The sequence below is a fragment of the Streptomyces nodosus genome, assembly GCF_008704995.1.
Lineage (GTDB): Bacteria > Actinomycetota > Actinomycetes > Streptomycetales > Streptomycetaceae > Streptomyces > Streptomyces nodosus.
Genome location: NZ_CP023747.1, coordinates 3,976,196 through 4,206,881, shown reverse-complemented (window position 1 = coordinate 4,206,881; position 230,686 = coordinate 3,976,196). Strand labels below are relative to the sequence as shown.

The 230,686-nt window shown below is 71.6% G+C and carries 200 protein-coding genes, 3 tRNA genes and 4 pseudogenes (2 of these 207 cut by a window edge); 81 read left to right on the top strand and 126 right to left on the bottom strand.

Annotated elements, in window-relative coordinates:
* The 4 genes in view from nadC to CP978_RS19005 are tightly spaced (at most 5 nt apart) and all read right to left on the bottom strand, a layout consistent with a single transcriptional unit that may run on beyond the window.
* Window positions 1-438, bottom strand: the 5' portion of a protein-coding gene (gene nadC, locus CP978_RS19020) for a carboxylating nicotinate-nucleotide diphosphorylase (protein ID WP_043442644.1). Its footprint begins 540 nt before the window's first position; 438 of the gene's 978 nt are visible here — the first part of the coding sequence; it begins with the start codon at window positions 436-438; its stop codon lies beyond the left edge, outside the window.
* 5 nt (window positions 439-443) lie between these two features.
* On the bottom strand, window positions 444-2,258 hold the full coding sequence (locus tag CP978_RS19015) for an L-aspartate oxidase (RefSeq protein WP_052454181.1): 1,815 nt from the start codon (window positions 2,256-2,258) through the stop codon (window positions 444-446).
* Window positions 2,255-3,295 (bottom strand): pantoate--beta-alanine ligase, encoded by a 1,041-nt coding sequence (panC, locus tag CP978_RS19010; protein ID WP_079162214.1) that lies wholly within the window; start codon window positions 3,293-3,295, stop codon window positions 2,255-2,257. Before panC ends, CP978_RS19015 begins: the two co-directional genes overlap by 4 nt.
* The gene (locus CP978_RS19005; RefSeq protein ID WP_043442642.1) at window positions 3,292-4,224 is read right to left on the bottom strand and encodes a Rossmann-like and DUF2520 domain-containing protein; all 933 of its coding nucleotides are present in this window, start codon (window positions 4,222-4,224) and stop codon (window positions 3,292-3,294) included. Before CP978_RS19005 ends, panC begins: the two co-directional genes overlap by 4 nt.
* A 227-nt stretch (window positions 4,225-4,451) precedes the next feature.
* On the opposite strand from CP978_RS19005, the gene CP978_RS19000 reads away from it, so the two are divergent.
* Together CP978_RS19000 and CP978_RS18995 are read left to right on the top strand one after the other, a co-directional pair.
* On the top strand, window positions 4,452-5,714 hold the full coding sequence (locus tag CP978_RS19000) for a threonine aldolase family protein (RefSeq protein WP_043442640.1): 1,263 nt from the start codon (window positions 4,452-4,454) through the stop codon (window positions 5,712-5,714).
* 714 nt (window positions 5,715-6,428) lie between these two features.
* Window positions 6,429-7,535: a DUF5937 family protein gene (locus tag CP978_RS18995; RefSeq protein ID WP_043442638.1), complete on the top strand. Its 1,107-nt coding sequence runs from the start codon at window positions 6,429-6,431 to the stop codon at window positions 7,533-7,535.
* 37 nt (window positions 7,536-7,572) lie between these two features.
* Here CP978_RS18995 and CP978_RS18990 read toward each other — a convergent pair whose 3' ends face one another.
* The 3 genes from CP978_RS18990 to CP978_RS18980 form a co-directional block, all read right to left on the bottom strand.
* Window positions 7,573-8,232, bottom strand: coding sequence for an AAA family ATPase (locus CP978_RS18990; RefSeq protein WP_043442634.1), 660 nt, complete (start codon window positions 8,230-8,232; stop codon window positions 7,573-7,575).
* Between the two features lie 46 nt (window positions 8,233-8,278).
* Window positions 8,279-8,950: a response regulator gene (locus CP978_RS18985; RefSeq protein ID WP_043442630.1), complete on the bottom strand. Its 672-nt coding sequence runs from the start codon at window positions 8,948-8,950 to the stop codon at window positions 8,279-8,281.
* Window positions 8,951-9,029: 79 nt separating this feature from the next.
* Window positions 9,030-10,214 (bottom strand): sensor histidine kinase, encoded by a 1,185-nt coding sequence (locus CP978_RS18980; protein ID WP_043448950.1) that lies wholly within the window; start codon window positions 10,212-10,214, stop codon window positions 9,030-9,032.
* A gap of 220 nt (window positions 10,215-10,434) precedes the next feature.
* Here CP978_RS18980 and CP978_RS18970 point away from each other — a divergent pair, with 220 nt between their 5' ends.
* Entirely contained in the window at window positions 10,435-11,475 is a 1,041-nt protein-coding gene (locus tag CP978_RS18970; protein ID WP_376697994.1) for an SAM-dependent methyltransferase, read from the top strand.
* On the opposite strand, the gene CP978_RS18965 is transcribed toward CP978_RS18970, so the two are convergent.
* Window positions 11,440-12,591, bottom strand: coding sequence for an NADH-quinone oxidoreductase subunit D (locus CP978_RS18965; protein ID WP_043442624.1), 1,152 nt, complete (start codon window positions 12,589-12,591; stop codon window positions 11,440-11,442). The two genes, CP978_RS18970 and CP978_RS18965, sit on opposite strands and share 36 nt — an antisense overlap.
* 31 nt (window positions 12,592-12,622) lie before the next feature.
* On the opposite strand from CP978_RS18965, the gene CP978_RS18960 reads away from it, so the two are divergent.
* Window positions 12,623-13,114, top strand: coding sequence for a PH domain-containing protein (locus CP978_RS18960; RefSeq protein ID WP_043442621.1), 492 nt, complete (start codon window positions 12,623-12,625; stop codon window positions 13,112-13,114).
* Complete coding sequence (locus CP978_RS18955; protein WP_043442619.1) at window positions 13,111-14,433, top strand: PH domain-containing protein; 1,323 nt, start codon at window positions 13,111-13,113, stop codon at window positions 14,431-14,433. Before CP978_RS18960 ends, CP978_RS18955 begins: the two co-directional genes overlap by 4 nt.
* A 109-nt stretch (window positions 14,434-14,542) precedes the next feature.
* On the opposite strand, the gene CP978_RS18950 is transcribed toward CP978_RS18955, so the two are convergent.
* Window positions 14,543-16,015, bottom strand: a complete 1,473-nt coding sequence (locus CP978_RS18950) for a hypothetical protein (protein ID WP_052454180.1) — start codon at window positions 16,013-16,015, stop codon at window positions 14,543-14,545.
* Between the two features lie 490 nt (window positions 16,016-16,505).
* On the bottom strand, window positions 16,506-17,633 hold the full coding sequence (locus tag CP978_RS18945) for an alpha/beta hydrolase (protein WP_043442616.1): 1,128 nt from the start codon (window positions 17,631-17,633) through the stop codon (window positions 16,506-16,508).
* Window positions 17,634-17,864: 231 nt separating this feature from the next.
* Between CP978_RS18945 and CP978_RS18940 the strand changes: the two genes are divergently transcribed.
* The 6 genes from CP978_RS18940 (at window position 17,865) to CP978_RS18915 (ending at window position 23,148) form a co-directional block, all read left to right on the top strand.
* On the top strand, window positions 17,865-19,730 hold the full coding sequence (locus CP978_RS18940) for a phosphatidylglycerol lysyltransferase domain-containing protein (protein ID WP_043442614.1): 1,866 nt from the start codon (window positions 17,865-17,867) through the stop codon (window positions 19,728-19,730).
* Window positions 19,731-20,001: 271 nt separating this feature from the next.
* Entirely contained in the window at window positions 20,002-20,862 is an 861-nt protein-coding gene (gene folP, locus CP978_RS18935; protein ID WP_043442613.1) for a dihydropteroate synthase, read from the top strand.
* Window positions 20,859-21,359, top strand: a complete 501-nt coding sequence (locus CP978_RS18930; RefSeq protein WP_150478249.1) for a nuclear transport factor 2 family protein — start codon at window positions 20,859-20,861, stop codon at window positions 21,357-21,359. The genes folP and CP978_RS18930 overlap by 4 nt, the downstream gene beginning before the upstream one ends.
* 257 nt (window positions 21,360-21,616) lie before the next feature.
* On the top strand, window positions 21,617-21,976 hold the full coding sequence (gene folB / locus CP978_RS18925; protein ID WP_043442609.1) for a dihydroneopterin aldolase: 360 nt from the start codon (window positions 21,617-21,619) through the stop codon (window positions 21,974-21,976).
* Window positions 21,973-22,584, top strand: a complete 612-nt coding sequence (gene folK / locus CP978_RS18920; RefSeq protein ID WP_043442606.1) for a 2-amino-4-hydroxy-6-hydroxymethyldihydropteridine diphosphokinase — start codon at window positions 21,973-21,975, stop codon at window positions 22,582-22,584. The genes folB and folK overlap by 4 nt, the downstream gene beginning before the upstream one ends.
* 78 nt (window positions 22,585-22,662) lie before the next feature.
* A complete protein-coding gene (locus CP978_RS18915) occupies window positions 22,663-23,148 on the top strand; it encodes a DUF3180 domain-containing protein (protein ID WP_043442604.1) in 486 nt (161 codons plus the stop codon).
* Between the two features lie 12 nt (window positions 23,149-23,160).
* Here CP978_RS18915 and folE read toward each other — a convergent pair whose 3' ends face one another.
* The 6 genes from folE to dacB form a co-directional block, all read right to left on the bottom strand.
* Entirely contained in the window at window positions 23,161-23,766 is a 606-nt protein-coding gene (gene folE / locus CP978_RS18910; protein WP_043442602.1) for a GTP cyclohydrolase I FolE, read from the bottom strand.
* A 152-nt stretch (window positions 23,767-23,918) separates the two neighbouring features.
* Window positions 23,919-25,943: an ATP-dependent zinc metalloprotease FtsH gene (gene ftsH, locus CP978_RS18905; RefSeq protein WP_043442599.1), complete on the bottom strand. Its 2,025-nt coding sequence runs from the start codon at window positions 25,941-25,943 to the stop codon at window positions 23,919-23,921.
* A gap of 222 nt (window positions 25,944-26,165) precedes the next feature.
* The gene (hpt, locus tag CP978_RS18900) at window positions 26,166-26,726 is read right to left on the bottom strand and encodes a hypoxanthine phosphoribosyltransferase (RefSeq protein ID WP_043442597.1); all 561 of its coding nucleotides are present in this window, start codon (window positions 26,724-26,726) and stop codon (window positions 26,166-26,168) included.
* 225 nt (window positions 26,727-26,951) lie between these two features.
* Window positions 26,952-28,016, bottom strand: coding sequence for a tRNA lysidine(34) synthetase TilS (gene tilS, locus CP978_RS18895; protein WP_043442594.1), 1,065 nt, complete (start codon window positions 28,014-28,016; stop codon window positions 26,952-26,954).
* Window positions 28,017-28,256: 240 nt separating this feature from the next.
* Window positions 28,257-29,372, bottom strand: coding sequence for a zinc-dependent metalloprotease (locus CP978_RS18890; RefSeq protein ID WP_043442591.1), 1,116 nt, complete (start codon window positions 29,370-29,372; stop codon window positions 28,257-28,259).
* 232 nt (window positions 29,373-29,604) lie between these two features.
* Window positions 29,605-31,239, bottom strand: coding sequence for a D-alanyl-D-alanine carboxypeptidase/D-alanyl-D-alanine endopeptidase (gene dacB, locus CP978_RS18885; RefSeq protein ID WP_043442588.1), 1,635 nt, complete (start codon window positions 31,237-31,239; stop codon window positions 29,605-29,607).
* 79 nt (window positions 31,240-31,318) lie between these two features.
* Between dacB and CP978_RS18880 the strand changes: the two genes are divergently transcribed.
* Together CP978_RS18880 and CP978_RS18875 are read left to right on the top strand one after the other, a co-directional pair.
* Window positions 31,319-31,810: an inorganic diphosphatase gene (locus tag CP978_RS18880; RefSeq protein ID WP_043448945.1), complete on the top strand. Its 492-nt coding sequence runs from the start codon at window positions 31,319-31,321 to the stop codon at window positions 31,808-31,810.
* A gap of 166 nt (window positions 31,811-31,976) precedes the next feature.
* Window positions 31,977-33,731: a threonine/serine exporter family protein gene (locus tag CP978_RS18875; protein ID WP_079162212.1), complete on the top strand. Its 1,755-nt coding sequence runs from the start codon at window positions 31,977-31,979 to the stop codon at window positions 33,729-33,731.
* A 22-nt stretch (window positions 33,732-33,753) separates the two neighbouring features.
* Here CP978_RS18875 and CP978_RS18870 read toward each other — a convergent pair whose 3' ends face one another.
* Both CP978_RS18870 and CP978_RS18865 read right to left on the bottom strand, forming a co-directional pair.
* Window positions 33,754-34,830 (bottom strand): DedA family protein, encoded by a 1,077-nt coding sequence (locus CP978_RS18870; RefSeq protein ID WP_043442585.1) that lies wholly within the window; start codon window positions 34,828-34,830, stop codon window positions 33,754-33,756.
* Window positions 34,831-35,086: 256 nt separating this feature from the next.
* Window positions 35,087-35,845 carry a MerR family transcriptional regulator gene (locus tag CP978_RS18865; protein ID WP_043442582.1) on the bottom strand — a complete coding sequence of 253 codons (759 nt, stop codon included), beginning with the start codon at window positions 35,843-35,845 and terminating at the stop codon, window positions 35,087-35,089.
* A 257-nt stretch (window positions 35,846-36,102) separates the two neighbouring features.
* On the opposite strand from CP978_RS18865, the gene gad reads away from it, so the two are divergent.
* Complete coding sequence (gene gad / locus CP978_RS18860) at window positions 36,103-37,515, top strand: glutamate decarboxylase (protein WP_043442579.1); 1,413 nt, start codon at window positions 36,103-36,105, stop codon at window positions 37,513-37,515.
* Window positions 37,516-37,548: 33 nt separating this feature from the next.
* Here the strand turns inward: gad and CP978_RS18855 are convergent, their stop codons facing one another.
* Both CP978_RS18855 and CP978_RS18850 read right to left on the bottom strand, forming a co-directional pair.
* Complete coding sequence (locus CP978_RS18855; protein ID WP_043442576.1) at window positions 37,549-39,009, bottom strand: aldehyde dehydrogenase family protein; 1,461 nt, start codon at window positions 39,007-39,009, stop codon at window positions 37,549-37,551.
* Window positions 39,010-39,141: 132 nt separating this feature from the next.
* Complete coding sequence (locus CP978_RS18850; protein WP_043442574.1) at window positions 39,142-39,978, bottom strand: helix-turn-helix domain-containing protein; 837 nt, start codon at window positions 39,976-39,978, stop codon at window positions 39,142-39,144.
* Window positions 39,979-40,306: 328 nt separating this feature from the next.
* Between CP978_RS18850 and CP978_RS18845 the strand changes: the two genes are divergently transcribed.
* On the top strand, window positions 40,307-40,816 hold the full coding sequence (locus tag CP978_RS18845) for an ATP-binding protein (protein ID WP_079162211.1): 510 nt from the start codon (window positions 40,307-40,309) through the stop codon (window positions 40,814-40,816).
* A gap of 194 nt (window positions 40,817-41,010) precedes the next feature.
* On the opposite strand, the gene CP978_RS18840 is transcribed toward CP978_RS18845, so the two are convergent.
* The 8 genes from CP978_RS18840 to rpmG all read right to left on the bottom strand — a co-directional run bounded on the left by CP978_RS18840 (window position 41,011) and on the right by rpmG (window position 44,530).
* Window positions 41,011-41,268 carry a DUF397 domain-containing protein gene (locus tag CP978_RS18840; RefSeq protein WP_043442572.1) on the bottom strand — a complete coding sequence of 86 codons (258 nt, stop codon included), beginning with the start codon at window positions 41,266-41,268 and terminating at the stop codon, window positions 41,011-41,013.
* Between the two features lie 172 nt (window positions 41,269-41,440).
* A complete protein-coding gene (locus CP978_RS18835) occupies window positions 41,441-41,902 on the bottom strand; it encodes an SRPBCC family protein (protein ID WP_043442569.1) in 462 nt (153 codons plus the stop codon).
* The gene (locus tag CP978_RS18830) at window positions 41,899-42,258 is read right to left on the bottom strand and encodes an ArsR/SmtB family transcription factor (protein WP_043442566.1); all 360 of its coding nucleotides are present in this window, start codon (window positions 42,256-42,258) and stop codon (window positions 41,899-41,901) included. Before CP978_RS18830 ends, CP978_RS18835 begins: the two co-directional genes overlap by 4 nt.
* A gap of 10 nt (window positions 42,259-42,268) precedes the next feature.
* A complete protein-coding gene (locus tag CP978_RS18825; protein ID WP_043442563.1) occupies window positions 42,269-42,640 on the bottom strand; it encodes a VOC family protein in 372 nt (123 codons plus the stop codon).
* A 90-nt stretch (window positions 42,641-42,730) separates the two neighbouring features.
* Window positions 42,731-42,967: a 30S ribosomal protein S18 gene (rpsR, locus tag CP978_RS18820; protein WP_043442560.1), complete on the bottom strand. Its 237-nt coding sequence runs from the start codon at window positions 42,965-42,967 to the stop codon at window positions 42,731-42,733.
* Window positions 42,967-44,109: a CobW family GTP-binding protein gene (locus CP978_RS18815; protein ID WP_043442557.1), complete on the bottom strand. Its 1,143-nt coding sequence runs from the start codon at window positions 44,107-44,109 to the stop codon at window positions 42,967-42,969. Before CP978_RS18815 ends, rpsR begins: the two co-directional genes overlap by 1 nt.
* Before the next feature lie 2 nt (window positions 44,110-44,111).
* Window positions 44,112-44,360, bottom strand: a complete 249-nt coding sequence (locus CP978_RS18810; RefSeq protein ID WP_043442554.1) for a type B 50S ribosomal protein L31 — start codon at window positions 44,358-44,360, stop codon at window positions 44,112-44,114.
* 5 nt (window positions 44,361-44,365) lie between these two features.
* A complete protein-coding gene (rpmG, locus tag CP978_RS18805) occupies window positions 44,366-44,530 on the bottom strand; it encodes a 50S ribosomal protein L33 (protein WP_043442551.1) in 165 nt (54 codons plus the stop codon).
* A gap of 62 nt (window positions 44,531-44,592) precedes the next feature.
* Between rpmG and rpmB the strand changes: the two genes are divergently transcribed.
* From rpmB to CP978_RS18785, 4 genes are all read left to right on the top strand, one after another.
* Window positions 44,593-44,829, top strand: a complete 237-nt coding sequence (gene rpmB, locus CP978_RS18800; RefSeq protein ID WP_043442550.1) for a 50S ribosomal protein L28 — start codon at window positions 44,593-44,595, stop codon at window positions 44,827-44,829.
* Window positions 44,830-44,847: 18 nt separating this feature from the next.
* A complete protein-coding gene (gene rpsN / locus CP978_RS18795; protein WP_043442548.1) occupies window positions 44,848-45,153 on the top strand; it encodes a 30S ribosomal protein S14 in 306 nt (101 codons plus the stop codon).
* A gap of 49 nt (window positions 45,154-45,202) precedes the next feature.
* Window positions 45,203-45,709, top strand: a complete 507-nt coding sequence (locus CP978_RS18790; RefSeq protein ID WP_043442546.1) for a hypothetical protein — start codon at window positions 45,203-45,205, stop codon at window positions 45,707-45,709.
* 162 nt (window positions 45,710-45,871) lie between these two features.
* Window positions 45,872-46,381 carry a DUF4232 domain-containing protein gene (locus tag CP978_RS18785; RefSeq protein WP_150478248.1) on the top strand — a complete coding sequence of 170 codons (510 nt, stop codon included), beginning with the start codon at window positions 45,872-45,874 and terminating at the stop codon, window positions 46,379-46,381.
* 7 nt (window positions 46,382-46,388) lie between these two features.
* Here the strand turns inward: CP978_RS18785 and CP978_RS18780 are convergent, their stop codons facing one another.
* Window positions 46,389-47,516, bottom strand: a complete 1,128-nt coding sequence (locus tag CP978_RS18780) for a DUF2786 domain-containing protein (protein ID WP_043442542.1) — start codon at window positions 47,514-47,516, stop codon at window positions 46,389-46,391.
* A gap of 127 nt (window positions 47,517-47,643) precedes the next feature.
* On the opposite strand from CP978_RS18780, the gene CP978_RS18775 reads away from it, so the two are divergent.
* On the top strand, window positions 47,644-48,378 hold the full coding sequence (locus CP978_RS18775) for a Clp protease N-terminal domain-containing protein (protein WP_043442539.1): 735 nt from the start codon (window positions 47,644-47,646) through the stop codon (window positions 48,376-48,378).
* Between the two features lie 60 nt (window positions 48,379-48,438).
* Window positions 48,439-50,136, top strand: a complete 1,698-nt coding sequence (locus CP978_RS18770) for a bifunctional 3'-5' exonuclease/DNA polymerase (protein ID WP_043442537.1) — start codon at window positions 48,439-48,441, stop codon at window positions 50,134-50,136.
* A 46-nt stretch (window positions 50,137-50,182) separates the two neighbouring features.
* Here CP978_RS18770 and CP978_RS18765 read toward each other — a convergent pair whose 3' ends face one another.
* The gene (locus tag CP978_RS18765) at window positions 50,183-51,094 is read right to left on the bottom strand and encodes a glycosyltransferase family 2 protein (protein WP_043442535.1); all 912 of its coding nucleotides are present in this window, start codon (window positions 51,092-51,094) and stop codon (window positions 50,183-50,185) included.
* 265 nt (window positions 51,095-51,359) lie between these two features.
* Between CP978_RS18765 and CP978_RS18760 the strand changes: the two genes are divergently transcribed.
* Complete coding sequence (locus tag CP978_RS18760; RefSeq protein ID WP_052454178.1) at window positions 51,360-52,187, top strand: TrmH family RNA methyltransferase; 828 nt, start codon at window positions 51,360-51,362, stop codon at window positions 52,185-52,187.
* Window positions 52,188-52,251: 64 nt separating this feature from the next.
* On the opposite strand, the gene CP978_RS18755 is transcribed toward CP978_RS18760, so the two are convergent.
* The 12 genes from CP978_RS18755 to bldG all read right to left on the bottom strand — a co-directional run bounded on the left by CP978_RS18755 (window position 52,252) and on the right by bldG (window position 71,151).
* A complete protein-coding gene (locus CP978_RS18755) occupies window positions 52,252-54,501 on the bottom strand; it encodes a SpoIIE family protein phosphatase (protein WP_052454177.1) in 2,250 nt (749 codons plus the stop codon).
* 262 nt (window positions 54,502-54,763) lie between these two features.
* Window positions 54,764-54,840 (bottom strand) — tRNA-Thr (locus CP978_RS18750).
* 105 nt (window positions 54,841-54,945) lie between these two features.
* The gene (locus CP978_RS18745) at window positions 54,946-56,574 is read right to left on the bottom strand and encodes an alpha/beta hydrolase (RefSeq protein ID WP_043442533.1); all 1,629 of its coding nucleotides are present in this window, start codon (window positions 56,572-56,574) and stop codon (window positions 54,946-54,948) included.
* A 127-nt stretch (window positions 56,575-56,701) separates the two neighbouring features.
* The gene (locus tag CP978_RS18740; RefSeq protein WP_043442530.1) at window positions 56,702-57,907 is read right to left on the bottom strand and encodes a DNA polymerase III subunit delta'; all 1,206 of its coding nucleotides are present in this window, start codon (window positions 57,905-57,907) and stop codon (window positions 56,702-56,704) included.
* A 164-nt stretch (window positions 57,908-58,071) separates the two neighbouring features.
* Window positions 58,072-61,260, bottom strand: a complete 3,189-nt coding sequence (tmk, locus tag CP978_RS18735; protein WP_043442528.1) for a dTMP kinase — start codon at window positions 61,258-61,260, stop codon at window positions 58,072-58,074.
* Between the two features lie 134 nt (window positions 61,261-61,394).
* On the bottom strand, window positions 61,395-64,226 hold the full coding sequence (gene topA / locus CP978_RS18730) for a type I DNA topoisomerase (protein WP_043442525.1): 2,832 nt from the start codon (window positions 64,224-64,226) through the stop codon (window positions 61,395-61,397).
* A 257-nt stretch (window positions 64,227-64,483) separates the two neighbouring features.
* Window positions 64,484-64,681: a hypothetical protein gene (locus CP978_RS18725; protein WP_043442523.1), complete on the bottom strand. Its 198-nt coding sequence runs from the start codon at window positions 64,679-64,681 to the stop codon at window positions 64,484-64,486.
* Between the two features lie 358 nt (window positions 64,682-65,039).
* Window positions 65,040-66,662: a DUF7059 domain-containing protein gene (locus CP978_RS18720; protein ID WP_043442521.1), complete on the bottom strand. Its 1,623-nt coding sequence runs from the start codon at window positions 66,660-66,662 to the stop codon at window positions 65,040-65,042.
* Window positions 66,663-66,700: 38 nt separating this feature from the next.
* Window positions 66,701-67,306: a hypothetical protein gene (locus tag CP978_RS18715; protein WP_043442518.1), complete on the bottom strand. Its 606-nt coding sequence runs from the start codon at window positions 67,304-67,306 to the stop codon at window positions 66,701-66,703.
* Between the two features lie 217 nt (window positions 67,307-67,523).
* The gene (locus tag CP978_RS18710) at window positions 67,524-69,926 is read right to left on the bottom strand and encodes a sodium-translocating pyrophosphatase (RefSeq protein ID WP_043442515.1); all 2,403 of its coding nucleotides are present in this window, start codon (window positions 69,924-69,926) and stop codon (window positions 67,524-67,526) included.
* Window positions 69,927-70,271: 345 nt separating this feature from the next.
* Window positions 70,272-70,709, bottom strand: a complete 438-nt coding sequence (locus CP978_RS18705) for an ATP-binding protein (RefSeq protein WP_043442511.1) — start codon at window positions 70,707-70,709, stop codon at window positions 70,272-70,274.
* 100 nt (window positions 70,710-70,809) lie between these two features.
* The gene (gene bldG / locus CP978_RS18700) at window positions 70,810-71,151 is read right to left on the bottom strand and encodes an anti-sigma factor antagonist BldG (protein ID WP_010986038.1); all 342 of its coding nucleotides are present in this window, start codon (window positions 71,149-71,151) and stop codon (window positions 70,810-70,812) included.
* Window positions 71,152-71,231: 80 nt separating this feature from the next.
* Here bldG and CP978_RS18695 point away from each other — a divergent pair, with 80 nt between their 5' ends.
* Entirely contained in the window at window positions 71,232-73,802 is a 2,571-nt protein-coding gene (locus CP978_RS18695; RefSeq protein WP_227745410.1) for a DEAD/DEAH box helicase, read from the top strand.
* Window positions 73,803-73,842: 40 nt separating this feature from the next.
* Here the strand turns inward: CP978_RS18695 and CP978_RS18690 are convergent.
* The 7 genes and pseudogenes from CP978_RS18690 to ssd all read right to left on the bottom strand — a co-directional run.
* Window positions 73,843-74,100 (bottom strand): annotated as a pseudogene (locus CP978_RS18690) (Rv3654c family TadE-like protein); the annotation flags it as partial.
* Window positions 74,101-74,174: 74 nt separating this feature from the next.
* A complete protein-coding gene (locus CP978_RS18685; RefSeq protein ID WP_079162209.1) occupies window positions 74,175-74,567 on the bottom strand; it encodes a TadE family type IV pilus minor pilin in 393 nt (130 codons plus the stop codon).
* Complete coding sequence (locus CP978_RS18680) at window positions 74,554-74,772, bottom strand: DUF4244 domain-containing protein (RefSeq protein ID WP_079162208.1); 219 nt, start codon at window positions 74,770-74,772, stop codon at window positions 74,554-74,556. The genes CP978_RS18685 and CP978_RS18680 overlap by 14 nt, the downstream gene beginning before the upstream one ends.
* A 136-nt stretch (window positions 74,773-74,908) precedes the next feature.
* Window positions 74,909-75,730, bottom strand: coding sequence for a type II secretion system F family protein (locus CP978_RS18675; protein ID WP_043442502.1), 822 nt, complete (start codon window positions 75,728-75,730; stop codon window positions 74,909-74,911).
* Window positions 75,727-76,569, bottom strand: a complete 843-nt coding sequence (locus CP978_RS18670) for a type II secretion system F family protein (protein ID WP_174498731.1) — start codon at window positions 76,567-76,569, stop codon at window positions 75,727-75,729. The genes CP978_RS18675 and CP978_RS18670 overlap by 4 nt, the downstream gene beginning before the upstream one ends.
* A 136-nt stretch (window positions 76,570-76,705) precedes the next feature.
* On the bottom strand, window positions 76,706-77,866 hold the full coding sequence (locus CP978_RS18665; protein WP_043442496.1) for a TadA family conjugal transfer-associated ATPase: 1,161 nt from the start codon (window positions 77,864-77,866) through the stop codon (window positions 76,706-76,708).
* 104 nt (window positions 77,867-77,970) lie between these two features.
* On the bottom strand, window positions 77,971-79,068 hold the full coding sequence (ssd, locus tag CP978_RS18660) for a septum site-determining protein Ssd (protein ID WP_043442493.1): 1,098 nt from the start codon (window positions 79,066-79,068) through the stop codon (window positions 77,971-77,973).
* Between the two features lie 590 nt (window positions 79,069-79,658).
* Between ssd and CP978_RS18655 the strand changes: the two genes are divergently transcribed.
* A complete protein-coding gene (locus CP978_RS18655; RefSeq protein WP_150478247.1) occupies window positions 79,659-80,483 on the top strand; it encodes an HAD family hydrolase in 825 nt (274 codons plus the stop codon).
* A gap of 416 nt (window positions 80,484-80,899) precedes the next feature.
* Here the strand turns inward: CP978_RS18655 and CP978_RS18650 are convergent, their stop codons facing one another.
* Window positions 80,900-81,721, bottom strand: coding sequence for a Fic family protein (locus tag CP978_RS18650; RefSeq protein ID WP_043442491.1), 822 nt, complete (start codon window positions 81,719-81,721; stop codon window positions 80,900-80,902).
* Window positions 81,722-81,822: 101 nt separating this feature from the next.
* On the opposite strand from CP978_RS18650, the gene CP978_RS18645 reads away from it, so the two are divergent.
* From CP978_RS18645 to CP978_RS18620, 6 genes are all read left to right on the top strand, one after another.
* Window positions 81,823-82,803, top strand: a complete 981-nt coding sequence (locus tag CP978_RS18645; RefSeq protein ID WP_043442488.1) for an ATP-binding protein — start codon at window positions 81,823-81,825, stop codon at window positions 82,801-82,803.
* A 293-nt stretch (window positions 82,804-83,096) separates the two neighbouring features.
* On the top strand, window positions 83,097-85,052 hold the full coding sequence (gene acs / locus CP978_RS18640; protein WP_043442485.1) for an acetate--CoA ligase: 1,956 nt from the start codon (window positions 83,097-83,099) through the stop codon (window positions 85,050-85,052).
* A 319-nt stretch (window positions 85,053-85,371) separates the two neighbouring features.
* Window positions 85,372-86,952 (top strand): Na+/H+ antiporter NhaA, encoded by a 1,581-nt coding sequence (gene nhaA, locus CP978_RS18635; RefSeq protein WP_079162207.1) that lies wholly within the window; start codon window positions 85,372-85,374, stop codon window positions 86,950-86,952.
* A 64-nt stretch (window positions 86,953-87,016) separates the two neighbouring features.
* Window positions 87,017-87,496, top strand: a complete 480-nt coding sequence (locus CP978_RS18630) for a phage holin family protein (protein ID WP_043442484.1) — start codon at window positions 87,017-87,019, stop codon at window positions 87,494-87,496.
* Window positions 87,493-88,431 (top strand): alpha/beta fold hydrolase, encoded by a 939-nt coding sequence (locus CP978_RS18625; RefSeq protein ID WP_043442482.1) that lies wholly within the window; start codon window positions 87,493-87,495, stop codon window positions 88,429-88,431. Before CP978_RS18630 ends, CP978_RS18625 begins: the two co-directional genes overlap by 4 nt.
* A gap of 244 nt (window positions 88,432-88,675) precedes the next feature.
* On the top strand, window positions 88,676-88,855 hold the full coding sequence (locus CP978_RS18620) for a hypothetical protein (RefSeq protein ID WP_043442479.1): 180 nt from the start codon (window positions 88,676-88,678) through the stop codon (window positions 88,853-88,855).
* A gap of 66 nt (window positions 88,856-88,921) precedes the next feature.
* Here CP978_RS18620 and CP978_RS18615 read toward each other — a convergent pair whose 3' ends face one another.
* The 3 genes from CP978_RS18615 to nth form a co-directional block, all read right to left on the bottom strand.
* On the bottom strand, window positions 88,922-90,121 hold the full coding sequence (locus CP978_RS18615) for a MarP family serine protease (protein WP_043442475.1): 1,200 nt from the start codon (window positions 90,119-90,121) through the stop codon (window positions 88,922-88,924).
* Window positions 90,122-90,241: 120 nt separating this feature from the next.
* Complete coding sequence (locus CP978_RS18610) at window positions 90,242-90,955, bottom strand: NUDIX hydrolase (RefSeq protein ID WP_052454176.1); 714 nt, start codon at window positions 90,953-90,955, stop codon at window positions 90,242-90,244.
* Between the two features lie 136 nt (window positions 90,956-91,091).
* Window positions 91,092-92,147 carry an endonuclease III gene (gene nth / locus CP978_RS18605; RefSeq protein ID WP_107070549.1) on the bottom strand — a complete coding sequence of 352 codons (1,056 nt, stop codon included), beginning with the start codon at window positions 92,145-92,147 and terminating at the stop codon, window positions 91,092-91,094.
* 348 nt (window positions 92,148-92,495) lie between these two features.
* Here nth and CP978_RS18600 point away from each other — a divergent pair, with 348 nt between their 5' ends.
* A complete protein-coding gene (locus tag CP978_RS18600) occupies window positions 92,496-93,170 on the top strand; it encodes a Crp/Fnr family transcriptional regulator (RefSeq protein ID WP_030573597.1) in 675 nt (224 codons plus the stop codon).
* 127 nt (window positions 93,171-93,297) lie between these two features.
* Here the strand turns inward: CP978_RS18600 and CP978_RS18595 are convergent, their stop codons facing one another.
* The 4 genes from CP978_RS18595 to sp36 all read right to left on the bottom strand — a co-directional run bounded on the left by CP978_RS18595 (window position 93,298) and on the right by sp36 (window position 95,856).
* Window positions 93,298-94,128: an MBL fold metallo-hydrolase gene (locus tag CP978_RS18595; protein ID WP_043442466.1), complete on the bottom strand. Its 831-nt coding sequence runs from the start codon at window positions 94,126-94,128 to the stop codon at window positions 93,298-93,300.
* A gap of 25 nt (window positions 94,129-94,153) precedes the next feature.
* Window positions 94,154-95,032, bottom strand: a complete 879-nt coding sequence (locus CP978_RS18590; protein WP_043442463.1) for an NUDIX hydrolase — start codon at window positions 95,030-95,032, stop codon at window positions 94,154-94,156.
* A gap of 198 nt (window positions 95,033-95,230) precedes the next feature.
* Window positions 95,231-95,698: a RidA family protein gene (locus CP978_RS18585; protein WP_043442460.1), complete on the bottom strand. Its 468-nt coding sequence runs from the start codon at window positions 95,696-95,698 to the stop codon at window positions 95,231-95,233.
* Window positions 95,695-95,856: a Sp36 family protein gene (sp36, locus tag CP978_RS18580; protein WP_003975360.1), complete on the bottom strand. Its 162-nt coding sequence runs from the start codon at window positions 95,854-95,856 to the stop codon at window positions 95,695-95,697. Before sp36 ends, CP978_RS18585 begins: the two co-directional genes overlap by 4 nt.
* A 161-nt stretch (window positions 95,857-96,017) precedes the next feature.
* Between sp36 and bagA the strand changes: the two genes are divergently transcribed.
* Both bagA and bagB read left to right on the top strand, forming a co-directional pair.
* Entirely contained in the window at window positions 96,018-96,995 is a 978-nt protein-coding gene (bagA, locus tag CP978_RS18575) for an ATPase BagA (protein WP_043442458.1), read from the top strand.
* Window positions 96,992-98,371 (top strand): ATPase BagB, encoded by a 1,380-nt coding sequence (gene bagB, locus CP978_RS18570; protein WP_043442456.1) that lies wholly within the window; start codon window positions 96,992-96,994, stop codon window positions 98,369-98,371. Before bagA ends, bagB begins: the two co-directional genes overlap by 4 nt.
* Before the next feature lie 443 nt (window positions 98,372-98,814).
* Here the strand turns inward: bagB and CP978_RS18565 are convergent, their stop codons facing one another.
* Window positions 98,815-99,153 (bottom strand): WhiB family transcriptional regulator, encoded by a 339-nt coding sequence (locus CP978_RS18565; protein WP_043442454.1) that lies wholly within the window; start codon window positions 99,151-99,153, stop codon window positions 98,815-98,817.
* 408 nt (window positions 99,154-99,561) lie between these two features.
* Here CP978_RS18565 and CP978_RS18555 point away from each other — a divergent pair, with 408 nt between their 5' ends.
* Complete coding sequence (locus CP978_RS18555; protein ID WP_043442452.1) at window positions 99,562-101,916, top strand: transglycosylase domain-containing protein; 2,355 nt, start codon at window positions 99,562-99,564, stop codon at window positions 101,914-101,916.
* A 98-nt stretch (window positions 101,917-102,014) separates the two neighbouring features.
* On the opposite strand, the gene CP978_RS18550 is transcribed toward CP978_RS18555, so the two are convergent.
* The gene (locus CP978_RS18550; RefSeq protein ID WP_043442450.1) at window positions 102,015-102,482 is read right to left on the bottom strand and encodes a GatB/YqeY domain-containing protein; all 468 of its coding nucleotides are present in this window, start codon (window positions 102,480-102,482) and stop codon (window positions 102,015-102,017) included.
* A 151-nt stretch (window positions 102,483-102,633) separates the two neighbouring features.
* Here CP978_RS18550 and CP978_RS18545 point away from each other — a divergent pair, with 151 nt between their 5' ends.
* The 4 genes and pseudogenes from CP978_RS18545 to CP978_RS35715 form a co-directional block, all read left to right on the top strand.
* Window positions 102,634-103,563 (top strand): metallophosphoesterase, encoded by a 930-nt coding sequence (locus CP978_RS18545; protein WP_043442447.1) that lies wholly within the window; start codon window positions 102,634-102,636, stop codon window positions 103,561-103,563.
* A 128-nt stretch (window positions 103,564-103,691) separates the two neighbouring features.
* Window positions 103,692-104,477, top strand: coding sequence for a Pr6Pr family membrane protein (locus CP978_RS18540; protein ID WP_043442446.1), 786 nt, complete (start codon window positions 103,692-103,694; stop codon window positions 104,475-104,477).
* Window positions 104,478-104,510: 33 nt separating this feature from the next.
* Window positions 104,511-104,584, top strand: a tRNA-Pro gene (locus CP978_RS18535).
* A 270-nt stretch (window positions 104,585-104,854) separates the two neighbouring features.
* Window positions 104,855-104,935: pseudogene (locus CP978_RS35715) on the top strand (GNAT family N-acetyltransferase); the annotation flags it as partial.
* 463 nt (window positions 104,936-105,398) lie between these two features.
* Here CP978_RS35715 and CP978_RS36110 read toward each other — a convergent pair.
* The 3 genes and pseudogenes from CP978_RS36110 to CP978_RS18515 all read right to left on the bottom strand — a co-directional run.
* Window positions 105,399-106,811 carry a DUF11 domain-containing protein gene (locus CP978_RS36110; protein ID WP_144401464.1) on the bottom strand — a complete coding sequence of 471 codons (1,413 nt, stop codon included), beginning with the start codon at window positions 106,809-106,811 and terminating at the stop codon, window positions 105,399-105,401.
* Between the two features lie 956 nt (window positions 106,812-107,767).
* A complete protein-coding gene (locus CP978_RS36105) occupies window positions 107,768-109,162 on the bottom strand; it encodes a DUF11 domain-containing protein (RefSeq protein ID WP_052454174.1) in 1,395 nt (464 codons plus the stop codon).
* A gap of 358 nt (window positions 109,163-109,520) precedes the next feature.
* Window positions 109,521-109,844, bottom strand: a pseudogene (locus CP978_RS18515) (transposase); the annotation flags it as partial.
* A gap of 249 nt (window positions 109,845-110,093) precedes the next feature.
* On the opposite strand from CP978_RS18515, the gene CP978_RS18510 reads away from it, so the two are divergent.
* Both CP978_RS18510 and CP978_RS18505 read left to right on the top strand, forming a co-directional pair.
* Window positions 110,094-110,987, top strand: a complete 894-nt coding sequence (locus tag CP978_RS18510) for a phosphorothioated DNA-binding restriction endonuclease (protein ID WP_043442442.1) — start codon at window positions 110,094-110,096, stop codon at window positions 110,985-110,987.
* A gap of 122 nt (window positions 110,988-111,109) precedes the next feature.
* The gene (locus CP978_RS18505; protein ID WP_043442440.1) at window positions 111,110-111,379 is read left to right on the top strand and encodes a hypothetical protein; all 270 of its coding nucleotides are present in this window, start codon (window positions 111,110-111,112) and stop codon (window positions 111,377-111,379) included.
* A gap of 98 nt (window positions 111,380-111,477) precedes the next feature.
* On the opposite strand, the gene CP978_RS18500 is transcribed toward CP978_RS18505, so the two are convergent.
* The 4 genes from CP978_RS18500 to CP978_RS18480 all read right to left on the bottom strand — a co-directional run bounded on the left by CP978_RS18500 (window position 111,478) and on the right by CP978_RS18480 (window position 115,612).
* Complete coding sequence (locus CP978_RS18500) at window positions 111,478-112,365, bottom strand: prohibitin family protein (protein ID WP_043442437.1); 888 nt, start codon at window positions 112,363-112,365, stop codon at window positions 111,478-111,480.
* Window positions 112,366-112,732: 367 nt separating this feature from the next.
* A complete protein-coding gene (locus tag CP978_RS18495; protein WP_158508339.1) occupies window positions 112,733-113,938 on the bottom strand; it encodes a glycoside hydrolase family 3 N-terminal domain-containing protein in 1,206 nt (401 codons plus the stop codon).
* 278 nt (window positions 113,939-114,216) lie between these two features.
* Complete coding sequence (locus CP978_RS18485; RefSeq protein WP_043448910.1) at window positions 114,217-115,149, bottom strand: MIP/aquaporin family protein; 933 nt, start codon at window positions 115,147-115,149, stop codon at window positions 114,217-114,219.
* Between the two features lie 241 nt (window positions 115,150-115,390).
* The gene (locus CP978_RS18480) at window positions 115,391-115,612 is read right to left on the bottom strand and encodes a twin-arginine translocase TatA/TatE family subunit (RefSeq protein ID WP_311775019.1); all 222 of its coding nucleotides are present in this window, start codon (window positions 115,610-115,612) and stop codon (window positions 115,391-115,393) included.
* 238 nt (window positions 115,613-115,850) lie between these two features.
* On the opposite strand from CP978_RS18480, the gene CP978_RS18475 reads away from it, so the two are divergent.
* The 3 genes from CP978_RS18475 (at window position 115,851) to CP978_RS18465 (ending at window position 120,906) form a co-directional block, all read left to right on the top strand.
* Window positions 115,851-117,797, top strand: a complete 1,947-nt coding sequence (locus CP978_RS18475; protein WP_043442429.1) for an NAD(P)-binding protein — start codon at window positions 115,851-115,853, stop codon at window positions 117,795-117,797.
* 211 nt (window positions 117,798-118,008) lie between these two features.
* Window positions 118,009-119,883 (top strand): S9 family peptidase, encoded by a 1,875-nt coding sequence (locus CP978_RS18470; RefSeq protein WP_043442427.1) that lies wholly within the window; start codon window positions 118,009-118,011, stop codon window positions 119,881-119,883.
* 114 nt (window positions 119,884-119,997) lie between these two features.
* On the top strand, window positions 119,998-120,906 hold the full coding sequence (locus CP978_RS18465) for an SURF1 family protein (RefSeq protein WP_150478246.1): 909 nt from the start codon (window positions 119,998-120,000) through the stop codon (window positions 120,904-120,906).
* 416 nt (window positions 120,907-121,322) lie between these two features.
* Here the strand turns inward: CP978_RS18465 and CP978_RS18460 are convergent, their stop codons facing one another.
* From CP978_RS18460 to CP978_RS18430, 7 genes are all read right to left on the bottom strand, one after another.
* On the bottom strand, window positions 121,323-122,735 hold the full coding sequence (locus tag CP978_RS18460; protein ID WP_043442425.1) for a hypothetical protein: 1,413 nt from the start codon (window positions 122,733-122,735) through the stop codon (window positions 121,323-121,325).
* A complete protein-coding gene (locus tag CP978_RS18455) occupies window positions 122,732-123,307 on the bottom strand; it encodes a SigE family RNA polymerase sigma factor (RefSeq protein WP_043442423.1) in 576 nt (191 codons plus the stop codon). The genes CP978_RS18460 and CP978_RS18455 overlap by 4 nt, the downstream gene beginning before the upstream one ends.
* Window positions 123,308-123,816: 509 nt before the next feature.
* Window positions 123,817-124,884, bottom strand: coding sequence for an aspartate-semialdehyde dehydrogenase (locus CP978_RS18450; protein ID WP_043442421.1), 1,068 nt, complete (start codon window positions 124,882-124,884; stop codon window positions 123,817-123,819).
* 184 nt (window positions 124,885-125,068) lie between these two features.
* Window positions 125,069-126,346, bottom strand: coding sequence for an aspartate kinase (locus CP978_RS18445; RefSeq protein WP_043442419.1), 1,278 nt, complete (start codon window positions 126,344-126,346; stop codon window positions 125,069-125,071).
* Window positions 126,347-126,647: 301 nt separating this feature from the next.
* The gene (locus CP978_RS18440) at window positions 126,648-127,316 is read right to left on the bottom strand and encodes a DUF5063 domain-containing protein (protein WP_043442416.1); all 669 of its coding nucleotides are present in this window, start codon (window positions 127,314-127,316) and stop codon (window positions 126,648-126,650) included.
* The gene (gene recR / locus CP978_RS18435; RefSeq protein ID WP_043442414.1) at window positions 127,309-127,908 is read right to left on the bottom strand and encodes a recombination mediator RecR; all 600 of its coding nucleotides are present in this window, start codon (window positions 127,906-127,908) and stop codon (window positions 127,309-127,311) included. The genes CP978_RS18440 and recR overlap by 8 nt, the downstream gene beginning before the upstream one ends.
* Before the next feature lie 166 nt (window positions 127,909-128,074).
* On the bottom strand, window positions 128,075-128,413 hold the full coding sequence (locus CP978_RS18430; protein WP_079162204.1) for a YbaB/EbfC family nucleoid-associated protein: 339 nt from the start codon (window positions 128,411-128,413) through the stop codon (window positions 128,075-128,077).
* Window positions 128,414-128,788: 375 nt separating this feature from the next.
* Here CP978_RS18430 and CP978_RS18425 point away from each other — a divergent pair, with 375 nt between their 5' ends.
* A complete protein-coding gene (locus CP978_RS18425; protein WP_043442407.1) occupies window positions 128,789-129,529 on the top strand; it encodes an SLATT domain-containing protein in 741 nt (246 codons plus the stop codon).
* A gap of 34 nt (window positions 129,530-129,563) precedes the next feature.
* Here the strand turns inward: CP978_RS18425 and CP978_RS18420 are convergent, their stop codons facing one another.
* Both CP978_RS18420 and CP978_RS18415 read right to left on the bottom strand, forming a co-directional pair.
* Window positions 129,564-131,096: a substrate-binding domain-containing protein gene (locus CP978_RS18420; protein WP_043442404.1), complete on the bottom strand. Its 1,533-nt coding sequence runs from the start codon at window positions 131,094-131,096 to the stop codon at window positions 129,564-129,566.
* Window positions 131,097-131,200: 104 nt separating this feature from the next.
* Window positions 131,201-133,372 (bottom strand): serine/threonine-protein kinase, encoded by a 2,172-nt coding sequence (locus CP978_RS18415; RefSeq protein ID WP_150478245.1) that lies wholly within the window; start codon window positions 133,370-133,372, stop codon window positions 131,201-131,203.
* A gap of 255 nt (window positions 133,373-133,627) precedes the next feature.
* Here CP978_RS18415 and CP978_RS18410 point away from each other — a divergent pair, with 255 nt between their 5' ends.
* From CP978_RS18410 to CP978_RS18400, 3 genes are all read left to right on the top strand, one after another.
* Entirely contained in the window at window positions 133,628-134,983 is a 1,356-nt protein-coding gene (locus CP978_RS18410; protein WP_043442398.1) for an aspartate aminotransferase family protein, read from the top strand.
* Between the two features lie 161 nt (window positions 134,984-135,144).
* Window positions 135,145-135,831 carry a GntR family transcriptional regulator gene (locus CP978_RS18405; protein ID WP_043442395.1) on the top strand — a complete coding sequence of 229 codons (687 nt, stop codon included), beginning with the start codon at window positions 135,145-135,147 and terminating at the stop codon, window positions 135,829-135,831.
* A 163-nt stretch (window positions 135,832-135,994) separates the two neighbouring features.
* Window positions 135,995-136,645: a hypothetical protein gene (locus tag CP978_RS18400; protein ID WP_043442392.1), complete on the top strand. Its 651-nt coding sequence runs from the start codon at window positions 135,995-135,997 to the stop codon at window positions 136,643-136,645.
* A gap of 137 nt (window positions 136,646-136,782) precedes the next feature.
* Here the strand turns inward: CP978_RS18400 and CP978_RS18395 are convergent, their stop codons facing one another.
* Entirely contained in the window at window positions 136,783-138,066 is a 1,284-nt protein-coding gene (locus CP978_RS18395; RefSeq protein ID WP_043442389.1) for an adenylosuccinate synthase, read from the bottom strand.
* Between the two features lie 196 nt (window positions 138,067-138,262).
* Between CP978_RS18395 and CP978_RS18390 the strand changes: the two genes are divergently transcribed.
* Window positions 138,263-139,132, top strand: coding sequence for a diacylglycerol kinase catalytic domain-containing protein (locus CP978_RS18390; RefSeq protein ID WP_043442387.1), 870 nt, complete (start codon window positions 138,263-138,265; stop codon window positions 139,130-139,132).
* An 81-nt stretch (window positions 139,133-139,213) separates the two neighbouring features.
* Here CP978_RS18390 and CP978_RS18385 read toward each other — a convergent pair whose 3' ends face one another.
* Window positions 139,214-139,717: a GbsR/MarR family transcriptional regulator gene (locus CP978_RS18385; RefSeq protein WP_043442385.1), complete on the bottom strand. Its 504-nt coding sequence runs from the start codon at window positions 139,715-139,717 to the stop codon at window positions 139,214-139,216.
* A gap of 102 nt (window positions 139,718-139,819) precedes the next feature.
* Here CP978_RS18385 and CP978_RS18380 point away from each other — a divergent pair, with 102 nt between their 5' ends.
* Window positions 139,820-140,782, top strand: coding sequence for an ABC transporter ATP-binding protein (locus tag CP978_RS18380; RefSeq protein ID WP_052454173.1), 963 nt, complete (start codon window positions 139,820-139,822; stop codon window positions 140,780-140,782).
* Window positions 140,779-142,389 (top strand): ABC transporter permease, encoded by a 1,611-nt coding sequence (locus CP978_RS18375; RefSeq protein ID WP_043442383.1) that lies wholly within the window; start codon window positions 140,779-140,781, stop codon window positions 142,387-142,389. Before CP978_RS18380 ends, CP978_RS18375 begins: the two co-directional genes overlap by 4 nt.
* A gap of 108 nt (window positions 142,390-142,497) precedes the next feature.
* On the opposite strand, the gene CP978_RS18370 is transcribed toward CP978_RS18375, so the two are convergent.
* From CP978_RS18370 to CP978_RS18290, 17 genes are all read right to left on the bottom strand, one after another.
* Window positions 142,498-143,718: a cytochrome P450 gene (locus CP978_RS18370; RefSeq protein ID WP_043442381.1), complete on the bottom strand. Its 1,221-nt coding sequence runs from the start codon at window positions 143,716-143,718 to the stop codon at window positions 142,498-142,500.
* Between the two features lie 74 nt (window positions 143,719-143,792).
* A complete protein-coding gene (locus tag CP978_RS18365) occupies window positions 143,793-144,467 on the bottom strand; it encodes a response regulator (protein WP_043442379.1) in 675 nt (224 codons plus the stop codon).
* A complete protein-coding gene (locus tag CP978_RS18360; protein ID WP_043442377.1) occupies window positions 144,464-145,795 on the bottom strand; it encodes a sensor histidine kinase in 1,332 nt (443 codons plus the stop codon). The genes CP978_RS18365 and CP978_RS18360 overlap by 4 nt, the downstream gene beginning before the upstream one ends.
* Window positions 145,796-145,861: 66 nt before the next feature.
* Window positions 145,862-147,016 carry an acyltransferase family protein gene (locus tag CP978_RS18355; RefSeq protein ID WP_063839066.1) on the bottom strand — a complete coding sequence of 385 codons (1,155 nt, stop codon included), beginning with the start codon at window positions 147,014-147,016 and terminating at the stop codon, window positions 145,862-145,864.
* Window positions 147,017-147,590: 574 nt separating this feature from the next.
* A complete protein-coding gene (locus tag CP978_RS18350) occupies window positions 147,591-148,646 on the bottom strand; it encodes an alpha/beta hydrolase (RefSeq protein WP_150478244.1) in 1,056 nt (351 codons plus the stop codon).
* Window positions 148,647-148,815: 169 nt separating this feature from the next.
* Window positions 148,816-149,754, bottom strand: coding sequence for an alpha/beta hydrolase family protein (locus tag CP978_RS18345; RefSeq protein WP_043442374.1), 939 nt, complete (start codon window positions 149,752-149,754; stop codon window positions 148,816-148,818).
* A gap of 153 nt (window positions 149,755-149,907) precedes the next feature.
* On the bottom strand, window positions 149,908-151,110 hold the full coding sequence (kynU, locus tag CP978_RS18340; RefSeq protein WP_043442371.1) for a kynureninase: 1,203 nt from the start codon (window positions 151,108-151,110) through the stop codon (window positions 149,908-149,910).
* Window positions 151,103-151,951, bottom strand: coding sequence for a tryptophan 2,3-dioxygenase family protein (locus tag CP978_RS18335; RefSeq protein WP_043442368.1), 849 nt, complete (start codon window positions 151,949-151,951; stop codon window positions 151,103-151,105). Before CP978_RS18335 ends, kynU begins: the two co-directional genes overlap by 8 nt.
* 244 nt (window positions 151,952-152,195) lie before the next feature.
* Window positions 152,196-152,609 (bottom strand): DUF3151 domain-containing protein, encoded by a 414-nt coding sequence (locus CP978_RS18330; protein WP_043442365.1) that lies wholly within the window; start codon window positions 152,607-152,609, stop codon window positions 152,196-152,198.
* 142 nt (window positions 152,610-152,751) lie between these two features.
* Entirely contained in the window at window positions 152,752-154,278 is a 1,527-nt protein-coding gene (locus CP978_RS18325) for an MFS transporter (protein WP_043442362.1), read from the bottom strand.
* Window positions 154,279-154,449: 171 nt separating this feature from the next.
* On the bottom strand, window positions 154,450-155,481 hold the full coding sequence (gene fbaA / locus CP978_RS18320; RefSeq protein ID WP_043442359.1) for a class II fructose-bisphosphate aldolase: 1,032 nt from the start codon (window positions 155,479-155,481) through the stop codon (window positions 154,450-154,452).
* A gap of 205 nt (window positions 155,482-155,686) precedes the next feature.
* Window positions 155,687-156,259 (bottom strand): orotate phosphoribosyltransferase, encoded by a 573-nt coding sequence (gene pyrE, locus CP978_RS18315; protein ID WP_052454172.1) that lies wholly within the window; start codon window positions 156,257-156,259, stop codon window positions 155,687-155,689.
* Between the two features lie 45 nt (window positions 156,260-156,304).
* A complete protein-coding gene (locus CP978_RS18310) occupies window positions 156,305-157,093 on the bottom strand; it encodes an aldose epimerase family protein (protein WP_043442357.1) in 789 nt (262 codons plus the stop codon).
* Window positions 157,094-157,158: 65 nt separating this feature from the next.
* Window positions 157,159-158,283 (bottom strand): SRPBCC family protein, encoded by a 1,125-nt coding sequence (locus CP978_RS18305; RefSeq protein WP_043442354.1) that lies wholly within the window; start codon window positions 158,281-158,283, stop codon window positions 157,159-157,161.
* 98 nt (window positions 158,284-158,381) lie between these two features.
* Window positions 158,382-160,034: a polyamine aminopropyltransferase gene (locus tag CP978_RS18300; protein WP_043442351.1), complete on the bottom strand. Its 1,653-nt coding sequence runs from the start codon at window positions 160,032-160,034 to the stop codon at window positions 158,382-158,384.
* 113 nt (window positions 160,035-160,147) lie between these two features.
* Entirely contained in the window at window positions 160,148-160,684 is a 537-nt protein-coding gene (locus CP978_RS18295; RefSeq protein WP_043442349.1) for a DUF2617 family protein, read from the bottom strand.
* A gap of 456 nt (window positions 160,685-161,140) precedes the next feature.
* Window positions 161,141-161,512, bottom strand: a complete 372-nt coding sequence (locus CP978_RS18290) for a hypothetical protein (protein WP_043442347.1) — start codon at window positions 161,510-161,512, stop codon at window positions 161,141-161,143.
* 128 nt (window positions 161,513-161,640) lie between these two features.
* On the opposite strand from CP978_RS18290, the gene CP978_RS18285 reads away from it, so the two are divergent.
* The 4 genes from CP978_RS18285 to CP978_RS18270 all read left to right on the top strand — a co-directional run bounded on the left by CP978_RS18285 (window position 161,641) and on the right by CP978_RS18270 (window position 165,915).
* Complete coding sequence (locus CP978_RS18285) at window positions 161,641-162,831, top strand: pyridoxal phosphate-dependent aminotransferase (protein ID WP_043442345.1); 1,191 nt, start codon at window positions 161,641-161,643, stop codon at window positions 162,829-162,831.
* 172 nt (window positions 162,832-163,003) lie between these two features.
* Window positions 163,004-163,432 (top strand): hypothetical protein, encoded by a 429-nt coding sequence (locus CP978_RS18280; RefSeq protein ID WP_043442343.1) that lies wholly within the window; start codon window positions 163,004-163,006, stop codon window positions 163,430-163,432.
* A 9-nt stretch (window positions 163,433-163,441) separates the two neighbouring features.
* Window positions 163,442-165,280, top strand: a complete 1,839-nt coding sequence (locus tag CP978_RS18275) for an alpha/beta hydrolase (RefSeq protein WP_043442340.1) — start codon at window positions 163,442-163,444, stop codon at window positions 165,278-165,280.
* 11 nt (window positions 165,281-165,291) lie between these two features.
* Entirely contained in the window at window positions 165,292-165,915 is a 624-nt protein-coding gene (locus CP978_RS18270) for a hypothetical protein (RefSeq protein WP_227745408.1), read from the top strand.
* 138 nt (window positions 165,916-166,053) lie between these two features.
* On the opposite strand, the gene CP978_RS18265 is transcribed toward CP978_RS18270, so the two are convergent.
* From CP978_RS18265 to CP978_RS18255, 3 genes are all read right to left on the bottom strand, one after another.
* On the bottom strand, window positions 166,054-166,584 hold the full coding sequence (locus CP978_RS18265) for a YbjN domain-containing protein (RefSeq protein ID WP_043442334.1): 531 nt from the start codon (window positions 166,582-166,584) through the stop codon (window positions 166,054-166,056).
* Window positions 166,585-166,969: 385 nt separating this feature from the next.
* Entirely contained in the window at window positions 166,970-169,597 is a 2,628-nt protein-coding gene (gene clpB, locus CP978_RS18260; protein ID WP_043448892.1) for an ATP-dependent chaperone ClpB, read from the bottom strand.
* Between the two features lie 412 nt (window positions 169,598-170,009).
* Entirely contained in the window at window positions 170,010-170,345 is a 336-nt protein-coding gene (locus tag CP978_RS18255) for a Rieske (2Fe-2S) protein (RefSeq protein WP_043442330.1), read from the bottom strand.
* Window positions 170,346-170,683: 338 nt separating this feature from the next.
* Between CP978_RS18255 and CP978_RS18245 the strand changes: the two genes are divergently transcribed.
* Entirely contained in the window at window positions 170,684-171,679 is a 996-nt protein-coding gene (locus CP978_RS18245) for a helix-turn-helix domain-containing protein (protein ID WP_167748012.1), read from the top strand.
* A gap of 52 nt (window positions 171,680-171,731) precedes the next feature.
* Here CP978_RS18245 and CP978_RS18240 read toward each other — a convergent pair whose 3' ends face one another.
* The 8 genes from CP978_RS18240 to CP978_RS18205 all read right to left on the bottom strand — a co-directional run bounded on the left by CP978_RS18240 (window position 171,732) and on the right by CP978_RS18205 (window position 181,145).
* Window positions 171,732-172,769: a helix-turn-helix transcriptional regulator gene (locus CP978_RS18240; protein ID WP_043442325.1), complete on the bottom strand. Its 1,038-nt coding sequence runs from the start codon at window positions 172,767-172,769 to the stop codon at window positions 171,732-171,734.
* A gap of 322 nt (window positions 172,770-173,091) precedes the next feature.
* Window positions 173,092-174,198 carry a sugar ABC transporter substrate-binding protein gene (locus tag CP978_RS18235; RefSeq protein ID WP_043442323.1) on the bottom strand — a complete coding sequence of 369 codons (1,107 nt, stop codon included), beginning with the start codon at window positions 174,196-174,198 and terminating at the stop codon, window positions 173,092-173,094.
* A 545-nt stretch (window positions 174,199-174,743) separates the two neighbouring features.
* The gene (locus tag CP978_RS18230; protein WP_043442321.1) at window positions 174,744-175,196 is read right to left on the bottom strand and encodes a heat shock protein transcriptional repressor HspR; all 453 of its coding nucleotides are present in this window, start codon (window positions 175,194-175,196) and stop codon (window positions 174,744-174,746) included.
* 4 nt (window positions 175,197-175,200) lie between these two features.
* The gene (gene dnaJ, locus CP978_RS18225; RefSeq protein ID WP_043442318.1) at window positions 175,201-176,376 is read right to left on the bottom strand and encodes a molecular chaperone DnaJ; all 1,176 of its coding nucleotides are present in this window, start codon (window positions 176,374-176,376) and stop codon (window positions 175,201-175,203) included.
* Window positions 176,377-176,448: 72 nt separating this feature from the next.
* Window positions 176,449-177,093, bottom strand: a complete 645-nt coding sequence (gene grpE, locus CP978_RS18220; RefSeq protein WP_043442315.1) for a nucleotide exchange factor GrpE — start codon at window positions 177,091-177,093, stop codon at window positions 176,449-176,451.
* Window positions 177,090-178,925, bottom strand: a complete 1,836-nt coding sequence (gene dnaK, locus CP978_RS18215) for a molecular chaperone DnaK (protein WP_043442313.1) — start codon at window positions 178,923-178,925, stop codon at window positions 177,090-177,092. Before dnaK ends, grpE begins: the two co-directional genes overlap by 4 nt.
* Before the next feature lie 172 nt (window positions 178,926-179,097).
* Window positions 179,098-179,688, bottom strand: coding sequence for an arsenate reductase/protein-tyrosine-phosphatase family protein (locus CP978_RS35265; RefSeq protein WP_043442309.1), 591 nt, complete (start codon window positions 179,686-179,688; stop codon window positions 179,098-179,100).
* The gene (locus CP978_RS18205) at window positions 179,685-181,145 is read right to left on the bottom strand and encodes a tyrosine-protein kinase domain-containing protein (RefSeq protein ID WP_052454171.1); all 1,461 of its coding nucleotides are present in this window, start codon (window positions 181,143-181,145) and stop codon (window positions 179,685-179,687) included. Before CP978_RS18205 ends, CP978_RS35265 begins: the two co-directional genes overlap by 4 nt.
* Before the next feature lie 536 nt (window positions 181,146-181,681).
* On the opposite strand from CP978_RS18205, the gene CP978_RS18195 reads away from it, so the two are divergent.
* The 3 genes from CP978_RS18195 (at window position 181,682) to CP978_RS18185 (ending at window position 186,306) form a co-directional block, all read left to right on the top strand.
* On the top strand, window positions 181,682-183,949 hold the full coding sequence (locus CP978_RS18195; protein ID WP_043442306.1) for a (Fe-S)-binding protein: 2,268 nt from the start codon (window positions 181,682-181,684) through the stop codon (window positions 183,947-183,949).
* Window positions 183,950-184,159: 210 nt separating this feature from the next.
* Window positions 184,160-185,371, top strand: a complete 1,212-nt coding sequence (locus CP978_RS18190; RefSeq protein ID WP_052454170.1) for a glycosyltransferase — start codon at window positions 184,160-184,162, stop codon at window positions 185,369-185,371.
* Entirely contained in the window at window positions 185,368-186,306 is a 939-nt protein-coding gene (locus CP978_RS18185; protein WP_043442304.1) for an NAD-dependent epimerase/dehydratase family protein, read from the top strand. Before CP978_RS18190 ends, CP978_RS18185 begins: the two co-directional genes overlap by 4 nt.
* A 216-nt stretch (window positions 186,307-186,522) precedes the next feature.
* On the opposite strand, the gene CP978_RS18180 is transcribed toward CP978_RS18185, so the two are convergent.
* Window positions 186,523-187,803 carry a nucleotide sugar dehydrogenase gene (locus CP978_RS18180; protein WP_052454169.1) on the bottom strand — a complete coding sequence of 427 codons (1,281 nt, stop codon included), beginning with the start codon at window positions 187,801-187,803 and terminating at the stop codon, window positions 186,523-186,525.
* Window positions 187,804-188,063: 260 nt separating this feature from the next.
* Between CP978_RS18180 and CP978_RS18175 the strand changes: the two genes are divergently transcribed.
* From CP978_RS18175 to CP978_RS18165, 3 genes are all read left to right on the top strand, one after another.
* Window positions 188,064-189,134, top strand: coding sequence for an NAD-dependent epimerase/dehydratase family protein (locus CP978_RS18175; RefSeq protein ID WP_063839065.1), 1,071 nt, complete (start codon window positions 188,064-188,066; stop codon window positions 189,132-189,134).
* Between the two features lie 5 nt (window positions 189,135-189,139).
* Window positions 189,140-190,336, top strand: coding sequence for an MraY family glycosyltransferase (locus CP978_RS18170; RefSeq protein WP_158508337.1), 1,197 nt, complete (start codon window positions 189,140-189,142; stop codon window positions 190,334-190,336).
* 288 nt (window positions 190,337-190,624) lie between these two features.
* Window positions 190,625-191,515 carry a Yip1 family protein gene (locus CP978_RS18165; RefSeq protein ID WP_043442302.1) on the top strand — a complete coding sequence of 297 codons (891 nt, stop codon included), beginning with the start codon at window positions 190,625-190,627 and terminating at the stop codon, window positions 191,513-191,515.
* A gap of 133 nt (window positions 191,516-191,648) precedes the next feature.
* Here CP978_RS18165 and CP978_RS18160 read toward each other — a convergent pair whose 3' ends face one another.
* The 4 genes from CP978_RS18160 to CP978_RS36100 form a co-directional block, all read right to left on the bottom strand.
* The gene (locus tag CP978_RS18160) at window positions 191,649-191,945 is read right to left on the bottom strand and encodes a hypothetical protein (protein WP_227745406.1); all 297 of its coding nucleotides are present in this window, start codon (window positions 191,943-191,945) and stop codon (window positions 191,649-191,651) included.
* Window positions 191,946-192,034: 89 nt separating this feature from the next.
* Window positions 192,035-192,511 carry a phosphoribosyltransferase gene (locus tag CP978_RS18155; RefSeq protein ID WP_052454581.1) on the bottom strand — a complete coding sequence of 159 codons (477 nt, stop codon included), beginning with the start codon at window positions 192,509-192,511 and terminating at the stop codon, window positions 192,035-192,037.
* A gap of 38 nt (window positions 192,512-192,549) precedes the next feature.
* Window positions 192,550-193,125, bottom strand: coding sequence for a dCTP deaminase (gene dcd, locus CP978_RS18150; RefSeq protein ID WP_043442296.1), 576 nt, complete (start codon window positions 193,123-193,125; stop codon window positions 192,550-192,552).
* A 74-nt stretch (window positions 193,126-193,199) separates the two neighbouring features.
* Window positions 193,200-193,322 carry a hypothetical protein gene (locus tag CP978_RS36100; protein WP_260421445.1) on the bottom strand — a complete coding sequence of 41 codons (123 nt, stop codon included), beginning with the start codon at window positions 193,320-193,322 and terminating at the stop codon, window positions 193,200-193,202.
* Between the two features lie 307 nt (window positions 193,323-193,629).
* On the opposite strand from CP978_RS36100, the gene CP978_RS18145 reads away from it, so the two are divergent.
* Window positions 193,630-193,703: transfer RNA gene (locus CP978_RS18145), tRNA-Gly, on the top strand.
* Window positions 193,704-193,835: 132 nt separating this feature from the next.
* On the opposite strand, the gene CP978_RS18140 is transcribed toward CP978_RS18145, so the two are convergent.
* Window positions 193,836-194,174: an XRE family transcriptional regulator gene (locus tag CP978_RS18140; RefSeq protein ID WP_019982248.1), complete on the bottom strand. Its 339-nt coding sequence runs from the start codon at window positions 194,172-194,174 to the stop codon at window positions 193,836-193,838.
* On the bottom strand, window positions 194,171-194,305 hold the full coding sequence (locus tag CP978_RS36095) for a hypothetical protein (protein WP_107070400.1): 135 nt from the start codon (window positions 194,303-194,305) through the stop codon (window positions 194,171-194,173). The genes CP978_RS18140 and CP978_RS36095 overlap by 4 nt, the downstream gene beginning before the upstream one ends.
* Window positions 194,306-194,599: 294 nt before the next feature.
* On the opposite strand from CP978_RS36095, the gene CP978_RS18125 reads away from it, so the two are divergent.
* Both CP978_RS18125 and CP978_RS18120 read left to right on the top strand, forming a co-directional pair.
* Window positions 194,600-195,163: a hypothetical protein gene (locus CP978_RS18125; RefSeq protein WP_227745405.1), complete on the top strand. Its 564-nt coding sequence runs from the start codon at window positions 194,600-194,602 to the stop codon at window positions 195,161-195,163.
* Window positions 195,164-195,391: 228 nt separating this feature from the next.
* Complete coding sequence (locus CP978_RS18120; RefSeq protein ID WP_043442287.1) at window positions 195,392-197,548, top strand: protein kinase domain-containing protein; 2,157 nt, start codon at window positions 195,392-195,394, stop codon at window positions 197,546-197,548.
* A gap of 11 nt (window positions 197,549-197,559) precedes the next feature.
* Here CP978_RS18120 and CP978_RS18115 read toward each other — a convergent pair whose 3' ends face one another.
* Complete coding sequence (locus CP978_RS18115) at window positions 197,560-197,949, bottom strand: hypothetical protein (RefSeq protein ID WP_144401462.1); 390 nt, start codon at window positions 197,947-197,949, stop codon at window positions 197,560-197,562.
* Window positions 197,950-198,340: 391 nt separating this feature from the next.
* Between CP978_RS18115 and CP978_RS18110 the strand changes: the two genes are divergently transcribed.
* Window positions 198,341-199,342 (top strand): NAD-dependent epimerase/dehydratase family protein, encoded by a 1,002-nt coding sequence (locus CP978_RS18110; RefSeq protein ID WP_043442281.1) that lies wholly within the window; start codon window positions 198,341-198,343, stop codon window positions 199,340-199,342.
* Between the two features lie 149 nt (window positions 199,343-199,491).
* Here CP978_RS18110 and CP978_RS18100 read toward each other — a convergent pair whose 3' ends face one another.
* Window positions 199,492-200,604, bottom strand: coding sequence for a sensor histidine kinase (locus tag CP978_RS18100; RefSeq protein WP_043442279.1), 1,113 nt, complete (start codon window positions 200,602-200,604; stop codon window positions 199,492-199,494).
* Between the two features lie 2 nt (window positions 200,605-200,606).
* Window positions 200,607-201,341 carry a response regulator transcription factor gene (locus tag CP978_RS18095; protein WP_052454167.1) on the bottom strand — a complete coding sequence of 245 codons (735 nt, stop codon included), beginning with the start codon at window positions 201,339-201,341 and terminating at the stop codon, window positions 200,607-200,609.
* A gap of 124 nt (window positions 201,342-201,465) precedes the next feature.
* Between CP978_RS18095 and CP978_RS18090 the strand changes: the two genes are divergently transcribed.
* The 3 genes and pseudogenes from CP978_RS18090 (at window position 201,466) to CP978_RS18080 (ending at window position 204,046) form a co-directional block, all read left to right on the top strand.
* A complete protein-coding gene (locus CP978_RS18090) occupies window positions 201,466-202,161 on the top strand; it encodes a glycosyltransferase family 2 protein (protein WP_043442278.1) in 696 nt (231 codons plus the stop codon).
* Window positions 202,158-202,763 (top strand): annotated as a pseudogene (locus tag CP978_RS18085) (TIGR04282 family arsenosugar biosynthesis glycosyltransferase); the annotation flags it as partial. The gene CP978_RS18090 and the pseudogene CP978_RS18085, both read left to right, overlap by 4 nt.
* Before the next feature lie 509 nt (window positions 202,764-203,272).
* On the top strand, window positions 203,273-204,046 hold the full coding sequence (locus CP978_RS18080) for a class I SAM-dependent methyltransferase (RefSeq protein WP_043442275.1): 774 nt from the start codon (window positions 203,273-203,275) through the stop codon (window positions 204,044-204,046).
* Between the two features lie 334 nt (window positions 204,047-204,380).
* On the opposite strand, the gene CP978_RS18070 is transcribed toward CP978_RS18080, so the two are convergent.
* Window positions 204,381-205,616, bottom strand: a complete 1,236-nt coding sequence (locus CP978_RS18070) for a molybdopterin-dependent oxidoreductase (RefSeq protein WP_170307429.1) — start codon at window positions 205,614-205,616, stop codon at window positions 204,381-204,383.
* Between the two features lie 161 nt (window positions 205,617-205,777).
* On the opposite strand from CP978_RS18070, the gene CP978_RS18065 reads away from it, so the two are divergent.
* The 4 genes from CP978_RS18065 to CP978_RS18050 all read left to right on the top strand — a co-directional run bounded on the left by CP978_RS18065 (window position 205,778) and on the right by CP978_RS18050 (window position 212,521).
* Window positions 205,778-207,157 carry a hypothetical protein gene (locus tag CP978_RS18065; RefSeq protein WP_043448869.1) on the top strand — a complete coding sequence of 460 codons (1,380 nt, stop codon included), beginning with the start codon at window positions 205,778-205,780 and terminating at the stop codon, window positions 207,155-207,157.
* Window positions 207,158-207,207: 50 nt separating this feature from the next.
* Window positions 207,208-208,122 (top strand): GNAT family N-acetyltransferase, encoded by a 915-nt coding sequence (locus CP978_RS18060; protein WP_043442269.1) that lies wholly within the window; start codon window positions 207,208-207,210, stop codon window positions 208,120-208,122.
* 195 nt (window positions 208,123-208,317) lie between these two features.
* Window positions 208,318-208,992 (top strand): DUF4232 domain-containing protein, encoded by a 675-nt coding sequence (locus CP978_RS18055; RefSeq protein ID WP_043442265.1) that lies wholly within the window; start codon window positions 208,318-208,320, stop codon window positions 208,990-208,992.
* A 304-nt stretch (window positions 208,993-209,296) separates the two neighbouring features.
* Window positions 209,297-212,521, top strand: coding sequence for an alpha-L-rhamnosidase (locus tag CP978_RS18050; protein WP_043442261.1), 3,225 nt, complete (start codon window positions 209,297-209,299; stop codon window positions 212,519-212,521).
* Window positions 212,522-212,743: 222 nt separating this feature from the next.
* On the opposite strand, the gene CP978_RS18045 is transcribed toward CP978_RS18050, so the two are convergent.
* The gene (locus CP978_RS18045) at window positions 212,744-213,070 is read right to left on the bottom strand and encodes a PIN domain-containing protein (protein WP_043442259.1); all 327 of its coding nucleotides are present in this window, start codon (window positions 213,068-213,070) and stop codon (window positions 212,744-212,746) included.
* A 93-nt stretch (window positions 213,071-213,163) separates the two neighbouring features.
* On the opposite strand from CP978_RS18045, the gene CP978_RS18040 reads away from it, so the two are divergent.
* Window positions 213,164-213,508: a DUF3147 family protein gene (locus tag CP978_RS18040; protein WP_052454166.1), complete on the top strand. Its 345-nt coding sequence runs from the start codon at window positions 213,164-213,166 to the stop codon at window positions 213,506-213,508.
* Entirely contained in the window at window positions 213,505-213,963 is a 459-nt protein-coding gene (locus CP978_RS18035; protein ID WP_043442255.1) for a DUF3147 family protein, read from the top strand. The genes CP978_RS18040 and CP978_RS18035 overlap by 4 nt, the downstream gene beginning before the upstream one ends.
* Before the next feature lie 51 nt (window positions 213,964-214,014).
* Here CP978_RS18035 and CP978_RS18030 read toward each other — a convergent pair whose 3' ends face one another.
* Genes CP978_RS18030 through CP978_RS18015 form a run of 4 tightly spaced genes read right to left on the bottom strand, consistent with a single transcriptional unit; the run spans window position 214,015 to window position 217,791 of the window.
* On the bottom strand, window positions 214,015-215,220 hold the full coding sequence (locus tag CP978_RS18030; protein WP_043442253.1) for an ABC transporter permease: 1,206 nt from the start codon (window positions 215,218-215,220) through the stop codon (window positions 214,015-214,017).
* A complete protein-coding gene (locus tag CP978_RS18025) occupies window positions 215,217-215,924 on the bottom strand; it encodes an ABC transporter ATP-binding protein (RefSeq protein ID WP_052454165.1) in 708 nt (235 codons plus the stop codon). The genes CP978_RS18030 and CP978_RS18025 overlap by 4 nt, the downstream gene beginning before the upstream one ends.
* Complete coding sequence (locus CP978_RS18020; RefSeq protein WP_242647110.1) at window positions 215,921-217,240, bottom strand: peptidoglycan-binding domain-containing protein; 1,320 nt, start codon at window positions 217,238-217,240, stop codon at window positions 215,921-215,923. The genes CP978_RS18025 and CP978_RS18020 overlap by 4 nt, the downstream gene beginning before the upstream one ends.
* Window positions 217,237-217,791, bottom strand: coding sequence for a hypothetical protein (locus CP978_RS18015; protein ID WP_043442249.1), 555 nt, complete (start codon window positions 217,789-217,791; stop codon window positions 217,237-217,239). Before CP978_RS18015 ends, CP978_RS18020 begins: the two co-directional genes overlap by 4 nt.
* 89 nt (window positions 217,792-217,880) lie before the next feature.
* Between CP978_RS18015 and CP978_RS18010 the strand changes: the two genes are divergently transcribed.
* On the top strand, window positions 217,881-218,534 hold the full coding sequence (locus CP978_RS18010) for a response regulator transcription factor (RefSeq protein ID WP_043442247.1): 654 nt from the start codon (window positions 217,881-217,883) through the stop codon (window positions 218,532-218,534).
* Window positions 218,515-219,684 carry a sensor histidine kinase gene (locus tag CP978_RS18005; RefSeq protein ID WP_043442244.1) on the top strand — a complete coding sequence of 390 codons (1,170 nt, stop codon included), beginning with the start codon at window positions 218,515-218,517 and terminating at the stop codon, window positions 219,682-219,684. Before CP978_RS18010 ends, CP978_RS18005 begins: the two co-directional genes overlap by 20 nt.
* A gap of 10 nt (window positions 219,685-219,694) precedes the next feature.
* Here CP978_RS18005 and CP978_RS18000 read toward each other — a convergent pair whose 3' ends face one another.
* Window positions 219,695-220,195 carry a Dps family protein gene (locus tag CP978_RS18000; protein ID WP_043442241.1) on the bottom strand — a complete coding sequence of 167 codons (501 nt, stop codon included), beginning with the start codon at window positions 220,193-220,195 and terminating at the stop codon, window positions 219,695-219,697.
* Between the two features lie 291 nt (window positions 220,196-220,486).
* On the opposite strand from CP978_RS18000, the gene CP978_RS17995 reads away from it, so the two are divergent.
* Window positions 220,487-223,624 carry an ATP-binding protein gene (locus CP978_RS17995; RefSeq protein ID WP_043442238.1) on the top strand — a complete coding sequence of 1,046 codons (3,138 nt, stop codon included), beginning with the start codon at window positions 220,487-220,489 and terminating at the stop codon, window positions 223,622-223,624.
* Here the strand turns inward: CP978_RS17995 and CP978_RS17990 are convergent.
* The 3 genes from CP978_RS17990 to CP978_RS17980 all read right to left on the bottom strand — a co-directional run bounded on the left by CP978_RS17990 (window position 223,602) and on the right by CP978_RS17980 (window position 226,337).
* Window positions 223,602-224,396: an ABC transporter permease gene (locus CP978_RS17990; protein WP_043442236.1), complete on the bottom strand. Its 795-nt coding sequence runs from the start codon at window positions 224,394-224,396 to the stop codon at window positions 223,602-223,604. The genes CP978_RS17995 and CP978_RS17990 overlap by 23 nt on opposite strands.
* The gene (locus CP978_RS17985) at window positions 224,393-225,373 is read right to left on the bottom strand and encodes a daunorubicin resistance protein DrrA family ABC transporter ATP-binding protein (RefSeq protein WP_043442234.1); all 981 of its coding nucleotides are present in this window, start codon (window positions 225,371-225,373) and stop codon (window positions 224,393-224,395) included. Before CP978_RS17985 ends, CP978_RS17990 begins: the two co-directional genes overlap by 4 nt.
* Before the next feature lie 250 nt (window positions 225,374-225,623).
* On the bottom strand, window positions 225,624-226,337 hold the full coding sequence (locus tag CP978_RS17980) for a TetR/AcrR family transcriptional regulator (protein WP_043442232.1): 714 nt from the start codon (window positions 226,335-226,337) through the stop codon (window positions 225,624-225,626).
* 98 nt (window positions 226,338-226,435) lie between these two features.
* Here CP978_RS17980 and CP978_RS17975 point away from each other — a divergent pair, with 98 nt between their 5' ends.
* Complete coding sequence (locus CP978_RS17975) at window positions 226,436-227,275, top strand: patatin-like phospholipase family protein (RefSeq protein WP_043442230.1); 840 nt, start codon at window positions 226,436-226,438, stop codon at window positions 227,273-227,275.
* A 113-nt stretch (window positions 227,276-227,388) separates the two neighbouring features.
* Entirely contained in the window at window positions 227,389-228,597 is a 1,209-nt protein-coding gene (locus CP978_RS17970; RefSeq protein WP_043442227.1) for a cytochrome P450 family protein, read from the top strand.
* Between the two features lie 42 nt (window positions 228,598-228,639).
* Here CP978_RS17970 and CP978_RS17965 read toward each other — a convergent pair whose 3' ends face one another.
* Complete coding sequence (locus CP978_RS17965; RefSeq protein WP_052454164.1) at window positions 228,640-229,158, bottom strand: acyltransferase; 519 nt, start codon at window positions 229,156-229,158, stop codon at window positions 228,640-228,642.
* Between the two features lie 186 nt (window positions 229,159-229,344).
* Here CP978_RS17965 and CP978_RS17960 point away from each other — a divergent pair, with 186 nt between their 5' ends.
* Both CP978_RS17960 and CP978_RS17955 read left to right on the top strand, forming a co-directional pair.
* Window positions 229,345-230,535 carry a glycosyltransferase gene (locus CP978_RS17960; RefSeq protein ID WP_079162196.1) on the top strand — a complete coding sequence of 397 codons (1,191 nt, stop codon included), beginning with the start codon at window positions 229,345-229,347 and terminating at the stop codon, window positions 230,533-230,535.
* A 94-nt stretch (window positions 230,536-230,629) separates the two neighbouring features.
* Window positions 230,630-230,686, top strand: partial view of a lipopolysaccharide biosynthesis protein gene (locus tag CP978_RS17955; protein ID WP_144401461.1) — the 5' portion only. Its footprint extends 1,248 nt past the window's final position; the window shows 57 of its 1,305 coding nt (coding positions 1-57); the start codon lies at window positions 230,630-230,632; the stop codon falls past the right edge of the window.

The window sequence follows — 230,686 nt, the reverse complement described above, 5'->3', positions numbered from 1 at the left end:
CGCGCTGCGCTCGGCGGTGAGCAGATCGCGGGTGCGGGAGGAGACGGTCAGCAGCTTCTGGCCGGCCTCGACCCGGTCGCCGTCGTCCACATGGCGCTCGACCTCGAACTCGTCCGCGCAGACCACCGAGATGACCGCCTCGGCGACCCGGAGGCCCGCCACCACGCCCGCCTCTCGCGCGGTGAAGTCACCCGTGGCGACCGCGTCCCAGGGAATCGTCGCGACCGTCGTGACGTCCACGCCGTGGTCCAGGTCCTCCTGGACGGCGATGTTGGCGATGTCCTCGACCTCCACCGGGTCGAGTCCGGCGTCGGCCAGGATCTGGGCGAGCGCGGGGTCCAGCCCGCACTCCAGGTATTCCTCGTCGCCGTCCGCGCCACAGGCACAGCCGTCGCCGCAGCCGCCGCTCGGGACGAGGGGAAGGTCCGGGGTGCTCACTTCTGTCACTGCTCCTGGGGGTGGGGAGGGGGTGTCCGCCCTGCCCCTCGGTCGGAGCCGAGGGCGTCAGGGAGGGTCGGGGGGAAGTCTGCGCCGTCGGTGGTGCGGACGGCCAGCGTCCGGTCCGGGTGCAGCGTGACGACGACATGGCGGCGCCAGGCGGTGTCGTCGCGGTCGGGGTGGTCCTCGCGCCAGTGGCAGCCGCGGGTCTCCTCGCGCAGGAGGGCGGCGTCGACCAGCACCCGGGCCACACACAGCAGATTGGTGGTCTCCCAGGTGTCGACGCCGGGCTCGAAGGTCTTGCCGTTCTGGTCCAGGGCGTCCCGCGCGTCGCCGTGCAGCCGCTGGAGACGGTCGGCGGCCCGGCGCAGGGACTGCGCGGACCTGAGCACCCCGGCACCGTCGGTCATGATCCGCTGGACGGCGAAGCGGTCCTCCGGGGCGAGCAGCGGGTGGGCCGGCTTCTCGGAGTACGGGACGGCCTCGGGCACCCGCCTCTCCAGTCCGCCACGCTCCCGTTCCCGGGCGATGTCGGCCGCGATGCGCTCGGCGTAGACCAGGCCCTCCAGCAGGGAGTTGGAGGCGAGCCGGTTGGCGCCGTGCACCCCCGTGCAGGCGACCTCACCGCAGGCGTAGAGGCCCGGCACGGTGGTCCGGCCGCGGGAGTCGGTGCGGACGCCTCCGGAGGCGTAGTGGGCGGCCGGGGCGACCGGGATCGGCTCGGTCACCGGGTCGATGCCATGGGCGCGGCAGGCGGCGAGGATCGTCGGGAAGCGCTGCTCCCACATGTCCGCCCCGAAGTGCCGGGCGTCCAGGAACATGTGTTCGGTGCCCTGCTCCTGCATCCGGCGCGTGATGCCCTTGGCGACGATGTCCCTGGGCGCCAGTTCGGCCAGTTCGTGCTGCCCCAGCATGAACCGCACCCCGTCCGCGTCCACCAGGTGGGCGCCCTCGCCGCGCACCGCCTCGGAGACCAGCGGCTGCTGGCCCTCGGCGTCCGGGCCGAGGAACAGCACGGTGGGGTGGAACTGCACGAACTCCAGGTCGCTGACCTCCGCACCGGCGCGCAGCGCGAGCGCCACTCCGTCGCCGGTGGACACCGACGGGTTGGTGGTCGCGGAGAAGACCTGGCCCATGCCGCCGGTGGCGAGGACCACGGCGGGCGCGTGCACGGCGCCCACACCGTCGTGCTGGCCCTCGCCCATGACATGCAGGGTCACCCCGGCGGTGCGGCCCTCGGCGTCCGTGAGCAGATCCAGGACCAGCGCGTTCTCGATCGTCCGCACGCCCGCCCGTCGCCCGCCGCCGCTCCTGTCCGGGTGCGCCTCGTGCTCGCCCCTGCGGACCGGGCGTACGGCCTCGACCAGCGCCCGGGAGATCTCGGCGCCGGTCGCGTCGCCGCCCGCGTGCGCGATGCGACGGCGGTGGTGACCGCCCTCCCGGGTGAGCTCGATGCCGCCCTCGTCGTCGGTGTCGAAGTGGGCTCCGGTGGAGATCAGCCGGCGTACGGCGTCCGGGCCCTCGGTGACCAGGATGCGCACCGCCTCCTCGTCGCACAGGCCCGCGCCGGCCACCAGCGTGTCCGCCAGGTGCTGTTCGGGGGTGTCGCCCTCGCCCAGGGCCGCCGCGACACCGCCCTGCGCCCAACGGGTGGAGCCGTCGTCGAGGCGGGCCTTGGTGACGACGACCGTGGTCAGGCCGGCGGCCTCGCAGCGCAGGGCCGTGGTCAGGCCCGCCACTCCGGAGCCGACGACCACGACGTCCGCGGAGAGCGACCAGCCCGGTGCGGGCGCATGCAGTCGTATGCCTGTACGAGTCACGTGTCGGCTCCGTGGGGGTCTACGGGCTCGGGGGCCCCGAAGGACAGGGGGATGTTGTCGATCAGCCGGGTCGTGCCGACCCGGGCGGCGACGGCCAGGACCGCCTCGCCGGTGAAGTCGTCGGGGATCTCCGTGAAATCCGAGGGATCGACCAGCGCCAGATAGTCCGTGACCAGGGGCGGGTCCAGATGGGCGGCCTCGTCCAGGACCAGCCGGGCGGCGGCGCGGACGGCGGCGGGACCGCCGGGAGCCGCCTTGGCGACGGCGTGCGCGTCGGCGGCCGCCCGCGACTCCCCGAGGGCGCTGAGGGCCTCGGCGCGCGCATGGGTGGCGGGCACTTCGAGGGCCCGGGCGCGCAGGGCCTCCTGGGCGGCGTGCCGGTCGCGGCCCGCGAACAGGGCCCGGGAGAGGGCGAGCGCGGTGTGCCGCTCCGGGGGCGACAGATAGCGGTTGCGGCTGGAGAGGGCCAGTCCGTCGCCCTCGCGCACGGTGGAAACGCCGACGATCTCCACGCCGAAGTTCAGGTCCCGCACCATCCGGCGGATCAGGGCGAGCTGCTGCGCGTCCTTCTGCCCGTACAGGGCCACATCGGGGCGGGTGAGGTGCAGCAGCTTGGCGACGACCGTGAGCATGCCGTCGAAGTGTCCTGGGCGGACGGCCCCTTCGAGGCACTCGCCCATGGGGCCCGCCGCGATCCGCACCTGCGGCTCGCCGCCCGGGTAGACCTCGTCGGCGGAGGGGGCGAACACCACGTCGGCGCCGGCCTGCTCCGCGACCTTCAGATCGGCCTCCAGGGTGCGCGGGTAGCGGTCCAGGTCCTCGCCCTTGCCGAACTGCAGCGGGTTGACGAAGACCGTGACGATCACGAAGCCCCGGGCGCCGACGTGGTCGCGGGCCGCCCTGATCAGGGCGGCGTGGCCCTCGTGCAGGGCGCCCATGGTCATCACGACGGCGGTGCGGCCCGGCACCGCGTGGTGGTCGCGCACATACGTCAGGTCGTCCACCGTGGGGGCCAGTTCGAACGTGCGACGGCTCATCGGTCTTCCCCGTTCTCGGGCAGGTCGGTGCCGTCGGCGAGTACCCCGAGAAGGTCCTCGGCCAGTTCCGGCTTGAGCAGACCGTGGGACAGGGCCCGGTCGGCGGTGGCGCGGGCCATCGCCAGATAGCCGGCCACGGTCCCCGGGGCGCGGCCGCGCAGCTCGGCGATGTGGGCGGCGACCGTGCCCGCGTCGCCGCGCGCCACGGGGCCGGTCAGGGCCGCGTCGCCGGAGCGCAGGGCGTTGTCGAGGGCGGCGCCCAGCAGCGGCCCGAGCATCCGGTCCGGGGCCTCGACGCCCGCCGCGCGCAGCAGCTCCATGGACTGGGCGACCAGGGTGATCAGATGGTTGGAGCCGAGCGCGAGGGCCGCGTGGTAGAGCGGACGCATGTCCTCCGCGATCCACTCGGGCTCCCCGCCCATCTCGATCACCAGCGCCTCGGCGGCCAGCCGCAGCTCCTCGGGCGCGGTGACGCCGAAGGAGCACCCGGCCAGCCGCTGGACGTCCACCGGGGTGCCGGTGAAGGTCATCGCGGGGTGCAGGGCCAGCGGCAGCGCCCCGGCGCGCAGGGCGGGCTCCAGGACCTTGACGCCGTACCGCCCGGAGGTGTGCACCAGCAGCTGCCCCGGCCGCACGCTCCCGGTCTCGGCCAGGCCCTCCACAAGGCCCGGCAGGGTGTCGTCCGGCACGGTCAGCAGGACCAGCTCGGCGCACCTGAGCACCTCGGCGGGCGGGAGCAGCGGCACGTCCGGGAGCATCGCCGCCGCCCGCCGCCGGGAGGCGTCGGACACCCCCGAGACGGCCACCGGGCGATGCCCGGCGAGCTGGAGCGAGGCAGCCAGCGCCGGGCCGACCCGGCCGGCTCCGACCACACCCACGGTGAGCCGCGCGGGGCGGTCCTTGGGCTCGGGCTGCTGGAATGTACTCACTCGACGGTGGCCTTCCCGTTCCAGTCCGCTCTGGGTACCGGACGATTTCTCGTCATGTTAACGCGATCGGTTCCCCGGGCGGCGGGCCGTGCACAGGCTGTGGGTTTCCGCACGCGGGCGAGCGGCACGGAAGCGCGGGTGCTCCGAGGTACGGGGCGCGGCATCATCGTCCGGGCGTGAGAACGGACCTGACAGGCGTGACAGGCGTGACGGAAGCGGTGGGGAGCATGGTGCGGACGACAGAGCGTGGCGAGGGGCCGGCGGCCGGACGGGACGCGTCGGGGCCCGCCGGGGCGCACGATCAGGACGGGAAACCGGCGGCGGCATCCGCCGGCTCCCCCTCCGACGACCCGGCGCGGCTGCGGCGGGAGCGACGGGCCACCGCCGTGCGGAACGCGGAACGCCTGCTGGCGCGCCCGGGCCATCTGGGCACGCTGCGGCAACGGCTGGCGCTGCTGGACGGCGTGGAGGACCTGTACGACCTGGACGAGACCGCGGACGTCTATGGATCGGGGGTCGTCGCGGCGCTGGAGGAGAAGGTCGCCGGACTGCTCGGCAAGGAGGCCGCCGTCTTCTTCCCGACGGGCACGATGGCCCAGCAGGTGGCCCTGCGCTGCTGGGCGGGGCGCACCGGGAACAACACGGTGGCCCTCCATGCGCTGGCCCACCCCGAGGTGCATGAACGGAACGCGTTCAGCGAGGTCGGCGGACTGCGTCCGGTACGGCTGACCGGCGAGCCCCGGATGCCCACCGCCGACGAGGTGCGCGACTTCGAGGAGCCCTTCGGCGCGCTGATGCTGGAACTGCCCCTCCGGGACGCCGGTTTCGTCCTGCCCTCCTTCGAGGAGCTGACCGAGGTCGTACGCGCCGCGCACGAGCGGGACGCGGTGGTGCACTTCGACGGTGCGCGCCTGTGGGAGACCACGGTCCACTTCGGCCGCCCGCTGGCGGAGATCGCGGACCTGGCGGACAGCGTCTATGTGTCGTTCTACAAGTCCCTCGGCGGATACAGCGGCGCGGCGGTCGCCGGCCCCCGGACCCTGATGGAGGAGGCGAGGACCTGGCGGCATCGCTACGGCGGCATGGTCTTCGAGCAGTTCCCGGCGGTGCTCGCGGCCCTCGCCGGACTGGAACGGGAGCTTCCGCGGCTGCCGGAGTACGTGCGCCAGGCGCGCAGGGTCGCCGCCGCGCTGCACGAGGGGTTCGCGGCGGCCGGGGTGCCGTGGGCGCGTGTGCGCCCCGCCGAACCGCACACCCATGAGTTCCGGGTCTGGCTGCCGTACGACGCCGAGGTCCTGCTGGAGGCCGCGCTGCGGCAGGGCGAGGAGACCGGGACCCTGCTGTTCACCGACCACTGGGACGGCGTCTGCCCGGGCCTGGCCTTCACCGAGGTCTCGGTACGGGCCGAGGGGCTGAGCTGGACGGCGGACGAGGTGAAGACGGCGGTGGCCGAGTTCGTACGACGGCTGCCGGGCACGGCCCGCGGCTGAACCGGCCACGACACGGCTCCCCTCCGGGACCCTGACGGGCGGCCGGCACCTCCGGCCGCCTGCGGCGCCCCGGTGTGCGGGGGCGACCGGCTGCACCCGGCCCTGCCGCCGGCGGACGCGACGGCAGCGGCGGCCTGCGCACCGACGGGCCAGTCGGCCGACGGCAGAGTCCGGCGGACGACGGCCCGCTTCCCCGCAGGGGGCGTACACGCGGACGTCTCGGTCCCGGCCTGCCGACGCCGACGTGCCCCAAGATGCCGACCGCACCCGCCCCTGCCACCGACGGCCGCGACAGCCTGCACGCCGACGAGCCGGAGGCCCGACGGCCGGAGGCCCCGCCGACGACGACCCGCTTCCCCCAGGCCGCGGACACGCGGACGCCTCGGTCCCGGCCGCCGACGCCGCCCCAGATGCCGACCACGCCCGCCCCTGCCACCGACGGGCCGAACGAACGGCCCGATGCACCGACGGCCGGTGTCCCCGCCGGCGACGGCCCGCTTCCCCAGGGGGCGGACACGCGGACAGTTCGTTCCCGGTCTGCCGATGACGGTGCGCTCCGGATGCCGGCCGCCGTCCGGATCCGGCCCTCCCGGCGGCGGTCGGCTCAGGGCGGGGCGCCGGGTGCCGGACGTGCGTCGGAGGTGCGGGCGGGCCGCACAGCCGTCCGCCCGCCGGACCGGCGGCGTTGTCGGTGGCGGGGTGCACCATGAGGACATGAGCGTGCACATCGACATCACCGGGCTGCGGCGGGAGCGGATCATCGCGGTGACCTCTCCGCTGGCCGAGCTCGGGATGGCCCTGCACACGCTGTCCGAGCCGGGCCACCACCCCGGGCTGCAGGCCTGGGCGACCGGTGTGACCGCCGGCCTCGACCTCCATCTCGCCGACCGTATGTGCGAGGCGGACTTTCTGTGGCGCACCACGTTCTCCGACCTCTTCCTGCCGTACGCGGGTATACCGGGCCGGAGCGCGCTGCCCGGTGCCACCCTCGCCGAGGACCTGGACCTGCTGGACAAGCTCAGCGACGAGCAGTTCGTGGACGCGGCCCTGGAGTTCACCTGCGTGCCGTCCTACGGCGCACCGGGCCCCGCCGCGCTCACCGACGCGGACACCGGCCGGCGCGCCCTGGAGCTGGCCGCCGCGCGCGGACCCCGGCAGCTGCTGTTCAGCGAGCGGCTGCTGACCGACCCGCCGAGCACCCGGGCGTGGCTGCGGCAGTTCCTGGAGGACTGCGACGAGGCGTTCTTCGCCGACACCTGGTCCCGGCTGAGCCACCAGCTCGCGGCGGACGTCCGCCACAAGACGGACCTGCTGCGGCACAAGGGCCTGGCCGAGGCGATGACGTCGGTGTCATCCTCGGTGAGGCTCGACGAGGCCGCGGGCCGGATCGTGGTCGACAAGCTCGGCGAGGGCCGTACCGCCACGGTGGACGGCGGGCTGCTACTCGTCCCGACCAGCCTGGGCAGACCGCATCTGATGGTGCTGCACCGGTACGGCTGGCAGCCCACGCTGCACTACCCGGTCAGCTCCCCGGAGCTGGTGCCGCCGCCGTCGGTGGAGCAGCTGACGCTGCGGATGGCCGCCCTGTCCCATCCGGTGCGCATGCGTATGTGCCGCAGTCTGGCCCGCAGTGCCTTCACCACGGGCGAGCTGGCCAGGACCCACGGCATGAGCGCACCCGAGGTGTCCCGGCATCTGAGCGCCCTGAAGAAGGCGGGCCTGCTCCTCACCCGCCGCCGGGGCCGCTATGTCCTGCACCAGCTGGATGTGGCCGCGGTGGCCCGGCTGGGAAGCGACTTCCTGGAGGGGATCCTGCGCTAGGTGTGTTGCCCTGAGAGGTCGGGGATGCGGGCGGCGGTCAGTCGAAGCGGATGTGCTTCAGGCCGATCTTCGCCTGCCGCAGCCGGGTCCGCAGGGCGCCCTCGTTGTTGGGCCTGAGCGTCAGCCCGGCGAGCACGGCGATCCGGTCCGCCGTCTTGGGCACCGTGGAGTGGTCCGTCCACAGATGCTCGGCGAACTCCGGTTCCGACAGTTGTTCGAGACAGTGGTCGAGCTGTTCGACGGCCCAGCTCTCCCTGCGTGGCACGGAGCCCTTCCCGGCGGCGTACGGCAGAAGGTTTCCGTAGCTGCGCTCCCGCAGCCGCCGCAGCACGGTCTCCCGCTCGGCGAGCAGCGAGAAGTGCCGTACGTCATGGCCCAGTTCCCGCAGCCGGCCGACCGTCTCGGCGAAGTACCCGGAGTCGGTGACCGTCATGGGGACGATGACCGCACCGTCGTGTCTGCTCAGCGTCAGATCGAGGACCTCGACCACGCCCTGCCGCCAGGAGGCCAGGTCCTGGAAGTCGCCGACCAGCGCACGTCCGCCGCCGGCTCCGCGCAGCTCGGGCGGCAGCATACGGCGCAGCCCGAAGCCCGCGTGTTCCGGATCGCAGATCACGCTGCCGGGCAGCCGCCGCTGGATCTCGTGGGCGGTCTGTGTCTTGCCGCCCCCGAAGGGGCCGTTGATCCACAGGAGCATGCGCAGACCCTAGTGGGCGCGGGTGACGCGTGGGGAGCGCGGTGACTCAACCGTGTCCGCCCACCCGTACCAGACCGGTCTCATAGGCGAGGACGACCACCTGTACCCGGTCCCTGAGTCCCAGTTTCGTCAGGATGCGGCCGACATGGGTCTTCACGGTCGCCTCGGACAGCACCAGCCGGGCGGCGATCTCGCCGTTGGACAGGCCCTGCGCCACCAGCATCATGACCTCCCGCTCGCGGTCGGTGAGCCGCGCCAGCTCCTTGTGCCGGGGTTCGCGGGGGCCGCCCGGCAGCATCGGGGCGAACCGGTCGAGGAGGCGGCGGGTGGTCGACGGCGCGACCACGGCGTCGCCGCTGTGCACGGAGCGGATGGCGGCGAGCAGTTCGCCCGGCGGCACGTCCTTGAGCATGAACCCGGAGGCACCCGCCTTCAGCCCGGAGAACGCGTACTCGTCGAGGTCGAAGGTGGTCAGGATCAGCACCTTCGGCGGCTGGGGCTCCGAGCAGATCCGCCGGGTGGTCTCCACCCCGTCCAGCTTCGGCATACGGACGTCCATGAGGACCACGTCGACCTCGGTGGAGCGCAGCACCTGGAGGGCCTCGACACCGTCGCCCGCCTCCGCGACGACCTCCATGTCGGGCTGGGCGGCGAGGACCATCCGGAAGCCGGTGCGCAGCAGCACCTGGTCGTCGACGAGCATCACTCGGATCGGCATGGCGGGTCCTTCGGTCGGCCTTCGGGCGGTGGGCTGGACACGTGTCGGGGGCGGGCGGGGTGCGGGGGTCGGGGGCGGGTCAGTGGACCGCCTTCAGCGGCAGCAGGGCGCTGATACGGAAGCCTCCTCCGGGGCGGGGGCCCGCGTCCAGGGTGCCGCCGACCATGCCGACCCGTTCGCGCATGCCGATCAGTCCATGGCCGTCGCCGTCGGCGCCGCCCTCCTCGTACAGCTCCTGGGGGGCGCCCTTGCCGTCGTCCTCGACCAGCAGTCCGAGACCGTCGTCGAAGTAGACCAGGCGCACGCTCGCACCCGTGTTGGGGCCGCCGTGCTTACGGGTGTTGGTGAGCGCCTCCTGGACGATCCGGTACGCCGTCAGCTCCACACCGCTGGGCAGGGGGCGCGGGGTGCCCTCCACCTTGAAGTCGACGGGCAGCCCCGCGCGACGGCACTGCTCCACGAGGTCGTCGATCTGCTCGACGTCGGGCTGCGGTACGTACTCGCCGGCCTCCTTGTGCTCGCCGGTGCGCAGCACGCCGAGCAGCCGGCGCATCTCGGCGAGCGCCTGGCGGCCGGTCCCTGAGATCGTCTCCAGGGCCTTCTTCGCCTGGTCGGGGGCGGTGTCGAGGACATAGGCGGCGCCGTCCGCCTGGACCACCATCACCGAGACGTTGTGCGCGACCACATCGTGCAGCTCACGGGCTATCCGGGCGCGCTCGGCGGCCACCGCGACCTTGGCCTGCGCCTCGCGCTCCTTCTCCAGCCGTGCGGCGCGCTCCTCCAGTTGGGCGAGGTAGGCGCGGCGGGTGCGCAGGGAGTCGCCGAGGACCCAGGCGAGGACGAAGGGGACGGTCTGGAAGACCGCTATCGCCACATTGCCCAGGGGGCTGGCACCCGGCTGCGGCCAGCGCATCTGGGCCAGGGAGCCGGCCAGCAGACCACCGATCAGCGCGGCGCGCGAAGCCCAGCGGGTACTTTTCGCGGCGACCGTGTAGATGATCACCAGCATGGCGAAGTCGGCGGGCATCGGCGGTACGTCGAGAACCACCTGGACGACGCCGGCACCCGCGGCCACGGCGAGCATCTTCTCGGGCATGCGGCGGCGCAGCGCGACGACCACACACAGGGCGACGGAGACCACGAGCCCTCTGAGGAGCATTCCATGATGGCCCGCCGCCATGCAGGTGAGCCCGAGCAGGACGACGGCCCAGAAGCCGTCGACCCCGGTGGGATGCCTGCGGAGGAAGTCATAGAGACGCTGCACGTAACCCAGCGTAGGGAAGCGCACTGTGTGCATGAGTCAACCGGAGGGCCGATCCGGGGCGGACACGCGTACTCCGGAAGGTGGATGCCGCAGGTGCCGGAGGGTGCGGGGCGCCCGGTGTCCCGGGTGCGCGACGTCCCGGGTGCGAGGCGCGGGCCCCGGGCGCGGGGCGCGGGGTGCGCACACCGGGCGCACGTCACCGCACTAGCCTGACCCCGTGGTGCACGAGGACGACGGCGGGTGGCGGGGCTGGCGGGCGGCGGCCGAGGAGGCGCTGTACGGGCCGGACGGCTTCTACCGGCGGCCCGAGGGACCCGCGGGGCACTTCCGTACGTCCGTGCACGCCTCTCCGCTCTTCGCCGTGGCGGTGGCCCGGCTGCTGTGCCGGGTCGACCGGGCGCTGGGGCACCCCGCCGAGCTGGCGTTCGTCGACATGACGGCCGGCCGGGGCGAGCTGGTCACCGGTGTCCTGGACGCCCTGCCCGAGGACGTCGCCGCCCGGACGCGCCCCTGCGCCGTCGAGATCGCCGGCCGGCCCGAGGGGCTGGATCCCCGGGTCGAGTGGCGGGACGAACCCCCGAGCGGGAGCACCGGGCTGCTGTTCGCGAACGAGTGGCTGGACAATGTGCCGGTCGAGGTCGCACAGACCGGGCCCGACGGTGTGCCCCGGCGGGTCCTGGTGCGCCGGGACGGCACCGAGCGCCTGGGAGAGCCGGTCACGGGCGCCGAGGCGCAGTGGCTGGAGCGCTGGTGGCCGCCGACCGCCGAGGGCGGCCGTGCCGAGATCGGCCTGCCCCGCGACACCGCCTGGGCCGCCGCCGTCTCCTCCGTCGCCCGGGGGCTCGCCGTCGCCGTGGACTACGCGCACCGCGCGGACGCCCGGCCGCCCTTCGGGACGCTCACCGGATTCCGCGCGGGCCGGGAGACCGTGCCGGTGCCGGACGGCTCCTGCGATCTGACCGCGCATGTGGCCCTGGACGCCTGCGCCCTGCCGGGGGCGCGCCTGGTGACCCAGCGCACGGCGCTGCGTGCCCTCGGAGTCACCGGCGCACGCCCTCCGCTGGCGCTCGCCTCCACCGACCCGGCCGCCTATGTGCGCGCCCTCGCCCGGGCCGGGGCCGCCGCCGAGCTCACCGCGCCCGGCGGCCTCGGCGACTTCGGCTGGCTGCTCCAGCCCGCCGGGATCCCGGCGGCCGCCCTCGGGGACCCGTTTGGCCTGTTTGACCTATTTATCGATGTCGCCGACCACGAAGAACAGTGACCCCAGGATCGCCACCATGTCCGCGACCAGCGTCCCCGGCAGCAGCTCGGTGAGCACCTGGACGTTGTTGTACGAGGCGGACCGCAGCTTGAGCCGGTACGGGGTCTTGTCGCCCTTGCTGACCAGGTAGTAGCCGTTGATGCCGAGCGGGTTCTCGGTCCAGGCGTAGGTGTGGCCCTCGGGAGCCTTGAGCACCTTGGGCAGGCGCTGGTTGATCGGCCCGGGCGGCAGTGCGGCCAGCCGGTCCAGACAGGCGTCGGCCAGGTCGAGCGAGTTGTGGGTCTGCTCCAGGAGGCACTCGAAGCGGGCCAGGCAGTCGCCCTCCTGCCGGGTGACCACCTTCAGCGTGTCCTGGAGCTCCGGATAGGCCAGATACGGCTCGTCCCGGCGCAGGTCGAAGTCCACGCCCGAGGCGCGCGCGATCGGACCGCTCACCCCGTACGCGTGCACGGCCCCGGGGGTGAGGACGCCCACGCCCCGGGTGCGCCCCCGGAAGATCTCGTTGCCGAGCACCAGGTCGTCGAACCGGTCCATGCGGGAGCGCACCGCGCGGACGGCCGTGCGCGCACGGTCGGTCCAGCCCGCGGGCAGGTCCTCCTTGAGGCCGCCCACCCGGTTGAACATGTAGTGCATCCGCCCGCCGGAGATCTCCTCCATGACGTTCTGGAGTTCCTCGCGCTCCTGGAAGGCGTAGAACACCGGGGTGATGCCGCCGAGCTCCAGCGGATAGGAACCGAGGAACATCAGATGGTTCAGGACCCGGTTCAGCTCCGCCAGCAGGGTGCGCATCCACACCGCGCGCTCGGGGACCTCCATGCCGAGCATCCGCTCCACGGCGAGCACCACGCCCAGCTCGTTGGAGAAGGCCGACAGCCAGTCGTGGCGGTTGGCGAGCATGATGATCTGGCGGTAGTCGCGCGCCTCGAACAGCTTCTCCGCACCGCGGTGCATATAGCCGATGACCGGCTCCGCGTGCGTGATCCGCTCGCCGTCCAGCACCAGCCGCAGCCTCAGCACGCCGTGCGTGGAGGGATGCTGGGGTCCGATGTTGAGCACCATGTCGGTGCTCTCCGCGGCGCCGCCGATCCCGACCGTGGTCTCCGTCTTGGGAGTCATGGACACAGTCTGACTTACGTACGCTTGCGCCATGGAGACGGGGACTGCGGGGTGGGACGGCGAGCCCGTCTGGAGGGGACTGCCGCCGGGGCTGCTGCGGATGCGGCGCCTGTTGCTGGTGGTGTGGCTGGGACTGCTGACGGTGGTCGTGGGGGTGCTGCTCGCCCTGTTCGCCGGATCCGCGTGGGCCCTTGCGGCGCTGCTGCCGCCGGCGCTGCTGCCCGTGGGCTGGGTGCTGCTGGGCCGGAACTGGCGTTCCTGGCGGTACGCCGAGCGGGCCGACGACCTGCTGATCAGCCGGGGCGTGCTGTGGCACGAGGAGACCGTGGTGCCGTACGGGCGCATGCAGCTGGTCGAGGTCACCTCGGGGCCCGTGGAGCGGCACTTCGGACTGGCGAGCGTGCAACTGCACACGGCCGCCGCCACCACGGACGCCACGATTCCGGGTCTCGACCCGGCCGAGGCGGAACGGCTGCGGGACCGGCTGGCCGAACTGGGCGAGGCCCGCTCGGCGGGGCTGTGAGCACGCCCGGCACGGCGGAGGAGGGGCAGGCGGTCGCCGAGCGGCGGCTGCACCCCGTGACCCCGCTGCGGCGCGCCTGGGCACCGGTCACGGTGATCGTGGGCTGGACCGTGCACGACCCGGGCCGGATACGGGAGCAACTGGCCCACCTGTCCGCGGCCCGCCTCCTCCTGGGACTCACGGTGGTCGTCCTGGTCGCCTGCGTGTACGGCTTTCTGAGCTGGTGGTTCACCCGCTTCGCGGTGACCGGCACCGAACTGCGCATACGTACCGGACTGTTGTTCCGCCGCACGGCGCACATCCGGCTGGACCGGCTTCAGGCCGTGGATGTGACCCGGCCGTTGCTGGCCCGGGTGGCCGGTGTCGCCAAGCTGAAACTCGATGTCGTCGGCACCGGCGACAAGGACGAGCTCGCCTATCTCGGTGAGGCCGAGGCGCGGGCCCTGCGGGCCGAACTCCTCGCCCGCGCGGCCGGTTTCGCCCCCGAGACGGCGCACGAGGTCGGCGAGGCACCGGCCCGGCTGCTGCTGCGGGTGCCGCCGCGCATGCTGGCCGTCTCCCTGCTGCTCTCTGGCACGACCTGGGGTTCGTCGGCGGCCGCGCTCGCCGTGCCGCCGCTGGTGTGGGCCGCCACCCACAACCTCTGGACGGTGCTCGCCCTCGGGCTGCCGCTGCTCGGCGGGGCGCTCACCAGGAGTGCGGGGCGCTTCGCCGACGCCTACGACTGGACGGTGAGCGAGTCTCCGGACGGGCTCCGTATCGACCACGGGCTGCTCGACCGCGCCCATGAGACGGTGCCGCCGGGGCGGGTGCAGGCCGTCCACCTCGTGGAGCCGCTGCTGTGGCGGCGGCGCGGATGGGTGCGCGTCAGGCTGGACGTGGCCGGCTCGCCCCGCTCGGTCCTGGTGCCGGTCGCCCCGCGCGAGATCGCCGAGGCGGTGATAGCCCGGGTGCTGCCCGGGGTGACCGTGCCCGCCTCCCTGTCCCGGCCTCCGCGCCGCGCCGCCTGGTGCCTGCCCTTCTGGTGGCGCGGCCACGGTCTCGCCGTCACCGACGCGGTCTTCGCCGCCCGGCACGGCCTGCTGCACCGCAGCCTGGCCCTGGTGCCGCACGCGAAGGTGCAGAGCGTACGGCTGCGGCAGGGCCCCTGGAAGCGGTTCAGAAGGGTCGCCGATGTGCTCGTGGACACCGGTGCGAACACCACGGTCACGGCGCGTCTGCGGGACGCCGGGGAGGCGGCGGCGCTGCTGTACGCGCAGGCGGACCGCTCCCGCACGGGACGCCGGGACGCCCGGCCCGACCGGTGGATGGTCTCCTAGCCGGCGCCGGCACCGGTGCCGTGGCCGGGTCCCGCACGACGAGGGGCGGCGGCACGAGCTGTGCCGCCGCCCCTCGTCTGCACCGAGCGGTCCGGTGCCGCATCAGGCACTAGGACGCCGAGGTGCGCAGCCCCTGGATGTCGATCTGCTCCGTCTCGTCATGGGCCGTCAGGTCGATGACCTGGCCGACCGCGAGCGCCTGCGGGTCCATGGGCTTGAAGCCCGACTCGGACTCGGCCTTGTGCATCGCGTGCGACTCCCGGCCGGACGCGTCGGCGAGGGTCTCGTTCTGCGCGAACGCCATGTCCTCCTCCGGCTTCCGGGTGCCGAAGAAGTCGAAACCGCCCTGGACGGTGGGGCGCCGGCGCGGAGTCGGCGGCACCACGGCCACGGCGGTCGGCACCGTGAAGTGGCCGGTGGCGTGCGCGGGCCGGCCGGCGTGCTGCCGGGGTTCCGGTACGGCCTGGTGTTCCTGAGCAGCCGGCACGGCCTCCTGCTCCGGCACGGCGACCGCCGTGGACAGGGCCTCGGCCTCGGCTTCGGCTTCGGAGGGGTCACCGGCGTCGGCCCCGGGGGCACCGGGCTCGGCGGGGGCCGGGTTCCCGGCCTCGTCCGCGGAGCCGTCGTTCTCGGGGAAGGGGGTCGTGGCAGCGGTGGCCGGGGCCGCACGGCCGGCGTCCTGCGGGACGGTGTCCAGGGAGGTGGCGTCCGCGGCGGGGGCCGTCCGGTCCTCCTCCGTGACGGAGTCCGGCTCCTGCTCGTCGGTGTTCTCGGCGGCGGTGTCCGTCCCCGCCGTCCCGCTCGGCTCGGGGGCGGCGGTCCCCTCCGCGGGGTCGTTCTCCGCTCCGGCGTCCTCCCGGGCGTCCACGGCCTCCAACGCCGCGCCGTCGGCCGGGGCCAGCCGCGCCAGCGCCGAACCGGCCCGCTCGAAGAGCACGGAGCCCTCCGGGGAGAACGCCCGCGGAGCCGACGGCGCGCGCTCGGCGTCCCGCTCCGGCTCGGCCGCGGCCGGGACGTCCCCGCCGTCCGGTGCCTCCGTGGCGGCGGACGCCTCCTCGACGGGGTCCGGGGTCTGCTGCTCATCGGACGTCCCCGTGTCCCCCGCGGGCAGCGCCGGGGCCGGGGCCGGGGAATCGATGGCCAGCAGACGGCGGCCCTCCAGGGCGCTCGCCCGCTCCGTCTCCGCGGTGGCGTAGCGGCGCAGCAGGGACGCGTGCTCATTGCGCAGGTTGGTGACCTCCGCGCGCTTGGCCCGCAGCTTCTGCTCCAGCTTGCCGCGCAGCTCGCGCGACTCCTCGAGCTCGGTCTCCAGCTCGGCGACCCGCTCCTCGTGGCGCCACTCGTCGCCCGCCCGCGCACGCTCGAGGTCGGCGACGATCTTGCCCGCGGCCAGGTCCCAGCGGCGCATGACGAACGTGCCCAGGATCGTCGTCACCGCGGCGCCCGCGGCCAGCCCACGGAGCAGCGACGGCTCCGTGAACAGCCAGGGCCCCACGGCGCAGGCGACCGAGAAGCCGGCTATCACCGAAGGGGGCAACAGCCGGTGCAAGGGCGGGGAATGACGGTGACGTCCACGTGGCATGGCCAGAAACTTACCGCGCGTAGGCGAATGATGGTGCCCCACCCGGTAAAAACACGGCTACCGAACTCTTCACACCGCGCCGGGGGCGCCGGGAATGGGAACGGCGACCTCCCGAATCGGCACATCTCGAATCCGGCGTATTCCCCGCGGGCCCGGATACACCGCGGCAGGTCAGGACGCGTCCACCGCCCGACCGGCCCATGACGACGGCGCCCGGGCCGCCTGCCCCGGCAGCGCCCGGACCGCCCGTTCCGGCACCCGCGACCGCCTTCCTCGCCCCGTCGAAGGATTCTTTGACGATCATTCAGTTCGCGCCCGACATGGATCTCCGGTCCGGTTTCCCTTGCCGACAAAGGGACTTGACGGCACCCCACGGGGAGAATTCCGCATCGTCCCGGTGACAACGCCGAAGGGGACCGGCTCCGCGACGGCACCGGTCCTCTTCGGATTGCCCCGAATTCCGGGCGGGGATCACCGCGCATTCACCTGCTCAGCGGTCGCTCAACCGCCCGCTCAGCCACTGCAGCGCTGCCGGGATCTCCCGCCGCCAGGTGTTGAAGTTGTGGCCTCCGCCGTCCAGGATGATCGACGCGATCCTGGTCGGCCGCCTGGACTGGACCAGCTGCATGAACTTCAGCGTGGCCCGGTAGTTGCTCTCACCGACTCTACTGGTGCTGACGAGCAGCGAGGTGTCCGGCGCCCGGAGGTGCTTGAGGCACCACCAGAGGTCGGCGCGGTTCTGCAGATCCTTGTCCCCGTGGAAGAGGTCGCCCGTGGTCGGGTCGATCGGCGCCTTGTAGTACGGCGACAGGCCCGCCCCGGCCGCGTACACCTCCGGATGGTGCACGGCCAGCTTCAGCGCGCAGTAGCCGCCCGTGGAGTCCCCGATGATGCCCCAGCTGCCGGGCTTCCTGCCCACCCGGTAGTGGGCCATGACCGCATCGGGGAGGTCCCGCGCGAAGAAGGTCTCGGTCTTCGGCCCGCCCGGGACGTCCACGCACTCCGTGTCGCGCGGCGGCGCCACGGTCGGGCGCAGCATCACCAGGATCATCGGCTGCATCCTGCCGTCCTTGGCCAGTTCGTGCGCCGTCTGCGGATAGTGCAGCCCCTTGATGAGCGCCTCGGCCGTACCGGGGTAGCCGGTGAGCACCACGGACACCGGGAACGTCCGCGAGCGGTACTGCGACTGGAAGTACTCCGGCGGCAGATAGACGTACGCGGGCGTGGCGATACGGGTCGTACGGCCCACGATGCCGACCTTCTGGATCTGACCACCCGTCTGCGGCCGTGCCCCGCCCGGCACGGCGACCTCCCGGGTGCCGACCACCTGGAGGGGACCGCCGACCAGCTGCGCCGCACCATGGGTGGTGACCACGCCCTGCCCGCTCTCCTGACCGAACAGATCCGCCCAGCTGGCGTAGAAGCCGAAGGCCTGGTTGGCCGCCACCCCGACGGAGACGAAGACCGCGAGCTGGGTGACGAACAGCAGCGCGACCCGCCCGCTGACGGGCCGCCAGCCGCGGCGCGCCAGCCGTGGCCAGTACCAGACCGTGCCGACGAACAGCAGCCCGGCGAGCACGACCGCCAGCGCCAGCACTTTGTTGCTCGTGAGACCCATGGGCTTTTTCCCTGCCTGCGCTTTCCTACCCATGGGGCCGTCCCCGCGCCTTCGCGAGGGCTTGCCCCGGACTTTCCTCCGGCTTTGAACCGGCTTTGTGATGGGGAGTGAACCTCTCTCCCCAAGACACCGTCCTAGAGGGCGCAATGTCGCCGGATGCCCGAAACGGCACCGGGCTCAAGGTCTCTCGCAGAACTACGGGATGCGATGTCTGTCAGGATAGATGGGGAAATGTCGAGTGGGGTTCCGGAGCATTCGAGGGTACGGCGCATACTGCGCGGCCCACGCCCGGAGGCCGTACCCGCACTGATCGCCAGGGCCTGCACGCTCGTGGGAGTCCTGGACATCGCCGCGGGCGTCTTCCCGCGCTTCCGGCACAGCCGTATGCACCGCATGGCGGAGGTCCTGCCGGGCTCGCTCGGCCCGTTCGCGGCGGCCATGTCGCTGAGTGTGGGCATCCTCCTGCTGCTCCTGGCCCATGGGCTGCGGCGCCGCAAGCGCCGGGCCTGGCGCTCGGCCACGGCGCTGCTTCCGGTGGGCGCGGTGGCGGAGTACGTCTACCGTCACTCGGTGATCGGGGTGCTGATCGCGCTGGCGCTGCTGCTGCCGCTGGTGCTCCACCGGGGCCAGTTCGACGCCCTGCCCGACCCGCGCAGCCGCTGGCGGGCGCTCGCCAACTTCGTGCTCATGGGCGCCGGTTCCCTGGGGCTCGGCCTGATCATCGTCAGCGTCCACCGGCACCGCATGGTGGGCAACCCGAGTCTGTCCGCCCGTATCGAGCACGTCCTGTACGGCATGTTCGGCGTCGAGGGCCCGGTCGACTACACCGGCAACACCTCCTGGACGGTGGCCTTCTCACTCGGCGCGCTCGGCCTGCTGACCGCGGTCACCACCGTCTATCTCGCCTTCCGGCCCGAACACCCGGCCGCCCGGCTCACCGAGGAGGACGAGGTGCGCCTGCGGGCCCTGCTGGAGAAGCACGGCGGCCGCGACTCCCTCGGCCATTTCGCGCTCCGCCGCGACAAGGCGGTCGTCTTCTCGCCGAGCGGCAAGGCGGCGGTGACCTATCGCGTGGTGTCGGGCGTGATGCTGGCCAGCGGCGACCCGATCGGTGATGTGGAGGCCTGGCCCGGCGCCATCGAGCGCTTCATGGACGAGGCCAGGGCCCACTCCTGGACCCCCGCGGTCATGGGCTGCTCGGAGACGGGCGGTGAGGTGTGGACCCGGGAGACCGGACTGGACGCCCTCGAACTGGGGGACGAGGCGGTGGTGGATGTCGCGGATTTCTCGCTCTCCGGGCGCGCGATGCGAAACGTGCGCCAGATGGTGAAACGCATCGAGCGCGCGGGGTACGAGACCCGGGTCCGCCGCGTCCGTGACCTCGGCGAGGGCGAACTGGAACGCATACGGCGCGCTGCCGAGGACTGGCGCGGTACGGACACCGAGCGCGGCTTCTCCATGGCGCTCGGCCGCATCGGTGACCCGACCGACGGCGACTGCCTGATCGCCACGGCCCACCGGGTCGACGGGGTGGCCCCCGGCGCCTCGGGCAGGGCGGGGACGGGAGAGGGAAGGGCCGAGGCCGAGGCGGGCCCCTACGGCGACCTCAAGGCCGTACTGCACTTCGTCCCGTGGGGCACGGACGGGGTCTCCCTGGACCTGATGCGCCGCGACCGCTCGGCGGACCCGGGCATGAACGAACTGCTGATCGTGGCCGCGCTCCGGGCCGCCCCGAAGTTCGGCATCGAACGCGTCTCGCTGAACTTCGCGATGTTCCGCTCGGCTCTGGCGCGCGGCGAGAAGATCGGCGCGGGCCCGGTGCTGCGGGCGTGGCGGGGCCTGCTGGTCTTCCTCTCCCGGTGGTTCCAGATCGAGTCCCTGTACAAGTTCAACGCGAAGTTCCAGCCGCGCTGGGAGCCCCGCTTCGTGGTGTACGCCTCCTCCCGGGACCTCCCGCGCATCGGCCTGGCCGCCATGCAGGCGGAGGGCTTTGTGAACCTCCCCCTCCCCCGCTTCCTGCGTCGCCCCGCCCCGGCCCCGCGCCCGTCCTCCCACGGAGCCGCCGAACACGGCATGAGCGCCACCAGCCGCGCCTGACCGCGCGGGGTGCCGGGCCGCCCCGCCACGACGGGGCGGCAAGGGGGCAGCCCGATCCACGGCAACCGGGCGACAGCTCCGCCCGAGCGGTCACCGGGCCACATCGCCGACAGGCCCGCGCCGCGAACCCGGCGCGCCCCGGCCCGTCCGGCCTCCGGGCGGGCCTCTCGTGCCCGTGCGGCGGCGCCAGGCCCGCGCCGCCGGACGGCCGCGGTGCCGCCGGCCGCCCCGGGAGCCGGGCGGCGGGCCCATGGGGGCCTACGCTGAACGTATGAGCACGAAGATCGGGCGCGGCCAGGTGGCAGGCCTTCCGGCATGGGACCGCTGCGCGGTCATGGGAGTGGTCAATGTCACCCCCGACTCCTTCTCCGACGGCGGACGCTGGTTCGACACCACCACCGCGGTCAAGCACGGCCTCGATCTGGTGGCGGAGGGCGCCGATCTCGTCGACGTCGGCGGCGAGTCCACCCGCCCGGGCGCCTCCCGCGTGGACGAGGCGGAGGAACTCAGGCGCGTCGTTCCCGTCGTCCGGGGCCTCGCCTCCGAGGGCGTCCTGGTCTCCGTGGACACCATGCGCGCCCGGGTCGCCGAACAGGCGCTCGCCGCCGGCGCGGCCCTCGTCAACGACGTCAGCGGCGGTCTCGCCGACCCCGGGATGATCCCGGCCGTCGCGGACGCCGGCGCCCCCTTCGTCGTCATGCACTGGCGCGGACTCCTGGAGGGCGCCAATGTCAGCGGGGTGTACGAGGACGTGGTCGCCGAGGTCGCCGACGAGCTCCGGGCGCGGGTGGAAGCCGTTCTGGAGGGCGGCATCGCCCCCGACCGGATCGTCGTCGACCCCGGGCTCGGTTTCTCCAAGGAAGCCGGGCACGACCTCACCCTGCTCGCCCACCTCGACCGCCTGCTCGGTCTGGGCCACCCCGTGCTGGTGGCCGCCTCGCGGAAGCGGTTCCTTGGCCGCGTACTGGCGGGCCCCGAGGGCGCGCCCCCTCCCGCGCGGGAACGCGACGCCGCCACGGCCGCCGTCTCCGCGCTCGCCGCGCAGGCCGGAGCATGGGCCGTGCGCGTGCACGAGGTGCGCGCGACCGCGGACGCCGTACGGGTCGCACGCGCCGTCGAAGGAGCCCGGTGAGCACGGCCCACACCGATGTCGAACAGGTCGAACAGGCCAACACCGCCTTCTACGAGGCACTGGAGCGAGGTGACTTCGAGGAGCTTTCCTCGCTCTGGCTCGCCCCCTCCGACCTGGGCATCGACGAGGAGTACCACGACCCCGCGGACTCCGGGGTGATCTCCTGCGTCCACCCCGGCTGGCCCGCGCTGACCGGTCGAGGCGAGGTGCTGCGGTCCTATGCGCTGATCATGGCGAACACCGACTACATCCAGTTCTTCCTCACCGACGTCCATGTCTCCGTGACCGGCGACACCGCCCTGGTGACCTGCACCGAGAACATCCTCAGCGGCGGACCGGCCCCCGAGGACGGCGACGAGCTCGGCCCGCTCCTCGGACAGCTGGTCGTCGCCACCAATGTGTTCCGCCGCACCGGGGACGGCTGGAAGCTCTGGGCGCACCACGCCTCGCCCGTGCTGTCCGAGTCCGCCGCGGCCGAGGACCACGAGTCCTCCTGAGGGGGGTGGACGGCCCCCGAGTGGGTAGGCGGCCGACAAGTGGCCGGAATCACTTACCTCCGGGTAAACCCGGCAAGGTGCCGGAGTGTGTCGTGTTCTGTGGGGAAACGCCCGATGAACCCCTCCCGAATGTCGCACGGGCGCGTCCCCCCGTGAGCCGGTGCTGTCAGTGCCCGCAGGTAGATTCGGTCGGGTCCGGGGTACCGACCGCACTCGGTGAGGACCTGCCGCTACCGACGACTGCAGGAGTGATTGGCGTGGATCGTGTCGCGTTGCGCGGACTGAAGGCCCGCGGGCACCACGGTGTGTTCCCCGAGGAACGCCAAGAGGGCCAGACCTTCGTCGTGGACGTCGTCCTGGGTCTGGACACCCGACCGGCCGCGGCCGACGACGACCTGTCGAGGACCGTGAACTACGGCGTCGTGGCGGAGGAGGTCGTGGCCCTGGTCGAGGGGGATCCCGTCGACCTGATCGAGACGCTCGCCGAGCGCATCGCCCTCTCCTGCCTCAAGCACGCCCCGGTCCAGGAGGTCGAGGTCTGCGTCCACAAACCGGGCGCACCGATCACGGTCCCCTTCGACGACGTGACCGTCACCATCACCCGGAGCAGAGTATGACCGCCTTCTTCACCGGGGGTCAGAGCGACCCGATCGTCCAGCCGGTGCCCGCCTCCGTGGTGGAGCGCGTGGACGCCGCCGACACCACCCTGCAGAATCCCAAGCTCGCGGTGATCTCCCTGGGCGCGAACCTGGGCAACCGCCTGGAGACGCTCCAGGGCGCCATCGACGCTCTGGAGGACACCCCGGGCGTCCGCGTCAAAGCGGTCTCCCCGGTGTACGAGACCGAACCCTGGGGCGTCGCTCCGGGCAGCCAGCCGTCGTACCTCAACGCGGTGGTGGTCGTGAAGACCACCCTGCCCCCCTCCTCCTTGCTGGAGCGCTCCCAGGCCGTGGAGGAGGCGTTCCACCGGCTGCGGGACGAGCGATGGGGCGCGCGCACCCTGGACATGGACATCATCACCTATGCGGACACCGTCTCCGACGACCCGGTGCTGACGCTCCCCCACCCACGCGCCCACCAGCGGGCGTTCGTCCTCGCCCCGTGGTACGACCTGAACCCGGAGGCCCTGCTCCCCGGCCACGGCGCGGTGGCCGATCTGCTCGCCGCCGTCACCCGGGAGGGCGTCACGCCCCGTGCCGACCTGGAACTCCGGCTGCCCGAGTAGTCGTTAAGGTCTATCGGGCCGGGGATCTCTCCCCGTGCCAGGGTGTACGGGCGAGTCCCGGGCTGACGAAGGGCCATCGTGAAAGAGCTGCGCATCAGGACGCTGGCGGCGGTGTTCGTGGTGGCCGGAGTGCTGTCCTGGGCGGGCGCCCGGCTGTGGAGTTCGGTGGGCAGTCTGCCCCGGGTCCCCCTGGCCGCGCCCATCGTCCTCGCCCTGATCGCCGCGGTCCTGCTGGCCACGGCGCTCTCCCTGCGCTCCCGTCTCAAGGCCCAGCGGGAGCGCCGGCCCGGTGCGAAGGGCGTGGATCCGCTGATGGCGGCCCGCGCCGTGGTCTTCGGTCAGGCCAGCGCCCTGGTCGCCTCCCTGGTCGCCGGAATGTACGGCGGCACGGGCGTCTTTCTGCTGGGGTCCCTGGACATCCCGGTCATCCGCGACCAGGCCATCTATGCCGGACTCTCGGTCCTGGCCGGAATCGCCGTCATAGCGGCCGCCCTCTTCCTGGAGCGCGTCTGCAAGCTCCCGGAGGACGACGACCACAACGACGGGACGGCACAGGCCTCCTGAGCCCCGCCGGGCTCAGCGCGCCATGATCAGGCTCATCGCCTCATTGCGGGTGGCCGCGTCCCGCAGCTGACCCCGCACCGCCGAGGTGATCGTCTTGGCGCCGGGCTTGCGGATGCCGCGCATCGACATGCACATGTGCTCGCACTCGACCACGACGATCACACCGCGCGGTTCCAGGATGTCCATCAGCGAGTCGGCGATCTGCGTCGTCAGCCGCTCCTGCACCTGCGGACGACGGGCGAAGACGTCCACCAGCCGGGCCAGCTTGGACAGGCCCGTGATCTTGCCGCTGGTGGCGGGGATGTAGCCGACGTGCGCGACCCCCCGGAACGGCACGAGGTGGTGCTCACAGGTCGAGAACACCTCGATGTCCTTCACCAGCACCATCTCGTCGTGACCGAGGTCGAACGTCGTCGTCAGGACGTCCTCCGGCTTCTGCCACAGTCCCGCGAATATCTCCCGGTACGCCCGGGCGACCCTCCCCGGGGTCTCCCGGAGTCCCTCTCGGTCCGGGTCCTCCCCGACCGCGATCAGCAGTTCGCGCACGGCGTTCTCCGCACGCTTCTCGTCGAACTCGCCGATCGTGCCCTCGCCGTCCAGCGTCACCGGGTCGGTCATCTGGTGCCTCGTTCCTGCGCCCGTGACGCGCACCGATCGCGCGTCTCATGCGCGGCCATGGAAAAGCCGCGTCCCCCAGGCTAGAACCCTGGGGGACGCGGCAGAAATTCCGGGCCCGATGCGGGCCCCGTAGGGCCTCGGAAGAGCTGGGGTCAGCTCTCCCGGCGGTCCTCCGGAGTCTTCTCCGTGGAGACGGCCTCCGTCGCATTGGCGATCGCCGGGGTGGCGCCGTTCGCCCCGTTGGTCAGTGCGAGCTCCTTGGGGGAGAGCACCGGCGGGCGGGTGGACGGCGTGCGGCGCGAGGAACCGGTCCAGGCGGGCCGCGGCGGGCGCTTGACGATCGGAGCGAAGACCTCGGCGATCTCCTCCTTGCCCAGGGTCTCCTTCTCCAGGAGGGCCAGGACGAGGTTGTCGAGGACGTCGCGGTTCTCGACCAGGATCTCCCAGGCCTCGTTGTGCGCGTTCTCGATGAGCTTCTTGACTTCCTCGTCCACCAGCGCGGCGACCTCTTCCGAGTAGTCACGCTGGTGAGCCATCTCACGTCCGAGGAACGGCTCGGTGTTGTCGCCGCCGAACTTGATCGCGCCGAGACGCTCGGTCATGCCGTACTGCGTGACCATCGCGCGGGCCGTGGTGGTGGCCTTCTCGATGTCGTTCGCGGCACCGGTCGTCGGGTCGTGGAAGACGAGCTCCTCGGCCGCGCGGCCGCCCAGCATGTAGGCCAGCTGGTCCAGCATCTCGTTGCGGGTCGTGGAGTACTTGTCCTCGTCCGGCAGCACCATCGTGTAGCCGAGCGCGCGCCCACGGGACAGGATCGTGATCTTGTGGACCGGGTCGGAGTTCGGCGAGGCCGCCGCGACCAGGGCGTGACCGCCCTCGTGGTACGCGGTGATCTTCTTCTCCTTGTCCGACATGATCCGGGTCCGCTTCTGCGGGCCCGCGACCACACGGTCGATCGCCTCGTCCAGCATGTGGTTGTCGATGAGCTTGCGGTCGCTGCGGGCCGTGAGCAGCGCCGCCTCGTTCAGCACGTTCGACAGGTCGGCGCCGGTGAAGCCGGGGGTGCGTCGGGCGACGGCCGCCAGGTCGACGTCCGGAGCGACCGGCTTGCCCTTCTGGTGGACCTTGAGGATCTCCAGACGGCCCTGCATGTCCGGGCGGTCGACCGCGATCTGGCGGTCGAAGCGGCCGGGGCGCAGAAGGGCCGGGTCGAGGATGTCGGGACGGTTGGTCGCGGCGATGAGGATCACACCGCCCTTGACGTCGAAGCCGTCCATCTCGACGAGCAGCTGGTTCAGGGTCTGCTCGCGCTCGTCGTGACCGCCGCCGAGGCCGGCGCCGCGGTGGCGGCCGACCGCGTCGATCTCGTCGACGAAGACGATCGCCGGGGCGTTCGCCTTGGCCTGCTCGAACAGGTCACGGACACGCGAGGCGCCCACACCGACGAACATCTCGACGAAGTCGGAACCCGAGATCGAGTAGAAGGGGACGCCCGCCTCGCCGGCCACCGCACGCGCGAGCAGCGTCTTGCCCGTACCGGGAGGCCCGTAGAGCAGCACGCCCTTGGGGATCTTGGCGCCGACGGCCTGGAACTTGGCCGGCTCCTGGAGGAACTCCTTGATCTCGTGGAGCTCCTCGACCGCCTCGTCCGAGCCCGCGACGTCCGCGAACGTGGTCTTCGGGGTGTCCTTGGTGATCAGCTTGGCCTTGGACTTCCCGAAGTTCATCACTCGGGAGCCGCCGCCCTGCATCTGGTTCATCAGGAACAGGAAGACGACCACGATGAGGACGAAGGGCAGCAGGGACAGCAGAATCCCGACGATGGGGTTCTGCTTGGACGGCGAGACCGTGTAGCCCTTCGGAATCTGCTTGTTCTGGTACTTGTCCTGAAGGATGTTGGCCAGGGAGACGCCCTGGTCACCGATGTAGCTCGCCTGGATCTTGGTGCTGCCGTCGACCTTCTGGCCGTTCTTGAGCGAGACCTTGATGACCTGCTCGTCGCCGGTGGTGATCTTGGCGGCCTCGACCTTGTTGGCATTGATCGCTGCGACGACCTTGCCGGTGTCCACCGTCTTGTAGCCGCCGGAGGAGCCGACGACCTGCATCAACACGACCACGGCAAGGACGACCAGCACGATCCACATGATCGGCCCACGGAAGTATCGCTTCACGTCCATCCATACGGAGCGGTGCCGCCCCGTCCCTCCTGCCATAGTGAGTTTGATAAAGACAGTTCTTCTGACGGTACCCCAGGATCCTCACCGGAAGCCGCAGGGGACTGCTGGTACACCGTCCACGCATCCTCCAACGGCGGGAGGCCCGCCGGGGTTCCCGGACGTCCCGAAAGACGTGGGAACCGGGGGCCGGCCGCCGTGGAGGGCGACAGGCCCCCAGAGGGGTCAGCCGCCGTAGACGTGGGGGGCGAGCGTACCGACGAACGGGAGGTTGCGGTACTTCTCCGCGTAGTCGAGGCCGTAGCCCACGACGAACTCGTTCGGGATGTCGAAGCCCACCCACTCGACGTCGATGGCGACCTTGGCGGCCTCGGGCTTGCGCAGCAGCGTGCACACCTTGAGGGAGGCGGGCTCGCGGGATCCGAGGTTGGAGAGCAGCCAGGACAGGGTCAGTCCGGAGTCGATGATGTCCTCGACGATCAGGACGTGCTTGCCCTTGATGTCGGTGTCGAGGTCCTTGAGGATCCGTACGACACCGGAGGACTGGGTGCCCGCGCCGTAGGACGACACGGCCATCCAGTCCATGGTGACGGGGTTGGACAGCGCCCGGGCGAGGTCGGCCATGACCATCACCGCGCCCTTGAGGACGCCGACGAGCAGCAGGTCCCTGTCCGCGTACTCCGCGTCGATCTTCGCGGCCAGCTCGGCCAGTTTGACGTCGATCTCTTCCTTGCTGATGAGCACCTGCTGGAGGTCGGCACCCATGTCTTTCGCGTCCACCCGCATCACTTTCGGTCGTCCCGCACTTGTCCGCTCGCCTCAGGGCGCTCGGTGCCACCGTCGGCGGTCGGCCGTGCCCGGTGATCCACGCGGCGGCAGCAGCGTCCGAGGCTGCGGTCCCGCGCGGCCTGGGCGCGCTCTCCCTGTCGACAGCGGCGTGTCCTTCGGCTTGCCGCGAGCTGAGCGGCCACCCTGCGGGGGCGACCGGCGCCTCCCTCGGGGGACGCCTTCTCAGCCTTGCCGGATCACCAGTCTGCCACCCTGCCGCTGGGCGACGACCCTGCCGGGGAGATTGATGGCTCCCTGACCGCGCCAGCCGGTGATCAGCCGGTCCACTTCCTCGATATGGCGGGCGAAGAGGGAACCGGCCGGGGCGCCCGCGTCGATGGCGGCGCGACGCAGCACACGGCGACGCACCGCGGACGGCAGGGCGTAGAGCTTGGCGCACTCCAGCAGACCGGTGTCGTCGCGCACGGAGGTCTCGGCCTGGCTGGCCCAGGAGTCGAGGGCGTCGGCGTCGTCGCGGGAGAGCCGCGCCGTGCGGGCGAGCGCCTCGACGACGCCTCTGCCCAGCGCCTTCTCGAGGGCGGGCAGACCCTCGTGGCGCAGCCGGGAGCGCGTGTAGGCGGGGTCGACGTTGTGCGGGTCGTCCCAGACCGGCAGGGACTGGACCATGCAGGCCTTGCGCGCGGTCTGCCGGTCGACGTGCAGGAAGGGGCGGCGGTAACGGCCGCCGGCCCCCGAGACCGCGGCCATTCCGGACAGGGAGCGGATGCCGGAGCCGCGGGCGAGTCCGAGCAGCACGGTCTCGGCCTGGTCGTCGCGGGTGTGGCCGAGGAGGACCGCGGAGGCGCCGTGCCGTTCGGCGGCGGCGTCCAGGGCCGCGTAGCGCGCGTCCCGGGCGGCCGCTTCGGGGCCGCCGGCGCGGCCGACGCTCACCGCCACGGATTCCACCGGGTCGAGGCCGAGACCGCGCAGGCGCAGGACGACGTCCTGGGCGCGCAGGTCGGAGCCGGACTGCAGACCGTGGTCGACGGTGATGCCGCCGGCGCGGACGCCGAGCTTGGGGGCTTCGAAGGAGAGGGCGGAGGCGAGCGCGATGGAGTCGGCGCCGCCCGAGCACGCCACGAGCACCAGCGGCGCGGACGGCGGGAGGGGGGTCCGGTCGCCGGAGTGTTCCGTTGTCTGCTCGGTCGTCTGCTCGGTCGTCTGTTCGGTCGTCAGTTCGGTGAGGATGTCGTGGAGGACGCGGCGGACCGCCAGGCGTATCGCCGCGACCGCAGGATGGGGACCCATGTCCGGTTCCCTTCTGGAGTTTTCGGGGTGAACCCGAAGTCGGTCACGCAGAGTATGTAAATGGTGACAGAAGCGGGCCGTACCCCGAGCATTGCACGCCTACCCTCGGCCCACGGTCCCTCGGACGGGTGATTGGTGAGGCGTTCCGCTGCCGACGACCGGAGGCGTCCCACCCGGTTCGCGCGGGTCTCGGGTCACGCCGTGCGCGGGGGCGCGGAATCCCGCGCCCCGGCGCGGGGCTCAGGACTTGCGGTGCACCCGCGCGATCCAGTCCGCCGGTTCGGCGATCTCCGCCTTGGTCGGAAGGGTGTTCGGAGAGGTCCACACACGGTTGAAACCGTCCATGCCGACCTGCTCGACGACCTCCCTCACGAACCGCTCGCCGTCGCGGTACTGCCGGAGCTTGGCGTCCAGACCCAGCAGTTTGCGCAGGGCCAGATCGAGGCGGGAGGCACCCCGGGCGCGGCGCTGCTGGAACTTCTCACGGATCTCGGAGACGGTCGGGACGACGTCCGGTCCTACCCCGTCCATCACGAAGTCGGCATGCCCCTCCAGCAGGGACATCACCGCGGTCAGCCGGCTGAGGATCTCCCGCTGGGCAGGCGTCTGCACCAGCTCCACCAGGGAGTGCCCCTCCTCCGCCTCGCCCTCGGGGCGGCCTCCGACCAGCGACTGGACGGCCTCCCGGACGCGCTCCAGGACCGTCATGGGGTCGATCTCGGTCTCCGCCAGGAAGGACTGGATCTCGCCCTCCAGGTGATCGCGCAGCCAGGGCACCGCGGTGAACTGCGTACGGTGCGTCTCCTCGTGGAGACAGACCCAGAGGCGGAAGTCATGGGGGCGCACCTCCAGCTCGCGCTCCACATGCACGATGTTCGGCGCGACCAGCAGCAGCCGTCCGCCGCCGTTCTCGCCGGCGGGCAGATCCCGGCCGGCGGGGGCGAAGGTCTCGTACTGGCCGAGGACCCGGGAGGACAGGAACGACAGCAGCATCCCCACCTCCACCCCGGTGACCTTGCCGCCCACGGCCCCGATGACGGCTCCGCCGGGGGTGCTCCCGCGCCGCTCCTGCATCTTGTCCAGGAGGGGTTTGAGGATCGCCCGGAACCCGGCGACGTTCGCCCGGACCCAGCCCGGCCGGTCGACGACGAGGACGGGGGTGTCGTGCACGCCCCCTTCGCCCATACGAGTAAAGCCCCGGACATGTTCCTCCGAGGCCTTCGCATGCCGGCGCAGCTCCGCGACGACGGCCCGGGCCTCGTCACGGCTCACTTCGGGGCCCGGCCGCACGAGCCGGGTCGCAGTCGCCACCGCGAGATTCCAGTCGACCATCTCGGCACCACCGATGCTCGTCATGTTGTCAACGGTACGTGCTCAGGGGCTTGTGCGGTGAGGGGTACGACTCCGGGGCGGGTTCCGTCGCGGGGCCCGTGGCGCCCGGCGGCACCGCCGCTGCCGCCGGGTCCCGGGCGCCACCGTCACCCGGGAGACCGCGGCTCCGCGGGCCGCCGCTCTCCGCGGTGCAAGCGGAGAGCGGTCGTCCATGGTGTGCCCGGCCCCGCGGGACCCGTGCCCGGTCCGTCGGGCGTCACCGGCAGCCGCAGCCCGCCAGTGCCGCCGCCGCGCGGTCGAGGGCCGCCCTGGCCGCCGTCTGGTCCATCGAGCCGTCCGTCAGGAACGCGAAGGCCAGCAGGCGGCCGTCGGCGTCCACCACGATCCCGGCGAGCGTGTTGACGCCGGTGAGGGAGCCCGTCTTGGCGCGGACGAGGCCGATGCCCGGGCGCTCGGCGGTGTTCTCGTAGCGGTCGCTGAGGGTGCCCGTGAAACCGGCCACGGGCAGCCCCGTCAAGGCCGCACGGAGCTCCGGGTGGGAGGGGGAGCCGGCGGTCGCCAGCAGGGCCGTCAGCAGGTTGGCCGTGAGTTTGTCCTCCCGGTCGAGGCCGCTGCCGTCGTGGAAGGCGGACCCGGCGACCGGAAGACCGAGCTTCCCCAGCCGGTCGTGGACGGCCGCCGCGCCCCCCTCGAAGCTCGCGTCCCGGCCGGTCGCGAGTGCGGTGTGCCGCGCGAGAGCCTCGGCGATGTCGTTGTCGCTGTCGGTGAGCATCCGCTCGACCACGGCGGACAGGGGCGGCGACTGGACCGAGGCCAGGGTCGCCGCGTCGGGCGTGGCCTTCGCGGCGGCGTCGGGGGCCTCGACCTCGATACCGCGGTCGCGCAGCAGGGCGCCGAAGGTCCGGGCCGCCTCGGCCGCCGGGTCCGCGCTGCGGGCCGCCGGTCCGCTGCCGGAGTCGTCCGTGCGGCCCTCGTCGGCCATCAGGGCGGTGACCCGCGCGATGTTCTCGTTGACCCCGATGGGGTGCAGGTCCTCGCCGGTGAACAGGGAGGCGTCGTATGCGAGGGACACCCGGGGCAGTCTGCGCTTCTCGAGCGCGGTGGCGGTCCGGTCGGCGAGGGCGCGCAGGTCCGCCCAGGCGCCCCCCTTCCCTCGGGCCGTCAGGGTCGGGTCGCCGCCCCCGACGAGCAGCAGCTTGTCCGTGCCGGGCTCCAGCACGGCACGGGTGACGAAACGGTGGTCGGGGCCGACCGCGGAGAGCGCGGCCACGGCCGTGGCGATCTTCGTGGTGGAGGCGGGGGTCAACGCCCGGTCCTGGTCCTTGCCGTACAGGCGTTCGCCGGTGGCCACGTCCACGACGGCGGCGGTGCGCCGGGGGCCGAGGGAGTCGTCGTCCAGGAGCCGGTCGAGCACGGAGGCCAGGGTCGGCACGGACGGTGCGGACGGTGCGGACTTGGTGAGGACCGTCCGTCCGGTCACCCCGGCCAGCACGGGCGCGGCGCTCGGTGCGGGTGCCGGTGTCTCGGCCGCCGCGCCGGAACGGCTGCCGTGATCTGCGCCACCCTCACGACTCCACGCTGCCGCCCGGTCGCGCTCCGCCGTACGCTGGCCCGTGGAGTCCCAGGGACCGGCGGCGGTCGCGGCACCGGCCGCGAGTGCGAGGCCCACGGTGGCGGCGACAGCAGCCACCTGCGGGGTGGTGTACCTCCCCTCGCGGGGGCGCACGGCGCGCGTGACCCGCGCGACGTGTGGTCTCACCACCTCGGTGATCCGCTGCGCGCGGGGTCGCACGGCCTGGGCCACGCGTGCGAGGCGCGGTGTCACGGCCCTCGCGACCCGCGCAAGATGCGGCCTCGCGGCCCGCCAAGGCCTCAGCTCCGGCACGACCACCAGCCCCTTTCGCGATCACCCACCTGCGTGAGGGACACTTAACCACCAGAACTATGTGCTGATCATGGAGGAACCACCGGTGGAGTTCGACGTCACGATCGAGATCCCGAAGGGGTCGCGGAACAAGTACGAGGTGGATCACGAGACCGGTCGTATCCGCCTGGACCGTCGTCTCTTCACCTCGACCAGTTACCCGGCCGACTACGGCTTCGTCGAGAACACCCTCGGCGAGGACGGCGACCCGCTGGACGCGCTGGTCATCCTGGAGGAGCCCACCTTCCCCGGCTGCCTCATCACCTGCCGCGCCATCGGCATGTTCCGCATGACGGACGAGGCCGGCGGCGACGACAAGCTGCTGTGCGTGCCGGCGTCGGACCCGCGTGTGGAGCACCTGCGGGACATCCACCACGTCTCGGAGTTCGACCGCCTGGAGATCCAGCACTTCTTCGAGGTCTACAAGGACCTGGAGCCCGGCAAGTCCGTCGAGGGCGCCGACTGGGTCGGCCGCACGGACGCGGAGGCCGAGATCGAGCGTTCCTACAAGCGCTTCAAGGAGCAGGGCGGTCACTGACCGCACGCTTCGTAAGGCAGGACGCCGGCCGCTCCTGCCGCCCAGCGGGCCGCGTGACCCTCACCGGGGTGACGCGGCCCGTTCGCGTGCATGCGCATACTGAGTCGTACGGGAGGTACGCGAGGGACACAGGGACACACGTACCCGGAAGGCAAGGCGGGAGCTGGTGGCGGAGCCGGACACGGAGGACCGCAAGCCGCGGTCGGACGAGGCGAGGAGCGTTTTCGCGCCCGCGGGGCGGGGCGGGGGCGAGTCCGTCGCCACGTCCGAGTTCACGATCCCGGGCGTCCGCCTGCCCCCGGCGGCCGGCAGCGACCCGTCCACGACGTCCGAGTTCGCTCTCCCCGAGGGGCTCGGGACTCCCCCGGCGGCGAGCGCCGGGCCGGAGACGACCTCCGAGTTCGCCCTGCCGGAGGGGCTGGAGGTCCTGCCGCCCGCCGCCGAGCCGGACGGCTCCGCGTTCAGCACGCCGAGCACCTACACCGCCGGTCAGGCCCCACCGGCCTTCGCCCCGGCCTCCGGGGTCCCCGCGGTCCGGCTGACCGAGGAGGCGCCCTGGCAGGACCGGATGCGCACCATGCTGCGCATGCCGGTGACCGAACGGCCCGCGCCGGAACCGGCCCAGAAGACCGGCGAGACCGCCCCCGCCGTGCCCCGTGTGCTCGACCTCACACTCCGCATCGGAGAACTGCTGCTGGCGGGCGGCGAGGGCGCCGAGGACGTGGAGACGGCGATGTTCGCGGTCTGCCGGTCCTACGGCCTGGACCGCTGCGAGCCGACGGTCACCTTCACCCTGCTGTCGATCTCGCACCAGCCGTCGTTGGTCGACGACCCGGTGACCGCGTCCCGGACCGTACGCCGCCGGGGCACTGACTACACACGGCTGTCGGCCGTGTTCCGGCTGGTGGACGACCTCAGCGACCCGGAGACGACGATCTCCCTGGAGGAGGCCTACCGGCGGCTCGCCGAGATCCGCCGCAACCGCCACCCCTACTCCGGCTGGGTGCTGACGGCGGCCACCGGGCTGCTCGCCGGTGCGGCCTCGGTGCTCGTCGGCGGTGATCTGGTCGTGTTCATCGCGGCCGCGCTGGGCGCGATGCTGGGCGACCGTCTCGCCTGGGTGTGCGCCGGTCGCGGGCTGCCGGAGTTCTACCAGTTCACGGCGGCCGCGATGCCTCCGGCGGCGATCGGCGTGGCGCTCACCGTCGCCCATGTCGACGTGAAGGCGTCCGCGGTGATCACCGGTGGACTGTTCGCCCTGCTGCCCGGGCGGGCCCTCGTCTCGGGTGTGCAGGACGGGCTGACCGGTTTCTACATCACCGCGGCCGCGCGCCTGCTGGAGGTCATGTACTTCTTCGTGGGCATCGTCATCGGCGTCCTGGTGGTGCTGTACTTCGGTGTGCAGCTGGGCGCCCAGCTGAACCCGGACGCGGCCCTGATCCTCTCCGAGCGGCCGGTGGTGCAGATCGTCGCCTCCATGCTGCTCTCCCTGACCTTCGCCGTGCTGCTCCAGCAGGAGCGGTCCACCGTGCTCTGGGTGACCCTCAACGGGGGTGTCGCCTGGAGCGTGTACGGGGCCCTGCACTACACGGGCGGCATCTCGCCGGTCGCCTCCACGGCCGTCGCGGCGGGTCTGGTGGGCCTGTTCGGGCAGTTGCTGTCGCGCTACCGGTTCGCGTCCGCGCTGCCGTACACCACCGCCGCGATCGGGCCGCTGCTGCCCGGTTCCGCCACGTACTTCGGGCTGCTGGCGATCGCTCAGAACCACCTCGACAAGGGGCTGGTGTCGCTGGCCAAGGCGGCCTCGCTCGCCATGGCCATCGCGATCGGGGTGAACCTGGGATCGGAGATCTCGCGGCTGTTCCTGCGGGTGGGCTCGGCCCAGGGGCGGCGGGCGGCCAAGCGGACACGCGGATTCTGAACGCCCGACGCCCCCGCCCGGGTCAGCTCTGCGGGTAGCCCTGGCCGTAGGGGTACTGCTGGGGCTGGTCATAGCCCTGCTGGGGGTCGTACGGCTGCTGCGGCTGCGGCTGCTGGTGACCCTGGGGGTACTGCTGGGCGTACGGGCCGGCCTGGCCGTAGTTCTGTCCCTGGCCCTGGCCCTGGCCCGGTCCGTAGTTCTGGCCGTAGCCCTGGTTCGGGTGGTAGGGCTGCCCGCTCTGCGGGTGTGCCCGACCCTGGTCGCCGTACGACGGGGCCTGCATCGGGTCGCCGTACGCCGGGCCCTGGTCCTGGCCGGGGAACGCCGGGCTCCGGCCCTGGTCGCCGTAGGGCTGCCCGCTCTGGTCCTGGTAGGCGGGCGTCACGTGGCGCAGCCGGGTCGTGGCGTCGTCCATGACCGGCGGCTCCTGGCCGAACTCGGTGAACTGCTGCTCGGCCGGGTCCTCCGGCGGGTTCTTCTTGGCCTGGGAGCGCGCCCGCAGGAACTCGATGGCGATCGGGACCACCGAGATCAGGACGATCAGGATCAGGATCAGCTCGATGTGCGCGTGGACGAACGCGATGTTGCCCAGCCAGGAACCCAGCAGGGTGACACCGGCGCCCCACAGGACGCCGCCGATGACGTTGAAGACCAGGAAGGAGCGGTACCGCATGCCGCTGACGCCGGCGATGATCGGCGTGAAGGTGCGCACGACCGGCACGAAGCGGGCCAGGATCAGGGACTTCGGACCGTGCTTCTCGAAGAACTCGTGCGCCTTCGTCACGTTCTCCTGCTTGAAGAGACGCGAGTCCGGACGGTTGAAGAGCGACGGGCCGACCTTCCTGCCGAACATGTAGCCCGCCTGGTCGCCCAGGATTGCCGCGACGCAGATCAGGGCGACCGCGGCCCACAGCGGGAAGTCCAGGGTCCCCGAGGTGATCAGCAGTCCGCAGGTGAACAGCAGCGAGTCGCCCGGCAGGAAGAACCCGATGAGCAGGCCCGACTCGGCGAAGACGACAAGGAGCAGGCCCCAGATTCCGAATTGGTCCAGTAGGTAGTTCGGATCCAGCCAGCTCGGTCCGAGGGCAAGCGTCGTCACGGTTCCGGGCTCCTGAAGAGTGAAGGGACGTGCGGCGTCCTGAGGGGCGGCCGACAACGATGGCCGGACAAAGCTATCAACGCACGGTGTCCTCACCGCGTTCCACCGGTGTCCGAGGGATGCACGGTGCTCGAACCCGGACAAAGCCATGGCCCCGGGCGGCGGGAGACCCCGGATCACGCCCTCCGGACGACGGCGGTCCCGGGCCGGGATGCCGATCCCGGCCCGGGGCCGCGTCAGAAGTGCCGGGACCTCGTCAGGAGTGCCGGGCGGCGTTCGCCACGATCGCGTCCCTGAGATGCTCGGCGAGACCCGGCCGGGTGGAGTCGTAGAACTCCCTGAACCGCTCGTCGGCGACATACATCTCCCCGAGCCCGCGATGCATGGCGTACGAACACGCGTAGAACCATGTCCCGATGTGCTGCCGGTGTTCCTCGGCCAGGTCCATGGCGCGCTCGCCGTCCGGCCTCCCGCCCGCGGCCATCAGGGCGTCATAGCGCTCCAGCCAGGCGTTCCTCTCGTCCCGCATACGCATCCAGTCGCCCTTGGTGTAGCGGGCGGTGCGCCGCCGCGACTCGGAGAAGGCCTCCGTGCCTCCCCAACGCCGTTCCGACTCCTCCGTGTGCTGTTCGGGGTCCTGGTCCCCGAAGACCTCGAACCTCTCCTGCGGTGTGAGAGCGATGCCCATCGTGTGTGCCTCCATGGCGCGTTCCACGGCCGCCGCCATGCTGCGCAGTCTCTCGATCCGGACGGTCAGCAGCCGGTGCTGGCGGCGCAGATGTGCGCGCGGGTCCGTGTCCGGATCGTCGAGCAGGGCGGCGACCTCGTCGAGCGGAAAGCCGAGCTCCCGGTAGAACAGGATCTGCTGCAGCCGGTCGAGGTCCGCCTCGCCGTAGCGCCGGTGGCCCGCACGGGTGCGCTCACCGGGGACGAGCAGACCGATCTCGTCGTAGTGGTGCAGCGTGCGTACGGTCACACCGGCGAAGCCGGCCACCTCGCCCACCGAGTAGCTCATCTCCGCTCCCTTCCGGGTACGCGCCTCAGACTGCGCCCTCACGTCGCGTGAGGTGCAAGCCTCTCTCCTCGGGGCACTGCGGCTCTCCTCTCCCCGGCCGGCCGCCACGCTCCGAGGGCGCGGCCCGCACTGAGCCGAACGGGTGAAGTGCCCGGGCCCGTGAACCGGCGGGCCGCGCCGATGCGATGAAGCGGCAGAAGGCCCGGATCCGATGAGACGCGGACGCACACCACCGACGTGACGGGAGACGAGAGACCATGCCACTGCACACCGGCTCGACACAGCCCGACGGGCGCCCCAGGTCGTTGAACCCCTTCTTCGGGGAGGCCAATCCGGCCGTCGAGATGTCCGAGGCCCCGCACAAGCACCGGCTGCCCGACGGCCCGATGCCGCCCTCGGTCGCCTATCAGCTGGTCCACGACGAACTGATGCTGGACGGCAACGCACGGCTGAATCTCGCCACCTTCGTCACCACCTGGATGGAGGAGCAGGCCGACCGGCTGATGTCGGAGTGCCGCGACAAGAACATGATCGACAAGGACGAGTACCCGCGCTCGGCCGAGCTGGAGCGCCGCTGCGTGGCCATGCTCGCCCATCTGTGGAACGCACCCCGTCCGGAGACCGTCGTGGGCTGTTCGACGAACGGTTCGAGCGAGGCGTGCATGCTCGCCGGGATGGCCCTGAAGCGGCGCTGGATCCGGCGCAACGCGGATCGCTACCCGTCGGCCGACGCCCGTCCCAATCTGGTCATGGGGGTGAATGTGCAGGTCTGCTGGGAGAAGTTCTGCACCTTCTGGGAGGTCGAGGCGCGCCAGGTGCCCATGGAGGGCGACCGGTTCCATATCGACCCTCAGGCCGCCGCCGATCTGTGCGACGAGAACACGATCGGGGTCGTCGGCATCCTCGGATCCACCTTCGACGGGTCGTACGAACCGATCGCCGACCTGTGCGCGGCACTGGACGCCCTTCAGGAGCGCAGCGGCCTGGACATCCCGGTGCATGTGGACGGCGCGTCCGGAGCGATGATCGCGCCCTTCCTCGACGAGGACCTGGTGTGGGACTTCCGGCTGCCCCGGGTCTCCTCGATCAACACGTCCGGCCACAAGTACGGGCTGGTCTACCCGGGCGTCGGCTGGGCGCTGTGGCGCGACCAGGAGGTGCTCCCCGAGGAGTTGGTCTTCCGGGTGAACTACCTGGGCGGCGACATGCCGACCTTCGCGCTCAACTTCTCCCGGCCCGGGGCCCAGGTGGTCGCGCAGTACTACACCTTCCTGAGACTGGGCCGGGACGGATACCGGGCCGTCCAGCAGACCACACGGGATGTGGCGCGGAGCCTGGCCGAGCGGGTGGAGGCGCTCGGCGACTTCCGCCTCCTCACCCGGGGCGACCAGCTGCCGGTCTTCGCCTTCACCACCGCGGCGGAGGTGAAGGCGTACGACGTCTTCGACGTCTCCCGGCGCCTGCGTGAGTTCGGCTGGCTGGTGCCCGCGTACACCTTCCCGGCCGACCGTGAGGACCTGTCCGTCCTGCGGATCGTGTGCCGCAACGGCTTTTCGACGGACCTCGCCGATCTGTTCATGGACGATCTCACCCGGCTGTTGCCCCTGGTGCGGCGGCAGACGTGTCCGATGACCCGCGACAAGCGGCTGGCCACCAGCTTCCACCACTGAGGCCCGGAGCCGAAGACCGCCGGTGCCGCGGCACTAGAACGGGAAGGCGCTCCGCCCGTGCTGCACCGAGATCCACTTCTGCGTGGTGAACGCGTCGATCGTGGTCTCGCCGTTGAGGCGGCCGATGCCCGAGTGCTTCTCGCCCCCGAAGGGGACGATCGGCTCGTCGTGGACGGTGCCGTCGTTCACATGGAACATCCCGGTGTCGATCTGCCGGGCGAAGCGGACGCCGCGCTCGATGTCGCCGGTGTGGACGGCGCCGCTGAGACCGTAGGGGGTGTCATTGACGATCCGTACGGCCTCCTGCTCACCGTCGAACGGAATGAGGAAGGCGACCGGGCCGAAGACCTCCTGCCGCAGAAGGGCCGAGTCGGCGGGGAGACCGGTCAGCACGGAGGGTTCGATCAGGTTGCCGGTGGTCGTGCCGTGCACCAGCGCCGTCGCACCCTCGGCGACCGCCTGCTGGACCACGCCCGAAATGGCTTCCGCCTGGGAGGAGTTGATGACCGGGCCGATGACGGTCTCCGGGTCGCGCGGGTCGCCGGCCTTGAGGGACCTCACCTTGGCGACGAACTTCTCGGTGAACTCCTTCTGCACCGAGCGGTCCACCAGCACACGGTTGGCGGCCATACAGACCTGCCCCTGGTGCACATAGCGGCTGAAGACGGCGGCGTCGACCGCGTAGTCCACATCCGCGTCGTCCAGGACCACCAGCGCGCTGTTGCCGCCCAGTTCGAGGACGGAGCGCTTGAAGAGCGAGGCACAGACCGTGGCCACATGCCGGCCGACCTGGTCGGAGCCGGTGAAGGAGATCACCTTCGGGACGGGGTGTTCGAGGAAGGCGTCACCGATCTCCGCGATATCGGTGATCACGACATTGAGCAGGCCGCCGGGGAGCCCCGCGTCCTCGAAGAGCCTGGCGATCAGGGAGCCTCCGACGACCGGTGTGTCCTGGTGGGGCTTGAGGACCACGCCGTTGCCGAGCGCGAGCGCGGGGGCGACGGACTTCAGTGACAGCAGGAAGGGGAAGTTGAACGGGCTGATCACTCCGACGACGCCCACGGGCACCCGGTAGAGACGGTTCTCCTTGCCGTCGACCGGCGACGGCAGGATCGTGCCCTCCGGTCGCAGCGTCAGCCGGACCGACTCGCGCAGGAACTCCTTGGCTAGGTGCAGTTCGAAGGCGGCCTTGAGGCGTGTGCCGCCCAGCTCGGCGATGATCGCCTCGGTGATCTCGGCCTCGCGGTCCTCGACCAGCCCGAGCACCTTCTCCAGCACCGCACGCCGGGTGTAGGGGTTGGTGGTGGCCCACTCCTTCTGGGCGGCAGCGGCGGCCCGGTACGCCTCGTCCACCTCGCCGACCGTGGCTATCGTGATCGACGCCAGCTTCTCGCCGTCGTACGGGTTGACGTCGATGATGTCCCAGGAGCCGGTGCCCGGGCGCCATTCACCGCCGATGTACTGCTGGGCCAGATCGGTGAAGTAGGACGACATGTGATCCCTCAATCCCTCGCAGCCGAAGCAGACACCCGTTCACCTGCCCGGAACTCGTCATGGTCCGATCACGCGTCATCGTACTGACGTCCAAGGGGAGTTGGGGGAATTCGTCCGACGCTCCGGGACCGCTCAGGAGAGCTGGAGCAGTTCTCGCAGCAGGTCGCGACTCTCGTCCTTGCCGGGGCTGTCCTGCTGCAACTGCCGCATCGCGGAATCGTACTGGGCGACGTCCTCGCGCTTGTCCAGATACAGCGCGCTGGTCAGCTGCTCCAGATAGACCACATCGGAGAGGTCGGACTCGGGGAAGCTCAGCAGGGTGAAGGAGCCGCTCTCCCCGGAGTGCCCGCCGTGGCTGAACGGCATGACCTGAAGCCGTACGTTCGGGCGCTCCGAGATGTCGATCAGATGCTGGAGCTGGCCGCGCATCACCTGCCGGTCCCCTTGGGGGCGGTGCAGGGACGCCTCGTCGAGCACCACATGGAAGTCCGGGGCGTTCTCCGAGACGAGGTACTTCTGCCGCTCCAGCCGGAGCGCCACCCGCCGGTCGATGTCCTCGGCGCTCGCACCCTTCATGCCCCGGGCGACGACCGCATGCGCATAGGCCTCGGTCTGCAGCAGACCGTGCACGAACTGGACCTCGTAGGACCGGATCAGATGTGCCGCGCCCTCCAGACCGACGTACGTGGGGAACCAGCTCGGCAGGACGTCCGAATAGCTGTGCCACCACCCGGCGACATTGGCCTCCCTGGCGAGGGAGAGCAGGGGCGTGCGTTCGGCCTCGTCGGTGACCCCGTACAACGTCAGCAGATCCTCGACATCGCGTGTCTTGAAGCTCACCCGTCCCAACTCCATGCGGCTGATCTTCGATTCCGAGGCCCGGATCGAATAGCCGGCCTTCTCCCTGGTGATGCCGCGCGCCTCCCGCAGGCGCCTGAGATGGGATCCCAGCAGAATGCGCCGCACCACCGACCCGCTCGTCGAGTCCCCAGCGCTCACGTTCGTCAGCCTCCCCAACCGTGCTTCCGACCGCGCAGTCTGCCACTAAAACACTTCGAGCTGTACTCGCGCGGTTACAGAAAGGGAAAGCAGCCAAAGGTGAGCCAGTGGGAAAGATCAGGAAGGGGCGTCCAAGAGGGAAGAACGTGACAGAAGAAACAAGCAGAAAGCGGCATGAAACCGGCCGATTCCAGCGCGTGCACGTGCATCTGCCCTTGCATCTGCCTGGCTCATCCGAAACCATGGTTCTGCGCCACCGCTGCATCGCCACGTTCGCGAACACCCGGGAGTGCCTCGCATGGGAACGAACGGATCGACCATGCTCACGCCTTTACGGCAGGGACTTCCGCCACTCGACCCCTCGGCCGTGTCCGGCGCCGCCTCCTGCGCCCTGCCCGCCCGCCTCGAAGCGGTCCGCGACGCACGGCGGTTCACCCGGGGAACACTGGGCCAGTGGGACATGGACGAGCGCGCCGACGACATCTGTCTCGTGGTCTCCGAACTCGTGACCAACGCACTGCGCCATGCGCTGCCCTCGCCCGCTCCACGCGGGGGCGAGCAGAACGCGCCGCTCCGGCTGCACCTGATGCGCTGGTCCGCGCGCCTGGTGTGCGCCGTGCGTGACCCCAGTGACGACGGTCCGGTCGCGGACGGTTCGGAGGACTTCTCCGCGGAGTCGGGCCGTGGGCTGTTCCTGGTCGACTCGTTCTCCGACGGCTGGGGCTGGCATCCGCTGGCGGGCACACTGAGCGGCAAGGTGGTCTGGGCACTGTTCCGGCTGCCGTCCGCACCGGCGGGCCGAGCATGACGGCCCTCCGCACCTCTTGAGGCGACCCGTCTACGCGCGTTGCCACCCAGGCGGTGCCCCGACGCACCGCGGGCCGCCCACCCGGGCACCCCGCACCGCACACAGCCACGGTCGCCGCGCACGGGCGGCGACCGCCGCGGCACACACGGGCGACGAACGCCCCGCCCCGTCCTCCCCCGGTGCGCCGCACCGCCTCACGCGATCAGGTGGTCGAACTCGCCGTCCTTGACGCCCAACAGCATCGCCTCGATCTCCGCGCGGGTGTAGACGAGCGCGGGTCCGTCGGGAAAGCGCGAGTTCCGTACCGCCACGCCTCCCCCCGGCAGCCGGGCGAACTCCACGCACGATCCCTGGGAGTTGCTGTGCCGGCTCTTCTGCCAGGCCGCCCCGTGCAGTTCCGTCGCAGCCATGCCGTTGTACACGTCGCCCACGTCGTACACGTCGTGCTCCACAGGTCGCTCCCCGGGTGGTGCATCGGCTGATGTGGCCATGGATGCAGTGGTCAACTGCCCCGGATCATAACTCCGTTCACATGCAGACGCATTTGCAGATGCACGTGCACGCGGGGTGTTCCCGCGGTTACAGCTTTTGCAGTGCCTTGACCGCCGTCTGACTTCGCCCTGACTACAGCTGGTCGAGCGTCTGCCCCAGAGCCCGCATCACATGCGACCTCCAGCCCTCGCCCATGACCGTCCGCGCCATCGACTGTGCCGGGTCGTCCGGGTCGAATCCTTCGTGCACTAGGAAGAGACGCGTACCGCGGCCCTCCTGTTCCAGCGTCCATGTGATGGTCCAGTCCGCGGGGTTGGCCGGATCGGCGTCGGCCCACCGGACACACAGCATCCGCTCGGGCTCATAGGCGAGAACCTGCACGTCGACGACGCCGGAGAAAGCCGCGTTGGGTCGTGGGACCGAGGTCATCCGGTACCGGTGGCCCACTTCGAGCCGGAAGTCCTCGGAGCCGGGCATCTGCCACCGGGCGAGCAGTCCGGGCTCGGTCAGGGCGCGCCAGACCTTGGCGGGCGGATGCGGCAGGAACTGGTCGACGCGGATCGTGGTGAGGTCGTCACCGGACGATGTGCTCATGAGCGGTCATCGTCGGGCATGCGGTCGAGCAGCTCGCCGAGTCCCCGCAGCCGCTGCCGCCAGAACCGCTCGTACGGATGGAGCCAGTCCTGCACCTCGGCTAGCGGTGCGGCTTCGAGGCGGTAGATGCGCTGCCGGCCGGAGCGCTGCTCGGAGACGAGCCCGGCCTCCCGCAGCACCTTGAGATGCTCCGAGAGGCTCGGGCGGCGCATCTCGAAGCGGTCGGCCAGGGCCTGGACGGGCTGCGGCCCCTCGTCGCGCAGCAGCCGCAGCAGCTCGCGGCGCGTGGCGTTGGCGAGCGCGGCGAAGACACGGTCCTCGGCAGCGGTGTCCGTCCCGGCCCCGGTCGTGGTCATGCGGGCCTTCCTATCCCTGAGCCTCCGTCAGCAGCAGCAGACCATTGCCGTCGGGGTCCTGGAAGGACGCCATCCGGCCCCAGGGGAGGTCGTCCGGACCCTGCACGGACACCCCCGCCCCGGCCAGCCGCGCACAGTCGGCGTCGACATCGGTCGTGAGCAACATGATCCCCCGGGTCGAGCCCGGTTCGAAATCGCCCGTCCCGGGGCCGGAGAGAGTGAAGACGGTCTGGGCGCCCTCGGGGGCGACCTGGAGCCATCGGCCCTGCGGCAGATCCAGGTCGGCGGCGACCTGGAAGCCGAGGAGTTCGGTGTAGAAGCGCAGGGCGCGGTCCTGGTCGGCGACGGGGAGGGTCACGAAGGAGGCATGTGTGATGGTCATACGGACACCATAGGTAGGAGATTCCCTACGAGTCAAACGTAGGGAATCTCCTACCTATAAATCTCCTACCCAGATGGCTGCGGCCCTCGGCTACCGGGACGCATACGGCAGCAGCGCCATCTCCCGGGCGTTCTTGATCGCGCGCGCCAGCAGGCGCTGCTGCTGGACCGACACACGGGTGACCCGGCGGGCGCGGATCTTGCCGCGGTCCGAGAGGAACGACCGCAGCAGGTCCGTGTCCTTGTAGTCGATATAGGTGATCCCGGCCCGGTCCAGCGGGTTGGGGCGGGGCTTGGACGGGGTGCGGCGGTCGGACTTGCGGGGCATCAGGCCTCCAGGAGGGTGTCGAAGGCGGGCGTCAGCCGTTTCCAGGCGTCGCGGCCCGCGGCGTACTCGACGTCGGTCAGCAGACAGGACTCCAGCAGGTGTTCGAGTCCGGCACGGTCCAGGCCGGGAGAGGTGAACACCAGGTGCTGGCAGCGGTCCCCGTGTTCCGGGTGCCAGTCCAGCGCGGCGGCGGCCCGGCGCACCGGCGGGACCATCTCCCAGGCCGCATCGGGAAGGGACGCCAGCCAGGGGCCCACGCCCTCCACGCACAGGGCCCCGCCCGCCGCATCCCAGTGGAGCAGGGTGTCGGGGCGGTCGGCGAGCCAGAAACGGCCCCGGCTGCGCGCCGCGGCGCAGGTCAGGTCCTCCAGCGCGGCATACAGCCGCTCGGGGTGGAAGGGGCGGTGGCGGCGCCAGACGAAGGTGGAGACGCCGTGTGTGTCGGCCTCGACGGGCAGCAGCGCGCACGCCGGGTGCTGCGCCGCGGCGGCCGCCTCCACATCGAACCCGGCGAGGGCGGCCTCGGCCAGGGCCCGGCTCTCCGCGGCGGCCCCGAAGGGGACCTGGAGGGCCGTCGGATGCAACTGGGCCAGCAGGGCCCGGTCCTCGTCGTCGGCCTCCTCTGACTCGACCACGGCCAGCACGGGGGCGTACTCCAGCTGCCGGGCGAAGGTGTCCGCGACCGTCCGCTGGTCCGTGGCCGCGGCGGCCAGTCCGCCTTCGGCGAGGTCGTCGCCGTTGCCGAGGTAGGGGAGCAGCAGGGCCGGGTCGACCGCGGTGAGCACCCCGGTGACCGTGAGCCCGCCGGCCTCGATCGCCTCGGCCATCGCCCTGGGCTCGACCGAGTCCCACAGTTCGACGACGGCGAGCCGGGCGCGTCCGGTCTCCTCGAGCCCCCGCAGCTCGGGCACCAGGTCCTCGCGCAGGGCGCAGCAGGCGCAGTCGTTGACCAGCGGCGCCTCGCCCGTGGACAGCAGGGTGTCCTTGTCCCGCACCGAACGCATGACCGTACCGGCCGCGGCGGTCGTCAGATCATGGTGGAGCGCCACACTGCCGGGCACATCGGCGAGCAGCCGCGCCACGGCCGCCCGGCGTGCGTCGGCGTGCAGCCCGGCGACGACCACGACGGAGAGATCGGCCACCGTCAGCCCCGCTTCCCGTACCGCTGCTCGAAGCGCTCCACGCGTCCGGCCGTGTCCAGGACCCGGGCGGTGCCGGTGTAGAAGGGGTGGCTGACGTTCGAGATCTCGACGTCGACCACCGGGTAGGTGTTGCCGTCCTCCCACTCGATCGTCTTGTCGCTGGTCATGGTCGAGCGGGTGAGGAAGGTGTGGTTCGCGGCCCGGTCACGGAAGACGACGGGCCCGTACGACGGGTGGATGCCCTTGCGCACCGGACTCAGCGCTCCTCTCGGAACTCGACATGCCGGCCGACGACCGGGTCGTACTTGCGCAGGGTCATCCGGTCCGGGTCGTTCCGGCGGTTCTTGCGGGTGACATAGGTGTAGCCGGTGCCGGCCGTGGACCTCATCTTGATGACGGGTCGGAGTTCGTTGCGTGCCATGCTGGTACCTTACTGAAAATGAATACCATTTACACACCCTACCCGAGAGAGGTGCATCACCTTTGTCCGCGCACTGCATGCTGACCGGCGCCCGGCCCGGCTTCGGCAACCGGATCTCCCACTCCCACCGGCGCACCTCCCGCCGCTTCGACCCCAACATCCAGACCAAGCGGTACTGGCTGCCGAGCGAGGGCCGTCAGGTGCGGCTGCGGCTGAGCGCCAAGGGGATCAAGACCGTCGACACCATCGGCGTGGAGGCCGCGGTGGCCCGGATCCGCGCCCGCGGCGTGAAGATCTGAAGAAGCCGAGGAACCGATATGGCGAAGAAGAGCAAGATCGCGAAGAACGAGCGGCGCAAGGAGGTCGTCGCGCGGTACGCCGAGCGGCGGGCGGAGCTGAAGGAGATCCTCCGGCGTCCCTCCTCCACGGAGGACGAACGACTCGCCGCCCAGCGGGAGTTGAACCGGCAGCCGCGTGACGCCAGTGCCACCCGGGTACGCAACCGGGACAGCGTGGACGGCCGGCCGCGCGGCTATCTGCGCACCTTCGGGCTGTCCCGGGTCAATCTGCGTGAGCAAGCACACGCGGGTTATCTGCCCGGCGTCCGCAAGTCCTCCTGGTAGCTTGCTGCGGCCCTCCCCACGACCTCATCGGCAACCCTGGGAGCCTTCGGTGACCGCGACCCCTGCCACATGCCGGCCGGCACGTCTCGCACTCGCGGCCGCGGGCCTTGCGGCCGCGCTCGCCCTGACCGGCTGCGACGCCGGGGACGACGGCTCCACCGGTGAGGGCGCCTCCTCACCGGGCCCGTCCGTGTCCACGACGGATTCCGGCCCCGGCTCCGCCGCCCCGACCGCCGAGCCGGGGAAGCTCGAAGGCAGTTGGGTGGCCACCAGCGGGGGCAAGGCCGTGGCGCTGGTGATCACCGGCGAGCGGGCCGGACTCTTCGCGACGGGCGGCACCGTGTGCAGCGGGACCGCGGGCGAGCAGGGGAGCACCTGGACGATCCGCCTCACCTGCACGGACGGCAGCGAGAGCCGGGCGAGCGGGGTGGTCGACTCCGTGAACTCCACGGGGATGAAGGTGACCTGGCGGGGAAGCGTCGGCACCGAGACCTACGTCAAGGCCGAGGGCGGCATGCTGCCCAGCGGACTGCCGACGGCGAGCCTGGGCTCCTGAGGAGCGAACGACGGGCCGTGGAACCCCGGTTCCACGGCCCGCCGCCGATTCCGGACGATCCCGGCAGCGGGGGCGCGCACGCGGCACTGCGGGGGCGCGCGCCCCTCCGTCGTCCACCTGCGTGATGATCCAGGCATACCGTCACGACCGCAGAGGACCTTTATGCGCACGCTTCATGCCCCGCTCGCCCTGACCGCCCTCGTCGCGGCCCTCACCCTGACCGCCTGCGGTGGCGGGAGCGGGAGCGACAACGGCAAGGACACCGCCGGCTGCCGTCTCGCCGTCGAGGTCGGCCCCGGCAACGCCGCCACCAGCGCCGGCGACACCGGCAATGTCCCGGTCACCCTCACCAACCGCGTCGACGCGCCCTGCACCCTCGACGGGTTCCCCGGCATCGAACTGAAGGACGGGGACTCCTCCTGGTCCGTCGCCCACGCGGAGGGCGCCAAGCCGGCGAAGGTGACGCTCCAGAAGGGCGAGGCGGCGACCTTCACGATCACCTATGTCCGCGGGGACGGCGGCTCGCTCAGCGCCCCGGTGAAAAACCTGGAGATCACCGTGCCGGGGCCCGACGAGGCCGGAAGCCACCCGTGGTCGTACGGCGATGTGGCGCTGAAGAGCCGGGAGGCCCCGGACGCCTCGGTGGGCGCCATCCAGATCGCGGGCGACTGACCAGGACTCAGGGGAGCCGGGGCCGTGCCGCGACCCTGGCCCGGTCGGCGGCCGCGGCCCCCTGCTCCCATCCGGCCGCGTCGCCCGCCCCGCGCAGCCGGGTGGTGACCGTGGCCGGGAACATCCGCTCCGTACGGTCCGCGACGGCCACGTCCCGGGCCGCGAGCACCGGCAGCAGATCTCCCCCGCCGTCCGCCGTCTGCGCCTCGGCGGCCGCCCGGAGCCGGTCGCCGATGCGCTGCGCATACGCCGCCAGGAAGGACTGCCGGAACGTCTTCGTACGCTTCCGGCCACCCTTGCGCTGCGCCGCCTCCGCCGTGGTCATCGCGGTGGTGGCCTGCACCAGCAGCGAGGTGTACAGGAGTTCGACGGCCGCCAGATCGGGCTCGAAGCCGACGACCGTGGAGAAGCCGAAGGGCTCGTGCCACACGGCCCGGCAGCGGTTCGCGGTCGCCACCGCGTCCAGCAGCACCGCCTTGGCCGTCTCGTACGGCGCGTCGACTCCGATGCGGCAGGCGCCGGGCGCGTCCCCGGCGGGCGCGCCGGCCGCCAGCAGCGCCTCGTCGATACTGTGCCGCGCCATCAGCTCCTGCGCCTTGGCGCTCAGCGCCTCCGCCTCCTCCGGATAGCCGGTCGCCTCCGCCTTGGCGAGCAGGGCGCGAACCCGGGTGAGCATGCGGGACTCCGGCTGCCGCGGGGCGGCGGACGGCCGGGGCGCGTCGCGGGACTCGAGGGGCTCGAGGGCGGGGAGACGGAGCAGCAGGCGGTACAGCTCCAGTACGGCGGTGGCGTACGAGAAACGGTCGGAGGCGCGCGGAGGTTCCGCGGGGAGGTCCTGGAGCTGGGCGGCCCAGCGCGGCCCGGGCGACGGCCGCCGCCCCGCCTCCTCGACGATCAGCGCCGACACCAGGCGCACATGGAGGTCGTCCAGTTCACGGCGTACCAGGCGCACCACATCGGCGGGCTGCCAGCCGCGCCGCCAGGCCCCGGCGACGAACTGCTCGCCGCGCCGGGCGAGTTCGGCGTCGGCCGCGGGGTCGGCGGCGAGCAGCGAGGCGCCCGTGTCGAGGGCCGTGTCGGTGTCGTCATAGAGGGCGGCTCCGAAGGCGCGGTCCACCGTGGTCGTCGTACTCACAGGGTCGATCGTGACACGGGGTGCGCGGGGCACCTTCGGCGTCCCGGCCACCGAGCCGCGCCAGGGCGCGACCCAACACTGTCAACTTCGGGTTGACACTCCAGGGGTGTCAACCTACGGTTGTCACATGACGTCGAAGCCCGACACCACAGTGAAACTGCGTCTCGACGACCTCATCGAGGCCATCAAGACGGTCCATACCGACGCACTCGAACAGCTCCAGGACGCGGTGCTCGCCGCGGAGCACCTGGGCGATGTGGCCGACCATCTGATCGGCCACTTCGTGGACCAGGCCCGGCGTTCGGGGGCGTCCTGGACCGACATCGGCAAGAGCATGGGGGTGACCCGGCAGGCGGCCCAGAAGCGCTTCGTGCCGAAGGAGTCCGCCGACCTCGACCCCAGCCAGGGGTTCAGCCGCTACACCCCTCGCGCCCGCGACGCGGTCATGGCCGCGCACAACGCGTCCAAGGCAGCGGGCAATGCCGAAACCGTCCCCGAGCACCTCGTCCTGGGCCTGCTCACCGAGCCGGAGGGGCTCGCCGCCAAGGCGGTCCTCGCCCAGGGAGTCTCCCTCGAGACCGTCCGCGAGGCGGCGACCGCGGCACTCCCGCCCCGCGCCGAGGACGTCCCGGAACTCGTTCCGTACTCCCCCGCCGCCAAGAAGGCCCTCGAGCTCACCTTCAGGGAGGCGCTGCGTCTGGGGCACAACTACGTCGGTACCGAGCACATGCTCCTCGCGCTCCTCGAACTGGAGAACGGCGAGGGCCTGTTGACCGGTCTCGGCATCCAGAAGACGAGGACCGAGGAGTATGTCGAGAATGCCCTGGCGGAGATCCGCAGGGACCATGAGCAGGAGGGCTGAGCGGCCCCCGGGACAAGCAGGCCACCGCCCGTTGTCGGACCCCCCTGACACACTCGTGGCATGACCGGGCGCTGGGCTCTCGCTCCGGCCGGGGACGGCGGCGCCGAAGTCGCCGCCCTCGGCCCGGACGGGCTGCTCGCCGGGCCCGTGACCGAGGAGGGGGATCTCGCCGCGGCCGTGCGGGCGCGGCCCGGGGTCACCCGATGGGTGTGGCGGTCCACCGCCGACGTCCAGCCGCGTCTGCTCGCCGCGGGGGTGCGAGTCGACCGGTGCTATGACGTCGAGGCCGCCGAGACCCTCCTCCTCGGCCACGAGGGACGCCTCGGCGAGCCCCGGTCGGCCGCCGCCGCACTGGCCCGGCTGCGCGGCGGCCCCGTACCGCCCGATCCCCCGGTGCGCTCCGCCGAGCCCGGTTCCCAGTCCTCCCTCTTCGAGCCGACCCCCGCCCATGTCCCTCTCGGGGACCTCGTCGAGGTGTATGCGGAGCAGCAGCGCCGGCACGGGGCCACCGCCCATCCGGAGCGCATGCGGCTGCTCACCGCCGCGGAGTCGGCCGGAATGCTGGTGGCCTCCGAGATGAACCGGATCGGGCTCCCGTGGCGCGCCGACGTCCACCGCACGGTCCTGCACGAACTGCTCGGCGAGCGGTACGCGGGCGGCGGGGAGCCCCGGCGGCTGGCCGAGCTGGCGGACGAGGTGTCGGCCGCCTTCGGCCATCGGGTCCGCCCGGATCTGCCCGCCGATGTGGTCAAGGCATTCGCCCGGGCCGGGATCAAGGTGCGCTCCACCCGCCGCTGGGAGATCGAGTCCATCGACCACCCCGCGGTGAAGCCCCTGCTGGAGTACAAGAAGCTGTATCGCATCCGGGTCGCCCACGGCTGGTCCTGGCTCCAGAACTGGGTGCGCGACGGCCGCTTCCGGCCCGAGTATCTGCCGGGCGGCACGGTCACCGGCCGCTGGGTCACCAATGGCGGCGGAGCCCTGCAGATCCCCAAGGTCATCCGGCGCGCCGTGGTCGCCGACCCCGGCTGGCGGCTGGTCGTGGCCGACGCGGCCCAGATGGAACCCCGCGTCCTGGCGGCGATCTCCCGCGACCCGGCGTTCATGGAGGTCGCCGGGCGTGCGGCCGACCTCTATCAGTCGGTGTCGGACCGCGCCTTCTCCGGAGACCGCGACCAGGCCAAGCTCGCCGTGCTCGGCGCGATCTACGGCCAGACCTCCGGCGACGGTCTGAAGAACCTCGCCGCGCTGCGCCGCCGCTTCCCCCGGGCGGTCGCCTACGTCGACGACGCGGCCCGCGCCGGCGAGGAGGGACGGCTGGTGCGGACCTGGCTCGGGCGTACGTCCCCGCCGGCGGCCGGGGCGTCTCAGGACGCGGCGGAGGAGGCGGGCATTCCGCAGGAGGACGGCCCGGCGGGTCCGGACGGGGAGGCACAGCAGTGGACACCCGGCTATGCCTCCTCGGACTCCCGCGCCCGAGGCCGCTTCGCACGCAACTTCGTCGTCCAGGGCAGCGCCGCCGACTGGGCCCTGCTGCTGCTCGCCGCGCTGCGCCGCGCCTGTGCGGGCCTCGCCGCCGAGCTGGTCTTCTTCCAGCACGACGAGGTGATCGTGCACTGCCCGGCCGAGGAGGCGGACACGGTGGTCCGGGCGATCCAGCAGGCCTCGGACCTGGCGATGCGGCTGACCTTCGGCGAGACACCGGTGCGGATCCCCTTCACCACGGCGGTGGTGGAGTGCTATGCGGACGCCAAGTGAGCGCCGGTACACGGCCGATGAGGGCCCGTCGGTTCGGGCGACGGGCTCAGACGACGGGCGGCCGGCCGAGCCGGGTGAGCCGCCACACCGTGCGCCACCGCATGGGCCGCCGCTCGCCGCCCGAGGTCCGCATCCCCTCCAGGAACCCGCCGAACCAGGCCCTGAGCCCGCCGGCCGAACGGGTCCTCAGCAGGGTGACGGCGATCCACACCCCCAGATGGACGGGGATGAGCAGCAGCGGCAGGCGCCGCCGCACCAGCCAGACGCGGTTCCGCGCCGTCACCCGGTGGTAGATGGCATGCCGTGCGGGCGAGGTCTTCGGATGCTGGAGCAGCAGCTCCGGCGCATACAGGACGGTCCAGCCGGCGTCGGCGGCCCGCCAGGCGAGGTCCGTCTCCTCGTGCGCGAAGAAGAACTCCCCGGGCCAGTCTCCGGTCTCCGCGAGCATCGCCATGGACAGCGCGTGCCCACCGCCGAGGAAGCCGGTCACCGGTCCCCCGCGCATCGGGTCGGCGGACCCGACCCTCGGCACATGCCGCCGCTGGGTCTCCCCGTGCTCGTCGGCGATACGGAAGCCGACGATGCCGAGCCGCGGATCGGCGGCATACAGATCCCGTACCCGTCGCAGCACATCGGCGTCCACCAGCAGCCCGTCGTCGTCGAGTTCGACCACCACATCGACGTCCCCGAACTCCCGCAGCCTGGCGAGGGCCACATTGCGCCCGCCCGGGCAGCCGAGGTTCTCGTCCTCCTCGATACAGGTGACCTCGCCGGGCAGCCCGAGACGCTCGGCGAACTCCGGCAGGGGGCAGCCGTTGCCGACGACGACGATGCGGGCCGCGGCGAGGTCCTGCTTGGCGACGGACGCGAGCAGGGCGTCGACCTCGGCGGGCCGATTGCCCATCGTCACGACCGCGACGGCGATGCGGGGCCCCGGCTCCCGCTCTGTCTGCGACACGACACCCTCCCCGGCCCGGCGGCAACTGTGCACGCGATGCTAGCCGTTCACCAGGATGACGCCTGCCGTCCGCCGGTTCCCCCCGCCCCGGGTGATGTCGGACCGCCCCGGTGGACGCGGTGCACCGGGCCATGGGGCCAAGGGCCGACCGGGCCGGGCCTTCGACGGGCTCGGGTACCCTGGCCACGACCACGCGCTGTACGCAGAAACACAAGAAAGGGGGCGGAGGATCGGAGCCGGAAGGGCACCGTGATTCCCACCGCCGATGCCGTCCACCCCGCGGGTTGGTTCGCCCAAGGAAATCTCCAGCCCGAGCAACCCTCATGTGAAGGAACTCGCCGCCCTCCGCCGCCGGCGGAACCGGCAGAGCTCCGGAGTGACCCTCGTGGAGGGTTATGAGGAACTGGACCTCGCCCTGCGGGCCGGTGTCCGCCCCCGCGAGCTGTACTTCTGCCCCGCGCTGACCGACGGGACCGACCCGCGGGACGTCGTGGGCCGTGCCGCCGAACGCGGCGCCGCCCTCTTCAGTCTCAGCCGCCAGGCCTTCGACAAGGCCGCGTACCGCGAGGGCCCGGACGGCTGGCTCGCCGTCGTGCCGGACATCGAGACCGACCTGTCCCGCATCGAGGTCGACGACCGGGCGCTCTTCCTGGTCTGCGAGAGCGTGGAGAAGCCCGGCAACCTGGGCTCGATGCTGCGCACCGCGGACGCCGCCGGAGTGACCGCCGTGATCTCCGCCAACCCGGTGACCGACTGGGGCAACCCCAATGTGATCCGCGCCAGCAAGGGCACGGTGTTCGCCGTCCCGATCGCCTCGGCCGGCTCCGGGGACGTCCTGCGCTGGCTGGCCGAGCACTCGGTGAACGTCGTCGCCACCACCCCCGACACGGACGTCCTGATGGCGGACGTCGACATGAGCGGTCCCACGGCCATCCTGGTCGGCAGCGAGAAGTACGGCCTCTCGGAGCAGTGGCTGGCGGGGAGCCACACCAAGGCGAAGATCCCGATGTTCGGCCAGGTCGACTCGCTCAATGTGGCGGTGTCGGCGGCGCTCTTCACCTACGAGGCCGTGCGCCAGCGCATGCAGCGCTGACACCCCGCCCTGCGGGGCCGGCGACTGCCTCGGTCCGGCCACGGGGGGTGACCCGCGCCCGACGCTACTCCTCCGGACCGGACAGCAGGCCCGTCGTGGGCAGGGTCTGCTCGCACCAGATGGTCTTGCCCTCGCGGGCGTGGCGGGTGCCCCAGCGCTGGGTGAGCTGGGCGACCAGCATCAGACCGCGTCCGCCCTCGTCGAAGATGCGGGCCCGGCGCAGATGCGGCGCGGTGTTGCTGGCGTCGGAGACCTCGCAGATGACCGCCCGGTCGTAGATGAGCCGCAGCCGGATGGGCGGATGGCCGTACCGGATGGCGTTGGTGACCAGCTCGCTCACCACCAGCTCGGTCACGAAGCCGATCTCGTCGAGACCCCACTCCTCCAGTCTGCGGGCGGTCCCGGCGCGGATCCGGGCCACCGCGGCCGGTTCCGCGGCGATGTCCCAGGTGGCGACCCGTGTCTGGTTCAGGCCGTGCAGCCGGACCAGCAGCAGGGCGGCGTCGTCGGCCGGGGGCTCGGACAGCAGCCTCTTGAGCACATAGTCACACAGCGTCTCCAAGGAGTCGCACGGCTCGGTCAGCGCCTGGCGCAGTTCTTCCAGCCCCGACTCCAGATCGCGCTGTCTGGACTCGACCAGTCCGTCCGTGTAGAAGGCGATCAGGCTGCCCTCCGGCACCTCCACCTCCGTCGTCTCGAACGGGACTCCGCCGACGCCGAGCGGCGGCCCGGCGGGCAGCTCGAGAAAACCGGCGCTGCCGTCCGGGCTGACGATGACGGGCGCCGGATGGCCGGCGCAGGCCAGGGAGCAGCGTCCGGCCACCGGGTCGTACACCGCGTACAGACAGGTGGTTCCGACGTCGGCGGCGCCCAGACCCGCGGCTTCGCCGCCACCCGATTCCGCGGAGAGCCGGCTCACCAGGTCGTCCAACCGGGTGAGCAGCTCCTCGGGGGTGAGATCGACATCGGCCAGGGTGCGCACGGCCGTACGCAGCCTGCCCATGGCGGCGGCCGCGTGGATGCCGTGTCCGACCACGTCTCCGACCACCAGCGCGACCCGGGCCCCGGACAGCCCGATCACATCGAACCAGTCGCCGCCCACCCCGGCGCGGGGTGCCGCCGGCAGATACCGTGAGGCGGCCGACAGCGCGGAGTGCTCGGGCAGCCGCTGCGGCAGCAGACTGCTCTGCAGGGTGCGAGCGATCTCGTACTGGTTCTCCAGCGCCGCGGCCTTCTCGATGCTCGCGGAGGCCAGCTGGGCCAGCTGGACGAGGATCGCCTGGTCGTCGGCCGTGAACTCGCTGCCGTCCTCCTTGTCCGAGAGCTGCACCAGCCCCAGGTTGCGGCCGTCGGAGCCGATCAGCGGGACGGCCAGCCAACCGCGCATCGGCGGATGCTCGGCGGCGTAGGGACCGAAGCCCCGCCAGGCCGGATGGGCTTCCAGTTCGGCCTGGGTCAGCCGCATCGGCCGGTTGTCTCTGCAGACCAGGACATAGATCCCTGCTCCGTCCGGGGGGACGGTGAAGGAACGGTAGTCGGCGTACTTGTCCGACAGTGAGACCGCATTGATCGCCTGGGCCCAGCGGAGGTTCGTGGTCATACTGGTGACCGACTGATGCGCGCCCACCAGCGCTCTGGCCTCGTCGGTGACCGTCTGAAGGGCACGTTCCAGCGACGGCGCGGCATTGATCCGCATACCGGCCTGGGCCAGGTCCTGCAACTGACGGGAACGTCTGCGCTCGACCACCGCGGCCGCTGCGGCCTGCTCGTAGAGCCGACCGTGTTCGGCCGCGTCCAGCCGCAGCTGGATCTCACTCATCACCGAGGCACCGAGCTGCTCCAGGGCACGCCGCTGCTCGGTGTTCCACTGCCGTGGCCTGGTGTCGATGACGCACAGGGCGCCGATCGGCAGCTCCTCCAGAAAGAGCGGCACCCCCAGACAGGCGCGCAGGCCGGTGGCGGCGAACGCGGGGTCGGCCCGGTGCGCGGAGTCGTCCTGGATGTCGTCGATGACCAGCGGCCGGCCCGATGTCACCACCTCGGCGCAGAACCCCCGGTCGAGAAGTTCCTGCTCCCCGTGGAGCGGCACCGCTCTGCCGGTGCCTCCCCAGATGAACTGCCGATCCGCCCCGGCCAGGCTGATCAGCGCCGTGCCGGTGTCCAGCAGCCGGGCGGCCAGCCGCACGGATCGGGCGAAGGCGTCCTCGGTCAGCTCGTCGACCGCGCGGACGGCCTCCACCGCGGCCAGCCGTGAGGGATCCCGCAGCACCGCGGCAAGGTGCGGCGGGATGCCCGCCTTACGGAGCTCGGCCATCACCCCTCCGCGCCTACAGGTCTCGGATGCGTCCTCATGGCTTCGTCGGTAGCGGGACATCCCCACCGGGAAGTCCTTTTTTTCTGATTTGCCTGATTTCAAAGTACGCCAGACGGTGGCGGCGGCGAACTCGACCGGCACCTCCGGACCACGGGCCCCCAGCGACGACCGCGCTTCCGGCCGACGATCGCACCCCGCGCCGCCGCCACCTCCGCGAAACGACGAAAGACCAGCCAGGAACGTTCCTGGCTGGTCTTTCCGGTGGAGCCGCTTTCGGGATTCGAACCCGAGACCTACGCATTACGAGTGCGTTGCTCTGGCCATCTGAGCTAAAGCGGCGCGCCGTCCGCACTATGGTGCGATCAGCAACGCCGGTAAGTCTACACAGTTTCGGTAGGTGCTCCGACCATGCCCCCGGGGCCCGCTCCCGGGGGCACGGGGCGTCTACGAGCAGCGTTTTCCGTGCGGCGACGGGGTGCCGTGGAGGAGATAGGCGTCGACCGCGGCGTCGATGCAGCTGCTGCCGCGGCCGTACGCCGTGTGGCCGTCGCCGTCGTAGGTGAGAAGGGTTCCGGAGGAGAGCTGGGCGGCGAGGGAGCGCGCCCAGGGGTAGGGGGTCGCCGGGTCCCGGGTCGTGCCGACCACCACGATCGGTGCCGCGCCCTTCGCCTCGATGCGGTGTGCCCGGCCGGTCGCCCGCACCGGCCAGTACGCACAGCCGAGCGCCGACCAGGCGAGCCCCCTGCCGAACACCGGCGACGCCTTCTCGAACACCGGGAGCGCCTTCTCCACCTCCTGCGGGGAGGAGAAGGCCGGGGGCAGATCCAGACAGTTCACGGCCGCGTTCGCGGACATCAGATTGCCGTACCGGCCGTGCGCGCTGCGTTCGTAGTAGCTGTCCGACAGCGCGAGCAGCCCGGCGCCGTCCCCACGCTTCATCGCCGCGCTCAGCGCGTCCCTCAGCCGGGGCCAGGCCGCCTGGTCGTACATCGCGGCGATCACCCCGATGGTGCCCAGGGCCTCACCGAGCTTGCGGCCGTCCGCGTCACCGGTGGGAATGGGGGCCCCGTCGAGCTTTCTGAAGAACGCCTTGAGGCGCTCGCCCACCTGCGCCGACCCGGTGCCGGCTCCGCCCAGCGGGCAGTCCCGCTGCCGGACGCAGTCCTTGGCGAAGGACTGGAACGCCGTCTCGAAGCCCGCCGTCTGGCCCTCGTTGAGCTTGCGGGCGGACAGGGACGGATCCATCGCGCCGTCCAGCACCAGTCGGCCGACGCGCTCCGGGAACAGCTCCGCGTAGGTCGCGCCGAGGAACGTCCCGTACGACGCTCCCACGAAGTTCAGCTTCTGATCGCCGAGCACCGCCCGCAGGATGTCCATGTCCCGGGCAGCCTCGACCGTGGAGACATGGCGCAGCAGGGCCGCCGAGTGCTGACCGCAGGCCTCCGCGTAGCGCCGGAGGGCGCCGACCAGGCCGTTGATCTCCTTCGGGTCGTCGGGGGTCACATCGGCCTGGGTGTATGCGTCCATCGCGGGGCCGTCGAGGCAGGTGACCGGCTCGCTGTGGGCGACGCCGCGCGGGTCGACGGCGACCATGTCGTAGCGGGCGCGGATCTCCGCCGGGTAGCCGACGCCCGCGTACTGCTCCAGGTAGTCGACCGCCGAACCGCCGGGGCCGCCCGGGTTGACCAGCAGCGATCCGAGCGGCTTGCCGTGCCCGGTGGCCTTCTTGCGGGCGACGGCCAGCCCGACGTCGCCTCCGGCAGGTCTGTCGTAGTCGCGCGGCGCCTTCAGGGTGGCGCACTCGAAGCCGGAGACCGCACATGCGTGCCAGGCCGGCTTCTGTGCGTAGTAGGGAACCAGCGCGGGCGGCGTGGACCGGGGCGGCGAGGGCAGTGCCATCCCCGCCGCCGTCGTCGAGCTCCCGGCGGAGCAGGCGGAGGCGAGCAGTGCGGTGACGGCCAGCAGGGTGCCGGCCGTCCGCAGCGCGGAGGACCGGCGGAGGAGGGGGCGGGAACGGGGCGGGCGTGAACGGCGAGGACGGCGAGGTCGTCCGGGAATGCGCCTGATGTGCATCCCGTGAGCGTAACCCTGTGCAATCGAATGATCACGATAAGTCGGCGCGGCGCCTCTCGTACGAGTGACGAGGTCAAGCCGTCGCGGGCCCATCACCCCAGGGAGAGCGCTCCCTGGGGTGGCTCGGTCATCCGGCCCGCAGTGCCATGGTCATCGCCTCCACCGCCAGCAAGGGGGCCACATTGCGGTCCAGGGCGTCCCGGCAGGCGGCGATGGCCTCGATGCGGCGGAGGGTGGACTCGGGGGTGCTACCGCGCGCCAGGCGCTCCAGGGCGTCCTCCGCGTCCATGTTGGCGAGGGCGACACGGGAGCCGAACTGGAGCGCGAGAACATCGCGGTAGAAGCCCGTGAGGTCGGTGAGGGCCTGGTCCAGGCTGTCCCGCTGGGTGCGTGTTCTCCGACGCTTCTGTCGGTCCTCCAGCTCCTTCATCACCCCCGCGGTACCGCGGGGCATCCGCCCGCCCTGGGCCGCGCCGAGCGCCGCCCGCAGCTCCTCGGTCTCCTTGGTGTCGACCTCCTCCGCGAGCTGCTTGGAGTCCTCGGTGGCCGCGTCGACCAGTTCCTGGGCGGCCCTGAGACAGCCGCCGATGTCCTCGATCCGGAGCGGGAGCTTCAGTACGGCGGCGCGGCGGGCGCGAGCGCGTTCGTCCGTGGCCAGCCGGCGGGCGCGGTCGACATGGCCCTGCGTGGCGCGGGCGACGGCGGCCGCGATCTCCGGCTCGATGCCGTCGCGCCGTATCAGCAGGTCCGCGACCGCCTCCACGGAGGGCGTGCTCAGATTCAGATGGCGGCAACGGGAACGGATCGTGGGCAGCACGTCCTCCAGGGACGGGGCGCACAGCAACCAGACCGTACGGGGAGCGGGCTCCTCCACCGCCTTCAGGACCGCGTTGGCCGACTTCTCGTTCAGCCGCTCGGCGTCCTCCACGAGGATCACCTGCCAGCGGCCGTTCGCCGGGGAGGTGAACGACTTGCGGACCGTGTCACGCATGTCGTCGGCGAGGATCTGGGTGCCCACGGCGGCGACCGTCGTCACATCCGCGTGCGTGCCCACCAGGGCGGTGTGGCAGCCGTCGCAGAAACCGCAGCCGGGGGCGGAGCCCAGCGCACGGTCGGGACTGACGCACTGGAGGGCCGCGGCGAACGCCCGCGCGGTCTGGGGACGCCCCGCGCCGGGCGGGCCCGTGAACAGCCAGGCATGGGTCATCTTCGACGCCTCGGGCGGCGGCGCGTCGGAGGCGGCCGCGGTGACCAGGGCGTCCGCGTCACGGGCCGCCGCGGCGAGCTGCTCGCTCACTCTCGTCTGGCCCACCAGGTCGTCCCACACGGTCACGGGACACCGCCGCCCTTCCCTCGTTCTTCTCCCTGCCGCGATCCATTGTGCGGGTCACCGCCGACAACGGCGGGGCGCACCGGCGCCGGGCGGACCGAGAGCGTCCGCCGGCGACGGTGCGCCCCCGCCGGCATCCGTGCCGGCCACCCGAGGCTCCGCGCGGCTCAGCCGCGCCGTCCGCCGTCCCGGCCGTCCTTCCGGTTCCCGTCCTCGCGGGAGCCGAACAGCTCGTCCGCCAGGGTCGGCAGGTCGTCCAGCGGGGTCTCCTCCGCCCATTCCGGCCGGCGCCGACGCTGCGGACGGCCCTCGGCGTCCAGCTGCGGCAGCTCACGCGTGCGGTCCTCGGCCTCCTCGGGAGCCACCGGGCGCTCGTCACGGAAGAGGCCCGCCGGTATCCGGCCCGCCGGACCGGCCCCACCGTCCCGTACGGGCGGCAGCACGGCCGTCTCGTCCGCGGCTCCCGGCACCACCCGCGGCAGGACCGCCGTCTCGTCGACGGCTCCCGGCACCACGGGCGGCTTCGGCAGCTTCGCCGTGGTCTCCGCGTCGTTCTCCCGCACCGGCGGCTGGAAGGCGGTGTCGTCCGCCGGCCCCGTCGGCGCGTTCGTCACCAGCGGGGTGGCGACGGTGATCTCGTTGTCCGGCGTGGTGTCGGGCGTGGTGTCCGGCGCCGGGGCGCCCCCGGTCCCACCGGAACCGGAGGCGGCGGGGCCGATGCCCGCCGTGCTCGACGCGGCCACCTCGGCCGAAGCGCTCGCCTCGGTCGCGGCGCGGCGGGCCTCCTCCGCCCGCAGCAGCGCCTCCTCGGCCTTGCGCTGCTTCTCCAGACGGCGCTCCTCGGCCTCGGCCCGCAGCCGGGCCTCCTCCTCGGCCTGCCTGCGCCGCTCCTCCTCCTCGGCCTTACGGCGCGCCTCCTCGGCCGCCCGTGCCCGCTCCTCCGCAAGCAGGCGTGCCTGCTCCGCCTCGGCGCGCCTGCGGGCTTCCTCGGCCCGCTGCCGGGCCTCCTCCGCCTGCCGCTCGGCCTCACGGCGCTGGGCCTCCTCCAGCTCGCGCCGCTCGCGCTCCTCCTCCTCGGCGCGCAGCCGGGCGAGCTGCTCCAGGCGCTCGCGCTCCAGCCGCTCCTCCTCTGCCTTGCGCGCCGCTTCCTCCTCGGCCTTGCGCCGGGCCTCCTCCTCGGCCTTGCGGCGCGCCTCCTCCTGGGCCTTCACCTCGGCCTCGGAGAGCGGCAGCAGCTGGTCGAGCCGGTGCCGGATCACGGTCGTGACCGCCTCGGGCTCCTGTCCGGCGTCCACCACGAGATAGCGCCCGGGATCGGCGGCGGCCAGCGTGAGGAAACCCGACCGTACGCGGGCGTGGAACTCGGCCGGCTCCGACTCCAGCCGGTCCGGCGCCTCGGTGAACCGCTCGCGTGCCGCCTCCGGCGCCACGTCCAGCAGGACCGTCAGATGCGGCACCAGGCCGTCGGTCGCCCACCGGTTGATGCGGGCGATCTCGGTCGGGGACAGATCACGGCCGGCCCCCTGGTAGGCGACGGAGGAGTCGATGTACCGGTCCGAGATCACGACGGCGCCCCGCTCCAGGGCCGGTCGGACGACCGTGTCCACGTGCTCCGCGCGGTCCGCCGCGTACAGCAGGGCCTCCGCCCGGTGCGACAGACCGGCGCTGGAGACGTCCAGCAGGATCGACCGCAGCCGCTTGCCGACCGGCGTGGCGCCCGGCTCGCGGGTCAGCACGACCTCATGTCCCTTGGCGCGGATCCACTCGGCGATCGCCTCGGCCTGAGTGGACTTGCCCGCACCGTCGCCGCCCTCGAGGGCGATGAAGAATCCGCTCTCCGCGTGCGCCTCCACCGGGTCGTCGCCGCCGCGCAGCGCATCGCGCAGATCGTGCCGCAGCGGGACTCCGGAGCGGTCGTCGGCCTTGGCGAGGACCAGCGCGGCCACCGGCAGCAGCAGCGCGCCGACCAGCATCAGGGTGAAGGCGGCGCCGCCGTGGTCGAACACGAACCTGCCGTTCTGCAGCCGGTGCGGTCCGATGACCCCGGCCACCATCGGCGCCACCAGCACGCCGAGGGCCACGAGGACCCGGACGACCGCGTGCAGGTGTTCGGTGGTCCGCGCCCGGCGGTGGTTGCCCGCCTCCTGGTCGAGCAGGGTGTGCCCGGTGTTGGCCGCGACTCCCGCGCCGATGCCCGCGAGCGCCACGACCAGCAGCACGGTGGTGACGTCCGGGACCAGCCCGGCCGCAAGCAGCGCGACCCCGGTGAAGGCGATCGCCAGCGCGAGCAGCCGGCGCCGCGACAGCGAGGGCAGCACCCGGGGCGCCGTACGGATGCCGACGACGGTGCCGCCGGTCAGCGCGAGGACCAGCAGGCCGTAGAGCACCGGGCCGCCACCCAGGTCACTGCCCTGCAGCACGAAGACGGCGACGGCCGCCGAGACCGCCCCGGCGACGGATCCGCAGGCGAGCACAAGCAGTGGGATCGCGCCGGTGCGGCCCCTGTCCCCGCCCTTGCCGGACGCGGGGCGGCGCAGCCCCTCCAGCGGCGAGCGTGCCCGCGGTGTGCGGGTGCCGGGCAGTTCGAGGGAGAAGACCACCGACAGCGAGGCGGCGAACAGTCCGGCCGCGACATACGAGGCCAGGGCCACCTGGTGCTGGGCGAACCAGGCGATGCCCGCCCCCAGCAGGTTGTTCAGCAGCGATGCTGCGATCAGCCCGGCGGCGGCCAGCGGCACCGCCACGAACCCGGTGCGCAGCGACAGCCGCCGCAGTGCGTCCAGATGGTCCGGCAGCGGGCGCACCGTCGCGCCCTCCAGGGGCGGCGCGGGCAGCAGCGCGGGGGCCGCGCTGTCGTGGCACACGGTCCAGAAGCGCTCGGCGGCGCCCGTCACCAGGGCGGTGACCAGCAGAACCACCAGTGCGCTGCCCGGCGTCCAGTCGATCCACAGGGGGGCGACGATCAGCAGGGCGGCCCGCAGTCCGTCCGCTCCGATCATGGTCCAGCGGCGGTTGAGCGGTCCCTCCGGGGACGTCAGAGCGCTGAGCGGGCCCAGCAGTACGGCGCCGAAGAGCACGGTGGCGAGCATCCGCGCACCGAAGACCGTCGCGATCGCGAAGGCCACCCCCCGGTACCCGCCACCGAAGGAGCCCTCGGCGACGACCGCCTGGAGGGCGAGAGCCACCAGGACGAGCAGGGCGAGAATGTCGCCGGTGCTGCTCACGAGCTGGGCGCTCCACAGCCGCCTCAGCTGCGGTCGCCGCAGCAGGGCGCGGACGGCGCGTTCGCGGGAATCCGCGACCAGGGCTTCGTCGGGGGCGGAGTTGTGGGCCGTTGGCTGCTCGGCTCGCGTCATGCTTTCAGCCTATCGGCAGCCACCGACAGACCGCGTCGACCGACCGAACGCGCGCACGCCCCGACACCAAACCGATGCCGAGGCGCCGACGGCGCACGCCGGACGCGCCGCGAGAAGAACCCCGGCGCCAGGGCTCAGCCCTGGGCCGTGTCCTTCGCCGTGGCCGTCTTCGCGGCGGCGGTCTTCTTCGCCGTCGTCTTCTTCGCCGCCGTCTTGGTGGTGGTCTTCTTGGCGGCCGTCTTCTTCGCCGTCGACGCCGTCTTCTTCGCCGGCGCCTTCTTGGCCGCGGCCTTCTTCGCCGTCTTCTTGGCGGGACCCTTGGCGCGCTTCTCCGCGAGCAGCTCGAAGCCGCGCTCCGCGGTGATCGCCTCGACGCTGTCCCCGGAGCGCAGGGTCGCGTTGGTCTCGCCGTCGGTGACATACGGCCCGAAGCGGCCGTCCTTGACGACGACGGGCTTTCCGCTGACCGGGTCCGCACCCAGTTCCTTCAGCGGCGGCTTGGCCGCCGCCCGGCCACGCTGTTTGGGCTGGGCGTAGATCGCCTGCGCCTCCTCCAGCGTGATCGTGAAGAGCTGGTCCTCGGACTGCAGCGAACGCGAGTCCGTACCCTTCTTCAGATACGGCCCGTAGCGACCGTTCTGCGCGGTGATCTCGGCGCCGTCGGCATCCGTGCCCACGGTGCGCGGCAGGGACATCAGCCTCAGCGCGTCCTGAAGGGTCACCGTGTCCAGGGTCATCGACTTGAACAGCGAGGCCGTGCGCGGCTTGACGGCGTTCTTGCCCGTCTTCGGGGTGCCCTCGGGGAGGATCTCCGTGACATACGGTCCGTAGCGGCCGCGCTTGGCGACGATCGGCCGGCCCGTGTCCGGGTCGGTGCCCAGCGGGCGCTCGCCGTTCGGCTCGGCCAGCAGTTCCTCGGCCAGTTCCACGGACAGCTCGTCCGGCGCCAGGTCGGCCGGGACGTCGGCGCGCTGGTGCTCCTCGGAGTCCTTCTCGCCGCGCTCGATGTACGGGCCGAAACGGCCGACCCGCAGCATGATGGCGTTGCCCACCGGGAACGAGGACACCTCGCGCGCGTCGATCGCGCCCAGGTCGGTCACCAGTTCCTTGAGACCGCCGAGGTGGTCGCCGTCGCCGTTCCCGGCGTCCGCCGCCACACCCTCGACGGGGCCCTCACCGAAGTAGAAACGCTTCAGCCACGGCACGGCCTGGGCCTCACCACGCGCGATGCGGTCGAGGTCGTCCTCCATCCTGGCGGTGAAGTCGTAGTCGACGAGCCGGCCGAAGTGCTTCTCCAGAAGATTCACCACGGCGAAGGACAGGAAGGACGGCACCAGGGCCGTGCCCTTCTTGAACACATAGCCGCGGTCGAGGATGGTGCCGATGATCGACGCATAGGTCGACGGGCGGCCGATCTCCCGCTCCTCCAGCTCCTTGACCAGCGAGGCCTCGGTGTAGCGGGCCGGGGGCTTGGTCGCATGGCCGTCGGCGGTGATCTCCTCGGCGGTCAGCGCGTCGCCCTCCGCGACCTGCGGCAGCCGGCGCTCGCGGTCGTCGAGCTCGGCGTTCGGGTCGTCGGCACCCTCCACATAGGCCTTGAGGAAGCCGTGGAAGGTGATCGTCTTGCCGGACGCGCTGAACTCGACGTTCCGGCCGTCGGCGGCGGTACCACCGATCCTGATCGTGACCGAGTCACCCGTCGCGTCCTTCATCTGGGAGGCGACGGTCCGCTTCCAGATCAGCTCATAGAGCTTGAACTGGTCGCCGGTCAGTCCCGTCTCGGCCGGGGTGCGGAAACGATCACCCGAAGGACGGATCGCCTCGTGCGCCTCCTGCGCGTTCTTGACCTTGGTCGCGTAGGTGCGCGGCTGCTGGGGCAGATAGTTGGCGCCGTACAGCTGCGTGACCTGGGCGCGGGCCGCGGCGACCGCCGTGTCCGACAGGGTCGTGGAGTCCGTACGCATGTAGGTGATGAAGCCGTTCTCGTACAGCTTCTGCGCGATCTGCATGGTGGCCTTGGCGCCGAAGCCGAGCTTGCGGCTGGCCTCCTGCTGGAGCGTCGTCGTGCGGAACGGCGCGTAGGGAGAGCGGCGGTACGGCTTGGACTCGACGGAGCGGACCGCGAAGCGGGTGTTCTCCAGAGCGGCGGCCAGCGCGCGGGCGTTCTCCTCGTCGAGGTGGAGCGTGCTCGCGGTCTTCAGCCGGCCCAGCGAGTCGAAGTCACGGCCCTGCGCGACACGCCTGCCGTCGACCGTGGCGAGCCTGGCCACCAGGGACGACGGGTCGGAGGCGTCGTCGGCGCGGCCGGTGCCGAAGGTGCCGGTCAGGTCCCAGTACTCGGCGGAGCGGAACGCGATGCGCTCCCGTTCCCGCTCCACGACCAGGCGGGTCGCGACGGACTGGACCCGGCCCGCCGACAGACGCGGCATGACCTTCTTCCACAGCACCGGCGAGACCTCGTAGCCATAGAGGCGGTCGAGGATGCGACGGGTCTCCTGGGCGTCGACGAGCTTCTGGTTCAGCTCGCGCGGATTGCGCACCGCCTGCTGGATCGCGTCCTTGGTGATCTCGTGGAAGACCATCCGCTTGACCGGGACCTTGGGCTTGAGCACCTCCTGGAGATGCCAGGCGATGGCCTCGCCCTCGCGGTCCTCATCGGTGGCGAGGAAGAGCTCGTCGGAGTCGCGCAGCAGGTCCTTCAACTTCTTGACCTGCGCCTTTTTATCGGCGTTGACGACATAGATCGGCTGGAAGTCGTGTTCGACGTCCACACCGAGGCGACGTACCTCGCCGGTGTACTTCTCGGGCACCTCCGCGGCGCCGTTCGGAAGGTCGCGGATGTGCCCGACGCTCGCCTCGACGGTGTAGCCGGGGCCGAGGTAGCCCTTGATCGTCTTCGCCTTGGCAGGTGACTCGACGATGACGAGTCGGCGGCCGCCCTGTGCGGTCTCGCTGGTCGGGGACAACTTCGCTCTTCTCTCCGGTTGACTTTGGGGCCTCCCCAGGCCTTGGTCTGGGGATCGGGTCATGGTGACGCTGCGGAGTGTGACGGTACATCCCGCCCCCGTGTCAAACGGGAAAAGCCCGCAACGGCCACTCGAACGGTAACCCGACTACCGGCATTCCTGCCGCCCGGAGTCATAAGCAGCACGTCCGGGCCTATCCGGAGGGTGATCTCTCAGTTACCGAAGTCGCCGGCGCCCGGCGCCCGGGAACCCTGATGTCACAGGCGCATCAGGCACCAGACACCGGCGGCGAGCGCGGCCATGGCGGTGAGGCTCGCGACGGCAGCGGATGCGACGCGGTTCACACCTTCGGCGACGGGTTCACGGCGCCGCACCCGGGCCGCGGTCCAGAGCAGCAGTGCGCCGCCGAACAGGGCGAACACCGTCCCCGCGAAGATCGCCGGTGCGCTCTCCATGTCCTGTTTCCTCCCGCCGCAGGTCCGCCCTGGCGACGGGAGGCTGACACGTCCGGACGGCGAGCGGGCGAACCGGGGGTGAACGGGCGCCGGACGGCGCTCCGCGCCGCGGTCACAGGCGCCCGGCACGGGGTTCACGCCCCGGGCGCCACCGACGACGACGGGCCCGTTCGAGCGGGCGGAGCGGCGGGCCGGGACGCCCCCTCCGGAACGGGCCGGGTGGCGGCGCGCTCCGGAACGGGCCGGGTGGCGGCGCGGCGGCGACTCCCCGGCCCGGTGGCGGCGCGGGACGGTGCGGCGACTGACACCCGGCCGCACACCGGCCCGCCCGGCACGCCGTGCGGCCGGAACACGCCCGTCACCGCCCGGGCTCCAAGAACCCCTGTTCGACCAGCAGTCGGATCTGTGCGGGCGTACGGTCGCGCAGCGACACGGGGTCCTCGCCGACCAGTTGGGCGATGGCGTCCAGGATCCGTCCCGCGCTCAAGGAACCGTCGCAGACACCGGCGAAGCCCGCGCCGACCGTGTCCACCTTGGTGGCCCGGCGCATCCCGCGGTTCTGGCGCAGCACGACATGCTCCGGGTCCTCGGCGCCGGGCAGCCCGACCTGCTCCTGGACGACCTCGGCGGCCAGCCTGAAGTGGCCCGCGAGCAGGGCCGCGTCGTCGTGCGCCCGGAGGTAGTCGATGCGGTCGAAGTGCGCGCGCACCGTGTCACCGAGCGGTTGTTCGACCGGATGCGGCCACTCCTCGACCGTGATCGAGGGCTCGGCGGCGTCCGTCCGGCGCAGCGCGATCCAGCCGAAGCCGACCGCGCGCACCTTGCGCGCCTCGAAATCGTCGAGCCATGCGTCGTACCGCGCCTGGTAGTCGGCGGTGTCGCCACGGTGGTCGCCGGCGTCCCGCAGCCACAACTCGGCGTACTGCGTGATGTCCTGGGCCTCACGCTGCACGATCCAGGCGTCACAGCCGCGCGGCACCCAGGAGCGCAGCCGGTCCTGCCACTCCTCCCCCTCCACGTGCTGCCAGTTGGCGAGGAACTGCGCGAACCCGCCCCCGTTCAACCGCTCCCCCGCCTGCTGAACGAGCGTGCGGCACAGATCGTCCCCGCCCATGCCGCCGTCGCGGTAGATGAGGCGGGTGAACGGGGCGGCTCCGGGAGGCGAGCCGGGCGAGGAGGACGGTGCGAGACGGCTGGGGGAGATCACGAAGGGCGGGTTCGAGACGATCAGGTCGAAGGTCTCGTCGTCCCGGACCGGCTCGAAGAGCGAGCCCTCGCGCAGATCCGCGGCCGGGGCGCCGGACAGAGCCAGGGTGAGCGCGGTGATGTCCAGGGCGCGCGGATTGACGTCGGTCGCGGTCACCCGCGTGGCGTGGCGGACGGCGTGCAGCGCCTGGATACCGGAACCGGTGCCGAGGTCGAGGGCGGAGCCGACCGGGGTGCGTACGGTGATTCCGGCGAGGGTGGTGGAGGCGCCGCCGACCCCCAGGACGACTCCTTCGTCCCGGTTGCCGATGCCGCCCGCCCGTCGGCCGTCGCCACCCCTCCAACGAGCGCTGGCGCGCACACCTCCTGATCCACCGACCGCGCATCCCAGGTCGGAGACGATGAACCAGTCCTCGCCGCCCGGCCCGCCGTACGGCCGGACGTCCACGGTCGCGGCGATCTCGTCCCCGCCGGTGCGGACCAGCCAGCCGGCCTCCACACATGCGTCGACGGGCAGGACGCCCGCCACGCGCGGCTGCGGCACGGGCTGTTGCAGCAGGAACAGCCGTACGAGCGTCTCCAGCGGGGTGTCCCCGCGTGTCGCCCGGAGCGCGGGCACGGTCTCGCTCCGGGCGAGCGCCGCGTACGCGGGCGCGCCGAGCAGGTCGAGCAGTCCGTCGGCGGTGAAGGAGGCCGCGAGCAGCGCCTCCCGCAGCCGTGCGACGACATCGGTTCGGTCGGTGGAGGGCAGGGTGGCGGGACTGGAGTTACTCACGCCCCCATTGTGGCGCGGGCGGGCCCCCGACGCGCCGCTCAGCCGGCCGACGCCGGAGCGGAGGCGGCGGACGCAGAGGGGGACTTGCAGCTCTCCTGCTGTGTCATCGCCCTGCCGACGGCACCCGCCTCCAGTTCCTTCAGCGCGTCGTTGCCGGTCTTGCTCAGCTTGTCGAGCTGGGTCGCGACGCCCTTGAGCCCTTCGGCGAACTTCGCCTGGTTCTTGGTGTCGAGCTCGTCCACCTGCTTCTTCAGTTCGGCGTACGACGCGGAGAGTGCGTTGAGCTCCTTGACCGCGTTCTTCTGCTTCGCCGCACCGTTCTCGACCTCCGGCGCGCCCGCGGTGTTCACGGCGGCCCCGATCGCCTTGTAGGCGTCGGACATGTCCTGGAAGGCCTGGGCGTCGGTCTCCTGGACCTGCTCCGTCGTGCTGTTGTCGGAGGTCTGCTTCTGGATGGCGGCGCTGGCGGCGGCGATCTTCTTGGCCTGTGGCCGCACCGCGTCGCAGACCTCCTTGGCCCAGGAGCCCAGCTTGTCCTCGCTTGCGCTGCTGCCGCTGGTGCACCCCGACAGCGCCAGTACCAGTACCGCACCGCCGGACAGTGCGGCCGCGAGCTTCTTGTTCACCGGATCGGTCCCTTCCATGGCTCCCTCGGCCCCGGAACATACACGTCGAGCGCACGCCGACCGCATGCTGAATGTCACTCATGTCAGCTTTTGCGGCTGTATGCACCAAGGGAGAGAAGGCTCACGACGAGGGCCCTGAACACGGGCAGGGCGGGCGCACGGCGTCCCGAAGGACTCCGTGCGCCCGCCCGACGGCCCGTACTCGTACGGGTTGAAGCGCGGTGGTGCGGAGCGGCTAGGAAACCACCGCCGGATCGGCCGGCTTGGACGTCCTCTCGGCGTTGCCCTCGTCACCGACGGCGATCCCGCGCCGCTTGGAGACATACACGGCGAGCACGATCACCACGGTCGCCAGCGCGGCGATCAGGATCCGCACCAGGAGACTCTTGTCACTGCCGTACGAGAACCGGACGATCGCGGGCGCGATGAGCAGCGACACCAGGTTCATCACCTTCAGCAGTGGGTTGATCGCCGGTCCCGCGGTGTCCTTGAAGGGGTCACCGACCGTGTCGCCGATCACCGTCGCGGCGTGCGCCTCACTTCCCTTGCCGCCGTGGTGGCCGTCCTCGACGAGCTTCTTGGCGTTGTCCCAGGCGCCGCCGGAGTTGGCGAGGAAGACCGCCATCAGGGTGCCTGTGCCGATGGCGCCGGCCAGATACGCGCCGAGCGCGCCGACGCCGAGCGTGAAGCCGATGGCGATGGGGGCCATCACGGCGAGCAGACCCGGGGTGGTCAGTTCCCTGAGGGCGTCCTTGGTGCAGATGTCGACGACCCTGCCGTACTCCGGCTTCTCCGAGTAGTCCATGATCCCGGGCCGCTCCCGGAACTGCCGCCGCACCTCGAAGACCACCGCGCCCGCCGCCCGCGACACCGCGTTGATCGCCAGCCCCGAGAAGAGGAAGACGACCGCGGCGCCCGCGATCAGGCCGACCAGGTTGTTGGGCTGCGAGATGTCCATGACCAGGCTCAACGGCCCGCCGTCGCCGACCTTCTGTCCCACGTCCCGCGCGGCGGTGGTGATCGCGTCACGGTAGGAGCCGAAGAGCGCCGAGGCCGCGAGAACCGCGGTGGCGATGGCGATGCCCTTGGTGATCGCCTTGGTGGTGTTGCCCACGGCGTCCAGGTCGGTGAGCACCTGCGCGCCCGCGCCGGTGACATCGCCGGACATCTCGGCGATGCCCTGCGCGTTGTCCGAGACCGGGCCGAAGGTGTCCATGGCGACGATCACGCCGACCGTGGTGAGCAGGCCCGTTCCGGCCAGGGCCACCGCGAACAGCGCCAGCATGATCGAGGTGCCGCCGAGCAGGAACGCCCCGTACACGCCGAGCCCGATCAGCAGCGCGGTGTAGACGGCCGATTCCAGACCGACGGAGATGCCGGCGAGCACCACGGTGGCGGGGCCGGTCAGCGAGGTCTTGCCGATGTCCCGTACCGGACGGCGGGTGGTCTCGGTGAAATAGCCGGTCAGCTGCTGGATCAGCGCGGCGAGCACGATGCCGATGGCCACCGCGACGAGCGCGAGGATCCGCGGATCACCGCTCTTGGCCGCGATCGCCGCGTCGGAGACGCCCTGGAGATCGGCGTAGGACGACGGCAGATAGACGAAGACGGCGACGGCGACCAGCGCCAGCGAGATCACCGCGGAGACGAAGAAGCCCCGGTTGATCGCGGACATGCCGCTGCGGTCGGCGCGGCGCGGCGCCACCGCGAAGATGCCGATCATCGCGGTCAGGACCCCGATCGCGGGCACGATCAGCGGGAACGCCAGTCCGGAGTTGCCGAACGCCGCCTTGCCGAGGATCAGCGCGGCGACCAGCGTCACGGCGTAGGACTCGAAGAGGTCGGCCGCCATGCCCGCGCAGTCGCCGACGTTGTCGCCCACATTGTCGGCGATGGTCGCGGCATTGCGCGGATCGTCCTCCGGAATGCCCTGCTCGACCTTGCCGACCAGGTCGGCGCCGACGTCGGCGGCCTTGGTGAAGATGCCGCCGCCGACACGCATGAACATGGCGATCAGCGCAGCCCCGAGGCCGAAGCCCTCCAGGACCTTCGGCGCGTTCGCCGCGTACACCAGCACCACGCAGGAGGCGCCCAGCAGACCGAGCCCCACCGTGAACATGCCGACGACACCGCCCGTGCGGAACGCGATCTTCATGGCCTGGTGCGAGACGGCGGTGAGATCCTTTTCCGCTTCGCCCTCCGCCGGGGTGGCCTCGCGCGCCGCCGCGGCGACCCGCACATTGCTCCGCACGGCGAGCCACATGCCGATATAGCCGGTTGCCGCCGAGAAGGCCGCCCCGATCAGGAAGAACACCGACCTTCCGGCGCGCTGATTCAAGTCGTCCGCGGGCAGCAGCATGAGCAGGAAGAAAACGATCACGGCGAATACGCCGAGGGTCCGCAACTGCCGGGCCAGATAGGCGTTGGCTCCTTCCTGGACCGCTGCCGCGATCTTCTTCATGCTGTCGGTGCCCTCGCCGGCCGCGAGCACCTGGCGCACCAGAACCCCGGCCACCACCAGGGCCGCCAGGGCGACGAGTCCGATGACCACCACGATCAGGCGGTTGTTGTCGGTCAGTACGGCGGCCGCGAGGGAAGTGGGCAGATCAAACTGTTGAGGGGTAGGAAGCCCCGCCATTCGTCCTCCTTGACGCTTGGGCTGAGCTCAAGATGTGGACGGATTGTAGGTACCGGAACCCGATCAAAACAGTGCGCGGTAAAAGGAATTATCCGTACCGGCCCTTCAGCCAATGATCGCGCGCATGTCACCCAACCCGAAAGCGGTAATGCCCCAAAACCATTGACTGGATTGCCACGTGATCAAATCATCACGCTATTGATCGCGAAACAATTCACGCACCGTCGGGGCGACCGCACAAAAAGAAGGGCCCCGCACACAGGCAGGGCCCTTCACCACACACACGAGACACGCACGAGGGAGCACGAAGGAGAGGCAGTCGTACGCGGGGACGGACGAGAACGATCAGGCCGGGAGCGCGGCGGGCGGCACGGTGGGCCAGCTCATCCTGATCTGTCCGCCGTTCTCCCCGGCGGTTACCTCGACATCGTCGACGAGGCCGCTGATGACCGCGAGGCCCATCTCGTCCTCCTCGGCCTCACCGTCCGCCGCGGCGCCCGGGGCACCCGGTGTCCTCGCACCGAGCACGGCGTGCGGCGCCTCGTCTCCGACCTCGATGGAGAACTGCTTCTCCTCCTCGGTCAGCAGCACCCGCACCGGCGCCGAGATGCCGTTGTTCCGGTGCAGTCCGACGGCACGGGAACAGGCCTCACCGACGGCGAGCCTCACCTCGTCGAGTACGGCCTCCTCGACCCCCGCCCTGCGCGCCACCGCCGCCGCCACGAGCCGGGCGGTCCTGACGTGCTCGGGCAGCGCACTGAAGAGGAGTTCAACGGTGGCCATGCAACCCCCTCGGTACTTCGGGCGTGCGGTCAGGGGACCGGGCCGTGAGGACGCGGTCCCCCGTTTTGCTTGCCGTCCGGGCCCTGGGGCCCGGAACGGGTCAGTCGGTCGCCGCGACCGCTTCCTCGACCGAGGTGTGGATCGGGAACACCTTGGTGAGGCCGGTGATGCGGAAGATCTTGAGAATGCGCTCCTGGTTGCACACCAGGCGCAGGGAGCCCTCATGGGCCCGCACACGCTTCAAGCCGCCCACCAACACGCCGAGCCCGGTGGAGTCGAGGAAGTCCACGCCCTCCATGTCGACGACGAGGTGGAAATTCCCGTCGTTCACCAGCTCGACCAGCTGCTCGCGCAGCTTGGGCGCGGTATATACGTCGATTTCGCCACCGACCTCGACGACCGTACGATCGCCGACGGTACGGGTCGACAGGGACAGGTCCACGGATCCTCCAGCACCTTGCTATCGAGCGGTCGTCCCTCGGGACACCTCGGCGGAGCCCCCGGGACGGTTCGCCAGCCGCGATGGCATTCAATCACTTACCGGCAGGCGTGCACGACGCCTTGGGTCCATTGTCCGTCACGCCAGTGACACACTCGGTGCCGATGGCCAAGAATCACCGTTCCGATCTCATCCCGACGGGCCCTGTGTCCCGCCTGTCACCGGGCACGCTCCTGGACCGGCTCGCCTCGGGACCGAGCCGGGCCGCGCGCATCACTCATACGGAGCACTTGCCCCCGCGTGAGGGCCGCCATGCCGTCTGGCCGGACCGGATCCGTGCCGAGGTCGTCGCCGCCGTGCAGGCCTCGGGCATCGAGCACCCCTGGGCCCACCAGGCGCTCGCCGCCGAGCACGCCCTGGACGGCGACTCGGTGGTGGTCGCCACGGGCACCGCGTCGGGCAAATCGCTCGCCTATCTCGCACCGGTGCTGTCGCGGCTGCTGGACGGCGCCCAGGCACCGAACGGGCGCGGGGCGACCGCTCTCTACCTCGCCCCGACGAAAGCACTCGCGGCAGATCAGTGGCGATCGGTGAAGGAACTTTCACAACCGCTGGGCACGGCGATCCGGCCAGCCGTGTACGACGGCGACACGCCGCCCGAGGAACGCGAATGGGTGCGCCAGTACGCCAACTACGTCCTCACCAACCCCGACATGCTGCATCGCGGCATATTGCCCTCCCATCCACGCTGGTCCTCCTTCCTGCGCGCGCTGACGTACGTCGTCATCGACGAGTGCCACACCTATCGGGGTGTGTTCGGCTCCCATGTCGCCCAGGTCCTGCGCCGTCTGCGGCGCCTCTGTGCCCGCTACGGCGCCTCGCCCGTCTTCCTGCTGGCCTCCGCGACCGCGGCCGAGCCCGCGGTGGCCGCACGCCGCCTCACCGGTCTCCCGGTCGTCGAGGTCGCCGACGACGCCTCCCCGCGCGGGGAGCTGGTCTTCGCCCTCTGGGAGCCCCCGCTCACCGAGCTGCACGGCGAAAGGGGCGCCCCCGTCCGGCGTACGGCCACCGCGGAGACCGCCGATCTGCTGACCGATCTGACCGTGCAGGGCGTCCGCTCCGTCGCCTTCGTCCGCTCCCGCCGGGGCGCCGAGCTGATCTCGGTCATCGCCCAGGAGCGACTGGCCGAGGTCGACCGCTCCCTGGCCCGGCGGGTGGCCGCCTACCGCGGCGGCTACCTGCCCGAGGAGCGCCGCGCCCTGGAACGCGCCCTCCACTCCGGAGAACTCCTCGGCCTCGCCGCCACCACCGCCCTGGAGCTCGGCGTGGACGTCTCGGGCCTGGACGCCGTCCTCATCGCCGGCTATCCGGGGACACGGGCGTCGCTGTGGCAGCAGGCGGGCCGCGCCGGACGCGCCGGGCAGGGGGCGCTCGCGGTCATGGTGGCCCGCGACGATCCGCTCGACACCTTCCTCGTCCATCACCCCGAGGCCGTCTTCGACCAGCCGGTGGAGTCCACCGTCCTGGACCCGGACAATCCCTACGTCCTGGCCCCGCACCTGTGCGCAGCGGCGGCCGAGCTGCCGCTGACGGAGGAGGACCTGGACCTCTTCGGCCCGGCCTGTGCCGAGCTGATGCCGCAGTTGGAGGCCGCGAAGCTGCTGCGCCGCCGGACGAAGGCCTGGCACTGGACGCGGCGGGAACGGGCCGCCGACCTCACGGACATCCGCGGGGAGGGCGGGCGCCCCGTCCAGGTCGTCGAGGCGGGCACCGGACGACTGCTCGGCACGGTGGACGCGGGTGCCGCGCACACGGCGGTGCACGAGGGCGCGGTCCATCTGCACCAGGGCCGTACCTATCTGGTGCGCTCGCTCGATCTGGAGGACTCCGTCGCCCTGGTCGAGCAGGCCAGTCCGTCGTACTCGACGGTGGCCCGTGACACGACCGCCATCTCCGTCCTGGAGACGGACATCGAGGTCCCCTGGGGGGAGGGCCGGCTGTGCTACGGCTCCGTCGAGGTCACCAACCAGGTCGTCTCCTTTCTGCGTCGTCGTCTGATCACCGGTGAGGTGCTGGGCGAGACAAAGCTCGACCTCCCTCCTCGTACGCTGCGCACCCGTGCCGTGTGGTGGACGGTCACCGAGGATCAACTGGACCGGGCCCGGATCGATCCGGAGATCCTCGGCGGCGCCCTGCACGCCGCCGAGCACGCCTCGATCGGCATGCTCCCGCTGTTCGCCACCTGCGACCGCTGGGACATCGGAGGCGTCTCCGTCCCGCTCCACCCGGACACGCTTCTTCCCACGGTCTTCGTCTATGACGGCCACCCGGGCGGGGCGGGCTTCGCGGAGCGCGCCTTCCACACGGCCCGTGCCTGGCTGACCGCCACCCGCGAGGCGATCGCGTCCTGCGAGTGCGAGTCCGGCTGCCCGTCCTGCATCCAGTCCCCCAAGTGCGGCAACGGCAACGATCCGCTGCACAAGAGGGGAGCCGTACGACTCCTCACGGTGCTGCTGAGCGGGGCTCCGGAGGAGAGCGGGGCCCGGGAGCCGGAGGGGCAGCCGAGCGAGACGTCCGGGACTGGGCCTTCGGGGACCGAGCCCCCGCGGGTCGCTCCTGGACCCTCGGTTCCGCCGGGCCCGCCCGCGCCCTGACCTCGGCGTCGAACAGTCCTGCGGACGCCGCCGCGGTGATGTCGGAGATCTCGCCCACGACGGCGCATCGCACCAGTCGGCCGCCCTGGGCCGCCGCGACCCGCCCCGCCATGACGCACGCCTTGTCCGCTCCCTCCGTCCAGTGGTCGGCGGCCGCGAGCGCCGCCAGATCGGCCACGCCGGCCGCACGATGACGGACCACCACGGCCGTGCCCTGGGCCAGCAGCACCCCGAACACGGCGCACAGGGCGCCGATCGCCCACACGCCCAAGACCGCCGCCGAACCCCGGTCGCCCATCGGCCGGCGCCTCGGCGGCGACTTATCGACCTGCTGCCACGCCCTGGCCCGGAACACCCTCATGACCTGCATCTTCAGCGGTTCACCCCCACCGTGTCCTCGGCCAACGCCGCCGCCTGGTGGCGCAGTTCGAGCGGCAGTCCGGCCGGCCCGGCTGGACGCGCGACGACCAGCACGCGCACCAGGTCCCCCCGTCGGCTCACCGTGATGTGCGCACCGTCCGGCGCCGCCCGCCGGGCCACCTCCCGGACCACCCCCGCCGGCTCCTGCCGAGCAGCCGCGCGGGCGCCCGCCCGGGCCGCGTCCACGCACTGGATCTGCGCGGACGCGGCCAGCAGGGCCCAGACAAGGGCCATCGCGAAGAGCACCAGCGCGGGCAGCACGACCGCGGTCTCCGCCGTGACGAACCCGCGATCCCGGCCGGAGCCACGGCCCCTGCGCCCTTTCGCCCCGTCACATCCGGACATGGAGCGCCCGCTTCACGATGTCCTGCAGCTCCGCACTGACCTGCCCGCTCGTCAACACCTTGTAGAGGACCGCCGCGAAGGCCACCGCCGCGATGATGCCCACCGCGTACTCGGAAGTGACCATGCCCCTGTCCTCGCGTACCGCCGCCCGTACCCGGCCCGCCAGCGCACGCGCCCGGGCCCGTACTCGTACCACCTGTCCCATGCCGACCCCCGTGAGGTTCTTCGTCCCGTCGATCTGTTGCTGTTGATCTGTTGCTGTTGGTCTGTTGGTCTGTTGGTTCACTGATCCGTCGCTCCGACGGCCTGCCGCTGTGTCCGACCCGGCCCGTCCGGCTCTCTCACCCGCCTTCTCCGCCCAGAAGTCCTCCTGCCAGTCCGATCACGACGGGCAGCACCCCGACCGCGATGAAGGCGGGCAGGAAGCACAGCCCCACCGGTGCGGTGACCATGACGCCCGCGCGACGTGCGCGTGCCGTCGCCGCGCGGATCCGTTCGGCACGGGCCGCCACCGCGAGGCGCCCGACCGGTGCGGCCGCCGGGGCACCTGAGTCACCCGCCCGTTCGAGGAGCCGCGCCAGCGGCCCGGCGCCGGGGAGCAGGGCGAGCCGCCGCCAGGCGTCGGCCGGTTCACCTCCGAGCCGCATCTCGGCCGCGCCCCGTGCGAGCCGTCCGCCCACCGGCCCCTCCAGTGCCTCGCCCACCGCCTGTGCGGCCGACACGGGACTCGCGCCCGCCGCGATACAGGCCGCCAGCAGATCCGCGGCCAGCGGCAGCTGACGGGCCACCACGGCAGGGTCGTACTCCTCGGCAGGACGGGCACGTTCCCGCCGGGCTCGCCGGTGTGCCGTGGCAAGACCGACGACCAGTCCGGCGCCAGGCCCGGCGAGTCCCCCGATGAGCACCCAACCGGCGCACACCGCCCCCGCGACCGGAAGCCACCTCCGCGCGGTGTCCCGCGCCCCGGCCCGCCATCGCAGGGCACCCGACATGCCCCTCCACGGCCCGCCCGCGCCCTCGGACACAGCGCCCCGCCCCAGCACCGCACCGAGCCGCCGTCGCGCCCTCCGCTCGCGCCGCGCCGCGACGAGCGCCCACAGCGGCCACCCCAGTGCCAGCACCCCGCACAGCATCCCCAGCCTGTGGATGACGACGGCGCTCATGCCGCCTCCGCTTCCCGCACGATCGCCAGGGCCCACCACAGCCCCGCCCCCTCCAGCAGACCGCCGACCGCCAGACAGGCCAGCCCCACGCCGGTGTGCAGCAGGATGTGCAGCGGATGCGCGCCGAGCGCGGTACCCAGCAGCAGGCCCAGCACCGGCAGCCCCGCAAGCAGCGCCGCCGTCGACCGGGCACCCGCCAACTGGGCGCGCAGATCGGCCCGCTGGTCACGCTCCGCGCGCAGGGCCGCCTCCAGTCGGTCGAGCCCGGCCGCCAGCCCCGCGCCACGGTCCACGGCCACCCGCCAGCACGCGGCGAGCCCCGACAGTCCCTCGGCCCCCGGCTGCCGGGCGGCATCCGCGAGCGCCCCCGGCACATCCCCTCCGAACCGTGCCGCCGCCAGCACCGTCGCCTGCGCCTCGCCCAACCCGGCCGAGGCACGCGCCGCGGACAGCAGCGCCTCACCCGGCTGATGCCCCGCACGCACCTCCCCGGCAAGTGCCCCGCACAGCGCGATCACCGCCTCGCCGCGCGCCTCCCGTTCCTGCCGCGCCTCCCGCGCCTGTCGCACCCGTCGCAGCACGAGCACTCCGACGGCCCCGGCCGGCAGCGGCAGAACGGATGCGCCGAGCACCCCGATCAGGGCGCCCACGGCGAGTGCCCACCACTCGACCGGCAGCCTCCGCACCCTCGCCAGAGCCCGCTCCCAGGGCGGCGGGTCCGCCCCGGCCGTCTCGCCGCCGCCCGCGAACAGCCCCCGGACGCGGCGCGCCCCCGGGTTCGCTCCGCTCATCGCCCAGGCGGCCGCACCGGCACACACCAGTCCCGCACCGGCCCACATCTGACCGATCCCCGTCACCACAGCACACTCCCGTCCCTTCGGCCCTGTCCCTCACCTCTGCCGATCCCCTCACGTCAGGTCTCCGCCGCTCCCGTCAACTCCACAGCCGTTCCCGGCCCCTGCACCGCCGCTCCCCTCACATCAGGCCTCCGCCGCTCCCGTCATGTCCGCCCCGAAGCAGCTCCCGCAGCCGCTCCCAGCCCCGCTCGCGGGTGAACGCCTCCGGGCCCCACCGCAGCGCGGGCACCGTCACCACAAGCCCCGACGCGTCGCGTTCCAGCACATGCACCTCCGCGATCCGGCGTCGCCCGGTCCGGTCGCGCACCAGATGGAGGACCACCGACAGCGCGGCCGCCAACTGGCTGTGCAGCGCGGCCCGGTCCAGTCCCGCCGCGGTGCCCAGCGCCTCCAGCCGGGCGGGCACCTGGGCCGCCGCGTTCGCATGAAGCGTTCCGCAGCCGCCCTCGTGACCTGTGTTCAGAGCGGCCAGCAGGGCCACCACCTCGGACCCCCGCACCTCTCCGACCACAAGCCGGTCGGGTCTCATCCGCAGTGCCTGCCGCACCAGGTCCTGGAGCTCGACGAGCCCCACGCCCTCCTGGTTCGCGGGCCGCCCTTCAAGGCGCACCACATGGGGGTGGTCGGGCCGCAGTTCGGCCGAGTCCTCGGCCAGCACGATCCGCTCCTCGGGCCCCACCACACCCAGCAGCGCACTCAGCAGCGTGGTCTTGCCCGAACCGGTGCCACCGCTGATCACATAGGAGAGCCGGGAGGCGATCAGCGCCCTCAGCACCCGTTCCCCGCCCGGTGGCACCGTGCCCGCCGCCACCAGCTCGTCGAGGGTGAAGGCCCGGGGCCGTACGACCCGCAGCGACAGGCAGGTGGAGCCGACGGAGACCGGCGGCAGCACCGCATGCAGCCGGGTTCCGTCCGGAAGGCGGGCGTCGACCCACGGTCGGGCGTCGTCCAGCCGCCGCCCGGCCACCGCCGCGAGCCGCTGGGCGAGGCGCCGTACGGCTGCCGCGTCCGGAAAGGACACCTCCGTCAGCTCCAGTCCGCCGCCGCGGTCCACCCACACCCGGTCGGGCGCCGACACCAGGACATCGGTCACAGACGGATCGGCGAGCAGCGGTTCCAGAGGCCCGCTTCCGACCAGCTCGGAGCGCAACTGCCGGGCCGCGCCCAGCACTTCCGCGTCCCCGAGCACCCGCCCCTGCTCCCGCAGCGCCTGTGCCACGCGTGCGGGTGTCGGCTCGGCCCCGCTCTCGGCCAGCCACTGGCGCACACCGTCCAGCAGCCGTGTGTCCTCACCCGGCCCGGTCGCGCTCCCGGGGCCCCCGGCCGCCGCCGCGCCGGGTCCCGTGCCGCGGTCCGTCCGCGCCGTCGTGCCCCAGCCCCTGCTCACGGACACTCACCCGCCTCGGCCAGCGCCCGCTCCCAGAAGGCCGAGCAGAAGCGGGCGAGCGGCCCCCGCGCCGCTGCCCCGGGCGGCACCGAACCGTCCTGGGGCGGTTTCTCGGACGGCACTTCGCCGAGCAGCGGCAGCCTCAGCAGCCGTGCCACCTCACGGTCGTCGAGTCCCGGCGCGTACGGCCCGCGGACCGCGATCCGCAGATCGCCGAGGACCATGCCGACGGCCGACGCCACCCGCCGGGCCGCGGCGACGGCCCGCAGTTCGGCGGGGATCACCAGCACCCCGACGTCCACCTGCGCGAGAGCCTCGGCGACCCCCTCGTCCACACGGCGCGGAAGGTCGACGACGACCGCCCCGCCGCGTCGCCGGGCCGCCGCGAGGACCGCGCGGACGGCCTGGGGCGGCACCGCCACGGTGTCGCCCCGGTCCCAGCTGAGCACCCGCAGCGCATGCAGCTCGGGCAGGGACTCCTCCAGAGCCCCGCCGCCGACGCGGCCGCGGGAGGCGGCGAACGCCGGCCAGCGCAGCCCCTCGGTGGTCTCTCCGCCGAGGAGCACATCGAGTCCGCCGCCCAGTGGATCCGCGTCCACGAGGAGGGTGCGCCTGCCCTCGCGGGCGGAGGTGACGGCCAGGGCGCAGGCGAGGGTGGACGCCCCGGCCCCGCCCCGGCCGCCGATCACCCCCACGGTAAGCGCCGGCCGGCCGACGCCCTCGGCCACGTCCGCGATCCGGTCGACCAGCCACTGCTCGCCGTCCGGCAGCAGTAGGACATGGTCGGCTCCGATCTCCACCCCGCGCCGCCAGACACCGGGATCGTCCTGATCCCGTCCGACCAGGACCACTCCGCGCCTGCGTACGGCTCCGCGCACACGGCGCACCGCGTCGTCGCCGACCAGGACGAGCGGCGCCGCCTCCCAGCTGCCCCGGTGCGCCGGCACCCCGGGATGGACCTCGGGTCTGGCGCCCGCGGCCGCACACAGCCGCAACAGGTCGTCGAGGAGTTCAGTGTCCTCGGTGACGATCAGGGGTCCGCCGCGCCGCCTCTCGGCGACGGCCGACCCGTCGTGTGTGACGACTCCCGCCACGATCTCCAGCCCCCTCCGCTGCTTCTTCCGCTTCTTCCGCCCGGTGCGCGAGGCCCACCTCGGCCCCGCACTTCCCGCTCGCATGAAGAACCGGAACCGGTCTCCATATGAACGGCCGATACGAACCGGCCCTACACGTCCGACAAACAGAACCGGCCGTGAACTCGCCACCGGCGGGACGCGTCGGAATCACGGTGCAGCGAACCCGGAAAACATGTGGATCTTGGTCGAAAACTGTGGACGACCCAGTGGTTGTGAATATCGCCGTCACCCCTCCGGGGGAGAGTGTGGACGCTCTCCAGGAGCAGCCTTGCGACTACACAGGGTGATGGATCATGCGCACGCCGAAGCGATCCCGTCCGGCCGCAAAAAGGGCCCGGGATCGCGCGGAAAGGGGGGTGAAAACCTGCCTGGACATGCGACGACCCCCGCCGGGGGGGAGAGCGGGGGTCGTCCCCACGGCCGACTCGGGGGGGGAGGAGTCGGACCGGGTTAGCACGGTCGCGAACGATCCGTGACTTCCATGGTGTACCCGAGAGCCTTCTCAGGCAAACCCACACGCCCCACCTTACGCCGAATGGCGTGCGCCTATGCTCAGGCCCGTGGAAAACCACTCCTTGACCCGCACAGCGGCCTTCTTTGACCTGGACAAGACGGTCATTGCGAAGTCGAGCACGCTCACGTTCAGCAAGTCCTTCTACCAAGGCGGACTGATCAACCGCAGGGCCGCGTTGCGTACCGCCTATACCCAGTTCGTGTTCCTGGCGGGCGGCGCGGACCACGACCAGATGGAGCGGATGCGCGAGTACCTTTCCGCGATGTGCCGGGGCTGGAACGTCCAGCAGGTCAAGGAGATCGTCGCCGAGACCCTCCACGACCTGATCGATCCGATCATCTACGACGAGGCCGCCTCCCTCATCGAGGAGCACCACACCGCCGGCCGCGATGTCGTGATCGTGTCCACCTCGGGTGCCGAGGTGGTCGAGCCGATCGGGGAACTGCTCGGCGCGGACCGGGTGGTCGCCACCCGCATGGTGGTCGGCGACGACGGCTGCTTCACGGGCGAGGTGGAGTACTACGCGTACGGGCCGACGAAGGCCGAGGCGGTGAAGGAACTCGCCGCATCCGAGGGATACGACCTCGCGCGCTGCTACGCCTACAGCGACTCGGCGACCGACCTGCCGATGCTGGAGTCCGTCGGCCATCCGCACGCCGTGAACCCGGACCGGGCACTGCGACGCGAGGCGCTCTCGCGGGGCTGGCCCGTCCTGGACTTCCACCGCCCCGTCCGGCTGAAGCAGCGCTTGTCGGTGCCGCCCCGTCCGGCCCTCCTGGCGATGGCCGCCATAGGCGCGGCGGCGGCCACGGCGGGACTCTTCTGGTACGCCAACCGGCGCCGTGCGACAGCCGTGTGAACCCTTCGGGGTCACCGGCCGCGCTCGTGGCCGATTCGGACACTTCGCCCCTCGAAGTAAAGAACCGTAGTCAGGGGTTCCGCTCGGCCCGGCCCTGGAGTACAAAAGGGGTAACGGCCCGCGAGACCAGAGAACATCCGAAAGGATCATCTTCAAGAACGCGAACGGCCCCACGGACCGAGCATGAACACCGGGCACCCACGCGACGTCGACCCGTCGATTACGGGCCAGCCGCACCAGGTGACGGGCAGAAGTTCCCGACCTGATGGGCACCACATCGAGGACGCTTGGTAACCCGATGGACATGCCAGCGGCGGTACGAGCCCTCGTACCGCCGCAACCACGCGAAAGGCCCTGAGGCAGGGCCTTTCCTCCTGTCCGGGACCCTTCCCCGCGGCCGCCACGCCGATGAGGGGCTATGCCGCCCCGCGCTGCAGCGCCTCACAGACCGCGGTCGACTCGCGCACCCCCAGCTCGACCGCCCTCCCGCAGTGGGCGATCCACGCGGCCATGCCCTGCGGGGTTCCCGAGACATAGCCGTCGAGAGCGGCGACATAGGCCGCACGGCCCAGTTCCGCGTGACCGACCTCCGCCGAGCAGATCGCCTTCGGGTCGAGACCGCTGCCCACCAGGACGATGCGCTGGGCCGCCCGTGCCACCAGGCCGTTGTGGGAGCCGAAGGGGCGCAGGGCGAGCAGTTCGCCGTGCACGACGGCCGCGGTCACCAGGGCGGAGGCCGGGCCACCGGCGACGATCAGCCGGGAGAGCCCCTCGAGACGGCCGGAGACCTCGGTGGCGCCCGGCAACGCCAGCTCCACCAGCGGCTCCTCGACCGGTTCGCCGTCCTGCCGCGGGCGCCCCACCCGGGGATCGGAGGCGGCGGCCGCGACGAGATGCAGCCGGGCCAGCACCCGCAGCGGAGACTGCCGCCAGATGGAGAGCAGTTGCCCCGCCTCGGCGGTCAGCCTCAGGGCCGCGCCCACCGTACGGGCCTCGTCGTCACTGCTGAAGTCGGTCCGCCGGCGCACCTCCTCGAGCGCCCAGTCGGCACCGGACAGCGCGGCCGAGCCGCGCGCGCCGCGCAACGCCGCCTCGGAGGTGATCTCGTTGCTGCGGCGCCGCATGATCCGGTGCCCGTAGACCCGGTCCACGGCCTTGCGTACGGACTCCACGGACTCGGGCACCCCGGGCAGCGCCCCCAGGGCCGCAAGGGGATCGGTCGCACCTGTCGTACTCATGAGTACGACACTACGCACCGGTGCGCCCCCTCCTTCGATGGAGTGGTCTTCTTCACCCACCCCTGCCACTCAGAGCAATCACAACACTACTCTTCGTGAACATGAAAATTGCTTTCGTCGGTAAGGGCGGCAGCGGCAAGACGACCCTGTCCTCCCTCTTCGTCCGCCATCTCGTCTCCGTCGGGGCGCCCGTCGTCGCCATCGACGCCGACATCAACCAGCACCTCGGGGCCGCACTCGGGCTCGACGACGAGGAAGCCGCGGCACTGCCCGCCATGGGCGAGCGACTGCGACTGATCAAGGACTATCTGCGCGGCCGCAATCCGCGGATCGCCTCCGCGGAGACGATGATCAAGACCACTCCGCCCGGTGAGGGCTCACGCCTGCTGCGGGTGCGGGAGCACAACCCGGTGTACGACGCCTGCGCACGCCCGGTGGACCTCGACGGAGGCACCGTCCGCCTGATGGCCACCGGCCCCTTCACGGACGCCGATCTGGGGGTCGCCTGCTACCACTCCAAGACGGGAGCCGTGGAGCTGTGCCTCAACCACCTGGTCGACGGCCACGACGAATATGTGGTGGTCGACATGACGGCGGGTTCGGACTCCTTCGCCTCCGGCCTGTTCACCCGCTTCGACATCACCTTCCTCGTCGCCGAGCCGACCCGGAAGGGGGTCTCCGTCTACCGGCAGTACAAGGAGTACGCCCGCGACTTCGGCGTCCTGCTGAAGGTCGTCGGCAACAAGGTGCAGGGCCGGGACGACATCGACTTCCTGCGTGACGAGGTCGGCGACGACCTGCTCGTGACCGTCGGGCACTCGGACTGGGTGCGCTCCATGGAGAAGGGCCGCCCGCTCCGCTTCGGCCTGCTGGAGGAGGCCGACCGCAATGCCCTGCGGACCCTTCAGACCGCCGCCGACGCCACCTACGAACTGCGCGACTGGGAGCGCTACACACGCCAGATGGTGCACTTCCATCTGAAGAACGCGACCAGTTGGGGCAACGAGCGCACCGGGGCCGACCTGGCCGCACAGATCGACCCCGGCTTCGTCCTCAAAGAGGGCCTGACGGCGGCCGTGTGAGCGATGACCGCCCGGCACCAGGGGCTTGCCCTGAGGCGCGCCGGAAGCAGCCGCCGCGGTGCGCCGCGGACCTCCGCCCGCAGCACACCGCACGGAACACTCCGCACACCCCACGGGGAGGCGGCACCGCCCGGTGAACCGGGGCGGCCGGGCGTACGTGACCTCAGGAGAAGCCGTCCGGCAAGGACCGGCAACAGGTCTAAACCAATGTTCGGTCGACCCTTGTCATCAAGCCCCTGGTCTGATGAGCTGTGGCCTGGAACACAGCGGACACTCCGGGAAAGGGAGATGTCGTGAGCAATGAGAGCCTGGCCAACCTGTTGAAGGAGGAGCGTCGCTTCTCGCCGCCCGCCGACCTGGCAGCGAACGCCAATGTCACCGCGGCGGCGTACGAACAGGCCAAGGCTGACAGGCTCGGCTTCTGGGCCGAGCAGGCCCGTCGGCTGACCTGGGCCGAGGAGCCCACCAAGACCCTCGACTGGTCGAATCCGCCCTTCGCCAAGTGGTTCGAGGACGGCACGCTGAACGTCGCGTACAACTGCGTCGACCGGCACGTCGAGGCGGGGCACGGTGACCGCGTCGCCATCCACTTCGAGGGTGAGCCCGGCGACAGCCGCGCCATCACCTACGCCGAACTCAAGGACGAGGTCTCCAGGGCCGCGAACGCCCTGCTGGAGCTGGGGGTCCGCAAGGGCGACCGGGTCGCCGTCTATATGCCGATGATCCCCGAGACCGCGATCGCGATGCTGGCCTGCGCCCGCATCGGCGCCGCGCACTCCGTGGTCTTCGGCGGCTTCTCGGCCGACGCGCTCGCCACCCGGATCAAGGACGCCGACGCCAAGGTCGTCATCACCTCCGACGGGGGCTACCGGCGCGGCAAGCCGTCCGCGCTCAAGCCGGCCGTCGACGACGCGATCGACCGTGTGGACAACGTCGAACACGTGCTCGTGGTGCGCCGTACGGGCCAGGAGGTCGCCTGGACCGAGGGCCGGGACCTCTGGTGGCACGAGGCCGTCGCCCGGCAGTCCGCCGAGCACACCCCGGAGGCGTTCGAGGCGGAGCATCCGCTGTTCATCCTCTACACCTCCGGGACGACGGGGAAGCCGAAGGGCATCCTGCACACCTCCGGCGGCTACCTCACCCAGGCCTCGTACACCCACCACGCCGTCTTCGACCTCAAGCCCGAGACGGATGTCTACTGGTGCACCGCGGACGTCGGCTGGGTCACCGGACACTCGTACATCGTGTACGGGCCGCTGGCCAACGGCGCGACCCAGGTCATGTACGAGGGCACCCCCGACACCCCGCACCAGGGCCGCTTCTGGGAGGTCGTGCAGAAGTACGGCGTGACCATCCTGTACACGGCGCCGACGGCCATCCGCACGTTCATGAAGTGGGGAGACGACATCCCCGCGAAGTTCGATCTCAGCAGCCTGCGCGTCCTCGGATCCGTCGGTGAGCCGATCAACCCCGAGGCGTGGATCTGGTACCGCAAGCACATCGGCGCCGACCGCACGCCGGTCGTGGACACCTGGTGGCAGACCGAGACCGGGGCGATGATGATCTCGCCGCTGCCGGGCGTGTCCGAGGCCAAGCCGGGGTCCGCCCAGCATCCGCTGCCGGGCATCTCCGCCACCGTCGTCGACGACGAGGGGGCCGAGGTGTCGAACGGAGGCGGCGGCTATCTCGTGCTCACCGAGCCGTGGCCGTCGATGCTGCGCACCATCTGGGGCGACGACCAGCGGTTCATCGACACGTACTGGTCGCGGTTCGAGGGCAAGTACTTCGCCGGGGACGGCGCCAAGAAGGACGCCGACGGGGACATCTGGCTCCTCGGACGCGTCGACGACGTGATGCTGGTCTCCGGGCACAACATCTCCACCACCGAGGTGGAGTCCGCCCTGGTGTCGCACCCGGCGGTCGCCGAGGCGGCGGTCGTGGGCGCCGCGGACGAGACCACGGGGCAGGCGATCGTGGCGTTCGTGATCCTTCGGGGCACGGCGTCCGAGGACGAGAGCCTGGTCGCCGAACTGCGCAACCATGTGGGCGCGACCCTCGGGCCGATCGCCAAGCCGAAGCGGATCCTGCCGGTGGCGGAGCTGCCGAAGACGCGGTCCGGGAAGATCATGCGGCGTCTGCTGCGCGATGTCGCGGAGAACAGGCAGCTCGGGGACGTCACCACGCTGACCGACTCGACCGTGATGACGCTGATCCAGTCGAAGCTCCCGGCGGCGCCGAGCGAGGACTGAGCAGGACCTGAGCAGGACCAAAAGGCCACGAAGGACCGGAGCGATCCGGTCCGCGACGGGCGCCCGGCACTCCGCCGGGCGCCCCCGTTGTTTCATGACCCGGATCCTCCTGTCCGGCACTCCCTTCTCCCGGTCCTCCGACGGGCAGGGGCCTCCCTCGTATCGCCGGACAGGCACATTTCCTGACCAGTGGTCTGGGGTCATGATCATTGGTCTCGGGTAAGGTGATTGAAGGTGTGCCGGGAAGTCTGGTCGGCGAGCCGTCCGAGGGGATCTCGCGACGGCTGTCAGCTTGTCGTCCGACCCGGAGGTTCCCACCGTGGCCACGCCCCGCACCAGTCGTCGCACATTCCTCGGGCGTCTGTCCCTGCCCGAACGGACGTTTGTCGCGGACGCGCTGCGCACCGAGACCGTCGGTGGTGTGCTGATCCTGCTCGCCGCGGTCGCGGCGCTGGTCTGGGCGAACGTCCCCGCGCTGCACGACGCCTATGAGAGTGTCGGCCATTACCACCTCGGGCCCTCGTCCCTCGGCCTCCGGCTGTCCGTCCAGCACTGGGCCGCCGACGGCCTCCTCGCGGTCTTCTTCTTCGTCGCCGGGATCGAACTCAAACGCGAACTGGTCGCGGGCGATCTACGGGATCCGCGCGCCGCGGCGCTGCCGGTCGTCGCCGCGCTCTGCGGTATGGCCGCACCCGCGGTCGTCTACGCCCTCACCAACGCCTTCGGCGGCGGCTCCCTGGCCGGCTGGGCGGTCCCGACGGCCACCGACATCGCCTTCGCGCTCGCGGTCCTCGCGGTCATCGGCACCTCCCTGCCCTCCGCCCTGCGGGCCTTCCTGCTCACCCTCGCCGTCGTCGACGACCTCTTCGCGATCCTGATCATCGCCGTCTTCTTCACGACCGATCTGAACTTCGTGGCGCTCGGCGGCGCCGTCGTCGGGCTCGCCGTGTTCTGGGTGCTGCTGCGCAAGGGCGTACGCGGCTGGTACGTGTACGTCCCGCTCGCGCTGGTCATCTGGGGCCTGATGTACAACAGCGGCGTCCACGCCACCATCGCCGGTGTGGCCATGGGACTGATGCTGCGCTGTCATCGCGAGGAGGGCGAGGAGCACTCCCCGGGCGAGCTCGTCGAACACCTGGTGCGGCCTCTCTCGGCCGGTCTCGCGGTGCCGCTGTTCGCCCTGTTCAACGCGGGTGTCGTGATCTCGGGCGGGGCGCTGGGCCAGGTGTTCACCAGGCCGGAGACGCTCGGCGTGCTGCTGGGGCTCGTCGTCGGCAAGGCGGTCGGCATCTTCGGCGGAACCTGGCTGACGGTCCGCTTCACCCGGGCCTCGCTCAGCGAAGGACTCGCCTGGGCGGACGTCTTCGCCCTCGCCACCCTGGCCGGAATCGGCTTCACCGTGTCCCTGCTCATCGACGAACTCGCGTTCCACGGCGACGCGGTGCTCACCGACGAGGTCAAGGCCGCCGTTCTCATCGGGTCGTTGATCGCGGCCGTGTGCGCGACGGTGCTGTTGAAGGTACGCAACGCCAAGTACCGTGCCCTGTGCGCGGACGAGGAACGCGACGAGGACCTGGACGGCGTTCCGGACGTCTACCAGCAGGACTCCCCGGCGTACCACGCGCGCATGGCCGAGATCCTCGAACACCGCACCGCCGAACACCGGGGGCTCGCCGCGTCGGGTGCCCCGGCGAGCGCACCGCCGGCCGACGCCGGGACGGACGTGCTGCCCGTCGGACCCGCGAACGGGGCCTCCGCCGAGACCGGAGGCGGCACTTCCGCCGAGGTCCGGAACCGTCCGGCATCCGAGGCCGAATCCGGGGCACCCGTGGACGACAGCGACGGCACCCGCGCCGAAGCACCGGGCGGGGCGGGCGAGGAGCACGGCCGTCCGGCATGATCTGACACATCCACAAAACTCCGCACCCTCCGCGGAGCACGAGACACAGAGCAGGGAGTCCGCGATGAGCGCACCCGACGGCAGCCCGGTCGGCTCCGAACGCAGCATCGGCCAGCTGTTCGCCTCAGCGACGACCGAGTTGTCCGCGCTGGTGCACGACGAGATCGCCCTGGCGAAGGCCCAACTCAAGCAGGACGTCAGGCGCGGCGCGACCAGCGGCGGCGCGTTCTCGGCGGCCGGCGCCGTGCTGCTGTTCTCCCTGCCGATGCTGAACTTCGCGCTCGCCTACGGGATCCGGACCTGGACCGGCTGGAACATGGCCGTCTGCTTCCTGTTGTCCTTCGCCGCCAATGTGCTGTTCGCCGGGTTGCTGGCGCTCATCGGCCTGGTCTTCGCCAAGAAGGCCAAGAAGAGCAAGGGCCCGCAGAAGGTGGCCGCCTCCATGAAGGAGACCGCGGGTGTCCTGCAGTACGCCAAGCCGCACCCGCGTCAGCCGAACTCGACCGACACGGCGGTCGAGGCTGTGGCACGCTCGTCCTCATGACGTCCCCCGCCACTCCTCCGGAACACCCCGCCTCCGTCGTACGGCTCGACGGGCCCTGGACGCACCGGGACGTCGCGGCCAACGGCGCACGTTTCCATATCGCGGAACTGGGCGAAGGCCCCCTGGTGCTGCTGCTGCACGGCTTCCCGCAGTTCTGGTGGGCATGGCGGCACCAGCTGGTGGCGCTCGCCGACGCGGGTTTCCGGGCCGTGGCGATGGATCTGCGCGGGGTGGGGGGCAGCGACCGCACACCGCGCGGTTACGACCCCGCGAACCTGGCGCTGGACATCACCGGGGTCGTACGGTCCCTGGGCGAGCCCGATGCCGCGATCGTCGGCCATGACCTGGGCGGATATCTCGCCTGGACGGCGGCCGTGATGCGTCCCAAGCTGGTGCGGCGGCTCGCCGTCGCCTCGATGCCGCATCCGCGGCGCTGGCGCTCGGCGATGCTCGGCGACCTCAAGCAGACGGCCGCCGGCTCCTATATCTGGGGGTTCCAGCGTCCCTGGATCCCCGAGCGCCGGCTCACCGCCGACGACGGCGCCCTGGTCGGCCGGCTCATCCGCGACTGGTCCGGGCCTCGGCTGCCGGACGACGAGGTCGTGGAGACATACCGGCGTGCCCTGTGCATCCCGTCGACGGCGCACTGCTCGATCGAGCCCTATCGCTGGATGGTGCGCTCCCTGGCCCGGCCGGACGGCATCCAGTTCAACCGGCGTATGAAGCGGCCGGTACGAGTGCCCACGCTGCATCTGCACGGCTCGCTGGACCCCGTGATGCGGACCAGGAGCGCGGCCGGGTCGGGCGAGTACGTCGAGGCGCCGTACCGCTGGCGGCTGTTCGACGGGCTGGGACACTTCCCTCACGAGGAGGACCCGGTGGCGTTCTCCTCCGAGCTGATCAACTGGCTCAAGGACCCCGAGCCCGACCGCTGACGCACCCGGGACGCCCCGGCGTCGGCCCCCGGATCCCGTACGGAACCGGCCGGGCCGGACGGACCCCTCGGCCCCGGACCCCTCGGTTCCCGGACCCACTCGACCCCGTTCCGTGACCTCCCGGACGCGCCCGGTATCCGGACGGGAACAGCTGTTCCTCGAACGTGCCACATGCCCGGCGCATAGGCCGATTGGGGGGCGCGCGGGCGGTTATCGACCTTGGGGCGGGGGCAGAGGTGCGGGTATGGGCTGGACGCACGACTACAACGACGTAGCACGCAACCGACGCTCGGCCACCGTACCGGGCTCCCACCAGGGGGGCGCCCCGCAGGCGGCGGGCACGGACCCCCGGATGGGCATTCCACACATCCTGCGCCGCCGGGCCCGCTGGGTCTCGGCACGTCTGCGTCACCAACGCGACTGACTCCGGAAGGCGGCCTGGAAGACGGCCGCCCTCAGAGCGGCCGTTCCCTCCCCGCCGAGCGGTGGGTCAGAGCGCGCAGTTGTCGCTGCCCACCTGCTGGTTCGCCCTACGCCCCTTGGCGATGTCCTCCCGGACCTCGTCCGCGGTGAGCGCGTATCCCGTGTCGGCGTCGTCGAGGGACTTGGCGAAGACCACGCCGTAGACCCTGCCTTCAGGCGTGAGCAGCGGGCCGCCGGAGTTGCCCTGGCGGACGGTCGCGTACAGCGAGTACACATCGCGGCGGACCGTGCCCCGGTGGTAGATGTCCGGGCCGTTGGCCGTGATGCGACCGCGCACACGCGCGGGCTGGACGTTGTACGAGCCGTTCTCCGGGAAGCCCGCGACGATCGCGTTGCTGCCGCCGGCCGCGTCCTTGGACGTGAACCGCAGTGCCGGCGCCTTCAGTTCCGGCACGTCCAGCACGGCGATGTCGCGCCGCCAGTCGTAGAGGACGACCTTGGCGTCGTACTTCCGGCCCTCGCCGCCTATCTGGACGGTGGGCTCCTCGACGCCGCCGACCACATGCGCATTGGTCATCACCCGGCGGTCGTCGAAGACGAATCCGGTGCCTTCGAGGACCTTGCCGCAACTCTGCGCGGTTCCCATCACCTTGACGATGGACCGCTGCGCGCGCACCGCGACCGTGCTCTTCGCGAGGGCCGGGTCGGGAGGCTGGACCTCGGTGATGGGCTCGTTCGCGAACGGGCTGAAGACTTGCGGGAAGCCGTTCTGTGCGAGGACCGAGGAGAAGTCGGCGAACCAGGTGTCCGCCTGGGCGGGCAGGGCGCGGGAGACACCGAGGAGGACCTTGGAGCCGCGGACCTCCCTGCCGAGGGTCGGCAGCGTCGTACCGGCGAGGGCCGAGCCGATCAGCCAGGCGACCAGAAGCATCGCCACCACATTGACCAGGGCACCGCCCGTGGCGTCCAGGGCACGGGCCGGGGACCAGGTGATGTATCTGCGCAGCTTGTTGCCGAGATGGGTGGTCAGGGCCTGGCCCACCGAGGCGCAGACGATCACCACGACGACGGCGACGACCGCGACAGTGGTGCTGACCGTCTGGCCGCCCGTCGCCTTGTCCCAGAAGAAGGGAAGCAGATAGACCGCGACCAGGCCGCCGCCCAGAAAGCCGATCACCGACAGGATGCCGACGACGAATCCCTGGCGATAGCCGACGATCGCGAACCACACCGCGGCGACAAGCAACAGGATGTCCAGCACGTTCACTGCTTCAAGCCTCGCCTCGTCACGTTCCGGTCGCCCTTGTACGGCCGGGGGTCCGGCCCGTCGCGCGGCGTCAGTGGGACACGGAGTCCCCCGGGAAAACACAGCACGGGGGTCACCTTGTCATGCGCGCCAGTCGAGCGGGACCTGCCTGCCGCGGTCCCAGGGGCGCTCCCAACCCGCGTAGTGCAGCAGGCGGTCGATGACTCCGGCCGTAAAACCCCAGACAAGGGCGGATTCGACCAGAAATGCCGGACCACGGTGGCCGCTGGGGTGGAGGGCGGTGGCTCTGTTGGCCGGGTCCGTGAGATCCGCCACGGGGACGGTGAAGACCCGCGCCGTCTCGTTGGGGTCGACGACACCCACCGGGCTCCGCTCCCGCCACCAGCCGAGGACGGGCGCCACCACGAAGCCGCTGACCGGGATGTAGAGCTTGGGCAGCATGCCGAAGAGCTGCACACCGCCCGGGTCGAGCCCGGTCTCCTCCTCGGCCTCGCGCAGGGCCGCCCGCAGCGGACCCTCGGCCCTGGGGTCACCGTCCTCCGGGTCGAGGGCGCCGCCGGGGAACGACGGCTGGCCGGCGTGCGAGCGCAGCGAACTGGCGCGCTCCATCAGCAGCAGCTCGGGGCCGCGGTCGCCCTCGCCGAAAAGGATCAGCACGGCCGACTGGCGCCCCGCGCCGTCCTCGGGCGGCAGGAAGCGGCTGAGCTGGAGCGGCTCGACGCTCTCCACGACCCGCACGACCGGGTCCAGCCAGTCGGGCAGTCCTTCCGTGGTCGGCCGCAGCCGCTCGTCGTCCGTGGCTCTCCTGTGGTCCGTATGGCTCGCGTGCGTCATCGCCACCCCCGTTCTGCCGATCCCAACGCCCGCCGAACCGCGGATCGTTCCCCGTGTCCCTCGTGTGGGTGTCCCGTGCGCCGGCCCGCCGGGGGCCGTCCCCGTCCGGGACGGCGCGCTCTCCCGTGCGGGCCCCTCATCCGGCCCCCAGGGGCGGGGCCGGGATGCCGCCCGCATCCAGATAGGCCTGCGGGGGATTGAGCCGCTGGCCGGGGAAGCCGCCCTTCTCGTACTTCAGGAGCTTCCTGGCCTTCTCCGGATCGGTCTCGCCCTCGCCGTACGCGGGGCAGAGCGGGGCGATCGGGCAGGCGCCGCAGGCCGGCTTGCGGGCGTGACAGATCCGGCGGCCGTGGAAGATCACATGGTGCGAGAGCATCGTCCACTCGCTCTTCGGGAAGAGCGCGCCGACGGCCGCCTCGATCTTGTCGGGGTCGGTCGCGTCGGTCCACTGCCAGCGCCGTACGAGCCGCTGGAAGTGTGTGTCGACGGTGATGCCGGGGCGGCCGAAGGCGTTGCCGAGCACCACGAAGGCGGTCTTCCGGCCGACGCCGGGCAGTTTGACGAGGTCCTCCAGACGGCCGGGCACCTCGCCGGCGAACTCCTCCACCAGGACCTTGGAGAGCCCTATCACCGACTTGGTCTTGGCGCGGAAGAAGCCGGTGGGGCGCAGGATCTCCTCGACCTCCTCCGGGTTGGCCGCCGCCAGGTCCTCGGGGGTCGGATACCGGGCGAAGAGCGCCGGGGTGGTCTGGTTCACCCGCAGATCCGTGGTCTGCGCGGACAGCACCGTCGCGATGATCAGCTGGAAGGGGTTCTCGAAGTCCAGCTCCGGGTGGGCGTACGGATACACCTCGGCGAGTTCGCGGTCGATGCGGCGGGCCCGGCGGACGAGGGCGGTGCGCGACTCGCCGCTCGGGGGCTCGGTCGCGACGGTCTTCGCGGGAGCGGCCTTCCCGACGACGACCGCGGCGTCCTTCGCGAGGGCCTGAGCGGGAGCGAGCTTCTTCGCCGCAGCCTTCTTGGTCACACCCTTCTTGGCCACAGCCTTCTTGGCGACGGGCTTCCCGGGAGTGGTCTTTCCGGCGGCGGACTTCCGCGCCGAGGTTCTCCCAGCCGCGGGCTGCCCGGCGGAGGAGTCCTTGTCGGACGCGGCGGCCTTCTTGGCGGCCGTCTTCCCGGCAGGCCGCTTCACCGCGGGCTCCCCGGGCGCCTCTTTTGCCGCCTCTGCCGCTTTTCTCCCACCGCCTGAGACCTGTTCGCCCACAGCGGAATCACGACGTACCACCACCCGCCCAGCTCCCTTGGCCTGTGCTCTCACCGGCGAATTGGACACCCGGCCAGCCTAAAGCCCTGCGCCGGCATCCGCCCCGGAGCCTGGGGATCAGCCCCCGATTGGCCCCCTGCCGCGTACCCCGCCGGACCGGTGCGGCATCCTTGTGACAGATCACACTGTTTGGACCGTCCGGCAAAATGGGAAGCACGGACCCCTGGCAACACGGGGGAACAAGATCCCCTGAGCAGGTCGACAAGGAGAGAACTCGTGGACGACGTTCTGCGGCGCGCCCCGCTCTTCGCGGCGCTCGATGACGAGCAGGCCGCGGAGCTCCGCGCCTCCATGAGTGAGGTGACCCTCGCCCGCGGCGACTCGCTGTTCCACGAGGGCGACCCCGGTGACCGCCTGTACGTGGTCATGGAGGGCAAGGTCAAGCTTCACCGCACCTCACCCGACGGCCGCGAGAACATGCTCGCGGTCCTCGGCCCCGGTGAGCTGATCGGCGAGCTGTCGCTCTTCGACCCCGGGCCGCGTACGGCGACGGCGACCGCGCTGACCGAGGTCAAGCTGCTCGGCCTGGGGCACGGCGACCTCCAGCCGTGGCTGAACGCCCGGCCCGAGGTGGCCGCGGCGCTGCTGCGGGCGGTCGCCCGGCGACTGCGCAAGACCAACGACCAGATGTCCGACCTGGTCTTCTCGGATGTGCCCGGCCGTGTGGCCCGGGCGCTGCTGGACCTCTCGCGGCGGTTCGGTGTGCAGTCCGAGGAAGGCATCCATGTGGTGCACGACCTCACCCAGGAGGAGCTGGCCCAGCTGGTCGGCGCCTCGCGTGAGACCGTCAACAAGGCGCTGGCGGACTTCGCCGGGCGCGGCTGGCTCCGTCTGGAGGCCCGTGCGGTGATCCTGCTGGACGTGGAGCGGCTGGCCAAGCGGTCGCGCTGACGACGGCCCGCCGGCACCCGGTCCCGGCGTACGACCCGGGCCCCGCCTCCTCCGAGGCGGGGCCCGTCGTCGTTCCACCGGGCGTGCTCGGTCGGGAGGGTGTGGCCGGATCCCTGACCGGCCGGGCTCAGATCAGCCCGTGTTCCCTCAGATACTCCAGCTGTGCCCGTACCGACAGTTCGGCCGCGGGCCACAGGGAACGGTCCACACCCGCGTACACATGCGCCACCACCGCGTCCGGCGAGCGATGTCCTTGCTCGACCGCCGTCTCGATCTGGGCCAGACGGTGGGCGCGGTGGGCGAGGTAGTACTCGACGGCGCCCTGGGCGTCCTCGAGGACGGGCCCGTGGCCGGGGAGCACGGTGTGGACGCCGTCGTCGATCGTGAGCGACCTCAGGCGGCGCAGGGAGTCCAGATAGTCCCCCAGACGGCCGTCGGGGTGCGCCACGACCGTCGTACCGCGGCCCAGGACGGTGTCGCCCGTCAGGACGGCCCGGTCGGCCGGGAGATGGAAGCACAGCGAGTCGGCGGTGTGGCCCGGCGTCGGCACGACGCGCAGCTCAAGACCGCCGACGGTGACGACGTCCCCGTGGCCCAGGCCCTCGTCACCGAGCCGGAGCGCGGGGTCCAGGGCGCGCACCTCGGTACCGGTCAGCTCGGCGAACCGCAGGGCTCCTTCGGCGTGGTCCGGGTGGCCGTGGGTGAGCAGCGTGAGCGCGACCCGTTTGCCCAGCTGCTCCGCCGTGGCGATCACCGTGCGCAGATGCCCGTCGTCGAGCGGCCCCGGGTCGATCACGACCGCCAGTGCGGAGTCGGGCTCGGAGACGATCCAGGTGTTGGTGCCGTCGAGGGTCATCGGCGACGCGTTGGGGGCGAGAACGTTCACTGCGCGCGCGGTGGCGGGACCGGAGAGCGCCCCGCCGCGCGGCTGCCCCGGGAGAGCCGTGGCGTCCGTCATACGAGCACACCTCCCGTCACGGAGGTCATGACGGCGCTCCTCCCCCGGGAATGTGCCGGGTGAACTCGTCGTGGCCGGGCCAGCTCAGCACGACCTCGCCGTGCTCCAGCCGGGCCCGGGCCAGAACGGGGGTCAGATCACGGTCCGGCGCGGCCTTCAGGACCTCGGCGGCGGTGGCATAGGGCATCAGCTGGCGCAGGGTCGCGATGGTGGGCGGCATCATCAGCAGTTCGCCCCGGTCGTACGAGGCTGCTGCCTCCGACGGGCGGATCCAGACGGTGCGGTCGGCCTCCGTGGAGGCGTTGCGGGTGCGCTGCCCCTCGGGGAGCGCGGCCACGAAGAACCAGGTGTCGTAACGGCGCGCCTCGAACTCCGGGGTGATCCAGCGGGTCCACGCGCCGAGCAGGTCGGAACGCAGAACCAGTCCCCGGCGCTCCAGGAACTCGGCGAACGACAGGTCACGGGCGACCAGGGCCGCGCGATCCGCCTCCCAGTCCGCTCCCGTGGTGTCTCCGACGACGGTCTCCGGGGTGGGGCCGGCGAGCAGGACGCCCGCCTCCTCGTAGGTCTCCCGTACAGCGGCGCACACGATGGCCTGCGCGGATGTCTCGTCGACGCCGAGGCGGTCCGCCCACCGGGCACGCGGGGGACCCGCCCAGCCGATCCTGCGGTCGTCGTCGCGCGGGTCGACACCCCCGCCCGGGTAGGCGTACGCGCCGCCCGCGAAGGCCATGGAGGCACGTCTGCGCAGCATGTGGACGACGGGGGCACCCCCGGTGCCACCGGTGTCCTTGAGGAGCATGACGGTGGCCGCGCGCCTGGGGACGACCGGGGTGAGCGTGCCCTCCGCGAGCGCGCGGATCCGCTCTGGCCACTCCGGTGGAAACCACTGCCCATTCGCCATGGGCGGAGGCTATCCCGTAGCGGGCGGATGTTCGAGTGGCGGTGATCGCCGCCACGGGGGGACCACCGCCGCCTCAGGAGGCCGTCCCCCACCTCCGGAAATAAATCCGGAAGGCCCGGAAAGCCCGGAAGGCCCAAAGGTGACGCCTGTCGCCTCAGGGCCGGTCGCAGGCGGAGGCGGCCGCCCCTGGAGCCGTGCCTACGCCTCCGTCAGCTCCACCTGCACCTCGACCTCGACCGGCGCGTCCAGCGGGAGCACCGCCACACCGACCGCGCTGCGGGCGTGCACGCCCTTGTCGCCGAGGACCTCGGCGAGCAGCTCGCTGGCCCCGTTGACGACCCCCGGCTGGCCCGTGAAGTCCGGCGCCGACGCCACGAAGCCCACGACCTTCACCACACGCGCGATGCGATCCAGGTCACCCGTCACCGACTTGACCGCGGCGAGCGCGTTCAGCGCGCAGGTGCGGGCCAGGTCCTTGGCCTCCTCGGGGGTCACCTCGGCACCGACCTTGCCGGTCACCGGAAGCTTGCCGTCCACCATCGGCAGCTGGCCGGAGGTGTACACATACACCCCGGACCGCACCGCGGGCTGGTAGGCGGCCAGCGGCGGCACCACCTGGGGCAGCGTCAGGCCCAGTTCGGCCAGTCGGGACTCGACCGTGCTCATGCCTGCTTCTCCCGCTTCAGATAGGCGACCAGCTGCTCGGGGTTGTTCGGCCCGGGCACGACCTGGACGAGCTCCCAGCCGTCCTCGCCCCAGGTGTCCAGAATCTGCTTCGTGGCATGGACGAGCAGCGGCACGGTTGCGTATTCCCACTTGGTCATGGGGCCGACTGTAGCCCGTGTGACCACCGGGGTACGCGGCCGACCACGGTCCGGTGGGACCGGGCACACGTCCCGCTGCGACCGGACGTACGTCCGACTGTGACCGGAGTTGTCCACAGCCTCCCGCGTACGCCGTGCGTGGACTGGTTAGTCTCGAAGGCGTGAGCAGGCTCCAGGTCGTCAGCGGCAAGGGCGGGACCGGAAAGACCACGGTCGCCGCGGCACTCGCGCTCGCCCTCGCGACCGAGGGCAGACGCACCCTCCTCGTCGAGGTCGAGGGCAGACAAGGCATCGCACAGCTTTTCGAGACGGAGGCACTTCCGTACGAGGAGCGGAAGATCGCCGTCGCCCCGGGCGGCGGCGAGGTCTATGCGCTGGCCATCGACCCCGAGCTCGCCCTGCTGGACTACCTCCAGATGTTCTACAAGCTGGGCAGCGCGGGGCGGGCCCTGAAGAAGCTCGGCGCCATCGACTTCGCCACCACCATCGCGCCGGGCCTCAGGGATGTGCTCCTCACCGGCAAGGCGTGCGAGGCGGTCCGCAGAAAGGACAGAAGCGGACGTTTCGTCTACGACCATGTGGTGATGGACGCGCCGCCCACAGGGCGTATCACCCGCTTCCTGAATGTGAACGACGAGGTGGCGGGCCTGGCCAAGATCGGCCCGATACACAATCAGGCACAGGCCGTGATGCGGGTGCTGAAGTCCCCGGGGACGGCCGTGCACCTGGTGGCGCTCCTGGAGGAGATGCCCGTCCAGGAGACCGCGGACGGGATCTCCGAACTGCGGGGCGCGAAGCTGCCGGTGGGCCGGGTCATCGTGAACATGGTGCGGCCGACGCTCCTGGAGCAGTCGGACCTGGACCTCGCGCAGGCCGTGCCGCGGACGGCTCTCGCCCGCTCCCTGTCGGACGCCGGGCTCGGCGGCGCACGCCGTGGCGGGCTCGCGGAGCGGCTGGTGGACCCGCTGCTCCGGCAGGCCGACGAGTACGCGGAGCGCTTCGCCCTGGAGCATGAGCAGCGTGCCGTACTCGCGGAGCTGGGCCTGCCGTTGCACGAGCTGCCGCTGCTCGCCGAGGGAATGGATCTGGCGGGCCTGTACGAACTGGCCACGGAACTGCGTCAGCAAGGGATCTCATGAGCTCGGACCCGGCCCCCGCGCACGACGACACGTCCTCCGCCCCGGATGCGGCGCACTCCCCCGACACGGGCTCCCTGCGCGCCTTGAAGCAGGTGCCCGTCCTGGAGATCGACCCCCTCCTCGACGATCCGGGGACCCGTATCGTCGTGTGCTGCGGTTCCGGAGGCGTCGGCAAGACGACCACGGCGGCGGCCCTCGGGCTGCGCGCGGCCGAGCGCGGCCGCAAGGTGGTCGTGCTCACCATCGACCCGGCCCGCAGGCTCGCCCAGTCGATGGGGATCGACGCCCTCGACAACACCCCGCGGCGGGTGAAAGGCATCGAGGACACCGAGGACGGCGAACTGCACGCCATGATGCTGGACATGAAGCGCACCTTCGACGAGATCGTCGAGGCGCACGCGGACCCCGAGCGGGCGTCCGCCATTCTGGGCAACCCCTTCTACCAGTCGCTCTCCGCGGGCTTCGCCGGCACTCAGGAGTACATGGCGATGGAGAAGCTGGGGCAGCTGCGCGCCCGGGACGAGTGGGACCTCATCGTCGTCGACACCCCGCCCTCGCGCTCGGCGCTGGACTTCCTGGACGCCCCCAAGCGCCTGGGGTCCTTCCTGGACGGCAAGCTGATCCGGGTGCTGATGGCCCCGGCGAAGATGGGCGGCCGAGCGGGGATGAAGTTCCTGAATGTCGGCATGTCGATGATGACGGGAGCCCTGGGAAAGCTGCTCGGAGGGCAGCTGCTGCGGGACGTCCAGACGTTCGTGGCCGCCATGGACACCATGTTCGGCGGCTTCCGCACCCGCGCGGACGCCACCTACAAGCTGCTCCAGGCGCCCGGCACGGCGTTCCTGGTGGTGGCGGCCCCGGAGCGGGACGCATTGCGGGAGGCCGCGTACTTCGTGGAGCGTCTGGCCGCCGAGGACATGCCGCTGGCCGGTCTGGTGCTCAACCGGGTCCACGACAGCGGCGCCGCCCAGCTGTCGGCCGAGCGGGCCCTCGCCGCCGCGGAAAATCTTGAAGACCCCCGCATTGTGGATCAGCCGGACGGGAAGGCTGGACTTCGTAACTCTCCCGACACGTACGGCAGTTCAGAATCTCCTCGCACCCCGGCACCGGCATCCGACGCAGGCTCCCCCGCCACCACGGACCAGGACCGGAGGATCGAGCAACTCACCGCGGGCCTGTTGAGACTGCATGCCGAACGCATGCAGTTGCTCTCCCGTGAGCAGCGCACGCGCGACCGCTTCACCGCGCGCCACCCCGAGGTGGCCGTGGCGGAGGTGGCCGCGCTGCCCGGCGACGTCCATGACCTGGTGGGACTGCGGAACATCGGGCACCGCCTCGCGGCCGACCGGCCCGAGGAGGGCGACGGGCAGGCATAGGGAGCGGAACGCCGGTCGCCCGACGCGGCGACACGCTCCCGGAACCCGTCCCGGGCGGGACAACACGGGCCCGTCTGGAGCCGTTTCCGACCGAACAACACAGGCCCCACCCGGAACTGTGTCCGACCGGACATCAGGGGCCCACCCAGCACCGTTCCGACCGGGCAACGGGGGCGGGCCCAGAGCCCGCTTCCCGGCGGGACATCAGGGCACGCCCGACACCCGCCCCGGCAGCCCCGAACCCCGCCCCTCCACACGACGGCGCCGACCGCGGTCGCCTCCGCCACCGAGGCGCGCCCTGCCAGGCACATCCTCCGAGGCGCCGGCCCTGCCGTCCCCTCCGCTGCTCGCGACGGGCCCGGCACAGGCACCCTGCATATGCGACGTCCGCAACCGCCCACGACCGGCAGCGGCGGACAACCGCTCCGGGGAGCGGTCCACCCTCAGCTCACCGCTGCGTAGTTCTCGTACGCTTCTTCCTCGTCCAGGGGCAGCAGACCCGCTCCGCGCTCGTACTCCATACGCGCGGTCTCCAGCAGGCGCCGCCACGAGGTGACGGTCGGCCGCCTGCGCAGCAAGGCGCGACGCTCGCGCTCGGTCATTCCACCCCACACGCCGAACTCGACGCGGTTGTCGAGCGCGTCGGCCAGGCACTCCGTGCGTACCGGGCATCCGGTGCACACCGCCTTGGCCCTGTTCTGCGCTGCTCCTTGAACGAACAGTTCATCCGGATCGGTAGTGCGGCAGGCCGCCTGCGCACTCCAGTCGGTTACCCAGCCCATACCGGCGCCGTCCTCTCCCGAATCGAGGCTCCCCCACGGCGGCAGCGGCATATTCACCGCCGCCAGTTGAGGACGTTACGGAAGGCGGGCACAGCGCAACACCCCCTTCGGGCCCAATCTTGAATGGCCCGAACGGACTATGGGTAAGCGGCAGATCACCCAGGGGAGTGAGCTGACGACATGCGTGATGTTCCGGACAGACCACGACAGTTCAGTCGGGTCATAACGGATGTCTACTGACACACAAGGCGAATTCGGGCACGCATCCGGAAAAATATCGAGGGAACGTCGGAACGATTCGGGGTCGCCGGACGTACTTGATACATGGCCCTACTGCCGTGACAGTTGGGCTCAGCTTAGGCCAAGGCCTGGACGCGTGTCCGGCGAATGAGAACGTAGGCTGCCCCCATGCCAAAGAAGCGCTCGGGCGGGGGGCAGTCCCCTGTGCAGCAGGCCGCCAAGTTCGTCGGAGTGAGTGTGCTCGCGGGGGCGGTGATGGCCGGCATCGCGATGCCCGCCGCAGGCGCGCTCGGACTCGCGGCCAAGGGCACGGTGCAGGGATTCGACGAGATCCCGTCCGACCTGAAGAGCCCCCAGTTGAGCCAACGAACCACGATCCTGGACAGCCAGGGCGGTGAGATCGCCACGGTCTACTCGCGCGACCGCACGGTGGTCGAGCTCGAGGACATATCGCCGTACATGCGGAAGGCGCTGGTCGCCATCGAGGACTCGCGCTTCTACGAGCACGGCGCGATCGACCTCAAGGGCGTCCTGCGTGCGTTGAACCAGAACGCGCAGAACGGCGGGGTGGCCCAGGGTGCCTCCACGCTCACCCAGCAGCTGGTGAAGAACTACTTCGTGGAGGAGGCCGGCGACGACCCGACGAAGGTCGCCCAGGCCACCCAGCAGACCGTCGGCCGCAAGATCCGCGAGCTGAAGTACGCCATCCAGCTCGAGGAGAAGCTCGGCAAGGAGAAGATCCTCGAGAACTATCTGAACATCACGTTCTTCGGGCAGCAGGCGTACGGCGTCGAGGCGGCCTCCCAGCGCTACTTCTCCAAGCACGCCAAGGACCTGAGCCTCCCGGAGGCCGCACTGCTCGCGGGCCTCGTCCAGTCGCCCACGGGGTACGACCCGGTGAACCACGAGGCGGAGGCCCTGAAGCGGCGCAACGTGGTGCTGCAACGCATGGCCCAGGTGCACGACATCACGCAGGCCGAGGCCGACAAGGCCAAGAAGACGGACCTCGGGCTGCACGTGAGCCAGCCGAAGAACGGCTGCATCACCGCCGTCAAGGGCGCGGGCTTCTTCTGCGACTACGTCCGCGAGGTGTTCCTGAACGACCCGGTGTTCGGCAAGACCCGCCAGCAGCGGGCCAAGGTCTGGAACCAGGGCGGCCTGACCATCCGTACGACGCTGGATCCTCAGTCCCAGGAATCCGTGCAGGCCTCGCTGAAGAAGCACGTCTACCAATCCGACTCGGTCGCGGCGGCAGCTGTGCTGGTGGAGCCCGGCACCGGCAAGATCGTCGCGATGGGCCAGTCCAAGCCGTACGGCTACGGGAAGAACGAGACCGAGATCAACTACTCGGTCGGCAACGACCGGGGCGGCTCGAACTTCGGCTTCCCGACCGGGTCGACATTCAAGCCGTTCGTGGCGGCGGCGGCGCTGGAACAGGGCAGGCCGCCGACGCAGGAGTACTCGTCGCCGTACGAGATGCCGTACCCCGACCCCGTTCAGACGTGCAGCGGCAAGCCCTGGATCAACCAGGACCACGAGACCGTGCCGAATGAGAGCAAGTCGGAGGTCGGGCCGTACCAGATGAAGGAGGCGATGGCCAAGTCGGTCAACACCTACTTCGTGCAGATGGTCGCCGACATCGGCCTCTGCCCGGTGATGCAGACCATCGACAAACTGCACGTGGTCCAGGGCGACGGCGACAAGCTGCCCGAAGTGCCCGCGATCTCGCTCGGCTCCAAAGGTGTCTCCCCGCTGACGATGGCGTCCGCGTACGCCGCCTTCGCCTCCCGGGGCACGTACTGCACACCGATCGCCATCGAGTCGATCACGCAGAAGATCGGCGAACAGCAGAAATCACTCGCGGTGCCGAAGTCGGCCTGCACGCGGGCCATGTCCGAGAAGACCGCGGACACCGTCAACACGCTACTGCGGGGCGTGGTCGACTCCGGAACGGGCACCCAGGCCGGCCTCTCCGACCGCGACAACGCGGGTAAGACGGGTACGACGGACGAGCGCAAGAACGCGTGGTTCGTCGGCTACACGCCGAACCTGTCGGGCGCGGTGTGGGTCGGCAGCGCCACCCAGAAGGTCAAGATGATCGACATCACTATCGGCGGCGTCTTCAACCCCCTCGTCTACGGCGGCCAGGTACCGGGCCCGATCTGGCGGGACGCGATGGCCGGAGCCCTCTCCGGCAAGCCCGCCCCGTCCTTCAACCTCGTCAACATCCCCGACCCCGTCGCCCCCGGCAAGGCCGACGAGGACAAGAACAAGGACCCGGGCGACGGAGACGGGAACCAGAACGGAAACAGGTTCGGCCACGGCCGCGGCCATGGTCCTGGCCGGGGCAACGGGAACGGCAACGGCCTGCAGACCAACGGCGGCGTGAGCATCGGGGGAACCACCACCGGGGAGACCACCGGCGGTACGGACCCGGCGCCTTCCTTCCCCCTGCCCGAAGGCTGGATCCAGGGGAACGGAAACGGGGGAGACGGCAACGGCACCGGCGGGGTGACGGGCTAGCCCGCACCCCAGGACCCCTCTCGGGTCCCATCGACCGCACGACGACGGGGCGCCCCCACCAGGGGCGCCCCGCTGTCGTACACAGCGCGATGAGCCGGTCAGCCGCCCGCGAGAAGCTGCTTCACCACGGCGGCTACCCGGCCGCCCTCGGCCTGGCCGGCCACCTTCGGGTTCACGATCTTCATGACCTGGCCCATGGCGCGCGGCCCCTCGGCACCGGCCGCCTTCGCCTCCTCGACGGCCTGGGCGACGATCCCGCGCAGCTCGTCGTCGGACAGCGGCTTGGGCAGGTACGCGGCGAGCACCTCGCCCTCCGCCCGCTCCCGCTCGGCCTGCTCGGCGCGCCCGCCCTGCGCAAAGGCGTCGGCGGCCTCGCGACGCTTCTTCGCCTCGCGGGTGATCACCTTGGTGACCTCCTCGTCGGAGAGCTCGCGCTTCTCCTTGCCCGCGACCTCCTCCTTGGTGATCGCGGCGAGCGTCAGCCGGAGCGTCGAGGAGCGGAGCTCGTCGCGCCCCTTGATCGCGGCGTTGAGGTCTTCGTGCAGCTTCGACTTGAGCGTGGTCATGCTCCGATTCTCGCAGGTGTGCCGGGGCGATCGCCCGTTGATTTCGCAGGGTCCGCGGGGTGTTCCGTACGCTCCCCCGCGCAGGGCGACGACGGTCCGAGGTTGTCCACAGGTGCGTCGAGGGCCCCTCCTGTTCTGACACGATGGTCGTATGCGCGCGCTATACGGAGTACCCCTGGGAATCACGGCGGTGGCCGCCGCCGGAGTGCTGTACTCGGCCGGGTTCGAGGTCCGTTCCTTCCGGCTGCGACGGGTGACGGTCCCGGTGCTGCCCCCGGGAGCACGTCCCCTCCGCGTCCTCCAGGTCTCCGACATCCACATGGTGAGCGGACAGCGCAAGAAGCAGCGCTGGCTGCGCTCGCTGGCGGGCCTGCGCCCGGACTTCGTGATCAACACCGGGGACAACCTCTCCGACCCGGAGGGCGTACCGGAGGTGCTGGACGCGCTGGGTCCGCTGATGGAGTTCCCGGGGGCGTATGTCTTCGGCTCGAACGACTACTACGGCCCCAAACTGCGCAACCCGGCCCTCTACTTGGTGGAGAAGGTGAGGGGCCACCACGGTCTGAACGGCAACGCTCCCGTGGTCGGCGCCATCCACAACCCCTGGGAGGAGCTGCGGGACGGCTTCGACGCGGCGGGCTGGCTCAACCTGACGAACACCCGGGGGACGCTGAAGGTCGACGGTCTGGAGATCGAGCTGACCGGCCTGGACGACCCGCACATCAAGCGCGACCGCTACGCACGTGTGGCGGGCGGCCCGTCCTCCTCGGCGGACCTCTCGATGGGCGTGGTCCACGCCCCCTATCTGCGCAGCCTGGACGCCTTCACCGCGGACGGCTACCCCCTGGTCCTGGCGGGCCACACACACGGCGGCCAGCTGTGCATCCCCTTCTACGGCGCCCTGGTCACCAACTGCGACCTGGACACCGACCGGGTGAAGGGCCTGTCACGGCACACGGCGGAGGGGCGGACGTCGTATCTGCATGTCTCGGCGGGCTGCGGGACGAACCGCTACACGCCGGTACGGTTCGCCTGCCCGCCGGAAGCGACGCTGCTGACGCTGACGGCCAGGGACCGGTGACGACCGGGAGGGACCGCGACACCCACCCCGCGGTCCCCGGGCTTCTTCGTCCCCCGACGCCCTCCGCCCCGTAACCCCTCCGGACCACCCATATCGCCCGATCTGCCCCATCCGCTTAGCGTGAGGGCATGACGTCGCCGATACCCAAGGAGATCCCGGACCTCCCGGCGGTCCCGGGACGACCGACGCTCAGGCCGTCGGTCGTCCCGGCTGCCGCCGTGATGGCTCCGGCGTACCGTCCGGTGGCGGCCGCCTACCGCCTGCTGGTGGCGCTGACGGCCGCGGCGGCGGTGGCCGTCTACCTGCTCGCCGGCAGCCCGGTCCGGGTGCTGACCTACTTCGCCGTCCAGAGCAATGTGCTCGTCGCCGTGGTCTTCGCGCTCTCCGCATGGCGGGCCTGGACGGCCCAGCGCCCGTTGTCACCCCTGGTCACCGGCGGCACGCTGTTCTACGTCCTGCTCGGCGGCCTGGTCTTCCATGTGCTCGTGGTGAACGAACCCGGCCCCTTCTCGATGACCGGTCAGAACACCCCACCCACGGGCTGGCTCGCGCTCGCCGACCGGGTGCTCTACACCCTCACCCCGGCCGCGGCACTGCTGGACTGGCTGCTGATCACCCGCCCGGCCCCCCTGAGCCTGCGGCACGCGAGGACATGGCTGCTGTACCCCATGGCCTACCTGGCCGTCTCCCTGCTCCGCGGCGAACTGATCCCGCCGGACGTGAGGGACCGCTACCTCTACCCGTTCCTGGACGTGGGCCGGCTCGGCTACCGCAGCGTCCTGGCCAACGCACTCCTCCTCGGCCTGGCCTTCTTCGCCCTGGCCGTCCTCCTGGTCGCGCTCGACCACATCCGCCCGGACCCGACCCGCCACCACGCCAAAACCGGATTTCGCCTCCGGCCACCAGTGGGCTAAAGTAAACGACGTCGCCGCGACAAGCAGCGACATCGGGGTGTGGCGCAGCTTGGCAGCGCGCTTCGTTCGGGACGAAGAGGTCGTGGGTTCAAATCCCGCCACCCCGACGCTGGTCAGAGGGCACGTACTCACATGAGTATGTGCCCTCTGTCGTGCTCGGGGGGTCAAACAGGGGGCCAAAGGATTCTGATCAAGCCTCGCGGGCGGTTACGTTGCGCCGCTGAGGAGCGAGAGCACGAGGTAGGCGTAAAGCCGCGACGGGCGAGCGGAGGCGAGCACAGCTTCCGCCTCCTTCAAGTTCAGTGCCTTACTCGGACGTTCCGGCCGTCCTTCTGGCGCGGTGACGAGCAGCGCGACGTTCCGCGCGGCCTTGTCCCTACCTTCGTCAGGGATTCGAGCATCTCCGCACCGTCCGCCAGGGCGTAGCAGTGAACGGCGGCCCGAGAGTGTCAGGGTGGCACCGCCGTGGATGAGCAGCGCTGCCACCCGACCCTGACCATCGCTGGCCGGCCGCTCATGCACGGCTGGTGGAGAGACCGCGCCGTGGCAAACCGCAAGTTCCGGTCGTGGGTTGGCGAGTACGGCAGTCTGCCCGGGTGCGCACATTGTCCTGGTAGACGCGGAGGCGGGGGAGGCGCTGGCTAGCTGGCCGTAAAGCCGTCACCGGCGAGACCAGGACTTTCCCCGCCCTCATCAAGGCACCCGGCTGCGCTCCGCTCCGCCGGGCGCGCTCACGGCTCCGCTCCTGCCTCCGGCCCGCTCCGCCCACGCTGCTGTATGCGCCGGCATACCTGGAACCTCAGCTTGGGAAGCTGCGATCACTTATGGCGCACTCGGGCGCTGAACTGCGTCAACGGCCGGAGCGCCGCTCCGTCGCGTTCTGCTGCTTTCGCCGCTGTCGTACCAGCCGCGACCGATCACTCACCTGGGGTCGTGCCCGGCGCGGTGACAGTGCTTGTTGCGTTTGACAGTGGTGCGGTCGGTGACGGTGTGCGTGTGGATGTCGCCGCCTCCGCTGACGGATGCGGTGTTCGTGATCTTCCGGTGTGTCTCGCAGTCGCAGGCGACCTTGACCTTCAGGGTGATGGGCGGGTAGCTGTCGCCCGGTGCCAGGACGTTGCTGCGGGTGCAGGTGAGGGTGGCCCGGACGCATTTCCATCCGGTGCCGGTGATGCTGCGGGCGGTGAGTCCGCGCGGGAGCTTGTCGCGCACGGTGACGGTGCTGCCGTCGGTGGGGCCAAGGCCGGTGTTGCGGACGGTGATGGTGTAGGTGCCCTGTTTTCCTTGGGTGAAGTTGCCGGTGTGGGTTTTGGCGATGGCCAGAGTGGGCGGGGGCAGGGTGTAGGAGATGGTCACCTGGCCGTTGTTGTTCGCCGTCCCGATCGTGGACAGCGCGTAGCTTGTGCCGGTACCTGTGGGGGTGGCGAAGCTGCTGCCCCCACCACCTCCGCCTCCACTCCCCGAGGTGCCGCGGTTGTCGACGGTGGCGCTGCCGCCGCCCCCGCCAGCGAAGTACCCGCCGCCACCGCCCCCACCGGCCCCGATGAGGGTGAGGGCGCAGCCGGCGCCGATGCTGCCTCCGGTGCCGCCGGTACCGACCGTGGTACCGGAGAACCCGCCTCCCACCCCGCCGTTCGTGGCGGCACAATTCGTGCCGGTGCCGGCGGTACCGGGGGTACCCCCGGTGCTGGTGCTGGTGCTGCCGCCGCCCCCGCCCTGCCCTGGTGAAGCCCCAGGGCCGGTGGCACTTCCCGTGGTACCGGCGGTGGCATCCGCCGTCGTACCGTTGCTTCCGTTGCCCCCGTTCCCCCCTGGAGAGCCTGCTCCGGTGCCGCCGGCGGCACCGCCGCCCCCGGCGACCGCCAGCAAGGAGCCGCCCGCGCTGACGCTGGACGCGCCACCCCCGCCCGGACCTTCGAACTGAAAACCACTGGCCGGGAAGGCCCCGCCTGGGGCGCCGCCGTTGAACCCGCCGGCACCCCCCACCCCGGTGCCGTTGCAGCCCTTGCCGCCGGTACCGCCGACGTTGACGGTGTAGGTCGTAGGCGAGGCGGTTTGCGGGAGCGTGGTCACCACCCGCGCCCCCGTCCCGCCAGTCCCCGTGACGGAACAGGCGGTGCCGGTGTTGTCCGCGCCGCCGGCGCCGTCGGCGGTGATGGTGACGGTCGCGTTCGCCGGCACGGTGAGGCTCTGCGAGCCTCCGGTGAAGTTGAAGGTGAAGGACGGGTCGGTCCCTCGTGTCCGCACCGGGTCGGTGGCCGGCCTGGCCCCCGTCGGTACGGCGGTCGCGGGGGTCAGTGCGGTGCCGGACAGCGCCACGCACAGTCCTGCCACCGCCCCTGCCCGCAGCCACTGCTGACGAGTGCCGACGCCTGTGCGGGCTTGGCCTCGTCTCGTCCCCGCTTCAGAGGGGGGTGGTTGTGGGGCGTGATGTCTGATCACCGGTGTCTCCTGACTTCCTGGCTTGGGGTGAGGCCTCTTTCCGCCGTGCGGGAGCCCAGCGGGGCACAGCCCATGGATCACTCACCGTGATCCGATCCGCACGATAAGTGACTAGATGAGGAGTGTGTCCGACCTGGCGACGTGTCATACAGGTCTGGTGTTTGAGCTGGGCTCGGGTTCCATCGAATGGCTGGCGCCAGGAGGGCGGATCAGTTCGGTGCCGGGCTGTGGTGTGCGTGCCGGTGAGGTGGCTAAGTCGCAGGTCGCAGCGCCGATCGATGACACGGCCGCAGGTCAGAGACCCGGCCCGGTCCATGAGGGGTCGGTGGCCCTAGCGCCCACCGGGGCCACGTTGAGCGGTCGGCCATGGTCGGGCGCGCTCCCGCGCCCCAGACGCGGCGGTCATACGGGATGGGGGCCAAACAGGGGGCCAAGCGAGGCAGCCGCACGAAGACGCTCCCGGACAGCACTGGACTGCTCCGGAGACGAATGAGCTGGCCAGGCTCGCCTCCCCGAGGCCATGAGGGGGTTGATCGCGTTCGGGACGAAGAGGTCGTGGCCCCGAGTAAGCAGCTCGGACGATGCGAGAGGGCCCGTACCAAGGTGTGGGCCCTCTCGCAGTGCTCTTGAGAACCGACGCTGCACGAGCGGCAGAACCTTCCCTACTTCCATCAAGCACCCGTCGTCGCTTCGCTCCTCCGGGCGGGAGGCAGGCACACATTCCACACTCTCTTTACCGTTACCAGCCGTTATGGCGCACTCGGGCGCTGAACTGCGTCAACGGCCGGAGCGCCGCCCCGTCGGGTTCTGTTGCTCTCGTCGCTGTCGTAGCAGCCGCGACCGATCGCTCACCTGGGGTCGTGCCCGGCGCGGTGACAGTGTTTGTTGCGTTTGACGGTGGTGGGGTCGGTGGCGGTGTGGGTGGTGGTGTCGCCGCCTCCCTTGACGGTGGCCTTGTTCTTGATCTTGTGGTGTGTGTCGCAGCCGCAAGAGACGTTGACCTTGAGGGTGATGGGCGGGTAGCTGCTGCCTGGTGTCAGGACGTCGCTGCGGGTGCAGGTGAGGGTGGTCCGGTGGCAGTTCCATCCGGTGCCGGTGATGCTGCGGGCGGTGAGTCCGCGCGGAAGGGTGTCGTGCACGGTGACCGTGCTGCCGTCGGTGACGCCCGGCCCGCTGTTGGCGACCCTGATGGTGTAGATCCCCTGCTTGCCCTGGACGAACTTCCCGGTGTGGGTCTTGGTGATGGTCAAGGAGGGGGTGACCACCGTGTAGGAGATGATCACCTGACCGCTCTTGTTCGCCGTCCCGATCGCCGAGGCCGTGTAGCTCGTCCCGGTGCCCGTCGCGGTGGCGAAGCTGCTTCCTCCGCCGCCACCGCCACCACCCGCACGGCCGAGGCCGCTGGTGCCGGGGGTGGCGGCGCCGCCTCCGCCGCCGGCGTAGTACCCGCCGCCTCCGCCTCCTCCGGCCCCGGCGGCCACGCAGTTGCCACCGGTGTTGTTGCCGCCGGTGCCGCCGGTGCCGACCGTGGTGCCGGTGAAGCTGCTTCCCGGGTTACCTGCGACGGGCGTACAGCCTCCGGTCGGGGTGGCCGGCGTACCGCCGGCGCCGACGGCCATGGTGGTGGTGTTGCCGCCTTGCCCGCCGGATCCCGGCGAACCACCGCTGTCGAACGCTCCGGTGGTTCCGGCGGTGGCGTCCGGTGTGCCGCCGTTGCCCCCGTTGCCCCCCGCGATCGTGCCGGCGAACGGGGCGCCGCCGGCGGCACCGCCGCCGCCGGCGACGACGAGGAGGCTGGTGCCGGTACTGACGCTGGATGCCCCGCCTCCCCCGGAACCTCTCCGGAATTGGCCGGTGGGTTGGCTCGAGGTGCCGCCTGGGGCGCCGCCGCTGTAGCCGCCGGCCCCGGCCCCGTTGCAGCCGGCGCTGCCGGTGCCGCCGACGTTGATGGTGTAGGTCGTCGGGGCGGTGGTCACCGGCAGCGTGGTGACGACGCGTGCCCCCGTCCCCCCGGACCCGGTGAAGCCGCAGGGGGTGCTGGTGGTGTCGTTGTCGGCGCCACCAGCACCATCCGCGGTGATGGTGACGACCGCGTTCGTGGGGACGGCGAAGGTCTGCGGGGCCCCGGTGAAGCTGAAGGTGGACGATGGGTCGGTTCCTCGTACTGTCGCTGGGGCGACGGCCGGTGCGGCGGTCGCGGGCGTCAGCGCGGTTCCGGCCAGTGCCGCGCACAGTCCCGCCACGACTCCTGCCCACCGCCGCTGCACACGAGCACCGATGCCTACGCGGGCTCGGCTTCGCTCTGCCTCCACTCCGGTGAGGGGGTGTTGTGGAGCGTGATGACTGGTCACTGATGTCTCCCGACGTGCTGGCTTGGGGTGAGGCGGCCTTCCGTCAGTGGGACAGGCCACCTCACCATTAATCACTCATTGTGATTACTCGTGCACGAAAAGTGATGTAAGGGGAGTTCGGGCCTGGCGGCGTGTCATTCGGGTCTGGCGTTCGAGCTGCGCTCGAGCTCCACCGAACGGTTGACGCCAGGTCGGGGCAGCCCCGATGGCCCCGAAAACCAGGTGCCCCGGCCGCCGCTCCTCCCTACGCGCTGCCGCGTCTGTACGGCGGCAGGATCACCGAGGAGAACCGCTTGCGCTCGCCGGTCGCCTCGCCGATGCGCTTGTCGTTCACCCGCGGGGCCTTCACCTCGACCACCCAGGCCGCGGTCGTCACGTCCCTCGGCTGGTGATAGCCGTTGCGGACCACCAGACGGCGCCCGCACTCGTCACGCTCTTCGGCCGACTCGGCTATATGGGCGTTGACTTCAGCTTCCAGGGCGGCGGCCGGCATCCGCCTCGCCCCCTCGCGGACGATGTCGTCGATCACGGAGCCGGTCTCGGTCGTTCCATCGGCATTCACTACGCTCAGCACGTCGCTGACTGTGCTGCTCAACGGCCTTGTTGGTAGCCCTGTCGTGGATCAGATGAGCTGTCACCTCTGACAGTCCAGGGGGCCAAACATCAGGTCAGGCCCGGTGCTGAGAGATCAGCACCGGGCCTGATGTGCTTTGTGACCCTATTCTGGGAGTGATTTGGGAGCGAACGACCTCCACGGCACAGCAGCCTCAGAGACGAGCCCGGACAGCAAGGCGTACGGCCAAGCATCACTACGATCACGGTCATGGATTGGCTGGAGCGTGCCGCGAAGTTGAGGCAGTGGAGTCGGGACGGGGTACGGGCGCCGCACAAGCCGTTGCTGCTGCTGTACGCGCTGGGCCGTTTTCAGGCGGATGCCGCGGACGAGATGCCGTACAGCGCGGTGGAGGCAGATCTGAAGCAACTGCTGGCGGAGTACGGCCCGGCGCGCGGGACCACGCCCGCTTATCCCTTCCACCACCTGGTCAGCGACGAGGTGTGGGAGGTGCGGACCGATCGGGGCATCGGCAGCCCCGGGACGGGTGTACGGGAGCTGCGGGCCAGCGGGGCCACGGGGCGGCTGGCCCCGGACCTGCGGCTGGCGCTACGGCGGGAACCGTCGCTGTTGGGCCGCATGGCGAGGGTGCTGCTGGATCTGCACTTTCCGCCGTCGTTGCACCAGGACCTGTGCGACGCGGTCGGCCTGGAGCTGGAGTCGGCGGAGACAGACGCGCTGGCAGCGCCCGCGAGGCGGCAGCGGGATCCGCGGATGCGGGAGATGGTGCTGACCGCGTACGAGTACCAGTGCGCCTTCTGCGGCTACGACGGCATGATCGGCACGGCGCCCGTCGGGCTGGAGGCCGCCCATGTGCGCTGGTGGGCGTTCGACGGCCCGGACGACGTCGACAACGGACTGTGCCTGTGCTCACTGCACCACAAGCTCTTCGACAAGGGCGTTCTCGGCATAGGCGACGGCCATCGCATCCTGGTCTCGCAGCGGTTCGTAGGCCGCAGCCAGGCTGCCCGCGAGCATGTCACAGCACTCGCGGGCCGTCCGCTCATAGGCCCTCAACCCGGCATCCCTCCCGTCGCGGCAGCCCACCGCTCCTGGCACACCGACCAGGTCTTCCACGGCAGCCCACGCCCGACCGCCGCCTGACCTGGTGCCACAGCTCCCGCGGCGTCCGCCCCGGTCACTGCGCGGGAATGGCGTACGCACGGCAAAGGCTCAAGCCGGCCGGGCCGGGGGGCCGTTACGAGAGCGGATAGGTTTCCGGGCTCATGAGCGCGATAGGCCCGCGGACGCAGGCACGACTGGCGGACAGGACGGTCTCCGTGGCCGTCGGAGTGGTCGGCGCTGAGCCGATCACCCGTGCAGAGGAAACGGCCGCCTGGCACACCGCCGGCGAACTGTACGTCGGGTGGCTGGGGGTCAGGCTGCTGGTCCTCGCCGTGTTGGGGTTGGGGCGGTCCCTGCTCACACATGTGGCGATGATGCTGATCTCGCGCGTCCTGCTGGTGCTGTTGATGGCTCTCCCGGCCGTCTGGTGATGCGCAGTTCGGCGTCGGCCGGGTCGCACGCCTCGTGACGGGCTGCCACAGAGGTGCGCGGGCCGAGCACGATGTGCCGGCTCGGCCCGCACGGGAAATCAGTTCCGGCCGTTGCCGCCCACGATGACCGGGGTGCCGTTGCCCGAGCCGCAGGGCACGGCGTAGACCGGGTTCTCCTTGGCCGCTTCCCGGTACGCGTCGATGCACTGGTTCGTCAGAACCTTGTCGGTCAGAGAGTCGTTGAGGATCTTGTTGGCGCGGGCGATGCCCTCGGCCTCGATCTTGCGGCGCTTGGCCTCCTCTTCCGCCGTGCGGGTCGCCTCAGCGGCCCGCTCGGTGGCCTCCTTCTGCTGGATCTTGCGGTCGATCTGCTTCTGGAGGGCGTCCGAAGGCTTGACGTTACGGAGGTTCACGGCGGTGATGTCGATACCGCGGGGCGCGAGTCGCTCCTTGATCAACTTGTCGATCTCCGCATTGATCTTCTCTCGGGCCGACGCATACCCCTGCTCGCTGGTGTAGCGGGCGAAGACATTGCGGACGATCTCGCGGCTGTCCGGGAAGACCAGTCGCTGCTGAATGGCGTCCTCGCTCCCTGCCAGCCGGTACAGCTCCCCCGCCTTGTCAGGTATGACCGCCCACTTCACGGTCACCTCCGCGTACATCACACCCCCCTGCGAGGACCGCACCTCGACGACGTCCTTGTCGGAGAGGTTGAGGTCGACCGGACGGGTCGAGAAGGTCGTGACATCGGTGAACGGCGCCTTCAGCTGCAACCCGGACGTCATCGGCGCACCCACCTTGCCGAACGTCACCGGCACGCCGACCTCATAGGCGCTGACGACGTACACGGTGCTGGCGATGCCACAGAGCACACTGCCGAGCAGTGCGGCGCCGGCACCCAGCCGAAGCCGGAGCGAGTCTTGGGCGCGGGCGATGAAGTACATCACCAAGGCGGCGAGAAGAAGCAGGCATGACAATACGAGCACGGTGACTCCCCCCTGAGAGACCTTGAGCGGTACCCCCCGGCACCGCTCGTCCATGGAGAATATGGCATCCGACGTGCGAAGAGATCAGCGGGCGTCGGCAAGCGGCGTCGACGCGGGAAGGGCTCGTCTGCCGGCGGATGCAGGGTGGGCGGCTTGCGACCGAGCCGGTCGACCTGGATCCTCCAGTCGCCTGCGGGTACCGCGCATGGGCGGCCGATACGGGGAACTTCGGGTCCTCGTACGGGAACCGCCCGGGAGCCGCCCGGGAGCCGCCTGGCGCCGCCTTCGGTGCGCCGTAGCGCGGGTCGCCGCTCGTGCCGGGCAGCCCGGGGACCGCCGTGACCGGTCGGCGGTCAGGGGCAGGCGGTCAGGAGCAGAGGTTCACGTGGCGGACGGCCAGGACATGTGCCGCCGCGTCGATGAGGCGGCTGCGGGGGAGGTGGCCGTCGGTGACCGCCTTGGTGATGGCCGAGGCGATCGAGGACGTCCGTGAGTTGACGTTGCCGCCCAGGTCGAACATGACCATGTCGGCACCGGAGCGCAGGGCCTGGACGGCGGCGGTGGGGACGCTGTAGCCCGCGGCGGAGATCGCCTTGGCGCTGAGCGAGTCGGTGACCACCAGCCCCTTGAAGCCCAGCTTGCCGCGCAGCTCGGAATTGATGACGGTGGGCGACAGGCTCGCCGGAGCGGTGCTCAGGCCCGGCACGATGTTGTTGGAGACCATGATGGCCGGGGCGCCGGCCTTGATGGCCGCGGCGAACGGTGGGATGCCCACCTTCTGCAAGGTGGACCAGGGCAGGGTGCGGGCGGGGCCGAAGTCGGAGTTGTAGGTGGAGCCGCCGAGGCCCGGGAAGTGCTTGACGACGGGTATCACGTTTCCGGCCCGCATCCCGTTCATGTATGCGACACCGGCCTTGGAGACCACCGAGGTGTTGCCGCTGAAGGACCGCCATCCGTCGGGGTTGGTCTTGCTGGGGGCCACGTTCCTGCCGTCGACGTCGACCACCGGTGCGAGGTTCATGTTCACCTGGGCGGCCGCCATCCTGGTGGCGACCTTGGTGACGTTCTGCTGGATCTGGGCGGGGGTCCAATGCGCCCCCATGTACGAGGCCCAGGGCAGCGATCCGACGAGGTTCGCCATGCGCTGTATGCCGCCGCCCTCCTCGTCGGTCATCACCAGCAGGCCCCGGTGGCCCGGCACATGGGACTTCAGGGCGGTCAGCCGGGAGCCGAGGTCGGCCGGCGCCTTGCTGCCGAACAGCAGCACCCCGCCCGCTCCGGCGCTCACCTCGGAGGTGACATCGGACACCGAGGTCTCCGACACCGGGACGGCGATGGTCAGCATGGCCAGGCTGCGGTTCGACCATCCGGCCAGCTTCGTGGTGTTGGTGCAGGCGGTGGCGGCGGTGGGGTGCGGGGCGAGGAGCGAAGGGGAGGCCGGGGACGAGGGCGAGGCGGGGGTGGTGGACGGGGCGAGGGGAACGGTGGGGCCGCTGGCGTGCGGGGCCGTCCTGGGGGCGCCCGTGCCACAGCTCGCCAGGAGCACCACCGCCACGGCGGCAACGGTGCTCACTCTGCGTCTGGTCGCGCTCCGGCCGGGGAGCCGCGGCGGTGCTGTCGCCCTTGTGCGGTCACGGTCCGACGGGTGGGTCATCGTCCGGCCTCCTTTCGTCAGGACCGTATGCGCACCCCGCTTCACCCAGCGTGAGCTGCGCTCCGGCCCACGTCTTTCCGCTGGTCGGCGGTCGACGCCTCCCCAGGATCTCGCGTTTCGGACCCGGCCGGAAGTCGAGCCGGACTCCGGCGTGCGGGGCCGCCGATCGCGAGGAGAGCGGCGGGAAGCAGGGGAGGTCAGTCCACCGGGCGGGTCAGGCCGGACTCCGGGGGCTCGGCCAGCTGGGCCCGGATGTGCAGGACGTCCCCGATGAAGAGGTCGTAGACGAGGACCCCGATCACGCCGCCCACGAGGGGTCCGACGATGGGGATCCAGAAGTAGTTGCTGAAGGAGCCGGCCTGGGTGCCGGGCATCGCCAGGGCCCCCCAGCCCGCCAGCCAGGTGAGCAGGCGTGGGCCGAGGTCCCGGGCGGGGTTGATGGCATAGCCGGCGTTCGCGCCGTACGACATGCCGACGGCGGCGACCGCCAAGCCGGTCAGCAACGGCCCGAGGTTGGCCTTCACCCCCGTGTTGCGCAGGTCGATGAGGGCCACCACGAACATCACCAGGAACGCCGTACCGACGATCTGGTCCACGAGCGGGCCCCACACCCCGCCGTGGAAGTACGGCGCGGGGAACGTTCCGAAGATGGAGAAGGAGGCGAGGGTGTGCCCGTTCGTCTTCGGCCCCTTCATGGCCTGGTCGAAGGTGTTGATCGCGTCGTGGTAGACGCCGTACACCAGTGCGGCCCCGGCGAACGCGCCGACCAGTTGCGCCGCCATGTACGGAAGGACCCTGGTCCAGGGGAAGCGGCGGCGCACCGCGAAGGCGAGCGTGACGGCCGGGTTGATATGGGCGCCGCTGATGCCGCCGGCCACATAGACGCCGAAGGTCACGGCCATGGCCCAGCCCCAGGTGACCAGAAGCCAGTCGCCGGAGCCGAGGAAGAAGGTGATGGGTCCCGCCGTACGGCCCGATCCCGGCAGCGCGGCGACCGCCATGGCCACCGCGCCGCACCCGAAGGCGACGAGGACGAGCGTGCCGAGGAATTCCGCCAGGCACTCGCCGAACAGACCGCCTCGGCGTCTGAGCCGGGAGGGGCTCACCAAGGGCGGAATCTCCACTGCCATGGTGCCCCCGACCGGGTCAGCGAGGTGCCGGATGTCGGACGTGCGCCCGTCCGTGGACACGGTCGAGACGTCCGAGACGGTCGAGGCGCACAGCCGAGTATGGCCCAGGGGCTCCTGCCCCGCTCTTCACCGAGGGGGCGTCGGCGAGCCGCGCTCCGCCCGGACTGCGGGGTCACGCGAAGGACTTGCTCCGTCCGGGGGACGGGGGCGCCGTGACAGGGGCGCCCCACCGGCTCCGCTCTCAGGAACGGCCGCTGGGCTTGTGCTGCTTCGCCGTCGTCCCCCGCGCGGCACGGCTCGTGTGATGCTGACGCTGATGCGCCTTGGCGTCCTTCTCGTTGAGCGCCTTCATCTCGCTCTTGAGGATCCGTGTCGCCTTGCCCGCCGCACGCATCAGTTCCGGGAGCTTCTTCATCCCGACCAGCACGATCACCACAAGGAGGATCACGGCCAGCTCACTCATGCCGAACATCAGGCTTGCTCCCAGGGCGGTCGTGGGGGGACAGCCGAGGGCCGGACTGTCGCGCGGATCTACAGAACTGTAGAAGTCTCTCCCGCCGAGGGCTCGGCCGACAAGCCCGCCCCGGAACCGCTCCCACACCTCCACCTACAACTGTGGAACCGGCTCCCTCGATAGGGCAGTCTTGCTCCTCGTGGCAGGCGTTCCGCAGCAGACCGGGTCGAGTGACATCCTCGCGCACATGGTGGTGTGCGGGGACGACGGGCTCGCGCACCGGCTGGCAGCCGAGTTGCGCGGGGTGTACCGGGAGCAGGTGACGCTCGTCGTCCCGCCCTCCGAACGGGTCGCCCGGGAGCCGATGGTGGGCCGCATCCGGGCCTCGGCGCTGTTCGACCGGGTCTCCGCCGCCGTCACCCGTGCGACGGGCAACGGCATCGGCATCGGCGTCGGTGGTGCGGACGGACGCGCCGACTGGGCCGGCGGCGGTCGCACGGCCGAAGCGGCGGGTGCCGTACGGCTGTTGGAGGCCGCCGAGGCGTCCGAGGCCGTGCTCGCCGAGGCCGGGGTGGAGCGGGCGACGGCGCTGGCCCTCGTCTATGACGACGACGAGACCAATATCCGTGCCGCTCTCACCGCCCGCCGTCTCAACCCGCGGCTGCGGCTCGTCCTGCGTCTCTACAACCGGCGGCTCGGACAGCACATCGAGGCGCTCCTCGACCAGGCCGCCGCATTGGCCTCGGGCGGAGCCGACGTGGGGACCGGGGCGTTCGACGCGTCCACGACCGTCCTGTCCGACGCCGACACCGCCGCGCCCGCGCTGGCCGCGACCGCCGTCGCCGGCACCACGAAGGTCGTGCATGCCGACGGGCTGATGCTGCGGGCCGTCGAACGCCCGCCGTCCGAGCCGGGTCAGGCCTCCGACCCCGGACTGTGCACCCTGGCACTGCTCTCCACGACCACCAACGACCCCGCCGGGTCCGAGGGTTCCGAGGAGAGCGGAGACCAGGGTCCCCAACTCCTGCCCGACGAAGGGTCCGTCGCGGAGGCCGCAGGGCGCGGAACCGTCGTCCTGGAGGCGGTCTCCTACGCGGGGCCCGCGCTGGCCTCCGGGCGGAGTGTCGTCCCGCTGGGCTCGCTGCTGTCGCGGCGGCTGCGCTGGTCGTTCGCGGGTCTGGTGGGATGTGTGGTGGCCCTGGCGGTCGCCTCGATGGCCGTCACCGGCGAACGCCCGCTGCGAGCCACCTACTTGACGTTGCTCGACCTGTTCGCGATCGACGATCCGGCCATCGGTGAGCCCGTCGGCCGGCAGATCCTGCAACTGCTGTCCGGGCTGGTGGGGTTGCTGTTGCTGCCGGTGCTGCTGGCGGCCGTGCTGGAGGCGCTCGGCACCTTCCGCAGCGGGTCGGCGTTCCGTAAGCCGCCGCGCGGGCTGTCCGGGCATGTGGTCCTGCTCGGCGTCGGCAAGATCGGCACGCGGGTCATGACCCGGCTGCGGGAACTGAAGATCCCCGTGGTGTGCGTGGAAGGCGATCCGGAGGCGCGCGGACTCGCCACGGCACGGCGGCTGCGGGTGCCGGTCGTGCTCGGGGACGTCACACAGGAGGGCGTCCTGGAGGCCGCCAAGATCCACCGAGCGCATTCACTGCTCGCGCTGACCAGCGCCGACACCACGAATCTGGAAGCCGCCCTGTACGCACGCTCCCTGCGGCCCGATCTCCGGGTGGTGCTGCGGCTGTACGACGACGACTTCGCGACCGCCGTCTACCGCACCCTGCGCGCCGCGCACCCCCACGCCCTGACCCGCAGCCGCAGTGTGTCGCATCTGGCGGCGCCCGCGTTCGCGGGAGCGATGCTGGGGCGGCAGATCCTGGGGGCGATCCCGGTGGAGCGCCGGGTGCTGCTGTTCGCTGCGGTGGATGTGGCCGGCCATCCGCGACTGGAGGGGCGCACGGTGTCCGAGGCCTTCCGGGCGGGGGCCTGGCGGGTGCTCGCCCTGGACACTGCGGCGCCCGCCGGACGGAGCCAGACGGCCGATCCGGAGCAGGACGGGCCCGATCGTTTCTCGGGCCTGATCTGGGACCTGCCGCCCGGCTATGTGCTGCGGAGCGAGGACCGGGTGGTCCTCGCGGCGACCCGACGCGGTCTGGCCGAGCTCCTGGGGCGCAGGCGCTCCGATCCGGCCGGGTAGGCCGTATCGGTCCGGCGCGGGGCACGCGGGGCACGGGGCGCGGGGCGTCGGGCACGGGGCACGGGGCACGGGGAGCAGGGAGGCAGGGAGGCAGGGCGCGGAGTCATTACGCGCCCGGGATCGTGCCTGGTCACAGAGTTTTCTGTGTGAGTTGTCCACAGGCTGAGGGGCTCCCCCGCGAAAAGTCGCCCGAGCCAGGCACTATGGGGCCATGACTGAGAGCAACGAGTCCCCCTCACCGCAGCGCGGCGAGGAGATGCCGGACTGGGAGAAGCGCTTCCGGGCGCCACGGGTGTCGCTGCCGGACTGGGCGGAGGACGCCCCGCACCGCTCGCTGTTCGTCTCCAACGCCACGGGGACGTACGAGCTGTACGCATGGGACCGCGCCACGGGCCGGCAGCGCCAGGTCACCAACCGGGCGAACGGCACGACGGACGGCGTGCTCTCTCCGGACGGGGAGTGGATCTGGTGGTTCGACGACACGGACGGCGACGAGTTCGGTATCTGGAGACGCCAGGCGTTCACGCTCGATGCCTCCCGCACGGGCTCCGGGGCCGATGAGCCGGCGGCTCCCGGGCTCGAGCCGTCGTACCCGGCCGGGCTCGCGCTCGGGCGGGACGGGCGGACGGCGGTCGTGGGCCGGTCCACCGACCAGGACGGATCGACGATCCACCTGGTGCGGACCGGGCAGGACCCGGTGGAGATCTACCGTCATCCCGAGTCGGCCGGGGTGGGGGACTTCTCGCACGACGGCTTGCTGATCGCCGTCGAGCACACCGAGCACGGCGACGCGATGCACTCGGCGCTGCGCGTGCTGCGACCGGACGGTTCGACGGTCGCGGAGCTGGACGACACCAGGGGCGGCACCGTCGAGCTGGGCCTGGAGGTGTTGGGCTTCGCTCCGGTGGACGGGGACACCCGGCTGCTGATCGGACACCAGCGGCGCGGCCGGTGGGAGCCGCTGGTGTGGGACGTCACCTCGGGCGAGGAGACGGATCTGGAGCTGGAGCTGCCCGGCGATGTGGCCGCGGAGTGGTATCCCGACGGTTCCGCGCTGCTGGTCGTGCACGGTTTCGAGGCACGCAGCGAGCTGTTCCGCTACGACCTGGCGACGCGCGAGCTGCTGCGTGTGCCGACACCGCCGGGGACGCTGTCGGGAGCGACCGCACGTCCCGACGGGACCGTGGAGTATCTGTGGTCCTCGGCGGCCGAGCCGCCCGTGGTGCGGTCGACGTCCGGCGAGGTCGTGCTGGATCCGCCCGGGATGAGATGCCCCGGGTCGGTGCCCGTGGAGGACGTGTGGGTGGAGGGGCCGGACGGCCGCATCCACGCCCTGGTGCAGAGACCGGCGGGATCGAGCGGGCCGCTGCCGACGGTGTTCGACATCCACGGCGGTCCGACCTGGCACGACAGCGATTCCTTCGCGGCAGGCCCGGCGGCCTGGGTGGACCACGGATATGCGGTGGTGCGGGTCAACTACCGCGGCTCCACGGGATACGGCCGCGCATGGACGGACGCGCTCAGACACCGGGTCGGGCTGATCGAGCTGGAGGACATCGCGGCGGTCCGGGAGTGGGCGGTGTCGTCCGGACTCGCGGATCCGGAGCGGATCGTCCTGACGGGTGGTTCATGGGGCGGGTATCTGACACTGCTCGGACTCGGCGTCCAGCCGACCGCGTGGACGATCGGCATCGCGGCGGTCCCGGTCGCGGACTATGTCACGGCCTACCACGACGAGATGGAGTCGCTGAAGGCCCTGGACCGGACACTGCTCGGAGGCACGCCCGAGGAGGTGCCGGAGCGCTTCGAGGCGTCGTCGCCGCTGACGTATGTGGACGCGGTGAAGGCACCGGTGTACATCTCGGCGGGGGTGAACGATCCCCGCTGCCCGATCCGCCAGGTCGAGAACTATGTGGACCGGCTCGCCGCGCGGGACGCGGTGCACGAGGTGTACCGGTATGACGCGGGTCATGGCTCGCTGGTGGTCGAGGAGCGGCTCAAGCAGGTGCGGCTGGAGCTGGACTTCGCCGCGCGGCACCTGGGGACTGCCTCGGGGGAGGTGAGGGGAGCGACGACCGTGGCGTAGGGCGGCCGTGGTGCACCTGATGCGCGGCGTACGGGGCATGCGCGTGTGCCCCGTACCCGGGCACCCCGGGCCCCACGGGCGGGTCCTCGGCGGCGGCACCGTACCGTTGAGGGCGTGTACCGGTTTCTGCTGACGCCCCGCTGGTGGGGGATCAACGTCTTCGTGCTGCTGGCCATCCCCTTCTGCGTGTTCATGGGGTCATGGCAGTTGAGCCGCTTCGAGGCCCGGGTGCAGGACCACCAGACGCAGACCGAGCGGGCCGCGACGGACCGCAAGGAGGCGCCTCGGCCACTGGACGAGCTGTTGCCGGTGGACAAGATGACCTCCGGAATGCAGGCCACGGCCACCGGGCGGTACGGCAAGCAGTTGCTGGTGCCGGACCGTGAGCTGGACGGCAGGCAGGGCTTCTATGTGCTGACCATGCTGCGGACCGGCTCGGGTCAGGCGCTGCCGGTGGTGCGGGGCTGGCTGCCGGGTGACGCCGACCCCGCGAAGGCACCGGCCGCGCCCACCGGCGAGGTCACCGTCACGGGAGCCCTCCAGGCATCGGAGAGCCCGGGGGCGAACGGGGTCAGCGCAGTGGGCGGGCTGCCGGACGGCCAGACCGCGGCGATCAGCTCGGCATCGCTGGTGAACCTGGTGCCGTACGACGTGTACGACGCGTGGATCACCCTCGACAAGGCCGACAGCGGGATGAAGCCGGTGCCGGCGACGGCCCCCCAGGGTACCGGCCTCGACCTGAAGGCCTTCCAGAACCTGGGCTACACCGGCGAGTGGTTCGTCTTCGCGGGCTTCACGGTCTTCATGTGGTTCCGGCTGCTGCGCCGCGAGGTCGAGTTCGCCCGGGACGCCGAGCTGGGGCTCACCCCGGAGGGAACGGCCGCCGGAGCGGAGTCCGCCGGGGGTGACGGCCCGGCCGGGGACCCGACGGAGCGGACCGGTGGAGCCGGTGGGGCCGGTGGCGAAGAGAGCGGCGCCCCGGAAGCCGCCGAGGAAGACCGGGCGCGGGCCGCAAAGGCCTGAGGCATCGCCTGACGCCGTCTGTTCTTGCCCGGAACCGGGCCCGACCCCCAGCCAGGCCCAACCAGCGGCCCCGGCCCTGGCCCTGGACCGCGGTCTCGCCGCCCTACGGTGCCCCCGGCCCGACGCCCGTTCCGGCCGACACCCGGCCCTGTCGGCGCCCGTCGCGGCACGGGCCCGCCCCGATCCAGGCGCGCCTGACCTCCTGTCCCGGGGGCTTGGGCTGACCCGGGCCTGAGTCCCGGAGCCTGGCCCGGGCGTTGGTAGAGCCGGCGCCCGGACCAGGCGTTGCTCCGGCGCCTTGCCCGGACCGGGACCGGAGCCCCGGCGGTACGCGAGCCGCCGGCCCACCACACACATGACGCACCTGGCCGACACGCCCGCACCTCACCGACGCGGGGACGCGGGGATCAGGGCGGTCAGGACGCCGGCAGCATCCCCGACTGGTAGACGGTGCCCGCGCAGGCGTTCGGAATGGTTGTCGTGAGGCCGCCCGCGCCGCTGTCCGGGGTGAGGGTGACCGCCACACTGCCGTCGGCCACGCCGTCATCCGTCATCAGCTGGGGCGATGTGCCGCCGCTGTCCGTGTTCGAGCCGCTGCCCGCGGTCGCCGAGTCCGAGGGGTCCGGTTCCGGGGAGGTGCCGCCGGTGCCGCCGCCGGAGTTGGTGGGGCAGGTCGACGACGGGACCCAGGCGAACTTCACCTCGTAGGCCGCCCCGGGGACGAGCACCAGGGACGAGACCTGCTGGGCCGGGTCCGGGAGAGCCGTGGCCGCGTCCCCCGCGGCATGGCTCACCACGCTGATCCTGGACGAGTCCGCGGCGCCCTGGGCGACGGTGGAGACGCTGCCGCCGCCCGAGGCGGTACAGCTCGTGGTGGAGACATTGCTGAGGCGGAACGAGCCGTAGACCGCTCCGATGGAGTCCGGGGAGCCCACGGTGGCCGTTCCACCGCCGAGCTGCCCCGCCGTACACGCGGGTGCGCTCTCCTCGGAGGCCGACGGATCGGCACCGGCGGTGGCTCCGGCACCCGTGTCCTTGCTCGGGTCTTCCGCGTCCTTGTGGCCGCCCGCCGTCCTGCCCGGGGACGACGCGGAGGAGCCGGCCGAGCCGCCGGAGCCGCCCTCCGTCCCCGTGCCCTTCTGGGCGTCGCCGTGGGCCTGGGAGGCCTGACCCGCCATGTACGGGTCGGCGTCGGACCCGGCGGTCTGGGAGACATGGAGTGCGGCCGGGACCGCGGTGCCGAAGAACAGCGCGGCGGCGGCCATGCCCACCACGGCCTGCCGCTTCCGGGCCCTGCGCGCAGGTACCGCGCGCCGCAGATGCTGCAAGGTGCCGTCACGCGGCTCGATCTCGCTCACCGCCTGGTGCAGCAGCCGCCGCAACGCGAGCTCCTCCGCTTCCAGTCCCTCGGAGGCCCCTTCGGGCTCCTCGGGTCCGGTCCCGGTCGCTCTGGTGCCACGGCCGCCCCCGCCGGCGCCGGAACCAGCTGCTCCGAGGTCGTCGGCGATACCACCGAGCGCCGCCATGAGCCGGTCCCGCCCTGTGCCGCCGTCGCCCTCCTCCGCGTCGACGTCGGCCGGTCCCGCAGCGGTGTCGGCCTGTCCGGCAGCCGGGTGGTCCCCGCCCGCGCGGTCGTCGCGTTCGGGTACGGCTTCGTTCGGGCCCTGCTCGTGGGGGCGATGGTTCACAGTTCGGTTCCCAGCGTGCTGCTCGTGGTCGTCCTCGTGGAGCCCGGGCAGGCCGGTCGGTTCCTGCCGCTCGGAGGGCTCGTGCGGTGTGCGGGAGTCATGCCCCCGGGCTGTGGCGCGCCGCTCGTCGTACTCGCTCATGCCGACGCCCCCATGGCGACCCGGAGCGCCGCGATACCGCGCGAGCCGTACGCCTTCACCGACCCCAGCGAGATACCCAGCGTCTCCGCGACCTGGGCCTCGGTCATGTCCGCGAAGTAGCGCAGCACCAGGACCTCGCGCTGACGCCGCTGGAGGCCCTTCATCGCCTTGATCAGCGAGTCGCGCTCCAGCTGGTCGTAGGCGCCCTCCTCCGCGCTCGCCATGTCCGGCATGGGCTTGGACAGCAGCTTCAGGCCGAGGATGCGGCGGCGCAGCGCGGAACGCGAGAGGTTCACGACGGTCTGCCGGAGGTACGCGAGCGTCTTCTCCGGGTCGCGGACGCGCTTGCGCGCCGAGTGGACCCGGATGAACGCCTCCTGGACGACGTCCTCGCAGGACGCGGTGTCATCGAGGAGAAGCGCCGCCAGACCCAGCAGGGAGCGGTAGTGGGTGCGATAGGTGTCGGTCAGGTGATCGACCGTGGTGCCTGCGGCGATCGTGTCGTCGACACCCTCGCGCTGGTTCGGTATGCGGGCGGGCCGCGCTGCGGGCATGGGGGCGATCACCGGCATGCCACCGGACAGGCGGGGACGCCGGGACGGACGAAGAGCCGCGCCCGTCGTCCGTACCGCAGTGAATTCGAGTACCTCTGCCACGCAAGTTGGACGTCTCTCCCCCCGGGAGGGTTGTACGCGACAGGGCACACATTCCCGTCGGGCATCACGCCCCTCCGCACGTACCCTCGCGCGCCCCCCGGCACGGCGGACCGTGCGCCACATCCCCTCATGCGTACCAGCTCTTCCCCTATGCCCGAATGTGGTGTCGCCCGGCCCCCCGGAAGGCGACCGCAAAGACGCTCCCCGCCCTGCGCGCGGTTGCAAGGACGGGGAGAAAAATCTTCGAACGCCAAGAGGGTTCGATTCAAGTGGTCCGGACCACAGTCCTGACCTGGGAAACCATCGAAGATCCTACAAACGATTCCGCCAATGGCCATAAGATTTACAGCCGGTACCCGCCCTCGGCCCGGACTCTGAAGCGCCTGAGCCTCTGAAGCGCCTGAGCCTCCGGAGCGCCCGGTCCTCTAGAGCGCCCCCAGCTCCGCCGCCACCAGTTCCGCGATCTGCGCGGAGTTCAGGGCCGCGCCCTTGCGTAGATTGTCGCCGCACACGAACAGTTCGAGCGCGGTCGGATCGTCCAGGGCCCGGCGCACCCGGCCCACCCAGGTCGGGTCGGTGCCCACCACGTCCGCGGGCGTGGGGAACTCCCCCGCGCCCGGGTTGTCGAACAGCACCACACCGGGCGCGGTGTCGAGGATCTCGCGGGCACGGCCGACCGTCACCTCACCCTCGAAGCGGGCGTGCACCGTCAGCGAATGCACGGTGACCACCGGCACCCGGACACAGGTGACGGCCACCCGCAGATCCGGCAGTCCCAGGATCTTGCGGGACTCGTCGCGGACCTTCATCTCCTCCGAGGACCAGCCGTCCTCGCGCAGCGATCCGGCCCAGGGCACCACGTTCAGCGCGACGGGCTCGGAGAACGGCCCCGTGCTGTCGCCCACCGCGCGCCGTACGTCACCGGGGCTGGTCCCCAGCTCGGTGCCCGCGACCAGCGACAACTGCTGGCGCAGGGTGTCGACGCCGGCACGTCCCGCGCCGCTCACGGCCTGGTAGGAGGAGACGACCAGCTCACGCAGTCCGAACTCGGCATGCAGCGCGCCGAGGGCCACGATCATCGAGAGGGTCGTGCAGTTGGGGTTGGAGACGATGCCGCGCGGCCGCGACCGGGCGGCGTGCGGGTTGACCTCCGGCACCACCAGGGGGACGTCGGGGTCCATCCGGAAGGCGCCCGAGTTGTCCACCACGACCGCGCCCCGGGCGGCGGCGACCGGGGCCCACTGCCGTGCGATCTCGTCCGGCACGTCGAACATCGCCACGTCGACGCCCGAGAGCGCCTCCTCGGACAGCGCCACGACCTCGACCTCCTCGCCGCGCACGGCGAGCTTGCGGCCGGCGGAGCGTGGCGAGGCGATCAGCCGGATCTCGCCCCAGATGTCCGCGTGCTGGGACAGGATCTGGAGCATGACCCGGCCGACGGCCCCGGTCGCCCCGACGACCGCGAGTGTCGGCTTTCCGGTGTGTGCCGTCATGGGTGCTCCAGAACTGGATCCGTGCACGCGGGACGTCGGCGGTCGGTCGCGCCCCGACGCGCCACGCCCGCCGAGCGAGGGCGGGCCGGGCCCGCGCTTCCGGGGCCGCCCGAGGGCAGCCCCGTCTCCCCGTACGGGTGGCGCGCCGACGCCGTGCGTACCGTGCCCCCGCGGGGGAGGACGGTCATCGCCCGGTGCCTCCGTAGACGACGGCCTCGTCGCTCTCGGAGTCCAGGCCGAAGGCGGTGTGCACCGCGCGGACCGCCGCCGGCACATCGTCCGCACGGGTGACCACCGAGATACGGATCTCGGAGGTGGAGATCAGCTCGATGTTCACACTCGCCGCGCTGAGCGCCTCGAAGAAGGCCGCCGTGACGCCCGGGTTCGTCTTCATGCCCGCGCCGACGAGCGAGATCTTGCCGATCTGGTCGTCGTAGCGCAGCGAGTCGAAGCCGATCACGGTCCGGCCCTTCTCCAGGGCGTCGATCGCCTTGCGCCCCTCGGACTTCGGGAGCGTGAAGGAGATGTCCGTGAGACCGGTGGCCGCGGCCGACACGTTCTGCACGACCATGTCGATGTTGATCTCGGCGTCGGCGATGGCACGGAAGATCGAGGCCGCCTCGCCCGGCTTGTCCGGCACGCCGACGACCGTGATCTTGGCCTCGGAGGTGTCGTGCGCGACACCGGAGATGAGCGCCTGCTCCACCTTCTTGTCCCCTTGCTGAATCGGCTCACTGCTGACCCACGTGCCCTGCAGCCCGCTGAAGGAGGAGCGGACGTGGATCGGGATGTTGTACCGGCGCGCGTACTCCACACAGCGGTGGAGCAGCACCTTGGACCCGGACGAGGCCAGCTCCAGCATGTCCTCGAAGGCGATCCAGTCGATCTTCCGGGCCTTCTTCACCACACGCGGGTCGGCGGTGAACACACCGTCGACATCGGTGTAGATCTCGCAGACCTCGGCGTCGAGGGCGGCGGCCAGCGCCACGGCGGTGGTGTCGGAGCCACCGCGCCCCAGGGTCGTGATGTCCTTCTTGTCCTGGCTGACACCCTGGAAACCGGCGACGATGCCGATGTTGCCCTCGTCCAGCGCGGTCCGGATGCGTCCCGGAGTGACATCGATGATCCGGGCTTTGTTGTGGACCGAGTCGGTGATGACACCCGCCTGGCTGCCGGTGAACGACTGCGCCTTGTGCCCCAGTTTTTTGATCGCCATCGCCAGCAGCGCCATGGAGATCCGCTCTCCGGCGGTCAGCAGCATGTCGAGCTCGCGCCCGGCAGGCATCGGGGAAACCTGCTCGGCGAGATCGATCAGCTCGTCCGTCGTGTCGCCCATCGCGGAGACGACGACAACCACCTGGTTGCCGTTCTTCTTCGCCTCCACGATCCGCTTGGCGACGCGCTTGATGCCCTCGGCATCGGCTACGGAGGAGCCTCCGTACTTCTGCACGACAAGGCCCACGTGCGCTCCTCGCTCAATCCGTCTCGTGCCACGCCTGTGCATGTGCGGCGCGGTCGGCTCAGTCTAACGAGCGACCGAATTCCCCTTCCGGGATACCGCATGGTGAGATGTCCCGCTCACCCAGGGATCACCCGGGTTTCCTCCGGGAGCGCGGAGGATGTGCGGCGGTTCTCACCGCCGCGCTCCGCCGCCGCACCGGACGCGGCCGCTGTGGCGCCGCGTCCGTCCGCACGGGTCCTTACCCGGCGCGCACACCCTCACTCGAAATGTGCCGCGCGTCACACGAGGCGGTCCGAGGGGCTCATTTGACGCGCCGCGCCGGGCGCAGCCCCAGCGGGGCCGCGATCTCCCGGGCCATGACCCGGCCCGCCTCCTCGGCCAGGGTCTCGTCACCGAGGCCCTGGTCGGTGTCGAGGCCGTCGAGCTCCTCCAGGGGCTGGTTCAGCCGCACATGCGCGACCAGGGACTGGAGCGCGCGCAGCGTCGCGGAGGCCGTCGAGCCCCAGTTGGAGAAGTAGGAGAACTGCCACCACCACAGGGCCTCGGTGGTGCGGCCGGCGCGGTAGTGGACCATGCCGTGACGCAGGTCCGTGATGACATCCGCCAGGTCGTCCGAGATACGGGCCGGGACCGGGGCCTTGCGCGGCTCGTACGGGTCGAAGACCTCGGAGTAGACATCGATCGGCTCCAGCATGGCGGCGAGGCGTTCGCGCAGTCCGTCCACGTCCGGCTCCGGGCCCGGGTCGGGCTCGTAGCGCTCGTCCGGCACGATGTCCTCGTGGGCGCCGAGGCGCCCGCCCGCCAGGAGGAGCTGGGAGACCTCCAGCAGGAGGAAGGGAACGGCCGAGTCCGGCTCGTCGCCCTTCGCGACCTCCGTGACGGCCACCAGGAAGCTCTCGATCTGGTCCGCGATCTGCACCGCGAAGTCGCCGGGGTCCTGCGTCGTGGAGTGCAGCGTGGCGTCAGACATCTAGGAGTCGTCTCCCCTCGAAGGCGCGGCCGAGGGTGACCTCGTCCGCGTATTCCAGGTCGCCGCCCACCGGGAGGCCGCTGGCCAGGCGGGTGACCTTGAGGCCCATGGGTTTGATCATCCGGGCGAGGTAGGTGGCGGTGGCCTCGCCCTCCAGGTTCGGGTCCGTGGCCAGGATCAGCTCCTCGACCGTGCCGTCGGCCAGTCTCGCGAGCAGTTCCCTGATGCGCAGATCGTCCGGGCCCACCCCCTCGATGGGGCTGATCGCCCCGCCCAGGACGTGGTAGCGGCCCCGGAACTCACGGGTCCGCTCGATCGCCACGACGTCCTTGGGTTCCTCCACCACACAGATCACGGAGACACCCCGGCGCGGGTCGCGGCAGATGCCGCACAGTTCCTCCTGCGCCACATTGCCGCAGGTCGCGCAGAAGCGGACCTTGGCCTTCACCTCGAGCAGCGCCTGGGCGAGCCTGCGTACGTCCGTGGGCTCGGCCTGGAGGATGTGGAAGGCGATCCGCTGCGCGCTCTTGGGACCGACGCCGGGCAGCCGCCCCAGCTCGTCGATGAGGTCCTGGACCACGCCTTCGTACAACGGACTGCCTTTCCCACAGAGCGCCGGGTACCTGTGCGACCGGGCTCGGTTTCTTGGTACGTACGGTAGTTGGCCTCCGCCCTTCCCAGAAGAGACCAGCTGCTTTCCGGGAAGGAACAGGTCTCCCGCGAGGAACGGATCCCCCGGAGGAGACGGGCCCGAGGGCTCAGAACGGCAGGCCGGGGATGCCTCCGCCCAGGCCCTGGGCCAGCGGGCCGAGCTTCTGCTGCTGCAACGTCTGTGCGTTCTCGTTGGCCGCCTGGACGGCCGCGACGATCAGGTCGGCGAGGGTCTCCGTGTCCTCCGGGTCCACCGCCTTCGGGTCGATGACCAGGCCTCGCAGCTCGCCGGAGCCGGTGACCGTGGCCTTCACCAGACCACCGCCCGCCTGGCCGTCGACCTCGGTCCGTGCCAGCTCCTCCTGGGCGTTCGCGAGGTCCTGCTGCATCTTCTGGGCCTGCTGGAGCAACTGCTGCATATTGGGCTGGCCACCACCGGGAATCACGATCAGCTCCTGGTCTCGTACGGTTCGGCCGACAGGATTTCGTACGGCTGTCAGGGCGGGGTTCACCGCCTGGCACGAGCCTACGTGGTCACCGGGACGAGCGCTCCGGTAGTCCGTCCGGACTCCCCGGGGGCCCGCGACCCCACTCTTTCGAGTGAGTTTGACGGCGGCCCCCGTCCCTGGCCAAGGCCCACTTCCGGGCGGAAAGGCGGGGAAACCCGGATCCTCGGCGGCCCCGGGGCGATAGGAAGGGTCCGATGCCCGGCACCTTGCGTCGCGATCCGTCGCGGACCGTGCGCGACAGGGGCGGGCGCGCACCGCGGGGCGCGCGTCGTGGGACGTCGGAACGCCGTAGCCGTACGGAGGGAGTGCCGGGTGAGTCAGCCGGAGATGCAGCCCGAGGGTCCTCTCCAGGACGGTCGGGGCGACGCCGCGGCGGGGCCCCGGCCGGACGACCTCGCGGGGCGGCCCTTCCCGCACGGCGACTGGGGGGAGCCCGCGCAGCGGCTGGACGAGCTGTACCGGTGGGTGGAGCGGCAGGCGCTGGAGACGACCGCCTGGTATCTGGCGAACCGGACCTGGAAGCGGCGGGGCGCGCTGGTGCTGCGCGGGGGTGCGGCGGCCGGGGCCGTCTGCGGGGCGGCGCTGCCGCTGCTGGATCTGACCGGAGTGGTGCGCGGAGTGGCGCCCTGGGCCTGTCTGCCGTTGCTGCTGGGGGTGGCGTGTGTCGCCGGGGACCGGTTCTTCGGGATGACGTCCGGGTGGATGCGGGACATGGCGACCGCCCAGGCCGTGCAGCGACGGTTGCAGACGCTCCAGTTCGACTGGGCCTCGGAGAGCGTACGGGAGGTGCTGGGGCCGGCGGAGGGGACCGCGGGGGAGGCGGCGGAGCGCTGCCTTTCGGTGCTGCGGCGGTTCTCGGAGGATGTGACGGAGCTGGTCCGCGCGGAGACGGCGGACTGGATGGTGGAGTTCCGGACCAGGTCCGCACCGCTGGGCATCCAGTCGTCGGCGGTGACCGCGCCACGGGCGGAGGGGGTGGTGCCGGGGAGGTTCGCGCCCCCCACGGGGGCCCGGCCGAACATGCCCCGGCAGCGGCCGCCGGAGACCCGATGAGCGCGGCCCGGCCGACGAGCCACCCGGGCACCGCCTACCGCCCGCCGCAGATCCTCAGCCCCACCGGTGTTCCGCAGGGCAGATGGCCATGGGTGCGGATGATGTCCTGGCCGCTGCCCCGGCTGATGTAGGTGAGAAAGCTGGAGGCGAGGGAGTCGGCGGGCGGCTGGCCGTAGGTGTAGGCGTACTCGATCTCGCGGTAGGGGTAGTCGGATCCGCCGTGTTCGAGTTCCTCGACGGACGGCCGGTGCCCGTCCAGTGCCGGCAGCCGCAGACCGGAGTGGCCTTCCGCCAGGTTGAGTTCGCTGTAGCCGATGGCGCCTGGCAGCGTGGCGACCGCGTTCAGCACCTGCTCGGTGGAGTCGAGTTCGCAGCGCACGACGGGGGCCGTCGCATCGTCCTTGTGGACGCAGTCCAGCGAGGAGTTGGCGATCTCGCCCCGGCCCAGGACCCGGCGCTGGAAGACCTGCCGGGTGCCCGAGTTGGCGTCCCGGCTGACCAGCAGGACCGGGCGGTCGGGGCCGCCGAGCTGCTTCCAGTTGGTGATCCTGCCCTCGTAGAGCCTGCGCACCTCGGTGAGCGAGAGGTCGGTGAGCGGGACGTCCTTGTTCACCACCAGCGCGAAGACCGACACCGCCACCCGGTTCTCGCGCAGCGCGGGCAGCCCTTCGGGCTTGGGGCCGTCGGAGAGGGCGATCACCGGCGGGGAGCCCTTCTTCGACTCCTGGCCCCTGGCCTCGAGTTCGCGCACTCCCGCGGTGCTGCCATGGGCGTCCACGGTGATCGTGGAGCCCGGGCAGTCCCGCTGGTACTTCTTCGCCGCCTCCTGCATCACCGGCTGGAACGCCGTCGACCCGGTCACCGTGAGCGTGCCCTTCTCACAACCCATCGGCGGGCGGGTGTCGTCCCGCGTCACCATCAGCACGGTCAGGATCAGCACGCACACCGTCAGCAGCCCGGTGATCATCTGAGACGCCTTGCTGAACACGGGTGGCTTGTCGTCCGGGGTGGTACTGCGGTTGGGCCGCACCTCACCGCCGAGGATGCCGCCGGTGATCCGGATCGGGCTGCCCACCTCGCCGCCCGACAGCAGCACCAGCAGCTTGAAGTGGTCGCCCCGGTTGAGCGGGACGCGCGGGATGCGCAGGGTGTTGCCCTCGTAGCCGAATCCGGCCACCGGCGTGAAGTGGTCCAGGAGGTGATCACTGCCGGACGGCTGGGTGACCGACACCCCGCGGACCGTGCGGTCGGCGAACACCGCCGTCAGACCGTGGAGTTCGGGCGCGGTGTAGTCGCTGTCGGCGATGCTGTGCGAGCCGTCGTTCTCGATGCGCAGCAGGACGAAGGTGGCGTCGGCCATGCCGGAGGCCTCGTCGAACCAGCCGAGCCGCACATTCGCCCGCCCCGGGCGCACATCGTCGCCGATCGGGTTGTCCATCTGGACCCGGTAGCCGATCCTCTTGCGCCCCGGCACCCGGCGCTCGTACCAGACCATCACCGCCGACGCCACGATGCCGAGCACCGCGGTCACCATGGCGACGACGTTCTCCGCGCTCAGCCATTCCACAGGCCACCCCCCGAGCCGACGGTGCGGACACCGTACGGCCCGCCCGAGGGACATTCCGGGCGGCCGGAGGGAAGTTCAGCCGGTGTTCACCGCCTGCGGCCGGGTCAGTTCTCCTTCGTATACGTCAGGGACTCGCCGGTGGCCGGGTTCAGGCGCCGGAGGCGGCCGTCCGGCAGGAGCGTCAGTTCGGTGGCGCCGCCCGGGGTGCAGGACGAGAGCGGGCGGCCTTCCGTGACCGTGGACGGGCCGATCTCCAACGGGCCCTCGCCGGTGGGGCGTCCGGTCAGCCCCGCGTGGAAGACACAGTGGTACGTGCCGCCGCCGGAGGGGCCGTCCGCCGTCAGGGAGAGCACCGTGTCGCCCGCCTCGCCCTGCTGGACGACCAGACGGCGGGTGTTGTGCCCGGTGCCGTTGTCGATGGCGGCGTTCCAGGTGCCGAGGTAGCCGTCGGGGACGGCGCCCGCGGCGGGCGTCGACGAGGAGGGGCTCGGGCTCGCGGCGGGCGAGGCGGCGGGCGGGGGCGTGGTCGCGGCGGAGGCCGCGGGCCCGGCGGGGTGCGACGGCCCCGGCCTCGTCCGGCCGCCCGTCCCGGGATCGTCGCCCTGCATCAGCGTGTACACCGAGCCGCCCGCGCCGAGCGCCACCACCAGGGCGACGACGATCAGCACGGCGGTGGAACGGCCGCTCCTGCGGGGCGGTTCCTGCCGTGCGGGGTCGCCGAAGGGGTGGGGACCGTACGGATAGGGGCCGTACGGCGTCGTCGAGCCGCCCGGATACGGCGGGGGGCCGTACGCCGGGTGCTGGGGGTGCTGCTGCGGGGAGCCGTAGGCGGGGTGGGGCGGCACGCCCGGCAGGGGCGCCGGACCGGGGCCCACGGCCTGGGCGGGCGGTCTGCCGGCGTCCGGGGGCGGGCCGGACGGGGGCGGGGCGGCGCCGTCCGGGGTGTCGGGCGCGGGGGCGTGTTCGGGCGGGGCCTCGGCGACCGGGGCCACCGGCACCCGCTTGACGAGGTCCACACGGGTCCCCGTGGCGCCCGAAACACCGGGGGCGGCGGCCGCTTCCCCGGGCATGCCGCCGCCGACGGCCGCCTCCTCGGCACCGTCCGCGCCCGGCCGGGCCTCCGCGGCACCCTCCGGGACCGCCGCACCCTCCGGGACCTCCGGGGCCGCCTGGACGGACGGGACCACCGCACCCCCCGGCGCCGCCGGAATCGTCGGAGCCGTGCGGGCCGCCGGAACCGTCGGGGCCGTCGGGTTCGGTCGCCCCTCGGCGTCCGCGTCCGCCGGGCGCGCGGGACCCGCCGGTACGGCGGCCGCCGCCCCCTGCTCCGGATCCTCCGAGTCGAGGAGCCGCACCGCATGACGGCCGAGCTGGGCGACCAGGGCGCCGGGCAGCCAGGGGTCCCGGCTGCGGCCGCCGGTGACGGTGTCCTCCACCCCGGTCCGTTCCAGGATCTCCGCCGGTGTGGGCCGGGCCGCCGGGTCCTTGCGCAGACAGTCCCGCACAAGATCGGCGAGGCTCTCGGGCAGGCCCGCCAGGTCGGGTTCCTCCTGCGCGATGCGGAACATCAGGGCGTGCGCCGCGCTGTTGGCGGGGCCGAACGGAACGGTGCCCGTGGCGGCGTACGCCAGGACGGACCCCAGGCAGAAGACGTCGCAGGCGGGTGTGACCCGGTCGCCGCGCACCTGCTCGGGCGCCATGAACCCGGGGGACCCGACGAGCGCGCCGGTCTGGGTGAGCCCGGCCTCGGTGACCGTCTCCAGGGCGCGGACTATGCCGAAGTCGATGACCCGCGGCCCGTCGATGGTCACCAGGACGTTGGAGGGCTTGAGATCGCGATGGATCAGCCCGGCGGCATGGATGTCCCTCAGGGCGTGGGCGAGCCCGGCGGCCAGGATGCGCACGGAGCGCTCCGGCAGGGCGCCGTAGTCGCGTGAGACGACGGTCTGGAGGCTGGGGCCCGCGACATAGCCGGTGGCGACCCAGGGGATCTCCGCCTCGGTGTCCGCGTCCAGGACGGGCGCGGTCCAGTACCCGCCGACCTGCCGCGCGGCCTGCACCTCCTGCCGGAAGCGGGCCCGGAACTCCTCCTGCTCGGCCAGCTCCCGCCGGACGAGTTTCACGGCGACGGTACGTCCCCGGTCCGAGCGGGCCAGATAGACATTGCCCATGCCGCCGGCCCCGAGCCGGGTGAGCAGCCGGTACGCCCCGGCCCTGCCCCGGAGTTCGACACCGGGGAGAACTCCCTGTGGATCCCCCGCGTGCAGCTTCTCCATCGCCGCCGTCACCTACCCCCTGCGTGTGCGCCAGCCCGAGGATAGTGCCGCCGTACCGGGAACCGGCCGGAGCTGTCTCTACGGTTCCGTAACAGGACGACGCCCCGCGGAGGCGGCGCGGCACCGCCGACCCGGGTGCCGCCGCGCCGCGCCCCGCCCCCGCCGCACCCCTTGGACACACTGTCGTGTTCCCGACCGGACCACAGACAGGACGCCCATACCGCGTCCGTATCGCGGACACCTACCCTTCGGCACATGACTCCTCAGCCCAACCCCCAGGCCGGCGCCGCCGTCAAGGCGGCGGACCGTGCGCATGTCTTCCACTCCTGGTCAGCGCAGGAGCTCATCGACCCGCTCGCCGTCGCCGGTGCGGAGGGGTCGTACTTCTGGGACTACGACGGCAACCGCTACCTCGACTTCACCAGCGGCCTCGTCTACACCAACATCGGCTATCAGCACCCGAAGGTCGTCGCCGCGATCCAGGAGCAGGCCGCCACCCTGACCACCTTCGCGCCCGCCTTCGCCGTCGAGTCCCGTTCGGAGGCCGCGCGGCTGATCGCCGAGCGCACCCCCGGCGATCTCGACAAGATCTTCTTCACCAACGGCGGCGCCGACGCGATCGAGCACGCGGTGCGCATGGCGCGGATCCACACCGGCAGGCCCAAGGTCCTGACCGCGTACCGCTCGTACCACGGCGGCACCCAGCAGGCCGTGAACATGACCGGTGACCCGCGCCGCTGGGCCTCCGACAGCGGCACGGCGGGCGTGGTGCACTTCTGGGCGCCGTTCCTCTACCGCTCGCGGTTCTACGCCGAGACCGAGCAGCAGGAGTGCGAGCGGGCGCTGGAGCACCTGGAGACGACCATCGCCTTCGAGGGGCCGGGGACCATCGCCGCGATCGTCCTGGAGACCATCCCCGGAACCGCCGGGATCATGGTGCCGCCGCGCGGCTATCTCGCGGGCGTCCGGGATCTGTGCGACCGGTACGGGATCGTCTTCGTCCTCGACGAGGTGATGGCCGGGTTCGGGCGGACCGGCGAGTGGTTCGCGGCGGACCTCTTCGAGGTGACCCCCGACCTGATGACCTTCGCCAAGGGTGTGAACTCCGGGTATGTGCCGCTCGGCGGTGTCGCCATCTCCGGGGAGATCGCGGAGACCTTCGGGAAGCGGCCCTACCCGGGCGGTCTGACCTACTCCGGGCACCCCCTCGCCTGCGCCGCCGCGGTCGCCACGATCAAACTGATGGCCGAGGAGGGCGTGGTGGCCAACGCGTCGGTGGTCGGCGCCCAGGTCGTCGAGCCGGGGCTGCGCGCCCTGGCGGAGCGGCACCCGTCGGTGGGCGAGGTGCGCGGCGTGGGCATGTTCTGGGCCCTGGAACTGGTGAAGAACCGGGAGACCCGGGAGCCGCTGGTGCCGTACAACGCGGCCGGTGAGGCGAACGCGCCGATGGCCGCCTTCGCCGCCGCCGCGAAGGCGCACGGGCTGTGGCCGTTCGTCAACATGAACCGGACGCATGTCGTCCCGCCCTGCACCCTCACGGAGGCGGAGGCGAAGGAGGGCCTGGCGGCCCTGGACGCGGCGCTGTCGATGGCGGACGAATACACCGAGTAGCAGCTCCGGCACACTCCGGCAGGTTTCCGGATCGCGCCCGCGCACCGCTCCCGGTGCGCGGCGGTCCGGCTGCCCCCAGCGCGTAAGGTGACGTGCTCGACCAGTGCTTGACAGGGCACTGGGAACACAGACCCGTACGCGGATGGGAGTCCCGGACCACGATGCCCGGCAATGGCGCCGTCACCCGAAGCACCCTGCGGCAGCAGATCGCGGACGCGCTCCGCGACGAGGTGCTGGCCGGCCGGCTGCAGCCGGGGCAGGAGTTCACGGTGAAGGAGATCGCCGAACAGTACGGCGTCTCGGCGACCCCCGTCCGCGAGGCCCTGGTCGACCTGTCGGCGCAGGGCCTCCTGGACGCCGTCCAGCACCGCGGCTTCGAGGTGCACGCCTACTCCGCCGACGACTACCGCGCCATGCTCGAGGCCCGGGGCCTGGTCACCGACGGGATCTTCCACCGTCTGGTCGACGGCGGTCCTGCCGACGCCGCGCAGGACGATCGCCGTGCCGCCCTCGCCGCGGTGCGCCGCCGGGGCGAGGAGGCCGGGCGTGCCGCCACGGCAGGCGATCTGAACATCCTCATCGGCTACGACCTGCGGTTCTGGCGCGAGCTGAGCGCCCTGTACGGCAATCCCTATCTCGCGGACTTCCTGCACCGGCTGCGGGTGCAGTCCTGGGTCTGTGTGGTCCAGCATCTGCGCGGGGCAGGCGATCTGAGGGGCCTGCTCTGGTCCGGGCACACCGAGCTCGTCGACGCCCTCACCCGCCGCGACCCTGTCGCCGCGGCGGCCGTCGTCGCCTCGTACAACGCACACTCCCTCGCCCTGCTGGAGCGCGCGGGCACCGTATGAGTGCCCTCGCTGCCGAGCACCGGGGCGGATCGCGGACAAAGCCGGTGGGTCGGCCGGGTGGGCAGGACGGCGGAGTGTGGGTAAGGGACCTGCACGGCTGAGTCGCACCGCCCCGCGCCCATTACGCTGCCTGCACCACACCGATGAAACGAGGAGCTTACTGTTGGCCTGTGACCTGTGGCTGGTCCCGCTCGTCGACGTGTTGTGCCACACACCGGACAATCCGTTCGCGGAGGAACTCGCCCTCTACGACAAGGCGCTGGGCGAGGCGGGGCTGCCGCCGGTGCCGGTGTACCAGTACATGCCGGGGCTGACCGGTGAGGTGGCGCCGGTCGCGGGCTTCGACTACGAGGCGCTGCACTTTCTGCGCCGCGCCTATCTGCTTCAGGTGCGCGGTCTGGCCGTGAACCCGGTCGACGCGCTGGGCGGTGACTACGAACAGCTCCTGGAGATGTTCGAGTCGACGGCCCAGCAGTCGCATCTGGTGTGGCACTACGACCACGCGGGCGCCTATGTCCCGGTGGACTTCCCGCAGCCCCTGTGGAACGACGAACTCCTCGCGGGCGGCGGGCCGCTGGGCTCCTCCCAGACGCTGCTGCGGGAGCTGGAGCTGGTGGCCCCGGCGATCGGCATCGACCCGGCGAATCCGCCGGCCGCCCCCCAGCCCCCGCTCGCCCCCACGGAGCTGGAGGAACCGGCGTCGCCCGCGCCCTACGACCCGAGCCCCTTCGCCCGTGAGCGGCATGTGTGGCTCGGCCTGCACACGGCGGCGACCCGGAGTCTCGCCCAGGGATCGATGATCGTCTTCAGTTGAGGCCCGGAACGCATCGAGCGGCGGCCCGCTCCGCCGCGCCGCATCGCGGACGGCGCCGGGACGACGGCCGGTGGCCGGGGACCGGGGGACGAGGTCCGTCCCTGGTCACCGGCCACCGGTCGGCGTCCGAGGACGGGTCAGAGGAACGAGTTGATCTCGATCGTCTCGTCACGGCCCGGGCCCACGCCGATCGCCGAGATCGGGGCGCCGGACATGTCCTCCAGGGCCTTGACATAGCCCTGGGCGTTCTTGGGGAGGTCGGCGAAGGTCTTGGCCTTCGTGATGTCCTCCTGCCAGCCGGGGAGGTACTCGTAGACGGGCTTCGCGTGGTGGAAGTCGGTCTGGGAGTAGGGGAGTTCCTCGACGCGCTCACCGTCGATCTCATAGGCGACACAGACCGGGATCTGCTCCCAGCCGGTCAGGACGTCGAGCTTGGTGAGGAAGAAGTCGGTCAGGCCGTTCACCCGGGTGGCATAACGGGCGATCACCGCGTCGAACCAGCCGCAGCGGCGGTCACGCCCGGTCGTCACGCCCCGCTCGCCGCCGATCCGGCGCAGCGCCTCGCCGTCCTCGTCGAACAGCTCGGTCGGGAAGGGGCCCGAGCCGACGCGGGTGGTGTATGCCTTCAGGATGCCGATGACGCGGCTGATCTTCGTCGGGCCGACGCCGGCGCCCGTGCAGGCGCCGCCCGCGGTCGGGTTGGAGGAGGTGACGAAGGGATAGGTGCCGTGGTCGATGTCCAGCAGCGTGCCCTGGCCGCCCTCGAAGAGGACCACCTTGTCGTCGTCCAGCGCCTGGTTGAGGATCAGGACGGTGTCGGCGACATACGGCTTGATCTTCTCGGCGTAGTCCAGCAGCTCCTCGACCACCTGGTCCACGGCGATGGCACGCCGGTTGAACAGCTTGGTGAGGACCTGGTTCTTGACGTCGAGGGCCGCCTCCACCTTCTGGGTGAGGATCGACTCGTCGTACAGGTCCTGGACCCGGATGCCGACGCGGTTGATCTTGTCCGCGTAGGTCGGTCCGATGCCCCGGCCGGTGGTGCCGATCTTGCGCTTTCCGAGGAAGCGTTCCGTCACCTTGTCGACGGTGACGTTGTACGGCGTGATGATATGCGCGTTTCCGCTGATCAACAGCTTGGAGGTGTCGACGCCGCGCTCGTTCAGACCGCTCAGCTCGGAGAGCAGGACCGATGGGTCGACGACGACTCCGTTGCCGATCACGGGCGTACATCCGGGAGACAGGATTCCGGAAGGCAGCAGGTGGAGCGCATACTTCTGGTCGCCGACGACAACCGTGTGGCCGGCGTTGTTGCCGCCCTGGTAGCGCACCACATAGTCCACCGAGCCACCGAGCAGATCGGTGGCCTTCCCCTTGCCCTCGTCACCCCACTGAGCACCGAGCAGCACAAGTGCGGGCACGCGCGTACACCCCTTCCGGGCGGGGCATGTCCAGGGTCGGGGGGCGTACGCGGAGGGTTCACCGCCGCGTGCACTGCGACCGTCGTCGGCCGCAACCCTCAAACCACATGCCCCGGAATAGACGAAGCCCCTGGCGCAATAGCGCAAAGGGGCTCTTGCACAAAGATGCTACCCGAGGAAGCGAGGCAGGACCGAGGTGGCGACTTCCGATCAGCTACTGGTGGTCATCGACCCGGTCGCCCGTCACTGCGACGGTGAGTCGGTACGGATCGCGAAAGACGTGCTCAGCGCGGGCGCGACGGCCAAGGTGTGCCTCCCGGAGGGCCCGGAGGAATTCGCCCGGGCGCTGGAACGCCGCGGGGCGCGACGACCGGTGGTGGTGGGCGACGACCATGCCCTGCTCCGCACGGTGAGCCTGCTGCACCGGCGGCGCGAACTGGCGGCGACCGGCCTGTCGCTGGTGCCGGTCGGGGGCGGACTGTCGCTGGCGCGGTCCCTGGGGGTGCCCACCGGGGCGGTGGCGGCGGCCCGGGCCGTGCTGGACGGGGTGGAGCGGCGGATGGACCTGCTGGTGGACGACAGCGACGGAGTGGTGCTCGGGACCTTGCGGATACCGTCCGTGCCGCTCGTCCCGCTCCAGCGCGACGGCGCGGCGGACGGCCGGGAGGCCTCACCGGTGGGGCCGTGGCTGCGCGTGCGGCAGTCGCTGGCACGGACGCTGGCGGCACGCCCGGCCCGGCCGGCGCACCGCCCGGGGCCCGGGTCCTCCCGGCTGCGGGTGGAGGTCGACGGCATCACCCTGGTGGACCTGGACCGGCCGGTGGAGGGGGTGTGTGTGACACCGGGGGATCCGGGGGTGGCCGAGGTCGAGGTGCGGCCGGTCTCCGTGGGGGCCGAGGCGGCACCGCTCAGCGCCTCGGGGCGACGGGTGACGGTGTCCGGCGCCCATTTCCGGTACCAGGCGGACTCCGTGGTGAGCGGCCCGGTACGGACCCGCACCTGGGTGGTGTGCGAGGGCGCCTGGGGGCTGACCCTGCCCGTGGCCGGCGGGGCCGCGGGGCCCTGACGGCCACCGGGGCGCGCCGTCGGGATGCCTGCCGGCGTGTCTGCCGATGTGTCAGCCGTTGAGTCTGCCGACGCGGGCCCCTCAGTCCGTTCCGAAGATCTCGTCCCGGTGTGCGCGCCAGCGCTCCATCACGGCCGCGATCTCGGTCTCGATGAACTCGAAGAAGGCGAGGGTCTCCGCGAGCCGCCCGCCCGCCGGGGTGTCGGCACCCAGGGTGGTGACACCGGTGCGCAAGGCGTCCTCCCAGCGCTTGATGACCGCCTCCCGGCTGGTGAGCGCCTCGTACCACTGCTCGCTGTGCACCCGGTACCGCTCCCGGCGCGAACCGGGCTCCCGCTCCCGGGAGACCAGATGGACCTGCGCCAGATAGCGCACCGCCCCGGACACCGCGGCGGGACTGATCTTCAGCTGCTCACCCAGCTCGGCGGAGGTGAGGGTGCCGGTGTCGGAGGCGAGCAACGCGCCGAAGACACGGGCCGGCATGCGTGGCACGCCCGCCTCGACGAGCTGCGCGGCGAAGTGCTCGACAAAGCGCGAGACCGCCTCCGGGTCCCGCCCCTGCTCCACCGGCTTCAGCTCCGTCATCCCTGGATCGTCTCCCCTCGTCGGACGCACTTCCGAGTCTACCCGCGGTTTATACGCTTCCTTAACTTCACAAGTTTCTGAAAGAAGCGTACCTTCCGAAGCATGACGAAGGCCATCACCGTCTCCGGACTGCACAAGTCGTTCGGGCGGACGCACGCGCTGGACGGTCTCGACCTCGAGGTCGAGACCGGCGAGGTCCATGGTTTCCTGGGCCCGAACGGCGCCGGGAAATCCACCACCATCCGGGTCCTGCTGGGTCTGCTGCGCGCCGACTCCGGCGCCGCCCAGGTACTCGGCCGCGACCCCTGGGCGGACGCGGTGGATCTGCACCGCCGGGTCGCCTATGTCCCCGGGGACGTCACCCTGTGGCGCAACCTCTCCGGAGGCGAGGTCATCGACCTCTACGGGAGGCTGCGCGGAGGTCTCGACCAGCGGCGCCGGGCGAGCCTGATCGAGCGGTTCGAACTGGACCCGAGCAAAAAGGGACGGACCTATTCCAAGGGCAACCGCCAGAAGGTCGCCCTGGTCGCTGCCTTCGCCTCGGACGTGGACCTGCTGATCCTGGACGAGCCGACCTCGGGCCTCGACCCCCTGATGGAGGAGGTCTTCCGGCGGTGCGTCGAGGAGGAGCGCGAGCGCGGCCGGACGGTCCTGCTGTCCTCGCACATCCTCAGCGAGGTCGAGGAACTCTGCGACCGGGTGAGCATCATCCGCAAGGGCCGCACGGTCGAGAGCGGTTCGCTGGCGGACCTGCGCCATCTGACCCGTACCAGTGTCAGCGCCGAACTGGTCGGCCCGCCCGACGGACTGGCCGCGCTGCCCGGGGTCCATAACCTCGACGTCCAGGGGCACCGGATCAGGCTCCAGGTCGACACCGACAAGCTGGACGCGGTACTGCGGTCGCTGAGCGAGTCGGGGGTGCGTTCGCTCAGGTCGACGCCCCCGACGCTGGAGGAGCTGTTCCTGCGGCACTACCAGGACGGGCCCTCCTCCGGCACCGGGGGCGGGGAGACGGTGGGGGCGGCCGTCCGCACCGGCGGGACCGACAGCCTGGGGGACCGATGACCGCCGTGGCGTCCGCCTTCGCCGTACGGGACGGGGGATCCCGTCAACTCGCCGGTACGGGAACACTGCTGCGCTTCGCGCTGCGCCGGGACCGGGTGATGATCCCGCTCTGGATCGCGGTCGACGCCCTGATGGTGCTGTCGATGCCGAACACCCTCGAGGGCCTGTACGGCACCGCGGCCGAACGCACCGCCCTGGTCGCCCAGATGTCCGCCAACTCCTCACTGCGGGCGATGGTCGGACCGCTCCTCGGTGACTCCATCGGGGCGCTCACCGCCTGGCGCGCCGGCCTCTACGCCGCATTGCTGGCCGCGGTGATGAGCCTGCTCGTCGTCGTCCGGCACACCCGCGACGAGGAGGAGAGCGGACGGCAGGAACTGATCTCGTCGGCGATGGTGGGGCGGCGCGCCCCGCTGACGGCGGCACTGCTCGCGGCGGCGGCCACGAACGCCCTGCTGGCCCTGGTGATCACGGTCGGTCTCGCCGGGCAGGGCGTCGCGGGGGCGCTGGCCCTGGGCCTGGGGATCGGCGGTGTGGGCATGGTGTTCGCCACCATGGCGGCGATCGTCGCCCAGCTGACCGAGAGCGCACGGCTGGCCCGGGGGCTGACCGGCGCGGTGCTGGGTGCCGCCTTCGTGCTGCGCGCGGCGGGCGACGCGGGCACGAACGACGGCTCGTCGGTGCCGACCTGGCTGTCACCGCTCGGCTGGCTGGAGAACACCCGCCCCTACGCCGGCGAACGCTGGTGGGTGCTGCTGCTGTTCGCGGCGGCGGCGCTGCTCCAGGGCGCGGTGGCGTACGCCCTCGCCGGACGCCGTGACCTCGGCATGAGCTTCCTGCCGACACGGCCCGGCCCCGCCACCGGCCGCCTGGGCTCGGCAGCCGCCCTGGCCTGGCGGCTTCAGCGCGGGGGCGTGCTCGGCTGGAGCGTGGGGTTCTTCGTCGCCGGGGCCGTCTACGGCGGCATGGTCGACGGCGCGACGGACCTCGTCGCCGACAACGACAAGGCCCGTGAGATCTTCACCCGGATGGGCGGCCAGTCCGGACTGACAGACGCCTTCCTCGCCGCGACGGTGGGGATGATGGGCCTGGTCGCGGCCCTGTACATCGTCTCCTCGGTACTGCGGCTGCACGGCGAGGAGTCCTCGGGCCGGGCGGAACCGGTGCTGGCGAACGCGGTGGGGCGGCTGCGCTGGGCCGCCGGTCATCTGGTGATCGCCTTCGGCGGCTCCGCGCTGATCATGGTGCTGGCGGGCCTGGGCTTCGCCGCGGGCCACGGCCGGGAGACCGGCCCGATCCTGGGCGCCTGCCTGGCGCAGCTCCCGGCGGTATGGGTGATCGGCGGACTGGCGGTCCTGCTGTACGGCGTGCTGCCGCGGGGCGCGGTGGTGGCGTGGGGCGTGGCCGGGGCGGCGCTGCTGATCGGCTGGGTCGGCCCCGCGCTGGACGTCCCTCAGATCGTGCTGGACCTGTCCCCGTACGGTCATCTGCCGAAGCTGCCGGGTCCGCACATGGCGTGGACACCCGTGCTGACGCTGACCGGAATCGCCGCGCTGCTGGTGGCCGGGGGACTGCTGGGGCTGCGCAGGCGGGACATGACGGCCTGACGGCGGCCGGGCCGACAGGCCGGGGCAGGCGAACGCCTCGGACGTCCGAGGCGTTCGCCTGTTCCTCATGTTCCTCGGAAAGGCCCGGCCCCATGTGCGGACCGGTGGTCAGCCGATCTCCACGCTCAGCCCCTCAAGCCCCCGGATCACAAAGTTCGGCTTCCGCCTCGGCTCCGCCGCCAGACGCAGCGTCGGGGCCTGCTCCAGCAGCGACGTCATGGACGCCGCCAGCTCGATCCGGGCGAGCGGTGCGCCGATGCAGTAGTGGATGCCCGCGCTGAAGGAGATGTGCGGGTTGTCCCTGCGGGTCAGATCCAGTTTCTCCGGGGCGTCGAACACCGCCGGATCATGGTTGGCCGAGCCGAACAGCATCGCGATCTCCGCGCCCCGGGGGATCGTGACGCCGTCGATCTCGATGTCCTCCAGCACCCAGCGTTCGAAGAGCTGGAGCGGGGTGTCGTAGCGCATCAGCTCCTCGATCGCGGACGGGACGAGGGAGTGGTCCGCGCGCAGCGCCGCCAGCTGCTCCGGGTGGCGGAACAGCACCGACCAGCCGTTGACCGTCGCGTTCACGGTCGCCTCGTGGCCCGCGTTCAGCAGCAGCACACAGGTCGAGATCATCTCCTGCTCGGTGAGCCGGTCCCCCTCGTCATGTGCCGCGATCAGACCCGAGATCAGGTCCTCCCCCGGGTTCCTGCGACGCTCGGCGATCAGTTCCCGCAGATAGGCGGAGAACTCCACCGACGCCCGCACCGCCCGGCGCGCCGTCTCCTCCGGCGGGTTCAGCTCGTACATCCCGCAGATGTCCGCCGACCAGGGGCGCAGCGGCGCACGGTCCGCCTCCGGGATGCCCAGCATCTCGGCGATCACCGCGACGGGCAGCGGCTCGGCGACGTCCGCCAGCAGATCGCCGCCGCCCGCCTCCACCAGTCGGGACACCAGTTCGCCGGCCAGCCGCTGCACATAGGGCTTGAGCCGCTCCACCGTGCGCGGGGTGAACGCCTTGGACACCAGCCGCCGGATCCGGGTGTGGTCCGGGGGCTCCAGGTCGAGCATGCCGTGGTCGTTGAGCGTGTGGAACGGCTCGTGCTCGGGCGGCGGCGCCGTCCTGCCGAAGTCCTCGTGGGTGAAGCGGTGCTGGTACGTCCGGCCCAGGCGCCGGTCGCGCAGCAGCGCCGACACATCCGCGTGATGCGGGACCAGCCACTGATCGGTGGGCTCGTAGCGGTGCACCCGCCCCCGGGCGCGCAGCTCGGCGTAGGCGGGGTACGGGTCGGCGAGGAACGCCGGGTCCCAGGGGTCGAACGCGAGGTCGGAACGGAGGGCCATGTGCGGACGCTAACCCGGCCTCCCCCTCCCTGACCAGAGGTGTCTCCCGCACACCGGCCCCGCCGCGCGCGGGGTCAGCCCGGCGTCACCAGCCTCGCCTCGTACGCGAACACCGCCGCCTGGGTGCGGTCCCGCAGCCCCAGCTTCACCAGGATCCGGCTCACATGGGTCTTGATCGTCGACTCGGCCACCACCAGGCGCTCGGCGATCTCCACGTTCGACAGACCGTGCGCGATGAGGACCAGCACCTCCGTCTCCCGCTCGGTCAGGTCCCCGTACGCCGCCTGTGCGGCGCGGCCCGGGCGCGGCCCGTCGGAGAGCTTGGAGAACTCGGTGATCAGCCGCCGGGTCACCGAGGGGGCCAGCAGTGCCTCGCCGGCCGCCACCACCCGGACGCCCTCGGCCAGTTGCCGTGCGGAGGCGTCCTTGAGCAGAAAGCCGGAGGCCCCCGCCCGCAGCGCCTGGTACACATACTCGTCGAGGTCGAACGTCGTCAGCACCAGCACCTTCGCCGAGCCGTCCGCGGCGACGATCTCCCGGGTCGCCTCGATGCCGTTCAGCTCCGGCATGCGGATGTCCATCAGCACGACGTCCGGGGCGAGTTCACGGACCTGCGCGATCGCGTCCCGGCCGTCGACGGCCTCCCCGACGACCTCGATGTCGGGCTGGGCACCCAGCAGCACCGAGAAGCCCTCCCTGACCATCATCTGGTCGTCGGCGATCAGTACCCGGACGGTGCCGCCGCTCATACGGCGTCCTCCGCCCTGGCCACGGGCAGGAACACCGCCACCTCGTACCCTCCGTCGTCCGTCTCTCCCGCCGTCATCTCGCCGTTGAGCATCGAGACCCGCTCCCGCATGCCGGTGATCCCGTGCCCCGCGCCGTGCGTGGACTTCTCCAGCAGCACCCGCGGCGCCGGGCCGTTGACGATGCGCAGCCCCAGCCCGCCGAGCACATAGCCGATCTCCACCCGGGCCGAGGCTCCCGGGGCGTGCCGCAGGGTGTTGCTCAGCGCCTCCTGCACGATGCGGTACGCCGACAGCTCGACGCCCTGCGGAAGTTCCCGCACCGCGCCGGTGACCGCCTTCTCCACGGTCAGGCCCGCGCCCCGCACATTGGTCAGCAGACCGTCCAGATCGGCGAGGGTCGGCTGCGGGGCGTCCGGGGCCTCGTAGTCCTCCGCCCGTACGACACCGAGGACCCGGCGGAGCTCGGTCAGGGCCGCCACCGCGTTCTCCCGGATCGTGGCGAAGGCCTTCTCCAGCTCCGGCGGCGGGTTCTCCACGCGGTAGGGCGCGGCCTCCGCCTGGATGGCGACCACCGACATGTGATGGGCCACCACGTCGTGCAGTTCCCGGGCGATCGTGGTGCGCTCCTCCAGCAGGGTGCGGCGGGAGCGCTCGTGCGCGGTCTCGCTCTGCTGGGCGGTCACCTTCTGCTCGGCGTTGAGGCGGATGTGCCAGACGGTGACCGACAGCAGCGCGATGGCGGAGACGACCAGCACGGGCTGGGTGTTGGTGTTGAAGCGGTTCCCGCCGAAGAACCCATCGGTGAAAAAGCCGTAGACCGCGGTGAGGACCCACATCCACGCCGCCGTGCGCGGCCGGGTGCGTATCGCCACGACCGTCACCACCACCAGGTGGGAGACGAGGCTCCCGGGCGGCCACGGCCCGACCGACCAGCCCGGGGCCAGGGCCGCCGCGAACGTGGTCGCCACCAGGGACGCCCAGAAGGCGCCGACCGGGCGGGACAGCGTCAGCAGCACCGGGCCCAGGGCCAGCAGGCCGGACAGGGTGGCCGTCCCGCCGCCGTCCCGCGTCAGGGCGACGAACATCGCCACCAGACCGGCCGCCACCACCAGGGCGTGCCGCCTCCAGGCCATGTACCTCCGCACCCGGCCGCCCGGCGGGCTCTCTCCACCGGCGGGGAGCAGCGGGCGGTAGGCGAAGGCGTCGTGGAACAGGTCCTGCCGCAGCCCGCCCAGCAGGTCCGCGGCCGCCCGGTACTCGGCGCTGCGCGGCTTGTACGGGGCGAAGGCACCGTCCGGAGTCGTCTGCGTCTGGGTCGTCTCGGTCACATCAGAAAGGTAGGCCGGAAAGAGGGCGCGGTCGTCACCGGTGAGAGGGGTTCCTCAGGATCCTTCTCAGGTACTACGGGTGCTCCCGTACGGCTGCTCCCAGGTACGGAAGGCGGACAGACACAGGGCGAGGCCGAGGGCCAACACCGGGAGCCAGACAAGGCGGGCCGCCACCCAGACCGGGCCGTCCGGGACGGTGTGCAGCCCCGGCAGACGGCCCGCCAGGAGCCCGGTCGCCGTGGTCGCCATCAGGGCCGTCTGATGCCAGAGGAAGATCGTCATCGCGGAGAGGTTCACCAGGGCCACCGCCGCCCAGAGCAGGCGCCGGCGCATCAGGCGGCGCAGCGGTTCGCGCAGCAAAAGCGCCAGTCCGCACTGGGCCACACCGAAGGTGACGGCGGCGAGGGTCGGCGGGTCGAGGTTCGAGACCGGGGCGCCCGGGACGCCGACCATCGACGCCGGATATCCGGCCCAGGCCACCAGGGCCGCCGTCGCCGCCGCGCCGCCCACCAGCAGCACCCGGCCAGCGCGACGGCCCTCCAGCTCGCCCCGCGTCCAGGCCGCACCCAGGGTGTACGGCACCAGCCAGCCCGCGGGCAGGTTCAGCCAGCCGAGCCAGGAGGGGCCGCCGAGTCCGAAGCGGACGAGGTCCACATGGAGGACGACGGCCAGCGGCCACAGGGGGTTGAGGCGGGCCAGCAGCGGTGTCGCCGCCGTCAGGACCGCGAGGACCAGCAGGAACCACAGCGGCGACAGGGCCAGCTTCACCAGGGTGTGCACCGTGCCGGTGTCCGCGCCGGACAGGAGCAGACAGCACGCCGCCACCGTCCACAGGGCCACCATGGCCACGACGGGCCTGAACAGCCGGGCCAGACGGGTGCCCAGCCACCGCCCGTAGGTGACGCCCCGCGCACGTGCCGACGCATACCCCTTGGTGGCCACATGCCCGCCCACCAGGAAGAACACGGCAAGCGTCTGAAAGGCCCAGGAGATCGGGGCGAGCCAGGGCATGAAGTGCAGCGGGCTCGCGGTGCGCAGCGCCCCGCCGTCCGCGACCAGGGCGGTCACCAGCCAGTGGCCCAGGACCACACCGAGGATCGCGACGGCCCGCAGCGCGTCGACGGCACGGTCCCGCCCGGCGGGGGTGGCCGCGTCCGTCCGGTGTGCGGCGGTGCGTATCGCGTCCAGGGCACGCAGAGGACGCGGGACACGTGCGGCCACCTTCCCGGCGCCTGGGGCGTCAGGGGCACGCGGGGGGCACGGCACGGGTACGTCTGCCTCCCCGGTGCCTGTGACATCCGGAGACCGCAGGGGCCGCGGCACCTGCACCGCCGCCTCCCCGGAACCCGCAGCCTCCGCAGAACGCGGGAGACACGGCACAGGTACGGCCGCCTCCCCCATGCCCGTGCCCCCCGAAGACCGCAGGGGCGGCGGCACCCGTACGGCCGCCTTCCCAGGATCCGCAGCGTCCGAAGTACGCAGAGGACGCGGCACCCGTACCGCCGCCTCCCCAGGATCCGCAGCCTCCGCAGAGCACGGGAGACGCGGCACAGGTACGGCCGCCTCCCCGGTGCCTGTGGCATTCGCAGAACGCGGGAGTCGCGGAGCGGGTACGGCCGCCTCCCCGGTGCTTGCGGCGTCCGGGGCGCGCGGCGCTCGTACCGCCGCCTCCCCGAAGCCCGTGGCTTCCGCAGAGCGCGGGAGGCGGGGAACGGGTACCGCCGTCTCCCCGGGGTCCGTGGCGTCCGGAGTGCGGGCGTGTATCGCGTGGGGGACGTCCTCCCCCGGGTTCCGGTCAGGCACGGGTCACCTCCGAGGTCTCGCCGAGGACGATGTGCGCGAGGTTGGCCAGGGATGCCGAGCCCGGTCTGAAGTAGTCGCTGTGGCCGCCGTCGCCCGCGGCGAAGACCCGGGCGCCGTAGGCCGGGGAGACCGGGTCGGTGCCGAAACCGAGGGTCGTGCCGAACAGGCCGGCGCGCAGATGGGGCACGTCCGCGATCCAGTCGTCGGCACCACGGGCCGCCCAGACGCGCGCCCGGGTGTGCAGGGCGGCGACGGAGTCCGCGCCGGTGCCGGGGCTGCCGATCAGGGCGATGTCCCTGGCCTCGGCGGTGCCGGCCGCGCGGGCGCACACCACCGAGCCGTAGGAGTGGCAGACCAGGGAGATGCCGGGCGACGGGCCCAGAGCGCCACGCAGCTCGCTCAGGAACCGCTCCAGCAGCGGGGCGGCCCGCTCGGCCCGGGTGGTGGTGAGCGCGGCGGTGCTGAGTGTGCGGGGTGTGTCGTACCCGAGCCAGGCGATGACCGCGGTGCGCGGGCCCGTCGCGCGGTACAGGGCGAGTGCGCCCGCACGGAGACGGCCGTAGCTGTCCAGCGTGGTGTCGGCGCCCGGGACCAGGACCGCGATGTGGTCCGCCGTGGTCAGCTCGCCCAGGACCTCGGTCACCCGGCCCGTGCCCCGGCCGTCGAAGGCCAGCAGCCGACGGGTCGGGGAGGCCATGGCGCGGTCCGTCGCGGCGCGGCCGTGGTCGCCGTGGGCCGCCGCCCGGCGGGACGCCTCGGCCGCGTCGGCGCGGTTCGCCTCGTAGATCCCGGTGAGCGCGGCCCTCGAGAGCGGGGCGAGCACGGCCGGCGGCGGGGCCGGGATCCCGGGGCGCCCGGCGGCCGAGAGAGGCACCACCACGGCACCCGTGACCAGCGCGGCGAGCAGGGCCCGGCGCAGTCGGCCGAGACGCGGCCGGCCGGGTCGTCGTCTCCCGCGGCCCCACGCCCCGCCTCCGGTGGGCGGCCCCTGAGGCGCCCGCCCGTCCGCGCCCGCGCCCGCGGTCGGAGTCCTCCCCGGGAACGCCATGGCGTCCTCCCCTTCCTCGGCCCGCTCATCGGGCCGTCACGGAAGGGAAGTTACGGAGCGTGACGCGTCGTCGGCGTCATGCCAGGGGACTCACCTGAGAGGTAGCTCTCAGGGATGACAGGGATGACAGGGGTTCCTCAGGGTCGCCCGGGAAGGATCCGGCCGGCGGCTACCACGCCAGCTGCGCGATCTCCTCCGCCACCACCGCGCAGGCGTCCGCCGCCGGGTCGATCAGGGGGAAATGGCCCGCCCCCTCCAGGAGGGTGAGCCCGACGACCTCGCCCGCAGTCGCCGCCGCCCCGGCGTACGCCTCGGCGACCGCCCGCGGCACCACGATGTCCGTACGCCCCTGGACGAGGGTGGTGGCGATGCCGGTGGGCAGCAGCAGAGCCGGGTCGGCGTACGGCCGGCGCTCCTCGAACAGGGCCTCGCCGCCCAGGAGCTGGACCGCCGCGCCCCCGCACACCGCCAGCTCCCCGGCGACCTGGAGGTCCGCGATCGGGGCGAGCGCCACCACTCCGCGCAGCGGGGCAGGGCGGTCCGTGCGCCAGGGGGAGTCCGCCGGGAGGACATGGCGGGCGGCGGCCCACAGCGCGAGATGGCCGCCCGCCGAGTGCCCGGTGATCACCGTGCGGCGGGGATCGGCGTCCGGCAGCGCCTCGCGGACCAGCGCCGGCAGCGCGTCGAGGGCCGCCGCGACATCGTCGAACGTCTCGGGCCAGCGACCCGCCACCGGTCCGCTCCCGCCAGTGTCCGGGCCCCCTGCACCGTCCGTCCGGTCCGTACCGGATGCGCCCCTGCGGTACTCGACATTGGCCACGGCGAAGCCCCGGCGGGCCAGGAAGTCCGCGAACGGGGTGATGTGCCGACGGTCGTACGGCGCACGCCACGCCCCGCCGTGCAGAACGACGACGAGCGGTGCGGGGCCCCCGGTCCCGGGTGCCTCGGCCGGTCCGGGTCCCCGGGGGGCATAGAAGTCGATCACCTGGTCGGGGTGGTCCCCGTAGGGGGCGGTGGCACCGGGTTCCACCGGGGGGTGGGAGAAGGCGAACGCCTCTTCCGCGGCGTCACGTGCCTCGGCGGCCTCCCGGCTCACCTCGTCCGGCATGCTCCCACCTCTCAGCGGCGAAACGGCATACGTACACCTGGCCGAAAGCCGACCAGTCGTCGGCGGGGACGGTATCAGGCGGGTGACATGAGCCCGGGGGTCCACGTGCTGCGACGGCGGCCGGGCACGGCCGCCGTCGCACCCCACGTGCCGTCAGGACAGCGTGTCCGCCAGGATCCGGGCCGCCCGCTCCGCGTCCGCGAAGCCCACATACAGCGGTGTGAACCCGAAGCGCAGCACATCCGGCGGGCGGTAGTCGCCGACCACTCCGCTCGCGATCAGCCGCTTCATCACCTCGCCCGCGTCGGGGCAGCGCAGCGCCACCTGGCTGCCCCGCTCCGCGTGCGCGGCGGGCGTCAACGACTCGACCGCGCCCTCGGGGGCGTAGGCCGCCACGCACTCCAGGAAGAAGTCCGTGAGCGCGAGGGACTTGGCGCGGACCGCGTCGACCGAGACGCCGTCCCACACCTCGAGCGCCGCCTCCAGGGCGAGCATGGACAGGATGTCCGGGGTGCCGACACGACCGCGGGGCGCGCCCGCCGCCGGTTCGTAGTCCGCCCGCATGCCGAAGGGTTCCGCGTGCGAGTTCCAGCCCGGCAGCGGGGAGTCGAAGCGGTCCTGCAGTTCCCGCCGCACATACAGATACGCCGGGGAGCCGGGGCCCCCGTTCAGATATTTGTAGGTGCAGCCGACCGCCAGGTCGACCCCGTGTTCGTCCAGGCCCACCGGAAGCGCGCCCGCGCTGTGGCAGAGGTCCCAGACCGCCACCGCGCCCGCCGCGTGCACCGCGGCCGTCAGCCCGGGCAGATCGTGCAGCCGGCCCGTGCGGTAGTCGACATGGTTCAGCAGCACCGCGGCCGTGCGGTCACCCAGCGCGTCCGGCACCTCGGCCGGGGCGACCGGCCGCAGGGTGCAGCCGGTCATCCGCGCCGCCGACCCGGCGATGTATCCGTCCGTGGGGAACGTGGTCGCGTCGACCACGATCTCGTCCCGGCCGCCTTCGGCCCCCGCGGTCCCCCTGGCCAGACGTACGGCCGCCACCAGCGCCTTGAAGACATTGACGCTGGTCGAGTCGCCCACCACGATCTGCCCGGGCGCGGCCCCGACCAGCGGGGCGATCCGGTCACCGATCCGCTCCGGCGCCGTCCACCAGCCGCTCTCGTCCCAGGACCTGATCCGCAGTGAGCCCCACTGTCTGCGGACCACGTCCTCCATCCGGCCCGGCACGGCGGCCGGCAGCGCACCCAGCGAGTTGCCGTCCAGATAGACGGCCTCGTCGAGCACGAACCTCGCGCGTACGGCGGCCAGCGGGTCGGCCGCGTCCCGTTCCCTTGCCCTCAGCTCCAGGTCAGACATGCGATCGCGCCGTCCACAGCTCGGGGAAGACGTTCTTCTGGGCGCGCTTCTCCAACCAGGCCACCCCGGCGGAACCACCCGTTCCGGCCTTGGCGCCCATCGCGCGCCGGGTGGCGAGCAGATGGTCGTTGCGCCAGCGCCACACCAGCTCGGCCACATCGGTCAGCGCCTCGCCCAGCCGGAGGAGTTCATCCGTCTGGTCCCCGGCGTAGAGGGCGGTCCACACCGCCTCGACCTCGTCCGAGGGTTCATAGCGCCGGGAGACGTCACGCCGCAGCACCGCGTCCGGGACCGGGTGCCCGCGTCGGCCGAGCAGCCGCAGCACCTCGTCGTAGAGGCAGGGCTCGTGCAGCGCCTTCTCCAACTCGGCGTGGACGCGCGGCGCGCCCCGGTGCGGCACCAGCATGGACGCGGACTTCTCGCCGAGCAGGAACTCCATACGGCGGTACATCGCCGACTGGAAGCCGGAGCCCTCCCCGAGGGCCGAGCGATAGGAGTTGAACTGCGCCGGGGTCAGCTGGGCGAGCGGCTGCCAGGAGGCGTTCAGCGCCTCCAGTTCCCGTACGGACCTCTTCAACGCGTCGATCGCCACCGGTACCCGGTCCTCGCGCAGGGCCCGCGCCGCGGTCTCCCACTCATGGACGACGACCGTGAACCACAGCTCCATCACCTGGGTCGTGACCAGGAAGACCATCTCTCCGGGATCCTCGGAGAGGGTGTGCTGGAGGTGGGTGAGCACATCCGCCCGGACATAGTCCTCGTACGGCGTGGTGCCCTGGAAGTCGAGATGCGGAGTCTCGGGCTCCTGAGTCTCTCGGGACTGATGAGCCGGTTGGGACATCGCTGTCTCCTGATGGTGTTTCCGGGTAGCGGTCCGCCCCTGCCGATGCCGGCACGGGGGCCCCGGTCCCCACCGGCATCCTGCGCAATCACCTTCTGCCCCGCAAGGCCCGCCCCGTCACAGGCGGGCCTCTTCACGCGTCAGGGCTGCCGGACCAGAGCCGTCGAGGCCCGCACGGCAGGGTCCGTGGCCGTCGGACCGTCCCTCGGTTCATCCGGCCGTCGGCCGTCGGACCGTCACCCCGTCAGCCCAGCGTCTGGGCGGCCGTCGGCGAGGAATCCTTCAGGAACTGGGTGCAGCGCTCGTACTCCTCCTGCTCCCCGATCCCCTGCGCGGCCCGGGCGAGGCCGTGCAGGGCCCGCAGAAAGCCGCGGTTGGGCTCGTGCTCCCAGGGCACCGGCCCGTGGCCCTTCCAGCCGCTGCGGCGCAGGGCGTCCAGGCCACGGTGGTAGCCGGTGCGCGCATAGGCGTACGACTCGACGACCGCGCCCCGCTGGAACGCGTCGTCGGCCAGCTGAGCCCAGGCGAGCGAGGAGGCGGGGTACCGCGCGGCGACATCGGCGGGCGCCGTGCCGTCGGCGAGCAGCTCACGCGGCTCCGGGTCGTCGGGGAGGTGGGTCGGGGGCGGGCCCCCGAGCAGGTTCTCGTGAAGGGTCATGAGTTCAGTGTGCGGCATGGCCCTTGATCGGTAACGGTGGCCTACGGCCTCCGGAGCGCACCGTTCCGCGGGCGCCCCGCCGCCACCGGCCGGTGCCGCTCGCCCGGGGTCATCGGGCCCGGCCCGTGCCACTCAGCCGGGGTCATCGGGTCCCGCCGGGGCCGGAGGTCCGGGGCCCCCGCCGGGGCTCCAGGGGCGGCGCCGTGACCCAGCCGTGGGTGCGGCACTCGGGACCGCGGCCGTCCTCCGGAGGGCGGCGCACGGTCGCGAGGGCCAGCACCGCCCCGGCCACCAGGACGGCCGCGCACAGCGGCATCGCCCGGCGGAAGGCGGCGTCGAACGCATCCGGCACCTGAGGCGCCTCGGGGCCCATCCCGGTGAGCAGCGGCAGCGCGGCCACCGCGACCAGGCCGGCCGCGCGGGCCGCCGCGTTGTTGATGCCGCTGGCCAGGCCCGCCCTGGCGGTGTCCACCGAGGCGAGCAGGGTGGCGGTCAGCGGTGCCACCAGGGTGACCATTCCCGCGCCCATGACCAGCAGCGCGGGCAGCACGTCGCCGGCGTACGAGGCATGTTTCCCGACGCGCAGCATCAGCAGCATGCCCGTCGCGCACAGCAGGGGCCCCACGGTGAGCGGAATGCGCGGGCCGATCCGCTTGGCGAGGGAACCCGAGCGGGCCGAGAAGAGCAGCATCAGCACGGTGGTGGGCAGCAGAGCCGCACCGGCCCGCAGCGGGGAGTAGCCCGCCACCACCTGGAGCTGGAGCGCGGTGAGGAAGAAGAAGCCGCCGAAGGCCGCGTAGACACAGAGGGTCACCAGATTGACCGCCGTGAAGGTGCGGGAGGCGAAGATGTCCAGCGGCATCATCGGGGCGGCGCGGCGCCTCTCGACCTGGACGAAGGCGACGCCCGCCGCCACGCCCGCGGCCGCGGTGACGGCGGCCACGGTCCGGGAGCCGTTCGGTGCCTCGGTCAGCGCGTAGGTGACCAGGGCGAGGGCCAGGGCGCCCAGCGCGGCGCCGAGGACGTCGAAGCGTCCGCGGCCCCGCCCGGCTTCGGCCGGAGCACTCTCCCCGCCGGACTCCGGTACATGTCTGACGGCGACGGGCGCGCACAGCAGAGCCAGCGGGACATTGAGCAGGAAGACCCAGCGCCAGCCGGGCCCGTCCACCAGCCAGCCGCCGAGGAACGGGCCGGCGGCGGCGCCGATGCCGCCGAAGCCGGACCACAGACCGACCGCCCGCGCACGGTCGTCCGGATGGAAGGACGCCTGGATGAGCGCGAGCGAGCCGGGGGTCAGCAGGGCGCCGCCGACGCCCTGGAGGGCACGCGCGGCGACCAGGAACGTCGCGTCCGGGGACAGTCCGCAGAGCAGGGAGGCACCGGCGAACCAGACCACTCCGACGACGAAGACCTTGCGCCGGCCGAAGCGGTCGCCGAGGGCACCGCCGAGGAGGATCAGCCCGGCGAGCGTGACCAGATAGGCGTTGACGGTCCACTGGAGGGCGGCGAGATCCGCGTCGAGGTCCTTGCCGATGCGGGGCAGGGCGACATTGACGACGGTGGAGTCCAGCAGGGTCATGCTGGAGCCGAGCACCGTGGTCAGAAGGATCCACTTCCCGGTGGCGGAGGAGATCCTGACGGCGGGGGTTCGGCGCACGGGGACGGCCATGGCCCGATCATCCCGCGCGCCCCGCCGCCCGGGAAGCCGGCCTCGACGTCGGGCGTACGACGCGCCCCGCCAGGGCGCACGAGGAGCCCCCGGGCAGGGCGCACGACGGGCCCGGCGCCATGGTGGTGGCGCCGGGCCCGTCGGAGGGAGAGAAGAAGAACCGGGATCCGGTTACTTGATCTTCGTACCGCTCGACCGGAGGTTGCCGCAGGCCTCGATGACACGCTTGGCCATCGACGTCTCCGCGAGCTTGCCCCAGGTGCGCGGGTCATAGGTCTTCTTGGAGCCGACCTCGCCGTCGACCTTCAGCACGCCGTCGTAGTTCCTGAACATGTGGTCGGCGACCGGACGCGTGAAGGCGTACTGGGTGTCGGTGTCGATGTTCATCTTGACCACGCCGTTCTCCAGCGCCGTCAGGATCTCCTGCTCGGTCGAGCCGGAACCGCCGTGGAAGACGAAGTCGAACGGCTGGCTGCCGGCCGGCCGGCCGAACTTGGCGGCGACGCCCTCGTTCAGGTCCTTCAGCAGCTCGGGGCGCAGGACGACATTGCCCGGCTTGTAGACGCCGTGCACATTGCCGAAGGACGCGGCCAGCAGATAGCGGCCCTTGTCGCCCAGGCCCAGCGCCTCGGCGGTGCGGATCGCGTCCTCGGGCGTGGTGTAGAGGGAGTCGTTGATCTCGTGGGAGACGCCGTCCTCCTCGCCACCGGTCGGGGTGATCTCCACCTCGAGGATGATCCGGGCGGCGCGGGTGCGCTCCAGCAGCTCCTGGGCGATCTTCAGGTTGTCGGCGAGGGTCTCCGCGGAGCCGTCCCACATATGGGACTGGAAGAGCGGGTTCTCACCGCGGGACACCCGCTCCTCGGAGATGGAGAGCAGCGGACGCACATACCCGTCGAGCTTGTCCTTGGGGCAGTGGTCCGTGTGCAGCGCGATGTTGACCGGGTACTTCTCGGCGACGATGTGGGCGAACTCCGCCAGGGCCACGGCACCGGTGACCATGTCCTTGTCGTACTGGCCGCCCAGGAACTCGGCGCCACCCGTCGAGATCTGGACGATGCCGTCGCTCTCGGCCTCCGCGAAGCCGCGCAGCGCGGCGTGCAGGGTCTGGGTCGATGTCACGTTGATGGCCGGGTAGGCGAACTTGCCTGCCTTCGCCCGGTCGAGCATCTCGTTGTAGACCTCGGGGGTTGCGATGGGCATCTGTCCGCTCCTTGTATGTGCGGGTTGCGTACGGCTCTGCTTACGGCCCTGACCTAGGGTGCGACATCATCGTCGTCCCCATCTTTCCAGACTTGGCCCGATGCTCAGGCCTGAGCGCACGGGCCTGTGGACAACTCCCCCGTCGGGTACGAACCCGTCACCCCCGTGACGGACCCCGGCACCCGCGTGACGCCGTGGACCGCCGTCAGTCCAGGCCCAGTTCGTCCTTCGCGTAGCCGAAGCGATAGGGCACCCCGGCGCCCTCCTGGATCTTCTCGGCCGCGCCCGTGTCCCGGTCGACGATCGTGGCCACCGCGACCACCTCGGCCCCGGCCTCGCGCACCGCCTCCACCGCCGTGAGCGGGGAGCCTCCGGTGGTGGAGGTGTCCTCGACGACCAGGACCCTGCGGCCCTTGATCTCCGGGCCCTCCACGCGCCGCTGCAGACCGTGCGCCTTGGCGGCCTTGCGGACCACGAACGCGTCCAGCTTCTTGCCGCGCGCGGCGGCCGCGTGCAGCATGGCGGCCGCGACCGGGTCCGCCCCCATGGTGAGCCCGCCGACCGCGTCGAAGTCCAGGTCGGCGGTGAGGTCCAGCAGCACCTGGCCGACCAGCGGGGCGGCCTCTCCGTCGAGGGTGATCCGGCGCAGGTCGATGTAGTAGTCGGCCTCCAGACCCGAGGAGAGGGTCACCGTGCCGTGCACCACGGCCTTGTCCTTGATCTGCTGGAGCAGGGCGTCGCGGGCACCGGACGGCGTTGCTGCGTAGACGTCACTCATACGAGTCAGCTTACGGGCGCCCCGGGACCCGGGACCCCCCGCGTCTCACCGGCCGCGCCAGCTCCAGGTCATCGTGGCCTCCAGCGGCTCGATGGGGGTGACCAGGCGCGGAAGGGTGTTGAGACCGTCCGGCGGACCGGTCTGCGGCTCCACGCACACCGCCTCCCGCTGCTCGTCGTAGACGACGACCCACTCCTCCCGGCTGGTGACCCTCAGTTCCAGCTGCTCGGGCCAGGTGAGGGTGACGTCGACGCCGCCGGGCATGCCGAAGCAGTCGTCCCAGGGGCCGGGCTTCGGGTCGATGCGGTTCCCGGTGGGCAGATGGTCGTCGCCGCGCTCCTCCTGCCAGGCGGGGCTGAAGTCGACGCGCACCTCCTCGCCGCCGAGGGTGCGGTTGAACCAGGGGTGCCAGCCGATCTGGGCCGGGAACGAGGAGTCGTACGTCTCCACCGACATGGTGAGCGTCAGGGAGTCCCCGGTGAGCGCGGCGAGCTGGGTGACCCGGCCGGCCCAGGGCCAGGGGGCGCCCAGGTCACAGGTGAGGACGGCCTCGTCGCCACCGGCGCGGGCCACCCGCCAGGCGCCGTCCCGTACGGTGCCGTGAATGGCGTGCGGAGGGGCGTTGAGAGGCATCCGGTGGACCGCACCGCCGTCCCGGAACATGCCGTCCCGGAGCCGCCCGCACCAGGGGACCATGGGGAAGCACCCGAACCGCTCGCCCTGCCGCAGCAGTTCCGCACCGCCGACGCGCAGACTGCGCACCCGCCCGCCGTTCGCCGGTGCCAGCACGACTTCCGCGTCTCCCGCGGCCAACGTGATCTCGTCGTTACTCACGAGGCCGACCCTACTTGGCCGTTGAAGGGAACGTACGCGGGCATCGGCGCGCGGGGCCCGCCCGGTCAGCGACGGCGGCGCAGCAGCCGGCCCGCCACGATCGCGGACGCGAGGACCAGGGCCGCCGCCGGGGCCGCCCAGCGCAGAGTCGCGGTGGCCGTCACCGTCTCCGGGGCGGGGACGGGGGCGTAGCGGCCGCGCGGGGGTGCGTGGTCGACCTCCTCGGCGCTCCGGCCGATCATCGTGCGCCGGGCGTGTGCCGCCTCGGCCTGAGGGTCCCCGCCGTCGAACGCCGAGGGGACCGGGGCGGGCCTCCCGCGACCGTCGAAGCCGTCGGGGGTGAGGCCGCCGGTGTGGTCGCCGTCATGGTCGCTCCCGTACTCCTCCTCGCCCTCGTCGCCCTCATCGCCCTCATCGCCCTCATCGCCCTCATCGCCCTCATCGGCGAACGGGTCGAGGGACGACGGAGGGATCTCGGTGTCGAAGACGGACGGTGCGGCCGGAGGTTCCTCGGAGGCATCGTGGGGTTCCCCGAAGTCCCCGCCGGACGCCTCCCGCGACGCGTCCCCCGACTCCGCGGCGGGCGTCTCCGCCGCCCGCTCACCGTCGGCACCAGGCGGCACCGCGCCCTCCGGCTGCCCGCCGGGCGCCCCCGCCGACGGGGTGTCAGCGGACTCGCCCCCGGCCTCCGCCGACGCCGCAGCGGCACGCGGAGCCGTCTCCTCCACGCCCGTCGGTGCCGTCGTGTCCCCGGCTCCCGGATCCGTCAGCGCCTCGGCGCCCAGGTCCTCCGCGAAGCGTCCCAGCAGTCGTGCCCCCGCCGAGGCCACCGCGTCCCCGGGCAGTTCCGCGATCCGGCCGTCGGCGACGGCCGTGCCCGTGAAGGCGAGCGTGACGCCGCCCTCGGCCGGGAGCAGGCGCACAAGGAGGGAGAGCTTCGCGGTGCCGGTGCCGCGGGCCTCCGTGCCCTCGGCCTCCATCGCATAGGAGCCGTCGGCCCGGCCCGTCACCCGCAGTGAACCCCGGTAGGTGATCGTGTGGCCGGCGATGCGCATCCGCAGACGGCCGGTGACGCGCTCCGCCCCCGCCTCCTGGTGGAGTCCCTGGATCGCGCGGGCCACCCGGGCGGGATCGGCGAGCGCCTCCCTGAGCCGCTCGGCAGAAACCGGAACGAACACCTCATGCTCCATACCTGCCGAGCCTACCCACGAGCGCCCCGGCGCGTCCCCCTCCTCGGCGTCATTCGCACGGCCGAGCGCGACCAGCGCTCCCCGGTGCGCGCTCCTGCTCAGTCCGGGTACCGCGGGTGCACCAGTGTCGACGGCTTCAGACCCCGCACCCGGGTGCGCGCCGCCGCCCGCGCGTCCGCCCGCAGCGACTGCGGGGTCAGGGTGCGCGGACGCGGTCCGTGCGGGTCCAGGGTCAGGGCGGGACGGTCACGGGCGGCGAGCACGAACCCCCAGTCCCGCGCAGCCCCGGACGTTTCCGCCGAGCCGCCGGGGCGCCGCGCGGAACCGGGGGCCCGCCCGGCGACGCGATAGGGGACCGGGTCCAGGCCCGCCGCGCGCAGCGTCGCCTCAACCGTCCAGAGGACGCGGGGGCGCGAGGTCACCGGGCCCGTGTGCACCACCAGTCGGCCTCCGGGGGCCAGCGTGCGACGGGCCAGCCCGTAGAACTCCTGCGAGTACAGCTTCGTACTCGCGGTGAGGGTCGGGTCGGGAAGGTCCGCGATCACCACGTCGTACGCCTGGTGCGTCTGTCTGAGCCGGCGGAACACATCGTCGGTGCGCACCTGGACGCGCGGATCGGCGAAGGCACGGCCGTTCAGCGCGGACAGGGCCGGATCGCGGCGCGCCAGCCGGACCAGGGCGGCATCGGGGTCGACCACCTCGACCCGCTCCACCCCGGGCAGCCGCAGCACCTCGCGGGTGGCCAGGCCGTCGCCGCCGCCGAGGACCAGCACCCGCGCATGCGGGCCGCCACTCATCGCGGGGCGCACCAGCGCCTCCCGGAAACGGCTCCCGTCCCGGCCGGCCGGCCGCGGCCGCCCGTCGAGAAAGAGGGCGACGGGATGCCCGGGGCCCCCGCCGGTCAGCACCACCTCCTGGACCCCGGTGCGCAGCGCGACCCGTACCTGTCCGCCGTAGACCGCCTGGCGGGCCGCCCGCTCGAAGTCGTCGACCAGGACGGCCGCCGCGGCGAGCACGCCCAGCACCGCGAGGTTGGCGATCAGAAGCAGCCGCCGGCCGCGGCGGGACAGATCCCGCCGGAACAGTCCGAGCACCAGCGCGCCGCCCGCGACCGAGTTGACCGCGCCGGTGAGCAGGGCGCCGGTGAGCTGGCCGAGCTGGGGCAGCAGCAGAAAAGGGAAGGCGAGCCCGCCGACCAGCGCGCCCACATAGTCCGCCGCGAACAGATCGGCGACCGCGCCGCCCGCGTCCTGGCGGCGGATGCGCTGGATCAGCTCCATCAACAGCGGCACCTCGGCGCCGATGAGCAGGCCGATCGCCAGCGAGAAGCCCACCAGCAGACAGCGCGGGCCCCCGGACCGGACACCGCCCCAGTCGCCGGTCCAGGCGAAGACCGCGTACAGCGCCATCGCACTGCAGCCGCCGACCAGGGCGAGCGCCGCCTCCACCGCGCCGAAGCCGGCCGCGGCCCGGCAGCGCAACCGCTTCGCGGCGAGCGAGCCGATGCCCATCGCGAAGACCATCACGGACAGCACGACCGAGGCCTGGGTGACGGAGTCGCCGATCAGATACGAGGCCAGGGCGACCAGTTCGAGCTCGTACACCAGGCCGCAGGCCGCGCAGACGAACACCCCGGCGAGGACGAGGAACCGTCCGGTCGTGGGGCGCACGGGCAGCCGCGCCTGACTCCGGCCGGCCTCGCCCCGGGTGCGGGGCGGGCCGGTCGGTGCGGGCGCGTGCGGTTCGATCACGATAGGAACGCTACGTCACGACTGCATTGCAGTTTGTCACCCACAGGTGTGGAACTACGGGCGCGAGGGTGCCTTCGGGACGCCTGGCCGCCGCCGGAATCGTCGGCTCCGCCTCATACACCGGACGGGCTCAACTGTGCGGACGGCATCCTGACGCCGACCCGGGTGCGGGTCGCCACCAACTGGCCGTCCTGCGGATAGGCGTGCCAGGTGCGCCAGTGGACCTGGCCCTCGTGGCGCCGGGCCAGCATCGCGGTGAAGGCGTGCGGGCTGCCGGGGAAGACGCCGGCCAGCCCGTGGGGATGGTCGGAGACCAGGGCCAGCAACTCCTGGGCGCGGCCCGCGAAGGAACGGGGGGACAGCACCTCGACATGGGCGGCGAACTCGTACTCCCAGTCCCCCACCCGCTCGGCGACGCCCACCGGCAGGGGGGCGCTGGAGCCCGCGATGCACGCCACCGTCTCCGAACATCTGCCCTGCTCCTCCTCCAGCAGTACCTGGTGGGACGCGCCGAGGAGTCTCAACTGGAGCTGAGCACCGGCCAGTTCCAGATCGAGCGTGGCAAGCGCGGGCAGCGGCTCGCGCCCCAGGGTCCAGGCGAGGTCGGCCGCACGCGTGTCGGTGTACGAGGTGTTCAGGGTCGTGAGCATGGATCGGCTCCGCTAGCACGCAAAAAGAGGAGAGGTTCCGGCACGCCCCGGCCGGCGCCGGGGGTTCGCCCGGCTCAGCCGGTCGGGCGCGCCGTCCGGGTCGGCCCGGCCGGGCAAAGCGCCTTCAGGACGGGCGTCCGGGACCGCGCTGACGGTTGAGAGAGAACCATGAACCGAGCCGTGTTCACAGCGTTTTTACCCAAGTTCATAGGGTTTCCATCCCATTGGGGACCCGGCAGCGCATCTGTTCAACTACTTGATGCGGCGGGAGCGTTGATGTGCAGGTCGGGCGCACCTCCGACGCGAAGCCGTCAGCGCTCGTCCCGTTCGAGGCGCTGCCGACGCGCGCCCTCGCGCCCCCCGGTCGGGTGAGATCCCGCAGGCCCGCCGGTTGCCTCCGGCGGGCCTGCGACGTACTCCGGGCGCTTCTCCCCCGTGGAGCCCGGCTGCCCCGGATCAGTTGCCTCCGCCGCAGCCGCCGCCCCCGCCGCACGACGATCCGCCCCCGCCGCAGGAATGCCCGCCGCCGCAGGAGTGGTGGCCGCCGGAGTGCCCGCCGCCCGAGTGCCCGCCGCCCGACGGGCCGTCCGACGACGAACCGCCGTCTCCCCCGTCGGCCCACCAGCTGCTGCCCCCGGCGTCACCGGCGGCTCCGCCCCCGCCGGACCGGTCCCCGGCGCCGGTGGACCGACCGCCGGTGCGGATGGACCGGCCACCGCGCCCACCCCGAGCCGCGCCCCTGTTCCCACGCCGAGCGTTGTACGGCCTGACGATCGACGCCGCGACAACCAGCACCACCAGCACCACCAGGACGATGACGACGACCATGGCGCCGCCCTCCTTCCGCCTCCCCCGAGGCGACCCCCCGTGGGTCCGCCCGCGTTCCGTGCACCGGGGATGCCCCCACGCCGTTCCCGGCAAAGCAGAGTTGAGGAAGTCCAGAGCTTGGGCGCAGGATGGCGGCCATGACCTTCAGCGCGCGCCCCCTCCTCAACCGCCGGCTCGCCGAGTTCGGGACGACGATCTTCGCCGAGATGTCGGCCCTCGCCGTCAGCACCGGGTCTCTCAATCTCGGGCAGGGTTTCCCCGACGCCGACGGCCCCGAGGAGATCCGCGAGGCCGCGGTACGGGCTCTGCGCGACGGGCGGGGCAACCAGTACCCGCCGGGTCCCGGCGTCCCCGAGCTGCGCACCGCGATCGCCGCGCACCAGCAGCGGCGGTACGGCCTGTCCCACGACCCCGACACCGAGGTGCTGGTCACGGCGGGCGCCACCGAGGCGATCGCGGCGGCACTGCTGGCACTCGTGGAGCCCGGCGACGAGGTGATCGCCCTGGAGCCGTACTACGACTCCTACGCCGCCTGCATCGCCATGGCGGGCGGCCGTCGGGTACCGGTGACGCTGCGGCCGCACGAGGGTGCCTTCCGGCTCGACCTCGACGAGCTGCGCGACGCCGTCACCGAGCGCACCCGGCTGCTGCTGATCAACACCCCGCACAACCCGACCGGCACCGTGCTCACCCGCGAGGAACTGCGGGCGATCGCCGAACTGGCCGTGGAGCGGGACCTGCTCGTCGTCACGGACGAGGTCTACGAACACCTGGTCTTCGACGACGCCGAGCATGTGCCGCTCGCGACCTTCCCGGGCATGCGCGAGCGGACGGTCACCATCGGCTCGGCCGGCAAGACCTTCTCGTTCACCGGCTGGAAGGTCGGCTGGGTGACGGCGGCGCCGGAGCTGCTCACGGCGGTGCGCTCGGCCAAGCAGTTCCTGACCTATGTGGCGTCCGGGCCCTTCCAGTACGCCGTCGCCGAGGCGCTCCGCCTGCCGGACTCGTACTTCGAGGACTTCCGCGCGGACATGCGGGCCAAGCGGGATCTGCTGGCGACCGGGCTCACGGAGGCGGGCTTCGAGGTGTTCCGCCCGGCGGGCACCTACTTCGTCACCACCGACATCCGCCCCCTCGGCGAGAGCGACGGCTTCGCCTTCTGCCGCGCCCTGCCGGAGCGCGCGGGCGTCGTCGCCATCCCGAACGCGGTCTTCTACGACCACCGCGAGGCCGGCGCCCCCTTCGTCCGCTTCGCCTTCTGCAAGCGCACCGAGATCCTCGAAGAGGCCACCCACCGCCTGAAATCCCTGACGAACTGACCCGCCCCAGCCCGGTCCGCCACCATGCACGCTCGGTCACCCGTCGTGACCGGAACGGATGAATCGCGTGGCGAAGGGGTCGTACGGCGCCTCCCGGCAGTGCAGCATTGCGGTCGCACCTGCACAACGGCCCGGCGGTGCACGGCACGACACGGGAGGAGGACCGCTCGGGGTGTGGGAGGAGTGGGAGCAGCTCAAGGCCGCGGCGGCCGGACGACACCGCGCAGGGACGCGGCTCGACCGGCTGCCCGCCGACCAGGGCGGCACCCGTGGCAGCGGCACCGCCGGCAGGCTCAGGTCCGACAGGGAGGCGTGGTCCGCGGCCGGCCGGGACGTCGGCGAGCTGCGGGACGGCATCGGCACGGCGCTGACGAAGCTGGAGCACGGCCAGACGGGGCTCGACAAGGGGCCCCGGTGTCTGACGGCGGTGGCCCAGAAGGGCGTGTACGACTCCTGGGAACGCCGGGTGAAGGACATCGGCGAGCTGTGCGACGGGCTCGTCGGCGTGCTGGAGAAGACGGGCGAGGGCCAGCTGAGGACCGACGAAGCCGTCAGGGCCGAGGTCGCCAGGCTGATCGGCACTTCCGGCAAGGGCCGGTGATCCGGAGGCATGGACCTCGAGACGCTCAAGTCCGTCGCCCCGTCCGGGTACGCGGACGCAGCCGACGGGTATCGCGCGGTGAGCGACATGGCCGACGCGGCCAAGGACCGCGTCGACCGGCAGATCGCCGCGTCCCTGCGGAAGGCCGAGAAGGGCGAGGCGGCCGACGCGGCGCTGAAGCAACTGCGCAGGCTGTCGGAGAACTTCCACTACACCCAGGTCGAGTGCGGCTTGATCAGCGGAGCGCTCAACGGTTTCTCGTCCGAGATCACCGCCCCGAGACGCCGCCTGCTGGAGGCACTGGACGACGCGAAGGCGTTGTCGTACAGCGTGGACGCGGACGGCGGTGTCGGGTACCCCGCCGGCGGCGAGAACGAGGCGACCGGTGGCGAGCTCCCCGGGGGGACCGTCCAGGGCAACACGGGCCGGTACACCCCCGGACTCGGCCCCGACGCCTCCGGGCTGCACAGCCCCAACCCGCACCGCGCGAAGGCCCAGGACATCGCCGACCGCATCGCCCACGCCGTGCAGGAGGCCACAGAGACCGACGTCCGGTACAGCAGAGCGCTGGCGCGACTCCGGGCGGCCCCGGGGCTCAGAGTCGGCATCGGTACCTGGGCCGACGTGGCGTCCGACGTCCAAGCCGTCAGCTCGGCCGCCAGCAGGTATCTCCAGGACCACATCCCCCTGGACAAGACACCCGCCGACCGCAAGCAGTGGTGGGACGGCCTCAGCGCGGAGCAGCGCGACGAGTACAAGCGCGCGTTCCCGGAGCTCATCGGCAACCTGGACGGCATCCCCTCCGCGATCCGCGACGAGGTCAACCGCGAGAACCTGGACATTCTGATCGGCAAGCTCTCGGGTGAAGACGACACCAGGGCCAAGGCGCAGTTGGACGCTCTCCAGAGCATCCGACAGCAGCTGCAGGAAAATGCCGCAAAGCAACTGGTGGACCCGAAAGAGCCGCCCATGTATCTGCTGGGGATCGGCGACGAAGGGCTCGGTCGGGCCATCGTCTCTTTTGGGAACCCTGACACATCGAAGAACGTGTCGGCATATGTTCCGGGTCTCGGTACTGCCCTGGACACGGATTTCGCCAGGAACGATGTGAAGCGCGCCTATGACACTGCGGTCGACGCCCGGGACAAGGATCCGTCCAGCGCGTCCATCGTGTGGCTGGGCTACGACGCACCACAGCTCTCCGCTTCCCTGGCCCCCGCTGCATTGTTGTCCGACACCGATGTGATGTCGGCACATGACGCGGAGAAGGGCGCGCCGGCGTACAACTCGTTCATGGGCGGGCTCGCCGCCACGAACGACACCGAGGACCCGCACCTGGTCGCGATCGGGCACTCCTACGGCTCCCGTCTGGTGGGGGCGGCGGCACAACAGCCAGGAGGCATCCCCGGGGCCGATGACATCATCCTTCTCGGGAGCCCCGGCGTCGGCGTCGACAAGGCGGATGACCTGGGGGTCGGCAAGGACCACGTGTTTGTCGGCGCGGCTGAGAACGACCCTGTCAGCCACCTGCCGTCGAGGAAGGAAGCCGTGGCCGGCACCGTCGGCTTCCTGGGCGGCGGTCCGGTCGGGGCGTACTTCTTCGGGGACCTCGCGGATCAAGGCGATGACGACGTCTGGTTCGGCAAGGACCCGGCCAGCGAGGCGTTCGGTGCCAGACGATTCAAGGTGCTCGACGGCCCGATGGCGGTGATCGCCGGGCAGGGGCCTACTCCGGCACATTCCAATTATTTCAATCCGGCCAGGGACAAGGATCCTGTGTCCGCCGCAAATATCGCGGCCATCGTCGCGGGCCGTTCCGACCTCGTGACCTGGGATGAGCATCGATGAAAATCCGTGTCGTGACCCTTGTGACGTCAACTCTCGTCGTATCTGGCTGCGGCTTCATCGGCGACGGTGGCGGAAGCGAGGGAAAGAAGGCGGACGCGTCGAAGGAGACCACCATGAACATGCGGGAGGCGGCGGATCACGCAGAGGGCATCATCGATGCGACCCTCAAGGCGATCAACCCGCCGGTCGTGGCCATGCGGGGGCCGTCGAGCGACTCGAGCTGCACCGACCTCAGGAACGATGGCACCGGTACTGGGGCGGTAACCCGTCGACGCTATGTAATGACCATTATCTCGACCGAGCGGCGTGGCAGCTTCCTCGGTGTCGTCGAGCGCTACTGGAAGAACGAGGGTTACCAGATCAAGTCGGTGCGCAATAGCGCCGACATGCCGGCGATCTTCATGACCGCACCAGACGGTTTCCAGGTCAGTCTGGAGTTCGGGTACAAGGGCCAGGCGGGATTCCACGTGGCTTCCCCGTGTGTCACCGAGTCGAAGGTCACCGAAGCCCCCAGGAAGCCCCTTGAGCCGGGCTCCCCGGAATCCAAGGGGCTCCCCTACATTCACTCCGACTTCTGGTCGGCACGTACCCCCATCCCCTCAGCCTCGCCGAGGACATCGGCGGGTGAAGGGTGATCCAGGACAGCCGACTCCTCACCGGCACGACGAGAGCCCGGCCCCGGTGCGCCGCCGCGTGGCTGGCGTCCTGGCCGGGCTCTTTCGGTCCATGGGGGCGTACGCGTGGTGCCGGCCCGGTCGCCCCTCCAGCCGGGTCTACTCTTCGTCGTCCTCGGGCTTGTCCGCGTCCGCGTCGTCGACGTCCTCCGCGAGGCCGAGCTGCTCGACGAGCCACCGGTCGAACTCGATGGCGGCCCGCACCCAGCTGACGGTCGACGAGACGAAGTGCTCCAGGCTGACGCCCGTGCCGATCAGCATCTGCGCCTCACCGATGAGGCGGACGGTGCCGTCGTCGTGCGTGTGGCTGTACACCTTGGGCCACAGCGTGCGCCGGTTCCAGTCGTCGATGGACTCCAGCAGCTGCGGCTTCTCGTCGATCTTGTGCGGCCGGTCGTAGAACGTCCGCACCGAGAAGACCTGCTGGTCGCCCTCGCCGCGGAACATGAAGTACGTACGGAACTGCTCCCACGGCGCGACGAGGTCACCCTCTTCGTCGACGAGGTGCTTGAGCTCCATCTGGTCCAGGAGCTGCTTCACGAGGTCCTGATCCGGAACCACAGGGCCTGCCGGCGGCTGCTGCTCGGGCTGGCCCCCGAAATTCGGAATCGAGGACGGGTCGATGCTCACCGTGTTCTTCCCTTCGTACGGATTCCGCCATCCTCCCCCATCCGGGGAGGGGGCTGGCAACCCCGGACGGGCGTGTCCGCCGGAGGCTGACACGATCCCTACGGTGCGCGCCGCCCCCTGAACGGCGGTGGGCCGTATACGCGCACAGACCGCTTCTCCCCCCTCGCTGACCGTGTGCGATGTCCGAAAACGCGTCGCCAGGGGGCCGTTCCCCTTCAGGACCTGTTCACGGTGAATTCATGGCGGCCACGGCGAGGGGAGCGGGGCCAGGCCCGGCACGTCCGGGGGGTGCGAGAGCGGTCGTGCAGCCGCCCTCGCACCCCTCCGCCCGATGCCTCGCCGCCCGATGCCTCGCCGCCCGATGCCTACGCGGCCCGGACCCCGGTCACAGCGTCTTGGCCGGTACCGGGCCCACGATCAGCCCGCCGCCCTGGGGGTGGTCCGGGTCGGCCGGGGCCGGGAAGGTGTCCACCCGGACCGTGTCCCCGTCCTTGATCTCCCCGGCCAGGATCTGCTTGGCCAGCCGGTCGCCGATGGCGGTCTGGACCAGGCGGCGCAGCGGGCGGGCGCCGTACGCCGGGTCGTTGCCCTCGTCCGCGAGCCAGGTCAGCGCCTCCGGCGTGATCTCCAGGGTCAGCCGCCGCTCGGCCAGCCGCCGGGCCAGGCTGTCGATCTGGAGCTGTGCGATCCGGGCCAGCTCCTCCTTGGTCAGCGCCGAGAAGACCACCAGGTCGTCCAGCCGGTTGAGGAACTCCGGCTTGAAGGAGGCCCGGACCACCTCCAGGACCTGCTCCTTCTTCTCCTCCTCGCCCGCCACCGGGTCGACCAGGAACTGGCTGCCCAGGTTCGAGGTCAGCACCAGGATCGTGTTGCGGAAGTCGACCGTGCGGCCCTGCCCGTCCGTCAGCCGGCCGTCGTCCAGCACCTGGAGCAGGATGTCGAAGACCTCCGGGTGGGCCTTCTCGACCTCGTCAAGGAGCACCACGCTGTACGGGCGGCGGCGGACCGCCTCGGTCAGCTGGCCGCCCTCCTCGTAGCCGATGTATCCGGGCGGGGCACCGACCAGCCGGGCGACGCTGTGCTTCTCGCTGTACTCCGACATGTCGATGCGGACCATCGCCCGCTCGTCGTCGAAGAGGAAGTCGGCGAGCGCCTTGGCGAGTTCGGTCTTGCCCACGCCGGTGGGGCCGAGGAAGAGGAACGAGCCGGTCGGACGGTCCGGGTCGGCGATCCCGGCCCGGCTGCGGCGCACCGCGTCCGACACCGCGCGCACCGCCTCGCTCTGGCCGATGAGCCGCCGGCCGATCTCCTCCTCCATGCGCAGCAGCTTCCGCGTCTCGCCCTCCAGCAGGCGTCCGGCGGGGATGCCGGTCCAGGAGGCGACCACGTCCGCGATGTCGTCGGAGCCGACCTCGTCCTTCACCATGGTGTCCTTGGACGCCTCCTCCTCGGCCTCGGAGGCGGCCTCCATCTCCTTCTCCACGGTCGGGATCTCGCCGTACAGCAGCTTGGAGGCGGTGTCGAAGTCGCCGTCGCGCTGGGCGCGCTCGGCCTGGCCGCGCAGCTCGTCGAGCCGCTCCTTCAGCTCACCGACGCGGTTGAGGGACTGCTTCTCCTTCTCCCAGCGGGCGGTCAGACCGCGCAGCTCCTCCTCCTTGTCGGCGAGGTCGCGGCGCAGCTTCTCCAGCCGCTGCCTGGAGGCCTGGTCGGTCTCCTTGCTCAGCGCCAGCTCCTCCATGCGGAGCCGGTCGACGGCACGCTGGAGCTCGTCGATCTCCACCGGGGAGGAGTCGATCTCCATGCGCAGCCGCGACGCCGACTCGTCGACCAGGTCGATGGCCTTGTCGGGCAGGAAGCGGGAGGTGATGTACCGGTCGGAGAGGGTGGCCGCGGCGACCAGTGCGCTGTCCGCGATCTGCACCTTGTGGTGGGCCTCGTAGCGGCCCTTGAGCCCGCGCAGGATGGCGATGGTGTCCTCGACGGTCGGCTCGGCGACCAGCACCTGCTGGAAGCGCCGCTCCAGCGCCGGGTCCTTCTCGATCCGCTCGCGGTATTCGTCGAGGGTCGTGGCACCGACCATGCGCAGCTCACCGCGGGCCAGCATCGGCTTGAGCATATTGCCGGCGTCCATGGCGGAGTCGCCGCCGGCTCCGGCGCCCACGACGGTGTGCAGTTCGTCGATGAAGGTGATGATCCGGCCGTCGGAGTCCTTGATCTCGGCGAGGACGGTCTTCAGCCGCTCCTCGAACTCGCCGCGGTACTTCGCGCCCGCGACCATGGCGCCCAGGTCGAGCGCGACCAGCCGCTTGTCCCTGAGGGACTCCGGCACATCGCCCTTCACGATCCGCTGGGCGAGCCCCTCCACGACGGCGGTCTTGCCGACGCCGGGCTCGCCGATGAGCACCGGGTTGTTCTTCGTGCGGCGGGACAGCACCTGCACCACGCGGCGGATCTCCTGGTCCCGGCCGATGACCGGGTCCAGCTTGCCGTCGCGCGCGGCGGCGGTGAGATCGGTGCCGAACTTCTCGAGCGCCTTGTACTGGCCCTCGGGATCCGGGGTCGTCACCCGGCGTCCTCCCCTGGTCTTCTGGAACGCGTCCTGCAACTTCCTGGCGTTCGCTCCCTGACGGGAGAGTACGTCGCCGGCGGCGCCGCCCTTCTCCGCGATGCCGATGAGCAGGTGTTCGGTGGAAAGGTAGTCGTCCCCGAGGTCCTTGGCGCGCTTGGTCGCGTCGGCGATCACGGCGAGCAGCTCGCGGTCGGGCTGGGGCGGTGCGACGGTCGACCCGGTCACGCTGGGCAGCCCCGCGAGCACCCGCTCGGCACCGGACCGCACGGCGACCTGGTCGGCGTCCACGGCGGCCAGCAGATCGACGATGTTCTCGTTGTCCTGCCCCTCGAGCAGCGCGAGGAGCAGATGGGCGGGGGTGAGGTCGGGGTGCCCCTCCGACACGGCCCGGCTGCCGGCCGCGTTGATCGCGTCCCGGCTCCTGTTGGTCAGCTCGGCATCCACGTTCGCCTTCTCCTCCTTGCTCGGCCGCACTCAGCTGTCAGCTTGCACTCTGACGGCAGCAACGTACACAAAGTTGAGTCTATTCCACTCAAGGCACGGCCAGGAGGGGAAGGAGCCAGGAATGAAGGAATGCCAGGGAAGGCGACACCGGCGGGACCCCGAAGGCGGGGGCGCAAGGAGTGGGACACGAGGGGCAGGGCGCGGGGAAAGGCGCCGCCGGGCGGCCCGCCACGGGCGGCATGGACGGGAGCGCTCCCATAGGGCGCCGGACGGGCTGGTTTCAGCCACCGTGAAACCCGGGCGATAGAGCGACATGTACCGCAAAAACTACAGCGGCGTCACCGTGTTCAGGTCACGGTGACGCCGCTGCGGGGGGAAGCACCTGAGCGATCTTTACGACGGGGGAATCGCGTCAGGCACTGCGGGGGGTGGCTGTCATGGTCCGTATTTCCGGACCGCCGGTCTCGGCCAGCCGATGGTCGCGCCGGTCGAGGTTCACAAAGATCATTCCGTACCGGATGGCGCACCGTACAGGCTGCGGCGCCCCCCGAGGCCGCCGCAGCAGCCGGTACGCCCGTACATCCTCGTCGTCGTCCCGGGTCACCACCACGGGCTCCCCGAACACGGTCACCATCAACGAGTCACCGTTGTGCGGGATGGCCGTCACCAGGTCGATGAAGTGCCAGCCCGAGCGGTAGGCGGTGGCCATTTCACGTCGGAAGGAGCGGTCGTCCGGAGGCATCGTCATCGGTCAGCCCCACGTGCTGTCGTCTGCCCTAGCAGGAGCAGCAGATGCAGCACCGCCGCTGATCACAACGTCATTGGCAATCGCTCCCCAGGTACTGTCCGCCGGAGCGTCGCCCTTCTCTTCCGAGAGGCCAGTCAGTGCACCGATGGCCATAACGGCGGAGAAGGCGACAACAAGAACCGAGCGAAGCATTCTCTTGCGCATAGTCGGCTTCGTCCTCACTTGAAGGTCCCCTCTTCCCCCGTCGAACAAGACGATGGCTCATTCAGGCACGTCATGGCCACACGGTCGATGCATCATGTTCCTGCATGTTCAGGAGCCTGGGGGGTGGAGATTTCATGGCGAATCCAACCAAAGCATCACATCCCCATGCGATGACCGAGCTGTGCGAGGAAGGCAGCCGTCTATACGCCCATGCCCTGCGCACGGGACGTATCGCCCGCGCGGACGTGGAACCCGTCCCCTGCCTGATGGAGTTCGCCCTGCTCCATCCCGATCCGGACGACGCGAACTGGCTCCGGCCCATCCCCCCGTCGGTCGCCCTGGCCCACCGGCTCAATCCCCTCGAACGCGAGATCGCCGAGCGCAGGCGCGTGTCGGTCGAGCTGGCGGAGGCCTTCGAGCCGTTCATGGCACTGAGTGCCCAGGTGTCGACGCCGACGCACTCCATCACGGTCCTGGAGGGCCTGGAGAGGATCAACACAGCGCTGGATCAGGCCACCTCCGAGTGCCGGTCGGAGATGCTCACCGTGCAGCCCAGCAGCCGCCGGCTGGAGCACACGCTCCTGCAGGGACTGGAGCGCGACCGTCCGCTGATCGAGCGCGGGGTGCGCATCCGCACGCTCTATCAGCACACGGCCCGCTACAGCCCCGAGACCCTCGGGTACGTGGCCCAGTTCACCGACGGCAAGGCCGAGTACCGCACCATCGACGAACTGGTGGAGCGCCTGATCATCTGCGACGAGACGGTCGCGTTCATCCCCACGCGGGACGACCGCCAGGTCGCCCTGGAACTCCGCCATCAGGGGCTCGTCCGCTATCTGATCAAGGTCTTCGAGTTCATGTGGTCCCGCGCGGTGCCGCTCAGCACCGGAGCCCCCTACGAGGCCGCCCCCGACGGCATCACGGAGATCCAGCACTCGATCGCCAAGCTTCTCGTCGAGGGCCATGTCGACGAGGCCATAGCGCGCCGCCTGGGCATGAACGTACGCACCTGCCGGGCCCATATCGCCAAGCTCGCCAGCGCCCTCGGCAGCGGCAGCCGGGCCCAACTCGGCTATCTCATCGCACAGTCCGGCATCCTGGACCAGGAGGACCAGGACCCTCAGGTGTGAGGCGGCGGGGTCCGCCCCCACCCGCGGCGGGCCCCGGTGCGGCTCCGCCGGTTCACAGGCCGGCCGGGGCCTCCGGGACACCGGGCGCCACGGCCGGGAGGAGCCCGGGCGAGCCCGTGGGCCCGTCCAGGCCCGCCTGGGCGATACGGACGCCCAACTGGGTCCGGCTCGCCGCTCCCAGGGTCTCTGAGAGCCGGGCGATGTGCGCGCGGCAGGTACGGACACTGATGCCCAGGCGTTCGGCGACCGCCGCGTCCTGATGGCCCTCCGCGAGCAGCGCCGCGATCGAGCGCTCCCGGTGGGTGATGCCGTCGATGCCCGTGTCCGGGAGCGGTGAGGTGAGCGGGATCCCCAGGCGCCAGAAGCGCTCGAACACGGTCACCAGATAGTCCACCACCGCCGGATGGCGCAGCTCCAGCGCGAGGGTGCGGTCGGCGTTCGCCGGGATGAAGGCGACCACGCGGTCGAAGACGATCAGACGCTCGGGCACCTCGTCGAGGGTGCGCGCCTCGGCCGCGTCGCCCATCAGCTCCATGTAGGTGTGCAGGCCCTGGCCGTGCCGGGCGACATGGGTGTACAGATCCCGCATGCGCACCCCCCGGCGGCGCATCTCCAGCGCCCTGTGCAGCCCCTCGGAGAGTTCTTCCTCGCGGCGGATACCGCCCGGCTGCACGGTCAGCACCTCGGTCCGGCACCGCTCCGTCGCCTCGTCCATCGCGGCGTGGATCCGCGGCAGTCCGTCCAGGACACGGATCGCCACGCCCTCCACAAGACCCTGCTCACGGCCGCCGAGCGCGGCGTACCACTCGACCGCGGCGACCGCCGCCCCGACCCGTGCCTGGCTCGCCCCGACCTCTTCGTGCACCCCGCGCAGCAACCGTGTCATGACCTCCTGCGGGGAGGTCGGCACCAGCCAGTCCATGTCGTCGGGGTCCGGGTGCAGCAGCGCGAGTTCCAGCAGGCAGGGCGCCGACGCGGCGTCGGCGCGGGGCACTCGGCCCCGGCGCACGGCCCGGGAGTACACACGGTTGCCGACCTCGCAGAGCCGGTCAGCGCCGTGCGGATGCGCGTCCGTCCCGTGCCCGGCCATCTTCCACCTCTGGATCCGACTCCTGGCTCCGGCGTGCTGAACGATGCAGCTCCACCAGCGACGTTCATGCGTGGGGGTGTGGAAGCAGGCCGTCCGTACCGCGTCCACACGCCTTCGCAGCGCAACTATGCGCGGAGCCGCCCGCCTCCGCAACACGGCTCCGTCGCCTCGACGCCCATGAATCGCCTGGAATTTCCCGGATCCTCCCGGGCGCGGGAACGGGAATCCGCGGCCGCCCGGGAACACGACGGCGGGCGGGCATCATCGCCCGCCCGCCGCACCTGTCGTCCTCACCTCGGGCCCAACGGCCCGGGGTGGTGCGCTACTTCAGACCGAGGGCGTCGCACGCCGCCTTGTGCTTCGGGGTGCAGATCTCCTTGACGGTGTAGATGCCGTCCTGGATCACCGTGTCCACGATGTTGGCCCGGGTGAGCGCGACCACCGGCACCAGCATCGCCGGAATGCCCTTGGTCGTCGGGCTGTCGACCTTGGCGCGGGTCAGCGCGTCGAACTCGATGGAACGGCCCTGGACCTTGGCGACCGCCATCTCCGCGGCGCTGTTCGCCTCCTCCGGGTACGACTTGTAGACGCTCATGTACTGCTCGTCCAGGACGATGCGCTGCACCGCGTCCAGATCCGCGTCCTGCCCGGTCACCGGCGGGATCTTGGTGGCGCCCGCCTGCTTGAGCGCGTCGATGACGGCACCGGCCATGCCGTCGTTCGCGGAGTAGACCCCGGCGATGCCGCTCAGGCCCACGGAGCGGATCGCCTCGGACATGTTCGCCTCGGCGTTCGCCGGCTTCCAGTCCTTGGTGTCGAAGGTCTTGACGATGTTCACCTTGCCGTCGAGCTCGGCGAGCGCGCCCGCCTTGAACTGCGCCGCGTTGGGGTCGGTGAGCGAGCCGTTCATCATGACGATCTTGCTGTTCGGGGCCTGGTCGCCGAGCGCCTCGAGAAGGGCGCGGCCCTGCACCTGACCGACCAGCTCGTTGTCGAAGGAGATGTACGCGTCGATCGGGCCCTGGGCGAGCCGGTCGTAGGCGATGACCGGGATGCCCGCGTTCTTGGCCTTCTGCACCCCCGGCGCGATGGCCTTGGCGTCGACCGCGTCGAGCAGCAGCACATCCACCTTGTCGTTGATCATCCGGTCGAGCTGCTGGCTCTGCTTGGCCGCGTCCGCGTCCGCGTTGGCGTAGACGACCTTGCCCTGGTTGCCGGTGAGGTTGAGCACCTGCTTCTTGATGATGGGGTAGTCGAACTTGTCGTACCGCGGGTTCTCCTTCTCCGGAAGGAGAAGTCCCACTGTGATGTCGTTCCCCTTCTTCGGCGCCGCGGAGCTGCTGCCGCCGCCGACTCCGTCGATGACGCCGCATGCGGCGAGCGAGACGGCCGACACCGAGGCGGCCAGGGCTATGGAAGTACGACGCACAGCAGTCCTACGGGGGGTACGAGCGTTCACATCAGGTGCCTTCCGGGCGAGGGAGCAGCATTGCGACCCAGGTGGCTGAAAGCCAACGCGGCAACCGCATGCAGCGTCAAGGAGTACCGGTTAACGAGATGGCAACAGCATCTGCGTGGAAGTCAGGTGAAGACCGGGAGAGTCTAGTGCGACGGTCCTCCCGAAACCTCCGCGAGGCGAAGATTCCGCTGACCACCTGGGCAGATACGGTAATTGACGTTCGGTCAACGACCCACATACACAGCGTGTTTGACTCAACGGTTCCCGCGTGATTCACGTCACATCACACCGCATCGCCCGCACCCTCAAAGGGCGTTCCTCGTGAACGCCGTTTTTCGGTCACATCCCGGAAGAGGGAGAAGGGGGAGAAGACGGACCCGGTCAGGCGGGTCCCCGGCCGGCCCGGGACGGCCCCGGCGCGGTCCCGCGGCCGGTCCGCCGGGGCGTGCCCGGACAACGAAGAGGGGGCCGGGACGCCTCTCGGCTCCCGGCCCCCTCTCCCTCACACATGAGGGTCAGTCCGACTGCTGCTGCCGCTTCGGCCGCCACACCACCAGCGCACTGGTCTGCTGGACCTCCTGGTACGGCACCAGGTCGCGACGGTAGGAGGCATGCACCGCGGCCTCGCGCTGACGCATCGCCGCCGCCGCGCCGTCCAGCGCGTCCTCCAGCTCCGCGATGCGGGCCTGGAGCGCGGCGACCTGGTTCTCCAGCTCGATGATGCGCTTGATACCGGCCAGGTTGATGCCCTCGTCCTGCGACAACTGCTGCACCTGACGGAGCAGTTCGATGTCGCGGGCCGAATAGCGGCGGCCCCGGCCGGCCGTACGGTCCGGCGAGACCAGCCCCAGGCGGTCGTACTGGCGCAGCGTCTGCGGGTGCAGTCCGGAGAGCTGGGCCGCCACCGAGATGACGTAGACCGGGGTCTCCTCGGTCAGTTCGTACGGGTTGCGTCGACGGCCGTCCATCTCCTCATGCTCCCTTCGCCGCCTGGAACAGCTCCGCCCGCGGGTCCTCACCCGCGGTCGCCTCGCGATACGCCTCCAGCGCGTCACGAGCCTTCCCCGACAGGTCCCTGGGAACACTCACCTCGACGGTGACCAGCAGATCGCCGCGGGTGCCGTCCTTGCGGACCGCGCCCTTGCCGCGGGCCCGCATGGTGCGCCCGTTGGGCGTGCCCGGGGGAAGCTTCAGCGTCACCGGGGACCCCCCGAGGGTGGGAACCCGGACCTCGGCACCGAGCGCCGCCTCCGCGAACGTCACGGGCACGGTCACGGTCAGGTTGTCGCCCTTGCGGCCGAACACGGGGTGCGTGTCCACATGCACGACGACATAGAGGTCGCCGGCCGGGCCGCCCCGCTCGCCGGGCGCGCCCTTGCCGCGCAGCCGGATCCGCTGCCCGCCCGTGACGCCCGCCGGGATGCGGACCTGCATCGTCCGGGACGACTTCGCCCGGCCGCTGCCCTTGCAGACCTCACAGGGGTCCTCCGCGATCAGACCGCGGCCCTTGCAGTCCGGGCAGGGGTCGGTCAGGGAGAAACCGCCGCCCGAGCCGCGCGACACCTGCCCGGTGCCGACGCAGGTCGGGCACACCCGCGGCGTGCCGTTCTTGTCGCCGGTGCCCGAGCAGGCCTTGCAGGCGGCCTGCGAGGACATCCGCAGCGGCACGGTCGCGCCGTCCACCGCTTCCATGAAACTCAGCGTGACCTCGGACTCGACGTCCTGGCCGCGCCTCGGCTGGGTGCGCGTCCCCGCGCCGCCGCCACGGTTGAACAGGCCCCCGAAGACGTCACCGAGACCACCGCCGCCGCCGAAGTTCCCCCCGGCGCCGCCCTGGCCGCCGAAGAGATCGCCGAGGTCGAAGTTGAACGAACCGCCGCCCGCCCCGGGCCCCGGCCGGAATCCGCCGTTGCCGAAGAGGGCGCGCGCCTCGTCGTACTCCTTGCGCTTCTTGGGGTCGCCGAGGACGTCGTTCGCCTCGGAGATCTCCTTGAAGCGCTCCTCCGCCTTGGCGTTGCCCTTGTTGGCGTCCGGGTGGAACTCGCGGGCGAGCTTCCGGTACGCCTTCTTGATCTCGGCCTCGGTGGCGTCCTTGGGGACGCCGAGGACCTTGTAGAAGTCCTTCTCGATGAAGTCCTTGGTGCTCATCCCCGACGTCCCTCCTTCCGTCCAGCGTCGGTTTCCGCGGGGGGTCCGGTGCGGACCCCCGCGGCGATCACGTCAGCCCTCGTCCGGGCCACCGCTCTCCTTGTCCTCGCCCGTCTCGGCCGTCTCCTCGGCCTTGACCGTCTGCGCACCGGGCTGCGGCTCGGCGACAGCCACCCGCGCGGGGCGGATGATGCGTTCGCCGAAGCGATACCCGGGCTGCAGAATCGCCACGCACGTCGTCTCCGTGACGTCCGGCGCGTACGAGTGCATCAGGGCCTCGTGCACCGTCGGGTCGAAGGGCTCGCCCTCCTTGCCGTACTGCTGGAGGCCCATCTTGCCCGCGACGGCCTCCACCGACTCCGCGACGGACTTGAATCCGCCGACGAGTTCACCGTGCTCCCGTGCACGGCCGATGTCGTCGAGCACGGGCAGCAGCTCGCCCAGGAGGTTCGCAATGGCGATCTCCTTGACCGCGATCCGGTCCCGCTCGACCCGGCGACGGTAGTTCTGGTACTCGGCCTGGAGGCGCTGGAGGTCCGCCGTGCGCTCACCGAGCGCCGTACGGGCCTGGTCCAGCTGGGCGACCAGAGCTGCGGTCCCTGCGTCCGTGTCCCCCGCCGGGGCCTTCGCCTCCTCCGGGGAGGGGGCGGCGGCCTGCGGCTCGGCGTCATCAGGGGTGGCGCCGGAGGAGACGTCGGGTTTCTCCTCCTCCGTCACGCCGCACCGTCCTTACGGTCCTCGTCGACGATCTCGGCGTCGACGACGTCGTCGTCCGCCTTCGGCTGACCGGCACCCGCTCCGGCGGCACCGGCGGCCTGCGCGTCCGCGTACATGGCCTGGCCCAGCTTCTGCGAGACCGCGGCGACCTTCTCCGTGGCGACCCGGATCTCGTTGGTGTCCTCGCCCTTGAGCTTCTCCTTCAGCTCGCCGACGGCACCCTCGACCTCGGTCTTGATCTCGCCCGGGACCTTGTCCTCGTTGTCCTTGAGGAACTTCTCCGTCTGGTAGACGAGCTGCTCGCCCTGGTTGCGGACCTCGGCGGCCTCCCGGCGGCGGTGGTCCTCCTCCGCGTACTGCTCGGCCTCCTGGCGCATCCGCTCGACCTCGTCCCTCGGCAGCGAGGAGCCGCCGGTGACGGTCATCTTCTGCTCCTTGCCGGTGCCGAGGTCCTTCGCCGTGACATGCATGATGCCGTTGGCGTCGATGTCGAAGGAGACCTCGATCTGCGGGACGCCACGCGGCGCCGGCGGCAGACCGGTCAGCTCGAACATCCCGAGCTTCTTGTTGTACGCCGCGATCTCGCGCTCGCCCTGGTAGACCTGGATCTGCACCGACGGCTGGTTGTCCTCGGCCGTGGTGAAGATCTCGGACCGCTTGGTCGGGATCGTGGTGTTGCGCTCGATGAGCTTGGTCATGATGCCGCCCTTGGTCTCGATGCCGAGGGACAGCGGGGTCACGTCGAGGAGCAGGACGTCCTTGACCTCACCCTTGAGGACACCGGCCTGGAGCGAGGCGCCGATGGCGACGACCTCGTCCGGGTTGACGCCCTTGTTGGCCTCCTTGCCGCCGGTCAGCTCCTTGACGAGCTCGGCGACGGCGGGCATACGGGTCGAGCCACCCACCAGGACGATGTGGTCCACGTCGTCGACGGAGACGCCGGCGTCCTTGATGACGTTGTAGAACGGCGTCTTGCAGCGCTCCAGCAGATCGGCCGTCAGCTGCTGGAACTGCGCCCGGGTGAGCTTCTCGTCCAGGTGCAGCGGGCCCTCGGCGGAGGCGGTGATGTAGGGCAGGTTGATCGAGGTCTCGGAGGACGAGGACAGCTCGATCTTGGCCTTCTCGGCGGCCTCGCGGAGGCGCTGGATGGCCATCTTGTCCTTGCTGAGGTCCACGCCGTGACCCGCCTGGAACTGCTTGACCAGGTAGTCGACGACGCGCTGGTCCCAGTCGTCACCACCGAGGTGGTTGTCACCGTTGGTGGCCTTCACCTCGACGACGCCGTCACCGATCTCCAGCAGGGACACGTCGAAGGTGCCGCCGCCGAGGTCGAAGACGAGAATGGTCTGGTCGTCCTTGTCGAGGCCGTAGGCCAGGGCGGCCGCGGTGGGCTCGTTGACGATGCGCAGGACGTTGAGGCCCGCGATCTCACCGGCCTCCTTGGTGGCCTGGCGCTCCGAGTCGTTGAAGTACGCCGGGACGGTGATGACCGCGTCGGTCACCTTCTCGCCCAGGTACGCCTCGGCGTCCCGCTTCAGCTTCTGCAGGATGAACGCGGAGATCTGCTGCGGGTTGAAGTCCTTGCCGTCGAGCCCGATCTTCCAGTCGGTGCCCATGTGACGCTTCACGGACCGGATGGTCCGGTCCACGTTGGTGACCGCCTGACGCTTGGCCACCTCGCCGACGAGCACCTCACCGTTCTTGGCGAAGGCGACGACGGACGGCGTGGTCCTGGCGCCCTCTGCGTTGGTGATGACGGTGGGCTCACCGCCCTCCAGAACGCTGACGACGGAGTTAGTCGTGCCCAGGTCGATGCCGACCGCACGTGCCATTTCGATTCCTCCAGCTGACTTGAGCGGAACAGGCTCAAGGATGCACGAGGCATCGGCGCGGCGTCAACAGAGCTGAGTCAGTCAGACTCAACTTTTATCCGACGGCGCACAGCAACCGGGCACCTACACCGGGTGGCGGCACGGGAAACCGGGCCCGCGGGCCGCACCACCCTCATCCCCGCACGCCACCACCGCCCAGCAGCAGGGCGAGCCGGCGCACCGCCCGGTCGATGTCCTGGGCGCACTCGTCCAGCACCTCATGGGGCCGGTCCCAGGGGTCCGTGACCTCGTCCTCGGCCGCCGGGACCGGGAGGACGGCGCCCCGGCGGGCCGCCGCGGCCGCCACCACCGGGCCGAGGCCGGTCGCGCCTCGCGCCGCGCCCTCTTCCGGCACACGGTCCTGGGCCTCGTCGGTCCCGTCCGTCGCCAGACGCACGAACTCCTTCAGGGTGAAGCAGCGCCGCATCGCCGAGGGCGCGAGCCGCACGGCGGCCTCCCGGTGCTCACGTGCGAGCCCGAGCACCAGGGCCGCGTCCGCGACCAGCGGAGCGGTGAGCCGGCGGGCCGTGAAGCCGGAGCCGTCCCCGCCCAGCCGCTCCAGCACCGCCCTGGCCGCGGGGTCCATGCCGGGACGGGGCCGCGCCCGGGTGCCGGCGCTCTCCGGCAGCACGGCCGCACCGGGCGCGAGCCGCACCGCCAGCAGCCGCTCGGCGAGCACCGAGCGGTACACATTGCCCGTGCAGACGAACAGGATCCGGGTCACTTCTCGCCCGCGCGCCGTGCCCCCATGGACACGGCGGCCCCCTGCCGCGGCGCCGCCGCCCGGGGGGCCGGCAGCTCCCCGTAGCGGCCGTAGGCACCGTAGCGGTCGCCCTTGGGGATCGGGGCCATGTTGAAGACGGTGCCGAGGACCCGGACGCCGACCCGGTCCAGCGATTCCGCGGCGGTGCGGATCTGGTCCCGGCGGGTCCGCGCGGCACGGACGACCAGCAACGCGCCCTGGGCCAGGGAGGCGAGCCCGACGGTGTCCGCGACCGGCAGCAGCGGCGCGCTGTCGACGATCACCACCTCGAAGGTGTCCGCCAGTTCGCGCAGCACCTCCTCCATCCGGGCCGAGGCGAGCAGCTCCGTGGGGTTCGGCGGTACGGCACCGCTGGCGAGCACCGAGAGCCGGCCGCCCGCCTGCTGCATCACGTCCTCGGTCCTGGCCTGCCCGATGAGCACCGTGGTCAGACCGGCGTCCTGGACCAGCCCGAAGGTCCGGGCCACGCACGGGCGACGCAGATCGCCGTCCACCAGACAGGTGGAGACGCCCGCCTCGGAGAGCGAGAGGGCCAGGTTCACCGCGGTGTTGGTCTTGCCCTCCCCGGGCACCGAACTCGTCACCACGATGATCCGGGGCGGATCGTCGACCTGGGAGAACTGCAGATTGGTGCGCAGCTTGCGGAAGGCCTCGGCGCGCTTGGAGTGCACATCGGCCGTGACGAGCGGGTTCCTGGGGGCGCTGCGGTCGTAGGGGATGGCGCCGAGGCCGGGCAGCTCGGTGAACCGGCCCAGCGCCTCGGTGGTCTTGAGCGTGGTGTCGAGGGTCTCGCGCAGCGCCACGAACCCGGCCCCGAGCAGCAGACCGCCGAGCACCCCCACGCCCAGGTTCAGCATCGGACGGGGGGAGACCGGGGTGGCGGGGGCGGTGGCCTCCTGGGTGATGCCCAGGGAGACGGGGGAGGTGGCGCTCTCGGTCCGCCGGTTCTTCCCCTGCCGCTGCGGGCCCGGTGTGCGCTTGGGCGTCTCCAGCCGCTCCACCACCGCACTGAACCGCTTCGCCACGGCGTTCGCGGTGCTCGCGGCCCGCCGGGGCGCGGTGTCCCGGACGGTGATGTCGATGAGCACGGTGTTCAGCGGGGCGACGGCGCTGATCCGGGACGCCAGTTCCTCCGGTGTGGTGTGCAGCCGCAGCTGCTTCACCACGGGCTCGGTCACCTGACGTGTCGTCACGATCTCCGCGTACGACTGCACTCGGGCCTGCGAGAAGCTCTGCCCCTGATTCAGCTGGGCGGTGTCGTCGCCGGTGCGGGTGGCGACGAAGAGCTGGGCCCTGGCCTCGTAGACAGGGGTGCTCAGGTTCGTCGCGGCCAGCGCCGCGCCGACCGCGAGAACCAGACAGAGCAGGACGATCGGCCAACGTCTGGCGAGGGCCTTCAGGAAACCGTGGAGATCCAAGACGCACCCCTCATGGGACCGAGGGAACCACCCGAAACGGGACATTGTGTTCCCTATGCACGGAGCAGAAGATAGGGACTCGTGGGCACCAAGCGGGGGAGCCACCCCCTGTCGGCCCGTCGCACGCCCCTGGGCCGGGGGCCGCGTCAGGGCGCCGAGGGTCGCCGTCCGGCGCACGGCGGGTGGCGGCTGCCGGGCCGGGACGCGGGGCCTGCCGTACGGCCGCGAGACCGCACCCGGGGCGGTGTCGAACGGCGTCGCGGACCGTCCCGGCACGCATCGGGCCCTGATCACCGGTAAGTTCTGGCCCAGGGTGGTCCGCATCCGTTCACGCCCGGCGGTCCGGTTCGCCCGGGCCGGCACGGGACCGGGGCACCCCGGGGCACAGCGACGCAGATCACCGCGCGCTCCCCTACAGTGCGGCGGCACTAGTGGGTAGTCTCAGACGAACCACATAAGTTACCGATTAGTAATCACTCCTCCGGAGTACAGAGGCTGTACGCCGGAGGCACCCCTCGCAGGCCCGAGGAGCCCCCATGCAACTGGTCGCGATCATCGTGTCGCTGGTCCTGACCGTGGTCGGCGTCGCGCTGCTCGCACGCGCCATCGGTCAGTTCGTCCGGTACTTCAAGCTCGGCCAGCCCGTCCCCGCGGGCAGCCGCACCGACAACCCCTACCAGCGCAGCGTGACCCTGGTCAGGGAGTTCCTCGGCCATACGCGCATGAACCGATGGGGCGTGGTGGGCATCGCCCACTGGTTCGTGGCCATCGGCTTTCTGACCCTGCCGCCGACCATCGTCAACGCCTACGGTCAGCTCTTCCGGGCCGACTGGACGCTGCCGGTCCTCGGCGGCTTCCTGCCGTACGAGCTCTACATCGAGTTCATCGGCACCATGACGACGCTGGGCATCATCACGCTGATGGTCATCCGGCTGCTGAGCCTGCCGTCCCGGCCCGGCCGCAAGTCCCGGTTCACGGGCTCGAAGATGGGACAGGCGTACTTCGTCGAGTACGTCATCCTGGTCATCGGCCTGGCGATCATGGTGCTGCGGGGCCTCGAGGGCGCGCTGCACCATGTGGACCACTACCAGGCCGCGTACTTCGCCTCGTACCCGCTGGTCCTGGCGTTCAAGGGGCTCGGCCTCACCACCCTGCAGAACCTCACCTATCTGTTCGCCATGATCAAGCTCGGCACCACCATGATCTGGATGATCACGGTGAGCCTGAACACCAACATGGGCGTGGCCTGGCACCGGTTCCTGGCCTTCCCGAACATCTGGTTCAAGCGGAACGCCGACGGCGGGACGGCGCTCGGCGCGCTCCAGCCCATGACCTCGGGCGGCAAGCCGATCGACTTCGAGGACCCGGGCGAGGACGACGTCTTCGGGGTCTCCCAGGTCGAGCAGTTCTCCTGGAAGGGCCTGCTGGACTTCTCCACCTGCACCGAGTGCGGTCGCTGCCAGTCGCAGTGCCCGGCCTGGAACACCGGGAAGCCGCTCTCCCCGAAGCTGCTGATCATGTCGCTGCGCGACCATGCGCACGCCAAGGCGCCCTATCTGCTGGCCGGCGGCGGCATGTCGGCGGAGGGCGAGGAGAAGGCGTCCGCCGAGCAGCTGGCGGAGGTGCCCGCGTCCGCCCTGGCCGAGGCCGGGCGGCCGCTGATCGGCACGGCCGAGGAGAACGGCGTCATCGACCCGGACGTGCTGTGGTCCTGCACCACCTGCGGCGCCTGTGTCGAGCAGTGCCCGGTGGACATCGAGCACATCGACCACATCGTCGACATGCGCCGCTACCAGGTGATGATCGAGTCCGCGTTCCCGTCCGAGGCGGGCACCATGCTCAAGAACCTGGAGAAGAAGGGCAACCCCTGGGGCCTGGCCAAGAAGCAGCGCCTGGAGTGGACCAAGGAGCTCGACTTCGAGGTGCCGGTCGTGGGCCGGGACATCGAGGACCTCACCGAGGTCGAGTACCTCTACTGGGTCGGCTGCGCCGGTGCGCTGGAGGACCGTGCGAAGAAGACCACCAAGGCGTTCGCCGAGCTGCTGCACATCGCGGGCGTGAAGTTCGCGATCATGGGCGGGGACGAGAAGTGCACCGGTGACTCCGCCCGCCGACTGGGCAACGAGCCCCTGTTCCAGGAGCTCGGCATGGAGAACGTCGCCGCGCTGAACATGGCCTTCGGCGAGGACGACGACGACCCGTCCACGAAGAAGCCGAAGTCGGCGAAGAAGATCGTCGCCACCTGCCCGCACTGCCTGAACACGCTCGGCAACGAGTATCCGCAGCTCGGCGGCGACTACGAGGTCATCCACCACACCCAGCTGCTCCAGCACCTGGTCGACGAGGGCAAGCTGGTCCCGGTCACCCCGGTCGAGGGCATCATCACCTACCACGACCCCTGCTACCTGGGCCGCCACAACAAGATCTACACGCCGCCGCGCGAGATCATCGGCAAGGTCCCGGGCCTCAGGAACGAGGAGATGCACCGCCACAAGGAACGCGGCTTCTGCTGCGGCGCCGGCGGCGCCCGGATGTGGATGGAGGAGCGGATCGGCAAGCGCATCAACAACGAGCGCGTGGACGAGGCGCTGTCGCTGAACCCCGACATCGTCTCCACCGCCTGCCCGTTCTGCCTGGTCATGCTCACCGACTCGGTCAACGGCAAGAAGAACGAGGGCAAGGCCAAGGAATCGATCCAGGTCGTCGACGTCGCCCAGCTGCTGCTCGACTCCGTCCGGACCCCGGTCGACCCGGCCGGTGCGGCGGAGACCGAGAGCGAGCCCGAACCGGAGCCGGTTAAGTAGCGGGCCTCGATCGCATCTGAAGGGGCCGGATCGCGGAGCGCGATCCGGCCCCTTCGGCCGTCCCGCGCCATGTACGCCGTAGGTGTACTGCTCCCCGCGGCGGGCGGCACGTCGCCGCCGCACCCCCCTGCCGCCGTGCCAGCATGACTGCCCGTCGTGATCATGTAACGGGGCCCGCCTCAGCGGTGACCAGGAACGCGGTGAGGCTGAATGACGGTTGCCCGGCGACGCACGACCGGCCTCGACGGCTCCCGGATCCGGGTGATGCGGGTCATCGCACGCATGAACGTGGGCGGCCCGGCCCTCCAGGTCTCGGCGCTGATGCGCGGCCTCGACGACGAGCTGTTCGACCACCGGCTCTACGCCGGTTCGGTGGGCCCCGACGAGGCCGACTACGTGGAGCAGCGGGCCCCGGACGTACTGGTCCGCCAGGTGCCCACCCTGGGACGGGCGGTGCGGCCCACCGACGATCTGCGCGCGCTGGCCGCGCTGACCGGCGCCATGCGCCGGTTCCGGCCCCATATCGTGCACACCCACACCGCCAAGGCGGGAACGCTGGGCCGTCTCGCGGCCGTGCTCGCCCGGGTGCCCGTCCGGGTGCACACCTTTCACGGGCACCTTCTGAAGGGCTACTTCTCCCCGGCGAAGACCCGGCTGGTGGTCCAGGCCGAGCGCCGCCTGGCGGCCGTCACCGACCGGCTGGTGGCCGTGGGGTGCGGGGTCCGCGACGATCTGCTGTCCGCCGGCATCGGCCTGCCCCGGCAGTACGCCGTGGTCCCGCCCGGCACCACCCCGGCCGTGCCGCCCGGGCGCTCGGAGGCCCGCAGACTCCTCGGCGTCCCCGGGGACGGCCCGGTCGTGGCCTATGTCGGCCGCGTGACCCGGATCAAACGGCCCGACCGGTTCCTGGCGGTGGCCCGGGAGGTGCGTCGCGCCGTGCCGGAGGCCCGGTTCCTGGTGTGCGGGGCCGGGGATCTGCACGGCGACCTGGAGCAGGCGGCCGATCTGCGTGACGCGCTGCATCTGCTGGGCTGGCGCGCCGATGTGGAGACCGTGTACGCCGCCGCGGATCTGGTGCTGCTCACCTCGGACAACGAGGGCATGCCGGTCAGCCTGATCGAAGCCGGCCTTGCGGGACTGCCCGCGGTGTCGACGCGGGTGGGCAGCGTGGCGGAGGTCGTCCAGGACGGGCGGACCGGTTTCCTGGCCCCGCCGGACACCCCCGAGCTGCTCACCCGCCACACCGTCGCGCTGCTGCGCGACGAGGCGCTCCGTCACCGGATGGGGCGGCAGGCCCGCGCCTGGACGACGGAGCGCTTCGGGGCCGAACGCCTGGTCCAGGACACCCATGACCTCTACGCCTCCCTCGCCGTCGCACACGGCTGGTGGCCGAGGGCCCTACCGAAAGGTGTGAACCGTTGAACGTCGTAGTGACAGGAGGTGCCGGGTTCATCGGAGCGAACCTGTGCCGCGAGCTGGTCTCGCGCCCCTCCGTCGGCCGGGTCGTCGCACTGGACGACCTGAGCACCGGCTCGGCCGCCCATCTCGCAGGCACCGGCGCGGAACTGGTCGAGGGCAGCATCCTCGACCGATCGCTGCTCGACGAGGTGCTGACCGGCGCCGACGCCGTGGTCCATCTGGCGGCGCGGCCGTCCGTACCGCGTTCCCTGGCGGATCCGTTCGCCAGCCACGAGGTCAACGCCACCGGCACCGTGTGTGTCCTGGAGGCGTGCCGCCGCAGACGGATCCCTGTGGTCGCCGCGTCCTCGTCCTCGGTGTACGGCTCGGTCGCCGAACTGCCCAAGCACGAGGGGCTGCCGACCCGGCCGCTCAGCCCCTACGCCGCCAGCAAGCTCGCCACCGAGGCCTACGCCCTGTCCTACGCGGCGGCCTTCGGGCTGCCGACCCTGGTCTTCCGCTTCTTCAACGTCTACGGGCCGCTGCAGTCCGCCGGGCACGCCTACGCCGCCGTCGTCCCGTCCTTCATCGACGCGGCGCTGCGCGGTGAACCGCTGACCGTCCACGGCGACGGCCACCAGACCCGCGACTTCACCTATGTCGGAACGGTCGCCCGGGTGCTCGCCGACGCCGTCCAGCGGAAGGTCACCTGCGACAGCCCGGTCAATCTGGCCTTCGGCACCCGGGTCAGCGTCCTGGAACTCGCCCATCACCTCGCCAAGGCCCTGGAGCTGGCGGTCGAGATCCGCCATGTGGAACCCCGCCGCGGCGATGTGCGCGACTCGCAGGCCGACGACGGGATCCTGCGGGGCCTGTTCACGGGGCTCACGGCGGTCCCGCTGGAACAGGGGCTGGCCGAGACGGTCCGCTGGTTCCACACCCTGCCGGAGTACGCCTGACCCCGGGCGCCCCGCGCCCCCGCGCCCCCGTCGTGATCGTCGCGGCGGGGGCTTTCCACGGCCTCCCGTACGCCCCCGCCGCCGCCCCCGCCATCGACGAAGCCCTGCCCGTGCCGGGGACACGGGCAGGGCCTCGCCTCACAGGGATGAGGAACCCACCGGGCCGGGCGCCACGTCGGCGGTGCCGCCGTCGCGCCCGGCCCGGACAGGACCCCGTCAGAGGATCTCGACGCGCTCCCCCCGGCACCGATTGCGGGTGTCGAGCACATAGGCGCCGGCGTCCTCGATCAGCGCATAGTCGAAGGCGTCGTGGTCGGTCGCCACGACGATCACATCGGCCGCCCGCACCTCCGCCTCGGTGAGTTCCACCCGGGTGATGTCCGGGGGAACGAGATACGCGTCGGTGTGCGGCTCCACCACGGTCAGCCGGGCGCCCAGCGAGAGCAGTGAGCGCGCCAGGACGAGGGCCGGCGACTCACGGATGTCGCCGGTGTTCTTCTTGTAGGCCAGCCCGAGTTGCAGCACCCGGGAGCCCTTGACCGATTTGCCGCGTTCGTTCAGCCCTCGGGTGACCCGCTGGACGACATGGGCGGGCATATGGTCGTTGATCTCGTTGGCCAGGCCGATGAACCGGAGGTCCTGTCTGAGCAACCGTTTCACCTGCCAGGACAGATAGGAGGGGTCGACCGGCAGACAGTGCCCGCCCACACCGGGACCGGGCCGGAACGGCATGAAACCGAACGGCTTGGTGCCGGCCGCGTCGATGGCCTCCCAGATGTCGGCGCCCAACTGCCGCGAGACCATGGCCATCTCGTTGACCATCGCGATGTTGACATGCCGGTAGGTGTTCTCCAGGAGCTTGGTCAGCTCGGCGGTCCGGCACGAACTCACCGGCACCGTGCGCTCCACGATGTCGCCGTAGAAGCCCTCGACGCTGCGCAGCGACGCGGGGTCGATCCCGGAGATCACCTTGGGCGTGTTCTCCAGATGCCACTCGGGGTTCCCGGGGTCGATGCGCTCCGGGCTGTAACCGAGGTGGAAGTCCTCGCCCGCCTTCAGCCCGCTGCCCGCCTCCAGCAGCGGACGCAGCAGGGTCTCGGTGGTCCCGGGGTAGGTGGTGGACTCCAGGACCACGGTGGCACCGGGCGTGAGGTGCGGGGCGACGCTCCGGCCGGCGCACTCCACGAAACTCAGGTCCGGAACGCCCTCCCGCAGGGGCGTCGGCACGGTGATGACACAGACGTCGAAGCCCTCGATCCGGTCGTAGTCCGTGGTGGCGTGGAAGCGGCCGCTGTCCACGGCGGCCATCAGGCGGGTGTCGTCCACGCCTTCGATGTAGGAGTCACAAGCGCCCAGGCGTTTCACCCGCAGTTCGTCCGTGTCGACACCGACGACGAGGTAGCCCGCCTCGACCGCCCGCACGGCCAGCGGAAGCCCTACATATCCCAGACCGACGACAATCAGCTTACGCCTGTCCGCTTCGCTTTTCTGACCCACCCTCACCACTCCCTTATTGTGGGAAATCGGCATGCGCCGCCCCCCATTGACGCATGCGGGGCAGTCGCGTTCGGAACATGTGGGTTGTGTCCGACCGGCATCACTCTGATTCCGTAACCAGTGGACGCGCCGAACGGTCCATCGTGATCTGACGAGGTTTCAATTTCCGGTATTCATCGCATAGGTGAACGTTGGCTCGGCAATGCGATCGAGCTCTGCGGAACCGAGATCCCACCACCTGAACCGGAGTGAAGCCGCACATGGATCGTAGTTCGAAGTACCTGGTCACCGGCGGAGCCGGCTTCATCGGCTCCCATCTCGTGGACGCATTGCTCGCCGGGGGACACAGCGTGGTGGTCCTCGACGACCTCACCACCGGACGACAGGACAACCTCGCGTCGGCACAGACGGATCCGCGTTTTCGTTTCCAGCACGGCTCGGTCCTGGATGCACCGCTCGTCGACGAACTGGTAGGGGAATGCGATAGCGTCATCCATCTGGCTGCCGCCGTAGGGGTCAAGCTCATCGTCGAGCAGCCATTGAAGTCGTTCATCACGAACACAAAAGGCACCGAAAACGTCATCGAGTACGCGCAGCGACACGACCGCCGGATTCTTGTCGCCAGTACTTCGGAAATCTACGGAAAGAATTCATCCGGTCCGCTCAGCGAGACCTCCGACCGTGTCCTGGGAAGCCCGTCCGTGGCGCGCTGGTCGTACAGCACGGCCAAGGCGGTGGACGAGATCATGGCCTGCCTCTACCACCGGGAGCGGGGCCTGCGGTCGACCGTCGTCCGGTTCTTCAACACCGTGGGCCCCCGCCAGAGCCCGGCGTACGGCATGGTCATCCCGCGTTTCGCCCGGCAGGCGGTCCGGGGTGAACCCCTGACGATCCATGCGGAGGGCCGCCAGCGGCGCTGCTTCCTGCATGTCGCCGACGCCGTGGCTGCGCTGCTGCTCCTGCTGGAGCGCCCGGAGGCCGAGGGGGAGACCTTCAACATCGGTGCCGACGACGAGATCAGCGTCCGTGAGCTCGCCGACCGGATCATCACCCGGGCCGGAAGCGTCTCCCCCGTGCAGCACCTGTCGTACGCCGAGGCCTACGGGCCGGGCTTCGAGGACATGGAGCGGCGGGTCCCCGACACCGCGAAACTCCGTGCGCTCACGGGCTGGCAGCCCCGGCACACCCTCGACGACATCATCGCGGACGCGCTCGCCGACGCCCGCAGCGAATGGCACGAGGCGCTGCCGGCGGGCGTGCCGAGCACCCCGGAGCAGCGTCTCCCCGCGCCCTGCGGGACCGCCGCCGAGACCGCCCTGGCGGGACGGTGACCGGCGTGGGCGCGGCGGTCGCCACGGCCGCCGCGGGCGTCACCGCCCTGCTGCTGGCCCTGGTGCTGACGGAACCGCTGAGACGCCTCGCCCTGCGCCGCGGGATCACCGACCGGCCCAGCGCCCGCAAGGCGCACACCCGCCCGACGCCCTATCTCGGCGGTGTCGCCGTCGCGCTGGCCACCCTCACCGCGGGCACCCTCACCGCGCTCGCCGGGGGTGTCCTCGACCCGGTCCTCGGGGTGCTGCTCGGGGGCGCGGCGCTCATGTGCACCGTCGGCCTCGTCGACGATCTGCGCCCGCTCAGCGCGGGGCTCCGGCTGTGCATCGAGACACCGGCGGCCGCGCTGGTGGTCCTGGTCGGAGGCCATCCGGACATCTTCGGCGGCGCGATCGACGCGGTGCTCGCCGTCGTATGGATCGTCTTCGTGACCAACGCGTTCAATCTGCTGGACAACATGGACGGCGCGGCGTCCTCGCTGTGCGTCGTGATCGCGGTGTTCGCCTGTGTGACCGCCCCGGCCGGCGGACGGGGCGGCCTGGGACCGGTGATGGCGGCCCTCGCGGGAGCCTGTGTCGGTTTCCTCTTCCACAACCGGCATCCGGCGCGGATCTTCCTCGGCGACGCCGGCTCCCTCTTCCTCGGCTTCACCCTGGCCTCCTCGATGATGGTGCTCCACGACGACGTCGGCGGCCTCGCCGGGCCCGCCAGCCTGGTGCTCGCCACCCTGGTCCCGACCCTGGACACCACCCTGGTGATGCTGTCCCGCTACCGGGAGTCGAGGCCCCTGATGCAGGGCGGCACGGACCACATCGCCCACCGGTTGCGGCGGCTCGGCCTGTCGGTCCGCCAGGTCGTGCGCAGCCTCAGCGTGTTCACCGTCGCCTGCTGTCTGTCGGCCGTGCTGGTGACCTACGGCCTGCTCGCTCCCGGTGTCGCACTCGTCGCCGCCTGCGTGGTGGGGGCCGGCACGGTACTGCTGCTCCTCGAGATCCCCTCCTCCCCCGTCACCGCCGCCGCGGGTGCCGCGGCGCCCGGGAGGATGGCTGCGGCCGACATCGCCCGCAGCGCCCTTCCGCTGCGGCCCACCGGAGGGCGCCGCGGCAGATCGCTCCGGCCCATGGCGATGCCGCATTCCCGGGCGGGCCGCAAGGCCGGCCCGCTGTCCCCGACCGCGGGTACCCCGGCCGCACCGCAGTAGGACCGCCCGTGGCCCGGCCCTCCGTCGACCGGTCGAAGGTCCCGCGCACCGCGCGGGACCGCACCGGGCCCCGTGCCCGCTCCCCGCTCCCCGATCCCCCTCTCCTCCTGACGTCCCCCGAGGTCCCCGGGTCCCCCGGGCCCCCAAGGTTCCCTCGGCATCCCTCCCGAACGACCCCGACACATCCCCGCGTTACTCCCCCTAGGGGATGTCACAGCTCGGCAGCAAAGCCGGGGCGGTCCGCCCGAGCCCGCCCCTCACCGACCGGGACCAGGTACGTTCGAGGGCGTGGCTGGATTCAGGATCGGACGCGGTCGTGACAACCGCGCCCCGCAAGCGCGACCGCAGCACTCCCCGTACGGACAGCAGGCGCCCCAGGGCCCGGCGTACGGCTACCCCTCCGCGCCGCCGCAGCAGCAGTACGGCGGCGCGGCGCCCTACGGCGGCCGGCCGCAATGGCAGGCGCCGCAGGGCCAGGGAGAGCCGGAGTACTTCGACGACGGCCCGGGACGGCCCGGGACGGCGGATCCGTACGCGGCGGACCACCCGGGCCAGACCCAGGCGTTCTCCATCGGGGAGGACCCCTACAACGCGGGCGGGACCTACCGCGCCGGCCAGGCCCCGGCACCGCCGATAGGCCCGCCCCTGCACTGGAACGACCTGCTGCGGGGAATCGTGCTGTCCCCCCACCAGACCTTCCTCAGGATGCGCGACTACACGATGTGGGCCCCGGCCCTGATCGTGACCTTCCTGTACGGCCTGCTCGCGGTCTTCGGCTTCGACGGCGCACGCCAGGACGCGATCAACGCCACCTTGTCGAACGCCATCCCGATCGTCCTGATCACGGCCGTGGCCATGGTGATCAGCACCTTCGTCCTGGGCGTGGTCACGCACACCCTGGCCCGTCAGCTGGGCGGAGACGGCGCCTGGCAGCCCACGGTCGGCCTCTCCATGCTGATCATGTCCATCACGGACGCACCGCGCCTGGTGGTGGCGATGTTCTTCGGCGGCGACGCCTCCTTCGTCCAGCTCCTGGGCTGGGCGACCTGGGTGGCCGCAGGCGCGCTGCTGACCCTGATGGTGTCCAAGTCCCACGACCTGCCGTGGCCCCGTGCGCTGGGCGCCTCGGCGATCCAGCTGATCGCGATCCTGTCGATCATCAAACTGGGCACGTTCTGAGCGCTCCCCCGGCACTCCACGCACACGTAGTAGCTGAGCACGCGGGACCCGCCACGTCCCGCGTGCCGCCCCAGGGCCCCCGGCGGCACGTCCGCGGGGGCCTTTCCCGTGCCCGTACCGCCGTCCCCCGTGCTCACGCGGTACGGCCGGGGCGCCGCGCCGTCATCTGCACGGCCGCTCCGAGGACCCACACCGCAAGGCCCGCGACCGCCAGGACCGTCCGGGAGGACAGGGCGTCGTCGAAGGGGCCGAGGAAGACGAAGACGGACATGCCGACGGCGCTCACCAGCGCGCCGTAACCCCACAGCCGCGGCCGCCGGACCTTGCGCCGCTCCCACCGCGGCACCCAGCCCGTCACGACGCTCACGATCCCCACCGCGATCACTGTTGCTATGACCATCGCGGCCGCCCCCACCAGAACCCCGTACACGCCGGTCATCGTCACACACGCCGCCGCGGCACACCAGGGCCGCTCCGGTCCGGTGGACACCCTTCCGACGGACCTGCTCGGGATACGGGTCAGAGCGCCTCGCGCGACGGAGAGACGGGCTCCCCGCCCCTCCGCACCGGGGGCAGCACGCTCCACGGGAAGTTGATCCACTTATCCGTGCGCTTCCACACGTACTCGCACTTCACGAGGGAGTGCGGCTTCTCGTAGATCACGGCGGAGCGGACCTCGGCCACGGCTTCCAGACAGAAGTCGTGCACCAGCTTGAGCGTCCTGCCGGTGTCCGCCACGTCGTCGGCGATCAGCACCTTCTTGTCGGTGAAGTCGATCACATTGGGCACCGGGGCGAGCATGACCGGCATGTCGAGGGTGGTGCCGACGCCCGTGTAGAACTCGACGTTGACCAGGTGGATGTTCTTGCAGTCCAGGGCGTATGCGAGCCCACCGGCCACAAAGACTCCGCCGCGCGCGATGCTGAGCACGACATCGGGCTGGTAGCCGTCGTCGGCGATGGTCTGGGCGAGCTCGCGGACGGCGTGCCCGAACATCTCGTAGGTCAGGTTCTCCCTGGTGTCACTCACCCCGCTCACACCTGGGTCCGGTGGAAGTTGACGAAGGAGCGGGAGGCGGTGGGACCGCGCTGGCCCTGATAGCGCGAGCCGTAGCGCTCACTGCCGTACGGGAACTCGGACGGCGAGGTCAGCCGGAACAAGCACAGCTGCCCGATCTTCATCCCCGGCCAGAGCTTGATCGGAAGGGTGGCGAGATTCGACAGCTCGAGCGTCACATGCCCCGAGAAGCCGGGGTCGATGAACCCGGCGGTGGAGTGGGTGACGAGCCCGAGACGCCCCAGGGAACTCTTGCCCTCCAGCCTCGAGGCGAGATCGTCGGGCAGGGTGATGACCTCGTACGTCGAGGCCAGCACGAACTCCCCGGGATGCAGGATGAACGGCTCGTCCCCCTCGGGCTCGACGAGCCGCGTGAGGTCGACCTGCTCCACGGAGGGGTCGATGTGCGGGTACTTGTGGTTCTCGAACACCCGGAAGTAGCGGTCGAGCCGCACATCGATGCTCGAGGGCTGCACCATGGTCGGATCGAACGGGTCGATCACGACCCGGCCCTTGTCGATCTCGGTCCGGATGTCCTTGTCTGAGAGAAGCACATCCCGAGAATACGCAAGGCGCGCGGAGCGCCCACAATCGCGGCCACTCCGCGCGCCCTTCTACCGCTGGACCGCTACTGCTTCTCCATGGCCACCGGCACCGCACTGCGCAGCCGGGCGCAGCGCGGACACCGGACGAGCCGGCCAGGGCCGAGCCGCTCGGCCTGCTGCATCGGGAACGAAGCGGTGCTGAACACGTGCCCCTCGGCACAACGGACGACGGTGCGCTCCATCAAGTCCTCTGAGTCCCTTCCCCAAGAGCCTTCGTCTCACTGGCGTGTCGGACGACGAAAGCCACATTACGGGATCAAAGGGAAGGCCCTCCAGGCGGCACTCCGACCACCCCGGTCCCCTCTAGGGCACCCCCACCGTACGCCCCAACTCCGCCCCGCCGCAGCCGCATCGCCCCCTCCGAACGATCGCGGACCCCAGGGCTTCAGCGCCTGAGGTCCGAGATGAGGTACAGTGAGCGAGCATTCCGACACCGGGCGAACGGTGTCTTACGCGGGTGTAGTTTAATGGTAGAACATCAGCTTCCCAAGCTGAGAGCGCGAGTTCGATTCTCGTCACCCGCTCCATGATCGAGGCCCAGGTCAGCGACCTGGGCCTTGTTCGTTGCCGAGGGCTTTCCATACTCGCCCGGATGCTTCCACGGCTTCTGGAGCCCACCGAAGGGCCGTCCGTGCCGGGCGGCAGGAGCGGCAGTCGGCTCAGGCCACGGTGTACTCCGCGTCTCCGAAGTCCGCGACTACACGCAGTCGGCCACCCAGCGCTTCCACATAGGCTCGGAGTGTCGCGACTTCGGCCCGGTCCAGCTCGCCGTGCTCGATCGCGGAGACGCGAGGTGCCGAGACCCCCATGGATGCGGCGACCTGGCGCTGGGTCAGCGCCTGTTCACGTCGGACCTCTGCAAGCTTGTGAGCGCGCACCTCCGCGGTCAACCGGTCCATGGCAGCCTGCTTCTCCTGAGCCGAACGCACCGGCAGCCCAGCGGCCTCGCGCCGCTCGCGCGCCCTGCGCTTGGTCTCCTCCCAGCCGACGGTGCTCATTCGTACTCCCTGGTCTCAAGATCGGTCACATGCGCCCGGTAGCGCTCCTCGGCGATCGGGATGTTGGCGTCGTACCAACGCTGCCAGTTTCCGGCCTTGTCGCCTGCCACCAGCAGCACTGCCCGGCGCACCCGTGACTGGAGACCTCGTCTCGACCTGCCCGGCCCCGGTTCGGCGTAGGTCTCGAAGTGCTGGCGGAGCTTCCGATGAGTCGGTGACCGGGGCGGCCGTGGCCATGGGCCCGGACGGCTTCACCGGCATCGGCGGGGCGTACGGCCGGAAGGGATCGAGGGCCGGTATGTCGGGAGCAAGGTGAGCCGTCGCGCGACAGATGGCCGCAGCGTCGACGAAGGTGCTCGGCCGGTTGCCTCGGATCGCTTCGGCTGGATTGCGCTGAATGCAACCGCGTGGACGATCATCAGGTCGTGAACACGGACGACTGGACGGTACTCGCGGATTCGGAGCGGGCTCAGTGGGGCTACGCCCCTCGCCAGGCCATCGGGCCGCTGAGCTTCGGAACGGAACGCGGCGACGCCGTCGCCGCCATGGCGGAGCACGGCTTCGTCCCCGAACTGCACGACATGGGGGACTGGCACTCGACGAGCCGATCGCAATGGCGCGTCGAGTTCCGCAAGCGCGGACCGCACCGGAGCCGGCCGGCGGTGAAGTGCTACTTCGTCGAGGGTGTCGGCCTGACGTGCGTGCTCGTCGACGGGCTGCTCGGGCCGCAGGTCACCCATGAGGGGATCCGTCTGATCGGCCGCGTGCCGTCGGAGGTCTCCCAAGAGATGGAGGCGTACGCCACCGCACACGACACGGGGATCACGTTCAGCCCTGGAGGAAACATGGTCGTCGTCGGCTTCGAGATCGAACTGGGCGCGCAGCGCGCCGGCGATGCCGTCATGACCTGGGCCTTGTTCTTCGACACGAGGGACATCGCGGGCAGTTCGTGGGACATCGCCCCTGCGGAGGTCTGGCGTCACCGGTAGGGCGCAAGGTCACGCTCAGGGGAGCCACGAGATCACTGCTAGTTGGTGCCGGGGGGGGGTCGGAGCGAGCGTGGCGGCCTTGTCGTGGCGGCGGAGGCGCTCTGCTCGGTGGCCCGGAGGCCGGTGAGAGCGAGGGCGGCGGCAACGACGGCCGGGCTCCGTCTCCGGGAAAGCAGGACCTACGCTGATCCCCGTGAGGCAGGCAGGCTTGGGGAAGGGTGAGCGGCGATGACGCCCCTGAACACCGGGGACCCGGAGTCCATCGGCGGGTACACCCTTCTCGGCCGGCTCGGGGCGGGCGGCATGGGGGTCGTCTATCTGGGGGTCTCCGCCTCGGGACGGCAGGTCGCGGTCAAGCTCGTGCGCGGGCCGTATGCCCAGGAGGAGGAGTTCCGGACGCGCTTCCGGCAGGAGATCGCGGCGGCGCGCAGGGTGAGCGGTGCCTTCACCGCGCCTGTCGTGGACGCCGACCCGGACGCCGACCGGCCCTGGATGGCGACGCTCTATGTGCCGGGGCTCAACCTCGCCGAAGTCGTGGAGAAGAACGGCCCGTTGAGCCGACGGGAACTGCGCGCGCTGGGGCTGGGGCTCACGGAGGCGCTGCGCGACATCCACCGGGTGGGCCTGGTGCACCGGGACCTCAAACCGGGCAACGTCCTGATGACCGAGGACGGGCCACGCGTCATCGACTTCGGCATATCGCGCGCTTCCGACAGCCAGAACCTCACCACGACCGGGCGGATGATCGGCACTCCGCCCTTCATGTCGCCGGAACAACTGGCCTCTCCCCGAGACGTCACCCCGGCCTCGGACGTGTTCTCGCTGGGGTCGCTGCTGGTGTTCGCGGCCGTCGGCAACGGACCGTTCGACGCCGACAGCCCGTACATCACCGGCTATCAGGTGGTGCATGGGACCCCGGACCTCGACGGGGTGCCCGAGGCGCTCCTGGGCATCGTCGAGCGCTGCCTGGACAAGGACCCGGCCGCACGGCCGGAACTGACGGACCTCCACCGCATGCTCCAGGCGCTGCCGGAGTCCGATGCCGTCGGGTCCTCTGAGACCGGACCGTCCGCGCAGCCCCGGCGCCGCCCTGCTGCTCCGAGCTCGACCACCACCGCCGCGGGTGCCCCTGCCGACGCAGACACCGGTGCCGTCACCGGCACCGGCAAGCGCCGACGTGCGCGGATGCTGCTCACCGGCCTGGGCGCGACGCTGGCCGTCGCCGGGCTGTGTATCGGGGCGGGGGTCTACATGTCCGGCTCGGACACCACCGCCTCCGACGCCACCGCCCGTGCCGCGTCCCTGCCCGACGGCTGGCGGCCGTGGCGGACGAAGCTGCGGTACGACGTGAAGGGTGTCCCTCTCGACTACAGCAGCCCCGGATGCGTGGCGGAGGGAAGCGCACTGTTCTGTGGCGGCAGGGGATTCACGACCGCCAAGGTCGACGCGGCCTCCGGTCGCATCCTGTGGCGGACCGGGACCCGCCCTCAGGGGGCGCAGCCGATCGGCGTTCGCGACGGGCTGGTCTATGTGTACGAGGAACCGGATGACAACACCAGGCGGGTGGTGGCCCTTGACGCCGGTACCGGGCACCGGCGGTGGCAACGTGACATCAATCGGGCCGAGAAGGCGGTCCTGTACGACGGCGGGCTGCTGACCCTGTCTCCCGACTCCTCGTGGTTCGTGGCCTACGGACCGTCCGGCAAGGAACTGTGGCGGGCGCCCTCGCTGGACGAATACTGCACTCCCACGGCGCTGGGAGGCGTCCCCTACGCCCTGTGCTCGGAGGGCACCGAGCCCGGCCAGGCACCGGTCGACCTGATGAAGCTCGAACCCGGCAGCGTGGCCGAGACCGCCACACTGCCCAAGAAGGCGGAAGCGCTCGGCGCCGTCGGCGGGGAGCCGCTGTTCCTCGCCCCGCAGACCGCGAAGGAGGTGTACGAAGCCGGGTACGAGCGGCCGTACAACGCACTGCTGCGGGTGGCCCCGGACACCGGGCGGATCAGACGGATACCGCTGGCACGTCCACTGACCGGCGCGGCCACCCTGGTGGACGGCGTCGTCTACTTCGTCCGGTCCGACGGGTCGGTCACCGCGGTGTCGGCGGACAGCGGCACACAGCTCTGGCAGAAGGTGACGGACGTGGAGAGTCTGTCCGCGCCCGCGGTGGCGGCGACGTACAAGCGGGTCTATTTCTCCAACCGCTTCGGCCGTCTGCTGGCTCTGGACAGCCGCACCGGAGCGGAGATCTGGCGCACCTCCGCACTGGACGACCCCGGCGACAAGGCGCAGGACTACCCGCCGCGCGTGCTGCTCGTCAAGGACGCGATCGTGGCGACAGCCGGCGACACGGCCTTCTCCCGAAGCCCGGACGGACCCGCCTGACGGCCGCTCCATCAGGACCTGGACTCCATATAGGTCGCGAACGCACGGTCGGGCAGCAGGAGGGCGAGTCGGTCCTGCGTCGCGCGGGACAGAGCGGCGAACGCGCATCCGACCGACAGGAGACCCATGACGGGGCCAAGACCGGCCATCAGGGCCACATCGATGCCGCTTTCTCTCTGGTATCCGCCGATCAGCACCGTCCTGACCTGTGTATGCGCCCCAGCCCGGCCATCGGGCCACTCCACCTGCGCCTCCCGGTCGACGAGGCTCCCGTCGTGAGGGACGAACACGCCCGAACACCACGTGCTCTCGCCTCCTTTGCCGTTGCCCTCCAGATGGCACTCATCGGCGGTGAAGGCTCCCGGCGTCCCGGCCAGTCCGGCGGCGGATGCACCCACCACGCCGCACATCACCGTGACGCCGAGGAAGAACGCCGCAGCGCAGCACCACAGGAAACGTCGAACGGGTCCAGACGGACGCCCGCGCGCAGCCGCTCTCCGGAGAGCCCGCCGTCGCGCAACACCGCTGTCCACGGCGGCTCGCTCGATATGGACGGGCAAGCGGTATCCGTCGCCGCCACGAACCGCCGCCCTGCGCCGCCGCGCATCCCGTGCCCGTACCGCCTTGCTTCTCGACCTCGCCACGTCTCCCCCACCCGCCACCCGTGGTTCCCCCTGGTCTCGCCCCATGCTCGCATCCGTCACACAGGGCGCACCCGGGTGTGCCTTACGGAGTGATGACGTGCGGGTGCGGACCCGTGGTGCGGTGGTGGGGCGGGCCTAGCGTGGGCGTATGCGTGTACTGGTCACCGGCGGTGCCGGGTTCATCGGGGGTCATGTCGTCGATGCGTTGCGGGAGCGCGGGCATGAGGCGGTGGTGTTCGATGTGCGGGTGGATCCCGGCGCCGATGTGCGGGATGCGGGGGCCGTGGGACGTGCCCTGGCCGGGGTGGACGCCGTGTGTCACCAGGCCGCGATGGTGGGGCTCGGCAACGGGGTCGCCGACGCGGCGGAGTATGTCTCGCGCAACGACCTGGGCACCGCCGTGCTGCTCGCCGCGATGGCGGAGGCCGGTGTCGGGCGCCTGGTGCTGGCCGGGTCGATGGTGGTCTACGGGGAGGGGCGGTACGAGTGCCCGCGGCACGGGGTCGTACGGCCCGGGCCGCGTGCGGTCCCCGATCTCGACGCGGGACGGTTCGAGCCCGTCTGCCCGGAGTGCGGGGACGACCTCTCGCCCGGCCTGGTGGGCGAGGACGCCCCGGCCGATCCCCGGAACGTGTACGCGGCGACCAAGCTCGCCCAGGAGCATCTGGCCGCCGCCTGGGCCCGCTGCACCGGCGGGTCGGCGGTGTCGCTGCGCTACCACAATGTGTACGGGCCCGGGATGCCACGCGACACCCCGTACGCCGGTGTCGCCTCCTTCTTCCGCTCGGCCCTCGCCCGGGGCGAGGCACCGCGGGTGTTCGAGGACGGGCGGCAGCTGAGGGACTTCGTGCACGTCCGGGACGTGGCGGCGGCCAATGCGGTGGCGCTGGAGGCGGAGGCCGCCCGGGGCGCGCTCACGGCGTACAACACCGGGAGCGGTGAACCGCACACCGTCGGCGCGATGGCCCGGGCGCTGGCCGCCGCGTACGGCGGGCCCGAGCCGGTCGTCACCGGTGAGTACCGGCTCGGGGACGTACGGCACATCACCGCGGACTCGGCGCGGCTGCGGGCCGGGCTGGGCTGGCGGCCGGAGGTCGGTTTCGAGGAGGGCATGGCGGAGTTCGCGCGGGCCGGGATGCGGGGGGCTTAGAGGTCGCGCGGATAGGTGGGGTGCGTGCAGCTGCAAGGCGGAGGATTGAGGCATGGCGGAGCCATGGTGATTGACTACAACGCCGCAGATGTGCGTGCCCGGCCCCGCGACGCCGCCCCATCTATCCGCGCGATCTCTTAGGGGCGCGGTCAGGAGGCGGCGGTGGGCAGCACCACCTCGAAGCGGCAACCGCCGGGAATGTTGCGCACCGTGGCCCGGCCCTGGTGGGCCTCCACGATCCCCCGGACGATGGTGAGGCCGAGGCCCGCGCCGGCCGGGGGCGTCCGGGCGTGTGTGCCGCGCCAGCCGGTGTCGAAGACGCGCGGCAGGTCCTCCTCGGGGATGCCGCCGCAGCCGTCCGTCACCGACAGCACCACACCCTCGGGGGAACGCTCCGCGGCGACCGCGACCGTGCCGTCGGCCGGCGTCCGACGGATCGCGTTGACCAGCAGATTGCCCAGCACCCGGCTCATCTCCTTGCCGTCCACCTCCACCGGTACCGGCTCGATGCGGTCGCCCACCAGCCGCACCCCGTGCTCCCGGGCGAGCGGGTCGGCTCCCGCCAGCGCGTCACCGACCAGGTCGTACAGGGAGATCCGGGTGGGTGCCAGGGGCAGGGTGCCGGCGTGGATGCGGGAGAGCTGGAAGAGGTCACCGACCATGTCGTTGAGGCGTTCCACCTCGGTGCGCATCTGCCGCAGATAGCGGTCGGGGTCGGCGGCGACGCCGTCCTCCAGCGCCTCCGACATGGCGCGCAGTCCGGCCAGCGGGGTGCGCAGATCGTGCGAGATCCAGGCGACGAGTTCACGGCGGGAGGTCTCCAACGCCCGTTCCCGTTCCCGGGATTCGGCGAGTCTGGCGCTGGTGGCCACCAGTTCGCGGCTCAGTTCGTCCAGTTCGGCGGTGGTCGGGCCGCGGGGCGCCGCGAAGTCACCGCCGTCGCCGAAGGAGCGTGCGGCCACGGCGAGTTCGCGGCTCCGGGCGACCACCCAGCGGCCCAGCAGCAGCGCGGTGGCCAGGGAGACGACGGCCGCCATGGCGACGACGGTGGTGACGACGGTCAGGTCGTGCGGCGACAGGAACATCGCCCGGGCGACGGCGAGGGTGCCCGCGAGCATCGCGACCACCCCGACCGCCGCCACCACGGTGAGCGAGGCGGTCAGCGAGCGGCGCCGGATCAGGCGCAGTGCGCCCGCACCGGCCAGGCCCGTGGCGGCGGCACCGGCGAAGGCGTACAGGGCGATGAGAAGGGTGTCGCGCATGGTCAGTCCTGGTCGTCGGTGGGGCCGAAGCGGTAGCCCACGCCCCATACGGTCTGGATCAGGCGCGGCCGGGCCGGGTCGTCCTCCACCTTGCCGCGCAGCCGGCGGACATGGACCGTGACGGTCGACAGGTCGCCGAAGTCCCAGCCCCACACCTCGCGCATCAGGTCCTCCCGTCCATAGGCCCGCCCCGGGTGGCGCAGGAAGAAGGAGAGCAGGTCGAACTCCCGGAGGGTGAGGGCGAGTTCGGTGCCGTTCTTGGTGGCCCGGCGGGCCGCCGGGTCGACGGTCAGACCGGCCGCCCCCAGTCGGTGTCCCGTGGCGGCGGGCCCGCTGCGGCGCAGCACCGACTCCACCCTCAACACCAGCTCGCGAGGGCTGAAGGGCTTGGTGACATAGTCGTCGGCGCCGACCTCCAGGCCCAGGATGCGGTCGTCCTCGTCGCCGCGGGCGGTGAGCATGATGACCGGCACCGGGCCGTGGGCCCGCAGGCGCCGGCACACCTCCAGGCCGTCCATGCCGGGCAGCATCAGATCGAGCACGACCAGGTCCGGCCGGTGCGCGCCGGCCCGGGCGAGGGCCGTCGGGCCGTCGTCGGCGCGATCGACGAGGTAACCGGCGCGGTCCAGATACCCGGCGACGACCTCGGCGACGGTCGGATCGTCGTCGACGACCAGGATTCGGGGGGACCTGTCGGCGGTCGGCGCCCCCGGGCGTTCGTACGGCTCCTGCAGCATGCCTCCAGCCTGGCACCGCGCCGTCGCGGGGGCGCATCCGGACGCCGCCCCGGCCCCGGACGTCCGCGTTTCGTAAGGAGCGGGCGTCCGGTATGCCCCGATTCGCATTCGTAGGGTGAGACCCGTGACGAGGACTCCTTCGGACGTCGACGTGGTGCTGCCCTGCCTGAACGAGGCCGAGGCCCTTCCCTGGGTGCTCGAACGGATCCCGCCGGGCTGGCGCGCGCTCGTCGTCGACAACGGTTCCACCGACGGCTCGGCGGAGGTAGCCCGCGCGTGCGGCGCGACCGTCGTGCATGAGCCGCGCCGGGGTTTCGGCGCGGCCTGCCACGCCGGGCTGACCGCCGCCACCGCCGAGGTGGTGTGCTTCTGCGACTGCGACGCCTCCCTCGACCCGTCGCTCCTGGTCCCCTTCGTCCGTGAGGTCCGGGACGGCGAGGCCGACCTGGTGCTCGGCCGACGGCGTCCGCGGGGCCGGGGCGCGTGGCCCGCACATGCCCGCGCCGGCAATCTGGCGCTCGCGCGGCTGCTGCGGCGCCGCACCGGGCTGCGCCTGCACGATCTCGGTCCGTTGCGCGCCGCCCGCCGCGAGCAGTTGCTGGCGCTGGGCCTCACCGACCGGCGCAGCGGCTATCCGCTCCAGATGGTCGTGCGCGCGGCCGACGCCGGCTGGCGGATCGCCGAGCACGATGTGCCGTATCTGCCGCGCACCGGGGCCTCGAAGGTGACGGGCACCTGGCGCGGCACCTGGCAGGCGGTACGGGACATGAGCCGGGTGTTGGGCGAACCCCCCGCGCACGGAGGAGGAACCGTCCGTTGATCACGCTTCTCGTCATCGCCAAGGAGCCGCGGCCGGGCCGGGTCAAGACCCGCCTCACCCCGCCGTTCACGCCGGGTCAGGCGGCTCGGCTGGCGGAGGCGGCCCTCGCGGACACCCTGCACACCGTGGCGGCCACGCCCGCCTCCCGGCGGGTCCTCGTCCTCGACGGCGCCCCCGGCCCCTGGCTGCCGCCCGGCTTCGACGTCGTACCGCAGTGTGCGGGCGGTCTCGACGAGCGGCTGGCGGACGCCTTCGCGCGCTGCGCCGGCCCGGCCCTGCTCATCGGCATGGACACCCCGCAGGTGACGCCGGAACTGCTCACCGTGGACTTCACCGACTGCGACGCCCACTTCGGCCCGGCCGAGGACGGCGGCTTCTGGGCGCTCGGCCTGGCGCACCCCGATCCCGGCCTGCTGCGGGGCGTGCCCATGTCGACCTCGGAGACGGGAGCGGTCCTGCGGGACCGGCTGCTCGCCGCCGGTCTGAGGGTGCGTGAGCTGCCGCCGTTGCGTGACATCGACACCGCCGCCGACGCCCACGCCGTCGCCGCCCTGTCCCCGCACGGCCGCTTCGCGGCACGGCTGGCGCAGTGCATGGGGGTCGCGGGGCCGGATGCGCGGCCCGTCGCGGAAGCCGACTCGGCGCTGGCCACGGAGGTCGGCTCAACACCCGCCGCGGCTACCTCGCTGCCACTCACGGAGGTCCGTTCAACACCCGCCCCGCAGGCCACCTCGCTGCCACTCACGGAGGCGGGCTCGGCGCCGGCCGCGGAGACCACCTCGGTACCAGCCACGGAGACGGGCTCAACACCCGCCACGGAGACCACCTCGCTGCCACTCACGGGGGTCCGCTCAACACCCGCCACGGAGACCACCTCGCCGCCACTCACGGAGGTCCGCTCAGCACCCGCCCCGGACGCCACCTCGGTACCAGCCACGGACACCGGCTCAACACCCGCCACGGAGACCACCTCGCCGCCCATCACCGAGGCGGGCTCGGCGTCGGCCGCACAACCGGGATCCGGGCCGGACGTCCCGCCCGCCGGCCGACCGGGCTCCCCACCGGATCGCCGGCCCCTCGCGGAGCCGACCCCGGCCCAGGCCGGACGCCGATGAGCGCCCCCACGCCGATGAGCACCCCGCCCTCCGCCGCCCTCGCCTGGGCGGACGCCGATCCGTACGCCGCCGCCCTGCGGGCCGGCCGGGGCCCGCTGTTCCTGCGCCGCGACGACGGCTGGCTGCTGCCGCTGGAGGTGGAACGCTGGTGCGCCCGGGCCGACGCGGTCGACCGGGAGGTACTGGACCGCTGCGAGGGGACCGTGCTGGACGTGGGGTGCGGGCCCGGCCGGCTGGTGGCGGAACTCGCCGCCCGGGGCCGGGCCGTCCTCGGTGTCGACGTCAGCGAAGCCGCGGTGGACCACACCGTGCGGCTCGGGGGTCCGGCGCTGCGGCGTTCGGTCTTCGAGCCGCTGCCCGGCGAGGGGCGCTGGGACACCGTCCTGCTCATGGACGGCAACGTCGGCATCGGCGGTGACCCACGTGCGCTCCTCGACCGGGTGGCCGGACTGCTGCACCCCGGTGGCCTGTTGATCGCCGAGACCGCCCCGATGGACGTCGACGAGCGCGCCCGGGTGCAGGTCGTCGGCCTCACCGACGCCGCCGGCACCGACGCCCTCTTCCCCTGGGCGCGGCTCGGCACCCGGGCGCTGCTCCGGCACGCACGGGGCTGGGAGCGGGCCGGTCAGTGGACGGCCGGTGGACGGTGCTTCGCCGCCCTGCGCAGCCGCAGCACCAGCAGCAGCGCCGAGCCGCCGAAGAGGACGGCGGTGATCAGCAGCCAGCGGGTGAGGAACACATCCGCAGGCAGCCCGGTGGCAAGCCGGTAGCGCCGCTCCGTCAAGCCGCTGATCAGCGGGAACCACAGGAGAAGGAGCAGCAGGGAGAGGGCCGCCGGTATGCGCGCGTACGGCGCCCACTCCCGGCGCCGGACCGCGCCGAGCCCTCGTACGACCGCCCGGTCCGCGATCGCGTACAGGGGCAGCAGCACGAGGTCGTGCAGCAGTGCGGCCCCCACGAACCACAGCGCCACGCCCGACCAGTCGTCCGCGAGCAGCCGCACCCCCGCATAGGCGGCGAGCGCGAACGAGCAGACGAGCAGCAGGAGTTGCAGGGGGCCGCCGCCGAGCGGAATACGGGGAAGCGCGGTAAGCCGGGTAAGCATCACAGGTCTCCGAACGTCATCCGGGCCACCCACTTGGTGTTGAGCACACCGGGCGCGGCGGGCACGATGATCCGCGCCGGGTGGCCGTGGTCGGGGGACAGTTCCTCGCCGTTGACGTACAGGGCGAGCAGGGAACGCGGGTCGGCCACCTGGTTGGCGCGCAGGGCGGCCTTACGGAAGGCACCGCTCCGCTGGAGGGACTCGACGAACAGGTCCGGCGGGTCGTCGTACCCGACGAGCGCCGCGAGGTCGCGCAGCCGCACCCCGCGCCACCACTGGTCCGACGTCGACCAGCCCTCCACGCAGGCTATGGGCAGTGCCGCACTGTGCAGGGGGAGCCGGAGCAGCTCCTCCCGGCGGAGGCGGACGGTGCCCGTGCGTCCCGTGACGACGAGCCGCCAGGCGTCCTCGGCCGTCTCCGCCGCGTCGATCCCGGCGTAGGCGGCGGTCTTGTTGATCTGGAAGCCGTTCGGGCCGGTGCCGGGGTCGCCGCCGCCGTGCGGTGCGAGCAGGGCGGCGCGTCGCAGCGGACCGTCGAAGCTCCGTCCCACCGTGGTGGCGAACAGCAGCAGCGAGCCGCCCCCGACGAACCACAGGGCACCCCTGCGGGAGACGGTCGGCTCGGCGGGGCGCGGGGACACCAGGTCGTTGCCCTCCTCCCGCAAATGCCGCAGATTGCGCAGCGCCATGGGCGTCTTCAGCAGGGCATGGGCGACGAACGCGGCGAAGAACACCCACGCCCCGTAGAAGTGCAGCCGGTAGAAGGAGCCGGGGAAGACATAGTCGAGCTGGACGTTGAGCACGCCCGTCACAAACTCGAACAGGGCGCCGCCCACCAGGAGCAGCAGCGATATCCGCTCCAGGGCGTGGGTGAGCGAGCGGGCCGGCGGCAGCGCGAACAGCCTCGGCACCACGGACCACAGCTTGGCGAGCAGAACGGGGATCAGGGTGACGCCGAGGGTGACATGGACGCCCTGGTCGAGCCGGTACAGCCAGTGCGGGTTCGTCGGCCAGGGGAAGAGGTAGAAGCCGAGGATCCCCTTGTCCGGCGTCTTGTCGTTCACCGGCGAGAGACCGGGGTTGTAGGCGGCGTACGAGAGCAGGCCCGTCACGAACAGCACGGTGATGCCGACGAGCAGGACGAGGCCCAGCACCGAGGTGAACCAGGGGCCGCGCAGGGGGCTGCGCCAGAAACCGGGCGAGGAGGGAAGCCGTGGGGCGTCGGGGTCGCGCATGTCCCGACGGTAGGCCGGAAGCACCCCGCGAAAGGCCGCGCAACCCATGACGAAATGCTGACGTCGCGGCCGGACGGCGGTCCGTGGCGGGCCGTGCGGCCTAGCGTTCCGGTGTGATCCGTACCCTGCCCTCCACCGAGCCCGGCACCGCACGCTCCGGCATGCCCCGTGGCCGTCGCCTTGACCTGTACGCAGCCGGGGCCGCCGTGCTGCTCGTGACGACGGCCGTGCTGGTCGGCCGCCACATCCAGGGGACCAGCCGGACCCTGTTCGTCAACTGGCCCCCGCTGATGGCGTCCTGGGAGCCCCACCTCGGCCCCGGCACCCCGATGGCCGTCCTGGTGGCGATCGCCACCGTGGCGTACGGCCCCGGTCTCGCGGCCCGTCTCCCCTGGCGGGCCCTGGTTCCCCTGACGTGGGGCACGGCCATGGCGTGGATCTACTCCCTCGCCCTGATCGACGGCTGGCACCGGGGCATCGCCGTCCGGCTCACCACCCGCCAGGAGTACCTCCAGGTCATCGACCGCTTCCAGGACATCCCGGCGGCGCTGCGGGGCTTCACCGGGCACATCCTGCTCGGCTCGCCCGGCCACTGGCCCGCTCATGTCGCCGGCCACCCGCCCGCCGCCCCGCTCACCTTCGTGCTGCTCGACCGGGTCGGGCTGGGGGGCGGGGGCTGGGCCGGGGTGTGGTGCGTCACCGTCGGGGCTACGGCCTGCGCGGCCGTGCTGATCACGGTCCGCGCCCTGGCCGACGAGGACCTTGCGCGGCGGACGGCGCCCTTCCTCGTGCTGGCCCCGGCCGCCGTGTGGATGGGCACCTCGGCCGACGCGTACTTCGCGGCGGTGGCCGCGTGGGCGGTGGCGCTGCTCGCGCTGGCGGTCACCGGACGGTCGCTGTGGTGGGCGGGGGCGTCCGGGCTGCTGTTCGGTCTGACCTGCTATCTGTCGTACGGTCTCACGCTCGTCGCGCTGATCGCGGCGGCGGTACTGGTACTCGGCCGGCACGGGGTGCGGGGACGCCCCGCCCTGCTGGTGCCCCTGCTCGCCGGGCTGGCGGTGGTCCCGACGGCGTTCACGCTCGCCGGGTTCAACTGGTGGGAGGCGTACCAGCTGTTGGTCACGCGCTACTACCAGGGCGCGGGCGGCGTCCGCCCCTACGGCTACTGGGTGTGGGCCAACCTCGCCTGCACGGTGCTCATCACGGGCCTGGCCACGGCGGCGGGCCTGCGGAGGACCGGCGCGGTGCTCGTCCGGCGCCGCGGCGACGCGCCCGCCCGGACGGCCGAGACCCGCCTCGCGCTGCTGGTCTCCGCCGCCCTCCTCGCCCTGCTGGTCGCCGACCTGTCCGGCATGAGCAAGGCGGAGACGGAACGCATCTGGCTGCCCTTCGCGCTGTGGCTGCTCCCGGCGTGCGCCTTCCTCACCCGCCCCCAGGCCCCCGGCTCCGCTCGAGCGGGAGAGACCCCGGTCCGCGCCTGGCTCACCGCCCAGGCGCTGCTCCCCCTGCTCCTCAACCATCTGCTGCTCACCGGCTGGTGACCGCCGAAAATTGCCCACCCAGGTCATGACAACCCGCCTAGGGTGATCGGATGACGGAATTCAGCATCCTCGGTGACACCACGGAATGGCGGAAGGACGTCGAGCAGCGGCTGCGCGCCCGCTACACCGCGGCCGGACTCGGCGCCGCCGCGGCGGAACGCAAGGTCGAGAGCGCCCACTCCGGCATCGGCGACTGGACCGTCGCCGAGATCATGGACGCCGGGACCCTGGTCGGACACGTCGCCGTGGTCGTGGCCGACGACAACGGCACGCTCGCGGGCCGTATCGGCGACCTCCGTGTGGACGCGCTCCACGCCGGCCGGGGGCACGAGGGGGCTGCCCGGGACTGGGCCGAGAGATGGTGCGCGGAGCGCGGTGCAGCCCGGCTGAACGTACTTCTCACCGAGCCCGCGGGTGAGTTGTTCGACGGTTACAGCGCCCGGGGCCAGCTCAGGATGCGGCACGTCGGTTCCCCGCCGGAACCGGTCGGCGGCGTCACCGCACGGCCGATGACACAGGCCGAATATCCCGAGTGGCTCACCGCCCAGAAGGCCGCCTACACCGGCGACATCGTCCGGGCGGGAGCGCTGAGCCCCGAGGAGGCCGTACTCAAGTCCGACCGTGACTTCGCGAAGCTGATCCCGGAGGGCCTGGCGACACCCGACAACACGTTCCTGGTCCTTGAAACGGAGGGCGAGCGGATCGGCACCGGCTGGTTGAAGCACGGCCACCTCCCGGGGGTCACCTACGGCTACTCGCTGTACATCCAGGAGCAGCACCGCGGCAAAGGGTACGGGCGGGCCGCGATGGCGGCCGGCGAACAGGCGACTCTCGCCGCCGGCGACTCGGCGCTGATGTTCACCGTGTGGGGCGGCAACGAGGTGGCCATGAACCTCTACACGAACACCGGTTACCACGTCGTGGAGGAGCACCGCTCCCTCGCCCTCCCGCGCGCCACAACCTGACAGCGGTGTGCGGCCGGGGTCGCCAGGTCGGCTCGCGGCCCTCGATCCCGTGATCATGTCACTGGTCCGTGACAGCGTTGTCCTGGAACGAAGGCACCCGTATCCATGGGGCTCAGGGCCCCCTCATAGTGGTTGAGCAAGCAACGGGAGGCCGCACCGATACGGCCTCAACAACGCCTCACCCAGGGGGATTTCATGTCCGGCAACCGTCGCAAGGCCTTCCTCGTCTCCGCTGCGATCGTGGGCGGCGCCCTGCTGATGACCGCGTGCGACGGCACGGACGCGGCCACGGACACCGGCGCCGCGCAGAGTTCCAACTCCACCGCCCCGTCCAACTCCGCCGCCCCGTCCGGCTCGTCGGCCGCGGGCAGCGGCCAGGGCAACGCCAAGGGCTCCGACGCGAAGGACGAGGGAACCGAGGACTCGGCCGGTTCCGGCGCCGACACCGGCAACGGCAAGCGGGAGCAGGTCGAACAGAGCTGCGGCGCCAACGACATCTCGTGGAGCACCAAGTCCGAGACCCAGGCGGGCGGATACATCCTGATCTCCGCGAAGGCGAAGCCGGGCATCACCTGCTACCTGCCCGCCGCACTGCCGATCGTGGCGTTCGGATCCGACGGCACCGAGGCGGGCCCCGCGGAGCAGGCCGTCGGCGAGCAGATCAAGCTGAGCGGGAGCACCACGGCCTACGCGGGGGTGCAGACGAAGACCACCAAGGAGAACGGCGGCAAGGAACTGGACTTCATCATCGTCGCCGTCAATAACGACGACAGCGACCCGGTCTCCCTGCCGGTCGGCACCATCACCGTCGACAAGCCGATCGTCACCAACTGGCACACCGCCCCGGCCGACGCCGTTCCCTTCAGCTGAGCGGACCCGCCACTCGCGATCGCACCACAAGCGCGTTCTCGTCACGCGCTCCACGATGAAACCCCTGGTCGTCGACCAGGGGTTCGCTGGTTTTCCGGATCGTTCGGAGCCGGGCGGCGGCGCACGCCGCTGCGGCGGCCTGGCCGAGCCCCTGCGATTGAAACGTTCAATCCGGTCCGCACCCCGGCCGCCCGTCGAAAAGAGCCGCACGCACACTGATTGACCTTCACCTCGCCCGCCCTTACGTTACCCACACTCATCGATATTGAATCGATTCATTCAAATCTCCGGGTGAGGAGTCGAAGTGATCAGCAGGAGGAGTGTTCTGGCGGGAGCGGCCGCCACCGTCGCGGCGGCGACACTGGACGCGGTACCGGCGGCGGCCGTACCGGCGTCCGGAGCTGTACCGACGCAGGGGCACGCGGGGCACACGGGGCACGACGGACTGCGCGTCACGGCGCCGACCGTGGAGTACGTCCCGCACCCCCTCGGCCTCGATGCGCAACGGCCCCGGCTGAGCTGGCCGTTGGCTTCCGACAAGCCGGGGATGCGGCAGAGCGCCTATCAGATCCGCGTCGCCACCAGCACAACGGGCCTGTCCCGTCCGGACGTCTGGGACAGCGGGCAGGTCATGTCCGGCGAGTCCGTGCTGGTGCCCTACGGGGGCCCTGAACTCCGGCCCCGGACACGCTACTTCTGGTCCGTGCGCGTGTGGGACGCCGACGGCCGGGCCTCCGGCTGGAGCGAGCCCTCGTGGTGGGAGACCGGTCTCATGAAAGCCGGGCAGTGGACGGCAGACTGGATCTCGGCTCCGGCGAGCCTCACGGACGCGCCGTCCCTCGAGGGAAGTTCCTGGATCTGGTTCCCCGAGGGCGATCCGACGAGCAGTGTCCCGGCGGTCACCCGCTGGTTCCGCGGCATCGCGGGGCTGCCCGGGGGGATCACCGCGGCGACGCTCGTCATCAGCGCGGACGACGCGTACGCCGTCTCCATGAACGGAGTCGAGGTGGCCCGCACCGACCCGGAGACCGACATCGACGGCTGGCGCCGCCCGGCCGTGATCGACGTACTGGACCGGGTGCACAGCGGTGACAACGTCATCGCCGTCTCCGCCACCAACGCGTCCCCGGGTCCGGCGGGCCTCATCGCCGTGCTCACGGTCCGCACCGCCTCCGGCGAGCAGAGGACCGTCACCGACGCCTCCTGGAAGGCCATGGACAAGGAGCCCCCCGCCGACTGGCGCGGGCTCGGCTTCGACGACGCCCACTGGCCGGCGGCGAGGGTGGCGGCCCCGTGGGGCGAGGGGCCCTGGGGGAGAGTCGTCCCGGTGACGTACGCCGTGACCCAGCTGCGCCACGAGTTCCGGCTCCGGAGCCGGAAGGTGTCCCGTGCCCGGCTGTACGCCACGGCGCTCGGTCTCTACGAGGCCCACCTCAACGGCAGCCGCGTGGGCAGCGACCAGCTCGCTCCCGGCTGGACGGACTACCGCACCCGCCTCCCCTACCAGACGTACGACGTCACCTCGCTCCTGCGGCCCGGCGCCAACGCCGTCGGGGTGTATCTCGCGCCCGGCTGGTACGCGGGCGACGTCGGCATGTTCGGTCCTCATCAGTACGGCGAACATCCGGCGCTGCTGGCGCAGTTGGAGGTGGAGTACGCGGACGGGACGAGCGAGCGCATCACCTCGGGCGACGGCTGGCGGGCCGCCTCCGGGGCGATCGTCGCCGCCGACCTGCACGGCGGCGAGACGTACGACGCGCGCAAGGAGACCCCGGGCTGGACCTCACCCGGTTTCGACGACAGGGGCTGGCTCGGTGTGCGCGGCGCCGGCGAGGTCGGTCCCGGCCTGATCGTCGCACAGGAGGCCGGTCCGGTGCGTGTGGCCGAGGAGCTGACACCGAAGAAGGTGACCGAGCCCAGGCCCGGTGTCTTCGTGTTCGACCTGGGCCAGAACATGGTCGGCTCGGTACGCCTGCGGGTGTCGGGCGCCGCGGGGACGACCGTCCGGCTCCGGCACGCCGAGGTGCTCAACCCCGACGGCACCGTCTACACGGCGAACCTGCGGAGTGCGGCGGCGACCGACACATACACCCTCAAGGGCCACGGGGAGGAGAGCTTCGAGCCCCGCTTCACCGTCCATGGCTTCCGCTATGTCGAGGTGACCGGATTCCCCGGCACGCCCTCGGCGAAAGCCGTCACCGGGCGTGTCATGTATACGTCAGCGCCCTCCACGCTCGACTTCGAGACCGACGTACCGATGCTCAACCAGCTGCATCACAACATCACCTGGGGGCAGCGCGGCAACTTCCTCTCCGTTCCCACGGACACGCCCGCGCGCGACGAGCGCCTGGGCTGGACGGGGGACATCAACGTCTTCGCGCCCACGGCCGCCTACACGATGGAGTCGGCCCGCTTCCTGTCCAAGTGGCTCGTCGACCTCAGGGACGCCCAGACCGCGGAGGGCGCGTTCACGAACGTGGCACCGGACGTCGGCGGGCTCGGCGGCGGCACCGCCGGCTGGGGCGACGCGGGTGTCACGGTCCCCTGGTCCCTCTACCAGGCCTACGGCGACCGTCAGGTCCTGATGGACGCCTGGCCGTCCGTCCAGGCCTGGCTGACGTACCTGGAGAAGCACAGCGACCGGCTGCTGCGCCCGGCCGAGGGATACGGCGACTGGCTGAACGTCGACGACGAGACCCCCAAGGACGTCATCGCCACGGCGTACTTCGCGCACAGCGCCGACCTCGCGGCGCGGATGGCCACGGAGCTCGGCAAGGACCCCGCCTCCCCCCGCGGCCTCTTCGAACGGGTACGGGAGGCGTTCCGGAGCGCCTACGTCAGCGCCGACGGCAGGGTCAAGGGTGACACCCAGACGGCCTATGTCCTCGCCCTGTCGATGGACCTGATGCCGGACGGGTTGCGGAAGGCGGCGGCCGACCGGCTCGTCGCCCTGATCGAGGCCAGGGACTGGCACCTCTCGACGGGCTTCCTCGGCACGCCCCGGCTGCTGCCCGTGCTGACCGACGCGGGGCACACCGATGTCGCCCATCGCCTCCTGCAGCAGCGCTCGTTCCCCAGTTGGGGCTACCAGATCGACCGGGGCGCCACGACGATGTGGGAGCGCTGGGACTCCCTCAGGACCGACGGCAGTTTCCAGGACCCGGGCATGAATTCCTTCAACCACTACGCCTACGGCTCGGTGGGAGAGTGGATGTACGCGAACATCGCCGGCATCTCGGCGGGCCGGCCCGGCTACCGCGAGATCGTCATCCGCCCCCGTCCGGGCGGAGCCGTCACCACCTCCCGCGCCACGTTCACCTCGGTCTACGGACCCGTCTCCACGCAGTGGCGGCAGCAGGCCGGCCGCTTCACCCTGACCTGCACGGTGCCGCCCAACACGACCGCCGAGGTGTGGATCCCCGCCTCCACTCCAAAGGAAGTCACCCACACCCACGGGACGTTCCTGCGCCGGAAGGACGGCTGCGCGGTCTACCGGGTCGGCTCGGGCACCCACCGCTTCACCACCTGACCGTCCCGCGGGCGCCCCGCGTGTCCGCCTCGCGTTGTCGGCGGGTGTCGTCCGATGGGACAGTCAGCGCCGCCTCATCGGACGACACCCGCCGCTCTCGCCGGGACCTGCGCCCGAGGACGACCACGCCGCCGCGCCGCCCCGATGGCCGCCGCCGGCATGCGCAGGATGTGGTCGCCGAGGTCCCTTGCGACGACCGGGGCTTCTGGCGGGAAGGCCGGGTCAAAGGGGCAGGTCGTGGGGCAGGACGCGGAACGCCTTGTGGTGGTCCAGGGGGCGTACGGCACGGCAGTCGCGTCGGTCCAGGCTGAGGATCGCGTCGGTGTCGTAGTCGGCGGCGAGGGCCACGTTCACGGCGTCGGCGAGGGCCAGGTCGAGCGCGCCGTAGCGGACGCGGACGGACCGGGCGGCGCCCAGATGGTCCTCCGTGATCTCGGGCATGACCACACGGCCCCTGCTCATCCAGCGCCGGATGTCGTCGACCGCGCTGAGGGCGGCGTCCCGTCCGAGCTCGCGGGTGGCAACGTGATCGAGTTCGGCCGGCAGCAGTGGTGCCGGTCCGTGGTCGCCGGTGGTGTGCCACCTGGATGAAAGTGTCGGGCTGTGGTTGCGCCGACGGCGGCCCGGCGTTGAGGTGTGGGGATGAAACCCCTGCTTGAGATCGTCCTGAAGGCTTTCATCGGCGGACTGTTCGTGGTGGTCTTCGCGCTGGTGGCGGAGACCGTCCAGCCCAAGCGGCTGGCCGGGGTCTTCGCCGCGGCGCCCTCGGTGGCGCTGGGAGGGCTGATCCTGACGGTGGTGTTCAAAGGCAACCAGGACGCGGCGGCCGCGGCACGGGGCATGGTCGCCGGGGCGCCGGCGTTCACCGCCTACTGTCTCGTCGATGTCCCGGCACTCGGCAGGTTCGGGGCGATGCGCGGGTCGGTGGCGGCGCTCGTGGTGTGGTTCGCGGCGGCGGCCGCACTCGCCTTCGCGGTGGCGCCGTGAGCCGAACGGCGAAGCCCCCGGGCGAGGGCGGGGAAGGCGCCGAGGACGCCGACCGGGTCCGGGTGGACTGGCGGGCGGCCGCGCGGACGCCGCGCAGGGATCTGCTCCTCCGGTTCGCCTTCGGCGCCGGGGTGTCTCTCCTGGCAGCGGTCGTGTCGGCGCTGTTCGGGCCGTTCGTCGGCGGAGTCTTCCTCGCTTTTCCCGCCATTCTGCTGGCCAGTCTGACCCTGGTGGCCGAGGAGGAGGGCCTCACCCGCGCCGTCGACGACGCACGCGGCGCGGTCCTGGGCACCCTGGGGCTCGTGGTGTTCGCGGTCGTCGCCGTGGTTCTGCTCCGTCACCACTCCGCGTGGCTCGCGCTCGGGGTGGCGACGGCGTCCTGGGGCGTGGTGTCTCTCGCCGCCTACGGCCTCACTCGGACCGCAGGGCACAGAGGGGCCTCCGGGGGCGGGTGACGGGCCGCACCCTCCGCGGCACGGGCCCGCCCCGGAGGGCGGGCCCGTGGGTCATGCGGTGGCCAGGGCCTCGGTCGGGGGCAGCTTCGCCGCGCGCAGGGCCGGGTAGAAGCCGGCCAGGCCGCCGATGACCAGGGTCGCCCCGACACCGCCGGCCATCGCCCAGGCCGGCACCACGGAGGGCCAGCCCTGGTAGGCGGCGTAGCCCGCGGTGACCGCGATGCCCAGGGCCACCCCGCCGATGCCGCCGAGGGCGGACAACAGCAGCGACTCGCACAGGAACTGGGTGCGGATCTGACCGCGGGTGGCGCCGAGGGAGCGCCTGAGACCGATCTCGGCGCGGCGTTCCAGCACCGAGATGACCATGGTGTTGGCGACGCCGACCCCACCGACGAGCAGGGCCACGGCACCGAGGCCGAGGAGCAGTCCGCCGAGGGTGTCGTCGGTGGCCTGCCGGGCGGCGAGCGCGTCGGAGGGCCGGGAGACGTCGACCTCGTTGGGGTTCTCCGGGTTGGCGGTGGCGCCGAGCACGGACTGGACGTCGGCGACGGCACGGTCCTCGACCCGGGTGTAGAGAGTGGTGGGGTATCCGTCGTAGCCCAGCTCGTTCTCCGCGACGGGCCAGCCGACCAGTGCCGCGGAGTCCAGCTCGGGGGCCAGCTCGTCGGGCGCGAGGATGCCGACGACGGTGAACCACCGCCCGCCCAGCCACACCTGGTCTCCGGCCCGGAACACGCCGAGCTGTTCGGCGGCCCGGGCGCCGAGGACGGTGGCCGGGTACCGGACGTCGGCGGCGTTGAGCCAGCGGCCGTCCACGATCGTGGCGCCGACGGTCGCCGGCAGGTCGGTGCGGGCGGCGCAGACGCTGATGCCGCCGGTCGCCACCGCGGGGATGTGGTCGTTGCGGTAGACCTTGGCGTCGGTCCTGCCGATCGCGGACACCGATTCCACCGACGCGATGTCGCCGACCATCCGTACGGACTGCTGGGGCAGCCGGGCCTGGCTGCCGCTGAAGGTCTGGCCGGGGGACACGGTGAGCATATTGGTGCCCAGCGCGGCCAGTCTGCGGTTGAGCTCCTCCTGGCTCGAGGTGGAGATGCCGACCACGCCGATCATCGCGGCGATGCCGATGGCGATGCCCAGTGCGGACAGGAACACCCGCATCGGGCGGGAGCGCAGTCCGGCGCCGCCGACCCGGAGTACGTCGGCCGGGCCCATGCGGGCGGGCCTGGGACGGGACAGTGCCGCCGTACTCATACGACCACCTCGTCGCGTACGGGGGCGGCCGGTGCACCCGAGTCGTGTTCCACACGGCCGTCCTTGATACGGACCTCGCGCGGGAGCGAGGCGGCGATGTCCCGGTCGTGGGTGATGACCACGACGGTGGTTCCGGCGGCGTGCAGTTCGTGCAGCAGCTCCATCACCACCGCGCCGGAGCGGGAGTCCAGCGCGCCGGTCGGTTCGTCGGCCAGCAGCAGCGGCGGGTCGCCGAGCACGGCACGGGCGATGGCCACGCGCTGCTTCTCCCCGCCCGAGAGCTGGTGCGGCTCGTTGTGGAGCCGGTGGCCGAGGCCGACCCGGTGCAGCGCCGCCTCGGCCAGACTGCGGCGTTCGCGCAGCGGGCGGCCGCTGTAGAGCAGTCCGTCGGCGACGGAGTCCACGGCGGGGACACCGGGGGCGAGATGGAAGGCCTGGAAGACGAACCCGATGGTGCCGGCGCGCAGCGCGGACAGTTCCCGGTCGCTCAGCTCACCGATGTCGTGGCCGTCGATGCGCACGGTGCCGGAGGTCGGGCGGCCGAGGGTGCCCATGATGTTGAGCAGGGTGGACTTGCCGGAACCGGACGGGCCGACGATGGCGAGCAACTCCCCGCGCTGGACGGTGAGATCGGCGCCGGCCAGGGCAGTCACCTCCCCATAGGTCCTGGACACCGCGGTCAGTTCCACGACGGGCGGTATCACCGGGGGACCCCCACGGTCAGGCCCGCGGTGATGCCGTCGCCGGAGATCTCGACCAGGCCGCCCGCGAAGATGCCGAGTTTCACGGGGAGATACTCGACCGCGCCGCCGCGGACGGCCTGCACGGCATAGCCGCCCTCCCGCCGTGCGGTCAGCGCCTCGACCGGCACCGCGAGAACGTCCTTGCGGGTCTCGGCCCTGAGGGTCACGTCCACCGGGGCGGCCTGATAACGGCCCAGCTTCTTCTGGTCCTTGACGGAGAGCCGGACCGGAAGGGTGGCGTTCGAGGAGCCGCCGGAGCCCTGGCCGCCCCCGTTGCCCCCGGACGAGGCCGCGGTGGCGGCGGTGCCGACCTCGGTGACCGTGGCCTCCACCGAGGTGCCGTCGGGGAGTTCGATGTCGGCCTTCGTACCCTCGTCGACGAGGTCCTCGTACCGCACATCGAGATCGACGCCGACGGCCCGTTCGGTGCCGCTCCAGGTCAGGATCTCCCCGGTGGGTACGGTGCCGAGCGCGGCCTTGACCTCGGCGACGCGCCGGGCGCCGGGGGCGACCACGGCCTCGCCGGGGCCCACGGTCCCGGTCTGCTCGCGACCGAGGTCCTCCTGCCAGGCACGAACGGCCTCGGCGGTGCCCTCGGTGTAGGCGTCGTCCGCGGTGAAGCCGGTGTAGCCGAGCGCGGCCAGGTTCTTCTCCAGCATCGCCACGTCCTTGCCCTCGCTGCCCGTCCGGAGCGTGCGGTACAGGGGGATCGAGCCGTACAACAGGGGCACCCTCTGATCGTCCACGCTGTACACCGACCCGCCGCGCCGGATGGTGTCGCCCTCGCCGGGCAGCGCCGTGATGATCTCCGGGCCCGGGCCGTCGGCGTTTCTCGCGGACCCGCCGCTGCCCGCGTCCGCCCCGGAGGAGGCGGGGGCGACGACGGGGGTCGTGGTGCCGTAGCCGAGGGTGCCCGCCACGGTCTGGGTGCGGGTCAGCGTCCGCTGCTCGACCGTGGCCGTCCTCGGCGGGCCGGAGGGCGCGGCCGAGGCCTGCTCGTCCCCGCCGCCGCCCAGGGTCCCGGTGGCGGCCACCCCGGCGGCCCCGGCGACGACCAGCGCGGCGAGCACGACCAGCGCGGTGCGCAGCGGCCGGCGCCTGCGCCGTGGGGGTGCGGGATCGGCCGCAGGGGCGTTGCCGTCGAGGTGGGCGGCCGGCCGTGCGCCGGGGCGGTCGGCGTGGTTCATCCGGTCGGTGCGATCGGCTTGGTCCGTGCGGTCGATGCGATCGGCGTGGTCCCTGCGGTCGGTGCGATCGGTGCGGTCCTGGAGGGTCACTGGCCACCCCCGTTGCCCTTGAGCATGATGCCGCCGGCGGGCCGCTTGTCCTGGCAGGTCGCCATCGCCTTCTGGAAGGTGTCGCCCTGCGGGTCGAGCCCGCTCATGTCGATCTGCATCGAGCCGCCCTTGATCTCCGGGTCGGGGAAGTCGGGCAGCCCGTTCTTCCGCAGGCAGGTCGCCCACTCGGCCGCCTTCACCGGGTCGATCGTGCCGCCGCCGGCGTTCTGGCCCTGCGGGGACAGGTCCTGGCAGGCCTCCTGCGCCTTCTTGAACGCGTCGGAGTTGGGATCCAGCCCGCTGTCCGGGCCGATCTTGATACCGCCGCCGCCCTCGGGCGGGTCCGGGAAGCCGGCGACGCCGTTGTCGCGCATGCACTGTGAGTAGGCCAGCGCGCGGTCCTCGGGAGCGGTGGGAGACGCGCTCGCCCCGCCGCCGGAGTCCGCCGAGTCCGAGGAGGAACCCGAGCAGCCCGTCAGCAGCGCCCCGGCGAGAAGCAGGGAGGCCACCGGGATGGCTCGTACGACTGTTCGTCTATGTGTCTTGACCATGGGGTCAAGGGCTACCGCCCGGGCGGTTACACCACGGGAACGTCCGCTGTTATCCCGGTGTAACCGCCCCTCCTGCATCCTTGTCCGATATGCGCGTACTCATCGCCGAAGACCACATGGAGCTGGCCGAGACCGTGGCCATGGGGCTGCGGCAGGACGGAATGGCCGTCGACCTCGCCCTCGACGGCCGGGAGGCCGTCTATCTGGCGACGCTCCACGACTACGACGTCGTCGTCCTCGACCGCGACCTGCCCGTCCTGCACGGCGACGAGGTGTGCCGGACGCTGGTCGAGGAGGGCGGCCGCGCCCGCATTCTGATGCTCACCGCCTCGGGCACCGTCGAGGACCGCGTCGACGGCCTCGGCCTCGGCGCGGACGACTACCTCACCAAGCCCTTCGCCTTCGCCGAACTGATCGCCCGGGTGCGCGCCCTGGCCCGGCGGACCCAGCCCGCGCTGCCCCCGGTGCTCACCCATGGCGACCTCATCCTCGACTCGGCCCGGCGCACGGCGCGGCGCGACGGCCGACGGCTCGAGCTGTCCCCGAAGGAGTTCGCCGTACTGGAGCTGCTGCTGGCCGCCCGCAGCAGTGTGGTGTCCGCGGAGGAGCTTCTCGAGCGCGCCTGGGACCAGGCGGCCGATCCCTTCACCAACACGGTCAAGGTCACGATCAGCCGGCTGCGCCGCAAGCTGGGCGACCCGCCGGTGATCGAGACGGTGCCCCATGCCGGCTACCGCATCTGAGCCGGTGGGCCGGGTGCCCCGCCGCATTCGCTGGACGGTCCGGCTCCGGCTGACCGCGCTCTACGGCGCACTGTTCCTGGTCTCCTCGGCGGCGCTGCTGCTCATCACCTATCTCCTGGTCGCGAACAGCGGCACCCCCCGGTTGTTCGTCTCCACCAGAAGCGGATCGAGCCTGCTGTTCCAGGCGGTCGACTCCGAGCTGCTGCACCAGGTGATGGGCCGGCGCGCCCTGGAGCAGCGTGAGGCGATGCTGCGGCAGCTGCTCACCCAGTCGGCCGTCGCCCTCGGGCTGATGTCGACGGTCTCGGTGGGCCTGGGCTGGCTGATGGCCGGGCGGGCGCTGCGTCCGGTGCGGATGATGACCGACAAGGCCAGGCACATCTCCGCGCGCAATCTCCACGCACGTCTCGCCGTCGCGGGTCCGGACGACGAGCTGAAGGACCTCGGCGACACCATCGACGACCTGCTGGGCCGCCTGGACACCGCGTTCGCCGCGCAGAAGCGCTTCGCCGCCAACGCCTCCCACGAGCTGCGCACCCCGCTCACCCTGCAGCGGGCGATGATCGAGGTCGCGCTGGCCGACCCCGCGGCGGACGCTCACTCGCTGCGCCGGGTGTGCGAACGGGTCCTGGCCGCCGGGGAACACCAGGAACGGCTCATCGAGGCGCTGCTGATGCTCGCCCGCAGCGAGCGGGGTCTGGACCGGCACGAGCCCTTCGACCTCGCCCGGGTCGTCGGGGCGGTGCTGCGGGACCGCGGCCCCCAGGAGACCGGCGTGGAGCCGGCGCTCGCACCGGCGCCCGCCGCGGGTGACCCCCGGCTGATGGAGCGCCTGGTCGCCAATCTGGTCGACAACGCCCTGCGGTACAACGTGCCCGGCGGCTGGGTGCGGGTGGTCACCGGGACCGCGCACGGGCGAGCGTTCCTGCGGGTGGTCAACAGCGGGCCGACGATACCGCCGGACCGTATCGGCACGCTGTTCCAGCCCTTCCAGCGCCTTGCGTCCCGGACCGGGAGTCCGGACGGACACGGCCTCGGGCTGTCCATCGTCTCGGCCGTCGCCGCCGTCCACGACGCGGACCTGACCGCCGAACCGGGTCCCCGGGGAGGGCTGAGCATCACGGTGGCGCTGCCCTGCGCCGGAGGCTGAACGACCGGTGTCAGGGGGTGCGGTTCTCCGCGCCGACCATCCAGGCGTGCTTCTCCAGGGTGACGATGATCCCGTGCAGCAGGTCGGCGGTGGAGGGGTCCTCGCCGTCGACCTGGTCGTGGTGGGTGCGCACGGTGTCGACGGTGGCGTACAGCCGGGTGGTGACGAGGTCGACGACGGCACTCACGCTCAGCTCCCCTTCCGGGAACGGGGGCAGTGTGGTGCTCGCCGTCACGGTGTCGGACCGGCCGTCCGGCCATTTGTCGAGTGCGCGCATCCGTTCGGCGATGACATCGGCCGACTCCCGGGCGTCGTCGACGATCTCGTCGAGCTGCAGGTGCAGATCACGGAAGTTGTGGCCGACCACGTTCCAGTGGGCCTGTTTCCCCTGGAGATGCAGTTCCACAAGATCCACCAGGATCTGCTGCAACGCTCGGGCGAGCTGCGGCGAGGCCGTGAACCGGGTGACACCGGTCTCCGAACGCCGGGAGCCTCCGGGGGAAGCGGTCATGGTGTGTCTCCTCCTGAATGCACCTCTTGAAAGCACCACACACGGCGGCCCCTCGCACGGGAGCCCGGTCGACCTACCCGATCAAGCCTACGGACGTCTCCCGCCGCCGCCACTGCGGCTGATCCGCTCGGGCGGACACCGGGGCACTCCACGAGCATGTGCCCGGAGGAGGGCGGAGCGGACCCGTGGATACGCACTGGTCGACGCCGCCGGAGCCGCGCGCCCTTCCGCCGGGCCACCGCGCGAGGTTTTCGCGGGTGCGTCCGGTGCTCCGCTGGTTAACCTGCTGGCGTGACCACCGAGTTGACGCTGCTGCCTCACGTCTCCTGTCGCGGGCGGGAGATCACCGCACCACGGCTGCGCGGCCTGTTGGCGTTGCTCGCGCAGGAGCTGCGCACCGGCTGCAGCACCGGTCGGCTGGTGGAGGGGCTGTGGCCGGACGATCTGCCGGAGCGCCCGGGCAAGGCGGCACAGGTCCTGGTGTCCAGGCTCAGGGCGCAGCTCGGGGCGGAGCTGATCGTGAGCACGCCGACGGGGTACCGGCTGGCGCTGGACGAGGCGCAGGTCGACAGTTCCGCTCTGCTGCGGTACGAGACGGGGAGCGCCGAGCGGGCGAGGGCCGGGGACCACCCGGGTGCCCTGGCTCAGGCCGAGACGGGCCTGGCCCTCTGGGACGGGGTCCTGGGCGCCGGGTCCGGGGAGGATCTGCGCGATCCGCTGGTGGCGCTGCGCGCCGACCGGGTCCGGGTGCTCCGTTCGCTGGCCCGCACCCGGGCGCTGGCCCTGGCCCGGGTGGGACGGCGGGAGGAGGCGGTCGCCCCGCTGGCCGGGCTGGCCCGGGAGCTTCCGCGGGACGAGGAGGTGCTGGCGGAACTGCTGCGCTGCGAGGCCGCGACCTCGGGCCGCGCCGCGGCGCTCACCCGGTACGACGCCTATCGCCGGGCGCTGCGCGAGGAGTTGGGGACCGGTCCCGGCCCCGGGCTCAGGGCCCTGCACCAGGAACTGCTCGGCGCGGATGTGCCACCGGCCCGCCATGGGGTGCCTCATGAGCCGAACGCCCTGCTGGGGCGGGACGCCGACCTCGCCGCCGTGACCGGGCTGCTGCGCGAGGTCCGGGTGGTCACCCTGGTCGGTCCCGGCGGGCTCGGCAAGACCCGGCTGTCCCATGCGGTGAGCCGGGCGGCCGAGCAGCCGGTGGTTCACTTCGTCCCGCTGGCCGGTGTCACCGCCGACGAGGGCGTGGCCGACGAGGTGGCCTCGGCGGTCGGCGCCGCGGAAGGCCGGCCGTTCACCGCGGGCCCGGACGTGGTGGGCGGCATCGTCGCCGCGCTGGGCCCCGGCCCCGCGCTGCTGGTCCTCGACAACTGCGAGCAGGTGGTCCGGGGCGTGGCCGGACTCGTCCAGGCGCTGGTGTCGCGCGCGAAGGAGCTGCGGATCCTGACCACCAGCCGGGCTCCGCTGGGCCTGACCTCGGAGTCCCTGTACGCCCTGCCGGAGCTTTCCCCGGCGGTCTCGGCCGCCCTCTTCGAGCAGCGGGCGCGGGCCGCCCGGCCCGGTGTGGAACTGCCCGCCGACCAAGTGGCCGAGATCTGCCGCCATCTGGACGGGCTGCCGCTGGCCGTGGAGCTCGCCGCGGCCCGGGTACGGGTGCTCTCCGTGGGCGACATCTCGCACCGGCTCCGGGACCGTTTCGCCCTGCTGCGCGGGGGCGCCCGCGACGCGCCCGAGCGGCATCGCACGCTCCGGGCCGTGGTCGAGTGGAGCTGGAATCTGCTGGAGCCCGACGGCCGGGCGGCGCTGCGTGCGTTGTCGGTGTTCCCCGGGGGCTTCGCCGAGGACGCGGCGGAGCATCTGCTCGGTGACCGGGGCGACACGCTGGCCCTGCTGGAGCAGCTGGCCGATCAGTCCCTGATCAAGGTGGGTGAGGGCCCGTCCGGGGTGCGCTTCCACATGCTGGAGACGCTGAGGGAGTTCAGCGCCGCCCGCCGCGCCGAGGCCGGTGAGGAGGAGCCGGTGACCGAGCGGTTCCTCTCCTGGGCCCGGGACTTCGGGCGTGCCCACCACGACGTGCTGTTCAGCGGCGACCCGCTGTCCTCGATCGTCCGTATCCGGGCCGAGCAGGACAACTTCGTGCTGGCGCTGCGGTACGCGCTGGCCCGCGACGACGGGCCCACCGTCGCGGCGCTCACCGCCGTGCTGGCCTCCTTGTGGGCCACCGACACCCACTACGCCCGGCTCGCCGCCCTCGCCGCCGAGACCGGCGGACCGCTGTCGCACTTCCGCCCCGGCCCCGAGGACGTCGAGGCGGTCCGCAGCGCGGCTGCGGTGTGCACGGCCGGCCTCTTCATGGGCCGCGGCCCGCACGCCGTACGTCAGCTGGTCACGCTGCGCCGGCTGCCGTCCGCCCCGCCGGACACACTGCTGCGGGGACTGGCCGTGGTGCTGTGCGCCGTCCCGGAGACGCAACCGCCCCGGTACACGCGGCTGCGGGAACTGTGCGACGCCGACCAGCCCATGGTCGCGGGCGTCGCGGCGTGCCTCGCCAGCTATGTCTGGGAGTCCGAGCACCGGACGGAGCAGGCGCTGGAGTGCGCCCGCCGGGCGCTCGACGTGCTGGGGCCGCTCGGCAATCCGTCCATGATGCTGCTCGTTCATGGGCGGATCAGCGAGCTGTGTCTGCAGTCGGAGCGTGGTGCGGAGGCGTACCGGCATCTGCGGGCCGCGCGCGACGCGCTCGAGGAGTCCGGCGAGTGGTCGGACTCGATCGGCGTCCACTGGGGGCTGGTGTTCGCCTGTCTGCAGCGCGGCGAGGTCGACGAGGCGGAGTACTGGCTGGGGCTCACGGCCCTGGACCGGCAGCCGGAGTACTCCCGGCTCTTCGCCCCCGATCTGCCCGCCCGGGCGGAGATCGCACTGGCCCGGGGGCTGACCGAGACCGGGCTCGGGCTGTGGCGCCGGGCGGTCGAGCAGATGCGCGAGGACAGCCTGCCGCATGCCGGGGATCCGTTCCTGGATCCGTGGTTGCTGCAGTTGCAGGCGGCCGCGCTGACGGCGCACGCACAGCACGGCCGGCTGGAGCCGGTGGCGGGACTGGCCGGGCAGCTGCGGGAACGGCTGCTCGGGTCGGAGCGCGGCCCTTCGGGTGAGCGGGCCCCGGCGGAACTGCCGGTGTACGGCACGGCGTTGCTGGCGCTCGGATTCGCCGGGCTGGCCGGGGGCGACACGGCGGCCGTGCGGCTGATGGCGCTGGCGGAACGGATGCAGGTGCTCCGGGACTTCCCCACCCTGTCCTCGGCCCGTTGCCGGGAGGCAGCAGAGAAGGCCGACCGGGCGGCGTACACCGATGCGCGATCGGCGTACGCCGCCCTGGGACGGGAGGAGTTGTGGGCCGCGGCGCTGCGCGAACTCAACGCCGGGGCTCACGGGTGAACTGCGCCCTGCACCACAGATAACCCAGCAGGCTCAGCCCCAGCGACCAGGCGACGGCGAGCACCGCGTTCGTGGTGCCGATCCCGCTGCCCAGCAGCAGCCCGCGCAGGGTTTCGATGGCGGGCGAGAACGGCTGGTACTCGGCGAACCAGCGGAACCAGCCCGGCATGGCGTCCACCGGCACGAACGCGCTGGACAGAAGCGGCAGCATGGTCAGCGGCAGCCCGATGTTGCTGGCCCCCTCGGGGTTGGGGCTCACCAGGCCGATACCGACCGCGATCCAGGTCAGCGCGAGGCTGACCAGCGCCATCAGCCCGGCCGCCGCGATCCACTCCGTCAATGTCGCGTCGGGCCTGAAGCCGATGGCCAGTCCGATGCCCAGCACGAGCACCAGAGCCAGCAGCGTCTGGATCACGCTGCCGATCACATGGCCGATCAGCACGGAGGCGCGGGAGATCGCCATGGTGCGGAACCGGGCCATGATGCCCTCGGTCATGTCGGTGGCCACGGACACCGCGGTGCCCAGCGAGATCATGCCCACGGTCATGAGAAGGATGCCGGGGACGAGGTAGGCGACGTACTCGGACCGGTCCGCGGGAGCGCCGGCGATCCCGGCGCTCATCACATTGCCGAAGACATAGACGAACAGCAGCAGGAGCATGACCGGGGTGAGCAGGACGTTCAGGGTGAGGGAGGGGTAGCGGCGGGCGTGCAGGAGGGTGCGCCGCAGCATGGTGAGGTGGTCGCGGAAGGCGTGGGAGGCGAGGCTCATCGGACGGTCTCCCTGTCGGCGGAAGCGGTGGACCGGCTGGAGACGGGGTCGCCGGTCAGGGCGAAGAACACGTCGTCCAGATCCGGGGTGTGCACGGACAGTTCGTCGGCCTCGATGTCGGCGGTGTCGAGCCGGTCGAGGATGGCGCGCAGCTCACGCTGGCTTCCGTCGCTGGGGATCTGGAGGGCGAGCGCCGCGTCGTCGCGGGTGCTCCCGCTCAGCGCGATGGCGGCCCGCTCATGGGCGACCGGGTCGGAGAAACGCAGCCGCACATGGCCCCCGGGGACCAGCCGCTTGAGCTCCTCGGCACTGCCCTGGGCGACGATCCTGCCGCCGTTGAGCACCGCGATACGGTCGGCCAGCTGATCGGCCTCCTCCAAATACTGGGTGGTGAGGAAGACGGTGGTGCCCCCGGACACCAGCTCGCGGATGATCTGCCACATGGTGTGGCGGGAGCGCGGGTCGAGTCCGGTGGTCGGCTCGTCGAGGAAGATGATCCGCGGGTCGCCGACCAGGGTCATGGCGATGTCGAGGCGGCGTTTCATGCCGCCGGAGTAGGTGGAGGCGGGCTTCTTCGCCGCCTCCACCAGGTCGAAGCGCTCCAGCAGCTCCGCGGTCACCCGTCGGCCCGTGGCCCGGGGGAGGTGGTGCAGGTCGGCCATCAGCAGCATGTTCTCCTCGCCGGTGATCAGCCCGTCCACGGCGGAGAACTGACCGGTGACACCGATGGCGGCGCGTACCGCCTGGGCCTCGGCGGTGAGGTCGTGCCCGGCGATCCGCGCCCGTCCGGCGTCGGCGGAGATCAGGGTGGACAGGATGTCGACCACCGTGGTCTTGCCGGCGCCGTTCGGCCCGAGCAGGGAGAAGATCGTGCCGACGGGCACGGTGAGGTCGATGTCGTCGAGGACGGTCTTGTCCCCGTAGGACTTGCGCAGCCCGGTGGCCGCGATCGCGGGTTCGTGTTTCGTCTCCGTCATGCCCCGAAGCCTGCGCCCGACCCGGTTCACAGCGGCTTCAACCCGGTTTCAACGCCCCGGCAAGGACCTTCCCCCTCTGAAACCCGCACCGCCGCATCCGGACCGGTGTCCGGATCACGGCCGCAGCGCCCCTGGCGCCGACCGTGTACGGCGCCACCGGCGAACCGCCTGGTCCGCGCACCACGGCACCCGTCCGTGGCCACCCGGCCCGAAGTCCCCACACCGGCCGGGGCACAGACCGCTCCGGCGCTCAGCCCTCCCGGGTCACCGGTGCGGGTGCGGAGCCGTCCGTGGCACGGTCGCGGGGCGCCCGGTGGGGGCCCAGTTCCCGGAGCACGTCGCCGAGTTGGGCGGGGGTGAGGGCGCGGGCGGGCAACGGCGGGGCGACGGGGGAGACACGCAGGCCGTCGAGGAACAGGGCGAGCGGTCGGCGCCAGGCGTCGGGCGTGGTCGCGGCGGTCAGCGCCGGAACGGCACGGCCGAGCGCGGCAAGGGCGAACAGGACGTCCTCGGTGGTGACATCGGCACGGACGGTGCCCTCCTCGCGGCCGCGGTCCAGCAGGACCTCCACCGTGCGACGGTTGTGGGCGTGGACGTCGTCCAGCGCGTCGATGCCCTGGAGACGCGTGGTCATCAGGTCGTTGGTGCCGCGGTCGGCGGCCAGCACGCTGAAGACGGCCTCGAGGTAGCCGCTGAGCCCCTGCCACGCGTCGAGGGCGGTCCGGGCCTGCTCGCCGACGGCGATCGTGTCGGTCAGCGGATCACGGAAGACGGCGTCGACGAGAGCGACGCGGGTGGGGAAATGCCGGTAGAGCGTCGCGTTCCCCACGCCCGCCCGTCGGGCGATCACATCCAGGGGCGCTTCGAGACCCTGCTCGGTGAACACCTCGTGGGCCGCCGCGACAAGAAGCTCCCGGTTGCGGCGTGCGTCGCGTCGCCGTGGAGGCTGCGCGCCGACGGTCATCTCACCCTCCGTACCGACAAGCGGGGAACGCTCCCCGGTAGTGATGTTATCTTCGGAACAGAAAGCGGGGAGCACTCCCCGTTTCTAGGGGGGCGGGCATGGGCGGAACGGCACTGGTACTCGGCGGCGGTGGGCCGGTCGGCGGCGCATGGATGACCGGAGTGCTGGCCGGTCTTGCGGACGCGGGCATCGACCTCGACCGGGCCGACATGGTCATCGGCACCTCGGCGGGCGCGATATTCGGCTCCCGGCTCGCGGCCGGAGAGTCACCCCGTGAGCTGTACGAGCGTCAGCTCGCGGGCGAGGACCGTGTGGATCTGCGCGTCACCACGGCCCTGACGCTCCGCTTCCTGTGGGCGGCGCTCGGCTCCCGTGACCCGGGGCGCTCCGCGCGGCGCCTGGGCCGGGCCGCCCTCGGCGCGCGCACCGGACCCGAGGCCGAGGTGTTCGACACCGTACGAACCCTGCTGCGCGGAGCACGGGACTGGCCCGGGCGTCCGCTGGTGATCACCGCGGTCGACGCCCTGACCGGAGAGGCGGAGGCGTTCGACGCGAACTCGCCGCTCACCCTGCTCGAAGCGGTCGCCGCCAGTTGTGCGGTACCGCTGGTGTGGCCACCGGTCACGGCAGCGGGGCGCCGGTGGATCGACGGCGGAGTCCGCTCGACCACCCCGCTCCGACCGGCCCGCGGCCATCGGCGTGTCCTCGCCGTCTCACCGATTCCGTCCGCCGTCGGGCCGCATCCCGACGCGCGGCACCAGGCTGCCGAGCTCACCGCCGAAGGGGTCGCCGTCACCCTGCTGTGCCCGGACCCCGCCGCCCGCAGGGCCATGGGGCGCGACATGACCGCCGACGCCCGCCGACCGGCCGCCGCACGGGCCGGTCACCTCCAGGCCACGGCCGCCGCGGACGCCGTGGCCGAGGTGCTGCGCGGCTAGGACCTCGTGCGAGGCGGCGGTCCGGACGGCGGAGGACACGACCGCCCCTTCGCCGCCCGGCCCTTCCGTCGGCAAGGTCGGCGGACCACCGATCAAGAGCGGAAGGCGAAGCCATGCGCGCACCCACCCTGGAAGAACTGGCCCCCGACGGCCATGACCCGGCGACCTCTCCGTATCCCGTCTACGCGGCCCTGCGCGCCAAGGGCCCCGTGCACCGAGTCCTCGTCCCGGGAAGCGGGGAGAGCTGGCTCGTCGTGACACGCGACGCGGCCCGAGCGGCACTGACCGACCCGCGGTTGCGCAACGACATCCGGCACTCCGCGTCCTGGCAGACCGACGGCGGTCACGCCATCGGGCGCAACATGCTCCAGAGCGACCCTCCGCAGCACACCCTGCTGCGCCGCTCGATCGCGGGCCACGTCACGCCCGGCCGGATCGCCGCGCTGCGCCCGAGGATCGAAGCCGTCGCCGGGGACCTGCTCGCCGCGCTGCCGCGGCGGGGGACCGCGGACCTGGTCGGCCGGTTCGCACTACCACTGCCCGTCACGGTGATCTGCGATCTGCTGGGCGTCCCCGAGGCGGAGCGCGCGGCCTTCCACACATGGTCGAACGAACTGGTCATGCCCACCTCGCGCGAAGCGGCAGCCTCGGCCTCCACCGCCCTGACCGGCCATCTCACCGAACTGATCCGCCGAAAGTCCGACAGCCCGGACGGCACCCTGCTCAGCGAGCTGGCCGCGACGGAACCCGGCCTCGACGAGGCCGCCGAGGACCGGGACGGACTCGTCCACGAGGAACTCCTCGGCATGGCCTTCCTCATCCTCGTCGCCGGCCACGAGACGACGGTCAACCTGATCTCCGGCACCCTGCACAGCCTTCTCGCCCACCCGGACCAACTCGGCCTGCTCCGCGCCGATCCCACACTGACGGCCTCCGCCATCGAGGAGTCACTGCGCTACAACTCCCCCGTGCACGCGACCGCGTTCCGCTTCGCGGCCGAGCCCCTGGAGCTGGCCGGCACCCGGATGGCCGCAGGCGACGCGGTCCTGGTCTCCCTCGCCGCGGCCTCCCGCGATCCCCTTCACTTCCCCGAACCCGACCGCTTCGACATCCGGCGCCGAGCGCAGGGGCACCTCGGGTTCGGCCACGGCCCGCACCACTGCCTCGGCGCCCCGCTGGCCCGTGCGGAAGCCGCGATCGCCCTGCGCCTGCTCCTGGCGCACCGGCCCGCGCTCGCCTTCGCCACGGACCCGGCAGCGCTGACCTGGCGCACCAGCACTCTGCTGCGGGGGCTGACCGAACTACCGGTGCACCTGGGCTGATCCGCAACCGTGCTCGCCCCGGCGGACCCTTCGGCAGGTACGTCACTTCGCGCGGGCGCGGATCACTCTGGCCGGGTTCCCGGCCACGACCATCTCCGCGGGAACGTCCTTCGTCACCACGCTTCCCGCCCCGACGGCGGCGCCGCGTCCGATGGTCACACCGGGGAGAATGGTCACCCGGGCACCGAGGAAGACATCCTCCTCCACGACGATGTCCTCGTGCACCGGCGCATGGTCGCGGAAGCGTCCCCCGGCTTTGGGGACGGGGTGATCCCCGGTGATGAAAAGGCAGTCCGGGCCCATGGTCAGATGCGCGCCGAGGGACACCCGGCCCAGGCCGAGGAACTGAGTGCCCTGCCCGATCCCGGCGTTCATGCCCATCCTGAGGGATCTCGGCAGGCCGACGCGGGCGTTGATGGTGACCGGCAGCCGCACGTCCTCGCAGATCTGGTGGGCGCACCAGCCGCGTACCTGGCGGGAGCCGGGAACGCGCCAGTGCAGCCGTTGTCCGACCAGTTTGTAGAAACAGCGGACGCCCAAGATGAAAATTCGATTCTTCATATCGGCATTCCTTCCGTCAGCACCGAGAGGGAGAGACCGGACAAGGCGGCGGACGTATGGACGACAAGGAAACAGCCGCGCTCTGACACGCGCACGGACCGCCGTCAAAGCCGCGAATCCGATCAATAGGCAACATATGCTAAGGCAACCACATCCACGATTCGCGGAAAACGGGTGGTGCCGCCCATGTCATTGACGGAAGAAACATCAGCACCCCTGGCTCCCGCAGCACAGGACACCGGGCAGCGGCGATTTCCCTCCCGGGTCTGCCTGTTGATCGGACAACTCGGTCTCGGCGGTGCGGAGAAACAGCTCGTCCTGCTCGCCCGGGGACTGAGCGCCCGTGGCGTCCGAACACATCTGCTGGTCATGTTCGAGAAAGGGCCACGGGAGGAGGAACTCCGGGACTCCGGCGTGTCCGTGGTCGAACTCGGCTTCCACCGCGGGTCCCTGGGACGGCGGTCGCTGATCATCAATGTCCGCGCCTTCCTCCGCTTCGTGGCCTTTCTGCGCAGGGAAAAGCCACAGGTCCTCCAGGCCTTTCTGCTGCACGCCTATCTGATGGCCGCCCCCGCCGCGCGGTTGGCGCGGGTGCCGGTGCTGGTGGCCGGACGGCGCAGTCTCGGCTTCTTCAAGAAGGACGACCGGGTGGCACTGGCACTGGAGCGGATCGCCACCCGCTGGACGGACTTCCTGGTCGCCAACGCGCGGGCGATCGCCGACGAGGTCAGGCGTGAGGAGAAGGTGCCGGCGGCCAAGATCTCCGTCATCCCCAACGGGATGCGGCCGAGCGAGTTCGAGCCCGCCGCGCCCGCCGAGGTCGACACCACGCTTCCCGTGGTGCTGTGCGTGGCCAACCTCGCCGCGCACAAGGGGCATCGGTACCTCCTGGAGGCCTGCGGAACACTGCGGCGCACCGGGAGCCCCTGCACCCTCGTCCTCATCGGCGACGGCCCCGAGCGCCCCGCGCTGCGGCAACGCGCCGACCACCTGGGCGTCGACGCCCGGTTCCTGGGGTCCCGCACCGATGTGTCCGGCTTTCTCGCCCGGGCCGACGTGGTCGTCCTGCCGTCCCTGTACGAGGGGTCGAGCAATGCGGTGATGGAGGCCATGGCGGCCGGCCGGACGGTGGTGGCCACCGCGGTGGGCGGCACCCCCGAACTCCTCGAAGGACGCGGCGTACTGGTCCCTCCCGCCGACCCGGACGCCCTGGCCGAGGGGCTCCGCCGGGTGCTGGACGACCGGGAGGCCGCCCGGGCCCTCGGGCGCGGTGCGCGCGAATGGGCTCTGGCCAATCTCACCGCCGACGTCATGGTGGACCGCTACCTCGCTCTCTACCGGCGGTTGCTGGCGGGCCGGCGCGCCGCAAGGCGGTGACCCCCGGGCGCCGTCGAGGTCCGCACCCTGACACCACATCTGTTCCGACCAGCCCCCAGCGGGCTGTTCCCGTCACCGGGAGGTCCCCCGACAAGTGGCTGACCGCAGACCTCCGTTCGTCTGGATGATGGTGGCCCGCACGGGCTCCCTG

Coding starts and splice junctions, on each gene's coding strand:
- CP978_RS18005 (WP_043442244.1), top strand. CDS start 218,515: ATGCCGGCTACCGCATCTGAGCCGGTGGGCCGGGTGCCCCGCCGCATT.
- CP978_RS18825 (WP_043442563.1), bottom strand. CDS start 42,640: ATGACCATCACACATGCCTCCTTCGTGACCCTCCCCGTCGCCGACCAG.
- CP978_RS18480 (WP_311775019.1), bottom strand. CDS start 115,612: ATGAGTGAGCTGGCCGTGATCCTCCTTGTGGTGATCGTGCTGGTCGGG.
- CP978_RS18555 (WP_043442452.1), top strand. CDS start 99,562: ATGCCAAAGAAGCGCTCGGGCGGGGGGCAGTCCCCTGTGCAGCAGGCC.
- CP978_RS18030 (WP_043442253.1), bottom strand. CDS start 215,220: ATGAGTACGGCGGCACTGTCCCGTCCCAGGCCCGCCCGCATGGGCCCG.
- CP978_RS18710 (WP_043442515.1), bottom strand. CDS start 69,926: ATGGCGGGGCTTCCTACCCCTCAACAGTTTGATCTGCCCACTTCCCTC.
- panC (WP_079162214.1), bottom strand. CDS start 3,295: ATGAGCCGTCGCACGTTCGAACTGGCCCCCACGGTGGACGACCTGACG.
- CP978_RS18755 (WP_052454177.1), bottom strand. CDS start 54,501: ATGGCCGAGCTCCGTAAGGCGGGCATCCCGCCGCACCTTGCCGCGGTG.
- CP978_RS18385 (WP_043442385.1), bottom strand. CDS start 139,717: ATGACGGAGCTGAAGCCGGTGGAGCAGGGGCGGGACCCGGAGGCGGTC.
- CP978_RS18940 (WP_043442614.1), top strand. CDS start 17,865: ATGTCGAGTGGGGTTCCGGAGCATTCGAGGGTACGGCGCATACTGCGC.
- CP978_RS18890 (WP_043442591.1), bottom strand. CDS start 29,372: ATGACGAGCATCGGTGGTGCCGAGATGGTCGACTGGAATCTCGCGGTG.
- CP978_RS18330 (WP_043442365.1), bottom strand. CDS start 152,609: ATGACCCTTCACGAGAACCTGCTCGGGGGCCCGCCCCCGACCCACCTC.
- CP978_RS18550 (WP_043442450.1), bottom strand. CDS start 102,482: ATGACCACGCTCAAGTCGAAGCTGCACGAAGACCTCAACGCCGCGATC.
- tmk (WP_043442528.1), bottom strand. CDS start 61,260: ATGACGCGAGCCGAGCAGCCAACGGCCCACAACTCCGCCCCCGACGAA.
- CP978_RS18365 (WP_043442379.1), bottom strand. CDS start 144,467: ATGAGCGGCGGCACCGTCCGGGTACTGATCGCCGACGACCAGATGATG.
- CP978_RS18775 (WP_043442539.1), top strand. CDS start 47,644: ATGACGTCGAAGCCCGACACCACAGTGAAACTGCGTCTCGACGACCTC.
- CP978_RS18370 (WP_043442381.1), bottom strand. CDS start 143,718: ATGGCCCTCCGTTCCGACCTCGCGTTCGACCCCTGGGACCCGGCGTTC.
- CP978_RS18040 (WP_052454166.1), top strand. CDS start 213,164: ATGAAACCCCTGCTTGAGATCGTCCTGAAGGCTTTCATCGGCGGACTG.
- kynU (WP_043442371.1), bottom strand. CDS start 151,110: ATGTCTGACCTGGAGCTGAGGGCAAGGGAACGGGACGCGGCCGACCCG.
- CP978_RS18610 (WP_052454176.1), bottom strand. CDS start 90,955: ATGACGCACGCGAGCCATACGGACCACAGGAGAGCCACGGACGACGAG.
- CP978_RS18830 (WP_043442566.1), bottom strand. CDS start 42,258: ATGACCACGACCGGGGCCGGGACGGACACCGCTGCCGAGGACCGTGTC.
- bagB (WP_043442456.1), top strand. CDS start 96,992: ATGAGCTCGGACCCGGCCCCCGCGCACGACGACACGTCCTCCGCCCCG.
- CP978_RS18960 (WP_043442621.1), top strand. CDS start 12,623: ATGGAGACGGGGACTGCGGGGTGGGACGGCGAGCCCGTCTGGAGGGGA.
- CP978_RS18405 (WP_043442395.1), top strand. CDS start 135,145: ATGCCCGGCAATGGCGCCGTCACCCGAAGCACCCTGCGGCAGCAGATC.
- CP978_RS18670 (WP_174498731.1), bottom strand. CDS start 76,569: ATGTGGGCCGGTGCGGGACTGGTGTGTGCCGGTGCGGCCGCCTGGGCG.
- CP978_RS18965 (WP_043442624.1), bottom strand. CDS start 12,591: ATGACTCCCAAGACGGAGACCACGGTCGGGATCGGCGGCGCCGCGGAG.
- CP978_RS18460 (WP_043442425.1), bottom strand. CDS start 122,735: ATGAGCGAGTACGACGAGCGGCGCGCCACAGCCCGGGGGCATGACTCC.
- CP978_RS18100 (WP_043442279.1), bottom strand. CDS start 200,604: ATGCGCGACACCCTTCTCATCGCCCTGTACGCCTTCGCCGGTGCCGCC.
- CP978_RS18285 (WP_043442345.1), top strand. CDS start 161,641: ATGGCGGCCATGACCTTCAGCGCGCGCCCCCTCCTCAACCGCCGGCTC.
- CP978_RS18545 (WP_043442447.1), top strand. CDS start 102,634: ATGCGCGCGCTATACGGAGTACCCCTGGGAATCACGGCGGTGGCCGCC.
- CP978_RS18855 (WP_043442576.1), bottom strand. CDS start 39,009: ATGTCGTCCTACTTCACCGATCTGGCCCAGCAGTACATCGGCGGTGAA.
- CP978_RS18695 (WP_227745410.1), top strand. CDS start 71,232: ATGGCATTCAATCACTTACCGGCAGGCGTGCACGACGCCTTGGGTCCA.
- rpsN (WP_043442548.1), top strand. CDS start 44,848: ATGGCGAAGAAGAGCAAGATCGCGAAGAACGAGCGGCGCAAGGAGGTC.
- CP978_RS18195 (WP_043442306.1), top strand. CDS start 181,682: ATGCAACTGGTCGCGATCATCGTGTCGCTGGTCCTGACCGTGGTCGGC.
- rpsR (WP_043442560.1), bottom strand. CDS start 42,967: ATGCCCCGCAAGTCCGACCGCCGCACCCCGTCCAAGCCCCGCCCCAAC.
- CP978_RS18060 (WP_043442269.1), top strand. CDS start 207,208: ATGACGGAATTCAGCATCCTCGGTGACACCACGGAATGGCGGAAGGAC.
- CP978_RS18995 (WP_043442638.1), top strand. CDS start 6,429: ATGAGCGTGCACATCGACATCACCGGGCTGCGGCGGGAGCGGATCATC.
- CP978_RS18950 (WP_052454180.1), bottom strand. CDS start 16,015: ATGCCACGTGGACGTCACCGTCATTCCCCGCCCTTGCACCGGCTGTTG.
- CP978_RS18510 (WP_043442442.1), top strand. CDS start 110,094: ATGGATTGGCTGGAGCGTGCCGCGAAGTTGAGGCAGTGGAGTCGGGAC.
- CP978_RS18095 (WP_052454167.1), bottom strand. CDS start 201,341: ATGCTGCAGGAGCCGTACGAACGCCCGGGGGCGCCGACCGCCGACAGG.
- CP978_RS18230 (WP_043442321.1), bottom strand. CDS start 175,196: ATGGACGGCCGTCGACGCAACCCGTACGAACTGACCGAGGAGACCCCG.
- CP978_RS17975 (WP_043442230.1), top strand. CDS start 226,436: ATGGGCGGAACGGCACTGGTACTCGGCGGCGGTGGGCCGGTCGGCGGC.
- CP978_RS18010 (WP_043442247.1), top strand. CDS start 217,881: ATGCGCGTACTCATCGCCGAAGACCACATGGAGCTGGCCGAGACCGTG.
- folP (WP_043442613.1), top strand. CDS start 20,002: ATGAGCACGAAGATCGGGCGCGGCCAGGTGGCAGGCCTTCCGGCATGG.
- CP978_RS18305 (WP_043442354.1), bottom strand. CDS start 158,283: ATGGAGCATGAGGTGTTCGTTCCGGTTTCTGCCGAGCGGCTCAGGGAG.
- CP978_RS18845 (WP_079162211.1), top strand. CDS start 40,307: ATGGGAACGAACGGATCGACCATGCTCACGCCTTTACGGCAGGGACTT.
- CP978_RS18645 (WP_043442488.1), top strand. CDS start 81,823: ATGAAAATTGCTTTCGTCGGTAAGGGCGGCAGCGGCAAGACGACCCTG.
- CP978_RS18255 (WP_043442330.1), bottom strand. CDS start 170,345: ATGACGATGCCTCCGGACGACCGCTCCTTCCGACGTGAAATGGCCACC.
- CP978_RS18470 (WP_043442427.1), top strand. CDS start 118,009: ATGACTGAGAGCAACGAGTCCCCCTCACCGCAGCGCGGCGAGGAGATG.
- CP978_RS18015 (WP_043442249.1), bottom strand. CDS start 217,791: ATGGTCAAGACACATAGACGAACAGTCGTACGAGCCATCCCGGTGGCC.
- CP978_RS18685 (WP_079162209.1), bottom strand. CDS start 74,567: ATGTCCGGATGTGACGGGGCGAAAGGGCGCAGGGGCCGTGGCTCCGGC.
- CP978_RS17960 (WP_079162196.1), top strand. CDS start 229,345: ATGTCATTGACGGAAGAAACATCAGCACCCCTGGCTCCCGCAGCACAG.
- hpt (WP_043442597.1), bottom strand. CDS start 26,726: ATGCGGGTGGACGCGAAAGACATGGGTGCCGACCTCCAGCAGGTGCTC.
- tilS (WP_043442594.1), bottom strand. CDS start 28,016: ATGGGTCCCCATCCTGCGGTCGCGGCGATACGCCTGGCGGTCCGCCGC.
- CP978_RS18705 (WP_043442511.1), bottom strand. CDS start 70,709: ATGGCCACCGTTGAACTCCTCTTCAGTGCGCTGCCCGAGCACGTCAGG.
- CP978_RS18785 (WP_150478248.1), top strand. CDS start 45,872: ATGCGCACGCTTCATGCCCCGCTCGCCCTGACCGCCCTCGTCGCGGCC.
- CP978_RS18595 (WP_043442466.1), bottom strand. CDS start 94,128: ATGACGGACGCCACGGCTCTCCCGGGGCAGCCGCGCGGCGGGGCGCTC.
- CP978_RS18375 (WP_043442383.1), top strand. CDS start 140,779: ATGACCGCCGTGGCGTCCGCCTTCGCCGTACGGGACGGGGGATCCCGT.
- CP978_RS18505 (WP_043442440.1), top strand. CDS start 111,110: ATGAGCGCGATAGGCCCGCGGACGCAGGCACGACTGGCGGACAGGACG.
- CP978_RS18620 (WP_043442479.1), top strand. CDS start 88,676: ATGGGCTGGACGCACGACTACAACGACGTAGCACGCAACCGACGCTCG.
- CP978_RS18565 (WP_043442454.1), bottom strand. CDS start 99,153: ATGGGCTGGGTAACCGACTGGAGTGCGCAGGCGGCCTGCCGCACTACC.
- CP978_RS18990 (WP_043442634.1), bottom strand. CDS start 8,232: ATGCTCCTGTGGATCAACGGCCCCTTCGGGGGCGGCAAGACACAGACC.
- CP978_RS18065 (WP_043448869.1), top strand. CDS start 205,778: ATGCCCCGTGGCCGTCGCCTTGACCTGTACGCAGCCGGGGCCGCCGTG.
- CP978_RS18485 (WP_043448910.1), bottom strand. CDS start 115,149: ATGGCAGTGGAGATTCCGCCCTTGGTGAGCCCCTCCCGGCTCAGACGC.
- CP978_RS18715 (WP_043442518.1), bottom strand. CDS start 67,306: ATGGAAGGGACCGATCCGGTGAACAAGAAGCTCGCGGCCGCACTGTCC.
- CP978_RS18175 (WP_063839065.1), top strand. CDS start 188,064: ATGGATCGTAGTTCGAAGTACCTGGTCACCGGCGGAGCCGGCTTCATC.
- CP978_RS18080 (WP_043442275.1), top strand. CDS start 203,273: ATGAGCGCCCCCACGCCGATGAGCACCCCGCCCTCCGCCGCCCTCGCC.
- CP978_RS18245 (WP_167748012.1), top strand. CDS start 170,684: ATGGCGAATCCAACCAAAGCATCACATCCCCATGCGATGACCGAGCTG.
- CP978_RS18625 (WP_043442482.1), top strand. CDS start 87,493: ATGACGTCCCCCGCCACTCCTCCGGAACACCCCGCCTCCGTCGTACGG.
- CP978_RS18745 (WP_043442533.1), bottom strand. CDS start 56,574: ATGCACATCAGGCGCATTCCCGGACGACCTCGCCGTCCTCGCCGTTCA.
- CP978_RS18540 (WP_043442446.1), top strand. CDS start 103,692: ATGACGTCGCCGATACCCAAGGAGATCCCGGACCTCCCGGCGGTCCCG.
- CP978_RS18345 (WP_043442374.1), bottom strand. CDS start 149,754: ATGCCGGACGAGGTGAGCCGGGAGGCCGCCGAGGCACGTGACGCCGCG.
- CP978_RS18275 (WP_043442340.1), top strand. CDS start 163,442: ATGGACCTCGAGACGCTCAAGTCCGTCGCCCCGTCCGGGTACGCGGAC.
- CP978_RS18325 (WP_043442362.1), bottom strand. CDS start 154,278: ATGGCCGTCCCCGTGCGCCGAACCCCCGCCGTCAGGATCTCCTCCGCC.
- CP978_RS18190 (WP_052454170.1), top strand. CDS start 184,160: ATGACGGTTGCCCGGCGACGCACGACCGGCCTCGACGGCTCCCGGATC.
- CP978_RS18680 (WP_079162208.1), bottom strand. CDS start 74,772: ATGGGACAGGTGGTACGAGTACGGGCCCGGGCGCGTGCGCTGGCGGGC.
- CP978_RS18055 (WP_043442265.1), top strand. CDS start 208,318: ATGTCCGGCAACCGTCGCAAGGCCTTCCTCGTCTCCGCTGCGATCGTG.
- CP978_RS18140 (WP_019982248.1), bottom strand. CDS start 194,174: ATGAGCACCGTCGGCTGGGAGGAGACCAAGCGCAGGGCGCGCGAGCGG.
- CP978_RS18760 (WP_052454178.1), top strand. CDS start 51,360: ATGCCGTCCACCCCGCGGGTTGGTTCGCCCAAGGAAATCTCCAGCCCG.
- CP978_RS18290 (WP_043442347.1), bottom strand. CDS start 161,512: ATGGTCGTCGTCATCGTCCTGGTGGTGCTGGTGGTGCTGGTTGTCGCG.
- CP978_RS18450 (WP_043442421.1), bottom strand. CDS start 124,884: ATGACGGCACACACCGGAAAGCCGACACTCGCGGTCGTCGGGGCGACC.
- CP978_RS18945 (WP_043442616.1), bottom strand. CDS start 17,633: ATGGGTCTCACGAGCAACAAAGTGCTGGCGCTGGCGGTCGTGCTCGCC.
- CP978_RS18440 (WP_043442416.1), bottom strand. CDS start 127,316: ATGTCTGACGCCACGCTGCACTCCACGACGCAGGACCCCGGCGACTTC.
- CP978_RS18120 (WP_043442287.1), top strand. CDS start 195,392: ATGACGCCCCTGAACACCGGGGACCCGGAGTCCATCGGCGGGTACACC.
- CP978_RS18585 (WP_043442460.1), bottom strand. CDS start 95,698: ATGAGCACGGTCGAGTCCCGACTGGCCGAACTGGGCCTGACGCTGCCC.
- folK (WP_043442606.1), top strand. CDS start 21,973: ATGACCGCCTTCTTCACCGGGGGTCAGAGCGACCCGATCGTCCAGCCG.
- CP978_RS18110 (WP_043442281.1), top strand. CDS start 198,341: ATGCGTGTACTGGTCACCGGCGGTGCCGGGTTCATCGGGGGTCATGTC.
- CP978_RS18865 (WP_043442582.1), bottom strand. CDS start 35,845: ATGAGCTACTCGGTGGGCGAGGTGGCCGGCTTCGCCGGTGTGACCGTA.
- CP978_RS17980 (WP_043442232.1), bottom strand. CDS start 226,337: ATGACCGTCGGCGCGCAGCCTCCACGGCGACGCGACGCACGCCGCAAC.
- CP978_RS18655 (WP_150478247.1), top strand. CDS start 79,659: ATGCTCAGGCCCGTGGAAAACCACTCCTTGACCCGCACAGCGGCCTTC.
- CP978_RS18770 (WP_043442537.1), top strand. CDS start 48,439: ATGACCGGGCGCTGGGCTCTCGCTCCGGCCGGGGACGGCGGCGCCGAA.
- CP978_RS18590 (WP_043442463.1), bottom strand. CDS start 95,032: ATGGCGAATGGGCAGTGGTTTCCACCGGAGTGGCCAGAGCGGATCCGC.
- CP978_RS17990 (WP_043442236.1), bottom strand. CDS start 224,396: ATGAGCCTCGCCTCCCACGCCTTCCGCGACCACCTCACCATGCTGCGG.
- fbaA (WP_043442359.1), bottom strand. CDS start 155,481: ATGCCCATCGCAACCCCCGAGGTCTACAACGAGATGCTCGACCGGGCG.
- CP978_RS18350 (WP_150478244.1), bottom strand. CDS start 148,646: ATGGCGTTCCCGGGGAGGACTCCGACCGCGGGCGCGGGCGCGGACGGG.
- CP978_RS18650 (WP_043442491.1), bottom strand. CDS start 81,721: ATGAGTACGACAGGTGCGACCGATCCCCTTGCGGCCCTGGGGGCGCTG.
- CP978_RS18335 (WP_043442368.1), bottom strand. CDS start 151,951: ATGTCCCAACCGGCTCATCAGTCCCGAGAGACTCAGGAGCCCGAGACT.
- CP978_RS18240 (WP_043442325.1), bottom strand. CDS start 172,769: ATGGCCGGGCACGGGACGGACGCGCATCCGCACGGCGCTGACCGGCTC.
- rpmG (WP_043442551.1), bottom strand. CDS start 44,530: ATGGCACGCAACGAACTCCGACCCGTCATCAAGATGAGGTCCACGGCC.
- CP978_RS18070 (WP_170307429.1), bottom strand. CDS start 205,616: ATGCGCGACCCCGACGCCCCACGGCTTCCCTCCTCGCCCGGTTTCTGG.
- folE (WP_043442602.1), bottom strand. CDS start 23,766: ATGACCGACCCGGTGACGCTGGACGGCGAGGGCACGATCGGCGAGTTC.
- CP978_RS19000 (WP_043442640.1), top strand. CDS start 4,452: ATGGTGCGGACGACAGAGCGTGGCGAGGGGCCGGCGGCCGGACGGGAC.
- CP978_RS18410 (WP_043442398.1), top strand. CDS start 133,628: ATGACTCCTCAGCCCAACCCCCAGGCCGGCGCCGCCGTCAAGGCGGCG.
- CP978_RS18295 (WP_043442349.1), bottom strand. CDS start 160,684: ATGCTCACGACCCTGAACACCTCGTACACCGACACGCGTGCGGCCGAC.
- CP978_RS18455 (WP_043442423.1), bottom strand. CDS start 123,307: ATGCCGGTGATCGCCCCCATGCCCGCAGCGCGGCCCGCCCGCATACCG.
- dnaK (WP_043442313.1), bottom strand. CDS start 178,925: ATGGCACGTGCGGTCGGCATCGACCTGGGCACGACTAACTCCGTCGTC.
- dnaJ (WP_043442318.1), bottom strand. CDS start 176,376: ATGAGCACCAAGGACTTCATCGAGAAGGACTTCTACAAGGTCCTCGGC.
- CP978_RS18415 (WP_150478245.1), bottom strand. CDS start 133,372: ATGGAGAAGCTGCACGCGGGGGATCCACAGGGAGTTCTCCCCGGTGTC.
- CP978_RS18985 (WP_043442630.1), bottom strand. CDS start 8,950: ATGCCGATCCGAGTGATGCTCGTCGACGACCAGGTGCTGCTGCGCACC.
- CP978_RS18725 (WP_043442523.1), bottom strand. CDS start 64,681: ATGGAGAGCGCACCGGCGATCTTCGCGGGGACGGTGTTCGCCCTGTTC.
- CP978_RS18380 (WP_052454173.1), top strand. CDS start 139,820: ATGACGAAGGCCATCACCGTCTCCGGACTGCACAAGTCGTTCGGGCGG.
- CP978_RS17985 (WP_043442234.1), bottom strand. CDS start 225,373: ATGACGGAGACGAAACACGAACCCGCGATCGCGGCCACCGGGCTGCGC.
- CP978_RS18675 (WP_043442502.1), bottom strand. CDS start 75,730: ATGAGCGCCGTCGTCATCCACAGGCTGGGGATGCTGTGCGGGGTGCTG.
- CP978_RS18475 (WP_043442429.1), top strand. CDS start 115,851: ATGGTGGTGTGCGGGGACGACGGGCTCGCGCACCGGCTGGCAGCCGAG.
- sp36 (WP_003975360.1), bottom strand. CDS start 95,856: ATGACCAAGTGGGAATACGCAACCGTGCCGCTGCTCGTCCATGCCACG.
- CP978_RS18630 (WP_043442484.1), top strand. CDS start 87,017: ATGAGCGCACCCGACGGCAGCCCGGTCGGCTCCGAACGCAGCATCGGC.
- ftsH (WP_043442599.1), bottom strand. CDS start 25,943: ATGGACGTGAAGCGATACTTCCGTGGGCCGATCATGTGGATCGTGCTG.
- CP978_RS17970 (WP_043442227.1), top strand. CDS start 227,389: ATGCGCGCACCCACCCTGGAAGAACTGGCCCCCGACGGCCATGACCCG.
- pyrE (WP_052454172.1), bottom strand. CDS start 156,259: ATGAGTGACGTCTACGCAGCAACGCCGTCCGGTGCCCGCGACGCCCTG.
- CP978_RS18835 (WP_043442569.1), bottom strand. CDS start 41,902: ATGAGCACATCGTCCGGTGACGACCTCACCACGATCCGCGTCGACCAG.
- CP978_RS18000 (WP_043442241.1), bottom strand. CDS start 220,195: ATGACCGCTTCCCCCGGAGGCTCCCGGCGTTCGGAGACCGGTGTCACC.
- CP978_RS17965 (WP_052454164.1), bottom strand. CDS start 229,158: ATGAAGAATCGAATTTTCATCTTGGGCGTCCGCTGTTTCTACAAACTG.
- gad (WP_043442579.1), top strand. CDS start 36,103: ATGCCACTGCACACCGGCTCGACACAGCCCGACGGGCGCCCCAGGTCG.
- CP978_RS18155 (WP_052454581.1), bottom strand. CDS start 192,511: ATGTTCGGGCACGCCGTCCGCGAGCTCGCCCAGACCATCGCCGACGAC.